The following is a 227756-nucleotide window of genomic DNA, read 5'->3' on the forward strand; positions in this document are numbered from 1 at the left end:
CAAAGCCCTTCTGTATGCGCCGAGGAGCGGAGCGTTTCGCGGATCAGGGCTCGCCCTTGTTTGAGCGAAGCGAGTTTGGGCGAGACCCCGCGAAACGTGAGCACCGCAGGTTGCCCGTAGCGCAGCGTAGGGACGCAGACAGCAGGGTCGCCTTTTCTTTGCTTACTTTCTTTTGGCGAAGCAAAAGAAAGTGAGTCGCCCGTCGGGGCGAGACCCGACCTCCGACCCAAAAACAAAAAACAGGTCATAAGCTAGCAACGAAGAGTTCGTTGGGAAAGAAGTCCCCGGCCCCTACATTCCCGGCATGACTGCCGTTCTCTCTCATAACGATGCCGGGTCCGCCACGCAGCACTTCGAAGTGCGCCCCTTCCCCGCCCCGGTCGGCGCCGAAATCATCGGCCTCGACATCTCGAAGCCAATCAACGAAGAAGACTTCACCCGCATCCACCGCGCCCACCTCGACCACCACGTCCTGGTGTTCCGCGACCAGCAGATCACCCCGCAAGCGCACATCGATTTCAGCCGCCGCTTCGGCCCGCTCGAAATCCACGTGCTGCACCAGTTCCAGCTCAAGAACCACCCCGAGATCCTGATCGTCTCCAACATCAAGGAGAACGGCGAGCCCATCGGATTGGGCGATGCAGGCGTCTACTGGCACTCCGACATCTCGTACAAGCCCCATCCCAGCCTCGGCTCGCTGCTGCATGCGCAGGAGCTGCCGAGCGAAGGCGGCGACACGCTCTTTGCCGACCAGCATCTCGCATGGGAAGCGCTGCCAGCCGATTTGCAGCAGCGCATCCTGCCGCTCAAGGCCGAGCACAGCTACCTCGCCAAGTACGAAGAGCTGCGCGCCAAGAACCCGTGGCGGCCCAAGCTCTCGCAGGCGCAGATCGACCAAGTCGCGCCTGCGGTACAGCCCGTGGTGCGCACGCATCCGGAAACGGGCCGCAAGGCGCTCTTCGTCAGCGAGCATTTCACGACGCGCATCGTCGGCCTGCCGCAGGACGAAAGCGACGCCCTCCTGGCCGAACTGTTCGCGCACAGCGTGAAGCCCGAGTTCGTGTACCGCCACACCTGGGCGCCGCACGACCTGGTGTTCTGGGACAACCGCTCGCTGATGCACCTGGCCGCCGGCACGCCCGACCACCTGCGCCGCCGCCTGAACCGCACGACCATCGTCGGCGACACGCCCTTCTGATTCCTCTTTTTCCCGGACCGCTTTCCATGAACCGTTTCACACGCAAGACCGCTGCATTCGTTACCGGCCTCGGCCTCCTCGCCGGCAGCCTCGCCGCGCACGCCGAGGGCCAGATCCGCATTGCCGAGCAGTTCGGCATCGTCTACCTGCTGCTCAACGTCGCGCAGGAGCAGAAGCTCATCGAGAAGCACGCGAAGGCCGCGGGCATCGATGCCAAGGTCGAGTGGATCAAGCTCTCGGGCGGCTCGGCGGTGAACGACGCGCTGCTCTCGGGCAACATCGAGATCGCGGGTGCCGGTGTCGGTCCGCTGCTCACGCTGTGGGACCGCACCAAGGGCAAGCAGAACGTCAAGGGCGTGGCGTCGCTGGGCAACTTCCCGTACTACCTGGTGAGCAACAACCCGAACGTGAAGACGATCGCCGACTTCACCGACAAGGACCGCATCGCGCTGCCCGCCGTGGGCGTGTCGGTGCAGTCGCGCGTGCTGCAGTTCGCTTCGGCCAAGCTCTGGGGCGACAAGGAATTCAACCGGCTCGACAAGATCAGCGTGGCCATTCCGCACCCCGATGCGGCAGCCGCCATCATCAAGGGCGGCACCGAGATCACGGGCCACTTCGGCAATCCGCCGTTCCAGGAGCAGGAGCTCGCCGGCAATCCGAATGCGCACATCGTGCTCAATTCGTACCAGGTGCTCGGCGGTCCGGCCTCGGCCACGGTGCTCTACGCCACCGAGAAATTCCGCAGCGAGAACCCCAAGACCTACAAGGCCTTCGTCGATGCGCTCGACGAGGCGGCGAAGTTCGTCACGGCCAACCCCGAGAAGGCCGCCGACATCTACCTGAAGGTGAGCAACGCGAAGCTCGACCGCGAGCTGTTGCTCAAGATCATCAAGAACCCCGAAGTGCAGTTCAAGACGACGCCGCAGAACACCTATGCGCTGGCGGAGTTCATGCATCGGGTGGGCGCGATCAAGAACAAACCGGCGTCGGTGAAGGACTACTTCTTCGACGATGCGCAGAACGCTTCGGGGAATTGAGTGAGCACGGCGAAGGCGTCTTCAGGGGTTGACTCCTTCCCCCTCTGGGGGAAGGTTGGGATGGGGGCGGGCAGAGCGGTGACGAAGCCGACGCTGTCTGCCCCCACCCCCGCCCTCCCCCGGGAGGGGAGGGAGCAAGACCAGAGGCAAGACTCTGCGCCGCTGCTCCAGGTCGACGGCGTCAGCCTCGAATACCGCACCCCCGAACGCGTCGTGCGCGCCACGCACCGCGTGAGCTTCGACGTCCACGCCGCCGACCGCTTCGTGCTGCTCGGCCCCTCGGGCTGCGGCAAGTCCACGCTGCTGAAGGCGGTGGGCGGGTTCATCGCGCCGGTCGAAGGCGAGATCCGCCTGGACGGCCAGCGCGTGACGCAACCCGGCCCCGACCGCATCGTCGTGTTCCAGGAGTTCGACCAGCTGCCGCCGTGGAAGACGGTGAAGCAGAACGTCATGTTCCCGCTGCTGGCTTCCCGCACGCTCGGCAAGAAGGAAGCGGCCGAGCGCGCGCTGCACTACCTCGACAAGGTCGGCCTCGCCAAGTTCGCCGACGTGCATCCGCATCAGCTCTCGGGCGGCATGAAGCAGCGCGTGGCGATTGCCCGCGCGCTCGCGATGCAGCCGCGCGTGCTGCTGATGGACGAGCCCTTCGCCGCGCTCGATGCGCTCACGCGCCGCAAGATGCAGCAGGAGCTGCTCGAGCTGTGGGACGAGGTGCGCTTCACGCTGCTGTTCGTCACGCATTCCATCGAAGAGGCATTGGTGGTGGGCAACCGCGTGGCGCTGCTGTCGCCGCATCCGGGGCGCATGCGTGCGGAGGTCAACAGCCACGGCTTCTCGCTCGCGAGTTTGGGCGGTGCCGAGTTCCAAAGCACGGCACAGCGCATCCACGACATGCTGTTCGAGGAAGAGCATGCGGAGGCCGAAGCATGAGCGCCATCGTCCCGCCGATCCGGCCCGAATACGAGCGCACGCTCGAGCCCTTCACCGAAGTCCCGCTCGAACGCACGTTGCCGCTGCCCGCCCGCATCTGGGCGCATGCCGGCGTGCGCAAGGGCCTGATCCTTGTCGTGATCGCCGTACTCTGGGAGCTCGCGGCGCACTGGCAGAACAACGACCTGCTGCTGCCCACCTTCACCGCCACCGCGTCGGCGCTGTTCGACGGGCTCGCGAGCGGCGAGCTGATCGAGAAGGTGCGCATCTCGCTGGCCGTGCTGCTGCAGGGCTACCTCGCTGGCGTGCTGCTGGCCTTTGCGCTCACCACGCTAGCGGTGTCCACGCAGATCGGCCGCGATTTGCTGGACACGCTCACCTCGATGTTCAACCCGCTGCCCGCCATCGCGCTGCTGCCGCTCGCCTTGCTGTGGTTCGGCCTGGGCCGCGGCAGCCTGGTGTTCGTGCTGATCCATTCGGTGTTGTGGCCGCTGGCGCTCAACACCTATGCGGGCTTCCAGGGCGTGCCCGAAACGCTGCGCATGGCCGGGCGCAACTACGGGCTCAAGGGCCTGCGCTACGTGCTGCAGATCCTGGTGCCGGCCGCGCTGCCGTCGATTCTCTCGGGCCTGAAGATCGGCTGGGCCTTTGCCTGGCGCACGCTGATCGCGGCCGAGCTGGTGTTCGGTGCTTCCTCGGGCAAGGGCGGGCTGGGCTGGTACATCTTCCAGAACCGCAACGAGCTCTACACCGACCGCGTGTTCGCGGGCCTCGCGATGGTGGTGCTGATCGGCCTGCTCGTGGAAAGCCTGGGGTTCAAGACGCTGGAGCGGCTCACCGTGCGGCGCTGGGGCCAACAGCGCTAGCGCAGCGGATTCAACCGCTCGATTTCTTCGCCTGCTGCCGCAGCGCGCGCAGCTCGCTGTTGAGGAATTCGTTGGCGTCGCGCACCGCGCCGTTGTTGAGCTTCACCTTGTAGGCCTGCCCGGTCATCTCGGAGCGGGAGGCGCAGCGGTCGATGAAGTCCTCGGCCGTGGCCAGCTCCTTTTTGAAGTAGTCGTACTTCGCCTGCATGTGCTTGGCCGCATCGGCGGCGTTGTATTCGTTGCCGTTGCGCAGGAACACCATGGCGCTCATCTTCGAGACGCGCTGGATCAGCGTGTCGATCAGCTTCTCCTCGGCGTCGGAAGGCGTGGCCTGGGCCAGCACGGCCGAGGCGCCGAGCAGGAGGGCGAGGAGCGCGGCGCGCAGGAATTTGAAGGAGGCCATTGGTTCTATCCCTGGCAATTTTCGCGCCATGTTAGTACGCCGCCCCAGAGATGTCGAAACACGAAAGCGCGTCTTCGCCCCGATGGCGGCGTTGCAAATCCTCGCGATACCTACGGGTATCGCTGCGGTTTGCGCCTTGCCCTCGGCGCGAATCCATCGCTTTCGTCATGTTTCGAAATCTCCGGGGCGGCGTACCAAGGCGACAGCCCTTGTCGTGTCAAACCGACGCCGGCTCGGGTCTAATCGCAGCTTTTGGCACGCGTTCACTCTCCCCCATGAGCTCTTCCCCTCCCGATCTGTCGCCGATTGCCGAGGCGCTGGCCGATGCGGCCGCGGCGCAATCGATGCACTACTTCCGCACGCCGCTGGACATCATCACCAAGGCCGACGAAAGCCCCGTCACGCTGGCCGACCGCGCGGCTGAGACGGCGATGCGCGAGATCCTCGGCACCCGCGTGCCGGCCGACGGCATCTACGGCGAAGAGCACGGTCCCGAGCGGCTGGACGCCGAGCGCATCTGGGTGCTCGACCCGATCGACGGCACCCGCAGCTTCATCACCGGCTCGCCGCTGTGGGGCACGCTGATCGGCGTGCTGCAGGGAACGCGCGTGGTGCTTGGCATGATCGACATGCCGGTGCTCAAGGAGCGCTGGATCGGCGAGGCTGGAAAGGGCGCCACGCGCGATGGCCAGCCGGTGCGCGTGAGCGGCTGCACCGAAGTGGCCCAGGCCCGCATCGTCACCACCTCGCCCGACATCTTCGCGCCCGCCGACTGGCAGGCATTCGACCGGTTGAGCCGCCAGTGCGCCATGCGCCGCTTCGGCGGCGACTGCTACGGCTACGCGCAACTGGCGGGCGGCACCATCGACCTCGTGGTCGAGACCGGCCTGCAGCCCTACGACTACCTCGGCCCCGCCGGCCTGATCGAGGCCGCGGGCGGCGTCATCACCGACTGGCAAGGCCAGCCGCTGAACCTGAAGTCCGACGGTAGGGTAATTGCCGCCGCAACGCCCGAACTCCACCGACAAGCCATGGCCGTCCTCGCCGCCTAGACTCTTCCCATGTTCCGCTGGCTGATCGTCGTCGTCCTTGCACTGGTGCTCATGAGCGGGTTGACCGCGTGGCTGCGCCGCTTCGGCTTCGGACGGTTGCCCGGCGATTTCGAGTTTCGCGCCTTCGGCCGCGACTGGCAGCTGCCGATAGGAAGCACCATGGTGCTCAGCATGATCGCGGCGCTGGTGGCGCGCCTCCTCTAGAGAAGAAAAGACAAACCGCAATGAGAGCCTGCGTTGACATCGGCGGCACCAAGGTCGCCGTGAGCCTTTCCGCTTCGAGCGATGCGCCGTTGATCGGCCGTCGCAGCGAGCCGACCGCCAAGACCGGCGACAACGACGCCGTGGCGGTGCAGATCATGCGGATGATCGACGAGGTCTGCGCCGAACAGGGGATCGATCCGGGCACCATCGACCGCGTGGGCGTGTCCTCGGCCGGGCCCTTCGAGTTGCACGACGGCATGGTCGAGCTGGCCACGCCCAACATCTGCGGCGGCATCGCCGGCCCGGCGCGAGGCCTGCCCAACACCTGGATGACCGCCATCGTCGAGGCCCCGCTCACCAGGCGCTTCGGCCGCGTGCGCGTCGAGAACGACGCCGTCGCCGCGCTGGAGGCCGAGCGCCACTGGGGCGCGCTCAAGGGCATGGACCACTGCGCCTACGTCACCTGGAGCACCGGCGTCGGCGTGGGCCTGTGCGTCGACGGCCGTGCGCTGCGCGGCAAGAACGGCAACGCGGGCCATGCGGGCCACAGCTTCGTGGTCGACGACGCCAGCGGCGCGCTCTGCGGCTGCGGCAACGTCGGCGACGTGGAAGGGCTGATCGCCGGCAACTCCATCGCCCGGCGTTTCGGCCAGCCGGCGGCCGACCTGTTCACCTCGGCCGCCGCGGGCGAGCCGCATTCGCTCGAGATCGTCGATGCGCTGTGCCGCGTGATGGGCCGCATGCTCTACAACCTCGTCGCCACGCTGGACCTGCAACGCATCAGCCTGGGCGGCAGCGTGTTCTGGCACCACCGCGACTTCCTGCTGCCGCGGCTGCAGGCCCACGTGGACGGCAAGCTGCCGCCACTCACGCGCGGCGTGCTGCTGGTGCCCGCGGGACTGGGCGAGAAAGTCGGCGACTACGCCGCACTGGCTTTGCTGGACTGAGCGGCCGCGCAGCAATACCCTCGGCGAACCATGCGCATCCCGCCACCCCGGTCTCCCCGCCGCAAATCGTTCGCCTATTTGCTGCTGGTGGTGGGCGGTTTCCTGGGTGCGCACCGTTTCTATCTCGGGAGCTACCTGGGTGGCGCGGCGCAACTGCTGCTGCTCCTCGTCGGCGTTGCCAACCTGCCGGGCTCGCGGGTCGCACTCGTGCTGCTGGGGCTGTGGCTGCTGCTGGACATCTACTGGGTCCACGTGCGCCTGAAGCAGCAGGACGAAGCCGACAACACCGCGCGCCGGCCCACCGCCAAGACCTACGACCTCGAAGCGCTCGGCCATGCCGACGCGCTGCGCGAGCGCTTCGTCGCCGCCGCCGAGATGCACGACTGGGCCAGGGCCGTGGCCCTGAGCGAGCAGATCGTTGCCAACGCGCGCAAGGTCTTCAAGGGACCGCACCAGAACCTCGCGATGTCGCTGTGCATGCACGGCCAGGCCTGCTACCAGTTCAAGGCCTTCGACGAGGCCAAGGCCAGCCTGGAGGAAAGCCTCGCCATCGGCCGCCAGATCGGCATGCCGGCGGAAGACATGGAGATCGTGCGCAAGGCGCTGGCCATGACCTTGGCCGGCATCGGCGAACACCACGCCGCCCGCCAGGTGCGCGCGGGCTTGCCCGCCGGCAGCGGCCCTGGGGACGACACCGTGCTGCTGAGCCTGCTCGAAGACCAGGAGCGGCGCTACAAGGCCGCCTTCGAGCGCCGCGACCTGGCGCTCGCCGAGCGGTTCTGCGCCGAGGCCGTCCACACCAGCCGCCAGCTGTGCGGCGGGCTCGGCAAGGCCGTCGTGCTTCACCTCATCAACCATGCCGAGTTCTGCCGACAGCTGCAATGGCACGACAAGGCCGTGTCGCTGCTGGACGAGTGCCTGGCCATCATCGACCAGCTGGGCCTGGACGACAGCTGGCGGCTCGGTCCGAGCAACACGCTCGCGCTGCTGCATGCCGGCGCCGGCCGTTCCGACGAGGCGGAAGTCCTCTACAAGAAGACCATCGCGATGGCCGTCGCGCTCAGCAAGGGCAACTCGACCGACGAGGTGGTGCGCGCCATCAACAACCTGGCGTTTCTCTATGCGAACACCGACCAGGACCAGAAGGCCGAGCTCTGCTATGCGCGGGCCATGGTGCACCTGGACAAGCTCGAGCCGCACGAAGGCGATGCCGACCTGCACGCCGACCTGCTGATCAATTTCGCGCAGTTGCACATGGCGCGCAACGAGGCCGAGCAGGCCAAGCCCTTGTTCGAACGCGCGCTGGCCATCCAGGAGCGCAGCTGCCGGGGCATTTCCACCAGCGCGGCCACCGCCCACAACGACCTGGGGCTGATCGCGCAGGACCAGGGCGATCTGCGCGAGGCGCTGAAGCATTTCAAGCGCACGCTGCTGCTCAACCAGATCTGCGCGCCGGACCACTTCGGCAATCTCGCGAATGCGCAGCGCAACATCGACAACGTGAGCCTCGCGCTGGCGGCGGTCGCGCGGGCCGCGCGGCTGGAGCCGAGCACGTGAGCATCGGGGGCGCGTTCTACGCCTTCGACCGTTACCGGCTGCGCGGGCTGGTCATCGATCCGGCCAGCGTGTCGGGCTTTCTCTTCCACACGCCCCCGGACAAGGGCGGACCGCACGCCAGCCAGACGGTGGAGCAAGCTTGGGACGTGGTGCGCGTGCTGCTGCCCGAGGCCGTGGACGGCGAGCAGCTCGAAGGCACGGAGGGCCTGGGCTGCATCTACCTGACGGCCAGCCACGTCGAGCGTGCGGCGGCCCGGCTGGCGCGGCGCAGCGTGCCCGAGCTGATGGCGCGATTCACCGGCGAGCCGGCGCAGTTCGCGGAGCTCTACTGGGCGAAGGCCTGGCAGAGCGGCGCCAGCGAGCTCGCGGATTTCATGGAAGGCGTGAAGCGCTTCTTCGCCGAGGCGGCCGCGCGGCGCGACGCCGTCGTCTTCTACATCGTCTAGGCGATCTGGGCGGCCGGCGGCCGCGGCGTCTTGCGTGTGGACGACACGATCTCGCCGAGCCGCCGCAGCCCCGCATCCACCGCCTTCGAATACGGCCAGCCGCAGTTGATGCGCAGGTAGTTGTCGAAACGCCCCGAATTGGAGAACTGCGCGCCCGGCGACACCAGCATGTGCTCGCGCAGTGCCGCCTCGAACACGGTGACCGACGAGCGCTGCTCAGGCAGCTCGACCCACAGCTGCAGGCCGCCGCGCGGCAGGTTCAGCCGCGTGCCTGGCGGAAAGTACTTCGCGATGGCGTCCGCCGTCTGGTCGCGCTGCACATGCAGCCGGTCGCGCAGGCGTCGCAGGTGCCGGTCGTAGCCGCCGCTGGCGATGAACTCGCCCGCGGCGATCTGCGCCAGCGCCTCGTTGTTGCGCGTCTGCGCGTACTTGAGCATTTCCACCTGCGCGTGCCAGCGCCCGGCGGTGATCCAGCCCAGGCGCAGGCCCGGTGCCAGCACCTTGTGCAGCGAGGCGCAATAGATCACGTTGCCCGTGCGGTCCCATGACTTCACGGCGCGCAGCGGCACCTCGGTCTCCACCAGGTCGCTGTAGGTGTCGTCTTCGACGAGCGCGATGCCGTGGCTCTCGCACAGCTGCACGAGGCGCTGCTTGTGGGCGTCGGGCATCACGCTGCCGATGGGGTTCTGCAGGTGCGGCACCACCACCACGGCCTTGATGTCGTCGTAGGTGTGGATGGCGAGGTCGAGCGCCTCGATGGAGATGCCGGTCTGCGGGCTGGTCGGGATCTCCAGCGCGCGCATGTTCAGGCTCTCGAGCACCTGCAGCAGGCCGTAGAAGGTGGGCGATTCGACGGCCACGGTGTCGCCGGGCTTGGCGACGGCACGCAGCGCGAGGTTCAGCGCCTCGATGCAGCCGTTGGTGACCAGCACCTCGTCGGGCGACACCGTCATGCCGATGCGCAGGTTGCGCTGCGCCACGGCCTCGCGGAACTGCTCGTGGCCCTTCTGGGACGAGGCGGTGGTCAGCAGCTCGGGCCGCTGGCGCAGCGCCCGCGTCATGGAATTGCGCAGGGCCTCGGCCGGGTACAGCTCGGGCGCGGCGCGCGCGATGGCGAAGTTGAGCTTCACGCCGGCGTGGCGCCCGCGTGCCATGAAGTTGGCCATGCGGGTGCGCATGCTGACGAACTGCGCCGGGTCCGGCGGCACGTCGGCCACCGGCTCATCCATGGGCGCGATGGCCAGGCGCTGCGGCCGGCGCACGAAATAGCCCGAGCGGTCGCGCGCCTCGACCCAGCCGTCGCTCTCCATTGCGCGGCACAGCTGCAGCGCGGTCGAGAGGCTGATCTCGTGCAGGCGCATCAGGGTGCGCAGCGAAGGCAGCTTGTCACCCTGCTTGAGCGAGCCGGTATGGATCGCGTCCACGTAGTGCGCTGCGAGTTGCCGGTAGAGCGGTAGCGAGTCCATGGCGTCGATGCTCCCCCAAACGGGCATCCGAAAACAGATGCAGTTGAACGGGAAAACGACCATAACAGATGGGCTGCCGCCTGGCTGTTCCGGTGCGAATAGCCGATGTTTGTGCCTGTTTTTTGAGCGCCCGAATTTCTACGATCTGGACTCGCCGAATCGCTTTTCACCCACCACACCAGAGGCCCGCCATGATCACCACCCTGTCCCAAGCACCCGACTCCATCGTCCTGGAGCCCGGCCAGTCCCTGCGCACCTGCGTCGATGCGGGCACCTGGCTGCAGGTGGCCGAAGGGCGCGTGCGGGTCGTGTCGCCGCCGGGCTGGTTCGGCGGCACGGTGTTCATGAGCGAGACGGCGCTCGATGAAGGCGACGTGCATCGCATGGCGCACGGCGGGTGGATCGAGGTGGTGGCGCTGACGCCCGTGCATCTGCGGGTTCATGCGGCGATGGTGTCGCCGGCCTCGGCTTCTTCGGAGGCTCGGCCGGTGATGCGCTTCGTGCGCTTGCTCACGGGCTGGTAGGAGGCATTCAGGGTGGGTGCACAGGCCACCGGGTACTCCCCTCCGCGAATGTCCCCCGGGCTTCGCCCTCCTCCTTGATTTCGCTGCGGGGAGCACCCGATGCCCTGTGCACTTGGAAGTGCTGCTGGTTATCGGCCGATCAACCAGTGCTCTGACAAAGAGCGCGCCGATGGGGTGCCTTGCGCAGCGAAATCAAGGAGGAGCCCGAAGGGCGGGGGACATTCGCGGAGCAAGGTACCCCGTCGGCGCGATCGCCGCCCCGAACAGCAGCCTCAGCGTTCGCTCGCCGCCTCGCGCAACGCGTCGAGGAAGGTCCGTCGCCACCAATGGATGTCTTGCTCGCGAATCCGCGAGAGCAATTTCTGGTGCCGTTCGCGCCGCTCTTCCAGCGGCATCTGCAACGCCTGCTGCACCGTCTCCGCCGTGCCGTGCGTGTCGTACGGATTCACCAGCAGCGCCTCTTTCAATTGCTCGGCCGCGCCGGCAAAGCGCGACAACACCAGCACGCCCGGATCGGCCGGGTCCTGCGCCGCGATGTATTCCTTCGCGACGAGGTTCATGCCGTCGCGCAGCGGTGTGACCAGTCCGACCGCCGCGGCGCGGCACAGCCCCGGCACGCGCTTGCGCGCCACCATGCGGTGGATGTAGCGCACCGGCATCCAGTCGAGCTCGCCGTAGTCGCCATTGATCGCGCCGCACAGCGATTCGAGTTCTCGCCGGATGTCGCCGTACGCATCGACCGTCTCGCGGGTGGGCGAGGCGATCTGGATCAGCGTCGCGCTGCGCCGGTTCTCGGGGTAGTTGGCGAGCAGCTCGCGGAACGCGCGCACGCGCTGCGGAATGCCCTTGGAGTAGTCGAGCCGGTCGATGCCCAGCAGGAGGCGCCGGCTCGAGTACTCGCGCTTCATGGTCTCGTACATGTCGCGCGATTCCTTCGCGTGCGTGAGCGCGGCGAACTCGTCCACGTCGATGCCGATCGGGAAGGCGCTGCAACGCACGGTCTGGCCGTAGGCCCGGTACATGTCGTTGCCCAGGTACTCGCCGTGCGCCTCGTTGCGCACGTAGTGCTCGAAGTGCTGCACGTCCTGCTGCGCCTGGAAGCCGATCAGGTCGTAGGAGAACAGCGAGCGCATCAGCCACTCGTGCTGCGGGATGGCGGCCACGATGATCTGCGGCGGCAGCGGAATGTGCAGGAAGAAGCCGATGCGCTGCTTGCAGCCCATCGCGCGCAGCTCGGCGGCGAGCGGCATCAGGTGATAGTCGTGGATCCAGATGACGTCGTCTTCCTTCAGCATCGGCAACAGCTTGCGCGCGAACAACTGGTTCACGCGCCGGTAGCCGCCGATGAAGCCGGCCTCGAAATGGGCCAGGTCCAGGCGGTTGTGGAATACCGGCCAGAGCACGTCGTTGCTGTAGCCGAGGTAATAGCTGTCGTGGTCCTCGCGGCTCAGGTCGATGGTGGCGAGCGTGACCTTGCCGGCCTGCTGCTTGTGCAGCTCGCCTTCGCCGGTGGGGCCGTCTTCGACGATCTGGCCGCTCCAGCCGAACCAGAGGCCGCCGCTTTGCTGCAGGCTTTCGCCAAGCGCGACGGCCAGGCCGCCGGCGGCGGGCTTGCGTGGGTCGGCCACGCGGTTGGAAACGACGACAAGACGGCTCATATGCACGAATCCCAGGGAGCGGACAGGCGCACGGCCGCATTGATGATGCCGACCATCGAATAGGTCTGCGGAAAATTGCCCCACATCTCGCCCGTGACCGGGTGGGTGTCTTCGGACAGCAGGCCGAGCGGGTTGCGCGCCGCCAGCATGGTCTCGAAGATCTGGCGTGCCTCGGCCTTGCGGCCGATCTTGGCAAGTGCGTCGATGCGCCAGAAGGTGCAGATGTTGAAGGCGGTCTCGGGCTTGCCGAAATCGTCGGCCGCTTCGTAGCGGCGCATGTAGGGGCCGTCGCAGAGCGACTTTTCCATCGCGTCGACGGTGGAGATGAAGCGCGGGTCGCGCGCATCGATCAGGCCCACCTCGACCATCAGCAGGATGCTCGCATCGAGCTCGTGCCCGCCGAAGCTTTCTGCAAAGGCCTGGCGCTCTTCGCACCACGACTTGGCGAGGATCTCTTCCTTCATGCGCGCCGCGTGGCCGTGCCAGTAGGCGGCGCGGTCGGGCAGCTCCAGCGCGCGGGCGATCTTGGAGAGCCGGTCGCAGGCGGCCCAGCTCATGAGCGCCGAGCTGGTGTGCACACGGGCGCGCGTGCGCAGCTCCCACATGCCGGCGTCGGGCGTTCCGTAGACGCGCACGGCCTGCTCGCCCACCGCTTCGAGATGCGGAAACTCCGCCACGCCCGCGCGGGCGAGCAGCCGGTGGTCGTGAAAGGCCTGCGCCGCGCCGAGCACGATGTTGCCGTACACGTCGTGCTGAAAATGTTCCTGCGCCTGGTTGCCCACGCGCACCGGGCCCATGCCGCGGTAGCCGGGGAGCCCTTCGACGAACGACTCGGGCAGCTCGCGCTCCAGCCCGATGCCGTACAGCGGCTGGATGTGCTCGCCGTGCGAGCCGATGACCACGTTGCCGAGCCAGCGCAAATAGTCTTCCATCGTGCCGACTTCGCTCAGCGAATTGAGCGCGCGCACCACGAAGAAGGCGTCGCGCAGCCAGCAGTAGCGGTAGTCCCAGTTGCGCTGGCTCCCCGGCGCCTCGGGGATGCTGGTGGTCATCGCGGCGACGATGGCGCCCGTGTCTTCGTACAGCGAGAGCTTGAGCGTGATGGCCGCGCGGATCACCGCGTCCTGGTACTCGAACGGGATCGCCAGGCGCTTGCTCCACGTGCGCCAGTAGGCGATGGTCTCCTGCTCGAACTTGCGCGCGGTGTCGGCGATGCCGTCGAGCAGCGTCTCATCCACGCCGAACATGAAGTTGTATTCGCGCGAGATCACGAAGGGCTGGCGCGAGAGGATGTGCGAGATCGAGGCGTCGGTGTTCAGGCGCAGCGTGACGTCGGGACCGACATAGCGGATGTGGTTGCTGCCGCGCGTCACCTCGATGGGCTCCGAGGCGCCCCACTGGAAGCGCGGGTCGAGCGACACGCGGATGCGCGGCGCGCCGGCAATTGGGCGCACGCGGCGCACCATCATGAGCGGGCGGAAGTAGCGCGAGCGGCTGTAGAAGCGCGGCGCGAAGTCGGTGATCTCGATGCCCTGGCCGGCGCTGTCGAAGAGCTGCGTGCGCAGCACGGCCGTGTTCGGCTCGTACCACTGCTTGGCCTCGGCGAAGTCCTCGATGTCGATGCTCCAGGCGCCCGCGCCTTCGCCGGGATGCAGCAGCGCATTGAACACCGGGTCGCCGTCGAAGCGCGGCAGGCAGCACCAGACCGCGCGGCCGCGCGCATCGATGAGCGCGCTGTAGGCGCAGTTGCCGATCACGCCGACGTTGAGCGATGGCTCGGCCGGCGGTGCGAACCCGCGCGGACCGGGTGCGGCGGCGGCCTTCACGTCGACCGGGGCGCGGTCGTCGGGGCCGGCGGCGTCGGCCAGGGATTGGCCGGCGCGGTCCTCGGGCGCCTCCGGCAGTTGTTGTTCGCTCATCCGGGGCTCCTCGGTTCTTCGGTTTTCTGTTCGGTGTTCGCAGGGGGTTGTGCCACCAGCATGTCGCGTGCCTGCACCAGCCATTCGTAGACGGCGCGCGGCGATTCGAGCCGGTGCAGCGCCAGACTCGGCCCCGAGCCGACCTTGATCGCGATGCCGCCGCGCGGTTGCACGACTGCGAAGCCGCTCTCATCGGTGGTGTCGTCGCCCGCGAAGACCGGGGTGCGGCCCGCGAAAGGCGGCTCGGTCATGAAGGCATCGATGGCAATGCCCTTGTTGACGCCCGCGGGCTTGACCTCGAAGACGAACTTGCCGTGCATCAGTTCGAGCGCCGGTCGGCCCTCGATGGCGCGCGACATCGCATCGCGGCACACGGCCTCGAGCTGCGGCGCGAGCCGGTAGTGCAGGGCGATGGCGGCGTGCTTGCGCTCCACCAGCAGGCCTTCGTGCACGCGCGCGAGTTCGTTGGCGATGTCCAGGATGGGTACGAGATCGGGTGCGTGCTGCTCCTGCATGTGGCCCTTGGCATCGCGGCGCTGCACGCCGTGCTCGCCGGCCGCGGGCAGCCGCAGCGGCGCGAGGAAACGGTCGATCGAATCGATCTGGCGGCCCGACACCACGGCCAGGGCGCCGCCGAGGTGGTCGCGCAGGTCGCTCAGCAGGGCGACGAGCGCGGGGGGAATCTCGATGGCCTCGGGGGTGGGCGCAAGGCCGACCAGCGTGCCGTCGAAGTCGAGGAAAAGGGCGGCGTCCCGGCCCAGCGGAGGTGGCAACTGGTCGTTGCTGTCGGAGGACTTTGGCATTGGGAAAAACCATAACACGCGCTTCGGACGCCGCGTGTCGGCCAAAACCGGACGTGCTTCGCGGCGGGCGCCGCGACTTCCGGGACGCCCGCTAGACGGTGGCGTGCCCCAGCCCGGGCGCGAAATCGGCCAGCGCGCGCAACAGCGTGGCCGCATTCACCGGCTTGAACAGCACCGGCACGCCGGAGGCGCGCACGCGCTGCAGCCGCTCGGGCGCGGTCTCGCCGGTGACCAGCACCAGCGGCACGTCGAGCCCGAAGCGGCGCTGCAGCCGCTGGCCGACGTCCAGGCCGTTATCGCCGTTGGAGAGGCGGTAGTCGCACAGCAGCAGCACGAAGGGCTCGGCCTGCGTTCCGGGCCGGCCGAGCGCGTCGATGGCCTCGGCCTCGTTGGCCGCCGTCTCCACGGCGATGCCGTGACCCTGCAGCAGCCCCGCCATGGCCTCGCGGATCTCGGCTTCGTCATCGATCAGGAGAACGCGGCCATGCGCCGCCTGTGTTGCTTCTGCCGATTGCACTGGAGCCGATCTTGCGGCCGGCGCGACCGCCTGCTGCCCGTGCTGAGGTGCAGGCGCGACCATCGGCAGCTGCAGGCGAAAGCGCGTGCCGCGGCCCATGCGCGAAGTCACCTGCACCGGATGGTCGAGCAGGCGCGACAGCCGCTCGACGATGGACAGGCCGATGCCCAGGCCCTGGGCGCGGTCGCGGCCCGGGTTCTGCACCTGGTAGTACTCCTCGAACACGCGGTCCTGCTGTTCGGGCGCGATGCCGATGCCGGTGTCCAGCACCTCGATCCACACCGCCCCGCCGCGCACGCGCGCCCGCACCGAGACGCCGCCGCGTGCGGTGTATTTCAGCGCGTTGTCCACGAGGTTCGAGAGCATGCGGTAGAGATGCTGGGGATCGCTCTGCACCCACAGGCCGCTCGCGCGCACCCGCAACTGCAGCGCACGCTGCTCCGCCTGCGCGGCGAACATGTGGTTGAGCGAGCGGAACAACGCGTCCAGCGACACCGGCCGGAGGTCGGGCGTGACCACACCCGCGTCCAGGCGCGACACGTCGAGCATGGTGTCGAGCGAATTGCCCAGCGCATTCACCGCGCGCATGAGCCGCTGCGCATTGCGTTCGCCGTGGTGGTCGCGCAGTTCGTTCTCCAGCGCGGCACCGAAGAGGGCGATGGCATGCAGCGGCTGACGCAGGTCGTGGCTGGCGGTGGCGAGAAAACGCGTCTTCTCGGCGCTCGCGCGCTCTGCGGCGGCGATCTGCACGCCCAGTTGCGCGGCCAGCGCCTCGTTCTCGAAGCGCAGGACCAGCGAATCGGTCAGGAGCTTGTGCTGCTGGCGGCCCACGCGCAGCGTGAACAGCAGGTAGCCGAGGCTGAACACCGCGAGGAACAGGTGCATCGCATCGCCCTGCCAGGCCAGCGCGGCGATCAGGCTCGCCATCATCGGCAGGGTGTAGCCGTAGAGCGCGGGCTTGAGCGGCCACAGGAGCTGCATGGCGCGGGCGCAGCTGCCGATGATGACGACGGTCAGCACCGAGGTGATGGCCAGGTCGTCGGCAGAGATGAAGAGCCACGGCGCGGTGGCCGTCGCCATGCTGACCAGCGTGACGGTGCGCGAATGGCGGCGCGCCCAGCGGGTGGTGTCCTTGAGCGGCACATCGGCGTGCCAGCGCGGCATGAGGAAGAGGGCGAGGCCGAACGTCAGGTGGGCGGCCATCCAGGCCAGGATCCACCACCGCGGGCGGTGCACGTACATGACGATGCCCAGCGCCGCACCGAGGCCGAAGTGGACCAGGATCGACGCGTTGTAGGCCGCGTACACCGAAGCCACGTGTTCCCGCAGCACGCGGAGGCCAAGATCGCTCGGCACCGCAGCGCGGGGCGGCGGGGATTCGTGTGACAGCGTCGGCTCGGTGGCATTCACCCGATCGATGCTATCGGGCCGATTCGCAGGGAGAAGTGCCAGAAGTCATGCCTGCCAAGCCCGCGAGAGGCGGATCGCGGACTTTTCTTCAGGTTTCCAGCGATGCCGCCACGGCCTCGATGCGCGCGCGGTGGATGGCGTCGCCGATCTGCGGCCCGGTGGCGCCCGACTGCTGCGCCTTGCGCGCGACCACATCAGTGGGCACGGCCGCTGCGATGGCCAGCACGGCGAGCAGGCGCTCGCGCTGCGGGTAGGGCCTGTCCTCGAAACCGAGCCGACCGCGCGCATCGCATTCGCAGGCCAGCAGCACCTCGGCAAAACGCGCGGGCTTGCGAAAGGCGTCGCAGCGCTCCAGCAGGCGCACCAGCGGCGTCGCATCGAGCTCGCCGCTGCGGTGCACGTTGCCGTGCTCGCGCGCCACCACCTCGGCCAGCTCGCGGATCTCGACCGGCACGCGCCAGCGATCGCACACCGCGTGCAGCAGATCGACGCTGCGTTTCTCGTGGCCGATGTGGCGCGGCAGCACGTCGGCGGGCGTGGTGCCTTTGCCCAGGTCGTGCATCAGGCACGCGAAGCGCACCGGCAAGGAGGCCGACAGCCGCGCGCTGGTGTCGACCACCATCATCAGGTGCACGCCGGTGTCGATCTCGGGGTGATGCGCCTCGGGCTGGGGCACGCCCCAGAGCCGGTCGACCTCGGGCAGCAGCACGGCGAGCGCGCCGCATTCACGCAGCACCTCGAACATGCGGGAAGGCCGCGTTTCCATGAGGCCGCGCGCGAGCTCCTGCCAGACGCGCTCGGGCACCAGCGCATCGGCCTCGCCGGCGCGGACCATCTCGCGCATCAATTCCATGGTTTCGGGGGCGACCGAGAAATCGTCGAAGCGGGCGGCGAAGCGCGCCACGCGCAGGATGCGCACCGGGTCTTCGCGGAAGGCGTCGGTCACATGGCGCAGCACCTTGCCCTGGAGGTCGCGCTGGCCGTGGAAGGGGTCGGCCAGTTTTTCGGGGTCAGGTTCGAATTGGCCATCGGCGCCCACCCGTTCGGCGGGCAGCGCGATGGCGTTGATGGTCAGGTCGCGGCGGGCGAGGTCTTGCTCCAGCGTGACGTCGGGCGCGGTGTGGATGGTGAAGCCGCGGTAGCCGGGCGCGCTCTTGCGCTCGGTGCGGGCGAGGGCGTATTCCTCGCGCGTCTTCGGATGCAGGAACACCGGGAAGTCGCGCCCCACGGGCAGGTAGCCGCGCCGGGCCATGTCTTCGGGCGTGGCGCCGACGACCAGCCAGTCGTGGTCGGACACCGGCCGCCCGAGCAGCCGGTCGCGGACGGCGCCGCCGACGAGAAAGATTTTCATGGCCGCAGTGTAGGGATGGGCGCTGGGGAATGAGGCGGGAATGAGGCGGGAATGAGGGATAGGGATACCCCGCACCCACTAAATAGAACGAGCGTTCGATAATCCGAATTGCAAACAGAACGAACGTTCGTTTATTTGCTCGAACGCAGCGCTGGTCACGGCCTCGCGCCGCGTCGACCGGGATTTTTCAACCAAAGGAGCATTCACATCATGAAGAAAACAATGTTTGCGCTGGCGGCTCTCGGGACCATGGTTTCCGGCAGTGCGTTCGCGCAAAACGCCGGTGACTGGGTTGCCGGTGCGGGCTGGTTCCACCTGGCGCCTCAGGACTCGAGCAAGCCGCTCACGGTGACGGCGCCGGTGCAGAGCGTGCTCCAGGGTTCGGGCGCCAGCGTCAAGGACTCGGACACGCTGGGCCTGAGCCTGGCCTACTTCATCGACAGCCACTGGGCTGTGGAAGGCGTCCTGGGCGTTCCGCCGAAGTTCAAGCTCAACGGCAAGGGCACGCTGGCCCGCGTGGGCGAACTGGGCGAGGCCCGCCAATGGAGCCCCACGGTCCTGGTGAAGTACAACTTCAACGAAGGCAACGACGCCTTCCGTCCGTTCGTGGGCCTCGGCGCCACCTACGTCTGGTACAGCGATGTGAAGCTGACCTCGAACCTGCAGGGCGCGCTGGCCAGCCAGTTCCGCCAGTCGCCGTACTCGGTGAACACCACCGCCAAGCTCGACAGCTCGTTCGCGCCCGTGCTCAACGCCGGTGTCTCCTACCAGTTCGACAAGCACTGGGGCATCTCGTTCTCGGTGTCGTACATCCCGCTGAAGACCAAGGCCAAGCTGACGACGACCTCGATCACCGGCCTGCCGGTCGCTCGCAGCGAAGCGAGCCTGAAGCTGAATCCGATCGTCACCTTCCTGTCGGCAACCTACAGGTTCTGATCCCCGCCTGCTGCGCAGGCAAGCCCTATCGCGCTGTGCGGTAGGGCTCTTCGAACTGCAGGAAGTCTTTCTCCACCAGCGCTTCGTCGATCCAGGCCTTGATGCCCGGCAGCGCCTGCACGCGTTCGATGTAGGCCGTGATGGCCGGCGGCACCGGCAGCCCATAGGTCTTGATGCGCGTGCCGATGGGCGCGAAGTAGGCATCGGCGATGGTGAAGTCGCCGAACAGCAGCGGGCCGCCATGGGTGCCGAGCAGGTCGCTCCACATCTGCACGATGCGGTCGAGGTCGCTGCGCACCTCGGGCTGTTCCTTGAGCAGCTTCGCGCCGACTTCGGGCAGCGACGCCTCGATGTTCATGCCGCAATGGCCGCGCAAGCCACCGAAACCCGAATGCATCTCGGCGCAGATGCTGCGCGCACGCGCCCGGTCGGCCGCGGCCTTGGGCCACAACTGCTTCTCGGGAAAGGTCTCGGCCAGGTATTCGGCGATGGCCAGCGTGTCCCAGACCACCAGCTCGCCATCGACCAGCACCGGCACCTTTGCCACCGGGTTCAGCGCGGCGATGGTGTGCTTGAACTGCGACTCCGCCTCGAAGGAATCGAAGCGCACCATCACCTCCTCGAAGGCAATGCCTGCCTGCTTCATGAGCACCCAGGGGCGCATGGACCACGACGAGTAGTTCTTGTTGCCGATGTAGAGCTTGCGCATCAGGGGTTCCTCCGGTTGGGTTCGGTTCAAAGCAAAGCCTTCGATGCTAGCCGCGCGTTGCGTGGCGATTGATGCCGAACGCGGCGCGAATTGATGTCAGCGGTCGCGGGGCTTGTCGTCCGGCGAGGCGATCACGCGTGGCGATGCCTGTGCGCCGTCCTTGGCGACAGTGCGCTCGAGCAGGCCCACCAGCCGCGGCACCAGCGACAGCACCGCCAGCGCCAGCAGCGCGCTCAGCACGGCCGTCGCCTCGCGGCCGAGCCCGCAGGCCATGCCGATGGCCGCCGTCATCCAGAGCCCCGCGGCGGTGGTGAGGCCTTGCACGTGGGATTCGTCCTTGCCCTGCTTGAGGATGGTGCCGGCGCACAAGAAGCCCACGCCAGCCACCAGCCCCTGGATCACCCGGCTCATGTCGGCCGGCACGATGCCGGTCTGCTGCGGGATCAGCACGAACATCGCCGAGCCGATGGCCACCAGCATGTGGGTGCGCACCCCGGCCGCCTTGCCCTGCTGCTCGCGCTCGAAGCCCAGCACGAAGCCCAGGATGGCGGCGAGCGTGAGGCGAACGACGATGCGCGTGAGCTGCGCGACGTCCGTCACGTCCGAGAACTCGGAGGCGATGGTGTCGAGGACCTCGTCGCGCCAGCTCATGTCAGGGCAGGTCTTTGTTCGGCTCGGGTTCCGAGGCGTCGCGCGGGCCGATGCGGCCCAGCCGTTCCTTCAGCGACTGCGGCCGCCCGCTGATGATGGCCGCGTAGTTGGTGGTGTTGGCCAGCACCTTTTTCACGTAGTCGCGGGTTTCGGTGAAGGGCACGTTCTCGGCCCAGATCGCGGCGTCGAGCACCGGCCCGTTGCGCCAGTTGCGCGGGCGGCCGGGGCCGGCGTTGTAGGCGGCGGCGGCCAGTGCCATCGAGCCGTCGAAGTCGTCGAGCGCGAGCTTCAGGTAGTTGGTGCCGATGGTGATGTTGGTCTCTCGGTCGTTGATCTGGCCGGGTGTGAAGTCGGTCATGCCGATCTTGCGGGCCGTCCAGCGCGCGGTGGCGGGCATGACCTGCATCAGGCCCGAGGCGCCGACGCCGGAACGGGCGTCCATGATGAAGCGGCTTTCCTGGCGGATCAGGCCATAGACATAGGCCGGGTCCAGGCCGATGTCCTGGCTCTTGCGCAGCACCGTGTCGTGGAAGGGCATGGGAAAGCGCTGCTCCACGTCGATCGCGCCCTTGGTGCGTTCGCTGGTGTTGATGCAGCGGTCCCACACCTCGCGCTGGCAGGCGAAGTCGGCCGCGGCCAGCAGGGCGCGGTCGTCCATGCCGCCCTTGTCGTGCAGGTTGGTGGCGTAGTTCCACTCGCGCGTGCCTTCGGAGCGAAGGCCGATCGCAATCGCGTAGAGGCCGCGGTTGAGCGCGATGTTGCTGCGCGCAGCGGCCTTTTCCTCGGGCGTGAGCGGCGCTGGGCGGATGGCGGCGACGACGCGCTGGCCCAATTCTTCGAGCGCGAGCATTTCGTAGAAGCCGCGCGTGCCGGCGATGCTCGTGTAGAGCTCGCGAGCCTGGGCGCGGCGCTCGTCGCTGCGCTCGGTGGCGAGAGCCCGGGCTTTCCAGTAGACCCAGGTGGGGTCGAGCTGGGCGGTTTCGCTCATCGCGTTGATGGCGGGCGCCACGTCCTTCCACTGGCCGGCGCGCAGCGCGGCGCGCACGCGCCAGCCGAGCATGTCGTCCGACAGGTCGCTGTTCTTCGTGACGTTGGCGAAATAGCCCACGGCCTGCGGCGAGAGCTTGTTGGCCGATGCGCGGCCGATGGCGCCCCAGAGCCAGTTGCGTTCTTCGGCCGAAAGCATCGGGCCCCATTTGCTGTCGAGCTGCGAGGCGGCCATGTCGGGATCGGCAATGGCGACCTTGATGAGCGCGAGCACCACCAGTTCCTTGCGCGACTTGGCGGCCACGAAGGCGCGGCCGGTCAGGAACTTGGCCGAGCTGGCGTTGAGCTCCTCGAAGAGCGGCAGCGCATCGGGCGCGGCAATGGTGACGGCGCCGCGCGCGGCCTGCGGGCGGTTGGCCTCGATGGCCAGGCGCGCCTTCTTCCAGGCGTCGTTGGGCGACATGAGGCGGGAGGCGACCATGCGGTCGGCGGCGGTGAGGCAGCCGTCGTCGGCTTCCTTCTGGCCGAGCCAGTTGCGGCGCACCTCGTCGGCCTGCGCCTGCGTGGCGGTGCCCGAGCGCAGCGTGTCGACCAGCACCGCGTAGCAGCGCACCTGCGCGTCGTCGCCCATGCGGTAGCCGGCCACGTTGGCGGCAAAGCCGTCCCAGTCGCGGCGCTGGCCGAGCAGCAGCAGCCAGTCGTTGCGCAGGCGGTCTTCTTGATAAGTGCCGGGGTAGCGGGCGTAGAAGTCCTGCACTTCGTTGGGCGCGGCTTCCTGCAGGCGGGCCTTCAGTTCCCAGTAGGCGGCCCAGGGTTCGAGCGCGTGGCCGCGGGCTTGCGGCAGGAGGGCGGTGAGGCGGGCCTTGTCGCCGCGCTGGAAGGCCTGCTTCATCTGCACCAGCACGTCGTCGTTGGTGTTGGTCTGTGCGCTGGTGGGTGGATGGAACAGCAGTGCGGCGGCAGTCAGGACGAGGGAAAAAGCAACGGCTGGCGTTGCGTTGCGCGGGCGGCTGCGCATGGATGCCAAAATGCTTGGGAACTGCATCGGGGGATTATGGACAAGTCAAAGGGTGCCGACACTTCGGCGACGGCGAGTTTTCTGAAGGATCAGTTGCGCAAGGCATTGATCGAACAACGCCTGGCGATGCCGGATCGGCTGACACGCGCCGATCTGCTGCAGCGCGTCATGCGCATCTGGCTGGTCGGCCGGCCCGACACCGTGATCGGCGCCTACTGGCCGATCAAGGGCGAGTTCGATCCGCTGCCCGCACTGCACCGCTGGAAGGAAGACGGCGAGCTCATGGAAGAAACCCAGCGCCGCCGCATCGGACTGCCTGTGATCGACAAGGTTCACAAGACCCTGACCTTCCATGCCTGGTACCCCGGCTGCCAGATGGAAGAAGACGCCTACGGCATTCCCAAGCCCAAGGACACCGAACTGATCGTGCCGACCCTGCTGTTCGTGCCCTGCGTGGGCTACAGCGCCGGCGGCTACCGGCTGGGCTACGGCGGCGGCTTCTACGACCGCACGCTGGCGGCGCTGGAACCGCGGCCGTTCACGGTGGGGCTGGGCTTTACGCACGGCTTTCTCGACGACTTCGAGCCAGAAGCCCACGATCTGCCACTCGATGCCATCCTGAACGACAACGGCGTCGTCTGGCCGACGAGCTGAAAAGCCTCAATCGATGTCGTCGATGGTGTCCGGATCGGGCACCTCGCCAATGGTCTCGCGCGTGGTGCCGGCCTGCAGCAGGAGCCAGTCCCAGAAGGCCTTGATCTCGGGCCGCAGCGCGTTGCGCGGGCCGGCGATGAGCCAGTAGGACATCGGTGAATCCATGCGGTGCTGGGGCAGCACCTCGACCAGGTCGCCGTTGGCCAGGCTTTCCGCGATCAGCGAACTGCGCGCCAGCACCACGCCCTGGCCGGTGAGCGCCGCCTGCACCATCTGGTAGGCGTAGTTGAAATAGAGCCAGCGCTTGGGCTGCGCGCGCTCCAGGCCGTTCACCTCGAACCAGCGCCGCCACGTCAGCCATTCGAGGTGCGTGCGGTGGGCATCGCCCGCCTCGATCAGCGTGAAGCGGGTGATGTCTTCCGGCGTCTTGATCGGCGGGCTGCTCTTGATGAGCCACGGGCTCGCCACCGGCGTCAGGTTTTCGCCGAACAGGCGCACCGCGGTGGGCGGCATGGCCTCGCGCGGGCCGTAGCGCAGGGCGATGTCCACGTCGGCCACTTCGAGGTCCACCGCCACGTCGCTGGCGTCGATGCGGATGTCGATCTCGGGGTTGTCGCGCTGGAAGGCCTCCAGCCGGGGGATCAGCCACATCGAGGCGAACGACGCAAAAGTGGTGAGCGACACGCTCTTGCGCCCCGCGCTCTGGCGGATCTGGCGCACCGCCATGTCGATGCGCGGCAGCGACTGCTGCACCGCGAGCAGCAGCTGCGCCCCGGCGCTGGTCAGCTCCACCGCCCGCGTGTGGCGCAGGAACAGCGCCACACCCACTTCTTCCTCCAGCGACTGGATCTGGCGGCTGACGGCCGACTGGGTCAGCGCCATTTCCTCCGCCGCGGCGCGGAAATTCAGGTGCCTGGCCACGGCCTCGAAGGCGCGCAGGTGCCCGGCGGAGATGGGGCGGGAGCGCAGATGGGTTTGCGAATGCTGCATGGATGGGGCCTCCGGGACCGGGCCGGCGGTCGGGTCGATTGATGCGGAATGGACATCAGTAGGCTACTTCGTTTTCATTGGACCCACAACGCCACAGAAACGATCATTCATTCCCGAACTGCGCCATTGCCTCCGTCCTGTCAATCGCACTTCGGCAAGCCCAAGGAGTTTCATCATGTCCACCGCTGTCTGCACCACCGAATCGCTCGCTTCCCTGTCCATCCCCGCCCGCACCGCCGTCGCCGTGCCCCCGGCCGTGCGCCGCGGCGCCTGGCAGATCGCCCCCGGCGAGGCGATGAGCCTGAAGGCGCGTGCGGCCAGCGTCCTGCGCGTCAAGCAGGGCCGGGTGTGGATCACGCCCGACGCCACGCTGGCCAACCCCAGCGAAGACCTGGTGCTCGCACCGGGCGAATCGATGACGGTGGCCGCCGGCCAGCGCATCGTCATGGAAGCATGGGATGGCTACGGCGCCACCTACACATGGGATCAGGCCTGAACGGTCACAGGTTCCCATGGACGCACAAAGGCGGCTTCGGCCGCCTTTTTTCTTTTGCATGGTGCGCGACGGCTGGGCGGAGTTTCCGTTCAACCAGCAGCACATCGCCGATGCGCTGGGGCTCTCGCTGGTGCACACCAACAAGACGCTGCGCCGGCTGCAGCGCCTGGGGCTTTACAAGCTGGATGCAGGCTGGCTGCGCATCCTGGAGCCGCATGCGCTGGAGACGCTGGGCGATTACTTCGAGCGGCCCCTGCGGCCCGTTCCCCTGATCTGAAGGCCTGGAGGCGAGCGCGCCGCGGCCTCAGCGCGCGGCCACCAGCTGGCGCAGGTCGCTCTGGTAGGCCTGCAGCCGGCGCACCGCCTGCTCCCGCTGGCTGGCACTGGTGCCGTTGTGCAGGGCCGCGAGATTGCGGCAGCCCTCTTCCAGCAGCGCCTGCTGCTGGTCGCGCCAGGGCCCGGGCGGCGGCTCGGCGATGCGCAGCAGGTAGGCGTGTAGCGCCGAACGCGCCTCGGCCGGCGACGGTTTCTTGGTGGCGAACCCGCGCAGCATGACCAAGGCCTCCTGCTGGCGCTTGCGGCGCTCGGCGTCCGCGAGCTGCGGGTTGAAGACCGATTGCGCCACCTGTTGCTTGAGCAGGTCGCGCTGCTCGGCGGTCAGACGGCCGTAGAAGTCTTCCATGCGGTCCAGGAACTGGTCGTAGCGCTTTTCCTGCACCTGCGCGGGCGTGCGGTCGAGCCAGTCCTTGCGGTATTCGTTGTTGAGCTTGGCGTACTTGCGTTCGAGCTGCTGCAACTGCGATTCGCTCAGGGACAGCGCGAGGTCGGTGGTGGCCGGCTCGGCGCGCTCGGTCACGGCGAGCAGGCGCTCGCGAATGCTGTCGGCAAAGCCGCAGGCCTGCGCGGGCGTCACCTCGCCCGGCGCCAGGGCTTGCGCCCCCTGCAGCAGGGTGATGACCTTGGGCAACTCGTTCTGCCGGTGCCAGGCCAGCAGCTGGGCGAGTTCGTCGCGCACCCTGGGCGACTGCGTGCTGTCGAAATCGAAGTAGCCGTCGAGCCACCAGTAGCTCACCTCGGGCAGGTTGTTGTAGGCCAGCCGGATCGCGCTGCAGGCCCCCAGCGCGGTAACCAAAAGCAGCACGCCGATAATCCGCGCCAGTTCAGCGCAACGAATCCGGGAAGAAGAAAGCATGAATCAGACTCCGCAGCAGCAGCAAGACATCCAGGGGCCGATCGACGTGGTGATCATGGCGGCCGGCAAAGGCACGCGCATGAAAAGCAGGCTGCCCAAAGTGTTGCATCGTTTGGGCGGCCGCGCACTGATCGCGCATGTCGCCAGCACCGCCGCGCGCATCGGCGCACGCCACGTGGTGGTCGTGACCGGCCACGGCGCGGCCGAGGTCGAGGCCGCCATGGCCGGCGCCGTGGGTGGTGCCACGCCACGCTTTGCGCGCCAGGAGCCGCAACTTGGCACCGGCCATGCGGTGCAACAGGCGACGCCGCTGCTGCCGGACGATGGCACGGTGGTCGTGCTCTCGGGCGACGTGCCGCTCATCGGCGAAGAAACGCTGCGGGCGCTGGTCGCGGCGAGCGCGGGCGAGCGCCTTGCGCTGCTGACCATCGAATTCGACGACCCGAGCGGCTACGGCCGCGTGATCCGCGGTGCGGCCGGCGGGGCGGTGACCGCGATCGTCGAGCACAAGGACGCCAACGAGGCGCAGCGCGCGGTGCGCGAGATATACAGCGGCGTGATGGCCGTGCCCGCGCGCCTGCTCAAGGGCTGGCTCGCGCGCCTGGACAACCGCAACGCGCAGAACGAGTACTACCTGACCGACGTCGTGAAGCTCGCCGCGGCCGACGGCGTGCCGGTGGTGGCGCACATCACGACCGATGCGCTGCAGGTGGCGGGCATCAACAGCCCGGTGCAGCTCGCGGCGCTCGAGCGCGCCTGGCAACTGCGCCAGGCGAATGCGCTGATGGAGCAGGGCGTGCGCCTGGCCGACCCGGCGCGCTTCGACCTGCGCGGCACGCTGGCATGCGGGGCCGATGTCGAGATCGACGTCAACTGCGTGTTCGAAGGCCAGGTGTCGCTGGGCGAGGGCGTGCGCATCGGCGCCCACTGCGTGATCGCCAACGCGCGCATCGAGGCCGGCGCGGTGATCCATCCGTTCACCCACATCGACGGCGAGAAGGCCGGCGTGACGGTGGGCGAGCGGGCGCTGATCGGCCCGTTCGCTCGCCTGCGCCCCGGGGCGCAACTCGGCACCGAGGTGCACATCGGCAATTTCGTCGAAGTGAAGAACTCGACGCTCGCGGCCGGCGCCAAGGCCAATCACCTGGCCTACCTGGGCGACGCGACGGTGGGCGAGCGCGTCAACTACGGCGCGGGCAGCATCACCGCCAACTACGACGGCGCCAACAAGCACCGCACGGTGATCGAGGCCGATGTGCACATCGGCAGCAACTGCGTGCTGGTGGCTCCGGTCACCATCGGCGCGGGCGGCACCATCGGGGGCGGGTCGACCATCAACAAGTCGACCGAGCCCGGTGCGCTGACCGTGGCGCGCGGCAAGCCGGTGAGTTTCCCCAACTGGAAGCGGCCGCAGAAAAAGCCGAAGGCCTGAGAAGGCTTCAGCCCAGGGGCACCGCGGGCTCGAACTTGGCGCGCTTGAGGCTGAAGAAGGCCTTGACGTTGCGCACATTGGCGTCGGCGGTGAACAGGCGCTGCGTCAGCGCGCCGTAGTCCGGCATGTCGCGCGCCGCGACCACGAGCACGAAGTCCGGGCCGGGCGAGACGCGCCAGCACTGCTGCACCGCGTTGTCGGCGATCACGCAAGTTTCGAAGGCGTCGAGCGCTGCGGCGTCCTGCCGGTCCAGCGAGATCTCGACCACCGCCTGCAATCCGTGGCCCAGCACCGCGGCCAGCCGGTCGGGCGAGAGCAGCGCGACCTGGCGTTCGATGAGGCCTTCGTCCTTCAGCCGCTGCACGCGTCGGAGGCACGTGGGTGGGGAGATGCCCACGTCGGCGGCCAGCCGCTGGTTGGTCTGCGACGCATCGCGCTGCAGCGCATCGAGCAGCCGGAGGTCCATTGCATCGAGGGAGATTGATTCCATATATTCGTAAATTATGGAATAAAAATCCAAATCAAAGAAACGATGAAATAAAAGTCCGAAATGGAAGAAATTTCGAGAGCATATTTTCTCGAGGACTTTCTACCATCAGGCCTCCTCTTATCCAAAGGCAACTCACCATGTGCGGCATCGTCGGGGCAGCGTCCCATCGCAACATCGTTCCGGTCCTCGTCCAAGGCCTCCAGCGGCTCGAGTACCGCGGCTATGACTCCTGCGGCGTCGCGGTGCATGCGGGCGGCCTCACGCGGGCACGCACCACGTCGCGCGTGGCGGACCTCATCACGCAAGTGCGCGAGGACAAGGTCGAAGGCCTGACCGGCATCGCCCACACGCGCTGGGCCACGCATGGCGCGCCGGTGGTGCACAACGCCCATCCGCACTTCAGCCACGGCCCCGGCGCTGACGCGCAGGGCGCGCGCCCCGGCCGCATCGCGCTGGTGCACAACGGCATCATCGAAAACCACGAGACGCTGCGCGTCACGCTCGAGGCCAAGGGCTACGTGTTCGAGAGCCAGACCGACACCGAGGTCATCGCCCACCTGGTCGACAGCCTCTACGACGGCGACCTGTTCGAGGCCGTGAAGGCCGCGGTGCTGCAACTGCATGGCGCCTACGCCATCGCGGTGATCTGCCGCGACGAGCCGCAGCGCGTGGTCGGCGCGCGCGCCGGCTCGCCGCTGATCCTGGGCGCGGGCAAGGAGGGCGGCGAGAACTTCCTCGCAAGCGACGCCATGGCGCTGGCGGGCGTGACCGACCAGATCATCTATCTTGAAGAAGGCGACGTGGTCGACGTGCAGCCGGGCAAGTACTGGATCGTCGACAAGAACCACAAGCCGGTGACCCGGCAGGTGCGCACCGTGCTCGCGCACAGCGGCGCGGCCGAGCTTGGCCCGTACCGCCACTACATGCAGAAGGAAATCTTCGAGCAGCCGCGCGCCATCGGCGACACGCTCGAAGGCGTGGCGGGCATCGTGCCCGAGCTGTTCGACGGCATCGGGCAGGACGGCGCCACGGGTGCGAGCGCGCACCGCGTCTTCAAGGACATCGACAAGATCCTCATCCTCGCCTGCGGCACCAGCTACTACAGCGGCTGCACCGCCAAGTACTGGCTCGAAAGCATCGCGAAGATCTCCACGCAGGTCGAGATCGCAAGCGAATACCGCTACCGCGACTCGGTGCCCGACCCCAAGACGCTGGTGGTCACCATCAGCCAATCGGGCGAGACGGCCGACACGCTCGCCGCGCTCAAGCACGCCCGCTCGCTGGGCATGGAGCAGACGCTGACGATCTGCAATGTCGCCACCAGCGCGATGGTGCGCGAGTGCAAGCTGGCGTACATCACGCGCGCCGGCGTCGAGATCGGCGTGGCGTCGACCAAGGCCTTCACCACGCAGCTTGCCGGTCTCTTCCTGTTGACGCTGGCCATCGCGCAGACCAAGGGCCACCTCACCGAAGCCGACGAGGCGCGCTACCTGAAGGAAATGCGCCACCTGCCGGTCGCGCTGCAGTCGGTGCTCGCGCTGGAGCCGCAGATCATCGGCTGGGCCGAAGACTTCGCGCGCAAGGACAACGCGCTGTTCCTCGGCCGCGGACTGCACTACCCGATCGCGCTCGAAGGCGCGCTCAAGCTCAAGGAAGTGACCTACATCCACGCCGAGGCCTATGCGGCCGGTGAACTCAAGCACGGCCCGCTCGCGCTGGTCACGAGCGAGATGCCGGTGGTCGCGGTCGCGCCGAACGACGCGCTGCTCGAAAAGCTCAAGAGCAACCTGCAGGAAGTGCGCGCGCGCGGCGGTGTGCTCTATGTGCTGGCCGATGGCGACACGAAGATCAAGAGCGGCGAAGGGCTGCATGTGATCCGCATGCCGGAGCACTACGGGCAGCTGTCGCCGTTGCTGCATGTGGTGCCGCTGCAGTTGCTGGCGTATCACACGGCGTGTGCGCGGGGGACCGATGTGGACAAGCCGCGGAATCTGGCGAAGAGCGTGACGGTGGAGTAAGGCGGCTAAGGCCGTCGGCGCTCTGCCGAATGCCAGGGAACCTCAGCCCTGCTTGCGCATCGCGAAGCAGGCGCCTGCCACCAGGATGAACGCCCCGATGATCACCTTCTGCCAGGTGCTCGGCACGCCCGCCAGGATCAGCACGTTGTTGATCAGCGTGACCAGCACCACGCCCAGCAGCGTGCCGCCCACGGTGCCGCTGCCGCCGGTGATGCGCGCGCCGCCCAGGATCACCGCGGCGATCACGTCCAGCTCGTTGCCCACCAGGTCGAAGGGGTTCGCCAGCCTCGTGCTCGAGACGTGCACGATGCCCGCCAGACCCGACAGGAAGCCCGCGTACGCGAACACGAAGATGTGCACCGTGCGCAGGTTGTAGCCCAGCCGCTCGGCAATCGCGAGGCTGCCGCCGATGGCGTAGACCGCGCGGCCGATGAGCGTGCGGTTCAGCAGCCACCACGTCAGCACCGCCGCGCCGGCCAGCACCAGCACCGTGGCGGGCAGCACCACGTGCAGGCCCTGCGCGGTGTCGAAGCGCCAGAGCGCCAGCTTGCCGAATGCGTCCATCGGCGCGGGCACGTTCATGAAGAACACGGTGCCCACGAAAGTCAGCAGGATGCCGCGGTACAGGTACTGCGTGCCGATGGTCACGATCAGCGACGGGGCCTTGAGCCAATGCACCAGCAGGCCGTTGAACACGCCCAGCACCGCGCCGCTCACCGCGCCCGCCGCCAGCAACAGCGCGATGGGCGCTTCGGGAAAGTAGTTCAGCACCAGCTTGGTGATGCTGTACATCGTGAGCGCGGCAATGGCTGCGAACGACACGTCGATGCCGCCGGCGGCCAGCACGATCAGCACGCCCAGCGCGAACAGCCCGAGCACCGTGCAGGCCCGCACGATGTCGAACAGCACCGGCAGCTGGAAGAAGCCCGGATTGATGGCGCCGACCGCCAGGCACACCAGCACGATCAGCGCGAGCGTGAAGACCGAGGGGCGCTGCCCGAGCCAGCCGCGCCACGAGGCCGTTGCCTTGGGAGCCGCTTGCGCAACCGGGGTCGGTGCGGCCGTGGAATGCGCTTGCATGGTGGAAGCCGTCATGAGAATGCGGGAGAAGGGGTGTCGGAAACCAGCGCGTGGTAGAGCTTGCTCTCGGCCAGGCCCTGCGCGTCGAAGTCGTTGGCGATGCGGCCCTTGCGCATCAGCAGGATGCGGTCGCAGTTCTGCAGCAGTTCCTGAAGGTCGTCGCTGACCAGGATCACGCCCAGGCCCTGCTCGGCCAGCCGCTGCACGATGCGGTAGATGGTGTCCTTGGAGCCCACGTCCACGCCCACGGTGGGGCCGTGCAGTATCAGCACGCGCGGGTCGATGGCCAGCCAGCGGCCGATGAGCACGCGCTGCTGGTTGCCGCCCGAGAGCGATTGCACCGGCCGGTCGACATCGGGCGTGGCGATCTGCAACTCGCTCACCGTGCGTTCGGCCAGCGCCTGGCACTGCTTGCCGTCGAGTGCGCCGAAGCGCCCGCGCAGGCGACCGAGCACGGCCGTGACGATGTTGTCGCGAATCGGCTTGTCCAGAAAGAGGCCCTCGCTCAGCCGGTCTTCCGGCACGTAGCCGATGCCCTGGCGGATGCCGTCGCTCGGCGTCTTCAGCGTGACCTGCCGGCCGTCGAGCGCGATGCGCCCGCGGTCGGCGGCCTGTACGCCGGCCAATGCCAGCGCCAGTTCGTTGCGGCCCGAGTCGAGCAGCCCGGTGATGCCCAGGATCTCGCCCTTGTGCAGCGTGAAATTCACGTCGCTGAACTGCGCGCCGCGGCCGAGCGCCTCGACCTTCAGCAGCGTGTCGCCGCCGTGCGTCCGGTGGCGGTAGCGCGCGCCGTCGAGCTGCTTGCCGGTCATCCAGTGCGCGAGCTCGGCCTTGGTGAAGTCGCGGATCGGCCCCTGCGCCACCTTCGTGCCGTCACGAAAGACGATGGCCTGGCCGCCCATGGCCATGCACTCGTCGAGCTTGTGGCTCACGAACAGCACGGCCACGCCCTGCGCGCGCAGGTGCTCGACCACGTGCACGAGGTTGTCGACTTCCTTCTGCGTGAGCGAGGTGGTGGGCTCGTCCATGATGACCATGCGCGCGCGCGTGGCCACCGCGCGTGCAATCGCCACCAGCTGCCGCGTGGCGATGGGCAGCTCGTCGACCCGGCGCGCGAGGAAGGCCGCGTCGGTCGGCAGCTTCACTGTTTCGAGCGCGCGCACGGCCGTGGCGGCCACCGCCTTGCGGTCGAAGCGCCGTGCGAGCTTGCCGCCGGTCGCCACCAGCTGCTCGCTGAGCGCGACGTTCTCGGCCACGCTCATGTTCGGCAGCAAGGACAGGTCTTGATAGACCGTCTCGATGCCCAGCGTGAGCGCCTCCAGCGGCGACAGCGATTCGTGCGGATGGCCATCGATCACGATGCGCCCCTGGCTCGGCGGCTGTGCACCCGAGATGATCTTGATGAGCGTGCTCTTGCCGCAGCCGTTCTCGCCGAGCAGGTGGTAGATCTCGCCGGCTTCGATGGTGAGGTCGATGCCGCGCAGCGCGTGCACGCCCGCGAAGCGCTTGTGCACGTCCTGCACTTCGAGGAAGACACGGCGCCCGGTGCCGGGCACCGGGGCTTGCGTGGAAGGCGCGGTAAGGGTCATACGCTCAAGAGGTCCGGAAGATCAGAAGGCGTACTTCTTGTAGTTCTGCTTGTCGACCTCGACCCAGGCCTGCCCCGTGACGATGATGCCGACGCCCGGGCCCTTCTTCACAGAGACCTTGTTGTAGCCCTGCACGCCCATGTCGGTGCCGTCGGTGATGGTCTTGCCGTCCAGCAGCATCTTGGCCGCCTTGTTCATGACGATGCCGGCGTCCTTCGGGTCCCAAAAGGCGATGCCGCCGACCGCGCCCGATTCGAGGAACTTGGCCGCCTCGCTCGGCAGGCCCGTGCCGTACACGCAGACCTTGCCCTGCAGGCCGGCTTCTTCCACCGCGCGGCCGATGCCCAGCACGTCGAGCGACGACGAGCCCTGGAAGCCCTTCAGGTCGGGGTGCTTGCGCAGCATTTCCTTGGCCTTGCCGTAGGCCTTTTCCGCGTCGTTGAGCGACTCGTTCTTGGCATCGACCAGCTGCATCTTGGGGTACTTCTTCGCGTTGGTGGCACCGCCGTCGGCCCACTGCACCTGCGACTGGCTGCCCAGCGAGCCGACCAGCGAGGTCCACTTGCCCTGCTGGCCCATGCAGGCGGCCAGGCGTTCGTTGATGCGCGCGCCGTAGGCCGTGTTGTCGAAGGCCTCGATGTCGACCATGGTGTTCTTCTGGTTGTCGGCCTCGTGCGTCACCACCTTGATGCCGCGTTCCATTGCGCGCTTGAGCACCGGTTCGAGCGTGGGCGGGTCCATAGAGACCACGGCGATCGCGTCCACCTTCTTGGCCACCAGGTCTTCGATCAGGCGCTGTTGCTGCGCGGCGTCCGACTGGGCCGGGCCGATCTGGCGCGTGGCCACGCCGGGTGTGCTGGCGCCGAATTCCTTCACGCCCACTTCCATGCGGTTGAACCAGCTGATGCCGGTGATCTTCACCACGGTGACGATGTCCTGCGGCTTGCCCTGCGCATGCAGCGCGGAGGCGAAGGCCACGGTGCCCAGCGCCAGCACGGTGCAGGCGATCTTTGTTTTCTTCAGCATGTCTTTTGTCTCCTAGCCCTCGGTGGTTCTTTGCGTCGCGCCAGGAGGGGACTGGTGCGGCGGTGCGCTGGAGCGCGTAATCGAAACGAAGCTGCGCAGGTCGGCCAGGCTCAGCCGTGCCGATGCCAGGAAGAACAGCAGCAGCAGTCCCCAGGCGCAATCGCGGAAGAAGTTGGAAATGCCCAGCAGGTTGAAGGTGCTGGACAAGAGCTGCAGCGCCACGGCCGAGAAGAACAGGCAGGTCATGCGCCCATAGCCGCCCTGCGGCCGCACGCCCGCCATCACGGTGATGAGGATGGCGATGAGCAGGTAGGAGTTGCCGTAGTCCGACTTCACGCTGGCCGTGCGGGCCGCGATGATCACGCCCGCCACGGCCGCCAGCACGCCGCACAGCGCATAGGTGGCCACCAGCATGCGGTTCTGCGAAATGCCCGCGTAGCGCGCCGCCTTCGCGTTGGTGCCCAAAAGGAAGAGGCGGATGCCGAACGGGCTTTGCTTGAGCAGCCAGCCCACGCCCAGCAGCATCGCCACGAAGATGACGAACGGAATCGGCACGCCCAGCACCATCTCGTTGCCGATGGCCGAGAGCGGTTCGGCATCGCCCACGCGCAGGCTGGAGCCGCCGGTGAGCACCACGGCGAAGCCGGTGTAGAGCAGCTGCGTGCCCAGCGTGCAAAGAATGGGCGTGAGGCCGGCGCGTGCAATCAGCAGCCCGTTGAGCAGCCCGCCCGCCAGGCCCACCGCCAGCGCGATCACGGCGAACCATGCCGTGTAGATCCAGGGCGAGGCATCGGGCGCCGCGAGCATCGGTGCCACCGTGGCGGCGACCACGCCGGCCAGGTTGGCCAGCGCAACGCCCGACAGGTCGATGCCGCCGTTGCCCGAGATCATCGACAGCGCCACGCCCATCGCCAGCAGGCCGAGCTCGGGCAACTGGCCGCCCATCGACTGGAAGTTGTAGACGTCGAGGAAGTCGCCCTTGGACAGCACCGTCGCGACCACGAGGATCACCACGTTGATGGCGACCAGGAAGTTGAGTTCGCGGTCTGAAAACCTGGAGGTCATGGCGGGCTCCTTCAGTGGGCGCGGTGCATCAGCGCATCGACCTCGGCGCGCGTGGGCATCGAGGGTGCGGTGCCGGCGCGCGTGACCGAGATGGCCGCCACCGCCGAGCCGAAGCGCGCGGCTTCCAGCGGCGAGGCGCCTTCGGCCAGTGCCGCCGCGAAGCCGCCGTTGAAGGCGTCGCCCGCGCCGGTCGTTTCCTTCACGGCACCGGCATTGAACACGGGGATGTGCACCGAGCCGCTCGCGCTGTGCAGCAGCGCACCCTTGTCGCCGAGCGTGATGAGCGCGCAGCCCACGCCTTTGGCCAGGAAGAAGTCGCCCGCGCGGCGCGCGTCGTCGATGGTTTCCACGGCCATGCCGCTGAGCGCGGCGGCCTCGTGCTCGTTGGGCGTGATGTAGTCGCACAGCGCGTACAGCGCATCGTCGAAGGGCAGGGCGGGCGCGGGGTTGAACACCGTCACTGTGCCGGCGGCGCGCGCCAGTTCCAGACCGCGCTGCGCGGCGCGGGCAGGCTGTTCGAGTTGCGTGACGAACACGCGCGCTCCGCGGATGGCGTCGGCCGCCGCGTCCACGTCGGCCGCGTCGATCAGGGCCGCAGCGCCCGGCACCACGATGATCGCGTTGGCGCCCGTGACCTCGTGCACGTAGATGAAGGCCGCGCCGGTCGGCTGGTCTGCCACCTGCGGGGTGCGCGGCGTGATGCCTTCCTCTGCCCAGAGCGCGAGCGCGTTGGCGGCGAAGGCGTCCTGCCCGAGCTTGGAGATGAAGGTGACCCCCGCGCCTGCGCGCGCTGCCGCCACGGCCTGGTTCGAGCCCTTGCCGCCAGGACCCATGGCGAAGCCCGAGCCCGCGATGGTCTGGCCGACGCCGGGAAGCTGGGCCGCGCGGAATGCGAGGTCGGCCACGAAGATGCCGAGCACGGCGACGCCGCGCTGTTGTGAAGAGACAGGGATGGCGGTCATGCGATCAGGCCTCGGGCGCGAGGACGCCTTTTTTGAAGATGAAGCAGCCGTAGAAACGGCGCTCGCCCGTGGCGATCACGCAGTAGGCGCGGCGCGCGGCTTCGTAGAAGGCGAAGCGCTCGATGGAGCCCAGCGGGCGCGCGCGTCCCTCGGCCGCATCGATCTCGCGCTGCATCTCCTGCTGCACCGGCGGGATCTCGTTCGGCTCGCCCATGATCTCCATGCGCCGCGCGGGATCGTCCACCGCGTTGTCCAGCGGCAGCACCGAAAGAATGGCGCGTGCCGCCTCGGTGGTGCCCACGCCGTCGATGCGCAGCAGCCGGCCCAGGGTGGTCTGGCGTGCGACCGAATCGGCCGGGAAGTTGGCGTCGCACAGCACCAGTTCGTCGCCATGGCCCATGGCGCGCAGGGCGTAAAGCACGTCCGCATTGAGCAGCGGATGGATGGACTTCAGCATCTTTGTCTCCGTGAAGGACTTGTCGTTCTTTCGAGGTATCTTAGAGAAAGAAAACGTTTGCGCAAACGTTTGCTATTCGGGGATTTCCCTTGGTTTCCTTGGCTCCGTTGGATGTCAGATGCTCATTCGCCATAGGGAATCCAGATGTTCTTGACCTGGGTGGCATGCCGCAGAAACAGCGCGCCTTCGGCCGAGGCGGCGTCGTGCCAGTCGGTGGCCAGGCCGTGGTCGACCAGCGTGCGCTTGAGGTTGCCCACCGACAGTCGCTCGGCGTTGCGCGAGAGCGCCTTCGCACCGAAGACCCAGAGCGCATCGACATCGTCGTGCTCGGCAAGCGTCTGCACGAGGCTGGCCGCGGGGCCGGTCACCAGGTTGATCACGCCGGCCGGCAGGTCGGAGGTTTCAAGCACCTGGTAGAAGTCGGTGGCCACCAGCGGATGCTTCTCGCTCGGCACGATCACCGTGCGGTTGCCCATGGCCATGAGCGGCGCGAACAGGCTCACGAAGGACAGCAGCGGTGCCTCGTCGGGGCACACCACGCCGACCACGCCGATGGGCTCTACGGTGGCCAGTGTCACGCCGCGCAGCGGCGGCACATGCACCGTGCCTTCGTACTTGTCGGCCCAGGCGCCGTAGGCGAACAGGCGGCTCACCGAGGCATCGACCTCGGCCTCTGCCGCAGGCGCGCTCACGCCGGTCAGGCTGGCGATGCGCCCGGCGAATTCGTCGGCGCGGGCCGCGAGGTTTTCCGCGAGGTAGTAGAGCGCCTGCGCGCGGCGATGCGGCGTGGCGCTCGACCAGCCAGCGGCCGAGCGTGCAGCGGCGACGGCGTTGCGGATGTCCTTGCGGTTGCCCGTGCCGACCTCGCCGATGCGCTGCCCGTTCGCCGCGAACACCGGATGCGAAAGCTCGCCGTCCGGGCGCACCTGCTTGCCGCCGACGAACAGCTTGGCCGTGCGGTCGATGGCCGGCAGCGTGATCGAAGACTTGGGCTGCGTCCTGGGCGCCTCGTTCGCGGCTTCCAATGCGACAGCAGCGGTGCGTGGCTTGCGCTCGGCCCAGGCACGCGGCTTCAGGTATTCGTAGCAGCCCTCGCGCCCACCTTCGCGGCCGTAGCCCGATTCGCGGTAGCCGCCGAAGCCCACGCCCGCATCGAACAGGTTGGTCGCGTTGACCCACACCACGCCGGCCTGCAGTTGCGGCGCGATGCCCAGCGCCAGCCCGATGGTCTCGCTCCACACGCTCGCGGCCAGGCCGTAGCGCGTGTTGTTGGCCAGGGCGACGGCTTCGTCGGGTGTGCGGAAGGTCATCGTCACCAGCACCGGGCCGAAGATCTCCTCCGTCGCCACGGTCGATGCGGGGTGCACGTTGGTCAGGAGCGTCGGCGGGAAGAAGCTGCCGCCCGGCGGCAGCGCGCCCGGCGACTGGTAGCAGCTCGCGCCTTCGCGCACGCCGGTGGCCACCAGCGTGCGCACGCGCTCGAGCTGGGTGGGATCGATCAGGCTGCCCATGTCGATCGCCTTGTCCAGCGGCGAACCCACGCGCAGGCTCTGCATGCGGCGCTTGAGGCGCTCGATGAAGTCGGCCGCAATGCCTTCCTGCAGCAGCAGCCGCGAACCGGCGCAGCACACCTGGCCCTGGTTGAACCAGATGGCGTCGACCACGCCTTCGACGGCCGCGTCGATGTCGGCATCGTCGAACACGATGAAGGGCGACTTGCCGCCCAACTCCAGCGTGAGCGACTTGCCCGAGCCGGCAGTGGCTTCGCGGATGAGGCGGCCCACGTCGGTCGAGCCGGTGAAGGCGATCTTGTCGACGCCTTCATGCGCGACCAGCGCCGCGCCGGTGGCGCCGTCGCCGGTCACCACGTTCAGCACGCCCGGCGGCAGGCCGGCCTCTGCGGCCAGTTCGGCAAAGAGCAGCGCGCTCAGCGGTGTGAGCTCGGCGGGCTTGAGCACCACCGTGTTGCCCAGGGCGAGCGCGGGCGCGATCTTCCACGCGAGCATCAGCAGCGGGAAGTTCCACGGAATGATCTGGCCGACGACGCCCAGCGGCACCTGGTCGGCGAACTCGCGCGCCTGCAGCTGCGCCCATCCGGCATGGTGATAGAAGTGGCGCGCCACCAGCGGCACGTCGAGGTCGCGTGTCTCGCGGATGGGCTTGCCGTTGTCCAGTGCCTCGACCACCGCGAGCAGGCGTGCATGGCGCTGCACCATGCGCGCCAGGGCGTAGAGATGGCGTGCGCGGCCGTGGCCGCCGAGCGCGAGCCAGCCGGGCTGCGCGGCGCGCGCCGCAGCGACGGCCGCATCCACGTCCTGCGCGGAACCCTGCGCGATGCCGGCCAAGCGCTGGCCGGTGGCGGGCTCGGCCGTGTCGAACTGTGCGCCGGCCGGCGCGGCGGTGAAGCGCCCGTCGATGAAGTGGCCGAAGCCCTCGGCATGGCGCGCGAGCCATTGGCGCGCGTCGGTGTCGCTCTCTGGCGCGGGGCCGTAGTCCATGGTGTCGAAATAGCGTGCGACGCTGCTGGTGTTGTTGTTCTGGCTGCTGCTCATCGGGTCATCCGATCGGGTGGCGGTTGAAGGCCGAGTAGCGGCCGGTGACGTGGTGCTCCAGCTGGCGCTCGATGTCGGCCAGCAGCGTGGAGGCGCCGATGCGGAACAGGTCGGGCTCGAGCCAGGCGCGGCCCAGCTCTTCCTTCATGAGCACCTGGTAGTCGAGCGCGGTCTTGGCGGTGGAGACGCCGCCGGCGGGCTTGTAGCCCACGCGAAAGCCGGTGCGGGCTTCGTATTGGCGGATCATGCGCAGCATCACCAGCGTGACCAGCGGCGTGGCGTTCACGCCTTCCTTGCCGGTGGAGGTCTTGATGAAATCCGCCCCGGCCATCATGCAGACCATCGAGGCCTTGGCCACGTTGCGCAGCGTCTTCAGTTCGCCCGTGGCAAGGATGGCCTTGACGTGCGCGTCGCCGGCCGCGCTGCGGAAGTCGCGCATCTCGTCGTAGAGCTTCTGCCACTGCCCGGTGAGCACATGCTCGCGAGTGATGACGATGTCGATCTCCGCCGCGCCGTCGCGCACCGAGGCTTCGATTTCCTTGAGCTTGAGCTCGTGCGGAATCAGCCCCGCCGGAAAGCCTGTGGACACCGCGGCCACCGGGATACCAGTGCCCGCAAGCGCCTCGACCGCCGTCGACACGAAGCGGTGGTACACGCACACCGCGCCCGTGTGCAGCCTGCGGTCGGCAAAGCCCAGCGCGGCCAGCAGGTCGGGGCGCACGGGCGTGACCGCCTTCGCGCAAAGCCGGCGCACGCGCTCGGCCGTGTCGTCGCCGTTGAGCGTGGTCAGGTCGATGCAGGTGATGGCCTTGAGCAGCCAGCCGGCCTGCGCATCCTTCTTGACGGAGCGACGCCCCGGCAGCGTGGCCACGCGGCGCTCCGCAGCGGAGAGGTTGACGCGGATGCCTTCGAACCAGCCGGTGTCGAAGGGTTGCGCGGTGTTGCGCGCGGCGGCGTGCGGCTGCGTGGGTGCTTCGGTGGACGCGGCAGGGGCCGCCGGAGCCGCTGGGGTGAGCGCTGCGACGGCACTGGCAGGCGGCGCCGGCCGCGAGCGCACGGCGCCGCTGCTGCGAACGAGGGAGGTGGATGTCATGACGTGATGGGCGCCGTGGCGCGCAGGGGCCGCAGGTGCGGCGGGCAGGCAAAGGGCATGTCTTGTGTGTCTCCGGTGCTGGGTCGCGCGGCGGCGCAGCGGTGGTGTCGTTCGTCTTGCGTGCCGTCGTGCAGGGCCGGCGGCGTGTTGGCATGAATGTTAGAACAACAACATTTAATCAGGCAAGATGTTTTTAAAATAACATTTAAAAACCCGCGATGACCGATACTCACGGGCTTGGATCAGAGGAACCCGAACATGCGAAAGACCGCAGGAGCCGAGGCCCGGGCCGTGCGCCTGGCGAAGATGCAGGAACTCGTCGAGGCCGGCGGACCGTTGCCGATCAAACAGGCGGCCCAGCGGCTCGATGTGACCGAGATGACCATCCGCCGCGACCTGTCGTCGGCCGACTCGCCGCTCTCAGTGCTCGGCGGTTACGTGCTGGCGACGACGCTGCCGGGTGCCGAGCGCTACTCGCTCGACGAGGCCAGCGACCAGCACGCCGCCAACAAGCGCCTGGCCTGCGAGCGCGCGGCCGAGTGGGTGCAGCCGCACGACAGCCTGTTCATCGACTGCGGGACCACGATGGTCCACTTTGCGGAAGCACTGCCGCCGGACATGCCGTTGAGCGTGGTGTGTTACTCCACGAACATTGCAGCGGTGCTGAGCCGACGGCCGAACACACAACTGATGTTGATGGGCGGGCTGTATCACCCGTCATCGGCCACCTTCTTTTCCGACGAAGGGCTGCAGTACCTCGACAAGCTGGGCGTGAACAAGGCCTTCATCTCGGCCGGCGGGCTGGACGTGGCGCGCGGCGCAAGCTGTTCCAACTTTCATGAGGTGCCGGTGAAGCAGGCGGCCATCCGCAGCGCGTCGGAGAGTTTTCTCATCGTCGACGAGAGCAAGCTGGGCACGCTGAGGCCTGCGTTCTTCAGCCCGCTGCAGGCCTTCGCGCGGATCCTGGTGGGCGGCGCGCCCACTGCGGCCGTCAAGAAGCAATTCAAGGAACTGCCGATGGAGTTCGCACGGGGTGAAGTCGCGTAAAGGTGCCTCTGGCGTCGTCCGCTGTGCGCGCGCTGCGCAAGGCGTAGCCGGCGAACGACGATCGGAAAAAGAGGAAAAACACGGTCAGCCGGTGCACAGGTTCAGGGCAAATACTCTCCATCCAACGTCCGGGGACCTGCATATCCTCGGCTTTTCTTAAGCTATCCTCTCGCACCCGACACGCGTAGCGATTTTTTACACACCCAAGGGGCTGACGCGTGCCCGAGCGAAGGGGGAGAGACAGAGATGCGCTTGATCTTCATCGAACTGCTAATAGCCCTGGTGCTGCTGCCATTGAGCGGCCTCTTCTGGTGGTGGGCCTTCGGCATGGGTGGCTGGGCACTCGTCGGCTTTCTCGTTCTGGTCGGCATCACCCTGTTCCTGGTGCTGCGCGGCGTTCGCGCCACCAAGGACAAGCTGGGCCAGTCCGGCGACGACCAGGAGCAGTAAGTCTCCTGCCGGCCCACCGGCCCGCATCGATCATTGGCCTCCTCGCGGAGGCCTTTTTCATTTGGCGACCGCGCACGCGCGCGCCCCAATTTCCCGATAACTTTTATCGCGGAATTCGTATATCCATATTCGGCCTGAATTCTTTTTTCTCATTCACTCTGTCGATTGAATGATTAGGCCGGATTTGCATGACCGGGATGCGAAAGATCCATGGCATCTGGATGACTTAAATTGAAAAACAATGCAAAAGTTTTAGCCGAAGAATGAATGTGAAATTATTCATTTAACTTTGTGAACAATGGTTGCACGATCTTGGTGCCGCTCGCGGTCGCGACGAACAGAATTCCAGGTAAATCGAAAAACCTACAACCGTCTGAATCGGGGCGCGGATCACCGTTGCGGTGCCCGTCCGGGTGCCGCCGCATGCCCGGTTGAAGGGCACCGCCATCGTTCTGCACTCGGGCAATCCTCCTACACTGCACGAAAACACAAACGCTTACAAAAGGCCGTGCAATATCAAAAACCCTCGAAAACTCAATTCCGTGGCACATACGCCACGATCTCCCCGCTTGGCGCGGTAATTAATAAGTCGCCATTTCAATCGCAAAAATGGCATTCCGGAATGCTGTTTCATCGACGGTTTTCCCAATGAAAACAGTGTTCCGGAGAGTGCGATGGCAGATACCCCTGCATTGCACAAGGTCGCACCACGAATAGACACGTTTCTTTCGCCTGTGCGACGAAAAAATGGGTCTTCGGGCGCAGCGACAATTCAGTTTTCGACCTGTGCACCGATAAATCACGGATTCGCTTTGCGGTGCACCGCGATCAAAAGGTCCGTCCGACCCGAGCGGGCTCGACCTTTGCATATGCACCGCAGTTGAAAGAAAAACCAGTTTTGCAATGGAGATCAATTTGACACGCTACGTGTACCTGATGGGGTGGAGCGCTGCCCTGGCCGGCGCGATGTTGCTCCAGGGCTGTGCGCCGGGCTTCGGCACCATGGCGGCTTCCGAGCCCGACCTCGGCCCGGCGCCGGCCCTGTCCGCCGACGGCTCGCCCGAGGGCGCGCTCACGCCGATTTCGCCGGCGCTCATCCGGGCGATGGCCGATGCGCAATCGACCGCGGTGCCGGCCGACGTGAAGGCGCTGTTCGGCGAGGCGGCCGCGTACACCATCGGGCCGGGCGACGTCGTGGGCGTGATCGTCTACGACCACCCCGAGTTGCTTCCCAATGCCGGCGCCGTCATCACCCAGCAGGTCGACCCGACCGGCATCAGCGTCGCGCCGGGCTTCATCGTCGGCGCCAACGGGGAGATCAGCTTTCCGTACATCGGCCGCGTGAAGATGCAGGGGCTCACCGAAATCGAGGCCTCCGACCTCATCGCCAAGCGCATCGCGCGCTACATCAAGGAGCCGCAGGTCACGGTGCGCATCCAGTCCTTCCGCAGCCGCCGCGCTTTCGTCGAAGGCGAGGTGCGCACGCCGGGGCTGCAGATCTTCACCGACGTGCCGATGACGCTGGCCGAGGCGCTCAACCGCGCCGGCGGCATCACGCCCAACGGCGACCGCTCGTACGTCACGCTCACGCGCGGCGACCGCACCACGCTCATCGACCTCACCCGCCTGCAGGACCTGGGCAGCGGTGCCGGCAGCATTCCGCTGCAGAACGGCGACGTGGTGCTGGTGCGCAACCGCGACGAGAACAAGGTGGTGGTGATGGGCGAGGTACTGCGTCCCTCGGCGCTGCTCATGCACAACGGGCGCCTGAGCCTGAACGAGGCGCTCGGCGAAGCCGGCAGCGCGAGCCTGGGCACCGCGAACACGGGGCAGATCTACGTCGTGCGCAACACCGCCAAGGGCACGCCGGCCGTGTTCCACCTGAATGCGAAGAACCCCGCCGCGCTCGCGCTGGCCGACCGCTTTCCGCTGCAGCCGCGCGACGTCGTCTACATCGACTCGGTGCCGCTCGTGAGCTGGAACCGCGTGGCCAGCCTGATCCTGCCGGCTGCCCAGGTGCTGGACATCGGCGACCGCATCTACATGAACCACCGATGAACCCCGATGAGGCAGCGATGAAATCCGTGCTCACAGTCTGCATCGGCAACATCTGCCGCAGCCCGATGGCCGAAGGCCTGCTCGCGGCCGGCCTGCCGCACCTGCGCGTGGTGTCCGCAGGCACCGGCGCGCTCGTGGGCCAGCCGGCCGACGCGATCGCGCAAAAGCTCATGCAGGCGCGCGGTATCGACATCTCGGGCCACGTCGCGCAGCAGGTGGGCCAGCTCCTGTGCCGCCAGGCCGACCTGATCCTGGTGATGGACCTCGCGCAGCGCCGCCACCTCGAGTCGACCTACCCCTTCGTGCGCGGCAAGGTGTTCCGCATTGCCGACACCCTCGCGCAGGACGTACCCGACCCCTATCGCCGAGGCGAAGCCGCATTCGTCGACGCGCTGGCCCTCATCGAGGCCGGTGCCCGCTCGTGGATCGAGCGCGTCCTGAAGATCACAAAACCCGAGCATCAACCCACATGAATGCATCCCCGCAAGCCGCCCCACCGATGCAAGCGCCGGAAGACGAAGGCGAAGGCATCAACCCCGCGGAGTACTGGGACATCCTGGTCGACAACCGCTGGCTCGTCGCGATCGTGGTGGCCGTTTTCCTGTTCCTCGGCACGGCCTACGCGCTGCTGGGCAAGCCCGTCTACGAAGCCAACCTCGCGGTGCAGGTGGAAGACTCGGGCAACTCCGCCGGCAGCTTCCTCGGTGATGCGGCCTCGTCGCTGCTGAGCGTGAAGACGCCGGCCGCGGGCGAGATCGAAATCCTCCGCTCGCGCGCCATCCTCGGCAAGGCCGTGGAAAACACCCGGCTCTACATCAGCGCACGGCCGCGCTATGCGCCCTTCGTGGGCAGCTACCTGGCGCGTCGCGCCACCGATCTCTCGGAGCCGGGCTTCATGGGGCTCTCGGGTTATGTCACCGGCACCGAGAAGATCCTCGTGCCGCGCTTCGACGTGCCGCCCGACTTCGAGGACAAGCCTTTCACGCTGACCGTCGGCACCAACGGCCAGTACGAGCTGAGCAACCCCGACATCGACACGCCGATGAAGGGCACCGTCGGCACCTTGCTCTCGGCGAACATCCCGAACGTCGTGAACGGCAGCGTGAGCCTGATGGTCACCAGCATCAGCGGCAAGCCGGGTGCGCAGTTCCAGCTCGTGCGCTCGTCGACGCAGCAGACGCTGCTTGCGCTGCAGGACGCCCTGAAGGTCGTCGAGAAGGGCAAGCAGTCGGGCGTGCTCGACGTGAGCTGGAAGAGCGCCGACCCCGAGAAGCTCACGCAGCTGCTCAACGAGATCGGCACCCTCTACGTCCGCCAGAACATGGAGCGCAAGGCCGCCGAGGCCGAGAAGACGCTGGGCTTCCTCGATACGGCGCTGCCGCAGTTCAAAAAGCAGCTGGAGCAGTCCGAGGACACCTACAACCGCTACCGCAACCAGAACGGCACGGTGAGCCTGGACGACGAGGCCAAGAACGCGCTCACGCAGACCGTCGACCTGCAGTCCAAGCTGCTCGAGGCGGAACAGAAACGGCGCGAACTCGCGGCCCGCTTCACCGACGAGCACCCCGCGGTGCAGACGCTCGACACCCAGGTCGTCGCATGGAAGGCGGCGCTGGCCAGCATCGACGCGCGCATCCGCAAGATGCCCGAGCTGCAGCAGAACACCGTGCGCATGCAGCGCGACATCAAGGTCAACACCGACCTCTACGTGTCGCTGCTCAACAGCTCGCTGCAGATGCGCCTGGCCAAGGAAGGCAAGGTCGGCAACGTGCGCCTGCTCGACGAGGCCATCGTTCCCGAAGAAGCGGTGTGGCCCAAGCGCCCGCTGGTCATTGCGCTGGCGCTCATCCTCGGGCTCGCCGCGGGCGTGGCGGCCGCGGTGGCGCGCAGTTCGTTCTTCGGCGGCATCCGCAACCCGGGCGAGATCGAGACCCACACCGGACTCAACGTCTACAGCAGCATTCCGCTGAGCGCCGCCCAGCGCACGATCGACCGGAACATCGAGAACAAGGTCGCCGGCGTGCACGTGCTCGCGCACCTGCAGCCCGAGGACCCGGCGGTCGAGAGCCTGCGGAGCCTGCGCACCGCGCTGCAGTTCGCCATGCTGGAGGCGACCAACAACCGCCTGCTCATTTCCGGGGCGACGCCCGGCGTAGGCAAAACGTTTATTTCGGTCAATTTCGCGGCCATTACCGCCGCCGCCGGAAAAAGAGTTCTTTTGATTGATGCGGATTTGCGAAAAGGCCGCGTCAGTCAATTCCTGTCGATCCCCCGGTCTGCCGGGTTGTCGGAATTGATAGCAGGAACCCTCGATTTCGAGAAGGCCGTGCGCCCCTCGGTGCTGCCGAACCTAGACATCGTCACCACCGGCGTGCTGCCGCCCAATCCGGCCGAATTGCTGATGAGCGAATCCTTCGTCCAGGTGCTGGACAGGTTGTCGCCCGGTTATGACCTGGTGATCATCGACACGGCACCCGTCTTGGTGGCTGCGGATACCGCCTCGGTGGCACCACTGGCAAGCACCTTGCTGCTGGTTGCGCGGGCCGAAAAAACCCAGCTTGGCGAATTGAATGAAAGTGTCCGGCGGCTTGCACATGCAGGCCGTTCGGTAAATGGCGTCATATTGAATGCTATTGACCTATCGCGTCGCCATGCGGGCAGTGGGGGTTATAAGTTTGGCGCTTACAAGCATTTACAATACACATACAAAGCAAACAGGGATTCCACCTAGACCGTGAAAAATTGGAGTTAAATTCATCTCGGTGCGCTTGACATTCAAATTGGCGCATTGAGTCCATACTCAATTTGTATTCAGTCAACCCTATGTAGTACCAATGAACAGTCATTCATTTTTACTACGTCTGTCGAGTCCGTTGGCCGCGCAATAGTTTTTGCACTGCAGAAGCTACGAGGCATTTGTGCGGGTCGTGTCGGCCAAAAAAATCAAGGGCCATAACCGAAGAGATGCAGGCGTTTTTGCCTGCATGTGGAAAGGTGCGTCGCCAATGAAATACCTTCCGAAAGAAATCCTTTCGTGTTTCACCTCTGGATGGAGAAAACCATGAGAAACCTCCGCCCCCAAGAATCGCTGGCCCCGCAAGGCTGGGACAATTCGGAACACCAACACAGCGAATCGCCCTACGACATCGGGCAGAACCGGGTGCGTCATCCGGCCGTGCTTCGAATCGGAAAAAGATCGGTGGACATTGCCGCCGCGCTTTTCTTCTTCATTGCCTTCGGCTGGGTGTTCGTGTTGATCGGCCTGTGCGTAATGATCAGTTCCGGCGCGCCGGTTTTCTATTCGCAGCCGCGCTATGGAAAAGACGGCCGGGTATTCCGCTTCTGGAAATTCCGCTCGATGACGGCCAATTCGGCGCAGGTGCTCGAGGAGCATCTGAAGAACAATCCCGAGGCGCGCCGGCAATGGGACGAATACCAGAAACTGGAAAACGACCCGCGGATCACGCCTTTCGGCAAATTCATCCGCAAGACCAGCCTGGACGAGCTGCCGCAGTTCTGGAACGTGCTCATCGGCGAGATGAGCCTCATCGGCCCGCGCCCCTGCATGCTCGACCAGAAGATGCTCTACGGACACGACTGGGTTCATTACTGCGCCGTGCGCCCGGGCATCACCGGTCTCTGGCAAGTGAGTGGCCGCAATCAGCTGACCTATAACGCGCGCGTCGCATTGGACGTGAGGTATGTCGAGACGCTTTCCGTCGGGAAGGACGTCGATATTTTCCTGAGAACGATATGGGTGGTCGCGGTCGGTCACGGGTCGCGGTGAGCCACGCCATCCAGCAGGGATATCCAACAACAAGAACAAAAAGAAATTCGGGGCGCGTCAACCCCTATGCGATTGCCGGGATTTCGATCGTGTTCATCTACACGGTCATCTACGTCTATTTTCGGGATTCGCTTCCCGATAAATGGAGCGTCGATTCGGCAAAGATCATCGAGATCCTGAATTACGGCGGCGCGGGTGGCGACCTGGACAATTCGTTCGCGATCACCGCGGCATTGTTCGGGCTCATCGGCGTGGACAACCTGGATGTCTTCACTTGCAGCGTGAGCGCCTTGTTTCTGCTGTTCGCGACCCACGATATCCGTCGGGCCGGGGATTTCTTTGCAAGATTGCTCCTGATTGCGCCGTGCATCATGCTCAACATGTTTGCGCCGTCGAAGGAAACGGTGGTGCTCATCATGACGATGTTCATCACCGTGTCGGCGATCTACTTTCGGACTTCGAAGAAATACACCTTCATCTCGTTTCTTTTTCTGTACGCGGTCTATGGAATATTCGTCCGGCAATACTATTTGCTGATCGTCGGCGTGTTCTTCGTTGTCTATTGGATCTGGCGACGACCACTCAAATACCATGTGCTGGCGGCCATTGTGGCGGCAGGCGCAATTCTGGCGGCGCCGTCCAGCGTGTTGCAGACATTGCAATCGCCAAGAGATACGTCGAACGCCTATGCGGAGCAAATTGGAAGCGATAACCGCACGGCATTTACCAATATCGCATCGCCAGCCACCGGCCCTGGGTTCCTGGTCAATTACGTCTATGCCGGAACGGTATTGATCACGCCGGTTCTGTATTTCCAGACCGCCAGCGATTTTTTCATGCAATTGATGATCGGCGCGATGCTGGTCATCCTTTATCGGGCCCGAAAAAAGGCCCGGCGCGGACATGACCGCTTCGAAACCAGATTCTTCGCCAGCCTTTTCATTGCCCACATATTGGTGCAATTGATATTCGAACCCGATCTCGGCAGTTTCACCCGACATTTGACCTCGGTGCTGCTCTATCTCATTGCCATCAAGGTTGCCGAGAGAAAACCATTCCTCAGATGAAAAAAATCCTGATTTGCGCCGTGCCATTCAGCGACAATCTCGGCGACGGGGTCATTGCCGCGTCGCTGGCGCACATTGCCGGCCTCAAATACCCGGGCGCCAAAGTTGAATTCCTCGACATTGCCGGGCGGCACGGATTCGACGAGCAAAACCTGCGCGGCGGCGGCGCGTTCGGCGTCTTCCAGAAGCTGCCGGCGCTGCTGCGTTCGGCCATCGTGTTCGCCTATTGCCTGAAGAACTACTTCCAGCGCTGGCGCCCGCACTGGAAGGCGGCCGTGAGCGATGCCGACCTGGTCATCGTCGGCGGCGGGCAGCTCTTCTGCGACGTGGCGCTGAACTTCCCGGCCAAGCTGTTTCTCTTGAGCCGGCTCTTGCGCGGCAAGCGGGTGGCGGTGGTGTCGGTGGGCGTCACAGCCAAGTGGTCCTATTGGGGCAAGGTGCTCGTGGGCAAGTTCTTCAAGAACGCCGCGCCCGTCTTCTTTGCCACCCGCGATGCGGAGTCGGCGAAGAACCTGCACGACATCTTCCGCATCCCCCGGCCCGACATCCGCGTGGTGCCCGACCCGGCGCTGGTCTGCGAGAGCGCGTTTTCCGGGGAGCTTTCGCCCGAGAAGAAATGGGACGTGGGCATCTGCGTGAGCAGCCTTGACGCGCTGGTCATGAACTCGGAGTACGGCGAATCGAACGCCATCGGCTCGGCCGATTTCTTCGCGAACCTGGCCGAGGCGCTGCAGAAGGAGGGCGCGCGCGTTCTCTACTTCACGAACGGCGCGGCCGAGGACAACCGCGTGATGGCCGAGATTTCGTCGCGTCCGGTCAGTGCGAGTGCGAACACGGCGGAAACCACCTTTCTCGTGCCCAAGCGCCCCGACGACCTCGTCGCGCTCATCAGCGCGTGCTCCTGCATCGCGGCGCACCGGCTGCACGCGAACATCGTGGCCTACAGCCTGAACATTCCCTCGGTGGGGATGAACTGGGACAAGAAGGTCGAATCGTTCTTCCGCCTCACCGGCCGCACGCAGTACCTGTTCGACCTGTCGCCGCGCCCGGACCAGCTCAAGGCCTCGGTGCTGCAACTGCTGAACGAGAAGAACCCCGGCCGCGAACGGCTCGACGTGCTGCAGGGCGAAGTCATCGCCGGCACGCACGCCCTGATCTGACCGTGAGGCATCTCTCACCATGAAAGTACTGCACGTTGCCGAGACGCTCAAGGGCGGGCTGGAGACGTACCTGCGCATCGTCGCGAGCCACCAGACCGCCTCGCCCGACATCAGCCAGGTGAAGTTCGTGCTGCCGGGGCAGGTCGACTGGCTCGGCGCCGAAAACACCCACGTCGTGCCGACGGCGCGCAAGGCCTCGGCGCTGCTCGGGTACGCGAAGAGCGTGCGTAAGATCATCGAGGCGGAACGCCCGGCCATTCTTCACCTGCACAGCTCGATTGCCGGCGGCGTCGTGCGCGCCATGGCCCTCGCCGGGCAGGTGCCGCGCGGCGTGAAGATCGTCTATTGCTCGCACGGCTGGGCCTTCGACCAGACCGGCCCCGCGTACAAGAACGTGGCCTACCGCTGGATCGAGCGACTGCTCTCCTGGCGCAGCGACGCGATCATCTGCATCAGCAAGCACGAGATACGGATCGCCGAGAAGTTCGGCATCCGGCGCTGCCAGTGCATTCCGAACGGCATCGACCGCATCGAGCCGGTGCAGCAGGGCGCACCGTCGAGCGCCGTCGCGCCGCGCAAGGTGCTCTTCGTCGGCCGGCTCGACAAGCAGAAAGGCATCGACGCACTGCTCGATGCCTACGCGAGGGTGCAGCCGAATTTCAAGCTCATCGTGGTCGGCGATTCGGTGCGCAAGGACCTCGCGCTCGCGCAGCCCGCGCACGTCGAGTTCAAGGGCTGGCTCGAGAAAGACGCGCTCGATGCCGTCTACCGCGACTGCGACGCCACCATCGTCCCGTCGCGGTGGGAAGGCTTCGGCCTCGTCGCGGTGGAAGCGATGGCGCGCAGCAAGCCCGTGTTCGCTTCGGCCGTCGGCGGGCTCGTCGACATCGTGGAACACGGCCGGAGCGGCCGGCTCTTTTCCCTCGACCAGATGGACCAGGCGCTGCGCGACATCGATGGCCTCTCCGACGCGGCCCTGCAGCAGATGGGGCAGGCCGGGCGGCAGATCTTCGAGGAGAAGTTCACCTCGCAGCGCATGAACACCGCCATCGTCAACCTGTACAAGGAGTCGGTTCTCCGATGAAGATTTTTTCCTGCCGCGTGGGACGCTTCCTGCAGGTCCTCGCGTTGCTGAGCGTGTGGATGTTCGCGGGCCATCCCGCGCAAGCCCGGGGCGTGAGCGGCATCGGCACGGACTACCCGGTGGCGCTGAGCGTGCAGATCGACCCCGCCACCATCACCGACGCCGACCTGAACGAAATCCGCGCGGCCGGCTTCGAGTTCGTGCGCTTCGGCGTGCGCCCGCCGCTCAAGAGCGTGAACCCCAGCCTCATCGACTACCCGCGCCTCATCAAGCGCGTGCGCAACGCGAAGCTCGAAGCGATCGTGACGCTGTTCGGCGGCAACGCGATCTGGGGGACAAAGCCCGAAGACCTGCGTGCAGGGGCCCGCAAGGAAAACCTGTTCTCCGACTTCGCGGTCGGCTTCATGAAGGCGCACACCGACGACGTGGCCGTGTGGGAGGTCTGGAACGAGCCCGACCACAAGACCTTTTTGAACCCCGCGCTGCTGTCGGACTTCGAGGCTGCATCGTCGCAGCTATGTGCCGACATGGCCAAACAGAAGGTGCAGCCGAACATCGTCGTCGGCTTCGGCTTCGCGAACCTGCCCTTCGTGGGCGGCAAGGTGCCCCCGCAACTGGAGAACGCCTTCGTCGCGGCCGCGAAGTCCGATTGCCTGACCGACATCTCCATCCACCCGTACCGCCCCGTGCCCGAGACGGCCTTTGCCGACTACGAGAAGCTGCGCGCGCAGCTCGACCAGCGGCAACTGCAGAAGACCGGCATCGCCGTCTCCGAATGGGGCTACGCCTCATACCTGCCGGTGCGCAGCCAGAGCACGCAGGCCTCGCTGGTCTTTCGCGAGTACCTGATCACCGCGGCGGCAGGCATCAAGCTGCTGAACCTCTATGCATGGCGCGACCGCGGCCGTTCGTCGTTCTCCAAGGAAGACAACTTCGGGATCATGTCGAACGCGGGCGAGAAGAAGGAGGCGTTCTCCGCGCTCACCGAATTCCTCAAGATCGCCAGGCACTCGAAGAAGGTTTCGTACGACGACGCGAAGGGTGTGAGCCGGCTGGTCCTCAAGCGTGACGACGCGCTGCTGCACGTGCTGTGGACACCCGGCTCCGAAAAGGACGTGACCGTCCCCGTCGCCGAAGGCAAGAAGTGCACGCGCGTCGACTTCTTCCCGCAGATGCGCCGCGGCAGCTGCGGCCCTCGCACGGACGGCGGGTTCTCCGCGAAGGCCTCGGCCTATCCCGTGCTGCTGTCCATCTCGGACTAGATGAGATGGCGCTCATTGCTCGCCTCTCGGGACTCCGCAAACGTCTCGGCGGCCCGGTCTTCGCGATCGCCGACCAGTGCATCTACAGCGCAAGCCAGCTGCTGTTGAGCTTCGCGCTCGCGCGCGTGCTGTCGCCTTCGGATTTCGGCATCGCCTCCGCGTTCCTGGCGGTCGTGAGCTTCCAGTACATCCTGCACACGGCGATGGTCCACGAGCCCTTGCTGATCCGGCGCTTCTATGTGAGCCGGTACTCGGCATGGACGAGCTGGGCGCTCGTGGCGCTCTTCTCTCTCGTGGGTTACCTCTGCTGGCAGCTCATCGTGTTTCCAGGACAACTGCGCTGGGTGGGCGTGGCGCTGATCGTCGGGTACGAGATCTTCTGGCTCTCGCGCAGCCTGCTGCTCACCGGGCGGCGCTACGCGATGCTGTGCATCACCGGCGTGTTGATCTGCGCGGGGTATGTCGCGGTGCTCGGCGTGGAGAAGCCCGCCACGTGGGCCGAGGCGCTGCTGCTGGTCTCGGTGCTCCAGCTTCCGTTTCTGGTGCTCGTGCTGCTGAACCTGCGCAACGTCATGCCCGCATTGCCCGCCGCGAAAGATGCGCAAGGGCTCACCGTGAAGGAATCGATGGCTTACGGCTGGAAGGCCAGCCTCTCGCAGTTCATGAGCTGGATCATGACCGGCGGCGCCATCCTGCTTTTGGGTTCGTCGGCCGATTCGGAGCAGGGCGGCCTGCTCAAGATCTACATCACCTTCCTCTTGCCGATGCAGTACGTGCTCGCGGCGCTCGGCTACTACCTGCTGCCGCAGCTGGCGGCGCGCTGGCATGCCGAAGACCGCAAGAGCGTGCACCGGCTCTTCGTGATGTTCGTGCTGCTGGGCTTCCTGATCGCCGAGGTTGCCGGCGTGGTGCTGGGCTTGCTCGGGCCGCACCTCGTGGTGCTGGCCTTCGGCGAGAACTACCGGCACATGGACTTCTCGCCCTTCTATTACGCGCCGGCCATCTTCGGTCTCACCATGTGCCTGCGCACGGGCTTTCGCGCTGCGGCGCGGCCGGGTGCGTTGCTGTTCTGCTCGGTCGTGGGCGCGGTGGTGTTCGGCATCTCGATGCTCGTGGTGAAGGCACCGGTCTCGTACATCCAGACCATCCACGCGATGACCCTGGGCTTTGCCTGCATGGCCGCGTTGATGATCGGCTGGCTGTTCGTGTTCATGCGGTCGCCGAGGCAGGGCGCCTGAGAGGCAATCCGCCATGAACAACCCCTTGCTCCGCGATGTCCGAATGGACGAGCGCCTGCGCTTCCTGCGGGACGGCGTGGTGTGCCTGCGCCAGATCATCTCGCCCGAGTGGGTGCGGCGCGCGCAGGACGGCGTCGAGCACGAGCAGGTGATGTTCGAGTCCGGCGCCGGCGAGGTCGCGCGGCAGTTGACGGTGACGCGGCGCCTGCGCTGGATCTACGACCAGCTTTTCGACAGCGACCCGATGGTGGCGGGCACCCCGTGGCACCAGGACACCTCGTACGGCCTCGCTGACAGCCACCGCATCGTGCGCGTGTGGATGCCGGTGGACCACGTGCCGCGCGAGACCGGCATCGAGGTGGTGCGCGGCTCGCACCTCTGGAAGGTGGAGCGCGGCTGGGCCGGCCGCATCGAGGTGCGCGACATCGAGGCCAACCGCCGCGCGTTCGATATCGTGGGTTACGAGGTCGACGCGGGCGATGTGGTGGCCTTCAACTACCGGTCGCTGCACCATGCGGGCGCCAACGTGAACTTCAGCGAGAAGCGCAAGGCCTTCGCCATCCTCTACGCGGACGACCGGCTGGCCTTGAGGCATCGCTCGCCGTTGGCGACCGACGGATCCGCATGGCATGACGGACGGCCTATCCTCGGGGCATCGATGACCCAGGAGACCCGATGAAACCCCAACCGATCGACTACGCAGACGCCTCGGCCGAAGTGAAGGCCGTGTTCGACGACATCAAGACATCGCGCAACGTGCCCGACGTCAACAACTTCTGGAAGTACCTGGCCAACGACCCCGCGACGCTCAAGCGCACCTGGTCGAGCCTGAAGGAAGTGATGGCGCCCGGCGCGCTCGACCCCGTGGTCAAGGAAATGATCTACCTCGCGGTGAGCGTCACCAATGGCTGCGGCTACTGCATCGCGAGCCATCACGCGGGTGCGGAGAAGGCTGGCATGACGCCCGAGATGTTCGGCGAACTCATGGGCGTGGTCGGGATGGCGAACGAGACCAACCGGCTGGTCAATGGGTATCGCGTGCCTGTCGATCCGGCGTTCGACAAGTAGGCACTGGGTTCATTCAGGGCGGCACTCGCGCCGACGGTGGGCTCTGTTTCGCGAATGCCCCCCGCCTTCGGCTCCTCCTTGATTTCGCGAAACAGAGCCCACCATCAGCGCGAGCGCTTTCAGAGCAGTCGTTGATCTGCGGTTCACCCAGAGCGTGCCCAAGTGCGCAGGGCATCGGGTGCTCCCCGCAGCGAAATCAAGGAGGAGGGGCGAAGCCCCGGGGGACATTCGCGGAGGGGAGTACCCGGTGGCCTGTGCACACGCCCTGAACAACGCCCTCAGCCGATGGTCATCAAACTCGCGTTCCCACCAGCAGCAGCGGTATTCACGCTCAAGGCACGTTCGACCACCAGGCTTTCAAGCGGAATGCCCGCATCCCCCGAAGCAAACGCGCGCACGCCGACGATCGGCCCCGGCCGAGACGCGATGTGATGCACGACGCCCGCGAGGCTCGTCGCATCGCCGTGATGAAGAACGGCGTCGAACACCACCGTCTCCGAAGTCCAATCGCTCGCAACGGCCACCGACTGCTGCACCTCCGCCGGCAGCGATGCGCGCAGACCTTGCGCGCCCGCATCCGCGGGCCAGATCGCGGTGCTGCCCACCGACAGCACGGCCGCCAGTTGCACCAGCCGGTCGGCTTCCGCATCGGCCAGGCACAGCACGGCTTCGCGTGGTTGCAACGTGTAGACGTTGCGCTCGCCCGTCGGGCCGGCCAGCGTGCGCGAGCTGCCGGAGCGCGAGAGTTCGCCGAAGCGTTGGCATTGGGTTGCCAATGCATGACGGTTCGTTTCGTTGGCCCATCGGGTCAAGGCCGAGAGCGCAGCATGCGATGCACCGACCTGCGTCGGCGACGCGTTGCCCGGGTCCGCATCCGCCATCGCGCGCACCAGCACATCGTCCGGCCGCTTCGACAGCATGCGGTACATGTACAGCGGCCCGCCCGCCTTCGGCCCCGTGCCCGACAAGCCTTCACCGCCGAACGGCTGCACGCCCACGACCGCACCGACGATGTTCCGGTTCACATAGACGTTGCCCGCCTTCGCGTGCTCCACGATCTGCGCGATGGTTTCGTCGATGCGCGTGTGCACGCCCAGCGTGAGCCCATAGCCTGTGCCGTTGATCTGGCCGACCAGCGCGCCCAGGTCGCGGCGGCGATAGCGCACCAGATGCAGCACCGGTCCGAACACCTCGCGCTGCAGCTCCGCGATGTTGTCGAGTTCGATGAGCGTCGGCATCACGAAGGTGCCCTGGCGCGTGTCGTGCTCGTACTCGCGGCCTTGCCGGTACACGCGGCGGCCGCGGCTGCGCATGGTGGCGATGTGGCGCTCGATGTTGTCGCGCGCTTCGGCGTCGATTACAGGACCCACGTCGACGGCCAGCCGCGCGGGGTTGCCGATGGAGCTCTCGGCCATCGCGCCCTTGAGCATCTCGATCAGGCGGTCGGCGGCTTCTTCCTGCACGCACAGCACGCGCAGCGCGGAGCAGCGCTGGCCGGCGCTGTCGAAGGCCGAGGCCATCACGTCGGTGACCACCTGTTCGATCAGCGCGGACGAGTCCACGATCATTGCGTTCTGCCCGCCGGTCTCGGCGATGAGCGGCACCGGTGCGCCATTCGCGCCGAGCCTTGTCGACAGCGTCTTCTGCAGGATGCGCGCGACCTCGGTCGAGCCGGTGAACATCACACCCTGGACGCGCGCATCCGCCACCAGTGCGGCGCCCACGGTCTCGCCGCGGCCTGGCAGCAGTTGAACGGCGGCGTGCGGAACACCCGCTTGCCACAGCACGCGGATCGCTTCGGCGGCGACGAGCGGCGTCTGCTCCGCGGGCTTGGCCAGCACCGGATTGCCGGCCGCGAGCGCGGCGGCCACCTGGCCGGTGAAGATCGCGAGCGGGAAATTCCACGGGCTGATGCACACCATCGGCCCGAGCGCGCGGTGCGTGTCGTTGGAGAAATCGGTGCGTGCCTGCGCCGCGTAGTAACGCAGGAAGTCCACCGCCTCGCGCACTTCGGCGATGGCGTTGGCATAGGTCTTCCCGGCCTCGCGTGCGAGAAGGCCGAGCAGGCGCGGCTGTTGCGCTTCGAGCAGATCGGCCGCGCGGTCGAGCAGGGCGGCGCGTTCCGCGGGCGGCGTTGCGGCCCATGTGGTTGCAACGCCATGGGCTTGCGACACGGCCGATTCGACATCGGCCAGCGTGGCTTCGCGCACTTGGCCGACCACGTCGCGATGGTCCGCGGGGTTCAGCACATCGGCCCAATTGCTGGAGGCTTCGCGGTCCTCGGCGAGCAGCGGTTCCGCGCGCCATGGTTCGCTGGTCGTGGCGCGGAGCGTTTCACCCAAGAGGCGCAGGCTGTCGTCGTTCGCGAGGTCGAGGCCTTGTGAGTTGACGCGCTGGCTGCCATAGAGCGCGACGGGCAACGGAATGGCCGGGTGCGGCAATCCGACCGCGCCTTCCTTCGCCGCCATGTGCGCCACCGTCGCGACCGGGTCTTCCACCAGCGCTTCGAGCGGAATCGTCGGGTCCGCGATGCGGTTGACGAACGAGGTGTTTGCGCCGTTCTCCAGCAGCCGCCGAACCAGATACGCAAGCAGCGTCTCGTGCGTGCCCACGGGCGCATAGATGCGGCAAGGTCGACCGAGCGGCCCGACCACCTGCTCGTACAGCGGCTCGCCCATGCCGTGCAAGCACTGGAATTCGTACTGCCCCGGCTGGTAGCGCGCCGGGTCCGCCATCGTGTAGATCGCGGCGAGCGTGTGGGCGTTGTGCGTGGCGAACTGTGGATAGATTGCCTCGGGCGCATCGAGCAGCTTGCGCGCACAGGCCAGGTACGACACGTCGGTGTAGGCCTTGCGCGTGTAGACCGGATAGCCCTCGAGCCCTTCGATCTGCGCGCGCTTGATCTCGCTGTCCCAGTACGCGCCTTTCACGAGGCGCACCATCAACCGGTGGCGGCTGCGGCGCGCAAGGTCGATCACGAAATCGATCACGAAGGGGCAGCGCTTCTGGTAGCCCTGGATCACGAAGCCGATGCCGTTCCAGCCCGCGAGCGCCGGCTCGAAGCACAGGCGCTCCAGCAGGTCGAGCGAGAGCTCCAGGCGGTCGGCTTCCTCGGCATCGATGTTGATGCCGATGTCGTACTGCTGCGCGAGCAGCGTGAGCGCGCGCAGCACCGGGTACAGCTCGTCCATCACGCGCGCATGCTGCGCACGGCTGTAGCGCGGGTGCAGCGCCGAGAGCTTGATGGAGATGCCCGGCCCCGCATACACGCCGCGGTGGTTCGAGGCCTTGCCGATCGCATGGATCGCGTCTTCGTAGGCGATGCGGTAGCGCTTGGCATCGTCGGTGGTCAGCGCCGCTTCGCCGAGCATGTCGTACGAGTAGCGAAAGCCCTCGGCCTCCAGTTCGCGCGCGTTGTCCAGCGCCTGCGCGATGGTCTCGCCGGTCACGAACTGCTCGCCCATCATGCGCATTGCCATGTCCACGCCCTTGCGGATCAAAGGCTCTCCGCCTTTGCCGATGAGGCGCGTGAGCACGGTGGAGAGACCCGTCTCGCTGTGCGTGGCCACCAGCTTGCCGGTGAGCAGCAGGCCCCAGGTGGCGGCGTTGACGAACACCGAGGGGCTGCGCCCCGCATGCGACTGCCACTGGCCGTGCGCGATCTTGTCTCGGATGAGGGCGTTGCGCGTCTCGGCATCGGGAATCCGCAGCAGCGCTTCGGCCAGGCACATCAGCGCGACGCCTTCCTGCGAGGAGAGCGCGTATTCCTGAAGCAGGCCTTGCACGAGACCGGCGCGGCCCGCGGCGTTCTTGCGGTTGCGCAACTGCTCGGCGATGCGGTGGGCGAGGGCGTGCGCTTCTTCGGCCTGGCCGGACGGCAGTCGCGCCTGTTCGAGAAGGGGCGGCAATGCCTCGGGTTCGGGGCGCCGGTAGGCGGCGGTGATCGGCACGCGCAATGCCGAAGGCGGGGCCAGCCCATCGGCGAAATCGATGAACGAAGAGGGCAGAGGGTCGGGGTTGTTGGCGCTCATGTCGAATCCGTGCTGGTGAGTTGTTGAATGATCTCAATCTCTTTGACGAATATTTGTTCGAAGAATTGCCATATGGCAGAGCAAATGACGGGTTGACTGGGTTTCTTATTTGATGGATATTTCATCCAATATGACGGAATCAACGCCCCCCCCGGCCACCACCTCTCTCAACGACCGCATCGCCCAGCGCGTGCGCGACCTGCGCGCCTCCCGCGGCCTGTCGCTCGATGCATTGGCCACGCACTGCGGCGTCAGCCGCTCCATGATCTCTCTGATCGAGCGCGGAGAGAGCAGTCCGACCGCAGTGCTGCTCGAAAAACTCGCCACCGGCCTCGGCGTTCCGCTCGCCTCGCTGTTCGACGATGCCGAACCTGCCGCCAGCCCCGTGTCGCGCCTGGCCGACCAGTTGCAATGGCGCGATCCGCACTCCGGCTATGTGCGCCGGAACGTGTCGCCCGGCGGCGCTATCTCTCCGATCCAGATCGTCGAGGTGAACTTCCCGCCCGGTGCCCGCGTGGCCTACGAGACGGCCGCGCGCGAGCCGCGCATCCACCAGCAGGTGTGGGTGCTCGAAGGCCGCATCGAGGTCACCGTGGGCGACGACCTCCACCGCCTCGACGCGGGCGACTGCCTCGCGCTCACGCTCGACCATCCGATGAGCTATCACAACCCCACGCGCAAGACCGCGCGCTATGCCGTCGTGATCACCACGGCACCCACCCCCTGGAGATGAATGAAATGACGACGACCGAAACGCCCCGCATCCGTGTCCTTCACACGGTGAGCGATGCCCATGTGCAGGCGCTGGCCGACCTGCTGATCGATTGCGTCGAGGGCGGCGCGTCGGTGAGCTTCATGCTGCCGATCACCCGCGAACGCGCCCTCGCGTTCTGGCGCAAGGTGGCCGATGGTGTGGCGCGCGGCGAGCGCGTGCTGCTGGTGGCCGAAGACGGCGAGGGCCTTCTGGGCACCGTGCAGGTCGTGCTCGACCAGCCCGAGAACCAGCCGCACCGCGCCGAGGTCTCGAAGATGCTCGTGTTCCGCCGGGCGCGACGCCGCGGCATCGGCGCGCTGCTGATGCAGGCGGCCGAGGACGAGGCACGCGCGCACCGCAAGACGCTGCTGGTGCTCGACACATCGAGCGCCGAGGCCGAGCGGCTCTATGCGCGCATGGGCTGGCAGCGCGTGGGCGTGATTCCCGGCTTCGCGCTGCTGCCGGACGGCGAGCCGTGCGGCACCACCTTCTTCTATCTCGCGCTGGAAGAGCGCGCGTGAGCGGGTTCGAGCAACTGCTGCGCGATGCGGATGCGAGGCCGCTCGTTGGTTGGGACCTGTCGTGCGATGGGCGCATCACGACCACCGCCACGCCGTGGAACTTCGAAGCCGCCGTCGAGCGGCATGCGCGCCAGTCGCCCGACATGCTCGACATGGGCACGGGCGGTGGCGAGTGGTTGAGCCAGCTTGAACATCGCCCGCCGCGCACCGTCGCCACCGAGGGCTGGGCGCCGAACGTCGCCGTCGCGCGGGAGCGCCTTGCGCCGCTGGGTGTGGAGGTGGTCGAGGTCGAGGGCGCCGATGACAACGCGGCGCAGAGCGAAGAACAGCAACAGGCGCGGCTGCCGTTCGCGGACGCGTCGTTTCATCTGATCGTCAATCGCCACGAGTCTTTCGTGGCGAGCGAGGTGCATCGCATCCTCGCCGCCGGCGGTCGCTTCGTCACGCAGCAGGTTGCGTCGGACTTCAATGCAGATTGCTACGCGCTGCTGGGTTTGCGCATGCCCGAGCTGCCGCGATGGCAGCTAGACACGGCGGTCGATCAACTGGTGAGCGCGGGCTTGAGCGTTGCGCATGGCGAAGAGGGCGCGGAGTTGCTGTCGTTCGATGACATCGGCGCGTTCGCCTGGTACCTGAAGCACGTGCCTTACGTGTGCCCCGAATTCACCATCGACGGATGCCACGATGCGCTGGCGGTCCTGCATCGGCGCATCGAAGCGCTCGGGCCATTGACGATGCGGCAGAAGCTGTTCTGGGTGGAAGCGGTCAAATACTCGCAGGCGTCCGCAGCAGGCTGAAGCGCCGAGATTTGTATCGCACCTTGTCTGGCGCCCCGCCAGATACGGAACACGACGATTCAGTGTGTGTCTCGACACATATGACGGCACGTGCTGCGATGGAATGAGCGCTCCATCCACTCGACACGAAGTCCGCCATGACCCAGCCCTTGCTCCATCGTCCAGGCCGCGCATTCGGCGCCGTCCTGTTGTTCGCCACGGCCTTCGCGGCGCAGGCGCAGTCTTCTTCATCCGCCTCCTCCGATCCGCGCGGCCGCTGGATCACCGCGAACGGCAACCTCGAAGTGGAGGTCGCACCCTGCGGCGCCGCGCTGTGCGGTACCGTCACCAAGGTCCTGGGCAACCGCTCGATGGCGCCCGGCGGCGGTGACATGCAAGCCGCCGACAAGCGCCCGGCGCTGGGCATGACGCTGCTGAAGGACTTCGCGCCCGTCGACGCGGCCGACCCCGCACGTCCGCCCACCGAATGGACCGGCCAGATCTACAACCGGGAGAACGGCAAGCTCTACAGCTGCAACATGTCGGTCAGCACTGCAGGCAACGCGGCGGGTGAGCTGATGCTGCATGCGTATGTCGGCATCCCGCTGTTCGGCAAGACGCAGCGCTGGGTGCGGGTCGCGTCGAACTGAACAGGTCAGAGAAAGGGCAGCGTGTCCGCCAGCATGTGCGCGAACACGACGGGCCAGAGCCAGCCCGTGCGCAGGTAGAAAACGCCGAACACCAGTCCCACGACGGCAATCGACAGGGCACCGTTCGGACCTTGGTAGAGGTGGTACAGAACCCGGACCAGGAGGCTCAGGCCCAACGCGAACGAGGCGCCGCGATGGCGGAAGCCTTTCATGAGGTAGCCCAGCAGAAAGACTTCCTCGTAGAGGCCGTTGACCACCGACAGCACGAGAACCACGGCGAACGAGGGGCGCGCCGTGGCCACGAGCTCGTCGATTGGCTGGGACGCACTGCTTGCGAAGGGTGCAACCGCGATCCACGCCGCCAGCACGCAAGCGATGTAGAGCAGCGCGCCGACACCGCAGCCGATCCACGATGGTGAGGGCAGCAGGTCTGCCACGACATAGCCCCGGCTGCGCAGGACGAGAAGGGCAATGGGCCCGATCAGCAGTTCGAACCCCACGATCCCGAGCAGCGAGGCATCGGTGATCGCGCCGCTGCGGAACCCTGCGCTCACCGACCACAGCGATCCGAGGATGAACCATCCGAAGCACAGCGCGACCATGCCCAGGGCTTCCATGGGCGTGGCATTCGGAGCAAGGGGAGGCTGTTTCATTCGCGGACGAAGGCGATGGCCCGGCGGGCCCATGACGCCGGGCGGGATGGTAAGGCAAAGCCGGGCAGTCGGTCCCGGCCTGCGTCTGCTATCGCGCCCCGAACGCTGCGTTCTCGAACAGATCCTTGAACTCCCGCGGCTGCGAGCGCCAGTACTGGTGCGGCGCCTTCACCTGCGCGCCCAGCTCGGCGGCCGCATGCCACGGCCAGCGCGGGTCGTAGAGGATCGCGCGTGCGAGCGACACCGCATCGGCCTGGCCCTTCGCGATGATTTCCTCGGCCTGCCGCGGCTCGGTAATGAGGCCCACCGCGATGACCGGCATGCCGATCTCGGACTTCACGCGTTCGGCGAACGGCACCTGGTAGCCCGCGCCGAGCGCGATGGCCTGCTTCGGCGATACGCCGCCGCTGGACACGTGAATGGCCGCGCAGCCGCGCGCCTCGAGGGCCTTGGCGAAAGCGACCGTGCCTTCGAGATCCCATCCGTCCGGCACCCAGTCGACGGCCGACACGCGCACCCACACCGGCCTGTCGGCGGGAAAGGCTTCGCGCACCGCATCGAACACCTCGAGCGGAAAGCGCATGCGGTTCTCGAGGCTGCCGCCGTATGCGTCGTCGCGGTGATTGGCCAGCGGCGAGAGGAACTGGTGCAGCAGGTAGCCATGCGCCGCGTGGATCTCCAGGCCGTCGAGGCCCAGCCGCGCCGCGCGCCGTGCGGCATCGGCAAAAGCGTTGCGGATGCGCGCGAGACCTGCGGCGTCGAGTGCGATGGGCGCATCTTCCGTCGGTGCATGCGGCACGGCGGAGGGGGCATACGCCTTCCATCCACCCGGCTCGCCGGGCGCAATCTGCTTGCCGCCTTCCCATGGCGCACGGCTCGATGCCTTGCGCCCCGCGTGCCCGAGCTGCATCGCGATCTTGATGGGCGAATGGGCCCGCGTCGCCGCGAGCACGCGGGCCAGGCCCTCTTCATTGGCATCGGAGTAGAGCCCGAGGTCACCCGGCGAGATGCGCCCTTCGGCTTCCACCGCCGTCGCCTCCAGGATCATCAGCCCCGCGCCCGAAAGCGCGAGGTGGCCCAGGTGGATCAGGTGCCAGTCGCCCGGCGTGCCCTCGGTGGCGGAGTACTGGCACATCGGCGCGATGACGATGCGGTTGTCCAGGCGGAGCGTGCCGAGTTGCAGGGGCGTGAAGAGGTGGGCTTGGCTCATGTCATGAAGTGGCTGCACAGGTGCCGCGATTCTGGAGCGCCGGCGCGATCGGGGCAGCCGGCGCCGCAGAAGCCTTGCGGCTCACAGCGGTATGGATCAGCAACGCCCCGATCACCATCGCCATGCCGACCGCCTCGTTCGCCGTGGGCATCTTGCCCATCGCCATGCTCATCAGCAGCGCCGACACCGGCACGAAGTTGAAGAAGGCCGTGCCCGTCACCGCCCCGAGCTTGCTCACGCCATAGTTGAAAGCCAGCACCGCGATGGCCGAAGACACCAGGCCCACGTAGAGCAGCGCTTCCCACGACAGGCGCAGGCCCTCCGCGCTTGGCATCTGCGAAAGCCCCAGCACGCTGGCCCCGACGGCGACAGCCAGCAGCAGCGGCCACGCGGCCAGCACGGTGAGCGCGCTGTACTCAATCACGTCCAGCCCCGGAAAGCGCGCCGCGCCCCGCGTGTACCAGACCCAACCCAGCGTGCCGACGAAGGCCACGGCATCGCCGAAGAGCGTCGATTCGCCCGCTGCCGCATTGCCGAACAGCAGCCCCGACACGATGGCCACGCCGAGCAGCGCCAGCGCCGAGGCCAGCAGCGTCGTGCGCGAGGGGCGCACGCCGTCGAGCGCCCAGCGCAGCAGTTGCGTGGTCATCGGCGTGGTCGCCACGATGACCGCGCCGTGCGAGGGCACCGAATGCGCGAGGCCTACCAGCAGCATCACGCTGAAGACGCCGAAGCCCGCGAATCCGCGCAGCGCCAGCGGCCCCGCGTGCAGCCGCAGCTTGCGCCAGGGCGCGATGCCGCGCGGAAGAATGAGCAGCACGAACAGCAGCGCGGACATGCTGTAGCGGATGAGCGTGAACCACACGGGTTCGACATGGTGGAGCACGCCCTTGCTGACAAGGAACATGCCGCCCCAGCTGGAGGTGGCGAGCAGCAGCGCGGCGATGCCGAGCAGGCGTTGACGAGGAGACATGGTGAGCGACACGGGGAGCCTTTTGCGATGAATCAATGGCTCCAAGAATCGCGGTTCGCGGCTCCGATTTCCATTCGCTTCTTTGGACGGCCCCCTCCAAAAAAGCGAATGGTCGAATCGGACCGAAGCGCCCACAATTTGCCCCATGGAGCTCTACCAACTCAAGACCTTTGTCGCCATCGCCAGGGAGGGCAGCCTGACCCGTGCCGCCGAGCGCGTGTTCACCAGCGCCCCGGCGGTCAGTGCGCAGCTCAAGGCGCTGGAAGACGAACTGGGCGTGAAGCTGTTCGACCGCACCCCACGCGGCATGGTGCCCACCGAAGCCGGCCACAGCCTGCTCGATGAGGCCGAGCGCACGCTGGCCTCTGCCATGCGCATGCGTTCGGCCGCCGACCAGTTGCGCGGTGCGGCGCAGGGCGTGGTGCGCTTCGGCACGGTGGTCGATCCGGTGTCGCTGAAATTGGGCGAGGTGCTGGTGAAGCTCGCGGAGCGGCATCCGCAGGTCACGCTGCAACTCAAGCAGGGGCTGTCGTTCGAGACGCTGGCCGGCGTGCAGCGCGGCGATCTCGACTGCGCCTATGTGCTCAGCGACAGCGAGCAGGCCGAGGGCCTGGAGTTGCGGCGCCTGAGCGTGGTCGACCTGGCCGTGGTGCTGCCATTGCCGGTGGCCCAGGCGCACCCCGATCTCTCGCTCGACGCGCTCGTGAACCTGCCATGGGTGGGCACGCCGACGTCCTGCATCCTGCGCGTGCACCTCGAAAAACTGTTCGCGAGCGCGGGCCGTGAGTACCAGCAGGGCCGCACCGCCGATGGCGAAAGCGCGATCCGCAGCATGGTCGCCAGCGGCATGGGCGCCGGGCTGATGCGGCTCGACCAGGCCGAGCAGGGCGCGCGCAATGGCGAGCTTGCGATCTGGAATGGCTGGCGGTCGCACACATGGTTGTGCTGGATCGCGCCGGTGGATGGCAAGCGGACCGTGTCGGTCGATGCGGCGCGTGGGACGGTGATGGAGGCCTGGGCCTGAAATCGTTCGGCGTCGTTCGGGCGGCGATCCGGCCGACGCGTGGAACCGGTGCGCTCTATACCCGGGTGCCTGAGCAGCACCTGAACAGCACGACAACGGCGTCCGGCCAATGCGCTGGATCATGGATCGCCGGGATGGCAGGGGGCGCTGCGGCCTGTCATCATTCGCGGTGGAATGACGCACGACCCCCACCCCCTCGCTGATCTGTTGAACCGTGCCAGGCTCGCCCTGGCGGATGCCGAAGGTGCCTTGCCCCCGGCAATGCCCGCCACCGCGGAGGCGGGGTGCGTGGTGTTCTTCGCCATGGGCGAAGGCGAGAGCCGCGCCCGCGTGGTGGCCGGACGCGGACCCGACCTCGAAGCCGCATGGAAGCGCGCCGCCGATGCGGCCGCCGTGCAGGCCAAGCGCGGCGACCGCCCCCCCGAGCGCCTGCGCGCGGAAATCGTCGACACGGTCACGGCCATGAGTTGGGGCGCGCTGAAAGCGAAGTTGGCGCAAACAAAGCGCAACTATTTCAACTTGGGCATCGCCTTCGACGCGCACTTCAAGCACGCGATGCTCGCCCAGGAAATGCAGGGCGCGGCGGTGCTCTACAGCGGCGAGGTCGAGCATGCGCTGCCCAACCCCACCAACCTGCGCCTGCACGCCAAGCGCCGCTTCGGCGCCGAGATCGACTTTCCCGCGGACGACGCCGCGCCCGTCTGGTGCTTCACCACCCGCGCCGTGTACGTCGATGCAGAGGGCGCCTGGCCCCTCACCGCCGAAGGCCAGGCTGCGGGCTACCGCCGGCTGGACCACTGGAACATGCGGCAGGTCCGCCGGATGATCGATTCGGCGAGCGACTACCTCGCCGAGCAGGTCAAGCCCACGGGCGAATTCCACTACGGCTGGTTTCCCTGCTTCGACCGCGCCATCCCCACCTACAACACCCTGCGCCACGCCAGCACCACCTACGCGATGCTGGAAGCCTGGGAGCTCACGCGCAGCGCCACGCAGAAGGCCGCGATCGACCGCTCGCTGGGCATCCTCACGCAGCGCCTGATCCGCCAGGTGCCGCTGCCCGACGGCACGCGCGCGGCGCTGCTGGTGGACGTCGGCAACGAGGTCAAGCTCGGCGGCAATGCGGTCTGCCTGCTTGCGCTGGTGAAGTACACCGAGCTCACCGGCGACCGGCAATACCTGACGCTGATGGAGCAGCTCGCGCTCGGCATCCACGCCATGCAGGACCCGAAGACCGGGCGCTTCGTGCACGTGCTCAATTTCCCCAAGCTCGACATCAAGGACGCGTTCCGCGTCATCTACTACGACGGCGAGGCCGCCTTCGGCCTGATGCGCCTGTATGGGCTCACGCGCGACGAGCGCTGGCTCGCGGTGGTGGAAAAGGCCTTCGACCATTTCATCGTCGCCAAGCACTGGCAGGCGCACGACCATTGGCTGAGCTACTGCGTCAACGAGCTCACCCGCTACCGGCCCGAGACGCGCTACTACCAGTTCGGCCTGCAGAACGTGGCCGGTTACCTGGACTTCGTGCTGGAGCGCATCACCACCTTCCCGACGCTGCTCGAACTGATGATGGCGGCGCGCGAGATGGTGCTGCGCATCGAGGCCGATCCGTCGCTGCGCCCGTTGCTCGACGGCTTCGATCGCGAGAAGTTCGACCGCGCGCTGGAGCACCGCGCGCGGTACCTCGCCAACGGCCACTTCTGGCCCGAGCTGGCGATGTTCTTTCGCAACCCGGACCGCGTCGCGGGGTCGTTCTTCATCAAGCACCACAGCTTTCGCGTGCGCATCGACGACGTGGAGCACTACCTCTCGGGCTATGTGGCGTACCACCGGTTGGTGCGCAACCGCGAGGCGCAGCAGGCGGAAGCCGGCGCCGCGGAGACGGCCGCCGCATCGGGCCCGCGCGGCCCGAGCGGTGTGGTGGCCTGGGGCGGCGACGTGAACCTGGGCCGGCGCCAGCACTACCGGGTGGCCGAGCTGGGCGGGCCGCAGGCGATGCTGGGCGGCATCGCCGCGCTGCGCGATGCGGACCTGCGCATCGTCAACCTCGAATGCGTGGTCGCGACCACCGGCGAGCAGGGCGCCGACAAGGACGAGACCGGCGCCTACTACTACCGCGCGCGTCCCGAGATGATCGACGTGCTGACGGCCGCGCGCATCGACCTCGTGAGCACCGCCAACAACCACAGCGGCGACTACGGCCCGCAGGCCCTCTTGGAACAGAAGACGCTGCTGGACGCCGCGGGCATCGGCTCGGCGGGCACCGGGTCCGACCTCGAGGCCGCGCTGCAGCCGGTGATGGCCCGCGCCGGCGAGGTGCGCGTGGCGCTGTTCTCGCTCGATGCCACGCAGCCGAAATTCGCGGCCACGGCCTGGCACCCGGGCGGTGCCTACCTGCCGCTGGCCGACCCCGCCGAATGGACCGCGGTGCTCGCGCCGCGCATCGCACGGGCACGCGCGCAGGCCGATGTGGTGCTGGTGGCGGTGCACTGGGGCGACAACCTCGAGACCGTGCCCTCGCGCGCCGAGATCGCCGTGGGCCACGCGATCATCGATGCGGGCGCCGACGCCATCCTCGGCACCTCGGCGCATGTGCTGCAGGGCCTCGAGGTCTACCGCGGGCGGCCGATCATCCATGACGCGGGCGACCTGTTGTTCGACGCGATGCGCGGCGATGCGTGGAACGCGGGCATCTTCTCGCTCACGCTCCATCCGCACGGTGTCGAGCGGGTGCAGTTCTCGCCCATCCGCGTGGACTTCGGTTTTTCGGAACAGTACGAAGGTGATCGCGCGCGCGCCGCAAGCGAACACTTTGCAGCCCAGTGTCATGCGCTGGGCACGCAGGTCTTTCCGACGCCCGAGGGCGGCTGTGTGCTGCACCTGGCGCCGCCTGTGCGGGAGGTGCTGCCGCAGCAGCCGCTGCAACCGGCGACGTCCGAAGCGGCGGCGGCCCGCCCCGCCTCGCCGCCCTTGCGCACCGCAAGGCCCGGCTGGGTCGTCGATGCCGTGCCCGCGGACGCGGCCATGGCACCGCTGAAGATCGGACCGCTGCGCCTCGTGGGCATCCGCTGCACGCCCAACCAGGTCTTCGGCCGCCAGCTCCTGTGGGTCGAGTCGTTCTGGACGGTCGATGCGCCGGTCGAGGCCGACCTGCGGCTGCAGTTCCGCGCGCTGCCGGTGCGCAGCAAGACCATGCCGGTCTGGGGCGAGGGCATGGACCACGATCCCTGCGACTGGATGTGGCCGACCAGCCGCTGGACGCCCGGGCGCATCTACCGCGACCGCTACGGCCTGCGGCCGCCGCTTGCGCGCCAGATGGAAAGCGACGTGCTGCAGCTCGAAGTGCGCCTGCGCGGCGCGCCCGAGCTGCCCGCCGCGCGGCGGCTTCCCGTGTGGTGCGGCCTGCGCATGCCGGGCGTGCCGGCGCCGCTGCCCGAGACCCGCGCGCCGGTGCTCTCGGTCAACCTGCCGGGCGCGAGCCGCGAACCCGGGCCGGTGTGGACGGCCGGGCAGCTCGCGCAGATCACCGGCGGCCAGTGGCTGGTGCCGCCGCCCGCGGGCTGGTCGGTGCAGTCGGTGGTGCGCCTTCCGATGCACCTGAAGGTGCGGCCGGGGCCGGCGCTGTTCGTCGCGTCGGACTACCGCACGCTGGCCGCGCACGAGAACTTCAGTCGCGCGCCGGAAGACTGGGACCAGCACGACGACCTGCCGCGGCTGCACAGCCTGTGCGCGGGCGCGATCGTGCAGCACCCCGTCGAAGGCTTGCCGCCGGACTTTCCGCTGCTGCAGGTGCCCGACCCGATCCGCGCGCTGCTCTCGCTCGGCGCGGCCGCGCGGGCGCGCTACAAGGGGCTGGTGGTGGGCGTCACCGGCACGGTGGGCAAGTCGTCCACCATCGCGATGGTGCGCGACCTGCTGCCGCCGGGCGCGCGCGTGCTCACCACGGTGGAGAACAACAACTCGCGCGTCGGCGTGCCCGGCGCCATGGCGAGCCTGGGGCCCGACGTGGACGTGTGCATCCTCGAGATGGCGCAGAGCGCGCTGTGGATGGACCGCGGCCCGATCTCGCTCGAGGCGCGCCCGCACGTGGCGATCCTCACCGAGGTGGGCCTCTCGCAGACCACCAAGACCAACACGCTGGAGAAGACGGCCGAGTACAAGTCGCGCGCCTTCCTCGGGCTGGAGCCCGGCGGCATCGCCGTCGTCAGCGCGCACATTCCCTACCTCGCGAAGGTGGTGAAGGCCGCGATGCGCACGGCCGCGAAGGTGTGGACCGTGGGCACCGGGCCGAACGACAACATCCGCCTGCTCGATGCGCGCCCCGAATCCTCGGGCTGCCGCGTGCGGCTCTCGTTCAAGGGGCGCATCCACGAATACCTGTTCCCGGTGGCGAGCATCGGGCTGGTGCGCAACTCGGCGCTGGCGTTCGCCGCGATCGTGGCGATGGGCTTCGACGCCGAGGAGGCCAGCGCGCGCATGCCCGACGTGCGGCTGCCCGCGTCGGTGATGCAGGTGGAGCCGCTGCGCACCCGCACCGGCGCGCTGGTCACGCTGATCGACGACAGCTGGAACGCCGAGGTCATGTCGATGCGCAACGCGATGAGCTTCGTCCGCAGCTACCGTGGCCCTGGCAACGCGCCGGTCGCCCGCAAGGTCGGCGTGCTCGGGCGCATCGTCAACCTGGGCGAGCAGGCCGAGGCGATGCACCGCGGCCTGGCCGAGCCGCTGCTGGCCTCGGGCATCGCGCACCTGGTGACGCACGGCGACGAGATGCGCTGGCTGCGCGAAGAGGTGCCCACCGGCCTGCTCGGTCCGCATTTCGACGATGCCGCAGAGCTGGCCCTCTACCTCGGCGATTTCCTGCGCGACGGCGACCTGCTGCTGGTGAAGGGCGACCGCGACCGCTCGGACTTCGGCAACATCCCTTCGCTGTTGAAGAAGCTGTGACCCCGCTGCCTTTCATGCCCGCCCTGTGGCGACATCGACGCCTCGCGTTCGTGCTGCTCGCGTTGATGCAGGCGGCCTGTGCGCAGCGCGCCGGCGCCGACCTGCGCGCGCCGGGCACACCGGCCGCACGCGCGGCGGCGGCCGAAGACGAATTCCTGCACTGGAACCAGCCGGCCGTGCGCGCGAACTGCCCCGACCGCCGCGGCTACCTCTGGGTGCAGCCGGTCGAGGGGCCGGCCTGCATCCGCTATTTCGCGAGCGACGAGATCGACGGTGCGCGCGTGGCCATCGTGCAGTTTTCCGGCGACCGCGACAGCGTGATGGACCAGCCGCCCACGCGCATTTCCGGCAACACCGAGGCGCTGCGCACGCTCGATGCGCAGCGCAGCCGCGACCGCGCGGGCGTGCCGTGGATCTTCATGGCGCGGCCCGGCACGTACGGCTCGTCGGGCGACCACCGCAAACGGCGCGAGCCCGTGGAGTTCCACGCGCTCGATGCGGCGCTCGATGCGCTCATGCAGCGCCACCAGCTGCAGCGCATCGTGATCCTGGGCCACAGCGGCGGCGCGACCGCGGGCGCCGCGCTGCTCACCATGGGCCGCACGCGCGTGGCCTGCGCGGTGCTGACCTCGGGCGCCTACGGGCTGCTCGAACGCGCGCGCATGCTGGGCATGTCGAAGGACGGCCGCACCGACACCACCGGCAGCACGCAGTTCTACGATCCGCTCGACCATGTGAGCGGCATCGTGCGCGACCCGTCGCGGCGCATCGTGCTGATCGGCAACCGCGAAGACAGGAACACGCCCTTCGCCCTGCAGCAGCGCTTCGGCGATGCAGTGGCGAAGGCGGGGCACCGCATCGAGGTGAAGACCCATGCGGCCGAGCCACCCACCTACCACGACCTCACCGACCGCATCGGCCTGCACACCGCATCGCTGTGCGCGCGCGAGGCGTTGTTTCCACCACTCCCCGGAGCCGAATGAGCAGCATCACTTCACATGAATACGGCCACATGCCCGATGGGCGCGCGGTGACCGAATACACCCTCGACAACGGACGCGGCCTCAGCCTCAGCGCCATCAACCACGGCGGCATCGTCACCGCGCTGCGCGTGCCCGACCGACACGGACAGGCTGCGAACATCGTGCTGGGCCTGCCGTCGCTGGACGACTACCTGAAGCCGCATCCGCACTTCGGCACCATCGTCGGCCGCTATGCGAACCGCATCGCGGCGGGACGCTTCACGCTCGATGGTGTCGGCCACCAACTCGATCTGAACGACGGTGTGAATTCATTGCACGGCGGCGCGAAGGGCTTCGGCACGCGCTTCTGGGAGATCGAGCCGGTGTCCGCGGAGGACGCACGCGGCGATATCGCCATCGAGCTGCGCTACACGAGCGCCGACGGTGAAGAGGGCTACCCCGGCGAAGTGCAGCTCACGGTGCGCTACACGCTCTCCGCGACGCAGAACACATGGCGCATCGACTACCGCGCCGTGACCGACAAGCCGACGGTGCTGAACCTGAGCCACCACGACTACTTCAACCTCGCGGGCAGCGGCGATGTGATGGACCACGTGCTGACGCTTTCTGCGAGTCGCTACTGCCCTGTGGACGCCACGTTGATTCCGGTCGGATTGGAAGAGGTGGGCGCCACGCCTTTCGATTTCCGTTCGCCGACGCGCATCGGCGAGCGCATTCGCGAAGGGCATGAGCAACTGCTGCTCGCGCATGGCTACGACCACAACTGGGTGCTCGATCGCAAGGACGACGGCCTCGACAGCCTCGCCATTGCCGCGCGCGTCGCGCACGAAGCCTCGGGCCGCGTGATGGAAGTGCACACCACCGAACCCGGCGTGCAGTTCTATTCAGGCAACTTCCTCGACGGCAGCCTCATGGGCTCGCAGGGTGCGAGCCTGCGCCAGGGCGACGGCCTCTGCCTCGAGACGCAGCACTATCCGGATTCGCCGAACCAGCCGGGCTTTCCATCGACCGTGCTGCGGCCGGGCGAGGTGTTCCGCAGCACGACGGAACACCGCTTCAGCGTCGTCGGCTGAAGCCTTGCGTCAGCCGGCGAACAAGGCGGCCGGCACGCCGGGGCTGCCGATGCGCACGGCGAAGAGTCCGCCGGCCAGCGGCTCGTCTTTCAACTGCGCTTCGGTGCGGCCGTTCCGCGCGGTCGTGATGTAGAGCGTCTGCATATCGGCGCCACCGAATGCGCAGTCGGTGACGTTGCTCGCGGGCAGCACGATGCGCCCGAGTTCGGCCGCGGTCTCCGGGTCGTGACAGGTGACGCAGGCGCCGTCCCAGTGCGCGATCCACAGGCGCCCGGCGGCGTCGGTGGTCATGCCGTCGGGCAGGCCGTCCGGCTTGGGAAAGCGGTGCCACACGCGGCGGTTCGACACCGTGCCGGCTTCCATGTCGAAGTCATAGGCGTAGAGGTTGTTGAGCACCGTGTTGTTGAAGTACATGGTGCGGCCGTCCGCCGACCAGGTCGGGCCATTGGTCACCTCGAAGCCGTCGTCGTGCCTGGTGCAGCGGCCGTCGGCGTCGTAGCGGTAGAGCGCGCCGGTCGGCGCCTTGCAGTCGAAGTCCATGCTGCCGCCCCAGAAGCGGCCGCGGCTGTCGCACTTGCCGTCGTTGAAGCGGTTGTTGATGCGCTCGGGTTCGGGCTGGTGCAGGTAACGCGGCTTGGCGCCGGCACCCGGCAGTTGCGTCGTGTCGAAGAGCGCGAAGCCGCGGCGCAGCGTGAGGACGAGGCCTGGCGCGTTCGCGCGTTCCGAGATCGCGGTGATCTCCTCATCGAACTGCCAGGCCCGGCGCGCGCCGTCCGAAGGACGGAACCAGAACAGGCGCGGCGTGAGGATGTCGATCCAGTAGAGCGCCTGCTCGCGCGCTGACCAGAGCGTGCCTTCACCCAGGTTCGCCTCGGCCGGCCAGATGCATTCGGGGGTGCCCTCGATCGAGGGTGCGGTGTAGCTCGTCATTGTTTTCCTTGTCATGTCTCCTTGACGCGGCGGATCGTATCAAGGCATATTGATAATTGAAATCAAACAATATGGAATAGATCGATATGCATTTTGCAATGTCAGTTTTCCATCTCACTGGAGACCGTTCTTGAATTCACCCCAACTCTCGATCCATCCGAGCCTGAAAGGCCGCACCGTGTTCGTCACCGGCGGCGGCAGCGGCATCGGCGCGGCCATCGTCGCGGCCTTTGCGGCGCAAGGTGCGCGGGTGGCCTTCATCGACATCGCCGAGAGCGCCAGCGCCGCGCTCGCGCAGCAGATCGTCGAGGCCGGCCATGCCGCGCCCTGGTGGCGCGCCTGTGACGTGCGCGACATCGGCGCGCTGCAAGGCGCCATCGCCGATGCGGCCGCCGCGCTCGGCGACTTCGCGGTGCTGGTCAACAACGTGGCGAGCGACGATCGCCACACGCTCGAATCGGTCACGCCCGACTACTACGACAACCGCATGGCCATCAACGAGCGGCCCGCGCTGTTCGCGATCCAGTCGGTGGTGCCGGGCATGAAGCGGCTGGGCTTCGGCTCGGTGGTCAACCTCGGCTCGACCGGCTGGCAGAGCAAGGGCTCGGGCTATCCCTGCTATGCCATTGCGAAGTCGTCGGTGAACGGCCTCACGCGCGGGCTTGCGGTCGATCTGGGCAAGGACCGCATCCGCATCAACACCGTCTCGCCCGGCTGGGTGATGACAGAGCGGCAAGTGAAGCTGTGGCTCGACGAGGAGGGCGAGAAGGCGCTCAAGCGCAACCAATGTTTGCCCGACAAACTGATGCCCGAAGACATCGCGCGCATGGTGCTGTTCCTCGCATCGGACGACGCGAAGATGTGCACCGCGCAGGAGTTCACGGTGGACGCCGGCTGGACCTGATCAGTCCATCTCCAGCTTGCGTCCGTAGACGCTCATGCTCGCCGTCTTGAGCGCCTTCATCATCACCCGCGCCGCAGGCGACAGCAGCCGGTCGGTGCGCGTGATGATGCCGAACTGGTCCATGTGGCAGGGCATGTCCAGCGGCAGCAGCGACACGATGCCGTGCGCCGCGTAGTAGCGCGCCACGTCGGTCGCCAGCACCGCCAGCATGTCGCTCTGCTGCAGCATGCGGGTGATGAAGAGCAGCGCCGAGCTCTCGATGGTGTTGGTCGGCGGCGCGAGCCCTTCTTCCTGGAACATCAGCTCGAAGCGGTGGCGCAGCACGCTGCCCGCGGGCGGCACGATCCAGCCGGCACTGACCACGTCGCGCAGCGTGAGCCCGCTCTCGCCGAGCAACGGATGGCCCGGCCGCACCAGCGCGCACACCGGCTCTTCGCTCAGGGCCTCGTAGCGCAGTTGCGACTTGTCGTGCTCGGCGAAGAGCCGGGCCACGAGGATGTCGAGCTTGCCCTGCTCGAGCCGCTCGATCAGCACCGGGCTGGTTTCGATTTCCAGTGACACCCGCAGGTCGGGTTGCTCGCGCTTGACCATCGCGACGGCCGGCGGCAGCAGCGCCAGCCCCGGCGCGGTGATGGCGCCCACGCTCACCTGCCCGAAGCGGCCGGCCTTGAGCGCGGTGAGTTCGTCGTGCGCCTGGTTCAGGCTCGCGAGCGCGACGCGGGCGTGGCGGATCATCGTCTCGCCGTACCAGGTGGGCCGCATGCCGCGCGGCAGGCGGTCGAACAACGGCACCTCCAGCACGTCTTCCAGGTCTTTCAGCAGCTTCGACGCTGCGGGCTGGGTCATGTTGAGCACCTGCGCCGCGCGGTGGATGTTGCCTTCCTCGGCCAGCGCGACCAGCAGCAGGAGCTGCCGGGTCTTGAGCCGCGCGCGAATAAACCAGTGGTTGTAGTTGGTCATGACTTCGTGGAACTAAGGGCTTATCGGGTTTTCCAGAATCCGATGATCGATATGCATTTTGTCGAAAAAACGATTGGATCGATATCAATTCTGTTCCTAGACTCACGCCAATTCAAAACAAGAGACAAAGATCGGCGCCCTCGTGATCCACGGTGAGATCCATCAGAACGTGCGGCAGTACATCAACGGCCGCTGGGAAACCAGCGCGACCACCGGTGTGAGCGCCAATCCGTCGGACACCAGCGAGGTGGTCGCCGAGTACGCACGCGCCGATCGCCGCCAGGCCGAGGCCGCCATCCGCGCGGCCACCGAGGCTTTTCCGCACTGGAGCCACAGCACCCCGCAGCGCCGCGCCGACGTGCTCGACCGCATCGGTGCCGAGCTCTTGGCGCGCAAGGACGAACTGGGCCTGCTGCTGGCGCGCGAACAGGGCAAGACGCTGCCCGAGGCGGTCGCCGAGACGGCGCGCGCGGGGCAGGTCTTCAAGTTCTTCGCGGGCGAAGCGCTGCGCGGCGGCGGTGGCGAGAACATGGCCTCGACGCGGGCCGGTGTGCAGGTGGACGTGACGCGCGAGGCGGTCGGCGTGACCGGGCTCATCACGCCATGGAACGCCCCCTTCGTGATTCCCGCCTGGAAGATTGCGCCGGCACTCGCCCATGGCAACAGCGTGGTGTTCAAGCCGGCCGAGCTGGTGCCGGCCTGCGGCGGCGCGCTGGCCGAGATCATCAGCCGCGCCGGCCTGCCGGCGGGCGCCTTCAACCTCGTGATGGGCAGCGGCCGCGAAGTGGGCCAGGCGCTGGTCGACAGCGCACTGGTCGATGCGCTGAGCTTCACCGGCTCCGCGGCCAACGGCGAGCGCGTGCTGCAGGCGGCCGCCACCCGGCGCGCGAAGGTACAGCTGGAGACCGGCGGCAAGAACGCGCTCGTCGTGCTGGCCGATGCCGACCTCGATCGCGCCGTTGACTGCGCGGTGCAGGGCGCCTACTTTTCCGCGGGCCAGCGCTGCACGGCATCGAGCCGGCTCATCGTCGAGGCGGCGGTGCACGACGCCTTCGTGGCGAAGCTGCGGCAGCGCCTGAAGACGTTGAAGATCGGCCACGCCCTCGAACGCGGCATCGACATCGGCCCGGTGGCCGACGAAGAGCGCCTGGCAATGAATCTCGCGTGGGTCGACATCGCGCGCGAAGAAGGCGCCGAGCATGTGTGGGGCGGCGAGGCGCTCGAGCGTTCGACGCCCGGCTATTACATGAGCCCCGCGCTGTTCCTCGCGAAGCCGGCGCACCGCATCGCGCGGGAAGAAATCTTCGGCCCCCTGGCCTGCGTGCTGCGCGCCGACGACTACGACGAGGCGCTGGCGTTGTGCAACGACACGCCCTTCGGCCTCTGCGCGGGCATCTGCACCAACTCGCTCAAGCACGCGATGCATTTCAGACGCCATGCCGTGGTCGGCATGACGATGGTCAATCTGCCGACCGCGGGGGTGGACTTCCACGTGCCCTTCGGCGGCCGCAAGGGGTCGGGCTACGGGCCGCGCGAACAAGGGCGCCACGCCGCGGAGTTCTACACGACGGTGAAGACCGGCTACATGCTGGCCTGAGCCGTCACAGCAATCGGTTCTCGAACGGTTCTCAACAAGCAAATCCACAGAAGGAGACATCCCATGACCATGAATCGCCGCACCCTCAACACCGCACTCGCCGCTGCCGCCCTGGGCGGCATGCTGCCCGTGTCCGCGCTCGCGCAGAAGAAGCTCGTGCTGGGCTTCGCGCAGGTGGGCGCCGAGAGCGAATGGCGCACCGCCAACACCGAGTCGATCAAGTCCTCGGCCAAGGAAGCGGGCATCGAGCTCAAGTTCTCCGATGCGCAGCAAAAGCAGGAGAACCAGATCAAGGCGATCCGCTCGTACATCGCGCAGAAGGTCGACGTGATCGCGTTCTCGCCGGTGGTCGAGTCGGGCTGGGAAACCGTGCTGCGCGAAGCCAAGGCCGCCAAGATTCCCGTGGTGCTGACCGACCGCTCGGTGAACACCAAGGACGACACGCTCTACGTGACCTTCATGGGTTCCGACTTCGTCGAGGAAGGCCGCAAGGCCGGTCGCTGGCTGGTCGAGAAGATGAAGGACCAGAAGGGCGACGTGAACATCGTCGAGTTGCAGGGCACCGTGGGCTCCGCGCCGGCCATCGACCGCAAGAAGGGCTTCGAGGAAATCATCAAGGCCGATCCGAAGTTCAAGATCATCCGCTCGCAGACCGGCGACTTCACCCGCGCCAAGGGCAAGGAAGTGATGGAAGCCTTCCTCAAGGCCGACGGCAAGAAGATCAACGTGCTCTTCGCGCACAACGACGACATGGCGATCGGCGCGATCCAGGCCATCGAGGAAGCCGGCATGAAGCCCGCGAAGGACATCACCATCATCTCGATCGACGGGGTGAAGGGCGCGTTCGAAGCCATGATCGCCGGCAAGCTCAACGTGTCGGTGGAGTGCAGCCCGCTGCTCGGCCCGCAACTGATGAGCGCCGTGAAGGACATCAAGGCCGGCAAGGCGCTGCCCAAGCGCATCGTGACCGAAGAAGGCATCTTCCCCATGGAAGTCGCCGCCAAGGAATTCCCGAACCGCAAATATTGAGTACTCCCCCAGGCTACGCGCACTTCGTGTCGCTTCGCCAACCCCCTCGCCGGGGGCAACACCAGCGGCCCGGCAAAGCCGGTTCCGCGGTGTTCCTTGAACAAGACAACGCCCATCAAAGAAAGACGGAGTTCATCGCACCATGAAACGCAACTTCCTCAAGGCCTCGCTCGCGGGGCTGGCCTTCGCCGTCGTCGGCTTCACGCCCCTTGCCAACGCGCAGGACAAGGGCCTGATCGCCATCTCGATGCCCACCAAGTCGTCGGCCCGCTGGATCGCCGACGGAGCGAACATGGTCAAGTACTTCAAGGACAAGGGCTACAAGACCGACCTGCAGTACGCGGACGACGACATCCCGAACCAGCTCGCGCAGATCGAGAACATGGTGACCAAGGGCTCGAAGGTGCTGGTGATCGCCGCCATCGACGGCACCACGCTCTCGGATGTGCTGCAAAAGGCTGCCGACAAGGGCGTGAAGGTCATCGCGTACGACCGTCTCATCAAGGGCTCGAAGAACGTCGACTACTACGCCACCTTCGACAACTTCCAGGTCGGCGTGCTGCAGGCGCAATCGATCGAGGCGGCGCTGGGCTTGAAGAGCGGCAAGGGCCCCTTCAACATCGAGCTCTTCGGCGGATCGCCGGACGACAACAACGCCTTCTTCTTCTACAACGGCGCGATGTCGGTGCTCGATCCGTACATCAAGAGCGGCAAGCTCGTGGTGCGCAGCAAGCAGATGGGCATGGACAAGGTCGGCACGCTGCGCTGGGACGGCGCGGTGGCGCAGGCCCGCATGGACAACCTGCTGTCGGCCTACTACACCAAGGACCGCGTGGATGCGGTGCTGTCGCCGTACGACGGTCTCTCCATCGGCATCCTGTCGTCGCTCAAGGGCGTGGGCTACGGCTCGGGCACGCAGGCGATGCCCATCGTGTCGGGCCAGGACGCCGAGGTGCCGTCGGTCAAGTCGATCCTGCGCAAGGAGCAGACCTCCACCGTGTTCAAGGACACGCGCGAGCTGGCCAAGGTGACGGTCGCGATGGCGGACGCCATGCTCTCGGGCAAGACGCCTGAAGTGAACGACACCAAGACCTACAACAACGGCATCAAGGTCGTGCCCTCGTACCTGCTCAAGCCGGTGAGCGTGGACGGCACGAACTGGAAGCAGGTGCTGGTGGACAGCGGCTACTACAAGGAAAGCCAGGTCAAGTGAGCACGGTGAGCGCAGACGGGCGCACGATCCTCGAGATGCGGGGGATCACCAAGACGTTTCCGGGGGTGAAAGCCCTCAGCAACGTCAACCTCGCGGTGCGCGCGGGGGAGATCCACGCGGTGGTCGGCGAGAACGGCGCGGGCAAGTCGACGCTCATGAAGGTGCTGAGCGGCGTCTACCCGTGCGACTCGTACACCGGCGAGATCCATTTCGAGGGCGAGCTGCGCCGCTTCAAGACGATTGCCGACAGCGAGAAGCTCGGCATCATCATCATTCACCAGGAGCTCGCGCTGGTGCCGCTGCTCTCGATTGCCGAGAACCTGTTTCTCGGCAACGAGATCGCCACTGGCGGCGTGATCGACTGGTTCGCCGCCTATGCGAAGACGCGCGAGCTGCTTGCCAAGGTGGGCCTGAAAGAGCTGCCCACCACGCTGGTGACCGACCTGGGCGTCGGCAAGCAGCAGTTGGTGGAAATTGCCAAGGCGCTGGCCAAGGAGGTGAAGCTGCTGATCCTCGACGAGCCCACCGCCAGCCTCAACGAGAACGACAGCGATGCGCTGCTGACCCTGTTGCTTGAACTCAAGCGCCAGGGCATCGCATCGATCCTCATCTCGCACAAGCTCAACGAGATCGCCAAGGTGGCCGATTCGATCACCGTGCTGCGCGATGGCGCCACGGTCGAGACCATCGACTGCCGCAGCGACCCTATCAGCGAAGACCGCATCATCCGCGGCATGGTCGGGCGCGACATGGAACACCGCTACCCGCAGCGCTCGCCGAAGATCGGCGAAACGGTGTTCGAGGTGCGCGACTGGCGCGTGCACCACGCGCTGCATGCCGACCGCGAACAGATCAAGGGTGTGAACCTGCATGTGCGCCAGGGCGAGATCGTCGGCATCGCGGGCCTCATGGGCGCGGGCCGCACCGAACTCGCGATGAGCGTGTTCGGCAAGTCGTACGGGCAGCGCATCAGCGGCTCGGTGCTCATGCACGGCAAGCCGGTGGACGTGAGCACCGTGCGCAAGGCCATCGACCACGGCATCGCCTACGTCACCGAAGACCGCAAGGGCCTCGGACTGGTGCTGGAAGAAGGCATCCGCAAGAACATCAGCCTCGCGAACCTCGATGCGATTTCCGAACGCTCGGTGATCGACGACGGCCGCGAATTCAAGGTCGCCAACGACTACAAGAAGGCGCTGAACATCCGCTGCTCGGGCGTCGAGCAGCTGGTGGTCAACCTGTCGGGCGGCAACCAGCAGAAGGTGGTGCTGAGCAAGTGGCTCTTCACCAAACCCGAACTGCTGATATTGGACGAACCCACGCGCGGCATCGACGTGGGCGCCAAGTACGAGATCTACACCATCATCGACCAGCTCGCGAACGAGGGCAAAGGCATTCTCATGATTTCTTCCGAACTGCCCGAGTTGCTCGGCATGTGCGACCGCATCTACGTGATGAACGAGGGGCGCTTCGTCGCCGAGTTCACGGCGGCCGAGGCGTCGCAGGAACGCATCATGCATGCCATCGTCAGCGCAGGGAGCTCTGTTCATGTCGCAGCCTGAAGCCAACGCGGTGCAGGGCGCCGCACCCGCTGCCACCCCAAAGCTGCATGCCGGCTTTCTGAAGAACAACCTGCGCGAATACGGCATGCTGATCTCGCTGGTCGCGATCATGGTGCTGTTCCAGGTGCTGACCGACGGCACGCTCTTGCGACCGCTGAACCTCACCAACCTGCTGCTGCAGAACAGCTACGTGGTCATCATGGCGCTGGGCATGCTGCTGGTGATCGTGGCCGGGCACATCGACCTGTCGGTGGGTTCGGTCTGCGGCTTCATTGGCGCGCTCGCGGCGGTGTTGATGGTCGAGTACGAATGGCATTTCATACCGACCGCGATCATCAGCATCGCGGCCGGCGCAGTCATCGGCGCCGCGCAGGGCTGGTTTGTGGCGTTCCGCAAGATCCCCTCGTTCATCGTCACGCTCGCGGGCATGCTGGTGTTCAAGGGGCTCACGCTGGCGCTGCTCGCCGGGCAATCGGTGGGGCCGTTTCCGGTGGAGTTCCAGCGCCTGAGTTCGGGCTTCATCCCTGACCCTCTCGGTGGCGACACGCTGCGCACCACCTCGCTGGTCGTCGGCGCGCTGGCCGCGGCGGCGTTGGTGTTCTTCAAGCTGCGCGGGCGCGCCAAGCTCAAGGCGCACGGCATGGAGCAGGAGCCCTATGCCTTCTTCCTCGTGAAGAACCTGTTCTTCGCGGCGATCATCCTGTTCTTCAGCTACCTGCTCTCGACCTACAAGGGCCTGCCCAATGTGCTGGTGGTGATGGCGGTGCTGATCGTGGTGTACGACTTCGTCACGAACCGCACGACCATCGGCCGACGCATCTATGCGCTGGGCGGCAACGAGAAGGCGGCGCGGCTGTCGGGCGTGAAGACCCAGCGGCTCGCGTTTCTTACCTTCGTGAACATGGGCGCGCTGGCTGCATTGGCGGGCCTGGTGTTTGCGGCACGGCTCAACACCGCCACGCCCAAGGCGGGCCTGGGTTTCGAGCTCGACGTGATCGCGGCCTGCTTCATCGGCGGCGCCTCGGCCTCGGGCGGCGTGGGCCGGGTGATGGGCGCGGTGATCGGCGCCTTCATCATGGGCGTGATGAACAACGGCATGTCGATCCTCGGCATCGGCATCGACTACCAGCAGGTCATCAAGGGGCTGGTGCTGCTGGCCGCGGTGTTCATCGACGTCTACAACAAGAACAAGTAACCGCATGACCGAGCGCACGACCACAGCCCCCGTGCTCGAGCTGCGGGGCATCCGCAAGCAGTTCGGCGGCATCCCGGTGCTGAACGATGTCCAGCTGCGGCTGTACCCGGGCGAGGTCCATGCACTGATGGGACAGAACGGCGCGGGCAAGTCGACGCTGATCAAGGTGCTCACTGGCGTGCTGCCGTCCAGCGGCGGCGAGATGGTCTTCGATGGCCAGGCCATCCGGCCCGGCTCGCCGCTGGAGGCGCAGAAACTGGGCATCAGCACGGTCTACCAGGAGGTGAACCTGTGCCCGAACCTCTCGGTGGCGGAGAACGTGTTCGCGGGGCGCTATCCGCGCTGCGGCGCGTTGCAGGGCTTTCGCATCGACTGGGCGGCGGTGAACCGCCGCGCGGCCGAATTGCTGGCGCGCATCGGCCTGGACATCGATGTGACGCGCCTGCTGTCCAGCTACTCGGTCGCGGTGCAGCAACTGGTGGCGATCGCGCGGGCGCTCGGCGTGTCGTCGAAGGTGCTGATCCTCGACGAACCGACATCGAGCCTGGACGACGACGAAGTCGAGAAGCTGTTCGAGGTGCTGCGGCGCTTGCGCAGCGAAGGACTCGCGATCGTCTTCGTGACGCACTTTCTCAACCAGATGTACGCGGTGTCGGACCGCATCACGGTGCTGCGCAACGGCAACTGGGTGGGCGAATGGAAAGCGGCGGACCTCGGCCCGCAGGCGCTGATCGCGGCGATGCTCGGGCGCGAACTGGCTGCGCAGTCGGCACGGCCCGCCGCGCTGCCGGCATTCGATGAGGCCGCACCTGCCTTGCTGCAGACCGAAGGGTTGGGGCAGGCCGGGCAGTTGCAGGCCACCGACCTGCGCGTGCGTGCCGGCGAAGTGGTCGGCATCGCGGGTTTGCTCGGCGCGGGGCGCACCGAGCTTGCGCGCCTTTTGTTCGGGCTTGAATCGCCCGACCGCGGCGTGCTCAAGGTCGACGGCCGCGCCGTCACTTTCTCGAACCCGGCCGATGCGATCCGCGAAGGACTCGCGCTGTGCCCCGAGGAGCGCAAGACCGACGGCATCGTGGCCGAGCTGTCGGTGCGCGAGAACATCGCGCTCGCTTTGCAAGCGCGACTGGGCACGCGGAAATTTCTCTCGCATGCCGAGCAGACCGCGATGGCCGAGCGCTTCGTCGCTTCGCTGGGCATCAAGACGGCGAGCGTCGAAACCCCCATCGGCCTGCTCTCGGGCGGCAACCAGCAGAAGGCCATGATCGCGCGCTGGCTCGCGACCGAGCCGCGCCTTTTGATCCTGGACGAACCCACGCGCGGCATCGACGTCGCGGCCAAGCAGGAGATCATGGAAGAGATCCTGCGGCTCGCGCGTGCGGGCATGGCGGTGGTCTTCATCTCCTCGGAGATGAGCGAAGTGGTGCGCGTGGCGCATCGCATCGTGGTGCTGCGCGATCGGCAGAAGGTGGGCGAACTGCCGGGCGGTTCGACCGAGGACGAGGTCTACGAAATGATTGCCGCCGCATGAACCGCTTCTCGTCCCTCATGAGTCACCGCCTCGCCTGGCCCATCGTCACATTGCTTTTGCTGCTCGCGATCAACACCGCGTTCAACGCCAGCTTCCTGCATCTCGAGTGGCGCGACGGCCATCTGTACGGCAGCCTGATCGACATCGTGAACCGCGCGGCGCCGCTGGTGCTGGTCTCGCTCGGCATGACGCTGGTGATCGCCACGCGCGGCATCGACATCTCGGTCGGCGCGGTGGTGGCCATTGCCGCAGCGGTGGCGGCCTGGATGATCGGCGGCTCCGTCTCCAGCGACGTGAGCCGCTTCCCGATGCCGCTCGCGATCCTCGCGGCGCTCGGTGTCGCGCTGCTTTGCGGCCTGTGGAACGGTTTGCTGGTCGCCAAGGTCGGCATGCAGCCGATCATCGCGACGCTGATCCTCATGGTGGCGGGCCGCGGCATCGCGCAGCTCGTCGCGGACGGGCAGATCATCACGATCTACTACAAGCCCTTCTTCTTCCTCGGCAGCGGCTACCTGCTGGGATTGCCGTTCTCGTTGTTCATCGTGGCAGCGGTGTTCGTGCTGCTGTATCTGGCGATCACGCGCACGGCGCTCGGCCTTTTCATCCAGGCGGTGGGCATCAACCCGACCGCGGCGCGCGTGGCGGGCATCCAGTCGCGGCGGCTCGTCGTCGGTGCGTATGCGTTCTGCGGCCTCTGCGCGGGCGTGGCGGGTCTTCTGATCAGCTCGAACGTGAAGAGCGCGGACGGCAACAACGCCGGACAGCTGCTGGAGCTCGACGCCATCCTCGCGGTCACGCTCGGCGGAACGGCGCTCACGGGCGGCCGCTTCAGCCTCGTGGGCAGCGTGATCGGCGCGCTGATCATCCAGACGCTGACCTATGCGATCTATTCGCTCGGCGTGCCGCCCGAGATCAACCTCGTGGTGAAGGCGGTGGTGGTGTTCGTGGTGATGCTGTTGCAGTCGCCGGAGTTCAGGGCGGAAGTGCGGTCGCTGGTGCAGCGGCCGGCACATGAAGGGGGGCGAGCATGAGCGCGGTGATCGAGACGGCGGCTGCACCCTCACCCCAACCCTCTCCCGCGAGCGGGAGAGGGGGCAAGGCAGGGCTCAATCCGAAGTACCTGCCGCTCACGGCGACCATCTCGCTGTTCATGCTGATGGCGACGCTGGGCTCGGTGTTCTACGACGGGTTCTTCTCGGCGCAGGTGTTCCTCAACCTGCTGATCGACAACGCCTTCCTCATCGTCGTCGCGGTCGGCATGACCTTCGTGATTCTCTCGGGCGGCATCGACCTCTCGGTCGGCTCGGTGATTGCGCTCACGACGATGGTGTCGGCGTCGCTCGTCGAAAAGCACGGCTGGAGTCCGGCCATCGTGATCCCGCTGGTGCTGGTCATGGGCACGGCCTTCGGCGCCTTCATGGGACTGCTCATCGAGCGCTTCCGGCTGCAGCCCTTCATCGTCACGCTGGCAGGCATGTTCCTCGCGCGCGGTCTCTGCTATCTCATCAGCATCGATTCGATCAGCATCACCAATGAGTTCTACTCCGAGGTCTCGCAGATCCGCATTCCGATCTGGGGCGAGGCCTCGGTCTCGATCAGCGCGGTGATCGCCATCGTGGTGCTGCTGGCGGCGGTGTTCATCGCGCACTGCACGCCCTTCGGCCGCGCGGTGTACGCCATCGGCGGCAGCGAGCATTCGGCCATGCTGATGGGCCTGCCGGTGCGGCGCACGCTCATCGGCGTGTACACGCTTTCGGGTTTCTGCTCGGCGCTGGCGGGCGTGATCTTCACCTTCTACATGCTCTCGGGCTACGGCCTGCACGCGATCGGGCTGGAGCTCGACGCCATTGCGGCGGTGGTGATCGGCGGCACGCTGCTCACCGGCGGCGTGGGCTATGTGGTGGGCACGCTTTTCGGCGTGCTGATGCTCGGGATCATCCAGACCCTGATTTCCTTCGACGGCACGCTGAGCTCGTGGTGGACGCGCATCGTCGTGGGCGCGCTGCTTTTCGTGTTCTGCCTGCTCCAACGTTTTTTCACCTCGCGCACTCCGCGCCGCTGACTCGATGACAAAGAAATTGCGCTCGACCGAATGGTTCGGCTCGGCCGACAAGAACGGCTTCATGTACCGCAGCTGGATGAAGAACCAGGGCATTCCGGACCATGAGTTCGATGGCCGGCCGATCGTCGGCATCTGCAACACCTGGTCGGAGCTCACGCCCTGCAACGCGCACTTCCGCAAGATCGCGGAGCATGTGAAGCGCGGAATTTCCGAAGCGGGTGGTTTTCCCGTCGAGTTTCCGGTGTTCTCGAACGGCGAGTCGAACCTGCGGCCCACCGCGATGCTCACGCGCAACCTCGCGAGCATGGACGTGGAAGAAGCGATTCGCGGCAACCCGGTCGACGCGGTGGTGCTGCTCACCGGCTGCGACAAGACCACGCCCGCGCTCTTGATGGGCGCGGCAAGCTGCGACATCCCGGCTATCGTGGTGACCGGCGGGCCGATGCTCAACGGCAAGCTCGACGGCAAGGACATCGGCTCGGGCACCGCCGTGTGGCAGCTGCACGAATCGTTGAAGGCGGGCGAGATCAACCTGCATCAGTTCCTCTCGGCCGAAGGCGGCATGTCGCGCTCGGCGGGCACCTGCAACACGATGGGCACGGCCTCGACCATGGCCTGCATGGCCGAGGCGCTGGGCACTTCGCTGCCGCACAACGCGGCGATTCCGGCGGTCGATGCGCGGCGCTACGTGCTCGCGCAGATGTCGGGCATGCGCGCGGTGCAGATGGCCAAGGAAGGGCTCACGCTCTCGAAGATCCTCACGCGCGAGGCTTTCGAGAACGCCATCCGCGTGAACGCGGCCATCGGCGGATCGACCAATGCGGTGATTCACCTGAAGGCGATTGCGGGCCGCATCGGCGTCGATCTCGAACTGGAAGACTGGACGCGCATCGGCAGCGATACGCCAACGATCGTGGACCTGATGCCCTCGGGCCGCTTCCTGATGGAGGAGTTCTACTACGCGGGTGGTTTGCCCGCCGTGTTGCGCCGCCTCGGCGAGAACGGATTGCTGCCGCACCCCGGCGCGCTCACCGTCAACGGCCAGTCGATCTGGGACAACGTGCGCGAGGCGCCGAGCCTGAACGACGAGGTGATCCGTCCGCTCGACAACCCGCTGATCGCCGATGGCGGCATCCGCATCCTGCGCGGCAATCTCTCGCCGCGCGGCGCGGTGCTCAAGCCCTCGGCGGCAACGCCCGAACTGCTCAAGCACCGCGGCCGCGCCGTGGTGTTCGAGAACCTGGAGCACTACAAGGAACGCATCGTCGACGAGTCGCTCGACATCGATGCGAGCTGCGTGATGGTGCTGAAGAACTGCGGCCCCAAGGGCTACCCCGGCATGGCCGAGGTGGGCAACATGGGGCTGCCGCCGAAGCTGCTGCGCCAGGGCGTGAAGGACATGGTGCGCATCTCGGATGCGCGCATGAGCGGCACGGCCTATGGCACGGTGGTGCTGCACGTCGCGCCCGAAGCCGCGGATGGCGGTCCGCTTGCAGCAGTGCGCGATGGCGACTGGATCGAGCTCGATTGCGATGCGGGGCGCCTGCACCTGGACATCAGCGATGAAGAGCTGGCTGCCCGCCTGGCGTCGCTGTCCGCCTCCGATGCGCAGCCCATGAGCACGCGCGGCGGCGGCTACCAGAAGCTCTACGTCAACCACGTGCTGCAGGCCGACGAGGGCTGCGACTTCGACTTTCTGGTGGGCTGCAGAGGCTCCGCCGTTCCCCGTCATTCCCACTGACCACACACACCATGACCCCCAGATACCGCGGCATCTTCCCGGTGGTGCCGACCACCTTCACCGAACAGGGCGCGCTCGACCTCGAAAGCCAGAAGCGCTGCGTCGATTTCATGATCGATGCGGGCTCCGATGGCCTGTGCATCCTTGCGAATTTCTCGGAGCAGTTCGTGCTGTCCGATGAAGAACGCGAGGTGCTCACCCGCACGATGCTCGAGCATGTGAAAGGCCGCGTGCCGGTGATCGTGACCACCACGCACTACAGCACCAAGGTCTGCGCCGAACGCAGCCGCCGCGCGCAGGACATGGGCGCCGCGATGCTGATGGTGATGCCGCCGTACCACGGCGCCACCTTCCGTGTGCCCGAGCCGCAGATCTTCGAGTTCTATGCGGGGCTCTCGGATGCGGTGAGCATTCCCATCATGATCCAGGACGCACCCGCGAGCGGCACGGTGCTGTCGGCGCCGTTCCTTGCGCGCATGGCCAAGGAGATCGAGCACGTCGCGTATTTCAAGATCGAGACGGCGGGTGCAGCCGCGAAGCTGCGCGAGCTGATCCGCCTGGGCGGCGACGCCATCGAAGGCCCGTGGGATGGCGAGGAAGCCATCACGCTGATGCCCGACCTCGATGCCGGCGCGACCGGCTCGATGACCGGCGGCGGCTATCCCGATGGCATCCGACCGATCATCGAGGCGCACCGCGCGGGCGACCGCGACAAGGCCTTCGCGCTGTACCAGCAGTGGCTGCCGCTCATCAACTACGAGAACCGGCAGGCGGGCCTCCTGGCCTGCAAGTCGCTCATGAAGGAGGGCGGCGTGATCGCTTGCGAGGCGCCGCGGCATCCGCTGCCGGCGATGCATCCCGAGACGCGCGCTGGCCTGATCGAGACGGCGAAACGACTCGATCCGCTGGTGCTGCGCTGGGGGCGATAGCCAGTTCGCTGTCCTCGACGAAGTAGGGCGCGAGGATCTCGGTCAGCCAGTTCATCACCGCGAGCACGCGCGGCGCGAGCTGGCGCCGGTTGACGTACACCAGCGACACCGGCATCGGGCGCGCGGTGAAGGCCGCCATAACCTGCACGAGCGAGCCGGCTGCAAAGCAGGGCAGGAGGCCGCCGATCGGTGCCTGGATCAGCCCGAGGCCTGCGATCGCCGCGGCGTTGTAGGCGTCGGTGCCATTCACCGTGACGATGGCGCGCACCGGCTGCATCCGGTAGCGGCCTTGGGCTGCGTCGAAGTATTCCCAACCCGCGTCATTCGGCGAGAGGGTCTGCGCGAAATGCACGATGCGGTGCTGCGCGAGGTCGGCCAGCGTTTGCGGCGTGCCATGCGCCTGCAGGTAGGCCGGGCTTGCGGCGTTGGCCATCCGCATCAGGCCGAGCGGCCGCGCGACGAGTTCGGAATCTCCCAGCACGCCCACGCGCAGCACGCAGTCGAAGCCCTCGTTCACGAGGTCGACGCGGCGGTCGGTGGTGCTGATGCCGATCTCCAGTGCGGGATGCCGCGCAAGGAACTCAGGCAGGCGCGGAATGACGAGGTCGCGCGCCACGGTGGCGGGCAGGTCGATGCGCAGGCGCCCCGTGAGGCCGCCGATGTTCGCGCGGAACATGGTGGCCAGCTGTTCGCCCTCGGCCAGGTAGTCCTTGCAGCGGTCGAGAAAGTGCTCGCCGTCTTCGGTGAGGCGAACGCTGCGCGTGGTGCGCTGAAGGAGCCGCGTGCCCAGGCGCTCTTCGAGGTGCTGCACGGCCACCGAGACGCGCGCGCGGGTCAGGCCGAGCTGGTCCGCGGCGCGGCTGAAGCTCGCGAGTTCGGCGACCTTGGAGAAGATGCGCAGTTCGTCGATGTTCATGGCGATGATTGTTTCCCGATCGGATAACAGTGTGCAACGCCTGGCAGGATTTATCTTGCTGCCGGTAATTCTTAAAGTCCATCCATCGATCCACCGATCAACCACCGAGGACTTTGAAATGACCGCTTCCACCACCCCTGTTCCCCATACTGCCCGCATCGCACTCATCACCGGCGGCAGCCGTGGCCTCGGCCGCAGCGCCGCGCTGGCGCTTGCCGCAGATGGCGTCGATTTGATCCTGACCTATGTGTCGAACGAAGCTGCCGCGCAGGCGGTGGTGTCGGAAATCGAGGCGAAGGGGCGCCGCGCCGTCGCGCTCAGGCTCGATGTCGGCGACAGCAAGACCTTCGCCGCATTTGCCGATTCAGTGAAGACGGTGCTGGCCGCCACCTGGCAGCGCGAGCGCTTCGACTTCCTGGTGAACAACGCCGGCGTGGGCCTGCATGCGAACTTCGAGGACACGACCGAAGCGCAGCTCGACATGCTCTACAACGTGCACTTCAAGGGCACGTACTTCCTCACGCAGAAGCTGCTGCCGCTGATCGCCGACGGCGGGCGCATCGTCAACGTGTCGTCGGGACTGACCCGCTTCTCGATTGCCGGCGCCTCGGCCTATGCCGCGATGAAGGGCGGCGTGGAGGTGCTCACGCGCTACCTCGCCAAGGAACTGGGTGCACGCGGCATTGCGGTGAACACGATCGCGCCGGGCGCGATCGAAACCGACTTCAGCGGCGGCATGGTGCGCGACAACCCGCAGGTCAATGCGATGATCGCCGGCTTCACCGCGCTCGGACGCGCAGGCAAGCCCGACGACATCGGCGGTGCGATCGCGGGCTTGCTGGGAGAGGGGAGTCGCTGGGTGAATGCCCAGCGCATCGAGGTGTCGGGCGGGATGCTCGTTTGAGCGGCACCCCGGCGACGGGAGCGTTCAGCTCTTCTCGAGTTCGGTGACTTGCAGCGACAGGTCGAACAGCTTGGACTTGCTGGCGTAATAGCGGTCGAGCCGCCATTCCTTCAGGATGTTCATGGCGAGCTCGAAGCTCTTGTAGTCGAGGGAGTAGAGCGTGACCAGCTCGAAGCTGTGTTCGGACTCCAGGGCCAACACGAGTTGGGCCAGGATCTTGGCCGATTCGTTGGCCGGGTCCGTTTCTATGAATCGGCGAGCGACCTTGATGGCATTCATGGGAAAGAGTTCCTCGGTGGCAGGGGACCGAGAACTATAGCTAGCACGCGACGGCCTTTTATGACAATCTCGTGACAATCAAGGGCATCGCCCGCAGCCCCGCGCAAAGACGGGGCCTACGGGTAGGCAGGGTGCCAGGCTCAGCGCAACGGTGCCGGCATCGGCATCGGCATCGGCATCGGCATCGGCCGCGGCGCCATCATCGGATCGGGCGCGCGCTCCATGGGCATCGGCGCCGGCATCACCACAGTGGTGACCGACTCGCGAATCACGCCGCCGCCCATCACGCTGCCTTCGACGCTGGCACTGGTGTTGCCCGCGCCGCCGAGCACACGGGCTTCGCAATCCCTGCGGTCACCGGGCGACTGTTGCAGGCCGCAGCGCGCGAGCGCATTGGCGCGGTAGTCGGGTGCGCCGGTCAGGCCGCCGCGTGCGGCTTCCTGGCGGGCTGCGCCGGCTTCGCGGATGCAGGCGGCGCGGTCTTGCTGGTTGTGGCCGCAGACCGCGAGTTCCTGCTGGTAGATGCCTCCACGCGAGCCTTGTGCGGTGGCGATGCCGGCTGTTGCCATGCCGCCAACGGCGAGCAGGGCGAGGACGATCGAACGGGTATTGCTTTTCATGATGTGCTCCTTGGCGTAGTCAGTCAGCAAATCAACGCGCCGGCGCGGGTTGCGCCGGAAGAGGTGTCACGGTTTCGCGGATCACGCCGCCGCCCATCACGCTGCCTTCGGTGGTGGTGCGGGCGCCGCCCTTGATGCGGGCTTCGCAGTCGGCCTGGTCGGCCGCGGGCTGTTCGGCGCAGCGCGCCAGGGAATTGACCTGGCCCCGTGCCGGGCTCGGCGTGGTGAGGCCGGCACGGCCGGCTTCCTGCTTCGCGGCGCCGGCTTCACGCAGGCACGCCGCACGGTCTTGCTGCACGCCGTCGCAGACGGCGCGTTCCTTCTGTGCGCGGGCGTCGGTGCCGGGCGCCTGCGCGCTCGCGGTCTGTGCGCCGAAGACGATGAAGCCGCTGGCGGCGAAGAGGGCCGTGGCGGAAAGGATGGAACGAACTGTTGTTGTCATGCGGGCTCCTGGTTGGGGCACGACCTCGCTGGAGGTTCGTGACCGGAGCCACAGTCTGCTGCTCGCTGGGTTGCGGGGTCTGTGGGACAGCCCCGTTCAGCGGGCGGGCCGGACACGCCCCTGTGTGTGGGACATGTCCGTCAACCCGGTTATCAGCCTGCTGCGATGCGCTGTGCGAGGTGAGCGAGCGCTTCCTCGACCTGATCGACCAGGATCAGCGACAGGTCACCTGGCTGCAGGCGGGCCAGCGCCGCATCGATCGCCACGAACTCGCCGCGGATCTCGTCGATCTGGCGCGTGCGGCCCGCGCCCTGCAGGCCCTGGCGCAGCAGCGCCATCACCTCGCCATCGGCACGGCCCCTCTGCGCCGCGTCCTGATAGAGGATCACGTCGTCGAAGGCTTCGCCGAGGATGGCCGTCTGGTCGCGGATGTCCGAATCGCGCCGGTCGCCCGCGCCGCTGATCACCACCGAGCGCTTGTTGGCCGGCATGGTGTCCACGGCCGAGACCAGTGCGCGCATCGCGTCGGTGTTGTGGCCGTAGTCGGCGATCACGGTGGCGCCGCGGTAGTCCATGACGTTGAAGCGCCCCGGCACGCCGGCCGCGTCGTTCATGAAGCTCGCGAGGCCGCTGCGGATGGTGTCCCAGTCCAGGCCCACGGCCCAGGCCGCGGCCACCGAGGCCATCACGTTGTCGACCTGGAAGCCGATGGTGCCGTTGCGCGTGATCGGCACATCGCGCAGCGGAATGCGCTCGCGCCACGAGCCTTCGGCGGCCACCAGCGTGTCCTGGTCGACATACACGGTGCGCTTGCCTTGCGCGCGGTGCGTGGCCATGACCGGATGCATGCGGTCGGCGGTGAAGAAGATCACATGGCCGGGGCAGCCGGCCGCCATCGCGGCGACGTTCACGTCGGCCGCGTTGAGCACTGCATAGCCGTCGGCCGCCACATTGCGAACGATCACGCGCTTGAGCACCGCGAGGTCTTCCACGGTGGTGATGTAGTTCAGCCCCAGGTGGTCGCCGCTGCCGATGTTGGTGACCACGGCCACCTGGCAGCGGTCGAAGCCGAGACCTTCGCGCAGCACGCCGCCGCGGGCCACTTCGAACACAGCCGCATCGACGTCGGGGTGCATCAGCACGTTGCGTGCGCTCTTGGGGCCGCTGCAATCGCCGCTGTCGGTCTGGCGGCCATCGACGTACACGCCGTCGGTGTTGGTCATGCCGGTGCGCAGGCCGCTCGAAGCGAGCAGGTGGTTGATGAGGCGCGCGGTGGTCGTCTTGCCGTTGGTGCCGGTGACCGCGACCACCGGAATGCGGCCGTCGTCGCCGTGCGCGAACATGGTGTCCATCACCGCTTCGCCGACCGCGCGGCCGCGGCCGAACGAGGGCGAGATGTGCATGCGAAGGCCCGGCGCGGCGTTCACCTCGACCACGCCGCCGTGCTGCTCTTCGAGCGGGCGCAGCACGTTCTCGCAGACCATGTCGACGCCGCAGATGTGCAGCCCGACCATCTGCGCCGCATCGACTGCGCGCGCGGCCACTTCGGGGTGCACGGTGTCGGTCACGTCGGTGGCGGTGCCGCCGGTGGAGAGGTTCGCGTTGTTGCGCAACACCACGCGCTGGCCGCGCTCGGGCACGCTCTCGGGCGTGAGGCCCTGCGATTCGAGCCGGCCGATGGCGATGTCATCGAGGCGGATCTTGGTGAGCGAGGTGGCGTGGCCCTCGCCGCGGCGTGGGTCGAGGTTCACCGCGTCCACGAGCTGGCGCACGGTGAGCTGGCCGTCGCCGATCACCTGCGGCGGATCGCGCCGCGCGGCGGCCACGAGCCGGTCGCCGACCACCAGCAGGCGGAAGTCGAAGCCCGGCAGGAATTTCTCGACCATCACCTCGCCGTAGACGGCGGCCGAATCGTAGGCCGAGGTCAGTTGCTCCTGCGTGGTGATGTTGACGGTGACGCCCTTGCCTTGGTTGCCGTCCTGCGGCTTGACCACGACCGGCAGGCCGATTTCCCCGGCGGCGGCCCAGCCGTCTTCGGCGCTGGAGACGGGGCGGCCCAGCGGCACCGGCACGCCGGCGGCGTTGAGCAACTGCTTGGTCAGTTCCTTGTCCTGCGCGATCGATTCGGCCACGCCGCTGGTGCTGTCGACCTCGGCCGCCTGGATGCGGCGCTGCTTGGAACCCCAGCCGAACTGCACCAGGCTGCCGCTCGTGAGGCGGCGGTACGGAATGCCGCGCGCCACGGCCGCATCGACGATGGAGCCGGTGCTCGGGCCGAGGCGCTCGGATTCGTCGAGGTCGCGCAGCTCGGTGATGGCGGCGGTGGCGTCGAAGGGCGTGTCGGCCTGCGCGGCGGCGATCAGCTGGTCGGCCAGTTCGATCGCGCGGCGGCCCACGGCTTCTTCGCTGTATTGAAAGACGACCTGGTAGACGCCGTCTTCCACCGTCGGCGCGGTGTGGCCGAAGTTGACGGCGCAGCCGGCCTGCGCCTGCAGCGCCACGGCCGCGTTTTCCAGCACGTGGGCGAGCGCCAGCGGCTGGCCCAGCACCATCGGGTGCAGTTCGCCGATGGTCGGGAAGCGGGCGCGGAGGCGCGCTTCGAAACCGGCGAGCTTGCTGATGGCGTTTTCATCGCCTTCGCAGGCCACGACCGCTTCGATGGCGGTGTGGCGGCTCCAGAGATTGGGCCCGCGAAGGGCTCGGATGCGGGTGACTTTCATGGGGCTACGACAGCTTGCGATCTGGCGAGAGGCGCAGGGCCTCAGGCGAATTGGGGTTGGAGAGGCTGGGTCTGCGACAACTGCAGTGATGCGAGCGCGGCCTGCAGGTCGGCTTCGAAAGCCTCCACGCCGGCGCCGATCAGGTTCAGCGGAATGCCCATGGCCCAGGCGGCGGCCACGGCGGCCAGCAGGCTTTCGAGGGTCACGCCGGCATGGGTGGCACGCCAGATCGTCAGGCGTCCCAGGCCCGGCAGGAACGATTCGCTGCTGCCGTTGGCCAGCACCACGCGGTCCTGGCGCACGAGCACGGCCTTGCCGCCGGCGGTCTGGTGCGCGGTGAGCGCGGCGGCCTGCGGGTCGGCCGAATAGAGGATGACGGCGCCATCACACAGCGGCGCGAGGCCGGCCACGCGCGCATCGGCCGCGTTCAGGACGGCCGTGCCTTCGCCCAGCACCACGTCGACCTGCGTGCGCAGCACCTTGACCATCTGGTCGCTCTCGGTGATGTCGTAGTCGGCGAGCGCTTCGGCGCCTTCGAGGTCGGTCACGATGCCGACTTCGCAGCGGTCGTAGGCCAGGCCGTCGCGCAGGATGGTCTCGGCGCCGTTCTCGATCACCACCGCCTGCACGGCGCGGTTCACGAGCAGGCGATGGCCGGCTTCCCAGTTGGCGCTGTCGCGCGCATCGACGCGGCGGCGCTCGAGGAACAGGCCGTCCCGGCAGGCGAGACCCGTGTGGCGCCCGCCCAGGTTGATGAGCCAGGCCACGAGGCGCGCGAGCACCGCGGTGTCCTGCGAGCCGGCCACGCCGACCACGGGAATGCGGCCGGGCGCGTCGTTGGGGAACAGGTGGTCGCAGATCGCGCGGCCCACCGGGCGCGGCGAGCCGACCGCCGGCTTCAGGTGCATCAGGAGGCCCGGGCCGGCGTTGACTTCGACGATCGCGCCGCGCTGCGGGCCGAGCGGCTTGGAGATGTCCAGCGCCACGAGGTCGATGCCCGCGATGTCGAGGCCCACCACGCGCGCGGCCAGCACGGCGGCGTGCGCGACTTCGGGGTGGACCTGGTCGGTGCAGTCGTTGGCCATGTTGCCGTTGCGCTGGATCGTGACCACGCGGCCGGCGGCCGGCACTGCGGCGCCGTCCAGTTCCTGACGCTTGAGTTCGAGCTGCAGCTTGGCGTCGGTGGCCAGCACGATCAGGTCGAGCGGGTATTCCTCTTCCGCGCCGCGGCGCGGGTCGCTGTTGAGCTGCTTTTCGATGAGTTCGGCCACGCTCGACTTGCCGTCGCCGGTCACGGTGATGATCTCGCCGCGCGCGGCCGCCACCACTTCGCCGCCCACCACCAGCAGGCGGTGCTCGTGGCCGCGGATGAAGCGCTCGACCATCACGTCGCTGCCTTCGGGTTCGGCGACCGCGAAGGCTGCCATGACTTCTTCGCGCGTCGTCAGTTCGAGCGACACGCCGCGGCCGTGGTTGGCGTCCGAGGGTTTCACGACCACCGGCAGGCCGATGTCTTCAGCGGCTTCCCAGGCTTCTTCGGCGCTGGAAACGATCTGGCCTTCGGGCACCGGCACGCCGCAGCTCGCGAGCAGGGACTTGGTCAGTTCCTTGTCGCTGGCGATCGATTCGCCGATGGCGCTGGTGTAGTCGGTCTCGGCGGTCCAGATGCGCTGCTGGTTGGCGCCGTAGCCCAGTTGCACGAGGTTGCCGCTGTTCAGCCGCATGTGCGGGATGCCGCGGTCGGTGGCGGCGGAGACGATGGCGGCGGTGCTCGGGCCGAGGTAGCAGTCCTCGACCTTGGCCTTGACCGCGTCGACGGCCTTCTGCACGTCGCCAGCGGTGAACGGGTCGTTGTTGATGGCGGCCATCAGGAGCTTGTGGCCTTCGGCCAGCGCCACTCGGGCGACCTGCTCGTCGCGCGCCCGGAACACCATGCGGTAGACGCCGTGCTCCGAGGTGCTACGGGTTTGCCCGAATCCGGTCGGCATGCCGGCCAGGTTCAGGAGTTCGATGACCACGTGTTCGAGCACATGACCCGACCAGGTGCCTTCGGTCAGCCGCTGGATGAAGCCGCCGCGCTCGCCCACGCCGCAGTGGTGCTCGATGAGCGCCGGGAGCAGGGCCGTGAGGCGGTCGGTGAAACCGTCGATCTTGTTGGAAGGGAAGTCTTCCAGTTGGCCCAGGTCGAGCCAGACTTCGAGCACCGGACGGTAGGTCCAGAGGTTGGGACCGCGCAAATAGTTGATGCGCAGCAGGCGGATGTCGTCGAAACGGGTCATGAAAACGTTCGATGTGCTTTGGCCGAGCACCACGGCGCCTTCAAGCGCGCCCATGGCAATCGGTCAGAATCGGCGCCCGACAAAGGACGCCATGGCGCGGTCCTTGCGGCCCGCGACGGGCAAGAGTCAAAGAAACACAATGCAACATCACGATCCAGTCGGCACCCGGGAGGGCGAAATCGAGGCGGCTTCAGGCGCGCTGAAAAACCGGCTCGCAGTCGCGGAAAACGTTCTGGTAACACTGCCGGTTGACCTCGATTACGAACTTCGTTTCTCTTCCGGCCTGGTTGCCCTGACTGACCAGCGCCTGATTGCGCTGGAATCGGGTGGCGAATGGCGTGAGTGGCCACTCACAGAACCTGCACTTCAATTGCAGCTGGCCGACCATTCGGGCGTCGGCACGCTCGACCTGATCGGCCCCGACGGCCGCCTGGCGCGCTGGCGTTACACATTGGCCAGCCAGGCCCATGCGCTGCGCCTGCTCAAGCTGTTCGGCCAGCGCGCGGCCGGTGTCGCGGAGGTGACACCCGAAGCCGCCGACGGCGACGAACCGGCCGACACCGAACTCCAGACTCCGCCTTCGACCTGGGTGCTGCTGCGCCTGGGCCGTTTCGCCAAGCCTTACCGCAAGCAGCTTTTCCTGGGGTTTTTCCTGACCCTGCTCTCGACCGCCGCCACGCTGGTGCCGCCGTACCTGACCATCCCGTTGATGGACGACATCCTGATCCCGTTCCAGAACGGCAAGCAGATCGATCCGGGCCTGGTGGGGCTCTACCTGGGCGGCCTGCTCGGCGCTGCGCTGCTGGGCTGGGGCCTGGGCTGGGCGCGCACTTATCTGCTGGCGCTGGTGTCCGAGCGCATCGGCGCCGACCTGCGCACCAGCACTTATGAACACCTGCTGACGCTGCCGCTCGACTATTTCGGCGGCAAGCGCACCGGCGACCTGATGGCGCGCATTGGCTCGGAAACCGACCGCATCAACGTCTTCCTGTCGCTGCACGCGCTCGATTTCGCCAACGACGTGCTGATGATCGTCATGACGGCGGCGATCCTGATCTCCATCAACCCGCTGCTCGCGGTGGTCACGCTGGTGCCGCTGCCCTTCATCGCCTGGATGATCCATGTGGTGCGCGATCGCCTCCGCACCGGCTTCGAGAAGATCGACCGCGTCTGGTCGGAAGTGACCAACGTGCTGGCCGACACCATTCCCGGCATCCGCGTGGTCAAGGCCTTCGCGCAGGAACGTCGCGAAGCCGACCGCTTCCGCACCGCCAACGCCTACAACCTGCAGGTCAATGACAAGCTCAACCGCACCTGGTCGGTGTTCACGCCGACCGTGTCGCTGCTGACCGAAATCGGCCTCCTCGTGGTGTGGGGCTTCGGCATCTGGCAGGTCTCGCGCGGCAGCATCACCGTGGGTGTGCTCACCGCCTTCATCGCCTACATCGGCCGCTTCTACACGCGCATGGATTCGATGAGCCGCATCGTCTCGGTCACGCAGAAGGCCGCGGCCGGCGCCAAGCGCATCTTCGACATCCTCGACCACGTGAGCAACGTGCCCGAGCCGGTGAACCCGGTGAAGGTGGAGCGCGTGCAGGGGCGCATCGAGATGAGCGGACTGGGCTTCCGCTACGGCTCGCGCGCGGTGATCCACGACCTGGACCTCGTGATCGAGCCCGGCGAGATGATCGGCCTCGTGGGCCACAGCGGCTCGGGCAAGAGCACGCTGGTCAATTTGATCTGCCGCTTCTACGACGTGACCGACGGCGCCATCAAGGTCGACGGCACCGACATCCGCCGCTTCGCCGTGGCCGACTACCGACGCCACGTGGGGCTGGTGCTGCAGGAGCCGTTCCTTTTCTTCGGCACCATCGCCCAGAACATCGCCTACGGCAAGCCCGACGCCACGCGCGAAGAGGTGGTGGCCGCGGCCCGCGCCGCGCATGCGCACGACTTCATCCTGCGCCTGCCGCATGGCTACGACTCGCTGGTCGGCGAGCGCGGCCAGGGGCTCTCGGGCGGCGAGCGCCAGCGCATCAGCATTGCGCGCGCCTTGCTCATCGACCCGCGCATCCTCATCCTCGACGAGGCCACCTCGGCGGTGGACACCGAGACCGAGAAGGAAATCCAGAAGGCCCTCGACAACCTCGTGCAGGGCCGCACCACCATCGCCATCGCCCACCGGCTGTCGACGCTGCGCAAGGCCGACCGGCTCGTGGTCATGGACCGCGGCGAGGTGGTCGAGGTCGGGCCGCACGATGCGCTCATGGCCAAGCAGGGTGCCTATTGGCGGCTCTACCAGGCGCAACTGCGCCAGGGGGACGACGATGCGAGCGAAGGCGCTGTAGACGAGCGTGCGGGCGCGCAACTGCCGCTCATCAGCCACGCAGCACACCCGGCAGGTGACGCATGACATCCGACAACACCATCACCTTCGCCATGGAGCGCGATACCTTCGGCCGCCTCGTGCTGATCGACGCCCAGGGCGAGCGCCATGTGGGCATCACGCCCGTGCGCGCCTTTCCGCTCACGGCGCCCGGCGAGGGCATCTCGCTGGTCGGCGTCGACGGCCGCGAGCTGGTCTGGATCGACCGCGTCGAGGCGCTGCCGCCGCAGAGCCGGGCGCTGCTCGAAGAAGAGCTGGCTGTGCGCGACTTCGCGCCCACGCTGCTGAAGCTGCACAAGGTCTCCAGCTTCGGCGTGCCCAGCACCTGGACCGTGAGCACCGACCGCGGCGACACCAGCTTCGTGCTCAAGGCCGAGGAAGACATCCGCCGGCTCGAAGGCGGCGCGCTGCTGATTGCCAGCGCGCACGGTGTGCAGTTCCGGATTCCCGATGCGAAGGCGCTGGACCGGCCTTCGCGCAAGCTGCTCGAGCGCTTTCTCTAGCGCTGATTCAGAGCGGGCTGCGGTTGCGGCCCGGTCGCAACGCGCCAGCGGCGTCGCAGCCCGGCAGCGGCGTCTTCGACAACGCCGCCTGCTTCACCGCCCTGGCCCAGCGGTGGCCCCAGTCGGTGATCGGCTTCTCGAACCATCGGTAAAGCTGATCAGAGAGAAACAGCGCCATGGCGAACGAAAGAAAGAGCAGCGTGCCGCCCACGATGGTGGGGGCCGGCAGCATAGCGATCACCGTATGGGCCGCGACGTACTGCACCAGGTACATCGCATACGAGCGATGCCCGACGAACACCAGAGGCTTCGACGCCAGCGCCCGGGCGACCCAGGTGCGGGCGGCGATCAGGGCCGGGATCAGCATCGCGATCAGCAGGCTGTACACCGCGATGGCCGACGCATCGCCGATGCGCCCGGCAATCACCGGGAAGCGCCGGTGCACCACCAGCAGCGCCAGCCCGAGCGCGATGGCCACGCCATGGTTCATGAGGCAGCGAACCAGCCCGAAGGTGCGCCGCGAATTCATCAGAATGGCCAGCCCCGAGCCGAACAGCATGCCGACGTAGTTCTGCGGCAGCAGCAGTTTCCAGTGAAAGTCGCCGATGCCGACCATGGCCAGCGCCGTGAGGCAGAAGCCGACGGTCGCGAGGCCCGACCGGAGCGTCGTGCCGAAGACCACGAGCAGCGTCGGCCAGAGCAGGTAGTACTTCCACTCCACGCCCAGCGTCCAGGTCATGTGCAGGGGCGCCATGTCGGCCAGCTCGTTGAGCAGCGTCAGGTAGTAGGGCGTGGCCGCCTTCATCTGCTCCCAGGTGCCGTCTTGCGCGACATGGCTCAGGCCCAGCACGGCCAGGAAGACCAGCAGGTAGAGCGGCAACAGGCGGGTGCTGCGGCGGATGTAGAACGCCTTGAGCGACACGCTGCCGGTGCTGTCGCGCTCGCGCAGCAGCAGCGTGGTGATCAGGAAGCCGGAGAGGACGAAGAAGGCGTGGACGCCGAGCCAGCCCGAGAAACGCGTCCAGCCGATGCCGCCGAAATGGTCACTGAAGACGAGGAAGACGGAGACGGCCCGCAGGCCATCGAGTGCGGCGAAATTGCGTGTGCCCTGAAAGTCTTCGAAGCTGATCGCGGTGCCGCGCTCGCTCATTCCTGTGTCCCCTGCATTGTTGGGGCAGGATTTTCCCCCGGCAGGGGGCTACGGCCCCCTGACTAAAGTCATGGTGTGGGGCGAAATCAACGCCCGGCGAACCAGCGCAAAGCCAGGGCGCCGGCCGCCGCGGCCACGCCGCTCACCAGCGTGCCCCAGGCGATGTCGATGAACGACAGGGCCAGTGGCCAGTTGCGGATCACCGCCAGGTTGGTCAGGTCGTAGGTGCTGTAGCAGAAGAGCCCGAAGAGCCCGCCCAGCACCGCCGCCCGCGTCACGCTCTGCGCATCGATGCCCGGCAGGATCGCGAAGATCAGCAAGCCGACCGGGTACAGCAGGTAGAACATCGCCGCGAAGGCCAGCCGGGGCTCTGGCGACATCAGGTCGCCCATGGCCTGCTGGTACATGTTCTTGGCGACGACGCCGAGCCAGAACATGTCGATCACCAGCAGCACGATGAAGGTGGCGGCCCATGCGACGAGGTGTTTGGTGCTCATCCGCGGGATCGTATCCGCGCCCCCGGCGGGCCTGCGAAAATCGCGTCTTTGGACTACAACGGCCCCGCTGACGGACATGCCCCTGCACACCACCGCCCTCGTCTTGTTCTCCGGCGGCCAGGACTCGACCACCTGCCTCGCCGACGCGCTCTCGAAGTACCAGCGCGTCGAGACGCTGGGCTTCGACTACGGGCAGCGCCACCGCGTCGAGCTCGACGTGCGCGGCACCATCCTCGCGCAGATGCGCGAGCGCTTTCCCGACTGGGCGCCGCGCCTGGGCGAAGACCATGTGCTCACGCTCGCGGCGCTGGCCCAGCTCGGCGGTTCCTCGCTCACCGAGGAGGTGGCCTTCGCGATGCAGGCCGACGGCCTGCCCAACACCTTCGTGCCCGGGCGCAACCTGCTGTTCCTCACGCTGGCCGGCGCGCTGGCCTACCGGCGCGGGCTGCAGGTGATCGTCACCGGCGTCTGCGAGACCGACTTCTCGGGCTACCCCGACTGCCGCGACGACACCATGAAGGCGATGCAGCTCGCGCTCTCGCTCGGCCTGGAGCGCCGCCTCGTCATCGAGACGCCGCTCATGTGGATCGACAAGGCCGAGACCTGGCAGATGGCGCACCGCCTCGGCGGCGAGCCGCTGGTCGACTTGATCGTGGAAGAGACCCACACCTGCTACCTCGGCGACCGCGTGCACCGCCAGGCCTGGGGCTATGGGTGTGGCGAATGCCCCGCCTGCGACCTGCGCAAGAAGGGCTGGGAGCGCTATTCCGGTCAGGCCGCTGTCGGCTGAGTGGCAGTGGAGACGTTCAACCGGTAGCGCGCGCCACCGGCCGCGCCTTCTTCCTGCGGCACCAGTGTCCAGCGCTGGTTGTGGAAATCGCCCACCGCCGCGCGGTGCGCGATCGACACCATCGCGCCGCCCGCCGCATGCACCGTGTCCGACAACCGCTTGTAGAGCTCGCCCTCGGCCTTCGCATCGAGGGCGCTGGTGATCTCGTCGGCGAAGAGCCATGCCGGTTTTTTCAGCAGCACCCGCGCGATGGCCAGGCGCTGCTGTTCGCCGCCGGAGAGCTTCTGGCTCCATGAGTCGCTGTCGTCGAGGCGGCTGGCGAGGTCGGGGAGCAAGGCGTCGGTCAGGGCTTGGCGCAGCTGGTCGTCGGTGAAATCGGCGGCGGGGTTCGGGTAGGTCAGCGCGTCGCGCAGCTTGCCGTCGGGCACGTAGGGGCGCTGGGGCATGAAGACCGCATCGTCCGGCACCTTCACATGGCCGCTGGCGAACGGCCAGATGCCGGCAAAGGAGCGGAACAACGTCGACTTGCCGCTGCCCGAGGGGCCCTGCAGCAGCACGCTGTCTCCGGGCTTCACGGCCAGCGCGGCGCCGCTCAGCAGCGAGGTGCCGTTGGGCAGCGCCACCGAGAGGTCGTCGCTGCGCAGTTCGGCGGCCTCGCCGCGTTCCAGCGGCATGGCCTGCACCGCATGGGCGCGCATCGCGTCGTCGAAGGTGGTCAGACGGTCGGTGGTGGCGCGCCAGACGGCGACCTTGTCGTAGTTATCCACGAACCAGCTCAGCGAATCCTGCACCTTGCCGAAGGCCGACGAAATCTGCATCAGCTGGCCCAATTGAATGGCGCCGCTGAAGAAGCGCGGCGCGGCCACCACGAACGGGAAGATCACCGCAGCCTGCCCGAAGAACGAGGTGAAGGTGATCAGGTTCTTCTGCTGTTTGATGAGCAGCAGGTAATTGCGCAGCACGCTGCCGAAGCGCACGTCGAGCTGGCCGTGCTCGACCTTCTCGCCCCGGTCCAGCGCAATCGCCTCGCTGTATTCGCGCACCCGCACCAAGTGGTGCCGGAAGTCGGCCTCGAAGCGCTGCTGGCGGAAGTTGGTGCCGATCAGCGGACGGCCGATGAAGTGCGTGATGACCGTGCCCACCACGCAGTACGCCACCGCCAGCCACACCATGGCGCCCACGATCTGGTAGGTGGTCCCGCCCATCGAGAATTCGAAGCTGCCCGACAGCCCCCAGAGGATGCCGACGAAGCTCACCAGCGTGACCACCGCGTTGAGCAGGCCCATCGACAGCGTCATCGTGTAGTCGGTGAAAAGCTGCATGTCTTCCTGGATGCGCTGGTCGGGGTTGTCCGGCGTCTGGCCGTCCTTGCCCGCATAGCGCGCGAGTTCCAGGTGATAAAAGGTGCGGTTGGCCATCCAGCGCGTCATGTAGTCGCGCGTCATCCAGGTGCGCCAGCGCAATTGCAGCAGTTGCGTCACGTAGAACTTGAGCACCTGCAGCAGGATGTTGAAGAAGGCCAGCACGCAGAACACGCGAATCTCGCGCCAGAACACGGTTGCATCCTTGTTCTGCAGTCCGTCATAGAAGCGCCCGTACCACTGATTGAAGAGCACCAGCGCGTAGACGTAGGCCAGGTTGAGCGCGACGATCGCCGCGAACATGGTCCTCGCGCGCCATTTCTCCTCGGACCTGAAATAAGGCGCCGCCAGCGCAAAGACGCGCTTCAGAACCTGGGCGAACGTGGCGGCTCGCGCCGTGACGGATGAAGACATGCAGGTTTCCTCGCAGGCGCAGGTGCGCCGGACATCATGAGGAAGCCATCGTAGACAAATGTTTCTTAAAGCGGCCTGAAATCAGCCGAAGGGCGCAAACCCCTTCATCCTCAGCGCAGCAGGACCCGCGCAGCGGTCGCAAGAAAATGCGCCAGCGGCGGCGTCTTCAGCCCTTCGACCTTCGCCTCTTCATCCCACAGCCGCAGCCGCACCGCATCGTTGGCCCAGCGATGCTCGGCAAAACGGCTCGCCGCCGCCGCATCCATCACCCCGCCCTGCAACGCAAGGCTGCGCACCGAATCCGGCGAGAGCTTCGAGAAATAGTCCGGCCGCGTCGCGCACAGGTAGCGCTTGGCATCCACATGCAGCCGGATCGGCTCGCGCACTTCCACATCGAAGGCGCCGCGCAGCAAGGGCAGTGCGATGTATTGATGACGGTCGTCGATGCCCAGCTCGGTGGGCGACTGCGACAGCGTCTGGTGCTCGGCGATCAGCAGGTGGCCGAGGTCGTGCAGCAGCGCGGCCGTGACCAGTGCATCGCTCGCATCCGCCTGCTCGGCGAGCCACGCGCATTGCAGTGCGTGCTCCAGCTGCGACACCGGTTCACCCGCGTAGGCAACCCCGCCGCGTTCGGCGAACAGGCGTGCGATCTCGGCAAGGTCGAGTGTCATGGAAGTGAAACGAAGCGCGTGCGACAGCCTGTGAAGCGTCGCCGCACGCCATGACATCCGTGTGACGCATCTGACAAACCCCTGTCACATGGCGCTGCGAGCATCGCCGCGTTCACGGCCACGCCGTGCGTACTTTTGTCCGCGTCATTTCAATCTTCCCGAGGGATTTCCCATCATGCTGCTTCGCTTCATCCGTCGTGCCGCCGTGCCGGCCGCTTTGTTCTCGCTGGCGTTCGCCGCCTCCGCACAAGGCCGTACCGAGTTGCTGGTCTACACGGCGCTCGAGGCCGACCAGGTGCAGGCCTACAAGGCCGCGTTCGAAAAGGAAAACCCGAACATCGAACTGAAGTTCGTGCGCGACTCCACCGGCATCGTCACCGCCAAGCTGCTGGCCGAAAAGGCCAACCCGCAGGCCGACGTGGTGTGGGGCCTGGCTGCCACCTCGCTGATGCTGCTCGACAAGGAAGGCATGCTCCAGCCCTACGCGCCCAAGGGCCTCGATGCGGTGAAGCCGACCATGCGCGATCCGGCCAACCCGCCCAAGTGGGTCGGCATGGACGTGTGGTCGTCGGCCATCTGCTTCAACACCGCCGAAGCCACGAAGAAGAACCTGCCCAAGCCCACCAGTTGGGCCGACCTCACCAACCCGGTCTACAAGGGCCAGATCACCATGCCCAACCCCGCGGCATCGGGCACCGGCTACCTGATGGTCTCGGGCTGGATCCAGATGATGGGCGAGGACAAGGCCTGGAAGTACATGGACGCGCTGCACCAGAACATCGGCATCTACAGCCAGTCGGGCAGCAAGCCCTGCCGCCAGGCCGGCGCCGGCGAATTCGCGCTCGGCATGTCCTTCGAATACCGCGCCAACAAGACCAAGCGCGACGGCGCGCCGATCGACATCGTGCTGCCGAAGGAAGGCCTCGGCTGGGACATGGAAGCCACCGGCATCATCAAGACCAGCAAGAAGCAGGACGCCGCCAAGGCGCTCGCCGACTGGGCTGTGACGAAGCAGGCCAACGAGCTCTATGCGAAGAACTTCGCCGTGCTCGCGCTGCCGGGCATCCAGGAAAAGCTCGAGTTCGTGCCGGGCGATGTGGAGAAGCTGCTCGCCAAGAACGACTTCACCTGGGCTGCCGCGAACCGCGACCGCATCCTCACCGAATGGTCGAAGCGCTACGAATCCAAATCGGAAAAGAAGCCGATGTGATCGGGTTTCCGGACAGCAGCACATGACGAGCTTTCTTTCTCTCCGCGGCATCGGCAAGTCCTTTGGCGCCACCCGCGTGCTCGACGGCATCGATCTCGATATCGAGCCGGGCGAATTCGTGTGCCTGCTCGGTCCCTCGGGTTGCGGCAAGACCACGCTGCTGCGCATCGTGTGCGGCATCGAGCGCGCCGACAGCGGGCAGATCCTGCTCGGCGGCCAGGACATCGCGGGCCTGCCGCCCGCGGCGCGCGGCTTCGGCGTGGTGTTCCAGTCGTATGCGCTGTTCCCCAACCTCACGGCGGCGCAGAACATCGCCTACGGCCTGCATCCCACCGGCGCACTGGCACGCGAGATGGCCAAGCGCTCGCGCGAGATGCTCGACCTCGTCGGCCTCACCGCGCATGCCGACAAATACCCGGTGCAGCTCTCGGGCGGCCAGCAGCAGCGCATTGCGCTCGCTCGCGCCCTTGCGCCGAATCCGCGCCTGCTGTTGCTCGACGAACCGCTCTCCGCGCTCGATGCGCAAGTGCGCGCGAGCCTGCGCAGCGAGATCCGCGCGCTGCAGAAGCGCCTGGGCATCGTCACCATCATGGTCACGCACGACCAGGAAGAAGCGCTCTCGATGGCCGACCGCGTGGTGCTGATGCACAACGGCCGCATCGAGCAGGCCGGCACGCCCGACGAGCTGTATCGCCAGCCGCGCACCCGCTTCGTGGCCGGCTTCGTCGGCCGCATGAACATGCTGCCCGCGACCGTGCTGGCCGACGGCAAGGTGCGCGTGCGCGACAGCGAGTTGTTCTGCGCGCCGGGCAACCTCAGCGTGGGTTCGCAGGCCACCGTGGGCATCCGCCCCGAGCACGTGGTGGTCAAGCGCTTCGGCACTGAACTCGGCGCCAACAGCTTCGCGGCGCGCCTGCTCGACACGGAATTCTTCGGCAACCGCACCTCGGCGCGGCTGGCCTGCGAACCGCTCGGCATCGAGATCGAGGCCGAACTGCCCGCCGATGCGCGTTATGGCGGCGAAGAGCCGCTGGTGCCGAGCAGCATGGTGCACATCCAGTTGCCTCTGAACGCGCTGTCGGTCCTGGCGCATTGAGCATGAGCAGTTCTCCCGGCACCATCGCCGCAATGCCGGTGGCGATGCCGCGCAGCAGCGCGTTCGACCGCGAGCGCTGGCTCACCGGCGCAGCCGTGGCCTTCGTCGTGCTGCTGCTGGTCGTGATCGTCGCGCTGCCCGTCGGCGCGCTGGTCGGCCAGAGCTTCTTCGACCGCGCCGGCGCCTTCGTCGGCCTCGCAAACTTCGCGCGCTACCTCGACAGCCCGGCCCTCGTGCAGTCGGCGTTCAACAGCCTGTGGCTCGCCGCGATCAGCGCGGTGATCTGCACGGCCATCGCCTATGTGTACGCCTATGCGCTCACGCTCTCGTGCATGCCGGCCAAGGGCGCGCTGCGCGCGGTGGCGCTCATCCCGCTGCTCGCGCCTTCGCTGCTGCCGGCCATCAGCCTCGTCTACCTCTTCGGCAACCAGGGCCTCTTCAAAGGGTTGATGGGCGATGCCTCGATCTACGGGCCGCTGGGCATCGTGCTCGGCTCGGTGTTCTGGACGCTGCCGCATGCGCTGCTGATCCTCACGACCGCCATGGCCACGTCCGACGGTCGTCTGTATGAAGCGGCGCAGACGCTCGGCGCGTCGCGCTGGCGCATCTTTCGCACGGTGACGCTGCCGTCCTCTCGCTACGGCCTCATCGTGGCCGCGATGGTGGTGTTCGTGCTCGTCATCACCGACTTCGGCGTGCCCAAGGTAGTCGGTGGGCAGACCGGCGTGCTCGCGACCGACATCTACAAGCAGGTGGTCGGGCAGCAGAACTTCCAGATGGGCGCAGTGGTGGGGCTCGTGCTGCTCATTCCGGCCGTGCTCTCGTTCCTCGTCGAGCGCCGCGTGCGCAGCAAGCAGGCCGCGGCGCTCTCGGCGCGTGCCACGCCCTACCAGCCCGAGCCCGTGGCGTCGCGCGACCGCGCGCTGCTCGTGTTCTGCACGCTGACCGCCTGCGCCATCCTCGTGATGATCGGCATGGCGGTGTTCGCATCGCTTGCGACCTACTGGCCCTACAAGCTCACGCCGTCGCTGAAGAACTACGACTTCAGCAACATGGACGGCGGCGGCTGGGGCAGCTATTTCAACTCGCTGCGGCTTGCGCTGTGCGCCGCCGTGGCGGGCGCGCTCGTCACCTTCGTCTCGGCTTACCTCGTGGAGAAGCCGCGCCACTTCGGCCTCTTGCGCGAACTGCTCAACCTGCTCGCCAACCTGCCGCTCGCGGTGCCGGGGCTGGTGCTGGGCGTGGGCTACATCTTCTTCTTCATCTCGCCATTGAATCCGCTGAACGGGCTGTACGGCGGCATGACGATCCTGGTCATCTGCACGGTGGCGCACTTCTTCTCGGTGGCACATCTCACCTCGCTCACCGCGCTGCGCCAGCTCGACCGCGAGTACGAACTGGTGTCCGAGTCGATGGGCGTGCCATTCTGGCACACGCTCTGGCGCGTGCATCTGCCGGTGGCGCTGCCGACCGTGCTCAACGTGGGCGGCTATTTCTTCGTCAACGCGATGACCACGGTGTCGGCCGTCGTGTTTCTCTATTCGCCGCAGACCACGCTGGCCGCCATCGCCGTGCTCAACATGGACGATGCCGGCGACGTGGCGCCCGCGGCCGCCATGGCTTCCTTGATCATGCTCACGGCCGCCGTCGGTCGCGGCGTGTTCGCGTTGGCCGGGCACTGGGCGCTCAAACGCACTCAAGCCTGGAGAAGCCGGTGATACCCGGAAGCCCCAAAGAGAACTTCGACCTCATCGTCGTCGGCGCCGGCATCGTCGGCCTGGCGCATGCCTACACCGCGGCGCAGCGCGGCCTCAAGGTGTGCGTGGTCGAGCGCGATGCGGCCTGCATCGGCGCATCGATCCGCAACTTCGGCTTCATCACCATCTCGGGCCAGGCGCCTGGCGACACCTGGCGCCGCGCGATGCATGCGCGCGAGGTGTGGCATGGCATTGCGCCGCAAGCTGGCATCGACATCGTTCACCGCAACCTCTGGCTCGCGGCGTACCGGCCCGAAGCGCATGCGGTGCTCGAGGCCTTCATGCGCACGCCGATGGGCGAAGGTTGCGAGTTGCTCGACGCAGACGACGCGCAAGCCAAGGCGCCCGCGCTGAGCCTGGCCGATGCGCGTTCGGTCCTGTTCAGCCCGCACGAACTGCGCCTCGAGTCGCGCACCGCCATCGGCCTGCTCACGAGATGGCTGGCCGAAGTGCATGGCGTCGTGTTCCGCTTCGGCGAGACCGTGCACGAGGTCGAAACGCCGCGCGTGCGCACCTCGCGCGGCACGCTGCGTGGCGAGCGCGTGGTGGTCTGCACCAACACCGACCTGCACGGCCTGTTCGCCGATCGCATCGCGGCCTACGACCTCACGTTGTGCCGCCTGCAGATGCTGCGCGTGAAGCCCGAGGCGGGCTTCCATCTGCCGGGCTCGGTGATGACGGACCTGAGCCTCGTGCGCTACGAGGGCTACAGCACGCTGCCCGAGGCGGCGGCGCTGCGCGCGCGGCTGCAGGAGGAAGAGGCGGCCTCGCTCGCGCACGGCATCCACCTCATCGTGGTGCAGAGCGCCGATGGCTCGCTCGTGGTCGGCGATTCGCACCACTACGGCGACGCGCCCGAGCCCTTTGCGATGGAAGAGGTCGACCAGCTCATCCTGCGCCACCTGCGCAGCACGCTCAACCTGGAGACCGCGCAGGTCACCGAGCGCTGGACTGGCGTCTACCCGTCGTCGAAGACTACGCCCTGCGTGATCGATGCGCCCGACGACGCCACGCGCGTGGTGCTGGTGACCAGCGGCAGCGGCGCCAGCACCGGGTTCGGCATCGCGCACGACGTCTTCAGCGCCTGGTGATGCGCGCACCGCGCTCGTCCTGCGACCGATCCTTTCCATCCTTCCAGCAGCCATGAACGCCCACAACCACTCCAAGCTCCAGGCCGTCGTCTTCGACTGGGCCGGCACCATCCTCGACTTCGGCTCCTGCGCGCCCATGGGCGCCTTCGTGAAGCTGTTCGAACAGTTCGGCATCGACATCGCCATCGCCGAGGCCCGCGGCCCGATGGGCATGGCGAAATGGGACCACATCAAGGCGCTCGGCACGCTGCCGCGCATCGCCTCGCAATGGGAAGCGAAGCACGGCCATGCCTTCAACGATGCGGACGTGGACCGCCTCTACGAAGTGTTCACGCCGATGAACGCCGCGAGCGCGCGCGATCACGCCGACTTCATTCCCGGCGCGATCGATGCGGTGAATGCGGCGCGCGAACGCGGCCTCAAGATCGGCTCGACCACCGGCTACAACCGCCCGATCATGGAAGTGGTCGCGCCCATCGCCGCGGCCGGCGGCTATGCGCCCGACAACCTCGTGTGCGCCGGCGACCTCGCCGAGGGCCGCCCGTCGCCGCTCATGATGTATCGCTGCTTCGCCGACCTGGGCGTGTGGCCACCGCACACCGTGGTGAAGGTCGACGACACCGGCGTGGGGCTGCAGGAAGGCCTCAACGCGGGCACCTGGGCCGTGGGCCTCGCGGTCAGCGGCAACTCGGTGGGGCTCACGCTGGCCGAGTGGACGGCGCTCGACGAGGCCGCGCAACAGCAATACCGCGAAGCCGCGACCGTTCAGCTCAAGGCGGCCGGCGCGCACTACGTGATCGACAGCGTGGCCGACCTGCCGAACGTGCTCGAGGACATCGAGCGCCGGCTGCAGGGCGGCGAACGGCCGGCACTTGCCTGATACCGCCCGATACCGCTGATATCGGCGCGGCATTGCGTCCGACTTGACGCGCAAGGCGTCAGGCCTAGCATTCGCCGCATGAGAAGCACAGCACTCGCTCTTCTGTTCTGCATCGGCCTCCTCGCGGCCGGTTGCGACGACAAGCCAAAGCCGGGTGGGCCGATGCCCAAGGCAATGGCTGGCGACGCAGCCCTGCTGGTGCGCTGACGCCCGGCGCCTGACAAGGAGCCGGTTTACTCCAGCGTCATGTGCGACGCGACGACGATCTGCGCCAAGCGCGTACGTTCGTCCTTCAGGAATTTCTCGAAAGCTGCGCGCGGCAACAGCATCGGCTGCGCGCCGCCGCGCTCGGTCTGCGCGATGAGATCGGCATCTTCCTTGTAGGCACTGATCGTCACTTCGGCGATCCGGTCGAGGATCGCGGTCGGCGTTCCCCTCGGCGCGAAGATGCCGCCCCAGTGCTGCATCAGGATCGTCGGGAAACCTTGTTCCACCGTGGTCGGCACCTGCTTCATCGGCCCCGTGCGTTCGCGCGCCGCGAGCGCCAGCGCGTGGAGCTTGCCCGACTGCACGAAGGCGGCCACGGCGATGGGCGCCTCCGAGGCCAGGTCGACCTCGCCGCCGACGATCGCGTTCACCGTCTGCGAACCGCTCTTGTAGTGCACCAGCGTCACCGGCACGCCAAGCGCCGTCTCGACCATCTCGGCCACGAAGTGCCCGGTGCTGCCGCTGCCCGCGGTGCCGAAGGTCAGGCGGCCCTTGGCGCGCGCCCAGGCCTGCAGTTCCTTCAGGTTCTTCGCCGGCACGCTCGCGTTGGTGACCAGCACCGAGGGCGCGGTGCTGGTGCCCACCACGGGCACGAGGTCGGTTTCGGCATAGGGCATCTTCGGTCGCAGCAGCGCATTGGCAATGGCGCCGTTGCCGGCCGAGAGCCAGGTGTAGCCGTCGGGCGCGCTCCTGGCCGCGTACTCCGATCCGATGATGCCGCCCGCGCCGGGCCGGTTGTCCACGATGATGGTCTGGTTCAGGCGCTTGCCCTGGGCCTGCGCCATGGCGCGCACGTTGGTGTCGCCCGGGCCGCCGGCGGAAAACGGCAGGACGAGGCGGATCGGCTTGGCGGCGGGCCAGGGGTCCTGGGCGCGGGCGGGAAGCGCTGCAGCACCCGCCAGCGCAACGAGGCCGAGAGAGAAGTTGCGGCGGTTTTTCATCATGTCTTGTCTCCTTTCCGGAAGGCGTCAGTCGAAGGCCGCAGCCACGGGCGGCGCCAGCAGCGCGAGCAGCTCGCGCACGTCCGGCAGGTCTTCGATGGAGCGCGTCATGTCTTCGATGGCCTTCTGCCGCGCGCCGTCGATCAGCCCGTCCGTCAGCGTGCGGTACTTGGCCGCGACTTCGTCGCTGCTTTGCGGCGATTCGATGGCACGCGAGGAATTGCGCTCGACCTGAATGCGCTGGCCGTCGGTGAAAGTGACGACAAGCCGCACGCGGCCGCGCTTCAACGGGCCGCCCGCATCGAACTCGGGCTGGTGTCGCACCTCGATGCGCGGGATCAACGCCCACACGTCGTCCGCGTCGATTCGCGCCGGCGAAAACTGCTTCACCATCGCCGCGCCGTCGAGCACCGCGACCGCCAGCGCATAGCCGATGTTCATCTGCGCGCCGATGGGCGTGAGCGGCCGCTCGGGCACCCACCAGCCGTGGTGGTAGACCGCGTGGCTCACCTCGACCTCGATGCGTGCGATCTCGGCCGGCACGAGCTTGCGTTGTGCATCCGCATCGAACAGCGCATCGAGCGGCGAGTGAATGCCGCCCATCGCCGCATACGGCTTGATGACGATGCGCTCCACCTCCCAGCGCTCGCCCAGCGCCTCGGTGATCTTCGAGGCGTCGGGGTCGTGGCCTTCGCCGAAGGTGGAGAGAAAGCCCCCGTACTCGCGCTCGAACACGCGCTTGATGCCCGTGTAGCCACCTTCGGCCAGCACCGCCGCATAGAGCCCGTTGCGCGCCGAGAAGCCGTGGTGCATGCGCTTGCACATCGCCTCGTACTGCGCGGCCATGAGCCCGGCCGATTGCGTGCCTGCCAGGCCCAGCGCATCTTCGAAGCGCGCCGCATCCAGGCCGAGTAGCTTGCCGACCGAAGCGGCCGCCGCGTGCGTGCCGAACACCGAGCCCGAATGCCAGCCGCGCGACAGCATCTGCGCGCCATGCAGCGCCATGCCCACGCGCGGGCCGACCTCGTAGCCGGCCAGCGCGGCTTCGAGGAACTGCCGCCCGTTGACCTTCACCTCGCCTTCCGAGGCGGCCCACAGTGCCGGCAGCACGATCGAGGCGCTGTGCAACGGCCCGAGCGGGTGGTAGTCGTCCAGCTCGAAGCCCTGGATGAAGGTGCCGTTCAGCAGCGCGGCGCCCGGGGCGCTGGTGCGTGCGCCCCAGCCGACGATGGTGCGGTCGCCTTGGCCCTCGAACTTCTGCACGATGCGCGCGGCGGTGCGCGACCACGGCAGCTGTGCACCGACGATCGCGCAGGCGATGCCGTCGAGCGTGAGCGCCTTCGCGCGTTCGCGCGCCGAGGCGGGTGCATCGTCGAGCCGGAAGCCTGTGAGCCAGTGGGCGAGGCGGCCGGTAGGGCCGGAAGGATCGGTGGCGTTGCTGGCGTTGGTGGCGTTGGTGGCGTTGGTGGTAGGTGTGGCGGTTTGCATGCGGTGGTTCCGTTCGTCAATCGATCTGGACGCGGCCGTCCGTCACGGCCTTGCCCCATTTCTTCACTTCGGTCTGCAGGAAGGCCGCGAAGTGGGCGGGCGAGTCCACCGACACCTCCGAGCCGATGGCGCGCGTGGCCTCCACCAGCTCGGGGCTGGCGGCGGCACGGTGGATGGCCGCGTTGAGCGCCTCCACCGTGGCCGGCGGCGTGCCGGCCGGCGCGAGAAAGCCGACCCACGAGTTGACCTCGAAGCCCTTCAGACCCTGTTCGTCCAGCGTGGCCAGCGAGGGCAACTGCGGGTTGCGCTTGAGCCCCGAGATCGCCAGTGCCTTCAGCTTGCCTGACTTCACATGCGGCAGCGCCGCGGGCACGGCATCGAACATCAGCGAGACCTGGCCGCCCATCAGGTCGTTCAGCGCGGCGGGCGAGCCCTTGTAGGGAATGTGATTGAGCTGGATGCCGGCCTGCGCCTGGAACATCTCCATCGCCAGGTGCGCGGTGATGCCGTTGCCGCCCGAGCCGAAGTCGACCTTGCCGGGGCGCGCCTTCGCATAGGCGACCAGCGCCTTCACGTCGTTCGCCGGAAACGACGGATTGGCCACGAGCAGCAGCGGCCCCATGCTGACCATCGACACCGGCGCGAAGTCCTTCAGCGTGTCGTAGGGCAGCTTCTTGTAGAGCGTGGGGTTGATGGCCATCTGTCCCAACGTGCCGAGCAAGAGCGTGCTGCCGTCAGGCGCGCTCTTCTTCACTTCCTGCGCGCCGAGGCTGCCGTTGGCGCCGGCGCGGTTGTCGACGTAGACGGGCTGGCCCAGTTCCCTGGTGAGCGCCGCCGCGTAGTTGCGCGCGATGATGTCCACCGTCTGGCCTGCCGGGTAGCCGACCACGATGCGCAGTGGCTTCGCAGGCAGCGGTCCCTGTGCGAAGGCGGCGCCGGTGGCTGCGGCGGCCATGCAGAGCGCGGCAAACCGTCGCGATATCGTCGCGTTCATGCGTGCATCTCCACCGGCACATAGACCTCGCCCGCCATCAGACGGCGCGCCGTGCGCGTGAGACCGAGCGCCGAGAAGCGGGTGTCTGCGGGGTGGGCAGACGGCTCGGCCACCACCTTCACTTCCATCACGCCCAGCGGATGGCCGATGCGCAGCGTGTCGGTGGCTGCGCGCGCCGCACCGACCGCCTGGTGGACCAGCGAACCCGGCACGCGCGAGGCGGCGGCCGTGCACATCGAGCCGGTGCCGGCCATGCTGTCGTGGCACTTGCCCAGGAACACGAGCCGTGCGCGCAGGTCCATCGAGCCCGCTTCCTGCGTCTGGCCGTTGACGTCCACGTAATCGGCCGGCGGCGCGACGATCACCGCCAGCGGCAACCCGGGCAGGTGCACCTCGCGCCAGTCGGCGTAGAGGCCGATGCGCTCGCCCATCTTCGACTGGATCTCGCCCAGCGTCTCGATGAGTGCACGGTCCGCGGTGATCGCGTCGGGCAGTTCGCTGCCGCTCATGCCGAGCGCCTCTGCCGCGATGAACACGCAGGGGTTCGCGGTGTCGCACAGCGAGACCTGAATGCGGCGGCCGTCTTCCAGCGTCACCGTGTCGACGACATCGCCCGTGGGCAGCAGGCGCCCAGTCTTGGCGCCCACTGTGCCCGCGTAGTCCATCAGGATCTCCGCGCCGGTGCCCGGCACGCCGGGAATGGCGCAGTCGCCGTGCACGCGCGCCTTGCCGTTCTTCACCTGCACCTTGGAGACCAGCAGCTTGTCGGTGTTGGTGTTGTAGATGCGCACGGTGGTCACCGGCTCGATGGCTTCCACCAGCCCTTCGTCGATGGCGAAGGGCGCGACGGCCGAGGAGATGTTGCCGCAGTTGGCGTCGTGGCCGACGATGTCGCGGTCCACGTCGACCTGCGCGAAGGTGTAGTCGATGTCGGCATCGCTGCGCGCGGAGCGCTGGATGATCGCAACCTTCGAGGTCACCAGGCGCGAGCCGCCCATGCCGTCGATCTGCAGCACGTCGGGCGTGCCCATTGCGCGCTTGAGCAGTCGGTCGCGCGCGGGCCCCGCGGGCGGCACGTCGCGTTCGTGGAAGAAAAGCGCCTTGCTGGTGCCGCCGCGCATCAGCACGCAGCGAACGGCGACCTGTTCGGTCTCTGGCATGGAGGCCATGGTGTCTTGCTCCTGAGGGAAAGGGGGATGGGCTCAGTCGAGCGGGTACTGCTTCACGAGCACGGCGATGCGCTCGCTTTCTTCACGCACCTGGGCAGCAAAGGCCGAAGGCGCGTTCACCACCGGCTCGGCGCCGGCCGCGGCGATGGTCTTTTGCACATCGGCATCCTTCACCGCCTCGCGCAGCGCGGCGACGATGCCCTGCGTTACGTTCGCCGGCGTGCCCTTGGGAGCGAACAGGCCGAACCAGGTGACCGACTGGAATTGCGGGTAGCCGGCCTCGGCCGTGGTCGGCACCTCGGGCAGCGCGGTAGCGCGCTTCGGGCCCTGCGTGGCGAGAATCTTCAGCGTGCCGGCCTTGTAGTGCGGCAGCGCGGCGGTGATGCCGGTGAACGCCATGTTGACGTTGTTGGCAATCATGTCGGTCACGATCGCGCCCGTGCCGCGGTAGTTGACGACGATCAGGTTCGGCAATCCCGCCTCGGCCGCGAGCTGCTTGGCCGAGATGCGCGCCGTCGATTCGCCGGTGCCGAGCGAGCAGGGCTGCGCCGCCGTCTTGCAGTACTGGACGAATTCGCCGAAGGTCTTCACCGGCAGTTTTGCACTCACGACCACGGCCGCGGGTGATTGCGAGATGGCGGTCACCGGTTCCAGCCGCGCGAGCGGGTCGATGCCCTTGAGGCCCGGCGTGTACTTCGTGACGACGATCGACGGCACCTGCAGCAGCAGCGTGTAGCCGTCGGGCCGGGCCTCCATCACGCGGCGCGTGCCGATGAGGCCGTCGGCGCCGGGCATGTTCTCGACCACCACGGGCTGTTTCCAGATGACGCCGAGCTGCTTGGAGACGGCGCGCGCCGTGGCGTCGGTGCCGCCGCCTGCCGAGTAGGGCACGACGAGCGTCACGGGACGGTCGGGTTGCCAGGGTATTTGTGCAAGGGCGGATTGCGCGAGCAAGAGCAGGGCCGCCGCGGCGAGCACGCCGAGGGCCGGTGGTGGCTTGTATTTTCTGAAGCGTTCGATGGGCATGTTGTCTCCGTTTTTTGAATTGAATGGCACCCAGGGGCGTGCGGCGGGATCAGGGCGAAGGTGCGATCGGGCGGCCTCGCCAGTCCCGGCGGTAGGCCCCATCGATCCGGCTGCGCGCCAATGCATGCACGCGCAGCCAGGGCGGCAGCGTGGTCTCGCGCGACAGACCTGCGGGTGGGACCGCATCGAGCGCGTAGAGCTGGAACACATAGCGGTGCGGACCGTGCCCGGGCAGCGGACGAGGGCCGTCGTATCCGTCGCGGCCGAGGCCGTTTGCCGCCAGCGTCACGCCCGCGGGCGCGTGGCCGGCATTCAATGCGCCTTCGGGCAGCGCATCGACCGAGCGCGGCCCCCACGCGAGCAGGTGCGTGATGGCGCGCGCCATCGGCACGTCGGGGTCTTCGCACAACAGCAGCCAGTGCGTGGCCTGCTGCGGCAGTGCGTTCCAAGCGAGCGCGGGCGAGCGGTTGTCGCCGACGCCTTCACCCGCATGCCGCAGCGTCATGGCGGCACCGTGCGCGAAGTCCGGGCTGCGCAGCGCTAGCGTGACAGGCAGCTTCGCGAGCACCTCGTCGCTGCAGGCCAGGCTCGCATCGCCGGCGTGCCGGCCGCGCGTGAGGAGGCCGGCCCAGCGCAGCACCCAGGGGTGATGCCGCAACGAAGGTGTGGCAGCCGCGTTCAAGCGATGGCTCCTTGCACGGCGGGCCAGGCCCAGGGCCGGCGCGCGCGGTCGGCCTGTTGCCATTCGCGGATCAGCGCATCGTCCTTCAGCGTCAGGCCGATGTCGTCCAGGCCGTGCAGCAGCGCTTCACGGCGCAGCGGGTCGATGTCGAACGAAGACGCGCGGCCATCGGGCGCGGTCACGGTCTTCGCCTGCAGGTCGACCGTGACAGGCGCGCCGCCCGCGCACTGCGCCGCCAGCGCCTCGACCTGCGCGATCGGCCAGCGCACCGCCAGCACGCCGTTCTGGAAGCAGTTGTTGAAGAAGATGTCGCCGAAGCTCGGCGCGATCACGCAGCGGATGCCCAGGCCCATCAGTGCCCACACCGCGCCTTCGCGCGAGGAGCCGCAGCCGAAGTTCTCGGCCGCCAGCAGCACGGGCGCGTTGCGAAAGGCCGGCTGGTTGAGCAAGCAGGCCGGGTCTTCGCTACCGTCCGGGCGCAGGCGCAGCGCCTCGAAGGCATAGGGCCCGAGCTGGTCTTTCTGGAAGGAAGTGAGGCGCTCGATGCGAACGATCACGTCGGTGTCGACATTGGCACGCATCAGCGGCACGGCGGCGCCGGTGACGGCGGTGAAAGGCGTCATGGTCATGCGAGCGTCCTCACGTCGGTGATGCGGCCGGTGACGGCGGCGGCGGCGGCCATCGCGGGACTCGCGAGGTGCGTGCGTGCGCCGGGCCCCTGCCTGCCGACGAAGTTGCGGTTGGAGGTGGACACGCAGCGCGCCTGCGGCGGCACCTGCTCGCCGTTGGCGGCCACGCACATGCTGCAGCCGGGCTCGCGCCACTGGAAGCCCGCAGCCTCGAACACCTCGCGCAGCCCTTCGGCTTCCGCGGCGCGCTTGACGTTCTCGGAGCCGGGCACGACCCATGCGGTGACGCCTGCGGCCACATGCCGCCCTCGCGCCACTTCGGCGGCGGCGCGCAGGTCGGGCAGGCGGGAGTTGGCGCACGAGCCGATGAAGACCCAGTCGACCGGTGTGCCTGCGATGGCGGCGCGCGGCGCGAGGCCCATGTAGTCGAGCGCGGCCTCGATGGCGGCGCGGGTGGTGTCGTCCGGCGCGGCGGCCGGGTCGGGCACGGCGGCGTCGATGGCGATGGCATCCTCGGGGCTGGTGCCCCAGGTCACGGTGGGCGCGATGGCTGCGGCATCGATGACCTCCTCGCGATCGAAGACCGCGTCTTCGTCGGAGGGCAAGGTGAGCCAGTACGCGGCTGCGGCCTCGAAGGCCTGGCCCGTCGGCGCGAAGGGACGGTCGCGCACCCAGTCGAGCGTGCGCTGGTCCGGCGCGATCAGCCCGAAGCGCGCGCCCAGTTCCACCGTGAGGTTGCACAGCGTGAGCCGCGCCTCGACGTCGAGCGCGCGCACGGCCTCGCCCGCGAATTCGACCGCATGGCCCACGCCGGCCGCGGCACCGAGCTTGCCGATGATGTGCAGCGCGAGGTCCTTGGCGGTGACGCCCGCGCCGAGCACGCCGTCGCAACGGATGCGCATGCGCGCGGGTTTCTGCTGGCGCAGCGTCTGCGTGGCCAGCGCGTGCGTGCTCTCGGACGAGCCGACGCCGAAGGCCAGCGCACCGAGGCCGCCGTTGGTGCAGGTGTGGCTGTCGCCGCAGATCACCGTGAGCCCGGGCAGCACGATGCCCAGCTCGGGCCCCATCACGTGCACGATGCCCTGGCCCGGCTGGCCCAGGTCGTAGAAGCGAACGCCGGCCGCGGCACTGAGCTTGCTGAGCGCGCCATGCAGACGGCCGCCGAGCGGAAAGGTGCCGGGCGTGCGGCCGGGCTGGCTCGAGGCCGCGTGATCGGGCGTGGCGAAGACCAGGTTCGCATCGTGCAGCGGCAGGCCGCGCGCGGCGACTTCGGCCAGCGCCGGGGGCCCGGAGAGATCGTGCAGCAGGTGGCGGTCGATGTGCAGCAGCGCCCAGCCGTCGCCGAGCTCGCGCACCACGTGGGCATCCCAGAGCTTGTCGAAGAGGGTGCGCGGCATGTCAGCGCTGCTCCATCGTCGCGCCGGCGTTGAAGCGTGTGCGCAGCGTATCCCACTCGTCGGCGCCGAAGCGGCGGAAGGTCTGCGCCACCGTGGCGTTCACGTTCGGCGCGCGGAAGGTGGCCTTCAACTCGGCGAGCGCCGCATCGCCGGCCTCGATGGCGGCCTTGAGCATCAGGCCCGGGAGGATCGCGAGCCGGTAGCCCATGGTCTCGGCCTCGCGCAGGTCGAACACCGGCGTGCGCCCGCCCGGCACCACGTTGAGCAGGCAAGGACCTTTCACGCGACGCGGCACCGCGGCCGCCTCCTCGACGGTCTGCGTGGCTTCGACGAAGGCGATGTCCGCACCGGCCTCCAGCGCGGCGTTCGCGCGGTCGATGGCTTCGTCCAGGCCGAGCATGGCACGCGCATCCGTGCGGGCGATGACCACGAAGTCCCTCGAGCGCCGCGCTTCCACCGCGGCGCGGATCTTCGAGACGAACTCCTCGCGCGGGACGACCTCCTTGCCGTCGAGGTGGCCGCAGCGCTTGGGCGAGATCTGGTCCTCGATGTGGATCGCGGCGACGCCGCGCGCCTCGTACTCGCGCACGGTACGCGTCACGTTGAGCTCGTTGCCGTAGCCGGTGTCGGCGTCGGCGATGAGTGGAATGTTTGTCGAGCGTGCCATCACGGCCGCGTTGTCGACCATCTCGCTCATCGTGAGCAGGCCGAAATCGGGGAAGCCGCGCGCGGCCGAGGTGCCGGCGCCGGTCATATAGACGGCGGCGAAGCCGGCCTGCTCGATCAGGCGCGCGCCGATGGCGTCGTAGGCGCCGGGGGCGATCACCATGCCGGGCGCATCGAGAAGCTGGCGAAGCGTGGAAGAAGAAGTCATGGTGGGAGAGCCTCGAGCAGGTCGATTTGAGTTTATGTGTTTATATTCTAAATACAACTTGCCGAAAACCGCAAGCAGCAGGCCGGCCGCCGTCCGGGAGCCTTGCTATGCTCGGCGCCCAACCCTCATTGCCATGGCACGTCCTCCCGCATCCGCCCCCTCGCTCGATCGCGCCCCCGGCACCTCGCTGCACCGGCAGCTGTTCACCGTACTGCGCGACGAGATCACCCGCGGCGTGTATGCCTCCGGCGCACTGCCGAAGGAAGAGGCGCTGTGCGAGCGTTTCGGCGTCTCGCGCATCACCGTGCGACGCGCGCTGGCCGACCTGGCCGCGCTCGGGCTGGTGGAACGCCGGCACGGCCTGGGCACCTTCGTTCGCGCCGACCTGCCGAAAGCGCGTGCGCGACCCAGCCTCGGCCTGGTCGACGGGCTGCGCAAGACCGCGCTGGAAACCGATGTCGAGGTGCTCGAGGTGGCGCAGGCCGTGGCACCGGCCGATGTGGCCGCGGCATTGCACCTGGAGCCTGGCGAGAAGGCGGTGCATGCGCTGCGCCTGCGCAGCATCGACGGCACGCCGGTGATGCTGACCGACGCCTGGGTGCCCGCGCACCTGGGCAAGCGCGTGTCGGCCGCGGCACTGCGCAAGCACGCGCTCTACGAGATCCTGCTCGCGCAGGGCGTGAAGTTCGGCCGCGTGGTGCAGGAGATCACGGCCGAGGTGGCCGAGCCGGGGCGCGCGCGGTTGCTGAACGTCGAGACCGGCGCGCCGCTGCTCAAGTTCGTGCGCCTCTTGCACGACCTCGACGCGCAGCCGGTGCAGCACCTCACCGTGTCGCTGGCGGCGGAGCGCAGCCGCATCCTCATGGACATTCCGGGCGAGACGATCAACACGCTCACTGCAGGGCAGGTGGTGCACGATGTGCATCCGGCCACCTCGAAGCGACGATCCTAGCGATCAAGTCGAACAGAAAGAACGAAGAAAAATGACAAGCGCGGAGACAAGCCCCACCCACCAGCCCGATTCGCCCTACGCCATGCTGCGCCTGGCCCTCACGCTTCTGATCATGACGGTCGGCAGCAGCGGCATGTACGTGGTGTCGGTGATGCTGCCCGCGGTGCAGGCCGAGTTCGGCATCGACCGTGCCGATGCCTCGCTTCCCTACACCTGGCTGATGCTCGGCTTCGGTTTCGGCGGCGTGCTCATGGGCAAGCTGGCCGACCGTTTCGGCGTGATGTGGCCGCTGCTGATGGGCTCGGTCTTCCTCGCCGCGGGCTACATCGCCACGGGGCTGTCGGGCGGCATCGTGTCGTTCACCATCGCGCAGGCCGTGCTGGTCGGCCTGCTCGGCAGCTCGGCCGCCTTCGCACCGCTGGTGGCCGACACGTCGCTCTGGTTCATCAAGCGGCGCGGCATCGCGGTGGCGGTGTGCGCGAGCGGCAACTATGTCGCCGGCGCCATCTGGCCGCCCATCGCGCAGCACTTCATCGAGACGGTCGGCTGGCGCCAGACCTACATCGGCATGGGCATCTTCTGCGGCGTCGCGATGGCGCTGCTCGCGCTCTTCTTCCGCGCGCGGCCACCGGCAGTGGCTGCCGCGCCGGTCGGCAACGCATCGAGTACCTTGCCGCAGCGCGACATGACTCGGCCCTTCGGCCTCGGCATGGGCACAGCCCAAGCATTGCTGTGCGTCGCTGCCGTGGCCTGCTGCGTGGCGATGGCCATGCCGCAGGTGCACATCGTGGCCTATTGCGGCGACCTCGGCTACGGGCCCACGCAGGGCGCGATGATGCTGTCGCTGATGCTGGGCTTCGGCGTGGTGAGCCGGCTGGTGTCGGGCGCGATCTGCGATCGCATCGGAGGCCTGCGCACGCTGCTGCTGGGCGGGGTGCTGCAGTGCATCGCGCTGCTGTTGTTCCTGCCGTTCGACGGACTGGTGTCGCTCTATGTGATCTCGGCGCTGTTCGGGCTTTTCCAGGGCGGCCTCGTGCCAGCCTACGCGATCATCGTGCGCGAGCACTTTCCGCCGAAGGAAGCCGGCGCGCGCGTGGGCACGGTGCTGATGTTCTCGCTGTTCGGCATGGCGCTGGGCGGGTGGATGTCGGGCAAGGTGTTCGACCTGACCGGCAGCTACCACGCGGCCTTCCTGAACGGCATCGGCTGGAACCTGTTGAACCTCGCCATCGCGTCGTTCCTGCTGTTCAGGCTGTACCGCCTGCGGCTTCGGCCACCAGGCGACCCAGTGTCCGCATAGCTTTTTCGCTCTGCGCATTCCACGCGTGGCCGTAGTTCAGGCGCAGGCAATGCGTGAAGGCGCGCGTCGCTGAAAAGATCGGACCCGGCGCGACGCTGATGCCGAGCGCGAGCGCCTTGCGATGGATGTCGAGCGCATCCACCTGCACCGGCAGTTCGACCCACAGGAAATAGCCGCCCAGAGGTCGCGTGGCCCGCGTGCCCTCGGGAAAGTAATGCCCCACCGCCTGCGTGAAGGTCGCCTGCTGCATCGCGAGCGTCTGGCGGAGCCTGCGCAGGTGCTTGTCGAGACCGCCTTTCTCCAGGTACGCCGCGAGCGCAAGCTGCGCGGGCGCCGAGGTGCTGAGCGTGGAAGTGAGCTTCTGCCGCGCCACCTTGCGCGCAAAGCGCCCCGCCGAAGTCCAGCCGATGCGGTAGCCCGGCGCGAGGCACTTCGAGAACGACGAGCAATGCAGCACCAGCCCCTCTGTGTCGAAGGCCTTGGCCGGCACGGGCTTGCGGTCGCCGAAGTAGAGCTCGGCGTACACGTCGTCCTCGATCAGCGGCAGTTCGTGGCGCGCGAGCAGATCCACCAGTGCCTTCTTCTTCGCATCGGGCATCAGGCTGCCGAGCGGATTCTGGAAGGTCGTCATGAGCCAGCAGGCCTTGGGCCGGTGCGCGGCGATGGCCTGCTCGAGCGCGTCGAGGTCGATGCCTTCGCCCGGATGCGTCGGCACTTCGATGGCCTTCAGGCCCATGCGCTCCAGCGCCTGCAGCGCGGCGTAGAAGGTGGGCGACTCCACGATCACCGCGTCGCCCGGCCGCGTGACCGCAGCAAGGCACAGGTTGAGCGCCTCGAGCGCGCCGTTGGTGATGACGATTTCCTCGGCCGGCACCTGCATGCCGTCCGCGAGGTAACGCAGCGCGATCTGCCGCCGCAGCGCCGCGCTGCCCGGTGTGAGGTCGTCCACCGTGCTCCACGGGTCGAGCGACTTGGCGCTCGCGGCCATGAACTGGCCCAGCCGCGCGAGCGGAAAGAGCAGCGGGCTCGGAAACGCCGAGCCGAAGGGCACGACCTGGCGCGACATGCTGGCTTCGAGGATGTCGAACACGCGGTCGCTCACATCGAGCGACATCGGCCCCTCCGCGGGGCGTGAGGTGAGGGTGGATTCGGGCGGCGCATCGCGCAGGCCCCCGCCCGTGACGTAGTAGCCCGAGCGGTCACGTGCGCGCACGAGGCCGCGCGCTTCGAGCAGGTAGTAGGCCTGGAACACCGTCGAGGCGCTGACACCGCGGCTCTGGCCCGTGTGGCGCACCGAGGGCAGGCGGTCGCCGGTCCTCAGCGTGCCGTTGCGGATCGAGGCCTCGATGTCGGCGGCCAGGGCTTCATAACGCTTCATCGCACAGGGGCTCGTTGTTTCATTTCCGGGTGCTCGTCATTCGCACGAACTTTATCTGCACCGGTGAATCGGGCCGAATCTGCATCTGTTTTTTCCGTGCTTTCTGGGGCACAGTCGGTGCATGTCCAATCTCATGCGCGCGCTGCGCGCCGTTCTCTGGAGTTTCATCGGGCTGGGCGGGCGCCGCGCCGATGCCGACAAGCGGACCGCGCAGGTCGGCATCCTGCCGCTGATCGGCGTCGCGCTGTTCGTGGTGCTGTTGCTGGTCGCGGGCCTGATCACATTGGCGCGCTTCGTGGCCGGCACATGACGGCCGGTCTCCGCTCCTTCGCGCTCGCGTTGCTGTTCCTCGTGCAGGGGCTTGCGAGCGCCGCGCCGCCGGCCACCGTGCCCGACACCATCGAGCAGCGCGTGGCCGCCTGCATCGCCTGCCACGGCCGCGAAGGCGCGACCGCCAACGCGGGCTTCTTTCCGCGGCTGGCCGGCAAGCCCGCGGGCTACCTCTTCAACCAGCTCGTGAGCTTTCGCGACGGCCGCCGCTTCAACGCGGACATGGCGTACATGGTGCAGCACCTCTCGGACGCCTACCTGCGCGAGATGGCCGAGTACTTCGCGGGGCTCGACCTGCCGTACCCGCCGATCTCCCCCAACAGCGACGCCACGCCCGAGCAACTGCAGCGCGGCCGCAAGCTCGCGCTCGAAGGCGATGCGGCGCGCGGCATTCCGGCCTGCGTGCAATGCCACGGCGCCGCGCTCACCGGCGTGCAGCCGGCGATCCCGGGGTTGCTCGGGCTGCCTCGGCTCTATGTGTCTTCGCAGCTTGGTGCGTGGCTCACGAGCGAGCGGCATGCGATGGCGCCCGACTGCATGGCCGAGGTCGGCCGCCGCATGACCACAGCCGACATCAACGCCGTTGCGGGCTGGCTGGCCGTGCAGCCGATGCCGGCGAACACCAAGCCCGCAGCTTCGTTGCCCGCACCACTGCCTGTCGCCTGCGGCGGCATGCCGAAGTGAGCCGCCGATGAAACTGCGACACCTCGGCTGGACCCTCCTGACCCTGATCGTGCTGGCGGCCGTGTTCGCCGGCGCGCTCGTGGCGATGAACCTGCGCGGCGAAGACCCGCTGCCCGAACAAGCCAAGGCCTTCGAGGCCACGCCGCAGCAGATCGAGCGCGGCCGCTACCTCGCGCTGGCCGGCAACTGCGCGGGCTGCCACACCACGCGCGGCGGCCAGCCCTATGCGGGCGGCCTGCCGATCGAGACGCCCTTCGGCACTATCTATTCGAGCAACCTCACGTCCGATGCCAAGACCGGCATCGGCGGCTGGAGCAGCGCGCATTTCTGGCGCGCGATGCACAACGGCCGCAGCAAGGATGGGCGCCTGCTCTACCCGGCGTTTCCATACCCCAACTTCACCAAGGTGACGCGCGAGGACTCGGACGCCATCTACGCGTACCTCCGCACCGCGGCGCCCGCGCCGGCGCCAAACCTGGCGCACCGGCTGCGCTTTCCCTACGACACGCAGGCCGCGCTGGCGGTGTGGCGCGCACTCTCGTTCAAGCCCGAGCCCTTCGTGGCCAATGCGGGCAAGCCGGCCGAATGGAACCGCGGTGCCTACCTCGTCGACGGGCTCGGCCATTGCATCGCGTGCCACGGCGCACGCAATTCGCTCGGCGCGACCGAGACCAAGCTTGGCCTCTCGGGCGGACGCATCGCGGTGGAGAACTGGTATGCGCCATCGCTCACCGACAAGCACCAGGCCGGCGTGGCCGGATGGCCCACGGCCGACGTGGTGGCGCTGCTCAAGACCGGCACCGCGCCGGGCGGTTCGGTGATGGGGCCGATGGCCGACGTGGTGTTCCGCAGCACGCAGCACCTGAGCGAGGCGGACCTCACGGCCATGGCGGGCTACCTGAAAGACTTGCCCGAGGTTCCCAAGTCCGACGAACCCGCACGCTCGCCAACGCCCATCCGCCGCGATGCCGGCACGATGGCGCGCGGCGGCAAGATCTACGACCAGCGCTGCGCCTACTGCCATGGCGACCAGGGCCAGGGCGCGAGCGGCGCTTATCCGCCGCTCGCGGGCAACCGTGCGGTGAACATGTCGCCGCCGACGAACCTCATCCAGGTGGTGTCGCATGGCGGGTTCCTGCCATCGACGGCGGGCAATCCGCGCCCCTACGGCATGCCGCCGTTCGGGCAGGTGCTCGATGCCGCGGAAGTGGCGGCCGTGCTCACCTACATCCGCGGCTCGTGGGGCAACGACAGCGCGCCCGTCACGCAGCTCGACACCATGCGGCGCTGAGGTCCGGCGCTCGGCAGGGCGCGGCCCCTTGGTCAGGCGGTGTGCGGGTGTTGTGCTCGCTCGTACAAGGTGCGCGCGAGCGAGCGGTGCAGTGCAAGCAACGGCGTCAATTCCAGTCCCGTGAAGCGCCCCTCGCGAATGCGGACCTCGCCGTTGATCACGCTCAACGAAACTTCCCCCGGCGTGCAGAACACCAGCGCCGCCACCGGGTCATGCCACGCGCCTGCATGCGCCACGCCGCGCATGTCGAAGGCCACGACGTCCGCCGACATCCCCGGTTCGATCGCGCCGATGTCGTCGCGCCCCAGCACGCGCGCACCGCCGAGCGTCGCGATCTCCAGCGCCTCGCGCGCCGTCATCGCCGCGGGGCCGTAACCCACGCGCTGCAGCAGCATGGCCTGCCGCGCTTCGCCCAGCATGTGCGCGCCGTCGTTCGATGCGCTGCCATCCACGCCCAGGCCCACGGACACACCCGCGCGCCGCATCGCCCCGATGGGCGCGATGCCCGAGGCCAGGCGCATGTTCGAGCACGGGCAATGCGCCACGCCCGTGCCGGTGCGCCCGAAGAGCGCGATCCCGGCTTCGTCGAGCTTCACGCAGTGCGCGTGCCACACATCGCGGCCGACCCAGCCCAGGTCCTCGGCGTATTCGGCGGGTGTCATGCCGAACTTCTCGCGCGAGTAGGCAACATCGTTGTCGTTCTCGGCCAGGTGCGTGTGCAGCGACACGCCGCGCTCGCGCGCGAGTTCGGCCGACAGCCGCATCAGGTCGCGCGAGACCGAGAACGGCGAGCAGGGCGCAAGCACGATGCGGCGCATCGAATGGCGCGAGGCGTCGTGCCAGCGGCCAATGAGGCGCTCGCTGTCGCGCAGGATCGCCTCCTCGGTTTCCACCACCTCGTCAGGCGGCAGGCCGCCAGCGCTGCGGCCCACGCTCATGCTGCCGCGCGCGGCATGAAAGCGCATGCCCATCGCATCGGCCGCCTCGATCGAATCGTCGAGCTTCGAGCCGTTGGGGAAGAGGTAGAGATGGTCGCTGGTCGTGGTGCAGCCAGAGAGCATCAGCTCGGCCATCGCGGTCTGCGTCGAGACGCGGATCATCTCGGGCGTGATGCGCGCCCACAGCAGATACAGGTTCGTGAGCCAGCCGAAGAGCTCCGCGTCCTGCGCCTCGGGCACGGCGCGCGTGAGGCTCTGATACATGTGGTGGTGCGTGTTGACCAGGCCAGGCATCACGACGTGGCCCTGCATGTCGATGGCCTCGGCCTGGCCGTTGCGCAGGGCATCGAGGTAGGCGGTGGGCAGCTCGGCGGTGGGGCCGGCCCACGCTACCGCGGGGCCGTCGGTCACCACGGCGCCGTCGGCGATTTCGCGCCGGGCGGCGTCCATGGTGACGAGGATGTCGGCATGTTGGAGGATCAGCATGCCGGCATTTTGCGCGTGGCTGAAAGGCATGACGGTGCCGCTCAATGGCTTCCTTTACATCGGACTACTCGTCCTCTGCGCCCGAGTTCGTCGCAAATTGGAATTTGCCCTTTACTTTTCGCCCTCGAACGACCCATATAGCGGAATCTCCGGCCAAGGATCCCAGTCCTTGCCGAACCAATGCTTGCCCGCTTCGCACAGGCGCCGCGTCACGTCGTTGTCGATGTCATCCGTGACATTGGGCAGTTGGCTCATTGGAGAAGTCAGCCAGGGGTGATCCACGTCCAACGAAACCGAATGGCCGGAGATCTGTTCGCGCAGAGTTTTGAACATCCACAGATCGACAGCAAACAGGTCCCATGGTGTGTACTCATAGATGTAGCCGCATTCGGTCTCCGGCCTGCCCCCCACACCGCGCGCAATGGATTCGTCGCAATGCGCCATCACCGCTTGTGCGAAGGCACCAGGGTCGTCTACATGGTCGAACAACGGGCGGTACATGCCCAGCCCCTCGGGCAATTCATCGGGCGTGGGCCACATCCGCTTCTCGAAGGCTCGAGCCAATACCCTATAGAAACCGGTGAACTCGGGGTCCCCGGGCAGGCTGTCGATCGTGCCTGCTTCAAACATGTTGTAGAGCCAGCGTCCGAGCCAGGCAGAGCATTTCTGCGCACCACTGACAGTGGCGAGGGACCAGAGCCACATATGGGATTTTTCAGCATCGGTTCCAAAGTTCTCATCGATGCTTTCATGCCTCCACCAGACCCTGGTCAGGAGGAGCCCACGCATGGTGATGGCGAACAAGCGCTGAAACGCCTCGGTATCTGGCGGACGCTGATCTGCATAGGCTCGATAACCATGATGGCGGCCTGCTGATATGGCCATGTCAAGTGCGGAACCGACGGTGCTATTGCGGTCCATGGCGGTTGCAGCCAAAGCCAATCGGTCTTCTTGCCAAGCATATTCCTTCCCCGCTTTGTCCATAACACCATCAGCCACATGGTCGTCAACCCACTTTTGCCAGTGGATCTGCCGTTCCTTCAATGCTGCGTCGTTTGTCATTTGGTGGTGCTGGCTGTGGCTGTGAGGAATTTGCGGCGTGAGTTCACCATAGTCTGGCCCTGAAGATTGGTGAGGGGCGAGAGCGTGACGAGACAACCGGATGGGCATCGCGCCCATCCGGTTGCATTGCTGCGGGGGCCGCGAGACTCAGAGGTCGGGCATGCCCATCGCGGGATCGCTCACCGTGTGCTTGCCCGTTTCCACGCGGCCGGCAAATCGGCGGTAGTAAGCCGGGTCGGCATCGCAGGTGACCGCGAAGTCGTACCACTGGCCGCTTGCCGAGAGCTCCCAGTGCTGGTCGACGGTAGCGCCGCCGTTGACCGTCGCGGTCCACGGGCCGTCGTCGCGATAGGCCTTGGCGCGCATGGTGAACTTGCAGGCCGCCTTGCCGTCGTTGCGCATGCTCAGGTAGACGTTTCCATTGACGATGTCGTAGCACACGCGCACCTCGGGAATCGCCGCACCGCTCGCGCGCACGGTGGCGAGGTCGCCCTGGAAGTGGCGATGGAAACCGTTCGGCCCAAGCACCCACAGGTCGTACTTGCTGGCGTTGTCGGCAGCCGCGGCCCAGGCGTCGTCGAGCGACTTGCCTGCTTCGACCATGTAGCGGCGCGGCAGGCGGTCGAGGTTGAGCTTGTCGTAGACATGGAACACGGCGGCGGCCTTGCCCGTGTTCGAGAACAGCAACTGCACCTTGCCACCGACCGTGTCGACTTTGGCACTCGCATGCAGTTCGTAAGGCAGCGCGCGCGACGGCCGCGTGCCCGTGGCCTGCACGGGCAGCTTGCCGTCACCCGGCGGCGTGACCTGCGGCAGCGCATCCTGCGCGGCGCGCACCTGGTCGGCCTCGGCCTTGCTGCGCCGGCCTGCGAGCGTGGGCAGCGCTTCTCCGTTCGGCGTGGCGAAGTTGAAGGCGCTCGTGAGGTCGCCGTTCACTGCGCGGCGGAACGGGCTGATGTTGGTTTCCTTCACGCCGAAACGCGCTTCCAGGAAACGCAGCACCGAGGTGTGGTCGAAGGTCTGCGAGTTGACCCAGCCACCGCGGCTCCACGGCGAGAGGATGTACATCGGCACGCGCATGCCGGGGCCGTAGACGTTGCCGTCGGGCGTGGGCTGCGAGGCGGTCATGCCCGGCGGCTTGGGATGGTTGAAGTACTCGTAGCTCAGGTCCGCGTCCGACAGCGTGGTCTTGCCCGCGAAGGTTTTCACGCCCGGGTCGGCCGAGGGAATCGGCGAGGGCGCGGAGGCCGAGGGCACGTGGTCGAAGTAGCCGTCGTTCTCGTCGAAGTTGACGATGAAAACCGTCTTGCTCCACACCTCGGGCACCGCGGTCAGCGCGTCCAGCACTTCCTGGATGTACCAGGCGCCCTGCACGGGGCTCGACGGGCCGGGGTGCTCGGAGTACACGTCCGGCGGAATGACCCATGACACCTGCGGCAGGCGGCCGGCCTTCACGTCGGCGCGGAATGCATCGAAGATCGCGCCCGCATCGAAGGCTGCCTGGTCGGCCACCGGCAGCGTGTTGGCCGTGCCCTTGTAGAGCGGGTTGCCCGCATCGTCGCCAGGCGCGTAGGCGGGCGACGCGCCCTGCGGCAGCGAGGTGCTCACCGGCTTGGCCGAAGCCTCGTTCGCCTTGCGGTACGGCTTGAAGCCCAGGAGCGGATTGCAGCCGTAGTTGTTCGGAATGTTCTGGTAGACGATCCAGCTGACGTTGGCTTCCTGCAGGCGCTCCGCATAGGTCTTCCACTCGTAGCCTTCGGTCGAGGGACCGGTGGAGCTCCACGGGTTGACGTTGTTCACGTAGGCCTGGTTGCCGCCGGCTGAACTGTTGGGGCCATTGGTGCCGGTCCAGTGGAACGAGCGGTTGGCGTGCGTACCGGTGTGCATCGCGCAGTGGTAGTCATCGCAGATGGTGAAGGCATTGGCCAACGCAAACTGGAACGGCAACTCGGCCTCCGACAGGTAGCCCATCGACTGCGTGAAGGGCGCCTTGTTGCTCACCTTCTTGTACCGCGGCCACTGGTAGAGGCGGCCGCCGTCCCACGCGTTGTGCGAGTCGACCCAGGTGTGCGGCGTGCTGCTCACGCGCTGCGCGTTGCCCTTGGTCGCATCGAGGTGGTAGGGCACCACTTGCTTGCCGGTGTCGTCGAGTTGCTGCCACACGGCCAGGCCGTTGGGCAGCGGAATGGTCATGCGATCGCCAAAGCCGCGCACGCCCTTGAGCGTGCCGAAGTAGTGGTCGAACGAGCGGTTCTCCTGCATCAGGATCACGACGTGCTCGACGTCCATGATCGTGCCGGTCTTGTTGTTGGCCGGAATGGCAAGGGCGCGGCGGATGCTCGGCGGAAAGGCCGAGAGCGCGAGGGCGGCGGCACCGGTGGTGGCGGTGCCCGTGAGGAATTTGCGGCGTGAGGTCATGGTGGTGTTGTTCTGGTTTTTTAACGCAATCTTCAGGGCGCGCAACGCATCTCGGGCTTGACGCCGGTGTCGGGCGGTGGTGTGACGGGCGGGGTGGTGGGAGGCGTTCCGGCGCCGGGCAGGCCGCCGAAGAAGCCACCGCCACCATCGCTGCCGCCACCGCAGGCGGAGAGCATGCAGGCCACGATCAACGCGGGTGCCAGCCGGACGGAGTAAGAAAGAAGTCGCATCGGGGGGAGATCCTCTTGGAGTGTTGAGCGGGCACTCCACGGACGTCGTGGAGGCCGCTGCACTCGAGGCTAGAAAGCGCCGATGACATCGGCATGAACCAGAGGGAGCGAGGTGTAAGCGCGCGTTGCACGCGCTTCTTTTTTTTCACCTCGCCCACGAGGCGAGAACGCTCAGAGATCGGCCAAGCCCATCGCCGGATCGCTCACCGTGTGCTTGCCGGTTTCCACGCGGCCCGCGAAGCGGCGGTAGTAGCCGGCATCGGCATCGCACGTCACCGCGAAGTCGTACCACTGGCCACTCGCGGCGAGCTCCCAGTGCTGATCGATGGTGGCACCGCCGTTGACCGTCGCAGTCCACGGGCCATCGTCGCGGTAGGCCTTCGCACGCACGGTGAACGTACAAGGGTTCTTGCCGTCGTTGCGCATGCTCAGGTAGACATTGCCGTTGGCGATGTCGTAGCACACGCGCACCTCAGGCACCGCAACATCGCCCGCGCGAAGGCGATTGAGGTCGCCCTTGAAGTGGCGGTGAAAGCCATTCGGACCGAGCACCCAGAGGTCGTAGAAACCGGTGTTGTCGGTCATCACGGCCCATGCGTCGTCCAGCGTCTTGCCGGGCTCCACCATGTAGCGGCGCGGCAGGCGATCCAGGTTCAGCTTGTCGTAGACGTGGAACACCGCGGCCGCCTTGCCGGTGTTCGAGAACAGCAACTGAACCTTGCCGCCGATCGTGTCGGCCTTGGCGCTCACATGCAGTTCATAAGGCAGCGCGCGCGAAGGCCGTGTGCCGGTGAACTGGCGCGGCAGTTGCGGGTCGAGCGGCAGCGGCACCTGCGGCAACGCTTGCTGGTCGTTGCGCAGCTTGTCGGCATCGGCCTTCGTCGTGCGCCCTGTGAGCGTGGGCAGCGCCTCGGTGTTCGGCGTGACGAAGTTGAAGGCGCTGGTGAGGTCGCCGCACACCGCACGCCGGAACGGCGAGATGTTCGGCTCCTTCACGCCGAAGCGCGTCTCGATGAAACGGATCACCGAGGTGTGGTCGAAGGCCTGCGAGCTGACCCAGCCACCGCGGCTCCACGGCGAGATCACGTACATCGGCACGCGCGGACCCGGGCCGTAGACACGGCCGTCGGGCTTGGGCTGGCTGCCGCTGCCTGCCGGTGCCGGGTGCGTGAAGTACTCGGCGCCCAGGTCCGCATCGGGCAGCGTGGTCTTGCCGGCGTAGGTGCCGTCGCCGTTGGGCGAAGGGGCCGAGGGCGAGGGCACGTGGTCGAAGTAGCCGTCGTTCTCGTCGAAGTTGATGAGCAGCACGGTCTTGCTCCACACCTCGGGCACGGCGGTGAGCGCGTCCAGCACTTCCTGCAGGAACCACGCGCCTTGAACGGGGCTGGAGGGGCCGGGGTGCTCGCAGTAGATCGACGGTGCGTTCATCCACGAGACCTGCGGCAGCTTGCCTTCGCGGATGTCGCGCTTGAAGGCGTCCAGGTACTCCTCGGGGCGCGTGCCCGGCAGCGTGTTGGCCACGCCCTTGTAGAGCGGGTTCTTCGCGTTGTCCGAGGCCGCGTCGTAGGCGTGGTACGGCAGCGGCTGGCCGGTGTCCGCGTAGGGCTGGTTCGGCGCGCCGCCGCTGCACACCGGAAAGCCGGAGGCGAGGTTGGCCTGGCGAAACTGCTGGAACGCGCCCAGCATGTTGTCGCCCCATTCGTCGGGCATGTTCTGGTAGCTGATCCACTTGACGCCCGCGTCCTCGAGGCGTTCGGCATACGTCTTCCATGTGTAGCCGGTGTTCGCCGACGCGGGCTTGCCCTCGATCCAGTCCCACTCGTTGCGCACGAACGCCACGTTCTGCGCGGTCGGTCCGTTGGTGCCGGTGAGGTGGAAGGACCGGTTCGCATCCGTGCCGGTGTGCATCCCGCAGTGGTACGCATCGCAGATCGTGAAGGCATTGGCCAGGGCGTACTGGAAGGGGACCTCGGCCTCCTTGTGGTAGCCCATCGCCTTGTTGGTCTTGTAGCGCGGCCACTGGTACATGCGGCCGTTGTCCCACGCGTTCTGGCTGTCGTTCCAGTCGTGGGGCGTGCCGCCGTCGCGCTGGGCGTTGCCTTTGCGGCTGTCGAAGTGGTACGGCAGGATCGGCTTGCCCGAGGCATCGCTCTGCTGCCATACGTTCAGCCCCTTGGGCAGCGGAATGGTGAAGCGGTCACCGAAGCCGCGCACGCCCTTGAGCGTGCCGAAGTAGTGGTCGAACGAACGGTTCTCCTGCATCAGGATCACGACGTGCTCGACGTCCATGATCGTGCCGGTCTTGTTGTTGGCCGGAATGGCCAGGGCACGTCGGATGCTCGGCGGAAAGGCCGAGAGCGCGAGGGCGGCGGCACCGGTGGTGGCGGTACCGGTGAGGAATTTGCGGCGTGAATTCATGGGTCTGTGGTCGGGTGCAGCGCTCACAGATCGGCCAGGCCCATGGCGGGATCGCTCACCGTGTGCTTGCCGTTTTCCACGCGGCCGGCGAAGCGGCGGTAGTAGGCCGGGTCGGCATCGCAGGTGACCGCGAAGTCGTACCACTGGCCGCTGCTCGCCAGCACCCACAGTTGCTCGGCCTTGGCGCCGCCGGCGACGGTGGCACCCCAGGGGCCGTCGTTGCGATAAGCCTTGGCACGCACCGTGAACTTGGCGGCGTTCGTGCCGGCGTTGAGCATCTCCAGGTAGACGTTGCCGTTGGCAATGTCATAGCAGACGCGCACCTCGGGATTCGCGCCGCTCGTGCGCAGCGCGTTGAGGTCGCCCTTGAAATAGCGGTGAAAGCCATTCGGCCCGAGCACCCACAGGTCGTAGAAGCCGCTGTTGTCGGTCATCGGGCTCCAGGCGTCGTCCAGCGACTTGCCGGGTTCCACCATGTAGCGGCGCGGCAGGCGGTCGAGGTTGAGCTTGTCGTAGACGTGGAACACGGCCGCGGCCTTGCCGCTGTTCTTGAACAGCAGCTGGATCTTGCCGCTGACCGAATCGGCGCGCGCGCTCACATGCAGTTCATAGGGCAGCGCGCGCGAGGGGCGCGTGCCGGTAGCCTGGCGCGGCAACTGCGGATCGAGCGGCAGCGGCACCTGTGCCAGGGCCTCCTGGTTGCTGCGCGTCTTGTCGGCATCGGTGCGGGTCGTGCGGCCGGCGAGCGTGGGCAGTGCCTCGGTGTTGGGCGTGACGAAGTTGAAGGCGCTGGTGAGGTCGCCGCACACCGCGCGCCGGAACGGCGAGATGTTCGGCTCCTTCACGCCGAAGCGCGTCTCGATGAAACGGATCACCGAGGTGTGGTCGAAGGCCTGCGAATTGACCCAGCCGCCGCGGCTCCACGGCGAGACGATGTACATCGGCACGCGCACGCCGGGGCCATACACGCGGCCGTCAGGCGCCGGTTGGCCGGTGGTGCCCGGCGGCTTCGGGTGGTTGAAGCGCTCCACCGCGAGGTCGGCCTCGGGCAGCGTGGTCTTGCCGGCCGTCGAGCCGTCGGGGTTGATCGAGGGCGCGGCCGGCGACGGGTAGTGGTCGAAGTAGCCGTCGTTCTCGTCGAAGTTGATGAGCAGCACGGTCTTGCTCCACACGTCGGGCACGGCGGTGAGCGCGTCCAGCGTTTCCTGGATGTACCAGCCGCCCTGCACCGGGCTCGACGGGCCGGGGTGCTCGGAGTAGGTGGCGGGCGCGACGATCCACGACACCTGCGGCAGCTTGCCGTTCTTGATGTCCTGGCGGAACTGTTCGAGGAAACCGCCGTCGCCCATGGTGTTGGCGATGCCCTTGTAGAGCGGATTGCCCGCATCGTCGCTCGCGGGGTCGTACACCGGCGAGGCCGCGTCATTGCTCACCGGCTTGCCCGAGGCCTCGTTGGCCAGGCGGTATTGCTTGAAGCCCGCGAGCGGGTTGTCGCCGAAGTTCTCCGGCATGTTCTGATAGACGATCCAGCTGACCTTGGCTTCCTGCAGGCGCTCGGGGTAGGTCTTCCATTCGTAGCCGGTGGCCGAGCTGTCGATGGAGTCCCACTCGTTGTTGACTGTGGCCACGCCCGCCACCCCGCTGCCCAGTTGGCCGCCGGGGCCGTTGGTGCCGGCCCAAAGGAACATGCGGTTCGAGTTGGTGCCCGTGTGCATGCTGCAGTGGTAGTCGTCGCACAGCGTGAACGCGTTGGCCAGCGCGAACTGGAAGGCCACCTCGGCTTCCTTGTAGTAGCCCATGGCCGCGTTGGTCTTGTAGCGCGGCCACTGGTAGGTGCGTCCGCCGTCCCAGGCGTTCTGGCCGTCGCTCCAGGAGTGCGGCGTGCCGCTCACGCGCTGCGCATTGCCTTTGCGGCTGTCCAGGTGGTAGGGCAGGATCGGCTTGCCGGTGGCATCGCTCTGCTGCCACACGTTCAGGCCCTTGGGCAGCGGAATGGTGAAGCGATCACCGAAGCCGCGCACACCCATCAGCGTGCCGAAGTAATGGTCGAACGAGCGGTTCTCCTGCATCAGGATCACGATGTGCTCGACGTCCTGGATGGTGCCGGTCTTGTTGTTGGCCGGAATGGCGAGCGCGCGGCGAATGGCGGGCGGAAAGGCCGAGAGCGCGAGCGCGGCAGCGCCAGTGGTGGCGGTGCCCGTCAGGAATTTGCGGCGCGAGTTCGTGGGCTTGTCGTTCTGGTTCATGGCGTGGGTCTCTTTCAGGGCGCGCAGCTCTTCACGGGAGCGACACCGGTTTCGGGCGGGGTCGTCACGGGCGGGGTGGTGGGCGGCGTGCCTGCGCCGGGCAGGCCGGCGAAGCCGCCACCGCCGCTGCCGCCACCGCAGGCGGACAGGACGCAGGCCACGATCAGCGTGGACAGCACGGGCACGAAGCGCGTGGCAAGGAATGGAATTCGCATGATTGAGATCCTCTCGAGGCGATTTGTTTTCAGGGGGATTGGGGAGACGGTCAGGGCAGCAGCAGCATCAGCGGCTGGCCCGACTTGAAGATGCTTGTCAGCTCGTCGGTGGTGAGCGCACGGTTCCAGATGGCGAACTCGTTGAAGTCCAGCGCGCCGCGCGGCGAACTGGTCCAGCGCTTGTAGTACTGGCCGGTGCCGTCCTCGTTGAGGCTCAGACCGTTCTTCAGGCCGCCGAGCTGGGCCACGATGTCGGCGTTGAGGGTGGCGCTGCCGGTCTGCATCGCGCGTGCTGCGTCGAACAGGTAAGCGGTCATCTTCAGGTTGGCCTTGTCGATCACCACCGCCACGTAGGCCCACTGGCCGGCGCTCAGGCCGTAGCCGTTGCTGTCTGCGCGGCCACCGCCCTTGCCCACGTTGAAGCGCAGTTCGCAGCTGCCGAACAGGCCGATCGCCAGGCCGGCGTTGCTGCCGCTGTCGTAGTTCTTGTTGGCGATCACCGAGGCGCCGTCGCCCGCGCCCACGCTGCAGGTTGCGTCGGTACGCAGCCAGAAGCCGATGGTGTAGGCGGTGACGGCGGGGTTGGTGGCGACGTCGTTGGTCTGCAGCAGGCGGTAGCCGGCCGTGCCGCTCGCGTTCTTCACCGCGCTGTCCACACGCAGCGCCTTGACCTTGTAGGGAATCTTGAAGCCGTCGTCGACCACCGTGCCGCCGTTGGCATCGGCCGCCCAGGGCGCGAGGGTGGAGGCATTCTTCAGGTCCACGGCCGGCAGCGTGTCCAGCGGGTAGTAGTTGACGAGGCCGTTCGCCAGCGTGGGCGCGAGCGTCGCGGGCTTCACGTAAGCCAGCTGTGCGGCGAGCGCGACGCTGGCTTCGCCGGCGACGACGGTGTACTGGTAGGTGTAGAGCCCGTCTGCAGCAGCCACGATCGGGTCGGCGTAGGCGGTCGAGCCCGCCGGCAGCGTGACCACCAGCTTGCCGTCGCGCAACACCTGCACCGGCGCGGTCGCGGCGCCCGCGAGCGCCCACGAGAGTTCGATGCTGTTCTTGTCCGCGCCCGCCTTGGCGGAGAGATTGCGCAACGATGTGGCGGCCTGCAGCGCCTGCCCGTTGAAGTTGTAGGCCTCCGGGGCCGGCAGGGCGCCGAGGTGACGCAGCACGGTCGGTGCGATGTCGGTCGCCGCGGCGAGCTGCAGCAGCGCGGTGTCCACCGGCGCGGCCGTGCCCACGCCGGGCAGCGCGGCCAGCGTCTTGTTGCTGGCGATGAAGATGGTCTTGTTGTCGATGGCCTGCAGGCCGGAAGCGGTGCCGAAGGCGTCCAGGCCGTGGCCCGTGGTGAAGATGACGAGCCAGTCTTCCTTCGCATCGTTGGCCGTGCGCTGTGCGATGCGCGCGAGCAGCTGGCCGACCGCGGCCGACGTGTCGGAAATCGCGCGCTGGTAGGCGTCGCTCTTCAGGCCGTTGCCGGCGGCCGCGGCCGGTGCGCCGTACTGCACGACCGTCAGGTCGTAGCCGGCATCGATGAATTGCGCGGCGCGCTGGGTCACGCAGGCATCGGCACCCGCGCAATCGACGGCACTGTCGACGGTGCCGCTCTCGTTGGCCAGCAGCTGCGGATAGAGCGCGTTGGCCGTGACGGATGCGGTCTTGTAGCCGGCTGCCTTGTTCTGCTTGGCGAGCGCGAAGACCGAAGGCGCGAGCTTGGCATCGATGCGCTGGTCGGCCGTGTCCCAGCGTACGCCGTGGCGCGGCACCCAGGTGCCCGTCAGCAGCGTGGCCCAGCCCGGGCCGTCGATGGTGCGTTGTTCGCTCGGCGTGCCGTTGGCGCCGCCGGTCCATGCCGGTGCCACGCGCAGCGATTGCAATGCCGGCACCTTGTTCTGCGCCATCGCATCGCGCAGGGCGGCGTGCGTGAGGCCGTCGATCTCGACGACGAGCGCCTTGGGGCCGCTCTTGCCTTGATTGACGCCGGGCGCCGGGGGATTACCACCACCAGCGGGCGGCACGTTGATGAGCGGGAAGGAAGCGCCGCCACCGCCGCCGCCACCACAGGCGGCAAGCACGACGGTCGTGGCAATGGGGAGGAGCCAACGCGAAAAGCGCGAGGCGTGCATGGGTGTGGTCGGGCGCATCGGTTCAGCCGGTGGTCTGTCGTTGGGGTCGTGAATACCGGCGCGACAAAAAAAAGGCGCCATGAAGGCACCGCGCACCGGACTGACCGCAAGACTATGGAGAACGCGTGACGTCGCCGTGAACCGACGATGACAAAGCGAAGGCGCTCGCGTGACGAACTGTTTCCCGAGTGCCTCTCAGGGGGCACTCAGGCTGTTCGCTCACACCTTCTCAGGACTCGTTGCTGATGCCGCTGGACACATGCCCCGCGGGCACATGCCGCGAGGCCGCATCGACGTGACCGGTCTGGTCGTCGAAGAAGAAATCGGGCTCGAACTCGCGCAGGAATTCGCCCTTGGGCAGGCCGCCGAGGAACATCGCCTCATCGACGCGGATGTTCCAGTTCATCAGCGTGCGGATCGCGCGCTCGTGCGCCGGTGCGCTGCGCGCGGTGACCAGCGCGGTGCGGATGCGCATCTGCGCATTGCCCGCCATCTGCAGGCGATGCAGCGCAGCCAACAGCGGCTTGAACGGCCCGCCGGGCAGTGGCAGCTCGGCCTTGCTGAGTTCGTGGGCCTGGAAGGCGTCGAGCCCCTCGGCCTGGAACACGCGCTCGGCCTCGTCGGAGAACAGCACCGCGTCGCCGTCGAAGGCAATGCGCACTTCGTTGGGCCACGCATCGCTCGCCTTCACCGATTCGACCAGCACCCGCGCGGCCGGAAATCCCGCGACCAGCGCTTCGCGCACGTCCTGTGCATTGACGGAAAGGAAGAGGTGCGCCCGCAGCGGCCGCAGGTACCCGAAGGGCGGGCGACCCTGCGTGAACACGCCGCGCTGCAGCTTGATGTCGGCCGCCGCGCTCGACTTGAAGATGCGCATGCCCGAGACCGGGTCGTTGCGCGAGAGGATCACCACCTCCACGCGCTGCACGCCGTCGTCGTTGAAGCGCAGCAACTTGCGGATCAGCGAGTACGCGATGCCGGGCGCGGCCGGCACGTCGAGCCGGTCCAGCTGCAGCTTCATGTAGCCCTCGTTGTCGCCGGCCTCGAAGATGCGGTTTTCCTCTTCGAGGTTGAAGAGCGCCCGCGAGGAAATCGCGACCACGAGTTTGTCTTCGAGCGTGACTGGCATGGCGGCGTGCGGGCGGAGGTTCAGGAGGCGTCGTTGGGCGAGTAGTAGAGCGTATCCGACCAGTAGCCCAGGCCCAACTCACGCAAGGGCGCCTCGATGCTCTCCTGCGACGGCGTGAAGATGCGGTCCCAGAAGGTCTTTTTCTGTGGGGCCAGCCGGGTGATGGCGGCTTCGATCTCGGTGTCGATGTTCTGCACGCCTTTCAGCAAACTCTCGGCTTGTTCGCCCAGCGGCTCGTCGCTCATGTCGAGAATCTCGGCGCACTCCAGCACGAAGTAGCCGTTGCGGTCGGCGTGGCTGTTCAGGAAGTCCAGTGCCTGGTCGCGCAGCGGCGCGACGGACGGGTGGTCGATGCGGGACAGGAACTGCTGGAGCCGGTCGATGCCCGCGCCGGCGCGGCCCGCGAGTGCGGTGGGTTCGTCCAGGCTGGTCCAGATCATCGAGCGGCAGAGTTGCACGTCCGCGGACACCAGGAGCCGGTAGACCAGCGGGATGTTGTAGTTGCACTCCGAGAGGCCCTTGAGCTGTCTCGGATCGTTCCCCGCGGCGTCCGGGCCCGGAACGAAGGGGCTTGCGAACAGGTAGCTCCGATTGGCCATGGCGAGGCTCCCGCTATTTGACGAACTGGTTCAGCTGGATGATCGGCAGCATCACGGCCAGCACGATCAACATCACCACGCCGCCCATCGCCACGATGAGCAGCGGCTCGAGGATGGTCGCCAGATGCATCGCGCGGCGCTGCACTTCGGCACCCAGCTGGTTGGCTGCGCGCTGCAGCATCAGCGGCAGGGTGCCGGTCTGCTCGCCCAGGCGCGCGAACATCGACACGAGGCCCGGAAAGCGTTTCTTCTGCGCGAGTGCCGAGGCCAGCGGCGCGCCTTCGCGCACCAGCACCAGCGCGTCGAGCGCATCGGCGCGCATCGCACGGTTGCCCAGTGTTTCGGAAGCGGCTTGCAGTGCGCGCAGGATCGGCACCCCGGCCGTTGCCAGCATCGCCAGCGTGCTCGCGAAGCGTGCCGCGTTGTAGCCGCGCGCGAGCTTGCCGACCAGCGGCAGCTTGAGCCAGGCCGCGTCGAACTTGAGGCGGAAGGCCTCCTGGGCGAGCGCCACGCGCACGCCGATGGCCAAGAGCACCACGCCGCCCAGCATCCACCAGCCATAGTTGCGCACGCCTGCGCTCAGCGACAGCATCACGGTGGTGAGAAAGGGCAGCGAGCGCTTGGTGCCCGCGAACACCTGCGCCACCTGCGGCACCACGTAGCTCACGAGGAAGATCACGATCACGATCGCCACCAGCGTGACGATGGCCGGGTAGAGCGCTGCGCCGACCAGCTTCTGCTGCAGCGCCTGGCGTTCTTCCAGGTCGTCGGCCAGTCGGTCGAGCACGAGTCCGAGGTTGCCGCTCTGCTCGCCGGCGCCGATCACGGCGGTGTAGATGGGCGAGAACTCGCGCGAGTGCGCCGACAGCGCACGCGCGAAAGGCGAACCCGCGTTGACTTCGGCACGCAGCGACGCGACAAGGTTGCGCTGCGGCTCCGACTCGGCTTCGTCGGTCAGCGCCGTGAGCGCGCGTTCGAGCGGCAGGCCTGACGAGACGAGGCCCGCGAGCTGCCGGGTCCACACCGCGAGGCCGGTGGAGTTGAAGACACGCTTGCCGCCGCCGAGCCAGCGGGAAAGGCCGCTGCGTTGCCCGGTGCCGTTGATGTGGTCGCTGCCGACCGGCTTGACCGACAGCGGAATCAGCGCCTGCGCGCGCAGCAGGCTGCGGGCGCTGCGCGCGGTGTCGGCCTCGAGCACGCCTTCGCGCGACTGGCCGCTGGCATCGATGGCTTCGAAGGAATAGGCGGGCATGGCGAGGCTGGGCTCTGGTCGCTAGTCGCGTGTGACGCGCAGCAACTCTGCGCGCGAGGTGATGCCGGCCTGCACCAGCCGTTCGCCGTCTTCGCGCATGAGCCGCAGGCCGCCGCGCGCGCCGGCCTTGAGCAGTTCGCTCTCGGCCGCCTTGCTGTGGATGAGGCCCTGCACCGTTTCGTCCGCCACCAGCAATTCGAAGATGCCGGTGCGGCCCTGGTAGCCCGTTTGCCCGCAGACATCGCAGCCCGCGCCCGCGCAGCTCGTGCAGACCTTGCGCACAAGGCGCTGCGCAAGCACGCCCAGCAGCGACGAGCTCAAGAGGAAAGGCTCGACGCCCATGTCGGTGAGGCGCGTGACGGCGCTGACGGAGTCGTTGGTGTGCAGCGTGGCCAGCACCAGGTGACCGGTGAGCGAGGCCTGGATGGCGATCTGCGCGGTTTCGAAATCGCGGATTTCGCCGATCATGATCACGTCCGGGTCCTGCCGCAGGATCGCGCGCAGGGCCTTGGCGAAGGTGAGCTCGATCTTGGCGTTGATCTGCGTCTGGCCCACGCCCGGCAACTCGTACTCGATGGGGTCTTCCACCGTCATGATGTTGCTGCGGCTCGCGTCCAGGCGGGCCAGCGCGGCATAGAGCGTGGTGGTCTTGCCCGAGCCGGTCGGGCCGGTCACGAGAATGATGCCGTGCGGCTGCGTGATGAGCTTTTCGAAACGCTGGAGCGTGTCGCCCAGCATGCCCACCGATTCGAGCGTGAGCTTCGATTCGCTCTTGTCCAAAAGGCGCAGCACGGCGCGTTCGCCGTGTGCGCTCGGCAGCGTGGAGACGCGCACGTCGACCGCGCGCGTGCCGATGCGCAAGGAGATGCGTCCGTCCTGCGGCAACCGCTTCTCGGAGATGTCCAGGTCGGCCATGATCTTCAGGCGCGAGATCAGCGCGGCATGCAGCGCGCGGTTGGGCTGCACCACTTCGCGCAGCGTGCCGTCGATGCGAAAGCGCACGGACGAGGTGCGCTCGTAGGGCTCGATGTGGATGTCGCTCGCGCCGTCGCGCGCGGCCTGCGTGAGCAGCGCGTTGAGCATGCGGATGATGGGCGCGTCGCCCGCGCTCGCCAGCAAGTCTTCGACCGCCGGCAGCTCCTGCATCATGCGCGAGAGGTCGGCGTCGTTCTGCACTTCGCTCACCACCGCGGCGGCGCTCGATTCGCCCTGTGAATACGCCGCGCTGATGCGCTGTGCGAGCGGCGCATCGGCCAGCACCTCGAAGGCCTGCACGCTGTACTTGCGCGCCACTTCGCCGACCGCGCTGCGCGCCGGGTGGGACGACATCCACAGCGTATAGCGGCCGTCGTCGGCTTCCTCGAGAAGGAGTTGCTGGCTGCGTGCGAACGCGTAGGGCAGGGGGTAGCGCATGGGCAGGGTCAGCAGGGCTTGTGCGTGGGGGGCGTCGAAACGGAGGACAGGGGCATCAGGGCAGTTCGCGCGAACTCACCGGGTCGGCCGTGGGCGGCAGCGCACCGCGCAGCGGGCTCGGTGCCAGCTGGCGGTTGTCCGCGGCGGGTTGCGGCGGCGGAATGAGCTGTGTGCCCTGGAGGCGAGACTCCCTCTGCCTGCCGGTGTCGGCTGCGCGCGGCGGGAGCTCGGGCAGCACGTTCGCGCCGTCCACGGCGCGCAGCATCACATTGGAGGCGTCGGGCTGCGTGCGTTGCTGCAAGCCGCGGATCTCGTCGTACCGGTCGTAGGAGAAGGCTTCGGTCGTATTGCCGTCGCGCATCACCGCCGGACGCAGGAACATCATGAGGTTGATCTTTTCGCGCGAGCGGGACTGGCTCTTGAACAGGTTGCCGAGCACGGGGATGTCGCCCGCGACCGGCACCTTCTCGACCGTGTTGTTGTAGCTGTCCGACAGCAGGCCGCCGAGCATGACGAGGCCACCGTCCTCCACAAGCACGCTCGATTCGATGGAGCGCTTGCTGGTGGTCGGGCCGTTCGTGTTGTTGATGCTCTGCTGGTCGACCGTGGAGGTCTCCTGGAAGATCGTCAGCTTCACGGTGCCGTTCTCGTTGATGGTCGGGCGCACGCGCAGCGTGAGGCCCACGTCCTTGCGCTCGACCGTGGTGAACGGATTGACGCCCACCGAACCCGAGGTGCTGGCGTAGGAGCCCGTGGGGAAGGGCACGTTCTGGCCGATGACGATCTTGGCTTCCTCGTTGTCCAGCGTCAGCAGGTTGGGCTTGGACAGCACGTTGGCGTCCTTGTCGCTGTCGAAGAAGCTGGCGATCGCGCCCAGGATGTACTGGCCGCCGACCTTGCCCGCGATGCCGAGGTTCATGCCCGGCGCCAGCTGGAGGCCCGCCACGTTGCGCGTGGCCAGTGCCTGCGTGAGCGCCAGGATGCTGGATCCGGCGACGGTGGAGTTGGTGCCGATCACCGCGTTGTTGCCCAGCGCGCTTTGCCATTGCACGCCGAACTTGGCGGCCGCGGTGTCGCTGACCTCGACGATCAGCGCCTCGATCATCACCTGCGCGCGCCGGCCGTCGAGCTTGTCGATCACCGCACGCATCTGGCGGTACTGCGGCTCGGGCGCTGTGATGATCAGCGAGTTGGTCGACGGGTCGGCCTGGATCTGTCCGCCGGTCGACGGCTGGTTGGCATTGTTGAGCGGCGCATTGGCGGCCGGCGAGCCGCTTTGCCCGCTGCCGCTCAGGCTGTTCTGGTTGTTTTGCTGAAAGCTGGTCTGCTGCGGCGCGGGGCTGCTGCCGCCGCCGCCCGCGGCACCGGGGGTGCCCGGCGTGGCCTGCTGGTTCGCTGCCATCGCCGCGCGCAGCGTGGCCGCCAGCCGCACCGCATCGGCGTTCTTCAGATAGACCACGTAGATGTTGCCGGCCAGGCCGTTGCTGCTGTCCACGGGCGGACGATCGAGCTTCTCGACCAGTGTGCGCACCAGTTGCGCGCGCGCCGGGTTGGCGGCGCGCAGGATCAGCGCGTTGCTGCGCGGGTCGGCCAGCAGCGTGGTGCGGAACGACGCATCGACCGCGCCCGGCGCAGCACCCGGGGCCGCGCCCGAACCGCTGCCGTCGACCAGCCGCTGCACCAGCGGCAGCAGGTCGCTCGCGACCGAATGCTTGAGCTGGATGATCTCGATGTCCGACGCATTCGGCACGTCGAGCGCCGCGATGATGCGCGCGAGGCGGCGCATGTTGTCCGCGTAGTCGGTGATCACGAGCGAGTTGTTGCCCGGGTTCACGTTGATGGTGTTGTTCGGCGGAATCAGCGGGCGCAGCACCGGCAGCAGGCTGTTGGGCGACTCGTAGTTGAGCCGGAAGATCTGCGTGACGATCTGGTTGCTGCCCGAGGACGCGGTCGCGCCGATCGAGGTGTTCACCGTGCTGCTCTGCAGCTTGGCATCGGCCTCGGGCACCACCTTGTAGAGGCCGTCGGCCTCCACCACCGCGAAGCCCTGCAGGCGCAGCGCCGAGGCGAACTGGTTGAAGGCGGCCGCCGGCTGGATGGCGCGGTCGGTAACCAGGTTCATCGTGCCCTTGACGCGCGGATCGACCACCACGTCGCGCCCGGTGACCACCGCCATGGTGCGGGCCACGGCCTCGATGTCGGCATTGGAGAAGTTCAGCGTGATCGGCTCGCCGCGCCGCGGCGCATCGCCCTGCGCGAAGGCAGGCGGCAGCACCTGCAGGAAGGACGCCGCGATCAGCAGGCGCGCCGCGAGTGCGACGATGCCGAGGCGGGCGCCGGGCGTGGACAGTGGCTTCATCATGATCAACCCAGGGTGATGATCGAACGCGCGTTGTCGCGTCGTCCGATGATGTTCAACAAATTGGAAAGAGCGTCTTCGCGACCGGCCGCGGCACTGGCTTCGCCGTTGAAGCGGAAGGCGGTGCCGCTCCAGCTGCCGCTGCCGTTCAGCTGCAGGCTGCCTTCGCGCGTGCTCAGCAGGAGCGTGGGGCTGTTGCCGCCTTCGAGCGAGAGCCGGTAGCTGCCCATCGGCTTGAGGGTCGACAGGCTGGAGGAAACATCGGTGGCGTCGAGCGTGGCCTGGCCCGCGATGCGCAGCACCGGGCCGTCCCACTGCAGCGAGAAGGCCTTGGTGGAGAGGTCGAGCGCGCCGTCGAGCTTGAGCGTGTTCCACGGCGCGCCGAGGCCGGTGAGCATCGTGGCGGGCCAGCGCGAGCGGCCGTCCTGCCAGTCGAGCAGCACGCCGTTGCCACGCGGGCTGGCCTTGAGTTCGAGTGGACGTGGGGCGCAACAGGGCAGGTCGAGCGAGGCAAACATGCCGCTGAAGCTCGGGCGCAGGCGCCAATGCAGGAGGCCGGGCAACGAGACGGCCTGCGCACCGCCGGTGCCGCTCGCGAACACCACGGCGGCGGCGCCGTTCCACACCGTGCCGCGCGGATTGACCAGCAGCAGGCGACCCTGGGTCCAGCTCGACAGTGCCGAGGCGAGCCAGCGCGCGGGGGCGAACAGCACCACCGCCAGCACCGCGCCGATCACGATGCCGACGAGGGCCCAGCGCCAGCCGCGCCGCGGCTTGGGCCCGGAGAGCGCGGAAAGAGGGGAGCGCGTCACCATGCCGGGCTGTTCATCGGGGAGCGGGCAAAGCCATCACGACCGTGCCCTCCCAGCGGACCTGCGGGAGCTGCGGCGCGTCCTTGTTGGCAGCCGTCGGCGAGGCGGGCGCAGCGGCGGGAGCGCGCGTCAGGTGCACTTCGCGCGGCACCGCGTGGGCATTGCCCCGCGCCTGCGCGAGCCATTGGGCGACCGTGCTGGCGGGCGTGGCGCGCAGCGTGACCGTGGCGCCGTCGCCGCCGGCCGTCATGAGCTGCGCGTTGTTGACGCCCAGGCCTTCGCGCACCGAGGTCTCGAGCGAGCGCAGCGCTTCGTCTCGGGCGAGACGGGGCTGCGACTGCAGCGCCTTCGCGCGGTTCTGCAAGGTGGCCATCTGCTGCAGTTGCGCATCGAGCTGCGCGTGTTCGGCCGGTGCCGCGGCCAGCGTGCGCAACGCGGGAGCGAGCGCAATCCACCAGAGCAAGGCCAGTGCCACGAGCGCGATGGCCGCGCCGACCATCTGGCGCTCGCGCATCGCGAGGGCGGCCCAGCGGGCCTTGAGTTGTTCGCTGAAGTTCATCGGGGGGTGGCCTCGGCCTGCACGAGCAGCAGATCGCCCTCGGTGCGCACGTTGTAGCCGCGCGGCGCCATCGCGCCGGTGATCTGCGAGACCTCCGACGGCTGCAGCCCGAGGCCTCGCAGGCGCAGCTGGCCGTTGGTGTAGTCGACGGCCGAAGGCGTGCGGCCGGGCGGAAGGTTGGTGGCGAGCGCGCCGACCATGGGTTCGAAATCCGTTGCGGCCACGTCGCCCACGGCCTGCTGCAGCGCCGCGACTTCACGCGTCATCTGCAGTTGCGGATCGATCACGATCTTCACCGAGGGAAAGGTCTGGGTGAGGATGGTCTTGGCGGCCTGGCGCTTGGACTCGAGCGCGCCGCGCTCCTTCCAGGCCCAGGCATTGAGGCCGATCAATTGCGTCAGCAGCAGCACGACGATGCCCCAGCGCGCGGCGCGCCATTCGGGCGCGTAGCGCAGCGTCTGCAGCACCGAGGCGAATTTCTTGCCGGCGCGCGCGCGGCCCGTGGCGGCCAGATCGAACTGCGCGAGTTCCCACGGCGTGCGCGCGGCATTGAGCCAGCGCTGCGGCGCCTGCACGATCGGGACGCGGCGTTCCAGCAAATGCTCGGCCGCTTCGGCGACCGCGGGCTCGGTGGTGATGACGGCGGTGTCCAGCGGGAGGCTGCCAGAGAGTGCGAGCCCTGCGCCGGCCAGTGGCAGCGAAACCACGCCGTCGGCATCGCACACGGTGAGCTGGGGGGCTTCGGGTTCGCCGGTGACCTGCAGCAGCGGCGGGCCGTCGGCGGCCTGCGGTGCGAACTCGGGGACGATGCGCACGACGCGGCGCCCGACCCCTTCGATCCCCTGCACGATGCTGCGCAGCCAGATGCGATTGCACGCCGCCACCCACACGGGCGCGCCGGCCTTCGCGTCGGGTTCGAGCGCGAAGTGCAGGGCCTCGGGGTCGTCGAGCAGGTGTTCTTCGAGCAGGCCGTCGAGCACGGCGCGCAGCTTCGACGCGCTGCCCATGCTGCCCTTGGGCAGCGTGACGCGGTGCCACGACAGTGCCGCGGAAGGAATGCCGAGCGTGACTTCGTTGCCCGAGGGCAAGAGCGCCAGCAGCGCACGGCCCTGGTCGCGCAATGCGATGCCGTCGTCGCCGGCCTGGGCCCAGTCGTACTCACCCGCGGCGTCGGCCGGAGGCAGAGGGGCAATGAGCAGCAGCGGGGTCATGGAGGTGGTCGGAAAAGCCGGTGATTGTAGGAGGGCGTCTGACAGTCAATTGCTATTGTTTGAATAGCGTAGTTGACAGATGTGACGGGCGTTATAAGGCTTTTTGATCAATATATGTCAACGGTACTCAGGGTTTAGCCGGAGTGGTCGTTGCGCCGGCGCCGCGGGTGCGCCAGACCGTCGTCACGGTGACACCGCTGCGTTGCAGGAGCGAGTGCTCCTCGACCCAGGTGCGGTCCAGGCGGAGGCGCCCGTAGACCTCGAAGTACTGAGTGCCCACGCCGTGCTGGTTTGCGTTGAAGCGGGAGCCTTCGCTGGGCAGCCCCTGGTTGGCCTCGTCGATGGTCTTGAAGAAGGAGCGGGTGCGCTTTTCCACCAACTGCCGCGCGCTGGCGATCGGCATGTTTTCCAGGCTGGCGCTGATGGCCTCGGCACTCGCGGTGTTGAGGTTGAGCGTGGTGCGCACCGGCAGGATCGTCACGTAGGGCTCGATGGCCGCGGCGGTCGAGGGCGAGAGCCCGAGCCACACCAGTTGCGAGACCTCCTGCGGCATCAATGGTGCATTGCCCGCATCGCCGCCGCCGGAGGCCTCGTCGGTGCCTGTGGACAGCGTCCTCACGAGCCCGGTTGTCATCTGGCTGAGCTCCGAGGCCGGCAGGCCCAGCAGGTTGAAGAGCCGGGTGAAGGTGGCGACGCTGGCGGGCACCGGCTTTCCCGCATCGACCAGCGACAGCACGTTGAGCTTGGACTGCGCATCGACGATGCGGCCCGACAGAAAAGCATCGGGCAGGCCTTCGAGGTTGTCGCTCGCCACGTTCTTCTCGGCCGACAGGAAGCTGGTGAGCCGGACTTCTTCGAGCGGCACCGCCCACGGTTCGCCCAGGTGATCGGGGCCGCCGGCGCGGCCGTCTTCGGCGAGGATCAGGCGCGACCAGTCGAGCGCACCGATCAGCACCCAGGCCGCCTGCACGCGCGCGCGCTCGGCGCCTTCGACTTCGGCCGCGCGCCATTGCTGCCACAACGCGGCGGCCGAGAAGGTGGCCACGAGCATCACCGTCAGCATTGCGGCGAGCAGCGCGGCGCCGGACTGGCGGCGTGCACGGCGCATGAGTGCAGGAGCGCGTTTCGTCATGACCGCGCACCTCCCACGATCGGCTTGACCCAGTCGCGCGTGAGCGTGCCCGACAGCCCGTCGCCCGGCGGGAGGCTGATCACCAGGCGCACGCCGTCGGGCATGTTGACGATCGGGCCTGCGGGGTTTGCCGGGTTGGCCGGATTGGCTGGCGTGGTGGGGGCCGTGGGCAGCGAACCCGCGGGCGTCCAGTTGTTGTCGCGGAAGTAATAGAGCTGCCAGCCGCTGGCGGGCATCAGCACCACGTCGTTGTAGCCGCCGCCTTGTGCGCCGCCGTCCTGCGCCCAGGAGGCCGCGAGGTTCCAGGCCTGCTGCCATTCGCCGCGCGTGGTGAAGGGCTGCGACTGCCAGCGCTGCCAGCGGGGGCCCTCGGCACCCGGCCGCAGGGTCCAGGCCACCACCAGCATGGCGGGCGCCATCGGGTCGCTGCCGCGGCGCGTGAGCCGCAGCACGTTGCCGTCCCAGTCGATGGGGCGCGTCTGCGCGATCGAGGTCACCGCGTCGAGGTCGGCGCCCCATTGGGCGAGCGTGGCCTGCAGGGTCAGGATGGCGTCGGCGCGCTGCTGGTTCTGCGTGGTGGCGCGCGACATGCTGTCCAGGCCGCGCCAGCTCACGAGCGAGAGCAGCGCCATCACCGAGATGGCGACGAGCAGCTCGATCAGCGTGAAGCCGCGCGACGTCCTCGTCTTCATCAGAACCGTCCCACCACGGTCGAGATGCGCAGGATCGGCGAATCCGCTTCATCGCGCACCTGCACGTCGACGCGCCGGAAGTTCGGATTGAGCGTGGGCACGGTCGAGGTCGTCACGTTGAACGAGGCGCCCGCCTGCACGCAGATGGAACCCGAGTCGCCCACGGCCGGCATCTGCCGCGCGAGGCGGGCTTTGGCGAGTTCGTTTTCGGCGCACAGGTCGGCCAGCACCAGGTCGGACTGGCGCAGCGCATTGCGCGTGAGCGACATCGTGGCCTGCGAGCCCGCGGCCAGCGCGAGCGCGACGATGCCCAGCGCGATCAGCACTTCGATCAGTGTGAAACCGCTGGAGGCTGAGGTGCGCCGCAGTCTCATGGCACGGGAAAGACGGTGAAGGGGCGCAGGCCGTCGGTGGCGATGCGCAGCGCGCGCGCGGGCGGGCCGGCGGAATAGAGCGTGATCTGCTGCGCCGCGATGATCGGATCGGGCCCGAGTTGCAGCGCGGGTACCAGCGTGCCGTTGCCGAGCGCGGCCTGGGCGGTGATGCCTTCGGCAACCCAGCCGCTGGGAATCGCATCGGCCGGAAGGCCATCGAAGACGAAGCTGCCTTCGACCGGGCGCCACCGCACGGCGACGCCGCTGGCCCGCGACTGGGCGCGGGCGGATTCGAGGAGGGCGGCGAGCCGGTCGGCTTCGCGGTCGAGCTTGGCGGCGCTGCTGTCGCGCATGGCAAAACTCACGCTGGCGGTGGCGATCGCGATGATCGCGATCACGATGATCAGCTCGAGCAGCGTGAAGCCGCGCGCCGTGCCGTTGCCGCTATTGCCAGCTGCCGATGTCGGCATTCTTGCCCTCGCCGCCGTTCTGACCATCGGCGCCGAAGGAGAGCACGTCGATTTCGCCCTTGATGCCCGGGTTCATGTACTGGTAGGGGTGACCCCAGGGGTCGTTGGGCAGCTTCTCGACGTAGGGCTTCCAGTTCGGGGCGGCCGGGCCCACGGTCGGGCGCGTCAGCAGCGATTGCAGGCCCTGCTCGGCGGTCGGGTAGCGCTGGTTGTCCAGTCGGTACAGCTTCAGGGCCTGCATCAGGTTGTTGATGTCGGTGCGGGCGGCCGTCACGCGGGCGTCGTCGGCGCGCTCGATCACGTTCGGCACGATCAGCGCGGCGAGCACGCCGATGATGACCAGCACCACCATCAGTTCGATCAGCGTGAAGCCGCGCTGGGCGGTCCGGGAAGCGGCACGAAGGAATTTGTTCATAGGTTGGGCGACATGATTCGGAAAGCGCGCTGCATGATAATCCGCGCCCATGACAAGTCCTTACTCCGCCGCCCGCTGGCATGCCCCACTTGCAACAACGGGGCTTTGGGCGCTGGCCGCTGGCGCTGCGGTGTTCTGGGCCTTGCGCCTGTCCTCGCCGGTCGATGCAGTGGCCGCTGCGGCCGCGATGCCGAGGCCCTCGGTCACGGCGGATGCCGAGGCAGTCGGGCGGTTGCTCGGTGTGGTGTCGGCACAGGCCACGGCGCCCGCGGCCCCCGAGGCGGCCAGCCGCTTCGCGCTGGTGGGCGTAGTGGCCGATCCGTCGAACCAGGGCGCAGCCCTGATCGCCATCGACGGCAAGCCGCCCAAGCCGTTCCGCGTCGGCTCGCGCGTCGGCGACAACTACGTGCTGCAGTCGGTGGGCGTGCGCGCGGCAACGCTCGGTGCGCAGGTCGATGGACCGCCGGCCTTCACGCTGCAGTTGCCGGTGCGTGCGCCGATCAGCGTCGGGTTGCCGCCGCCGCCGATCTCCGGCGTGTCGCCCGCACCGGTGCCGGCACAGCGGTCGGCCGGGGTGTTGCCGTTCACCATGCCTGCGGTGGTGATGCCGTCCCCGACGCCGCAGCCCGAGATGGCGCAACAGCCGCAAGGGCAGGCGCCAGTCGCTGCGCAGTAGCGAGTGCGGCGCCCATGAAAAAGCCGGCTTCGTGCCGGCTTTTTCGTTGCTTGCGAGGGTCGCGCGTCAGTCAGGCCTGCAGGAACAGTCGGTAGGCCGGATTGGCCGTTTCCTCGACATAGGGATAACCCAGGTTTTCGAGGAACGCATCGAAGGCCGCGGCGTCGCCGGCCGGTACCTGCAGTCCCACCAGGATGCGGCCGTAGTCGGCGCCCTGGTTGCGGTAGTGAAAGAGGCTGATGTTCCAGTTCGGCCGCATCAGGCTCAGGAACTTGAGCAGCGCGCCGGGACGCTCGGGGAACACGAAGCGCAGCAGGCGCTCGTCGTGCGCGAGACCGGTGCGTCCGCCGACCAGGTGCCGCAGGTGCTCCTTGGCGAGTTCGTCGTGCGTGAGGTCGAGCGCATCGAAGCCGTGGTCGATGAAGCTCTGGGCAATGATGGCCGATTCGCCGCGCGCCGACGTGGTGAGGCCGACGAACACGTGCGCCTTGGCCGCGTCGCTGATGCGGTAGTTGAACTCGGTCACATTGCGCAACGCGCCGCCAACCGATCCGGATTCCTTGGCATCGCTCGCCGGCAGTTCGCCGACCAGCTCGCAGAAGCGGCGGAAACTGCCGCGTTCCTCGGGGATCGTGACGGCGAAGAGCGCCTCGCGTTCTTCGCCGACCTCGGCGCGCTCGGCCACGAAGCGCAGCCGGTCGAAGTTCATGTTGGCACCGCACAGGATGGCCGCATAGGTCTCGCCGTGGCGGCCATGCTCGGCCACGTACTGCTTGATCGCCGCAACGGCCAGCGCGCCTGCGGGCTCGACGATGCTGCGCGTGTCGACGAAGACGTCCTTGATGGCAGCGCAAACGGCATCGGTGTCGACGGCGATGTATTCGTCGACCAGTTCGCTGGCGATGCGGAAGGTTTCCTCGCCGACCAGCTTGACGGCGGTGCCGTCGGAGAACAGGCCCACGTCGGGCAGGTTCACGCGCTGGCGGGCCGCGACCGATTGCATCATCGCGTCGGAGTCGTTCATCTGGACGCCGATCACCTTGATCTCGGGACGCACGGCCTTGATGTAGTTGGCCACACCGGAGATCAAGCCACCGCCGCCGATCGCGACAAAGACCGCGTCGAGCGGGCCCTGGTGCTGACGCAGGATTTCCATGGCGATGGTGCCTTGCCCTGCGATGACGTCCGGATCATCGAAAGGATGAACGAATGTCAGGTGCTGCTGTTTCTGCAATTCAAGCGCGTGCAGGTAAGCATCGGAATAACTGTCGCCGTGCAGGACGATTTCGCCGCCGAATCCGCGCACCGCATCGATCTTCAGTTTGGGCGTCGTCACCGGCATGACGATCACCGCGCGGGTGCCTAGCCTGCGCGCGCCGAGCGCAACGCCTTGGGCGTGATTGCCGGCCGATGCGCAGATCACACCGCTCGCCAATTGCTCGGCGCTCAAATGCGCCATCTTGTTGTAGGCGCCGCGAAGTTTGAAACTGAATACCGGTTGCTGGTCTTCGCGCTTGAGCAATACGGTATTTCCAAGACGCTCGCTGAGCGCGCGCGCCTTCTCGAGCGCGGACTCGACAGCGACGTCGTAAACCCGGGCGTTGAGAATTTTTCTGAGATAGTCGGCGGGCGTCAATTGCGCCGGCACAGATGCCGCGTGCTTAGTTTGTTCCAAGGGAGTTTTCATTTGTTTACCCATGATGATAAATGGTATCGAGATTGCTTGCGAGATATGACATGGACACAAATGTCATAACCCTCTTCAATAGCGTGCCGGCAGCAAATGATTCTGGTTTTTTTGCGCGCACCTATTCCGCAATTCATACGCCTGCAAATGAAATTACGTTTGAGCAAAAATTGTTATCAGTTTTTGTCAGTGACCTTTCGAAGGGACTGATGCAAGCCGAAGCGGCGCGCGTCCAGCGAGGAGAAATCGGACGCGCCACGTGGCAGGTGATGGGCAACAGATTGCGTGCGCACATCGTTCCGCTGCTGGGTGATTTGCCTGCCCAGTCGCTTGCCACATCCGATGTGCAGCGGCTGATCGATCACCTCGGTGAGCAGGGTTTCACCAGCACGACGATTGCGCAGTACCTGGTGCTGTTGCGAAAGGTGGTGATGCATGGCGTGCACACCGGCGTGCTGCGCGAAGCGCCACCGTTTCCGAAGGTCAAGGTGCGCAGCCAGCCGCGTGGAAGCTTCAGTGTTTCTGAGTACCGGACGATCGTTGCAGCTGCGCGCAGCTTGCGCGGGCATTCGCACCCGGTGCTCGACAGACTGAGCTCGGGCGAGCGCTTCTGGATTGCACGTGAACTTCTGGTGATGCCGAACGAACTGCCTTGGCTGATTCGCTGGATGGTGAACACCTTCGTTCGTCCGAGCGACATCAAGCTCATGAAGCACAAGCACATCGAGGTGGTGCGCGGCAAGCACGTTTATCTGCGAATGAATCTGCCAGAGACCAAGCGGCACAGCCAGCCCATCGTGAGCCTGCGTCCGGCTGTGCGGGTCTACGAATGTCTGCTCGCTCGTCGCCGTGAACACGGATTCGCCGCAGCGGAGGACTATATTTTTCTGCCGCAGTTGAAGAATCGCGAACACGCCCTGGCGGTGCTCAACTTCTTCTTTCATTGGGTGCTCGAGAAGACCGGCCTTGAAAAAGGACCGCTGGGTCAATCGAGAACCCTCTATTGCCTGCGACACACCGCGATCACGTTGCGGCTCTTGTACGGGCAAGGCATCGACATGCTGACCTTGGCGCGTAACGCGCGAACGAGCGTCAACATGGTTGAGCGTTTCTACGCATCGGTGCTGAGCGGAGAAATGAATGTGGGGCTGCTGCAAAGCAGGCGAGGCCGGATGAGTTGAGAAAAGACAAAAAGCCGCCCGGCGTGAGCCGGGCGACCGGAGGTTTTTATGATTCGAACTGGCGTGAGCCAGCATCGGGATCAAATCGCAATCAGAAGGCGTGACGGATGCCGAAGTCGTAGCCAGTCGAGGCGTTCTTCGGTGCGCCGCTGGCGAGGAAAGCCGGGCCGCCGACCGTCAGGGCTGCACCGTTCTTGTTGTTCACGCGAGCCACGGTGGCGTAGAGCGCCGTACGCTTCGACAGGTTGTGCACGTAGCCAAGCGCCAGTTTGTTGGCCTTTGCGTCGTCATACAGGTACGACAGATGGTCGCCCATTTCGTACTTGACGCTCGAGTAGGCGGCACGGATCAGGCCCGGGCCGACAGGCACGGTCACGCCAAGCAGATAGCCCTTGAGGGTGGTGTCGCCGTTGGCAATGAAAGGCGACTTGATGTCGTATTCCATCTTGGTCTGCGAATACTCGCCGAAGACCTTCACAGGACCAAAATCGTAGGAGGTGCCAAGGTTGAAGGTCTTCACGACCGGGGCGGCGACGATTTTGGGGAGTCCGGAACCAATGAAGGTCAGCTCCAGGTCGCCGGCGTCACTCTGAGCATAGGAAGCGGCCACGTCGAGGGGGCCGTTGGCGTAGCCGAAACGGCCGCCGATGTAGCGGCCACGCTTGCTCGGGCTGCCCTGGACTCCGTCGGTCTTCACGTTCTCGTGCAGCGCATATTGCAGCTGACCGTAGAAGCCACCAAGGTTCGGCGGCAGGAAGTAGCCGATCGAATTGCTTGCACGAGCGTAGTTCGTGTTGAAGCCGAAGCCGCCTGAATCCTTGGCGCCGGGCGTGATGAAGTTGTACCCGCTGGCCGTATTGATCAGATTGGTGCCAACGCCGTTGGTGCCGAACGGATCGAAAACGGTGTCGTTCCAGAAGGTTGGGGTGTAATCGCGGCCAAGGCGGACTTCACCGAAGCCACCCGACAGGCTCACGGTCGAACGACGCGTGAAATCGGCAATGCCCTTGGCGCCATCGTCATTGCTGATCGGAGCTTCGAGCCAGAAACCGGCTGCCAGGCCGCCACCGAGGTCTTCGGTGCCACGGAAGCCGATGCGGCTCGCGTTGTAGCCGGAATTGGTCAGAGCCTGCTGGCTGACTTTGGCGCTTCTGTTGTTGAAGTCACGCGACTTGTTCGAGTAGCCGCTGATCGACGCGTCGACCACACCGAACAGCGTGACGGACGACTGAGCCGAGGCAACACCGGCAACACCGGCAACAGCCAGGGCAGCCAGAGCAGCTGCCCTTTCGGGACGAAAACTAGAGTGGGGGATGCCGGTTGCGCCGGCCGATCGGGAAAGAAAAAAGCCCCGAGCTTTGCAGCTCGGGGCTAAATCCACCAATTGGAAGGGTGGAGGAGACAACTGTGGGCGCAAACGTATGCGCGATGAAATAAAGTATATCGACTGTTTGTTGCGTTGCAACAAGCGAGTGATGCTTTTCCCACACAAATCCGATGCCCGCGTGCGTTTTTGCCGGGCATCCTGACTGGAATCAGAAGAATCATGGAATGCACAGTGAGTTGGACGGGCGACGCGGGAACGCGCTCGGCCATGGGCTTTGTTGCCGAGACCGGCAGCGGTCACGTCCTGATGATGGACGGCGCGCCCGATGCGGCCAAGCCGGAGAACGGCGGCCAGAACCTCGCCGCGAGGCCGATGGAGACGGTGCTTGCAGGCACCGGCGGCTGCACCGCGTATGACGTCGTGCTGATATTGAAGAGGGGCCGCCATCGCGTCGAGCGTTGCAGCGTCAAGCTGACCAGCGAGCGCGCGGAAAAGGATCCCAAGGTCTTCACCAAGATCCACATGCATTTCACCGTTGCTGGCAAGGGGATTCCGGCCTCCGCAGTGGAGCGCGCGATTGCGCTGAGCCACGAAACCTATTGTTCGGCCAGCATCATGCTCGCGAAGACCGCCGCGATCACCACCAGCTTCGACCTGATCGAAACCTGAGGCCGAGGGGCTTTTTAGATCCGGTGCGCCACGGTGGTCATTACGCGCGAGGCCAGGCGCATCAGGGCCTTGGCCGGCGGCGGGAGTTCCGCGGCACCGGCATCGACCGCCTGTGCCGCGTGGCGCGCCTCGTCGAACTTCATCTGCTCCACCACGGCCCGGGAGGCGCTGTCGGATGGTGGGAGCCGGTCCAGATGGCTGTCGAGATGGGCCTCCACCTGACGCTCGGTCTCGGCCACGAAACCAAGGCTCCAGGGGTCCCCCAGGCGGCCGGCGACGAGGCCGAGGCCGAAAGCTCCGGCATACCAGAGCGGATTCAATAGGGAAGGCCGATCTCCCAGCTCGTCCAGGCGCTGCCGTGTCCAGGCCAGGTGATCGGTCTCTTCGTGTGCAGCCTCGAGGAATTGGGCGCGCAGGCCCGGATCGCGCGCCACGGCGGCCTGGGCCGTGTAGAGCGCCTGTGCGCAGACTTCCCCGACATGGTTGACTCGCATCAACGCACCGGCATGGCGGCGTTCCTTTTCGTCCATTTCGCCGGGCGCCCGGGACGGAGTGGGAGTGGCCCGTGTTGCATGGGAGCGGGCAAAAAGGGTGCGCAATGCCGCATCTGCTGCGGTGAGGACGGGGTCGAGCGAGAGCGTCATGCGCCTATTTGAACGCACCTCGAAAGTGCTGCAAAAAGTTACGCCGTTGTTCCGCATTGTGGTGCGGCGGACGGGCTAAGTCCTTTGTTGCAGGACTGCAACGAAACGCGCGAGCCATCCAAGATTTCGGGCGATTTGTTTTGCCCTGCCGCAGCGGCTCTGGTGCAATAGCATCAACTTCCCAAAAGGAGGTTGGCCCGGGGTCCGGTGGGAGCACAAAAGTGCCAGTCACGGTGAGCCCTTCGCACCGGAGCCCTATGTTTAACCTTGGAGAAACTTGCAATGAAAAAATCTCTAGTTGCTCTGGCTGCCCTGGCTGTTGCCGGTGTTGCCTCGGCTCAGTCGTCCGTCACGCTGTTCGGTGTGGTCGACGCGTCGATCAGCGGCTACTCGGCCACCTCGCGTGACCTGAACGGTGCTACGTTCCTGAACCCGTTCTACGTGAACAAGGGCAGCATCAAGGCAAGCCGTCGCGAACTGGCCAATTCCGGTTACAACTCCAGCCGTCTGGGCTTCCGTGGCACGGAAGACCTCGGTGGTGGCCTGGCAGCCAGCTTCTGGCTCGAAGCCCCGATCACCAATGACGACGGCCAAGGTGGCGTTTCGACGTTCGCTCGTCGTTCGACCGTGAGCCTGTCGGGTGGTTTCGGTGAATTGCGTCTGGGTCGTGACTACTCCGCCACGTTCTGGAACGACACCGTGTTCGATCCGTTCGGCACCAATGGCGTTGGCACCAACCTGGTCTTCGCGGCTTCGTCGGGCTTTGCTACTTTCAACGGCTATGCCGCTGGCAAGGTGCTGCCTGATTCGCTCAGGAACCAGCCCCAGATCACAGACGTCGGTGGTAGCAACTACACCCGCACCAGCAACAACATCGCCTACTTCCTGCCCCCGAACCTGGGTGGTTTCTACGGCCAATTGCAGTACTCGTTCAGCGAAAAGACCAAGTACAGCCCCGGCACCGCTACGCCTAACGTCGCGAACAACTCGCGCACTGGCCGTTACGTCGGTGGTCGTTTCGGCTACGCGAACGGTCCCCTGGACGTTGCAGCTGCCTACGGCAGCAGCACTGTTGGCGACCAGTTCTACGCTGGCGTGACCAGCAAGGTCAACACGTTCAACGTCGGCGCTTCGTATGACTTCGGTCCCGTGAAGCTCTTCGGTGAGTTCTCGCGTTCGAAGAAGAAGGACGACTACGAAAACGAACCCCTGGTTCGCACGCCTGACACCGACCTGACCGGTTACCTGCTCGGCGTGACCGTGCCGGTCGGCGCTGGCCTGATTCGCGCTTCGTACTCGGCTGTCAAGTACGACCTGAACCAAGCTGACGTGCTGTTCCAACCGCGTGTTGCTGACCCGAAGGCCAACAAGCTGGCAATCGGCTACGTGCACAACCTGTCGAAGCGCACGGCCCTGTACGCAACCGTTGCTCGTATCAGCAACAAGAACGGTGCTTCGCTGACCACTGGCGGCCCTGGCTTCGTGACCACCGGCGGCCTGACCCCCAAGACCGCTACCGGCTACGACTTCGGTATCCGTCACGCTTTCTGATTTGACGCTGGCGTAAGCCAGCTTCGAAGCTAAAAGCTCAAAAGCCACTCGACGCAAGTCGGGTGGCTTTTTTTCGTTCCGGCGCTGCAAAGGGCAGGGTGTTGGCAATGAGCACCATGTGTGTGCACCCCCGGGGAACCCCCGTGCGGGCACGCACCTTGCACTGCTAGCATGCCCGATCACTTTGTTTGCTAATGATTGCCTTTGTACTGCGCCGCCTGATCCAGGCCGTGATCGTGATGATCGCGGTCGCGTTCATTGCCTTCCTCTTGTTTCAATACGTCGGCGACCCCGTCGTTTTCCTGCTGGGGCAGGATGCCAAGCCCGAGCAGATCCGTGAATTGCGCGCCGGCTTGGGGCTCGACAAGCCCTTCTTCGTGCAGTTCTGGCATTTCCTCGTCAATGCGGCCCAGGGCGAGTTCGGCCTGAGCCTGCGCCAGGGCGCCAAGGTCTCGCGCCTGATCGGCGAGCGCTTCCCGGCTACGCTCGAACTGGCGCTCGTTGCCGCCGCGCTGGCGCTCTTCGTCGGTATTCCGATGGGCGTCTACACCGCCCTGCGCCGCGGCACTTTCATGAGCCAGGTATTCATGACGGTCTCGCTGCTCGGCGTGTCGCTGCCCACCTTCCTGATCGGCATCCTGCTGATCCTCGTCTTCGCGGTCACGCTGGGCTGGTTCCCGAGCTTCGGCCGAGGCGACACCGTGAAGTTCGGCTGGTGGACCAGCGGCCTTTTCAGCGCCGACGGCTGGCATCACATCGTGCTGCCGGCGGTGACGCTCGCGATCTTCCAGCTCACGCTGATCATGCGGCTGGTCCGTGCCGAGATGCTCGAGGTGCTGCGCACCGACTACATCAAGTTCGCTCGCGCACGGGGCCTCTCCAATCGCGCGATCCATTTCGGGCACGCCCTCAAGAACACGCTGGTGCCGGTGATGACCATCACCGGTCTGCAGCTGGGTGGCCTGATTGCCTTCGCCATCATCACCGAGTCGGTGTTCCAGTGGCCCGGCATGGGCCTGCTGTTCATCCAGGCCGTGACCTTCGCCGACATCCCGGTGATGGCCGCCTACCTGTGCCTCATCGCGCTGATCTTCGTGGTGATCAACCTCGTGGTCGACCTGCTGTATTTCGTGGTCGATCCGCGTCTGCGTGTCGGCAAGGCGGGAGGGCATTGAACATGAGAGCAGCAGAAGCAACCGCTTCTTCCACGGGCGCCACCGCATCGGCCCCGCGCCTCAAGGCATCGGGCAGGGCCTTCGCGAACATCGCGAGCTTCTATCCCGAACTCACGGCCTTCCGCCGCGACCTGCATGCGCACCCCGAACTCGGCTTCGAAGAGGTCTACACGGCAGGCCGTGTGCGCGAGGCGCTGCGTGCCTGCGGCGTCGACGAGATCCACGAGGGCATCGGCAAGACCGGCGTGGTCGGCGTGATCCGCGGCAAGTCGACCGCCAGCGGCCGCATGATCGGCCTGCGCGCCGACATGGACGCGCTCCCCATGCGCGAGGACAACAGCTTCGGCTGGCGCTCCGCCAACGACGGCCTGATGCACGGCTGCGGCCACGACGGACACACCGCCATGCTGGTCGGCGCCGCGCGCTACCTCGCCGAGACACGCGACTTCGACGGCACCGCCGTGCTGATCTTCCAGCCCGGCGAGGAAGGCTTCGCCGGCGCGCGCGTGATGATCGAGGACGGCCTGTTCGACCGCTTCCCGGTCAACGCGGTCTACGCCATGCACAACTGGCCCGCAATGCCCGCCGGCACCGTCGGCATCAACCGCGGCGCGATGATGGCCGCGGCCGATCGCATCACCATCGAGATCAAGGGCAAGGGCGGCCACGGTGCACACGCTTACCAGACCATCGACCCGGTGGTGGTCGCCGCGCACATCATCACCGCGGCGCAGACCATCGTGTCGCGCAACGTGCGCCCCATCGACGCTGCCGTCGTCAGCATCTGCGCGGTGCAGGCGGGCGACCTCGGCGCGATGAGCGTGATCCCGGGCGAAGCCACGCTGGTCGGCACCGTGCGCACCTTCAGCGCACGGGTGCAGGCGCAGGTCGAGCAGCGCCTGACCGAACTCTGCACGGCGATTGCCGGCGGCTTCGGTGCCACGGCTGCCATCAGGTACGAGCGCATCTACCCGGCCACCATCAACACCGCCCCCGAGGCGATGTTCGCGGCCGACGTGGCCGAGTCGCTGGTCGGCGCCAAGAATGTCGAGCGCAGCATGGAGCCCAGCATGGGCGCCGAGGACTTCTCCTTCATGCTGCAGAAAAAGGCGGGCGCCTACCTGCGCATCGGCCAGGACGTGCGCGAAGGTGCCTTCCTGCACAACAGCCGCTACGACTTCAACGACGAGATCCTGCCGCTGGGCGCCGCGCTGCATGCGGGCCTGATCGAGCAGGGCATGCCGCTTGCTGCTACCCGCAGCACGCAGCCAGGGAAAGCAGCCGCCACCGCGGCGCCGTGATGTGTTCGATTTCAACCCGAGGAGTGTTCCCATGAGTTTCAAGAAGAAAGCGGCCGCGGTCGCCGTCCTGTGCGCCCTGAGCGCCGCCAGCCTGGTCGCGAGTGCGCAGACCATCCGCATTGCGAACCAGGGCGACGCGCTGTCGCTCGACCCGCACTCGCTCAACGAGTCGCTGCAGTTGAGCGTCACCGCCAACGTCTATGAAACCCTCGTGGGGCGCAACAAGGACCTGAGCCTTGCACCGCTCCTGGCCACCAGCTGGAAGCAGACCTCGCCGAACGTCTGGCGCTTCGAACTGCGCAAGGGCGTGGTCTTCCATGACGGCACGCCGTTCACCGCCGACGACGTGGTCTTCAGCTTCGCGCGCGCACAGGGCGACGGCTCCGACATGCGCGCCACGCTCAGCGACATCAAGGCCGTGCGCAAGGTCGGCGACCTCGCCGTCGAGATCGAGACCAACGGCCCCTTCCCGATCCTGCCCGACGTGATCTCGCTCACCATGATCATGAGCAAGAAGTGGTGCGAGGAAAACCAGGCCACCAAGCCGGTCGACCGCCGCAAGGGCATCGAGAACACCGCCTCGTTCAAGGCCAACGGCACCGGCCCGTTCCGCGTGCGCGAGCGCCAGCCGAACGTGCGCACCGTGTTCACGCGCAACGGCACCTACTGGGGCAAGATCGAAGGCAACGCGCAGGAGATCGTCTTCACGCCCATCGCCAACCCCGCCACCCGCGTGGCCGCGCTGGTCTCGGGCGAAGTCGACGTGATGGAGCCGGTGCCCGTGCAGGACATCGCGCGCATCAACGCCGCGCCCAATGCCCGCGTCATCACCGGCCCCGAGATGCGCACCATCTTCCTGGGCATGGACCAGAAGCGCGACGAGCTGCTGTACTCCAACATCAAGGGCAAGAACCCGTTCAAGGACAAGCGCGTTCGCCAGGCCTTCTACCAGGCCATCGACATCGTCGGCATCCAGCGCACCGTGATGCGCGGCGCCTCCAAGCCCACGGGCCTCTTGGTCGGCCCCGGCATCAATGGCTGGACCGCCGAGCAGGACAAGCGCCTGCCCTACGACGTCGAAGCCGCCAAGAAGCTCATGGCCGAAGCCGGCTATGCGAGCGGTTTCGAAGTGACGATGAACTGCCCGAACGACCGCTATGTGAACGACGGCCAGATCTGCCAGAGCGTGGCCGCCAACCTCGCGCGCATCAACGTCAAGATCAACCTGGCGGCCGAGACCAAGGGCACCTACTTCCCCAAGATCCTGCGCCGCGACACCAGCTTCTACATGCTGGGCTGGACCCCGACCACCTACGACTCGCACAACGCGCTGAGCTCGCTCACCGCCTGCCCGGACGACAAGGGCACGGGCCAGTTCAACCTGGGGGCGTACTGCAATCCCAAGCTCGATGAGCTGACCAAGAAGATCCAGTCCGAGAGCGACAAGGCCAAGCGCAACGAGCTGATCAAGGAAGCCTTCAAGCTCCATGCGGACGACATCGGCACGCTGCCGCTGCACCAGCAGTCGCTGGCGTGGGGCGTGAGCAAGAAGGTCGAGCTGGTGCAACTGGCCGACAACTTCATGTACTTCAAGTGGATGAGCGTCAAGCCGTGATCCCGCTGGCCGCTTCTTCGGCGGCCTGACCATGGGCCCGCTTCTTGCGGGCCCATTCCTTTTGATACACGATGAAAATTAACCCCCACGCTCCCCTTGCTGCGCAAGGTCCGCTGCCCCCCGAGGGGGCCGCTTTTCATCTTGGGGCGGCCCGGCGATGAAAAAAACACTCGCCCGCTGGCTCGACAGCGACGTCGGCTACAGCTTCCGCACCTCGCCAGTGGCAATGGCTGCGGCACTGATCGCGCTGGTCTGCCTGTTCTGCGCGGCGTTTGCCGGATGGGTGTCGCCGCACAACCCCTTCGATCTCGCCACCCTTGAACTGGGCGACGCCCGCCTGCCGCCCGCATGGAGCGCAGAGGGTTCCGCCAAGTACCTGCTCGGCACCGATGACCAGGGCCGCGACATCCTCTCGGCCGTCATCTACGGCGCGCGCATCTCGATGATCGTGGGCGTCGTCTCGGTCGTGCTGTCGGTCGTCGTCGGCGTGGTGTTCGGCCTGCTGGCCGGCTTTCTCGGCGGCTGGCTCGATTCGTTCCTCATGCGGGTGTGCGACGTGATGCTGTCGTTTCCGCCCATCCTCGTGGCGCTGCTGATCGCCGGCGTGGGCCGTGCGCTCTTTCCCGGCGCGCACGAGTCGCTCGCGTTCGGCGTGCTGATCATTTCCATCTCGCTCACGGGCTGGGTGCAGTACGCGCGCACGGTGCGCGGCTCCACGCTGGTGGAGCGCAACAAGGAATACGTGCAGGCCGCGCGGGTCACCGGCGTGGCGCCGGTGCGCATCATGCTGCGCCACGTGCTGCCCAACGTGATGGGGCCGGTGATGGTGCTGGCCACCATCCAGGTCGCGACCGCGATCATCACCGAGGCCACGCTCTCGTTCCTCGGTGTCGGCGTGCCGCCGACTTCGCCCTCGCTGGGCACGCTCATCAGCATCGGCAACCAGTACCTGTTCTCGGGCGAATGGTGGATCACGGTGTTTCCGGGCCTGATGCTGGTGTTGATCGCGCTCAGCGTGAACCTGCTGGGCGACTGGCTGCGCGACGCCCTCAACCCGCGCCTGCGCTGAAGAGAAAAGGAGAACGCCACCATGACGCTGCTCCAGGTCCAAGACCTCGTCGTCGAGTTTCCGCATCGCCGCGGCACGCTGCGCGCGATCGACCGTATTTCCTTCGACATCGCGCCGGGCGAAATCCTCGGCGTGGTGGGCGAATCGGGCGCCGGCAAGTCGCTCACCGGCGCGGCCATCATCGGCCTGCTCGAGCCGCCGGGCCGCGTGGCCAGCGGGCAGATCCTGCTGGAGGGCCAGCGCATCGACAACCTGAGTTTCGATGCGATGCGCCCCATCCGCGGCCGCAAGATCGGCGCGATCTTCCAGGACCCGCTGACTTCGCTGAACCCGCTCTATACCGTGGGCCGGCAACTCATCGAGACCATCCGCGCGCACCTGCCAGTGACCGAATCCGAAGCCCGCAAGCGCGCCATCGGCCTCCTGCAGGACACCGGCATTCCCGCCGCCGAACAACGCATCGACCACTTCCCGCACCAGTTCTCGGGCGGCATGCGGCAGCGCGTGGTGATTGCGCTCGCGCTCGCGGCCGAGCCCAAGCTCATCGTGGCCGACGAGCCGACCACCGCGCTCGACGTGTCGATCCAGGCACAGATCATTCAACTGCTGAAGCGCATCTGCAAGGACCGTGGCGCGGCCGTGATGCTCATCACGCACGACATGGGCGTGATCGCCGAGACTTGCGACCGCGTGGCCGTGATGTATGCCGGCCGCATTGCCGAGATCGGCCCGGTGCACGAGGTGATCCACCAACCTGCGCATCCCTACACCTCGGGCCTGATGGCGTCGATTCCCGACATGGCGATCGATCGCGAGCGGCTCAACCAGATCGACGGCGCGATGCCGCGGCTCAATGCCATTCCGACCGGCTGCGCCTACAACCCGCGCTGCCCTCGCACCTTCGCGCGCTGCCTCACCGAGCGCCCCGAACTGTTGCATGCTGGCGCCACGCGCGCGGCCTGCTGGCTGCACGATGCGGCCGATCCGCATCTGGGCCAGGCCGAGATCGCCGCGAAGCACCATGACGCTCTCGCGGCTGGCGAACGCGCCACGCCCGAGGCGGCCGAGCCCATCGCGGAGGTGACGCGATGAGCGCCGTGATCGAACCCCGCAAGGAAGCAACCGGCGAGCCCTTGGTCGTCGCGCACGATCTGGCACGCACCTTCGACGTCTCGCCGCCCTGGCTCAACCGCGTGCTCGAACGCAAGCCGCGCGTGCTGCTGCACGCGGTGGACGGCGTGAGCTTCTCCATCGAGCGCGGCAAGACGCTCGCGCTGGTGGGCGAATCGGGCTGCGGCAAGAGCACCGTCGCGCGCCTCCTGGTCGGCCTCTACGCGCCGACGCGCGGCGGCCTGCAGTTCGACGGACAGGACGCGCATGCCGCGTTCAAGACGCCCGAGGGCCGCAAGCTGCGCCGCCGCATCCAGATGATCTTCCAGGACCCCTATGCGAGCCTGAACCCGCGCTGGATCGTCGAAGACATCATCGGCGAGCCGCTGCGCGAGCACGAGATATTGAGCGGCAAGGCCGAACTGCGCGAGCGCGTGGGCGAACTGCTCAAGTCGGTCGGCCTCTCGCCGCTGGACATGAGCAAGTACCCGCACCAGTTCTCGGGCGGCCAGCGCCAGCGCATCTCGATTGCCCGCGCCCTGGCCACGCAGCCCGAGTTCCTGGTGTGCGACGAGCCCACCTCCGCGCTCGACGTGAGCGTGCAGGCGCAGGTGCTCAACATCATGAAGGACCTGCAGCGCGAGCAGGGCCTGACCTACCTCTTCATCTCGCACAACCTCGCGGTCGTGCGCCACGTGGCCGACCAGGTCGGCGTGATGTACCTGGGCCGGCTGGTCGAGGTGGCGGACAAGCAGAAGCTCTTTGCCGAGCCGCAGCACCCGTACACCCGCATGCTGCTCGACGCGATCCCGCAGATGAAGCACACGGGGCGCCAGCGCACGCCGGTGCAGGGCGAGGTGCCGAATCCGCTGAACCCGCCGACGGGCTGTGCATTCCATCCGCGCTGCCCGCATGCGAATGCGCGCTGCTCCGCGGAGCGGCCGAAGCTGCTGGGCCTCAAGGGCGTGCAGGTGGCCTGCCACGCGGTGGAGGAAGGACGGCTGTGACGGTGGGCCGCCCGGTCGAATGGCCGGAGGGTTTTCCGTACCGGCCGCACCTGCGCTTCTGTTCGCTCGGCAACGAGAACGTCGCCGAGGTGATGGAGAGCTTCCGCATCGCCTGCGAGCGCCTTGGCTGCACCACCTCCGTCGAAGCCACGCCGAGTGTCGACAACGCCGACATCAATGTCTTCTTCTTCGCGATGGGCCTGGGCCTGCCCTCCGACGAGGACCTGCCGCCCAACACCATCGTCGTCAACTTCGAGCCGGCGCTGCCCGAGCTCCTGGCGGAATTGCCCGGTTATCGCCGCCTGCTCCAGCGAACCTGGGTGTGGGAATACAGCCTGGAGAACCTGATGCACCACCAGGCTCTGGGCATCTTCAGGTCCGACTACGTGCCGCTGACCTTCGAGCCGCAGGCGACGCCCGTGGTGCCGCTAGACCAGGTGCTGCCCGACGAAGAACAGGACATCGATGTCATCTTCTTCGGCGAGACCATGCCCCGGCGCCTCGAGGTGCTGCGTGCGCTGGAGGCTTCCGGGCTGCGCGTGGCCTACCCCATCGGCACGGCCTGGACGCCCGCGCAGCGCGATGCGCTGCTGCCGCGCGCCAAGGTCGGGCTCAACATGCGCAAGGCCGACCGCACCGCCACGGCGGAGGTGCCGCGCCTGTCCATCCTGCTGCGCAACCGCAAGGCGGTCGTGTCCGAGCTGTACGCCCATTCCGAGATACCGGCGGTGCTGCGCGATGCGGTGGAAGGCTGCACGAAAGACGAGCTCGTGGCGCGGGTGCGCGCCCTGGTGGCCGATGCCCCGCGGCGGCGCGCGCTCGAAACGGCCGGGCCCCTGGCGCTGATGCGCCTGCCACCGCAGCAGGACGTGCTGGCCGGAGCGCTGCGCCGTTTTCTCGCGGCTACCCGTCAGCGCCTGATTGGCAATCGGACCGTGGCCGCCGCCTCCGGGGCCGCGGTGTCGGTGCTGATGGTGACGCGGAACAACGAAGCCGACGTTGCGGATGCGCTGGCATCGATGGCGGCGCAGACGCTCTCCCCGCATCGGATCATCGTGGTGGACGATGCATCGACCGACGGCACAGTGGCGCTGATCCGCGACCGGATGCAGGCCGATCCGCGTCTTTCCGGGCTGCTGCTGTTCCAGGCTCCCATACCGATGGGTTGGGCGGCCGCGGCGCAATGGGGGCTTTCGCAGGCAGAGGGCGATGCGCTGGCGCTGTGGTCGCCGGGCGAGCCGAGCGGGCCGAACCGCCTGCAGGTCCAATCCGCTTTCCTGCAGGCCTCGCCGACCATCGGCGCGGTCGGCGCCCGCAGCCCGTCCGGGCCTCTGCCGGAGATGCACGCGCAGATCCTGGCCGGGATGCTGATTCACCTGCCGTCCGACCAGCAGCCCATGCCGATGGGCAGCCTGATGCTGGCATTGCCCCGCATCCGGCAACGCGGCTTCGGATTCGACGCCACGCTCGGCGAGTTCGCGTGGATGGGGCTGCTGCTGGAACTGGTGCGCGATGGCGCCTTGTTGGCCAATCTGAATGTGGAATTGATCGGCGGCTCGAAGACGCGGGAACGGTTCGAACCGACGGCCGCGCACGTGATCGCGCTGGCCCATGTGCGCGAGCGCCTGCTGCCTCTGGTTTTTCCAAACTTGTCGTCAAGCGATGCCCAGCGGCTCGCGCGGCTTTATGGGCAGGAATGGGCGCCCGACGCATCGGACGCCACCGCCTTGTTGCGCGACATGGCCACCGCCTGCGAAGGCCGCGGCGACCCGCATGTCGCCACCGTGCTGCGCGGCGAATGCCTGCGCGTGCTCGACGTGTACGCACAGAACGCCCGCCTCGCGCCGGGCTACATCCGCGGGCTGATGGCAGAACCCTTGCTGCGCGACTTCCTGGCCCCGCTGGGCGAGCGCATCTACAGCTTCGAGCCGGGCGGCACTTCCTGACTTGAACGTGCGTGTGCGTAAACGCACAGCCGGGATGTCGCAGCCGCTGCAAAGTGCTGCGGCAGACTTCGAAGAGACCATGACAAGCAAGACGATCCTCTCCCTCCGGTCCCGGCCGATGGCATCCGTCCTGGCGCCCGCACCCGGGCGCCGCGGCTTTCTCATGGGATCGGCAGTGGGCGCGACGACCGCGCTGGCATCCCTCGCAGGCCTGTCGCAAGCGGCCGCCGCTGCGCCTTCACGGCGGATGCCCGTCATCTTCATCGGCCATGGCACGCCCATGAACGCCATCGCCGACAACGCGTTCACGCGCCGCCTCTCCGCATGGGGCAGGGAGCTGCCGCCGCCAACGGCCATCCTGAGTGTCTCGGCGCACTGGCTGAGCCGCGGCGCCACCGGCGTCGGGGTGCAGGCGAGGCCGAAGACGATCCACGACTTCGGCGGCTTCCCGCAGGCGCTGTTCGATGTCGATTACCCCGCGCCGGGCCATCCGGCACTCGCCCGCGAAACCGTCGGCGTGGTGAAGCAGTCGCCGGTGATCGCCACCGACCAATGGGGGCTCGACCATGGCACTTGGTCGGTGCTCAAGCACCTCTATCCGAAGGCCGATGTCCCCGTCTTCCAGCTCAGCATCGACTACGACAAGCCGGCTGCCTTCCATTACGCGGTGGGGCGCGACCTGGCCGCATTGCGCGACAAGGGCGTACTGGTGATGGGCAGCGGCAACGTGGTGCACAACCTGCGCGCCACCGACCGCGGAACAGCCGATGGGCCGAAGGCGAGCCGCCCGTGGGCGCAGTCCTTCGACGATGCGGTGAAGTCGGCGCTCACCGGCCGGGACGACCGCGCGCTAATCGGCTATGAAAAGCTGGAGGGCGCATCGACCGCGGTCGCGACGCCCGATCACTACTACCCGTTCCTCTACGCTCTCGGCGCCGCCGGGCAGGGCGAGCGCGCGAAGACGATCTACGAGGGATTCCAGTCCGGCACGCTCAGCATGCGCTGCGTGCAGTTCGGCTAAAGGCTCACTGCTCTTCGCCCCACGAAAAGCCGTCGCGCGCAATCATCGCGCTCGACGCGCTCGGCCCCCAGGTGCCGGCCGCGTAGGGACGCGGGCCGCCGTCCGATTCCCAGCTGTCGATCAGCGGCTCCACCCAGCGCCATGCCTCTTCCTGCTCGTCGCTGCGCACGAACAGGTTCAGGCGCCCGTCGATCACGTCGAGCAGCAGGCGCTCGTAGGCGCCCACGCGCTCGGCGCCGAAGCGCTTGTCGAAGTCCAGGTCCAGCTGCACCGGCGCCAGCTGCGCGGCGGCGCTCTGGTGACCGTTGCGCTGCCGGTTGTCCTGCGCCTGCGCGAGCATGTGCAGCTCCAGGCCGTCCTTGGGTTGCAGGTTGATCACCAGCTTGTTGACGTTGCCCGCGGGCGCGCGGTAGATCGCATGCGGCGTCGGGCGGAAATTGACTTCGATGCGCGCATCGCGTGACGCGAGCCGCTTGCCGGTGCGGATGTAGAACGGCACGCCGGCCCAGCGCCAGTTGGCGATTTCGGTGCGCAGCGCCACGAAGGTCTCGGTGCGGCTGTCGGGATCGACGCCGGGTTCGTCGCGGTAGCCCTGCACCCGCTCGCCGTAGGCGGTGCCGGCGGTGTACTGGCCGCGGATCGCGTGCAGGCTCAGGCTTTCGGGTGTCCAGGGCTTGAGGGCGCGCAGCACCTTCAGTTTCTCGTCGCGGATCGCGTCGGCGTGCGAGTTGATCGGCGGCTCCATGCCGATCGCGCAGAGCAACTGCAGCGCGTGGTTCTGCACCATGTCGCGCAGCGCGCCGGTCTGGTCGTAGAAGGCGCCGCGCTTCTCCACGCCCAGGTCTTCGGCGATGGTGATCTGGATGTTGGCGATGTGCTCGCGGCGCCAGATGGGCTCGAACAGCGCGTTGCCGAAGCGCATCGCGAACAGGTTCTGCACCGAGGGCTTGCCGAGGTAGTGGTCGATGCGGAAGACCTGTTTTTCTTCCAGCACCTTGCCCACGGCCGCGTTGATGGCGCGGTTCGAGGCGAGGTCGTGGCCCAGCGGCTTCTCGAGCACGATGCGGGTCTTGGGGCCATTGAGGCCGGCCGCCGCGATCTGCTCGACCACCTGGGTGAAGAGGGCGGGCGCGGTGGCCACGTACATCACGACCGTGGTGGCGTCGCGCTGCTTGAGCAGGTCGGCCAGCTTGGCATAGTCGTCGGGCTTGGACAGGTCCATGCGCAGGTAATGCAGCATCGACGCGAACTTCTTGAACTCTTCCGGGGAGGGCCGCTTGGCGCCTTCGACCGCGCTGAAGCGCGACTGGATCAGCTCGCGGTACTGGTCGTCCGACAGGTCGTCCCGCGCCACGCCGACGATGCGTCCGTCCTGCGGGAGGCTGCCGTGCCGGAAGGCCTGGAACAGCGCGGGCATGAGTTTGCGCCACGCGAGATCGCCAGTACCGCCGAACAGAACGAGATCGAAGCTCATGAGAAAACTTTCCTTTGTCTGAGTGCCGAGCAGGCAATGTGCCAGTCGCGATGGTACTTGTACCGATTCCCGGGACCTGTACTAAAGCTACGCTGCCCCCAGGCCGCAAGGCCTTTTTTTTATCCACGAGGCAGGGAAATACCAGATGAAGAAGATTTTTTGCGCAGCCGCGCTCGTGGGCCTGTCGGCCGCCGCATCGGCACAGACCGTGAACGTGATCTGCTCGGTCCAGGCCGAGTGGTGCAACGTGATCTCCACCGTCTACGCCCGCACCACGGGCGTTCGCATCAACATGGCGCTCAAGGGTTCTGGCGAGGCGCTGGCCCAGTTGATCGCCGAGAAGGACAACCCCAAGACCGACGTCTGGTTCGGCGGCACGGGCGACCCGCACCTGCAGGCGGCCGAGCAGGGCCTCACGCTCGAATACAAGTCGCCCACGCTCGCGCAACTGCATCCCTGGGCCCAGCAGCAGGCCAAGCAGTCGGGCTACAAGACCGTCGGCATCTATTCGGGGCCGCTGGGCTTCGGCTACAACCCCGAGCTGCTCGCCAAGAAGAAGCTCGCCGTGCCCAAGACCTGGGCCGACCTGCTCAAGCCCGAGTACAAGGGCGACATCCAGGTGGCCAACCCCGCGTCCAGCGGCACCGCCTACACGATGATCGCCACGCTGGTGCAGATGATGGGCGAGGACAAGGCGTTCGAGTACCTGAAGGCGCTGCACAAGAACGTGGGCCAGTACACACGCTCGGGCACCGGCCCGATCAAGGCGGTGGCACGCGGCGAAACCGCGATCTCCATCAGCTTCGTGCATGACGGCCCGGGCGAGAAGATGCAGGGCTTTCCGGTCGAGACCATCACGCCGAGCGATGGCACCGGCGCCGAGATCGGCTCCATGAGCATCATCAAGGGCGCGCGCAACCTGGACGCCGCCAAGAAGTTCTACGAATGGGCGCTCACGCCCGCCGCGCAGGAGCTCGGCGCCGCCAACAAGCAGTTCCAGCTGCCCAGCAATGTGGGCGCCAAGCTCGATCCGCGCATTCCTGACTTCAAGACGATCAAGTTCATCAACTATGACTACGCCAAGTACGGCGCCAGCGCCGAGCGCCGGCGCCTGATCGCGCGCTGGGAAAAGGACGTCAACTCGCTGCCCCGCTAAGGGAAGCGATGCAAGCGTCTTCCACCGGCGGCGCGCCGGTCAACCCGGCCTCCGTGGCCGCCGCCCGGCGCTCGCAGCGCTGGATTTGGGCGTGGGTCGCGCTGGGTATTGCGGCGTACCTGCTGCTGCCTTGGTACGCGATCCAGGATGCCACCTGGTACGAAGCTGTTCCGCAGGTCTTCGGGCAGGCGGAGGGCGCCAACGGCCTGATGCAGGCCGCGACGCAGGGGCGCAGCTGGCTCTTCATCGGCTTGGCGGGCCTCTTGATGTGCGCGATCGGCGCGTGGCTGCCCGCCGGCCGGGCGCAGGGGCGATGGCTCCTGGCAGGCGGCGCGATCGGCGCCATCGGCCTGTCGGTCGCGGGCTTCACCATCGGCGCGCGCGGCTGGAGCGTCGCGGCGCTCAACACGCAGTTCGGCGAACTGGCGATCAATCAGTTCGGCATCGGGGCGGGCGGCTTCCTGGCGCTCACGGCGCTCGTGCTGCTCGCAGCCTTCGGCATCGCGCGGCTGGGGCTCTTCAAGGGCGACCTCTTCGTGGCCGCCGCGGTCATCGGCTGCGGCGTGCTGATGGCGCTGTTCATCGCCTATCCGGTGAGCAAGGCGCTCTCGGGCGCGTTCTTCAACGAAGACGGGCAATGGTCGATCGGCGCCTTCATCGCGCGCGTGTTCACCGAGCGCATCTGGGGTCTGGGGTGCCTCGCGGGTGGCGTGCGCTGCGGCGTGGCGTGGAACACGCTGGTGCTGGCCTTGCTCACGGCCGCTGGCACCACCTTCCTCGGCACGCTGATGGCGCTGATGGCCGAGCGCGGCAGCAAGCGCGGACAGGGCGCGCTGCGGGTGCTGGCGCTGTTGCCGATCATCACGCCGCCGTTCGTGGTGGGGCTTGGCCTCATCCTGCTGTTCGGTCGCGCGGGCATCGTCAACCAGGTGCTGGAGAACGTGTTCGGCATCGAGCCGACGCGCTGGTTCTACGGCATGCCGGGCGTGCTGGTGGCGCAGCTGTTCGCCTTCACGCCCATCGCCTTCATGATCATGCGCGGCGTGGTGCAGGGCATTGCGCCCAGCCTCGAAGAAGCCGCGCAGATGCTGCGCGCCGACCGGCGCCGCACCTTCTTCACCATCACGCTGCCGCTGCTGAAGCCCGGGCTGGCCAATGCCTTCCTGGTCGGCTTCATCGAGAGCATTGCGGACTTCGGCAACCCGGTGGTGGTGGGCGGGCAGTTCTCGGTGCTGTCGACCGACATCTTCTTTGCCATCGTCGGCGCGCAGTACGACCAGGGCCGCGCGGCCTCGCTCGCCTGGGTGCTCACGCTGTTTGCGCTCGGCGTGTTTGCGCTGCAGCGCGGCCTGCTGGGCAAGCAGAACTACACGACCGTGAGCGGCAAGGGCGATGCAGGCATCGCGATGGCATTGCCCGACGGCGTGCGCCGCACCATCTACTGCATCGCGCTGCCGTGGATCGCGTTCACCGCCGTGGTCTACCTCTTCGCCTTCGCGGGCGGCTTCGTGCAGACCTGGGGGCGCGACTACAGCTTCACGCTCAACCACTTCAAGAACGCCTTCGCGCTGGAGTGGGGCCAGTTCGGGCTGGTGTGGGCGGGCACGGCGTGGAATTCGCTCATTACCACGCTCAAGCTCGCGGGCATCTCGGCGCCGATCACCGCGGCGCTGGGCTTGCTGATCGCCTGGCTTCTGGCGCGCAACGAGTTCAAGGGGCAGGGCATCTTCGAGTTCGGCGCGCTGCTGGCTTTCGCCATTCCGGGCACTGTGCTCGGCGTGAGCTACATCCTGGCCTTCAACGTGCCGCCGCTGGAGCTCACGGGCACCGGGCTCATCATCGTGCTGTGCTTCATGTTCCGGAACCTGCCGGTGGGCGTGCGGGCCGGTACGGCGGCCTTCAAGCAGCTCGATCGATCGCTCGACGAAGCTTCGCTGATGCTGCGTGCATCGACCTCGCAGACCTTGTTCAAGGTGGTGCTGCCGCTGCTCAAGCCGGCGCTGGTGGCCGCGCTGGTCTACAGCTTCGTGCGCGCGATGACGACGGTGAGCGCGGTGATCTTCCTGGTCACCGCCGAGAACGAACTCGCCACCACCTACATCATCGGCCGCGTCGGCAACGGCGACTACGGCATTGCGCTGGCGTACTGCACGGTGCTCATGATCCTGATGTCGCTGGCGATTGCGCTGGTGCAGTTCGTGGTCGGGGAGCGCAAGCTGGGGCGGCGCGGGACCACGCCTCCGCATCAGGGACATCACAAAATGGAAAGCCTGGCTACACCATGAACGGCATCGAATTCCGCAACGTCACCAAGCGCTACGGCGCGGACAAAAACGGGCCGATGGCCGTCAAGGGCATCAGCTTCGAAGTGCCGGTCGGCACGCTCACCACCATCCTCGGCCCCTCGGGCTGCGGCAAGACGACCACGCTGCGCATGATCGCGGGGCTCGAGTCGCCGACCTCCGGTTCGATCTTCATGGGTGGACGCGATGTGACGACGCTCGGCCCGGCCGAGCGCAACGTGAGCATGATGTTCCAGAGCTACGCGCTGTTCCCGCACATGAACGTGATCGAGAACGTGGGCTATGGCCTGCGCATGAGCGGCGTGAAGAAGGACGAGGCCACCTCGCGGGCGCGTGAAGCGCTCAGGGGCGTGGGCCTGGTCGGCTTCGACGAGCGCCTGCCGAGCGAGCTCTCGGGCGGCCAGCAGCAGCGCGTGGCGCTCGCGCGTGCGCTGGTGCTCGAGCCCGCGGTGCTGCTGTTCGACGAGCCGCTCTCCAACCTCGACGCGCGCCTGCGCCGCGAGATGCGTGAGGAAATCCGTGCGCTCCAGCAACGCCTGAAGCTCACCGTCGCCTACGTCACGCACGACCAGAGCGAGGCGCTGGCCGTGAGCGACCAGATCATCGTGATGGACCACGGCGTGATCGCCCAGCGCGGCACACCCGAGCAGCTCTACGGCCGGCCGGAGAGCGAGTTCGTCGCGGGCTTCATGGGCGAGGCGATGGTGTTCCCCGCGGTGGCGCAGGCCGATGGCAGCGTCACGCTGGGTCCGCTGCGCCTGCAGCCGCGCTACGCGGTCGCGCCCGGCACAGTCAAGGTTGCGGTGCGGCCCGAGGCGTGGGAGATCGGCGCGGCCGATGGGTTGCCTGCCACCTTGCGCAAGGCCGCGTACCTCGGCAGCTTCTACGAATACGGCTTCGACACCACGCTCGGACCGGTCTTCGTGGTGTCGACCGACCTGTCACAACCCCTGGCGGCCGGTGCGCAGACCACCCTGTCGCTGCGAGCCCATGGCGTGAGCGTGGTACCCGGCGCATGAAACAATGGCGCCATGAACGTGGTTTTCGATCTTGGCGCCGTGCTCCTCGCATGGGAGCCCACACGGCTGGTACAGGCCCATCTCGCGCCCCACGCGCCCACTGAAGCCGCCGCGGCGGCGCTGGGCCGGGCGCTTTTCCACCACGACGACTGGACCAGTTTCGATTGCGGCACGCGCACGTTGGACGACGCGATCGCCCGCATGGCGGCGCGGCTGTCGCTGCCGGCCGAGCAGCTTCACGCGATGCTCGACAACTTGGGCGAGCGCCTCGAAGCCATCGATGTGACCACGGACATGCTTGGGCAGCTGTTCGACCACCGCGAAGCCGGCCAGCCCCTGCGGCTCTATTACCTGTCGAATATGCCCGCGCCGTACGCGCGTGCGGTCGAACGCCGGCACGCCTTCATGCATCGCTTCGACGGCGGCTTGTTCTCCGGCGACGTGAAGTTCATCAAGCCGGATCGTGAAATCTTCGAAGTGCTGGCGGTGCGCTACGCGCTCGACCCGGCAGAGACGGTGTTCATCGACGATTCGGCCGCCAACGTCGAGGCGGCACGCGCCTTCGGCTGGCAGGCCATCCACTGCACCGCGCCGGACATGCTGCCGGCGCAGCTCTCGCGTTACCTGCCGGTCAACACGACCTTGTCGGCATCGAAGCCCAGGCTGCGCGCGTAGTCCAGTTCGACCTGCAGCGTCGCGTCGTCCAGGCGCGGCGCGCGCGACAGCACCCAGAGGTATTCGCGGTCGGGCGTGCCGACCAGTGCCACCTGGTAGTCGCGGTCGAGCTTCAGGATCCAGTAGTCCCCCCACACCATCGGCAGCCAGCCAAGCCACGCGGGCGCAAAGCGCACCTCGAGGCGGCCCGCACCGGGTTGGCCGGCCACGGGCACCACGCGCGCCGTGCCGATGGCTTCGTTGAAGTTGCCGTCGGCCCGCACGCAGCGGTTGACCACCTGCACCGTGCCGTCGGGCTGCGGCGTGTACTCGGCCGTGACCGGGCCCGAACAGCTTTTCTGGAAGCGGTTGGGCAGGCGAGCCTGTTCGTGCCAGATGCCTGCGTAGCGCTGCAGATCGACCGGTGCCACCACCTGCAGCGGCGCGCGCATGAGCGGGGCGCCGTCTGCCGGCCCGGCCACCTGGGCGCGGGCGGTGCGCGCGGCCCCGAGCGCGAGCCAGGTCGCGAGCCCGCCGACGACGAAAGCCGTGGCCATCGCGCCGATTGCCTGGCTGGTTCGGTGGTCGTCGAAGGGGCGACCGACGGGGTCTGCCGCGGGGCGTCGTTGGCGAGGGGACATGGGCACTCCTGAAGGTAAGACGTTCGGCGTAAATCGCTCGTAACGTTCAGGGTAGTCCTCGCCGATGGCTGCATGCCGTCAGTCACGGACCACAGCCCCTGTAGGGCAGGGCGGCCGACAACCCTGCGGGCAGAAGGCCGATGGAACCACGCGAAAACCCGTGCTACGGTGCGCATGAAAACATCGGCCGACGCGCAACTGCGTGCAGGACTTGTCACAACCCGCACAGGATAATGATTTCATGAACCAACTCGATGCCCTCCGCCAGTGGACCACCGTCGTCGCAGACACCGGTGACTTCAAGCAGCTCAGCGTTTCCAAGCCGCAGGACGCGACCACCAATCCGTCGCTGATCCTCAAGGCCGTTCAGAAGCCCGAATACCGCCCCCTGCTCGACGAGACCGTCAAGAAGCACGCCGGCAAGCCGCTGGACGAAGTGATCGACCGCCTGCTCGTCAATTTCGGCACCGAAATCCTCCAGATCATCCCGGGCCGCGTCTCGACCGAAGTCGATGCGCGCCTGTCGTTCGACACCGCCGCCACCATCGCCCGCGGCGAGCGCATCGTGGCGCTCTACAAGGCCGAAGGCATCGACACCGAGAAGCGCCTGCTCATCAAGGTGGCCTCCACCTGGGAAGGCATCGAGGCCGCGCGCCAGCTTGAGCTGAAGGGCATCCGCACCAACCTCACGCTGCTGTTCTCGTTCGCGCAGGCCGTGGCCTGCGGCGCCGCGAAGGTGCAGCTGATCTCGCCCTTCGTGGGCCGCATCTACGACTGGTACAAGAAGTCGGCCGGCGCCAAGTGGGACGAAGCGGCCAATGCGGGCGCCAACGATCCGGGCGTGAAGTCGGTGCGCGAGATCTTCAACTACTACAAGCAGCACGGCATCAAGACCGAGGTGATGGGCGCGAGCTTCCGCAATGTGGGACAGATCCAGGCCCTCGCCGGCTGCGACCTGCTGACCATCAGCCCCGAGCTGCTGGCCGAGTTGGCCGCGAGCAACGAGCCGCTCGAACACGCGCTCGACGCCAAGGCCGCAGCCAAGGGCGACGCGAAGCAGGTGAGCTACGACGAAGCCGGCTTCCGCTTCGCGCTCAACGAAGACGCGATGGCCACCGAGAAGCTCGCCGAAGGCATCCGCGCCTTCGCGGCCGATGCGGTGAAGCTCGAGAAGCTCATGCAGGAAAGCGGCAAGTAAACATGGTCATGACCCAACGCTGCGACCGTGCGCCGGCCTGGGCGCAACTGCAGTCGTACTTCGAGACGGCGGGCCGCCAGTTCGACGTGCGCCATGCCTTCGTGGACGACGCGGGGCGCTTCGAGCGCTTCAGCCAGGAGGCGCCTTTTGTGTTCGCCGACCTGTCCAAGAACCTGATCGACACGCGCACCGAAGAATTGCTGCTCACGCTGGCCCGCGAATGCGGCCTCGAAGCGCACCGCGATGCCATGTTCGCGGGCGAGCACATCAACAACACCGAAGACCGCGCCGTGCTGCACACGCTGCTGCGCGCGCCGGCGGATGCCCAGGTGGGCAAGACGGCCGACAAGCTGCGCGAGGTGCACGAGACGCTAGCCGCGATGCTGGCCTACGCCGAGAAGGTGCGCGGCGACCACACGATCACCGACGTGGTCAACATCGGCATCGGCGGCTCCGACCTCGGCCCGCAGATGGCGGTGCTCGCGTTGGCGGAGTTCGCCGCGCCGGGCAAGCGCTTCCACTTCGTCTCGAACGTCGATGGCCATGAACTCGCGGGCGTGCTGCGCGACCTGGCGCCGGAGCACACGCTGTTCCTGATCGCCTCGAAGACCTTCACCACGGCCGAGACGATGACCAACGCGCTTTCGGCCAAGCGCTGGTACGAGCAGTCGGGCGGCAACGACATCGCCGGCCACTTCGCCGCGCTCACGACGAACGTCGAGGCCGCGAACAAGTTCGGCATCGCCACCACCTTCGGTTTCTGGGACTGGGTGGGCGGCCGCTATTCGCTGTGGTCGGCCATCGGCCTGCCGATCGCGCTGGCCATCGGTGCGGACGGTTTCCGTCGGCTGCTCGCGGGCGCGCATGCGATGGACGAGCACTTCCGCACCGCGCCGCTCGCGCAGAACCTGCCGGTGCGCCTGGGCCTGCTCGACGTCTGGTATCGCAACTTCCACAAGTTCACGAGCCGCGGCATCGCGCCGTACCACAGCGCCTTGAAGCGCGTGCCGGCCTACCTGCAGCAGCTCGAGATGGAGAGCAACGGCAAGCAGGTCGATGCGAGCGGCAAGCCCGTGGCGTTCGGCACCTCGCCGGTGCTCTGGGGCGAGCCCGGCACCAACGGCCAGCACGCCTACTTCCAGATGCTGCACCAGGGCACGGACGTGATCCCGCTCGAGTTCGTCGCGGTGCGCGATGCGGCGCACGACCTCGAAGGCCACCACCCCAAGCTGCTGGCCAATGCGCTTGCGCAGGCGCAGGCGCTGATGGTGGGCAAGCTGGACGAGGGCGGCCACAAGAACTTTCCGGGCAACCGGCCGAGCACCTTCTTCGTGTTCGAGAAGCTCACGCCCGAAGCGCTCGGCGCTTTCCTCGCGCTGTACGAGCACCGCGTGTTCACCAGCGGTGCGCTGTGGGGCATCAACAGCTTCGACCAGTGGGGCGTGGAGCTGGGCAAGGTGCTCGCGAAGGACATCGAGCCGCGCCTCGCCTCGGGCGACGTCACGGGGCTCGACGCCTCGACCGCGGGCCTGCTCAAGCGCCTGAGCCCCTGAGCTCCTGAGCTCCTGAGGAATCTCAGGCCGTAGCGGTCTCGGCGGGCGCCTTCAAGGGCGCACCGCCGCTCGCCATACGCACGCACAGGTCGAAGGCCTGCTGCAGTCCTTCGATCTGCGCGATGCCCTTGCCGGCAATGTCGAAGGCGCTGCCGCTGGCCGAGGTGGCCACAGGCACGGGCAGCCCGCCATGCAGCGTCACGCCCTGTTCGAAGCCCATGAGTTTCATCGCGATCTGGCCCTGGTCGTGGTACATCGACACCACCGCATCCACGTCGCCGCGGCGGGCGCCGATGAACACCGTGTCGGGCGAAAACGGGCCGCGCGCGTCGTAGCCTTCGGCGCGCAGCTGTTCGATGGCCGGCGCGATGATCTCGATCTCCTCCATGCCGATGGAGCCGCCGTCGCCCGCATGCGGGTTGAGCCCCGTCACCGCGATGCGCGGCTGCGCCACGCCTGCGCGGCGCAGCGCCTGCGCGATGATCTTCACCGCGTCGCCCACGCCCTCGACCGTGATGTGGCCCGCCACGTCCTTCAGCGGAATGTGCGAGGTCACGCGCGAGGTCCAGAGCGACCCGGTGAGGTTGAACTCGCAGACGAAGCCCTCCACTGCGAAGCGCTCCTGCATGTAGCGCAGCTCGTCCTCGTGCGTGAGGCCGCCCAGGCGCAGCGAATGCTTGTTGAGCGGTGCGAAAAGAATCGCATCGGCCTGGCCGCGCCGCACCACCACGGTCGCGTATTCGAGCGCCTCGAACGAGGCCCGGCCCGAGCGCTCGTTCGACTCGCCGAGCACCGGCGCCTCGCCCTCCATCCAGTCGCGCAGGTACAGGCTGAGCCGGCCATCCTCGAAGCGCAGTTCATCGAGGCTGTTGACTTGCAGCGGGGCCAGCTTCACGCCGGCCACGCGCTCGCCTTCGGCCAGCACGGCCGGGTCGGCGATCAGCAGCACGCGCGCGGCGTCCAAGTTGCGCTGGCGCGCGAGCAGCTTCACGGCCATCTCGGGGCCGACGCCGCTGGGGTCGCCCAGCAGCACGACGATGCGGGGCTTGGCAGAGATCACGCTTGGGGTTTTCGTAGGCGTTGACATGGGTCTGGAGGTTGAAGTGAGTGGGGTGGAAGGCGGCCTCATTCGGCCTTGATGTTGGCGTCGCGCACGAGCTGGCCGTAGTGCTCGAACTCCTGCCTGTTCATCGCCGCGAAGGGGTCGCCGGTCAGTGCGCCGGGCTCGCCGCCCAGGGCCTTGATGCGCGCCTGCACGTCGGCCAGCTTCAGCGTGCGCACGAGTTCGGCGTTCAGCTTGTCGACCGCGGGGCGGGGCGTGCCGGCCGTCACATAGAGGCCGTACCAGGTGGACACGTCGGCGCCCTTGATGCCCTGCTCGGCGAGCGTGGGCACGTCGGGCAGCTCGGGCGAGCGCTGCGGCGCGCTCACGGCCAGCGCGCGGAACTTGCCGGCCTTGATCTGGCCCATGGCCGAGGAGGTGCTGTCGAACATCATGTCGACCTCGCCCGAGATGATGTCGATGTGCGCCTGCGAGCTGCCCTTGTAGGGCACGTGGATCGACTTCATGCCCGTGGCCAGGTTGAAGGCCTCGCCGCCCACATGCTGCGTGCTGCCGATGCCCGACGACGCGTACTTGAAGCCACCGGGCTTCGCGGCCATGGCGGCCACGAGGTCCTTCACCGACTTGTAGGGCGAACTGGCCGACACCACCAGCACGTTGGGCATCACGGCCACGAGGCCGATGGGCGTCAGGTCCTTGAGCGGGTCGTACTTGAGCTTGAGGATGTGCGGCGCCACCGCCTGCGCGGTGTTGGTGGCCAGCAGCAGCGTGGCGCCGTCGGCCGGTGCGCGCGCGGTGAGTTCGCCGGCGATGGTGTTGGAGGCGCCGGGGCGGTTTTCCACCGTCACGGGTTGCTTCAACACCGGCGAGAACTTGTCGGCCAGCACGCGCGCGAGGATGTCGGTGCCGCCGCCGGGCGAAGCGCCGACCATGATCCGAAGGGGCTTGTCGGGGTAGTTGGGCTGGGCGCCGGTGGTCGCCGCAGCCAGCGCCAGTGCGGCAATGCCTGCCGCGCGGGCCAGGGAAGAAAGACTCATCGGGTTGTCTCCTTGTTGTTGGGCCCGAGCCTACGGAGCTTCACCCCCGCAATCCAATCGTAAAAGTCCGAAGGTTCATATACTTTTGTGCATGACCGATGCGACCCAGGGCCTGACCGATGCCTCGCTGATGCTCCATGTGCGGCCTCGCCAGCTGCTGCTGCTGGCCCGGCTCGACGCCCACCGCCACCTCGGCCGCGCGGCCGAAGCCATGAACATCAGCCAGCCCGCCGCCACCAGGCTGCTGCAGCAACTGGAAGACTCGCTGGGCGAAAAGCTCTTTGAGCGCCTCGCGCGCGGCATGGAGCCCACGCCCTACGGCGAGATCCTGATCCGCTACGCCCGCCGCGTGCTCAGCGACTTCGGCACCGCCCGCGAGGAAATGCTCGCGCTGCGCTCGGGTTTGAGCGGTGCGCTGCGCGTGGGCAGCGTGCCCGGCGCGGTGCCCGAGCTGCTGGCGCCGGCGCTGGTGGAATACCACCGGCGCCACCCGCAGGTGGCCGTGTCGATCGTGGTCGAGACCAGCGACGTGATGCAGGCGCAGCTGGAGCAGGGCGATGTCGACCTCGTGCTGGGCCGGCTTACCGACGGGCACGACGAGGCCAGGTACGCGAGCGTGCCGTTGCTGGGCGAATCGCAGGTGGTGGTGGTGCGCGCGGCGCACCCGGTGTTCGAGCGCACCGCCACGGTCACGCTGGCCGAGATGGCGGGCTGGTCGTGGGTGCTGCAGCCGCCCGGCTCGCCGCAGCGCGGGCGCTTCGAGGCGGCGATGCGGGAGGCGGGCATCCAGGCGCGGCTGGACATCATCGAAACGGCATCGCCCATCGCCATCACGGCGCTCCTGGAGAACTCCGACATGGCGGCCGTGATGCCGGCCTCGCAGGCCGACCACTACGCCCGGCTGGGCGTGCTGCGCACCGTGCCGGTGGAGCTGCCGGTGCGCGTGCCGCCCATCTGCCTCATCACCCGCGAGGACCGGGCGCTCTCGCCGGCGGCCGCGCAGTTCCGGCGCCAATTGCTCGGGGGCGGCGCCTGAGGCCTTTGGGCTGCGGTTTCCCATGCTGTATTGCGTTAACTAGGGATTTCACTAGCCAATCAGTGCATGAAAGTACTGGAGGTAACCGACGAAGTACCAAAGCCGCAATGGAGTTTCTCCAGAATCCCCCCACGGCGACCCGACACCAGGAGGGCGTCGCTCACCTCTAGGAGACAACATGAAGCGTTTTCTGAAAGCGGGCCTCGTCCTCGCACTCCTCGGCACGGGGCTCGTGTCCCAGGCCGCCACCGAACTCGTGATCGCGACCGTGAACAACGGCCACATGATCGAGATGCAGAAGCTCACCCCCTTCTTCGAGAAAGCCAACCCCGACATCAAGCTCAAGTGGGTCACGCTGGAAGAAGGCACGCTGCGCCAGCGCGTGACCACCGACATCGCCACCAAGGGCGGCCAGTTCGATGTGATGACCATCGGCCTGTACGAAGCGCCGATCTGGTCGAAGAAGGGCTGGCTGCAGCCCATCGCCACCGATGCCGCCTATGACGCGGACGACCTGCTGCCCGCCATTCGCGCCGGCCTGTCGTACGAAGGCAAGCTCTACGCTGCGCCCTTCTACGGCGAGAGCTCGATGCTCATGTACCGCAAGGACCTGGCCGACAAGGTCGGCTTCAAGATGCCCGAGCAGCCCACCTGGACGCAGGTGAAGGAGCTGGCCGGCAAGATCCACGACCCCAAGGCCGGCGTGTACGGCATGTGCCTGCGCGGCAAGCCGGGCTGGGGCGACAACATGGCCTTCCTCACGACGCTGGTCAACACCAACGGCGGCCAGTGGTTCGACATGCAGTGGAAGCCGCAGATCGACACCAAGCCCTGGAAGGACGCGATCACCTTCTATGTCGACCTGATGAAGGCCTACGGCCCGCCGGGCGCCTCGGCCAACAGCTTCAACGAGAACCTGGCCCTCTTCAACGAAGGCAAGTGCGGCATGTGGGTGGACGCGACCATCGCTGCATCCTTCATCAGCGATCCGAAGCAGTCGAAGGTGGCCGACAAGGTCGCGTTCGCGCAAGCGCCTGTCGCCGTGACGCCCAAGGGCGCCAACTGGCTGTGGACCTGGAACCTGGCGATTCCCTCCAGCTCGACCAAGGGCGCCGCTGCGCAGACCTTCGTGAAGTGGGCGACCTCCAAGGAGTACGTCAACCTCGTCGCCAAGGAACACGGTTGGGGCACCGTGCCCACCGGCACGCGCAAGTCGACCTATGCGAACCCCGAGTTCCAGAAGGTGGCCAAGTTCGCCGCTGCAGAGAAGAAGGCGATCGACAGCGCGAACCTCAGCGACAGCACGCTGCCCAAGTCGCCGTACGTGGGCGTGCAGTACGCAGCCATTCCCGAGTTCCAGGCCATCGGCACCGGCGTGGGCCAGCAGATGAGCGCGGCGCTGTCGGGCAAGGTCACGGTCGACCAGGCGCTGAAGACCTCGCAGACGCTGGCTGAGCGCGAGATCAAGAAGTCGGGTCAGTACAAGTAAGCAAGTAAGCCAGGGCTTTCTCCCTCCCCTTCCGGGGGAGGGTAGGGGTGGGGGCACGCGGCGCATCAAACCGCCGCAGTGGTCGATCAGGGAGCCCCCATCCCCGCCTTCCCCCAAAGGGGGAAGGAGCCAGAGACAACAAGAAGGACTTCCTCATGAAAAGACTCCTGCCCCGGGCCCTCATGGCGCCCGCCGTGCTCACGCTCTTCCTCTGGATGATCGTGCCGCTGTTGATGACGTTGTACTTCTCCTTCGTGAACTACAACCTCATGCAGCCCGGCGAACGCACGTTCGCGGGCATCGAGAACTTTCACTACTTCGTCACCGATCCGGACTTCTGGCCCGCCACCTGGAACACGCTGCTGCTCATCGGCAGCGTGATCGTCATCACGGTGGTGTTCGGCGTGCTGCTCGCGCTGCTGGTGAACGAGCCCTTCCCGGGGCGCGGCATCGTGCGCGTGCTGCTCATCTCGCCGTTCTTCGTCATGCCCGCAGTCAACGCGCTGCTGTGGAAGCACATGATGATGAACCCCATCTACGGCGTGCTGGCCGACCTGTGGCGCTTCTTCGGCGCCACGCCGGTGGACTGGCTCACCGACGTGCCGCTGTTCTCGGTGATCATCATGGTGGCCTGGCAATGGTTGCCCTTTGCGTGCCTGATCTTCATCACTTCGCTGCAGTCTCTCGACCGCGAGCAGATGGAAGCCGCGCGCATGGACGGCGCGAGTTCGTTCCAGCGCTTCTTCTATCTCACCATTCCGCACCTGGGCCGTCCGATGGCCGTGGTGATCATGATCGAGATGATCTTCCTGCTCAGCGTGTTCGCCGAGATCGCCATCACCACCAATGGTGGCCCGGGCAACGAGAGCACGAACATGACCTACCTGATCTTCAAGCAGTCGCTGATGAATTTCGACGTGGGCGTGGCCTCGGCCGGTGCGCTGTTCGCGGTGGTGCTGGCCAACATCGTCGCGGTGTTCCTCATTCGCATCATCGGCAAGAACCTCGACTGAAGGAACGACCATGCAACCCAGCAACTTCCTTCCCCAACTGCTGCGCACCGTCGGTGCGTGGGCCGTGGCGCTGCTTCTGTTCTTTCCGCTCGGCTGGCTGTTTCTCACGGCCTTCAAGACGGAGCTGCAGGCGATCCATGTGCCGCCGCTGTTCATCTTCGAGCCCACGCTCGACAACTTCGGCGAAGTGCAGCGCCGCAGCGACTACCTGCTGTATGCGCGCAACTCGCTGATCACCAGCTTGGGCTCGACGATCCTGGGCCTGTTGATCGCGGCGCCCGCCGCGTACTCGATGGCGTTCTTCCGCACGAAGAAGACGCGGGACATCCTGATGTGGATGCTCTCCACCAAGATGATGCCGGCCGTCGGCGCGCTGGTGCCGATCTACGTGCTCGCGCAGACCGCGGGCCTCTTGGACTCGCTCACCGCGCTGACCATCGTGTTCACGCTGTCGAACCTGCCGATCATGGTGTGGATGCTCTACAGCGCCTACAAGGACATCCCGAACGAGATCCTCGAAGCCGCGCGCATGGACGGCGCGAGCCTGTGGACCGAGTTCCGCCATGTCGTGATGCCGCTGTCGGTGGGCGGGCTCGCATCGACCGGCCTCCTGTGTCTGGTGCTGAGCTGGAACGAGGCCTTCTGGGCGTTGAACCTCAGCTCCGCCAAGGCCGGCACGCTGGCCACGCTCATCGCCTCGTACTCCAGCCCCGAAGGCCTGTTCTGGGCCAAGTTGTCGGCCGCGTCGCTGATGGCCATCGCGCCCATCGTCGTGTTCGGCTGGTTCAGCCAGAAGCAATTGGTCCAAGGCCTGACCTTCGGCGCCGTCAAGTAAGAAAAGGGAGACATCTCATGGCTTACCTCGAACTCAAGAACATCAAGAAGAGCTTTGGTGACGTCAACATCATCAAGGGCGTCGACCTCGAAATCCAGAAGGGCGAATTCATCGTCTTCGTCGGGCCTTCAGGTTGCGGAAAATCGACGCTGCTGCGCCTGATTGCGGGCCTGGAGCCGATCACCAGCGGCAACCTGCTGCTCGACGGCAAGGACATCACCTGGACGCCTTCGGGCAAGCGCGACCTGGCGATGGTGTTCCAGAGCTATGCGCTTTATCCGCACATGAGCGTGTACGACAACATGTCCTTCGCGCTCAAGCTCGCGGGCGTGGCCAAGGACGAGATCAGGACCAAGGTCGAGTACGCGGCCAAGACGCTGAACCTCACGCAGTACCTGGACCGCACGCCCAAGGACCTGTCGGGCGGCCAGCGCCAGCGCGTGGCCATCGGCCGCGCCATCGTGCGCGCGCCGAAGGTGTTTCTCTTCGACGAGCCGCTGTCGAACCTCGATGCGGCGCTGCGCGGCAACACCCGCGTCGAGATCCACAAGCTGCACCGCGCGCTCGGCGCGACCACGATCTATGTGACGCACGACCAGGTCGAGGCCATGACGCTGGCCGACCGCGTGGTGGTGCTGAAAGACGGGCTGATCGAGCAGGTCGGCACGCCCCTGGAGCTGTACGACCGGCCGGCCAACCAGTTCGTCGCGCAGTTCATCGGCATGCCGTCGATGAACATGGTGTCGGCGAGCGCGATCCCGAGTTTTTCCGCAGCGACCGGCGGCCGCCTGCCGAACGACGGCTTCCTCGGCGTGCGTCCCGAGGGCCTGCGCGTGCATCCGAAGCAGGGCGCGCCGGTGTCGGACGTGCTGGGACGCGTGGAGCTGATCGAAGCGCTCGGCGCGGACACGCTGATCCACGTCGATGTCGGTGGCGTGCCGCTCATCGCACGGCAGAACGACCGCACGCCCCTGCAGGCGGGCGACGACGTGGCCGTCGAGCTCGACCCGTCGGTGCTCCACCTCTTCAACCGCGAAGGCCGCTCGGTCTCCGTCTGATTTCTTCTTCTTTTTCGGACACTTCCCCGTGACTCTCGCAGCAGCGTCTACCGCGCACACACCACCGGCTCCTTCGGAGTTCACGGTGCTTCACCTGGGCCTGGGTTCGTTCCACCGCGCCCACCAGGCCGTCTACCTGCAGCGGCTGATCGAAGCGGGCGACACCCGCTGGTCGCTGTCGGGCGCCAACATCCGGCCCGACATGGCCGAAGTCGTCGCGGCGCTGCGGGCGCAGGGCGGGCGCTACACGCTCGAGACCGTGTCGCCCGCGGGCGAGTACCGCTACGAGCAGATCGAGGCGATCCGCGAGGTGCTGCCCTACGAGCCCTCGCTCGCCGCGGTGATCGCGCGCGGCGCGGCGCCGTCCACGCGCATCGTCTCGTTCACTGTGACCGAGGCGGGCTACTACCTCGACGCGAAGGACAACAGGCTTGACCTGTCGTTCGCCGACCTGGCCGCTGACATCGAACACGCGCGGCGCGGCGACGCCGGGGAGACCATCTACGGCGCGGTGTGCGCGATCCTTCGCGCGCGCAAGGCGGCGGGCGCCGGCCCGGTCACGCTCCTGAACTGCGACAACCTGCGCCACAACGGCGACCGCTTCCATGGCGGGCTGCTGGAGTTCATCGAGCGCGCGGGCGATGCCGAGCTGCTGGCCTGGACCGTCGCCAACACCCGGTGCCCGAACGCGATGGTCGACCGCATCACGCCGCGGCCGCCACCCGAGCTGCGCGCGCGCGTGCTCGCTGCCACCGGCCGCGACGACGCCGCGCCGATCACGGGCGAGAGCTTCATCCAGTGGGTCATCGAGGACAACTTCATCGCCGGCCGGCCCGACTGGGGGCGTGTGGGCGTGGAGCTGGTCGCGTCGGTGCAGCCGTACGAAGAGGCCAAGATCCGCATCCTCAATGCGACCCACAGCTGCATCGCCTGGGCCGGCACGCTGATCGGCCTCGAGTTCATCCACGAAGGCACGCACGACGCCGCCGTCCGCAAGATGGCCTACGACTACGTGACCGACGACGTCATCCCGTGCCTGAGCCCCAGCCCCATCGACCTCGCGGCCTACCGCGACGTGGTGCTCGACCGTTTCGGCAACCCCGCGATCCGCGACACCAACCAGCGCGTGGCGGCGGACGGCTTCTCGAAGATCCCGGGCTTCATCGCGCCGACCGTGCGCGAGCGCCTGGCCGCGGGGCAGGGCATCGACAGCGTGGCGATGCTGCCTGCGCTGTTCCTCGCCTTCCTGCAGCGCTGGCACCGCGGGGCGCTGCCCTACGCGTACCAGGACCAGGGCATGGACGAGGCGGTGGCGCACGCGATCTGCGATGCGGCCGATCCGGTCGCGGCGCTGTGCGCCGACGCGGGCCTGTGGGGCAACCTCGCGGGCGATGCGCGACTGGTCGAGGCGGTTCGCAAGGCCTGCGCACGGGTCGTGCGTTTTGTCGAAGGCGACGTGAAATGAGCGGCCGCCTGCAAGACCGCCATGTGCTGCTGACCGGCGCGGGCGGCGGCATCGGTCTTGCGGTGGCCGAGGCGTGCATCGCCGAGGGTGCGCGTTGCAGCGTGATCGATCGTGCGGCCGCTGCGCCGGATGCGGTGCGCGCGGTGCAGCAACGCCATCCCGGCCGCCTTGTCTACATCGCGGCCGACGTCACGCGCACGCCAGACATCCAGCGTCTTCTGGCCGAGGCGATCGCCGCATTCGGTCCCGTGCATACCCTCTTCAACAACGCGGCCGTGTTCGATCTCGCCCCGCTGCTCGAAAGCGACGAAGCCTCGTTCGACAAGCTTTTCGCCGTCAACGTGAAGGGCATGTTCTTCGTGATGCAGGCGGTGCTGCGCCATATGGTGGAAGCCGGCACGCAGGGCGCATCGGTCATCAACATGGCTTCGCAGGCGGGGCGCCGCGGCGAGGCGCTGGTGTCGCACTACTGCGCGACCAAGGCGGCCGTCATCAGCTACACGCAAAGCGCCGCGCTCGCCATGGCGCCGCACGGCATCCGCGTCAACGGCATTGCGCCGGGCGTGGTCGACACGCCGATGTGGGACCACGTCGACAGCCTGTTCGCCAAGGCCGAAGGGCTGCCGCCCGGCGAGAAGAAGCGGCGCGTGGGGCTCGAGGTGCCGCTGGGGCGCATGGGTGCGCCCGGCGACATCGCGGGCGCCGCCGTTTTTCTGGCCAGCGACGAGGCGCGCTACATCACGGCCCAGACGCTGAATGTCGATGGCGGCAACGTCATGAGCTGAGATGAAGCCGGATAAGAAAGTATCGGGACGAATCCCTTTTGCGCGGTGAACCCCACCCGGCTCGGTGAGAAGATCGGTTTCCTTTGCAGCACGCGATCCATGAACGAAGATTTCCATCTCTACCTCGACAGCGCCGACCTGGCAGAGCTGAAGACCTGCCTGCCGCACCCGGTGGTCCACGGCGTGACGACCAATCCGACGCTGCTCAAGCGCGCGGGTGTCGGCCGGGGTGAAGTGCCCGGCCTGCTGAAGCGCTGCCTCGACCTGGGCGCCCGGCAGGTTCAGGCGCAGGTGTATTCGAGCGACGTCGACGGCATGCTCGAAGACGCGCGGGTGCTGCTCTCGCATTTCGACCGCGGCCAACTGGTCGTGAAGATTCCCGCCACGCGCCAGGGCTTCGATGCCGGCACGCGGCTCATTGCCGAAGGCGTGCCGGTGACATGGACGGCCGTGTACGCGCCCGAGCAGGCGCACTTCGCGGCGCAACTGGGTGCGGCCTATGCGGCACCGTATCTCGGGCGACTCGAAGACGCCGGTGTCGACGGATTGGGGCTGATCGCGCAGATGCAGTCGCTGGTTGCGCAGCGGCCGTCGTCGGGCACGCGTCTGCTGGTGGCGAGCATCCGGTCGCGCGAGGCGTACCTGTCGCTGCTGGCGCTGGGCGTCGGGGCCATCACGATTCCGCCGCGTCTTTTTGCCGAACTGCTGGACCATCCGGCCACGCTGGCCGCCGAGCGCGGCTTCCTGGCCGATGCCGGCGACCTGACCTGATCCAACGACAGACATCCAAGCACCATGCGAATTGCACTCACGGGCGAAGCCCTGATCGATTTCACCGCCAGCGAGGCGGGCACCCTGGCGTTCCTCGGCCACGAGGGCGGCTCGCCGCTCAACACGGCCGTGGCCTGTGCGCGGCTCGGGGTGCACACGGGGTTTCTCACGCAGCTGTCGACCGACCTGTTCGGCGAGCGGCTCATGAGCTTCCTGGCGGGCAACGGCGTGGACACCAGCTTCATCCTGCGCAGCAATGCGCCCTCGACGCTGGCCTTCGTCGAACGCACGCCCCAGACCAACCGCTACGCGTTCTATACACAAGGCAGCGCCGATGCAACCTGGTCGCCCGAGCCGCTGCCGCAGCTGCCGGCGGATTGCCGCTTCCTGCACTTCGGCTCGATCTCGCTGCTGCAGGAGCCGGCGTCGACGCGCATCGCCGACCTCATCACCGCGAACGCCGGGCGCTGCGTGATCGTGTTCGACCCGAACGTGCGGCCGAGCCTGATCCCCGACATGGCCGCCTTTCGCAACCGCGTGACGAACTGGCTGGCGATGGCCGACCTGGTCAAGCTCAGCGACGAAGACGCCGAGCTGCTCGCACCTGGCCAGCCGGTCGACGCGCTGGCCGCCGACTGCCTGAAGGCGGGCGCGCGCGCCGTGATCGTCACGCGCGGCGGCGCAGGCGCCACGCTCTGGCGCACGGGGCACGCGCCGCTCACCGTGGCCGCGCCGCGCGTCACCGTGGTCGACACCATCGGCGCGGGCGACACCTTCACGGCGGGGCTCTCGGTGTCGCTGCTCGCGCACGGCGTCGAGCACCCGGCCCAGCTCGGCGAGTTGAGCGACGAAGCCTGGGGCGAAGTGATGCGCTTCGCCGCCACCGCCGCCGCCCTGAACTGCACCCGCGAAGGGGCAGACCCACCCACCCTGGAAGCCGTTCACAACGCGCTCGCCCAGGCGGACAATTGAGAGCGCTTCCAGGTCTTGCCTTTCTGCTGCCATGACGACGTCCACACGCAAACGTTCGGTCCCCCGTCAGCGCCAACCCGAGCTGGAGCGCGACTTTGCGCGCTCGCCCTCGCTGGGCTACGAGGCGGCCGAAGAAACCGGCCTGGTGCGCTGCCTCGCACACGGTTTTCCGAGCCCGCTGGTGCGATGGCACTTTCATGAAGACTACGAACTGCACCTGATCACCGAGACCTCGGGCAAGGCTTTCATCGGCGACTGGATCGGGCCGTTCCAGCCCGGGCACCTGGTGCTCTGCGGGCCGCGGCTGCCGCACAACTGGATCTCGCTCGAGGTGCCCGAAGGCGGCGCAGCGGGGCGCGACCGGGTGATCCAGTTTCGCCACGAGCCGATCGAACGCGCCGCCGCCGACATTCCCGAGCTGCGCGAGGTGATGCAGCTGCTCGAGCGCGCACGCCACGGCATCGAGTTCTTCGGCATGTCGCAGCAGGCGCAGACGCACTGGGACAACATCAAGGCCGCGCGCGGCGTGCGCCGGCTCGGCCTGTTCCTCGAGTTCATGGCCGACCTCGCGCAGTGCACCGACTACCGGCTGCTCTCGAGCGTGCAGATGCAGGGCGTGCAGGGCAGCGACGGCGATGCGCAGGTCGACCAGATCAACGATGTCGTCAACCGCATCACCAACAACATGGCCGAACCGATCTCGATGTCGGACGTGGCGGCCGAACTGGGCATGAGCGAGAGCCGCTTCAGCCGCTTCTTCCGGCGCTCGACCGGCAACAGCTTCACCGACTTCGTCAACCGTGTGCGCATCAACAGCGCCTGCCACCTGCTGATGCAGACCGACCACTACGTGACGGACATCTGCTATCAGGTCGGCTTCAACAACGTGGCGAATTTCAACCGGCGCTTCCTGGAGATCAAGGGCATGACGCCCAGCGAATTCAGGCGCCAGGCCGACACCCGTTTCGGCTCGGGCATCTCTTCTTCGTAGTCAGAAAAGCAGGGAGTTCATCTTGTATCTGGGACTCGACCTCGGCACGTCCGAGCTCAAGGCGCTGTTGCTCGCCGACGATCACCGCATCGTCGGCGTGGCGCGCGCGGCACTCACGGTCAAACGACCGCAACCGCTCTGGTCGGAGCAGGCGCCGAGCCAATGGTGGCAGGCGCTGGAAGAAATCATGGCGGCACTGCGGGGCTCGCATGGGGAGGCACTGGCCGCCGTGCGGGCCATTGGCCTGTCGGGGCAGATGCACGGCGCCACGCTGCTCGACGCGGCGGGTGAGGTGCTGCGCCCGGCCATCCTCTGGAATGACGGGCGCAGCGGCGCGCAGTGCGATGAACTCACGCGCGCCGTGCCGCGCCTGGGCGAGATCGCCGGCAATCTGGCGATGCCAGGCTTCACTGCACCCAAGCTTCTGTGGGTGCGCGAGCACGAACCGGGAATCTTCGAGCGCACGGCGCGCGTGCTGCTGCCCAAGGACTGGTTGCGCTTCATGCTCAGCGGCGAGGCGGTCAGCGAGATGTCGGATGCGGCGGGCACGCTGTGGCTCGACGTGGGCGCGCGCGACTGGTCCGACGAACTGCTCGCTGCCACGGGGCTTACGCGCGATCACATGCCGCGGCTGGTCGAGGGCAGCGAGGTGTCGGCGCAGCTCAAGCCCGAGCTGGCTGCGCGCTGGGGCGTGGGCAGCGGCACGGTCCTGATTGCCGGTGGTGCAGGCGACAACGCCGCCAGCGCGGTCGGCATGGGGCTGGTGGAGCCGGGCCAGGGCTTCGTGTCGCTCGGTACTTCGGGCGTGGTGTTCGTCTCGACCGACCGCTTCCTGCCGAACCCCGCGCAGGCGATGCACGCCTTCTGCCATGCGCTGCCCGAACGCTGGCACCAGATGTCGGTGATGCTTTCGGCCGCGAGCGCGGTGAGCTGGGCTGCGAAGGCATTCAAGTTCGCCGACGAATCCGCGCTGCTCGCGGCGGCGGCATCGGTCGCGCTGGAGGATCGGGCACGCTGCCCGCTGTTCCTGCCGTACCTGTCGGGCGAACGCTCGCCGCACAACAACCCGAACGCCCAGGGCGCGCTGTTCGGCCTGACGCACGCGCATGGCCCCGCGGAGATCGCCTATGCCGTGGTCGAGGGCGTGAGCTTCGGCCTGCGCGACGGCTTCGACACGCTGCGCCTGCCGGCCGACATGCCGCTGCGCGAAGTCGCGCTGGTGGGCGGAGGGGCGCGCAGCATCTGGTGGGGCCAGTTGCTGGCCGACATCTTTCAGGTGCAGCTCACGCTGTATGCGGGCAGCGAGACGGGCGGTGCGCTCGGCGCGGCGCGCCTGGCATGGCTGGCCGATGGTGGGACGGTGGCCGAGGTCTGCACGCTGCCGCCGGTCAAGCAGAAGCTGACGCCTTCGTCCGAAGGGGCCGATGGCCACAGGACGCGGCATGCGCGATTCCAGGTGCTCTACATGGCGCTGCGCGATCAGTTTCGTTGAGTCGAACGCGCAATGAAAAAGGGCCGCTTGCGCGGCCCTTTTTACTTTGGTGAGCAGAGCTCAGCCGGGCATTACATGCCCATGCCGCCCATGCCGCCCATGCCACCCATGTCGGGCATGCCGCCGCCGCCAGCACCCGACTCGTCCTTGGGTGCATCAGCAACCATGGCTTCGGTCGTCAGCAGCAGCGAGGACACCGATGCGGCGTTCTGCAGCGCAGTGCGGGTGACCTTCGTCGGGTCCAGGATGCCCAGTTCGAGCATGTCGCCGTACGTGTCGTTCGCAGCGTTGAAGCCGTAGTTGCCCTTGCCGGCCAACACAGCGTTCACCACCACCGAGGCTTCGCCGCCGGCGTTGTTCACGATTTCGCGCAGGGGCGCTTCGATGGCCTTGAGCACCAGCTTGATGCCGGCTTCCTGGTCGGCGTTGTCGCCCTTGACCGACTCGCCCACGGCTTGCTTGGCACGCAGCAGAGCCACGCCGCCGCCAGCCACGACGCCTTCTTCCACTGCAGCGCGGGTGGCGTGCAGGGCGTCTTCGACGCGAGCCTTCTTTTCCTTCATTTCGACTTCGGTGGCAGCGCCGACCTTGATCACTGCAACGCCGCCGGCCAGCTTGGCCACGCGCTCTTGCAGCTTTTCACGGTCGTAGTCGCTGGTCGCTTCTTCGATCTGAACGCGCACTTGCTTCACGCGGGCTTCGATGTCACCAGCAGCGCCGGCGCCGTCGATGATGATCGTGTTTTCCTTGCCCACTTCGATGCGCTTGGCTTGACCCAGGTCGGCCAGCGTCACCTTTTCGAGCGTCAGGCCCACTTCTTCAGCGATGACCTTGCCGCCCGTCAGGATGGCGATGTCTTCCAGCATGGCCTTGCGGCGGTCGCCGAAGCCAGGAGCCTTGACAGCCACGACCTTCAGGATGCCGCGGATCGTGTTCACGACCAGCGTAGCCAGGGCTTCGCCTTCGACTTCTTCGGCAATGATCAGCAGCGGACGGCCAGCCTTGGCGACTTGCTCCAGCACCGGCAGCAGGTCACGGATGTTGCTGATCTTCTTGTCGAACAGCAGCACGAAGGGGTTGTCCAACAGCGCCGATTGCTTCTCGGGGTTGTTGATGAAGTAGGGCGACAGGTAGCCGCGGTCGAACTGCATGCCTTCGACGACGTCGAGTTCGCTGTCCAGCGACTTGCCGTCTTCGACAGTGATCACGCCTTCCTTGCCGACCTTGTCCATCGCGTCAGCGATGAGCTTGCCGATGGTTTCGTCGCTGTTGGCCGAGATCGAGCCGACTTGAGCGATTTCCTTCGACGTGGTGGTGGGCTTGGAAGCCTTCTTCAGCTCGGCGACCAGGGCCGTGACAGCCTTGTCGATGCCGCGCTTCAGGTCCATCGGGTTCATGCCGGCAGCCACCAGCTTGAAACCTTCGCGAACGATGGCTTGTGCCAGCACGGTCGCGGTGGTGGTGCCGTCACCGGCGTTGTCCGACGTCTTGGAAGCCACTTCCTTCACGAGCTGGGCGCCCATGTTCTGGAGCTTGTCCTTGAGTTCGATTTCCTTGGCGACCGACACACCGTCCTTGGTCACGGTGGGGGCGCCGAACGAGCGTTCGAGCACCACGTTGCGGCCCTTGGGGCCCAGGGTCACTTTGACTGCGTTGGCCAGGATGTTGACACCCTCGACCATGCGTGCGCGGGCTTCTCCGCCGAAGACTACGTCTTTTGCTGCCATGATGAATTAACTCCGAATGGATTGGATTGAATGAATCGAAAGGGAGAAGGCTTACTTCTCGACGACTGCGAACAGGTCGTCTTCCTTCATCACGAGCAGTTCGTCGCCATCGACCTTGACGGTCTGGCCGCTGTACTTGCCGAACAGGACGCGGTCGCCGACCTTGACGGTCAGTGCGGCCAGGTCGCCCTTGTCGTTGCGCTTGCCCGGGCCCACGGCCAGGACTTCACCCTGATCGGGCTTTTCGGCGGCTGCGTCGGGGATGACGATGCCGGAGGCGGTCTTGGTTTCGCTGTCGATACGCTTGACGATCACACGATCGGCCAAAGGACGAAGTTTCATTGCATCTCCTGGATATGGATAAGAAACGGGTTGGTGGTCGGGCGCCGGACCCGGAGGTTGGCGACCCATCGACTGGGAGCGAGGGCTGTTAGCACTCATCATCAGCGAGTGCTAATCATAAGGGCAATCGGTGGTCTTTCAAGGCCCAGTGGTTGCCGGCGGCCGGTCGCTTACAACTGGTCCGTGGGCACGAACCACGAGAAAAGCAGCAGCTGCAACCGGGTCAGCATGCTGGAGTCCGGCTCGCTGTCGAGCACTTCATTGTTGACGTCGCCGGTGCCGATCCACTGCACGTTCTGCCCGTCCGGCTTCAGCACGACGCGGTAGACGCCCTCGATGTCGTCCAGCTGATAGGCGAAAAGCAGCGCCTGCGTCAGGTCGAAGCTGCGCACGCGCACGCCGAACTCGGTGTTCAGCAGGGCCGAACGCGGGTCGAGGTTCATGGAGCCGAGCAGCACCCATTGGCGGTCGACCAGGGCCAGCTTGGCGTGCAGGCGGCCGCGCGCCTTCTTGAGCAGGTCGCGAAACTGGCCGCTGCGGCGCAGCTGCTGGGTGCTGACCTCGTACAGGTTCACGCCCAGCTTGAGCATGTCGACGCGGTAGCGGTTGTAGTTGATGTTGACCAGTGGCTCGTCGCTGTCGGCCAGCGAATTCGTGATCACGGTGATGCTGATTCCCTGCTCGCGCCCCATGCGGATGCGGGCCATGCCCTCGTCGCCGGGAATGAAGTAGGGCGAGATCACCACCACGCTCGACTGGGCGGTTGCCAGCATCTCGTGAAAGCGCTGGGCCACCGAGGCCGTGGGGTGCGCCATCACGCCCAGCGCCTTGTTGGGGCTGTCGGCGGTGGCGTTGGCTTCGGCGCGCATCCATCTCGCCTCGTCGATGTTCGCAAGCTGCGCCGCTAGCGGCGGGTCGCCGAGCAGGTCGGTGGCAGCCAGCGGGTCGGGCGGCGGGGCGTAGCGCGGGGAGGTGTCGGTCTCGAACGCGGACTTCAGCTCGTCCGGCGTGCGGCTGGTGCTGGCGACCCGTTGCAGCGGGTAGACCACATCGCTGTTCCAGTAGGTGTCGAAGATGGCGGCGGCCTCGGGCACTACCGGGCCCGCCATGAGCACCTCGAAGTCGATGAAGTTCGCGTTCTCGTTGCGCAGGAAATATTCGTCCGCGAGGTTGCGCCCGCCGGCGATGGCCATGGCGCCGTCGGCCACGAACAGCTTGTTGTGCATCCGGTGGTTGAGCCGCCGGAAGTCGCCGAAGAACTCCAGCCATCTTCCGGGCGAGCGGTCGCGCATGTTGACGAAGGGGTTGAACAGGCGCACCTGGGCATTGGGTTCCGAGGCCAGGCCGAGCAGCAGGCGGTCCATGCCCGTCGTATAGAAATCGTCGAGCAGCAGGCGCACGCGCACGCCGCGCCGTGCCGCATCGCGCAACTCCCGCAGCAGCAGCCGGCCGGTCTTGTCATTGCCCAACTGGTAGGTCTGCACGTCGAGCGAGGACTGGGCGCGCCGCATCAGCTCCAGGCGCGCGTCGAGCGCATAGGACGCCTCGACCAAGGGGCGCAGGCTGGAGAGCCCGTCGGGCGGTGAATTGAGGCGGATGGCTGCGTGGCCGAGCGCGGTGGCGGGGGAGGCCGGGATGGCGGCCGTCGGCGGTTCGGGGATGCGCGGCGGAAGCCCGGCGCAGCCCGCAAGCACAAGGCCGACCAGCAGCAGGACCGGGGCGCGCAACGCAGGTAACAGAAGGGCAATCAGCTTGTGCATGGGGCCTGCCGGTACGGAGAAATGGGCCGGCGGCATGGTAGCCGCTCTGCCGCGGACCGGAGATGCATATGCGCAACGCAACCCCCGCGCTGCACTTGGAGATTACAAAAGTTGAGACTTTCTAACTATTAGAATAAGAATAATTCGTGTTTATATTTAGGAGTGGAGCGGGATGAAAAGGACGTTGGTGCGGCGCAGAGCCGCTTCGGTGCTGGTGGGATGTATGGCCGTTTACATGCAGCACCAGGTCTTGGCCCAGACGGCTGCGCAGGGTTCGCTGCCTGAAGTGCGGGTCGATGCGAACGCGGAAACCGAAACCGCCACCTCGCCCGTGATCGGCTACCGCGCGAAAAATGCCGTCACCGCCACCAAGACCGACACGCCCCTGTCAGAAACACCGCAGTCCGTGACCGTCGTGACGCGCGACCAGATCGTCGACCAGGGCGCGACCAACCTGCAGGACGCGCTCAACTACGCTGCCGGCGTGCGCTCCGACGCGTATGGCCTGGACTCGCGGACCGACTCGGTGCGCGTGCGCGGCGCCACCCCCGACGTCTACCTCGACGGCCTGCGCCAGGCCTACGGCTACTACACCAGCACCACCCGCACCGACCCCTACACGCTGGAGCGGCTCGAAGTGCTGCGCGGCCCTTCGGGCATGCTGTTCGGCGCGGGCACGGCGGCGGGCGTGATCAACATGGTCAGCAAGCGGCCGCTGCAGGAGACTCAGCGCGAAGTGGGCGTGCAGTTTGGAAGCTTTGGCCGCAAGCAGATCCAGGCCGACCTGACCGGGCCGCTCAATGCCGACGGCTCCCTGTCGTACCGGCTGATCGCCGTACAGCGCAAGTCGGACACGCAGGTCGACTACGTGCCCGACGACCGCAGCCTGATCGCCCCCTCGCTCACCTGGCGGCCCAACGCGGCGACCTCGCTCACGCTGCAAGGCCTGTGGCAAAAAGACAAGAGCGGCAGCAGCTCGCAGTTCCTGCCTTGGGAGGGCACGCTGCTGCCGAACCCTAACGGGCGCCTGCCGGGCAGTCGCTACATCGGCGAGCCGGGCGATTTCTACAACAGCGAGCGCAAGACCTTCGGCTGGCAGTTCGAGCACAAGTTCAACGACAACTGGACCGTGCGGCAGAACTTCCGCTACGCGCAGAACGAAAACGCCAACCAGTACCACTATGGCGCCGCGTTCAGCGGGTTCGACAGCTGGTCCAGCGATCCGATCTTCAAGCGCGTGCTGGGCCGCTACTTCGACAACCAGCTGACTCTCAACCGCACCCAGACGCTGGACAACCACGTCGAGGGCCATTTCCAGACCGGTGCCCTCAAGCACACGCTGCTGGTCGGCGCGGATTACGCGCGCCAGCGCGAGAACGTCTGGAGCGGCACCAATGTCGACACCATCGACGTCTACGCGCCGGTCTATGGTCATCGCGACGTGCCCGACGCCGCCGCGCTGCCGCGCACGCGCCAGCGCCAGACGGGCGTCTACCTGCAGGACCAGATCAAGCTCGACAACTGGATCTTCGTGGCGGGCCTGCGCCACGACCGGGCCTCCTCCAGCGCCGTCGGCAGCGAGGAGCAAAAGAGCAGCGCCACCACCAAGCGCCTGGGCGTGATGTACGCGTCGCCTTCGGGCTGGTCGCCGTATGTGAGCTACAGCGAGTCGTTCACGCCGCAGTCGCCGCGCCAGGGCCAGATCTTCACGCCGCTGCGCGGCGAGCAGTGGGAAGTGGGCGTCAAGTACGAGCCCAAGGGCCGTGCCCTGGCCTTCAGCGCCGCGGTGTACGACCTGCGCGAGAAGAACCAGGTCGTCGAGGAACAGCCGAACGTGTTTTCGCAGCGCGGCCTCACCAAGACCAAGGGCGTGGAGCTCGAAGCCAAGGGCTCGATCGGCCGCGACCTCGACCTGATCGCGCACTACAACTACATCGATGCCGATGCACAGATCGAAGGCCTGCCCAAGCACCAGGCAAGTGTCTGGGCCAAGTACCGGTTTTCCATTGGCGACATGAACGGCTTCTCGGCCGGCGCCGGCGTGCGTGCGATGAGCTCGTTCCGCGACGGCGTGGGCCCGCGCATCCCGGGCGTCGTGCTGGCCGACCTCGTGTTCGCCTACGACACCGCAAGCTGGCGCTATGCGCTCAACATCAACAACGTGACGGACAAGAAGTACTTCAGCACCTGCCTGTCGCGCGGTGACTGCTGGTACGGTTCGCGCCGCAACATCGTCGCGAGCGCCACCTACCGCTTCTAGACTCCGCCTTCACCCCACACAGCCACGACGACATGAACAGCCGAAAGATCAAGACCTGGGCCTGGGTGCACAAGTGGAGCAGCCTCGTGTGCACGGTGTTCATGCTGCTCCTGTGCATCACCGGGCTGCCGCTGATCTTTCATCACGAGATCGGGCACCTGCTGGGCACCGAGGTCGAGGCGCCGAAGATGCCGGCCAACACGCCGCGCATCAGCCTGGACAAGGTGCTGGACATCGCCAAGGCCAAGCACCCCGACCGCGTGGTGCAGTTTGTCTCGCAGCCCGAGGACGACGACGGCCTGTGGTTCGTCACGCTCACGCCAACGCCGGCGCCCACCGACGACTTCAAGTCCGTCGCGGTCGACGCGCGCACCGGCGTCGTGCTGGCCCAGCCCAAGTTCGACGAAGGCTTCATGTACGTGATGTTCAAGCTGCACGTCGACCTGTTCGCGGGGCTTCCCGGCAAGCTGTTCCTCGGCTTCATGGGCTTCTTGCTGCTGGTGGCGATCGTCTCGGGCGTGGTGCTCTATTCGCCCTTCATGCGCAAGCTCGACTTCGGCACCGTGCGGCGCGAGAAACGCCCGCGCCTGAAGTGGCTCGACCTGCACAACCTGCTGGGCGTCGTCACGCTGGTGTGGCTGTTCGTGGTGGGTTCCACCGGCATGATCAACACCTGGGCCGACCTGGTCATCAAGTACTGGCAGTACGACCAGCTCAGCACGCTGCTCGCACCCTACAAGAACGAGCCGGTCGTGGCCGTGGCCGAGCGCGGCTCGGTGCAGCGCTCGATGGACGAGGCCCTGCAGCGCACACCCGGCATGAAGCTGACGTTCATCGCGTTCCCCGGCACCGCGTTCTCGAGCCCGCACCACAACACCTTCTTCATGCGCGGCAGCGAGCCCTTCACCTCCAAGCTGCTGCAGCCGGTGCTGGTCGATGCCAAGACCGCGGAGGTGACGGCGGCGCCGAAGATGCCGTGGTACCTCACGGCCCTGCTCGTGTCGCAGCCGCTGCACTTCGGCGACTACGGCGGCATGCCGATGCAGATTCTCTGGGCGCTGCTCGATATCGCGACCATCATCGTGCTGGGCAGCGGGCTCTACCTGTGGCTCAAGCGCGGCAACACCGTGCCCGCGAAGACGGGCTCGACTGCGCCCGTCACGGAGCGCGCGCCACCCACGGCATCGGGCCAGCAGCCCGACCCGGCACCGGCCATGAAGGTGCAGGCATGACGACACACCACAAGACGCAGCACCAATCCTTCTGGCGCATGTGGGGCTGGCCGATCGTGCTCGGCGTGCTGACGACCATCGGCCTCATTTCCGCGCTGTTCAGCGACGGCGGGTTCGGCGACATGCTGGCCTGGGTGGCATTGGGCATTCCGGTTGCGGTGTGCGCGTGGTACGGCTGGCGCCGTTCGCCCAAAAGCTAGTCAGCACGCCGGTCGTTCTCGTCGGGTTCTCGCTAAGCGAGGGCGTTGGCGTGCCAACGCAGAATCGGTGCAATGAATGCTGCACTCGCCCACGCTGTCCGACTCCTGTTGTTGGGCACTCCATTCGCAGCGTGCGCCCAACCGGCGCCAACGGCCGAAGCGGCGACGGGCGAACTGCCGGCGATCACCGTCTCCACGCCACGCGGCCAGGTCGCGCCCTTCAACGTGCCCGGCTCGGTCGACAGGGTCGATGGCCAGGAGATGCGCGAGGGCCGCCTGCAGGTGAACCTTTCCGAAAGCCTCGGCGCGGTGCCGGGGCTGCAGGTGCAGAACCGGCTGAACTACGCGCAGGACCTGCAGCTGTCGATCCGCGGCTTCGGCGCACGCTCGACCTTCGGCGTGCGAGGGGTGCGGCTCTATGTCGACGGCATTCCGGCCACCTTGCCCGATGGGCAGGGGCAGACGTCGAACATCGACATCGGCTCCCTCGACCGTGTCGAGGTCTTGCGCGGGCCGTTCTCGGCGCTCTACGGCAATTCATCGGGCGGGGTGCTGCAGGCCTTCACCGCATCGGGGGAGGGCGCGCCGCGCCTTTCGTATTCCGCGGCCGGCGGCAGCTTTGGCACCTGGCGGCAGTCGCTTCAGGTCAGCGGATCGCAAGGCGCGATCGACTACCTGCTGGGCGCGAGCCGCTTCCACACCGACGGCTGGCGCGAGCACAGCGCCGTGCGGCGCGACATCGCCAATGGCAAGCTGGGCATCGCGCTGGACAACGGCGACAAGCTCACGATCGTGCTCAACAGCGTGCGCATCAACGCGCAGGACCCGCTGGGCCTGACTGCCGACCAGTACGCGCTCGCGCCCCGCAACGCGCCGCTCGCAACGCAGTACGACACGCGCAAGACGGTCGAGCAGACGCAGCTCGGCCTGCTCTACGAGCGGCGCATCGACGCGACGCAGGGGGTGCGCCTCATGGTCTACGGCGGGGAGCGCAAGACGACGCAGTACCAGTCGATCCCGCCCGCGGCGCAGCAGAACCCGTTGCATGCGGGCGGCGTGATCGATCTTTCGCGGCAGTACGGCGGCGTCGATGTGCGCTGGACCGCGGCGCTGCAATTGGCCGACCGGCCGCTCGACGTGGTGGCGGGTCTGGGCTACGACAGCCTGCGCGAGCGCCGCCGCGGTTACGAGAACTATCTTGGAAGCGTCGCGAACCCGGTGCTGGGCGTGCAGGGGCGCCTGCGTCGCAGCGAGCGCAACGAGGTCTGGAACCTCGACCCTTATGCGCAGGCCACCTGGCGCTTCACCGACCGCTGGACGCTCGAGGCCGGCGTGCGCCGCAGCAGCGTGCACTTCGCATCGAACGACCGCTACATCGTGGGCGCGAACCGCGACGACAGCGGCACTGCGCGCTACAGCAAGACGCTGCCGGTGGCTTCGCTGCGCTACCAGGCGACACCGGACCTTGCGCTCTATGGCTCCATCGGTCGCGGCTTCGAAACGCCGACGCTCAACGAACTCTCGTACCGCTCGGGCGGCGCGAGCGGACTCAACTTCGCGCTGCGGCCATCGGTGAACGACAGCATCGAGCTGGGCGCGAAGGCGCGGCTCGCCGGCGGGCTGCTGACGGCGGCGCTGTTCCAGACCCGCACGCGCGACGAGATCGTGACCGACACCAACGTCGGCGGCCGTGCCACCTTCCAGAACGCAGGGCGCACGCGGCGCAACGGCTTCGAACTCGGCTGGCAGCACGAGACGTCGAACCACTGGCGCACGCAGCTGGCCTACACGTGGCTCGATGCGACGTACCGCGACGCCTTCTGCTCACCGTCGCCCTGTGCGGCCGCCAACACCGTGGCCGACGGCAACCGCATTCCGGGCATCGCGCGGCAGTCGCTGTTCGCATCGCTGGGCTGGGTGCCGCCCGAGGGCTGGCGCGCCGGCATCGAGATGCGCGCGCTCGGGCGCATCCAGGCGAACGACGTCAACACCGCGAGCGCGCCGGGCTATGCGGTCGCGGCGCTGTATGCGGGCTATCTGAAGAAATGGGAGCGCTGGGAGTTCAACGCCTTCGCGCGTGTCGACAACCTGTTCGACCGGCGCTACGTGGGCTCGGTCATCGTCAACGAAGGCAATGCGCGCTATTACGAGCCCGCGCCGGGCCGTAACTGGACGGTGGGCCTGAGCGGTGCGTACCGCTTCTGACGACCCACCGTCTTTTTCTATCTCTACTTACTTGAGGCCAGCGGCTGCGCGCAGTGCGGCGGCTTGCGTGGTGGCCTCCCAGGTGAACTCGGGCTCTTCGCGGCCGAAGTGGCCGTAGGCGGCGGTCTTCTGGTAGATCGGGCGCAGCAGGTCGAGCATCTGGATGATGCCCTTCGGACGCAGGTCGAAGTGCTCGCGCACGAGTTCGGCAATCTTGTCGTCGGGGATGAGGCCCGTGCCTTCGGTGTAGACCGTGATGTTCATCGGCTCGGCCACGCCGATCGCGTAGGCCACCTGGATCTGGCACTGGCGCGCGATGCCGGCGGCCACGATGTTCTTGGCCACGTAGCGTGCGGCGTAGGCGGCCGAGCGGTCGACCTTCGATGGGTCCTTGCCCGAGAACGCGCCACCGCCGTGCGGGCAGGCGCCGCCGTAGGTGTCGACGATGATCTTGCGGCCGGTGAGGCCGCAGTCGCCTTGCGGGCCGCCGATGACGAAGCGGCCGGTCGGGTTGATCAGGTAGCGCGTGTCCTTGAGCCATTCCTTGGGCAGCACGGGCTTGATGATCTCCTCGATGATGGCTTCCTTGAACGAATCCTTCATCTTGGTTGCGGTTTCGCTCTGGTCGGGGCTGTGCTGCGTCGAGAGCACCACGGTGTCGATGCTGTGCGGCTTGCCGTCGACATAGCGCATCGTGACCTGGCTCTTGGCGTCGGGACGCAGGAAGGGCAGGCGGCCGTCCTTGCGCAGCTGGGCCTGGCGCTCGACCAGGCGGTGCGCGTAGTAGATGGGCGCGGGCATCAGCTCGGGCGTTTCGTCGCAGGCGTAGCCGAACATCAGGCCCTGGTCGCCGGCGCCGGTGTTCAGGTGGTCGTCGGAAGCGTGGTCCACGCCCTGGGCGATGTCGTTGGACTGCTTGTCGTAGCAGACCATCACCGCGCAGCCCTTGTAGTCGATGCCGTACTCGGTGTTGTCGTAGCCGATGCGCTTGATGGTGTCGCGCGCGACCTGGATGTAGTCGACGTGCGCGTTGGTGGTGATCTCACCAGCGAGCACCACGAGGCCGGTGTTGGTCAGCGTCTCGGCGGCCACGCGGCTGCGCGGGTCTTGTTCGAAGATCGCGTCCAGGATGGCGTCCGAAATCTGGTCGGCAACCTTGTCGGGGTGGCCTTCGGAGACGGATTCGGAAGTGAAGAGGAAGTCGTTCGCCATTTGTTCAAAGCTCCTTGAAGTGGTTTGGCGCGTTGCCAACTCTGCGGAGCCCTGGCGAACGCTTTAGCAGATGCCGAAGAATCGGCGGTACACAATCGCTTTGCGCTTGTGGTTGTCGCCCTGCAAGTTGTTCCGTAACTCGGCGACAATTTGCATTCTATTCGAGCCGCGCAATACCATGCGCGCGCGTCCCATTTTTGACTCCCTTTCCCGTTCAATGATCACCCTGTTTCGCCTGCTCGCCCGCGTGCCGATGCCGTTGATGCATCGCCTGGGCGCCATGCTGGGCTGGCTGGTCTGGTTCTGCGCGCCCGACTACCGCCGCCGATTCAAGGCCAATGCCGAAAGTGCGGGTTTCGCGCCCGGTCAATACCGTCCCGCCATCGCCGCCGCCGGTCACATGGCCTCCGAGTTGCCCTGGCTGTGGCTGCGTCCGCAGGGCGAGAGCGTGCTGCCGCGCGTGGTGCGTTGGGAAGGCGTCGAGGCCTTCGAGGCCGCCATGCGGGCGAAGAAGGGCGTGATCCTGGTCGCGCCGCACCTGGGCAGCTGGGAGATGTGCGGCCAGGCGATCGGCGAGCGCTTCTTCGAGGCCTTCGGGCCGATCACCGCGCTGTTCCGTCCGGCGCGCAAGAAGTGGATGGCCGACCTGATCGCCGCGGGCTCGCGCGACCGGCCCGGCCTGCAGACGCTACCGACCAACAACACCGGCGTGCGCGGCCTGATCCGCACGCTGCGCAGCGGCGGCTACACCGGGATCCTGCCCGACCAGGTGCCGCCGGCGGGGCAGGGCGTGTGGGTGCCTTTTCTCGGCCGGCCGGCCTACACCATGACCCTGCTTCCGCGCCTCGCGCAGCAGACCGGCGCGGCGTGTTTCCTCAGCGTGTGCGAGCGGCTGCCGCGCGGTGCGGGCTATGTGATCCGCTTCGAGCCCATCGTGGGAACGGCGCTGAACGACCCGAACGCCTCCGTCGAAGACGCGGCCGCGGCAATGAACGACGGCATCGGCCGCCTGATCCGCAGCCTACCCGGCCAGTACGTCTGGGACTACGCGCGCTACAAGGAACCGCGTGCCGACCGGGCCGTTGCGGCTGCCACCGGGGAGCAGACGCCATGAGCCTCAGTTCACGCCTGGGTATCGGCTTCATGCGGGTGCTCGCGCCACTGCCCCTGCCGCTCGTGCGCGGTTTCAGCAAGATCCTCGGCCGCTTGCTGCACACCATCGCCGTGCCGCGGCGGCGCGTGGTCGACAGGAACCTCGCCATCTGCTTCCCGGAGAAATCGGAGGCCGAGCGCCGCGCCATCGCACGCGAGACCTTCGTCTTCGTCGCGCAGTCGTGGCTGGACCGCAGCTGGCTGTGGCATGCGCCGGAGAAGGTGGTGGCGAGCCGCCTGAAGATCGTGGGTTCGGCATCCGAGATCGCCGAGATTGCCGAGGGCACCGCGCCGATGATCCTGTTCGCGCCGCACTTCTATGGCCTCGACGCCGCAGCCACCGCGCTGACCATGCACACGGCGCGCCCCTCGGCCACGATCTACACGACGCAGCGCGACCCGATGGTCGATGCCTGGATCCGCGAGGGCCGCACGCGCTTCGGAGACGTGGCGGCGCTCAACCGGGTGGACGGCATCAAGCCCGTGCTCTCGGGCCTGCGTAAGGGCGGCCTGCTGTACCTGCTGCCCGACATGGATTTCGGCCGCGACCAGACGATCTTCGTGCCGTTCTACGGCGTGCAGGCCGCGACCGTGCCCTCGCTCTCGCGCTTCGCGCGGCTGGGCAAGGCCAAGGTGGTGCCGGTGGTGGCGAAGCTCACGCCCGGCGGCTACGAGATCGAGGTGAAGTCGGCGTGGCAGAACTTCCCCACCGACGACGTGGAGGCCGACACGGCCCTCATGAACGAGCGGCTGCAGGGCTACATCGACGCGATGCCGTCCCAGTACTACTGGGTGCATCGTCGGTTCAAGACTCGCCCCGACGGCGAGCCGAAGATCTATTGACTACGCGTCGCGCTGCAGGAAGGCCTCGATCTCGCGCGCGACCAGCTGCGGCTGCTCGTGCACGATCCAGTGGGTCGCGTTGGGCACTTTCTTGACCTCGAGCTTCGGCACGTATTCCTCGAGCCCTTCGAGCAGGCCCGGCAGCAGCGCCGCGTCGTCCAGCGCCCAGAACACGAAGGTCGGCACGTTCACCGTGAGCCGTTCGTGCGGCAGCACCGGAATGCCGTCGATGGTCTGGCTCGGCAGCGGCGGCTTCATCGGCGTCACGCGGTAGAGGTTGCAGGCGCCGGTGAGGCCCGCGCCCCAGACCTCGCGGTACTGCTGCTTCACTTCTTCGGTGAGCCAGCCGAAGCCGTCGGGACCGGCCTTCATCAGCGTGAAGAAGGGCCACATGCGCTTGAAGTCGTCGGCCGCGAGCAGTGCCTCGGCATCGGGGCGCGAGAGGAAGTGCATGTAGGCGCTGGCCTGCTGCTGCGCCGGGCTGTTGCGCAATTCGCGGGTGAAGGTGCCGGGGTGCGGCGAATTGATGATGACCAGCTTGCCGATCTGCTCCGGGAACGCGTTGGCGTACCCCCAGGCGAAGGCGCCACCCCAGTCGTGGGCGACCAGCGCGGCCATCGTGCCGTCGGCGCTTTCGGTGGCGACGAGCTGCTGGATGTCCTGGATCAGCAGGTGCGCCTTGTACTCGGCCACCTCAGTCGGCGCGCTCGATTTTTCGAAGCCGCGCAGGTTGGGCGCCACGCAGCGGTAGCCGCCGTGGGCGGGGTCTGCGAAGTAATCGAGCAGCTCGTCCCAGATGAACGCGGCCTCGGGAAAGCCGTGCAGGAACACCATCAGCGGCTGGCCCGGCTTGCCGCTCGCGCGGCAGCTCAGGGTGGTGCCGTTGGGCAGGCTGCGTTGGAAGGTCTCGATCATGCTTCTCGTCTCCTTGGGTTTGACTGTCGCTATTGTTTTGATAGTGAATGAAGCAGGCGGGACGATCAATACAGCCGTTCGGCCTCAGGTTTCTTCCGGTGGCTCCGGTGTTTCCTCCAGCTCGGCCGGCGCAGCGCCGCCTTCCGGATGCACCCATTGCCACAGCAATTGGGCTGCGTCACCGACGCCCTGCTTCTTCAGCGCCGAGAACAGTTTGACCTCGCCGCCGCCGGCCTGGAGTCGCGTAATCGACAGCACCTTGGCGGCTTCGCTGCGCGTGAGCTTGTCCGACTTGGTCAGCAGGATGAGGAACTTGAGGCCTTGCTGCACGCGCGGGCGGATCACATCGAGCAGGATCTCGTCGAGCTCGGTCAGACCGTGGCGCGGATCGCACATCAGGACAACCCCTCGGAGGCTTTCGCGCGTGATGAGGTAATTGCCCATCACGCGTTGCCAGCGCAGCTTGGCCTCCTTCGGCACGGCCGCGTAGCCGTAGCCGGGCAGGTCGGCCAGTACCGCGTCGTCGACCTTCTGCTTGCCGATGCCGAACAGGTTGATGTGCTGCGTGCGGCCCGGCGTCTTCGAGGCAAAAGCCAGGCGCGTCTGCTGCGTGAGGGTGTTGATGGCGGTCGATTTGCCGGCGTTCGATCGGCCGACGAAAGCGATCTCCGGAAGGTCGACCGGGGGCAGGTGTTCCAGTTGTGGAGCGCTGGTGAGAAAGTGGGCGGTATGCAGCCAGCCGAGGGCCACGCGCTCGCGTTCGGCGACCTGCGGGTCCGCGGCGGGGGCCGCGCGGGGAGGATAAGCGGCGGACTTGGCGCGCGGGGAGGTCATCAATGGGCTTTCGGAACGGGGCGCCATTGTAGAATCGCGGGGTTTTGCGCCATAAATCTAAGCCCCCGATATGAAGTTGTTTGCCAATATTCTGCTTGCAGCCCTCATGGGCGTCACAGCCAGCGCGAGTTTTGCAGCCGATGAACATGCAGCCGCCCCCGCAGCGGCAGCAGCTAAGCCGGCCAAGCCCGATCCCGCCAAGGGCGACACGGTGTTCAACGCAACGCCGGCCAACAGCCAGAGCTGCGCTTCGTGCCACAACGCCGACGGCAACTCGGCCATCGCGGCCAACCCGAAGCTGGCGCAACAACATCCCGAATACATCCTCAAGCAACTGCAGGACTTCAAGTCCGGCGCCCGCAAGAGCGCGATCATGAAGCCGCTGGCTGCGGCGCTGTCGGAAGAAGACATGCGCAATATCGCGTGGTTCGTCGGCTCCAAGAAGGTCAAGCCCGGCTTCTCGAAGGACAAGGACACCATCGCCCTCGGCGAAAAGATCTACCGCGGCGGCATCGGTGATCGCCAGATCCCGGCCTGCGCAGGCTGCCACAGCCCGAACGGCGCCGGCATCCCCGCCCAGTACCCGCGCCTGGGTGGCCAGAACGCCGAATACACCGTTGCCCAGCTGACTGCCTTCCGCGACAACGTGCGCACCAACAGCCTGCCGATGACCGGCGTGGCCGCCAAGCTCAACGACCGCGAAATCAAGGCCGTGGCCGACTACATCGCCGGCCTGCGCTGATTCCGCGCTTTCCAGCGTGAACTAACCGCCGACAACAACCCCAAACAAAGGGCGGGCCGATCCAGGAGGATGGCCCGCCCTTTTGCTTTTTCCTCCTTTTCCAGCGCCCCACCCGATGTCAGTCTCCACCCATGGCCTTCGCGTTCATCGCGGCCCGCAAGTGCTTCGCGCGGCGGTGGAGCTGTTTTCGTCGATGCGCTTCGCGATCGCGCTGCTCACCGTCATCTGCATCGCCTCGATCATCGGCACGGTCATCAAGCAGCACGAGCCGATCAACAACTACATCAACCAGTTCGGGCCGTTCTGGGCAGAGTTCTTCCGTGCGGCACGGCTCGATTCGATCTACAGCGCCTGGTGGTTTCTGCTGATCCTGCTGTTCCTGGTGATCAGCACCACGCTGTGCATCGCGCGCAACACGCCGCGCATCCTGGTCGACCTGAAGACCTTCAAGGAAGACATCCGCGCGCAGAGCCTGAAAGCCTTTGGCCAGCGCGCCGAAAACAAGCTCGCGGAAACGCCGGACGCGGCCGCCAACCGCATCGGCCAACTGCTGGTGAGCGGCGGCTGGAAGGTCAAGCTGCAGCAGCGCGACGGCTCGGGCGACGGCAAGGTCGCGCCGGGCTGGATGGTCGCCGCGCGTGCCGGTGGTGCGCACAAGCTCGGCTACATCGCGGCGCACAGTGCCATCGTGCTGGTGTGCATCGGCGGCCTGCTCGACGGCGACCTCGTGGTGCGCGCGCAGACCTGGTTCAACGGCAAGAGCGTGTTCACCGGCGGCGGCATGATCGCCGACGTGGCGCCCGAGCACCGGCTCTCGGTCAACAACCCGACCTTCCGCGGCAACATCCTCGTGCCCGAGGGCGGGCAGGGCAGCGTGGCCATCCTGAACCAGGCCGACGGCGTGCTGCTGCAGGAGCTGCCGTTCTCCATCGAACTCAAGAAGTTCATCGTCGACTACTACTCGACCGGCATGCCCAAGCTCTTCGCGAGCGAGGTGGTGCTGCACGACCGCGAGACCGGCGCGCAGGTGCCGGCGCGCATCGAGGTGAACCATCCGGCCAGCTACAAGGGCGTGGAGATCTACCAGTCGAGCTTCGACGACGGCGGCTCCAAGGTGAAGCTCAAGGCGGTGCCGATGGCGGCCGCGGCCAAGCCCTTCGAGGTCGAAGGCATCATCGGCGGCCCCAGCACCGAGATCACCAACGGCAAGGACAAGCTCACGCTCGAATACGCCGCGCTGCGCGTGATCAACGTCGAGAACTTCGCCGACGGCGGTGCGATGGGCAGCGGTGCCGACGTGCGCAAGGTCGACCTGCGCCACAGCCTCGAATCGCGCCTGGGCGCCGCCAACAAGACCAACAAGCCGAAGGTGCTGCGCAACATCGGCCCGAGCATCGGCTACAAGCTGCGCGACGCCGCCGGCCAGGCGCGCGAATACCAGAACTACATGGTGCCGGTCGACACCGGCGACGGCCAGCCGGTGTTCCTGCTGGGCATGCGCGAGAAGCCCGAAGACCCGTTCCGCTACCTGCGCGTGCCGGCCGACGATCAGGGCTCGATGGACGGGTTCGTCCGCATGCGCACCGCGCTCGGCGACCCTGACGCCCGCGCGCGCGCCATCGAGCGCTACATCGCCAAGGCAACCGATCCGAAGCGGCCTGAAATGGCCGAGCAGCTGCGCGTGTCGGCCACCCGCGCGCTCGCGCTGTTCTCGGGCAGCGAGCGCGCCAAGGCCGATGCCACCACGGCCGGCGGCTGGCAGGCGATTGCCGAATTCATGGAAGTCAACGTGCCCGAGGCCGAGCGCGAGCGCGCCGGCGCGGTGCTGGTGCGCATCCTCAACGACGTGCTGTTCGAAGTGCTCAACCTGAGCCGAGAGGGCGCCGGCCTGGCCGCGCTTCCGAGCGACGACAAATCGCAGGCCTACCTCACCCAGGCGGTGCTGGCCATCAGCGATGCGCACTTCTACCCGGCGCCGGTCGCGATGATGATGACCGACTTCACCCAGGTGCAGGCCAGCGTGTTCCAAGTGGCGCGTGCCCCCGGCAAGAACGTCGTGTATCTGGGCTGCCTGTTGCTGATCGTCGGGATTTTTGCCATGCTGTACGTGCGCGAGCGTCGGCTGTGGGTGTGGCTCACTCCCGATGGCGCCGCTTCAGGGGACAACGCAACGGCCGCCACGATGGCCTTCTCGGTCAACCGCAAGACGATCGACAGCGACCGCGAATTCGAGCATCTCAAGCACAAGCTGCTCGCACTGGACAAAGAACCAACGGCGACAAAATGAACACCACGACCCTCACGCTCAATGAAAGCTGGCTCTCGCGCCGCAACCTGTTCGACTGGGTGTTCGCGGCGCTGGTGCTGGCAGGCGGCCTGTTCGCCTTCACCCGCTATGCGGGGTCGATGGATTACTACGAGAAGCCGATCCTCGCCGCCGCTGTCATCTCGATGATCGCCATCGGCTGGTTCTGGCGCCCGCTGCGGGTGCTGGCCCTCGTGGTGGCCGCGGCCTCGCTGCTGGCGATCACCTCCTACCAGGGCGACCTGGCGCGCGCCGACTCGGTGTTCTGGCTCAAGTACTTCCTCTCGAGCCAGTCGGCCATCTTGTGGATGAGCGTGCTGTTCTTCATGAGCACGGTGTTCTACTGGCTCGGCTTCTTCGGTGGCAAGCAAGCTGACACTTTCGACGCAATCGGCTCGCGCCTGGCCTGGGCGGCCGTGACGATGGCGCTGATCGGCACGATGGTGCGCTGGTACGAAAGCCACCAGCTCGGCCCGGACATCGGCCACATCCCGGTGAGCAACCTGTACGAAGTGTTCGTGCTGTTCTGCTGGCTGACGGCCGCGTTCTACCTCTACTTCGAAGAGCGCTACAACACCCGCGCGCTCGGTGCGTTCGTGATGCTGGTGGTCAGCGCCGCGGTCGGTTTTTTGCTCTGGTACACGATCGTGCGCGAGGCGCATGAAATCCAGCCGCTGGTGCCGGCCCTGCAGAGCTGGTGGATGAAGCTGCACGTCCCCGCCAACTTCATCGGCTACGGCACCTTCGCGCTCGCGGCGATGGTCGCGTTCGCCTACCTCATCAAGGAGCAGGCCACCGAGACCCGCTGGTACAAGCTCACGCCGATCTGGCTCCTGGGCGTGGCGCTGTGCTTCGTGCCGGTGGCATTTCGCCAGCGCGTGCAGGAAGCCGGCGGCAGCTACTGGGTGATCTATGCGGGCATCTCGGCGCTGATCGCCGCGGGCATCCTGCTCGGGCGCAAGCGCATCGCGGCGCGCCTGCCGGCCAACGAAGTGCTCGACGACGTCATGTACAAGTCGATCACCGTCGGCTTTGCCTTCTTCACCATCGCCACCGTGCTCGGCGCCCTGTGGGCCGCCGACGCCTGGGGCGGCTACTGGAGCTGGGATCCGAAGGAAACCTGGGCGCTGATCGTCTGGCTCAACTACGCGGCCTGGCTGCACATGCGGCTCGTGAAGGGCCTGCGCGGCACGGTGGCCGCGTGGTGGGCGCTGGGCGGCCTGGCAGTCACGACCTTTGCGTTCCTCGGCGTCAACATGTTCCTGAGCGGACTGCACAGCTACGGCACCCTGTAAGCGCGGGCTTTCAGCCTTTCGCGAAGAATTGAAACCACGCGCCGCCATGGCGCGTAACCAAACCAGGGCGTGTCACGAACTACCCTGAGTACAACGATTCACGCGAAAGGCCTGTCATGTCGTTCCCATCCCGTCCGCACCGTCGCGACAACAGCGGTTTCATTCATCCGCTGTCTAGCGAAATCACGCCGCGCGCCGCCTACGAAGGCCGGCGCGATCTGCTCAAGCTGATGGCCACGGGCGCGGCAGGCGCGGCACTGGCCAGCTTTGCAGGGCGCGAGGCTTTCGCCCAGGCGACAGGTCCGCACAAGCTGGCGCTGCTGCCCGCCGTCAAATCGACGGTGCCCGGCGCGCAGACCATGGACAAGCTCACCGACTACAAGGACGCGTCGAGCTACAACAACTTCTACGAGTTCGGCACCGACAAGGGCGATCCGGTCAAGAACGCCGGCACGCTGAAGACGCGGCCGTGGACCGTCGAGGTCGAAGGCCTGGTCAAGAAGCCGGGCAAGTACGGCATCGAGGATCTGCTCAAGCTCAGCGCGCAGGAAGAGCGCATCTACCGCCTGCGCTGCGTCGAGGGCTGGTCGATGGTCATTCCGTGGATCGGCTATTCGCTGGCCGAGCTCATCAAGAAGGTCGAGCCGCAAGGCAACGCCAAGTTCATCGAGTTCGTGACGCTGGCCGATCCGAAGACCATGCCCTTCGTCGGCTCGCGCGTGCTCGACTGGCCCTACACCGAGGGCCTGCGCATGGACGAGGCGATGCATCCGCTCACGCTGCTGGCCTTCGGCATGTACGGCGAGGTGCTGCCCAACCAGAACGGCGCGCCGGTGCGCCTGGTGGTGCCATGGAAGTACGGCTTCAAGTCGGCCAAGTCGATCGTGAAGATCCGCTTCGTCGAGAAGGAGCCGAGCACGGCCTGGAACAAGGCGGCGGCGCAGGAATACGGCTTCTATTCGAACGTGAACCCGAACGTGGACCATCCGCGCTGGAGCCAGGCGACCGAGCGCCGCATTGGCGATGGCGGCGGACTGTTCGCCAAGCGCAACAAGACGCTGATTTTCAACGGCTATGAAGCGCAGGTCGGCCAGCTGTATACGGGCATGGACCTGAAGAAGAACTACTGAGGCGGGCGCGCACCCCTGCTGCTCGCGGGGCGCGACCCGAACGCCATGAACAAGCTGCTGCTCCATCCCGCCGCCAAGCCCCTCGTCTTTGTGCTGTGCCTGCTGCCGTTCGCGTGGCTCGCCTACGGCGTGGCCGTTGGAGAGTTGGGACCCAATCCTCAGGAGTACCTGATCCGCGCGACCGGCGACTGGACGCTGCGCTTCATCTGCATCGTGCTGGCGGTGACGCCGCTGCGCGTCATCAGCAAATGGAACGCGCTCGCGCGCTTTCGCCGCATGCTGGGCCTCTTCGCGTATTTCTACGTGGTGCTGCACCTCTTGTGCTACAGCTGGTTCGACATGAGCTTCGAATGGGGCGAGATCGCCAAGGACATTGCCAAGCGGCCGTTCATCCTGGTGGGCTTCTCGGCCTTCGTGCTGCTGACGCCGCTGGCGGCCACTTCGTTCAATCGCGCGATCAAGGCGATGGGCGCCAAGCGCTGGCAGATGCTGCACAAGCTGGTGTACGTGATCGCCGGGCTGGGTCTGCTGCACTTCTTCTGGATGCGCGCAGGCAAGAACAACTTCGCCGAAGTGTTCGTCTACGTCGCGATCATCGCGGTGCTGCTGGGATGGCGTGTGTGGAACTACGCGAGCAAGCGGAAGGCGAAGGCGCCCGTCGGTGCGCGCGGCGGCGAGAAGCCGCTGCGCAGCACCACCTAGTCAGACCAGTTCGTTGCGCAGCTGATCTTCCATCGTCTCGCGGCGACGGATCAGCGTGGCGCTCTGGCCGCTCACCAGCACTTCGGCCGCACGCGGACGCGTGTTGTAGTTGCTGGACATGCTCATGCAGTACGCACCCGCCGACAGCACGGCGAGCAGGTCGCCGGCCAGCACGTTGAGTGCGCGGTCGCGGCCGATCCAGTCGCCGCTTTCGCAGACCGGGCCGACCACGTCGTAGGTCGGCGCATCGCCGGCGCGGATGCGCAGCGGCACGATCTTTTGGAAGGCCTGGTACATCGCGGGGCGCGGCAGGTCGTTCATCGCGGCATCGACGATGCAGAAATTCTTGTCTTCGCCGGGCTTGGTGTAGAGCACCTCGGTCACGCACACGCCCGCGTTGCCGACCAGCGAACGGCCGGGCTCGATGACCAGCTTGCGCTGTCCGAAGCCGCGTGCGTCGAGCTTGGCGAGCAACTGCTGCCAGAGGTCATCGGCCTTGGGCGGCACTTCGCCGTTGTAGTCAATGCCCAGGCCACCGCCGAAGTCCAGGTGGTGGATCGGCACGCCGGCCGCCTCGATGGCTTCGACCAGGTCGAGCACGCGATCGCAGGCGTCGAGATACGGTGAGGCTTCTGTGATCTGCGAGCCGATGTGGCAATCGATGCCGATCACCTCGAGCCCCGGCAGTCGTGCGGCGTGGCGATAAGCCTCGACCGCGCGGTCGTGCGCGATGCCGAACTTGTTGCCTTTGAGGCCGGTGGAGATGTAGGGGTGCGTCTTCGGATCGACGTTCGGATTGATACGGATGCTGATCGGCGCGCGGCGGCTTTCGGCCAGCGCCACTTCGTTCAGCACATCGAGCTCGGCTTCGCTCTCGACGTTGAAGCAGGCGATGCCGGCCGCAAGGGCCTGGCGCATTTCCGCGCGGGTCTTGCCGACGCCCGAGAAGATGATCTTCTTCGGATCGGCGCCGACGGCCAGCACGCGGGCGAGTTCGCCGCCCGAGACGATGTCGAATCCGCAGCCTGCTTCGGCAAACACACGCAACACGCCGAGCGACGAATTGGCCTTCATCGCATAGCAGATCAGGGCATCGCGGCCCTCGAAGCCGCGCTGGTAGGCGGCCAGCGCATCCAACATCCATTGCTTCGAATAGACGAACAGCGGTGTGCCGTGTTCGCGCGCGAGCGCATCGAGGGCCAGCCCTTCGACATGAAGGGCGTCCTCGCGGTGGGCAATATGGGGATGGCCGGGAAGGGAGGCGTTTGTCACTTGGGCGCTCCGCTGCCGGTGGTGGCTGCGGCCGGCGCACTGCTGGCGGCAGCAGGCTTGGGTGCGGCTTGGTTGGAAGAAGCGCTGGAGTCGCCGGGGGTGATCAATTGCGGCAGGGTGGCCCGCTGAGCGGCTGCGGGATCGCTAGGCAGGTACAACGCACCGCGCTGGCCGCAGGCGGCGAGCCCGGCTGCCGCAGCGGCGATGCAAACCATGAGCGCAGTGCGGCCGCGAGCGGTCACTAGAATTTGGCGAACATTCAACATAACGAAATTGTAATGACCGACACCGAGTACATGGACCGCGCCGAATCAGCGCTCGCTGCGATCGAGCAAGGCTGCGATCGCATCAACGATGCGACCGACGCCGACATCGACAACCAGCGGGTGGGCGGGATGATCACGATGTCCTTCCAGAACGGGAGCCAGCTGATCGTGAACCTGCAGAAGCCGCTGCAGGAGATCTGGCTCGCGGCACGCTCAGGTGGCTATCACTACCGACACGACGGTCGGGCCTGGGTCGACACCAAGACGGGCGAGGAGTTCTTCGGCAACCTCTCGCGCGAAGCCACGCTGCAGGCAGGCCAGCCGCTGGAGTTCGCGGCCGGCTGATCGCTCCGCGTCAGTTCCGGAAGAGATCGAGGATGCGGTTGCGCTCTTCCGGCGGCGCCGGCGGGCTCACCGGCGCGCCGGTCAGGGCTTCGACCGGCGCCACGGGCGCTGCTGCCTCCACGCCGAGGCTTGCCACACCGCGGCCCGGCGCGTAGTCGTCGTAGTACCACTCGCCACCCACATTCACGATGCCCGAGGGCGGCGTGGTCGACAGGTCGGTCACGGGCACGCCCTTGATGGCGGTCTCCATGTAGTTGATCCAGATCGGCAGGCTCAGGCCGCCGCCGGTTTCGCGGTCGCCCAGATTGCGCGGCGTGTCGTAGCCGATCCACGAGATGGCCGTCATCGTGGGCTGGAAGCCCGCGAACCAGGCATCGAGGGAATCGTTGGTGGTGCCGGTCTTGCCGTACAGGTCGGGCCGCTTGAGCATCGCCTGCGCCTTGGCTGCCGTGCCTGCACGCGCCACCGACTGCAGCAATGTGTCCATGATGAAGGCGTTGCGCTGGGGAATGGCGCGGTTCGCCTCATTGAGCAGCGAGGGCTGCTTGTCGACCAGGAGCTTGTCCTTGTGGTCGGTGATGCGGGTCACGAGGTAGGGATTGACGCGGTAGCCGCCGTTGGCGAACACCGAGTAGCCCACCGCCATCTGCATCGGCGTGACGGCGCCCGCGCCGAGCGCCATCGGCAGGTAGGCGGGGTGCTTGTCCTTGTCGAAGCCGAAGTTGGTGATCCATTCCTGTGCATAGCGGGTGCCGATGGATTGCAGGATGCGGATCGACACCAGGTTCTTCGACTTCATCAGCGCCGTGCGCATCGACATCGGGCCGTCGTAGCCGCCGCCGTAGTTCTTGGGCTCCCAGGGCTGGCCGCCGGTGGTGCCGGCATCGAAAAAGAGCGGGCCATCGTTGATGACCGTGGCGGGGGTGAAGCCTTTTTCGAGCGCCGCCGAGTAGATGAAGGGCTTGAAGCTCGAACCCGGCTGGCGCCAGGCCTGCGTGACGTGATTGAACTTGTTCTTGCCGAAATCGAACCCGCCGACCAGTGCCTTGATCGCGCCGTCGCGCGGGTCCATGGCGATGAAGGCGCCTTCCACCTCAGGCAGTTGCGTGATTTCCCAGGTGTTCTTGGGTGTCTTCACCACGCGGATCACCGCGCCGCGGCGGATCTTGATGTTGGGCGGTGCCTTGTCGGAGAGGCCCGACTGGGCGGGCTTGAGGCCTTCGCCGGTGATCTGCACCGGGTCGCCGTTGCCGCGCACAGCGGTGATTTCCTTGGCATTGGCCTTGAGCACCACGGCCGCCATCACGTCGCCGTTGTCGGGGTGGTCGGTGAGTGCGTCGTCGACGGCCTCGTCGAGGTCCTTGTTGTCGGCCGGCAGGTCGACGAACTTCTCGGGGCCGCGGTAGATCTGGCGGCGCTCGTAATCCATGATGCCCTTGCGCAGCGCCTTGTAGGCCGCCGCCTGGTCGGCAGCGACCAGTGAGGTGTAGACCTTGAGGCCGCGCGTGTAGGTGCTGTCGCCGTACTGCGCATACATCAGCTGGCGCACGGTTTCGGCGACGTACTCGGCATGCAGGCGGTTCGGATCTGCCGCGTCGCGCAGATGCAACTCTTCCTTCTTGGCTTCGGCCGCCTGCTCGGCCGTGATGAAGCCGGCTTCCTGCATGCGGTCGATCACATAGAACTGGCGGCCGCGCGCGCGCTGCGGGTTGTTGACCGGGTTGTTCGCGCCCGGCGCCTTCGGCAGGCCGGCCAGCATGGCGGCCTCTGCGATCGTCAGCTCCTGCAGCGGCTTGCCGAAATACGCATCCGACGCGGCGGCGAAACCGTAGGCGCGGTTGCCCAGATAGATCTGGTTCAGGTAGATCTCGAAGATCTGGTCCTTGCTGAGCAGGTGCTCCAGCTTGAAGGTCAGCAGCACCTCGTAGACCTTGCGGGTCAGCGTCTTCTCGGAACTCAGGTAGACATTGCGTGCCACCTGCATCGTGATGGTCGAGGCGCCCTGGCTCTTCACGCGGTTCAGGTTGGCCAGGCCCGCGCGAACCATGCCCTTGTAGTCGACGCCGCCGTGGTCATAGAAGCGCGCGTCCTCGGCGGCGAGCACTGCATCTTTCACCACCTTGGGAATGGCGGCGATCGGCGTGAGGTTGCGACGCTCTTCGCCGAATTCACCGATCAGCGTGCCTTCGGCGGAAAAAACCCGCAGCGGCAGCTTGGGACGGTAGTCGGAAAGTTCCGAGATGTCCGGCAGGTTCGGATAGGCGACCGCCAGGGCCACCGCGACCACGCAGAGGACCGACAGCACACCGGCTGCGGCGATGCCGAACCCCCAGAACACGAAGCGCAGCAGCCATCTGAGCCAGGCTGGGCGTGCGGGAGGAGGGGTCTTGGCTGGCCCTTTGGGGCGTGAAGTTTCTTGCATGAGGGCCCGGAGAGTCACCGGACATTATAAAAAGCCGTCCCTTCGGCCGCGGTTCGATCTTTGCTGTCTCGCACAGTCCTAATTCGAAAGTTACAGAATGCGGCTTTGACGTCAGGTTTTGACAACGTTTGGCCGTTTTGCCCCCCCGGGTTGCTTGGTTGGCGCCACGCCTGCTGCTAGAGTGCAACCGAACGCATATTTTTCCATTGGTTACAAATACAGGGGGAGAGGGACCTAACTTGGCTGCTCTTGGATCATTGTTTCGTCGTCAAAACGCCCCCTTGCTTGGGCTGGATGTCAGCTCGTCCAGCGTCAAGCTGGTCGAGCTCGGCCGCGAGGCCAGCGGCAAGCTGGTTCTGGAACGCTGTGCCATCGAACCCCTGGAACGTGGCTGGATCACCGACGGCAACGTCGAGAAGTTCGACGAGGTGGCCGAGGCCGTCCGGCGCGTCGTGCGCAAGAGCGGCACCAAGACGCGCAACGTCGCGCTCGCGCTGCCACCCTCGGCGGTGATCACCAAGAAGATCATTCTTCCCGGTGGCATGAGCGAACAGGAGCTCGAGATTCAGGTCGAGTCCGAAGCCAACCAGTACATCCCGTTCTCGCTCGACGAAGTCAGCCTCGACTTCTGCGTCACAGGCCCCAGCACCTCGTCCGCAGGCGACGTGGAAGTGCTGATTGCCGCGTCCCGCAAGGAAAAGGTCCAGGACCGCGAAGGCCTGGCAGAGGCGGCCGGACTGAAGGCCATGATCCTGGACGTCGAGTCCTATGCCTCGCGCCTCGCGACCGCACGCCTGATCGAGCAACTGCCCGGCAAGGGCGTGGATTCGATCGTGGCGTTGTTCGAGGTGGGCGCTTTCACTACCAGCATGCAGGTGTTGCGCAACCAGGAAGTGTTGTATGACCGCGACCAGGCCTTCGGGGGCGCCCAACTGACCCAGCTGATCGTCCGCCAGTACGGCTTTTCCGCCGAGGAAGCCGAAGCCAAGAAGCGCAGCGGCGACCTCCCCGACGACTACGGCTCGGGCGTGCTCAAGCCCTTCGTGGAAAGCATCGCGCAGGAAATCGCGCGTGCGCTGCAGTTTTTCTTCACCAGCACACCGCACAACCGCGTGGACTATGTGCTGCTGGCCGGCGGTTCGTCGTCGCTGCCGGGGCTGACCAGTGCCGTCACCCGCCAGACCTCTTTTGCCTGCTCGCTCGTCAATCCGTTCGACGGCATGGATTTCGGGCCGAGCATCCGCGAGAAGAAGGTGCGGCGCGAAGCGCCCTCGTACCTGACCTCTTGCGGCCTTGCCATGCGGAGGTTCCTGCAGTGATCCTCATCAATCTGCTTCCGCACCGCGAAGCCGCACGCAAGCGGCGTCGCGAGGCTTTCTATGGAACCCTCGGCGGCGCTGCGCTGCTGGGCGGCTTGATCGCAGGCCTTGGCTACCTCTGGTTCGAGGCGCAGATCTCGACCCAGCAATCGAAGAACAGCTTCCTGCAAGCCGAGATCAAGAAACTCGAGGTCGAGATCAAGGAAATCTCGACGCTGCAGGATGAAATCGCGGCCCTGCGCGCACGTCAGCAGGCAGTCGAGGACTTGCAGGGCGATCGCAACCTGCCTGTGCACCTGCTCAACGAACTGGTCCGGCAACTGCCCGACGGTGTCTACCTCACCAACATGAAGCAGGACAACCAGACCGTCACGCTGCAAGGCATGGCGCAGTCGAACGAACGCGTGTCCGAACTGCTGCGCAACCTGGGCAACAACAGCCCTTGGCTGGTGAAGCCGGAACTGGTGGAAATCACATCCACTACGGTCAATCTGAGCCAGCGTGATCAGCGTCGCGTCGCCAATTTCACGATGAAGATCGGCCTGAAGCGGCCGACCGATGCACAGAAGGCTGCTGCCGACAAGGCACTGGCGGCCGCGGCGCAGGTGAAGGGGTAATCGAGCATGGCAAGCAATCGCCCCTCTCAAAAAATAGACGCCGGTGCCGTGCTGCGGAACGTTGGCGACCAGTTCCGCGGACTGAATCCAAACGATCCGTCGATGTGGCCGGCAGTGCCGCGCTATGCCCTGTGCCTGGCGGTGACCGCGCTGGTGCTCGTAGCGTTGTGGTTCGTCTGGCTCACCAACTCCGATGACCAGCTCGAGAGCGAGCGCGCCAAGGAGGTGACGCTCAAGGCCGATTACCAGAAGAAGGTCGCGCAGGCAGCCAATCTCGACCTGCTGAAGAAGCAGCGCGAACAGGTGCAGCAGTACGTGACCCTGCTCGAGAAGCAACTGCCCAGCAAGGCCGAAATGGACGCGCTGCTTTCGGACATCAATCAGGCCGGTCTCGGCCGCAGCCTGCAGTTCGAGTTGTTCCGCCCGGGTTCGGTGTCGGTGAAGGATTACTACGCCGAGCTTCCGATTGCCGTGCGCGTCACGGGGCGCTATCACGACATGGGCGCCTTCGCAGCCGACGTTGCCAGCCTCTCGCGCATCGTGACGCTCAACAACATGACGATCACGCCGCAAAAGGACAAGGACGTGCTGACGATGGACGCCACCGCGCGCACCTTCCGCTATCTCGATGAAGACGAGCGGGCCGCCCAGAAACGCGCCACGGCGCCGAAGGCGAAGCAATGAGGGCGGGAACCCAAGTTTTGTGGCTGATGCTGGCCACGGCAGGCCTGAGTGCCTGCGATTCCGGCCAGGAAGACCTGCAACGCTGGATGGTCGAGCAGCGCGCCCAGGTGAAGCCCTCGGTGCCGCCGATTGCCGAGCCGAAGAAGTTCACACCCCAGGCCTACACCGAAGGCTCGTCCTTCGAGCCGTTCAACATCCTGAAGCTGACGCAGGCACTGCGCCGCGAATCGAACCAGCCGAGCACCTCGGAGCTGATCGCGCCCGAACTGGCTCGCCGCAAGGAATCGCTCGAAGCCTTCCCGCTCGATTCGATGGCCATGGTCGGCAGCATGAATCGCAACGGCCAGCCGGTGGCGCTGGTTCGTGTCGACAAGCTGCTCTACAAGGTGCGCGTCGGCGAATACCTGGGGCTCAACTACGGGCGCATTACCCGTATCAACGAAACCGAAGTCGCCTTGCGTGAAATCGTGCAGGACGCCGCCGGTGAATGGATCGAACGCGTGGCGACATTGCAGCTGCAAGAGAGTGCGAAATGAACCAAAAAAAATCAACGATGGCACAGTGGCTGCGCGCCGCCGGGCTGGGTCTGCTGGCCTTCGGTGCAGTTGCCGTCGCCCATGCGCAAAACGCGATCGAAGCTGTCACCAGCTCGACGCAATCCGGCGCCGAGGTGATCCGGATCGATCTGGCCCAGCCGCTCACCGCGGTGCCGGCCGGGTTTGCCGTCCAGACGCCGGCGCGGATCGCGCTCGACTTCCCGGGCGTGACGAACGCCATCGGACGCTCTGCCATTGAGGTGAACCAGGGCAACCTGCGTTCGGTCAACGTGGTGCAGGCCGGCGAGCGTAGTCGGGTGGTGCTGAACCTCAAGCAGGCCACTGCATACAAGACGGAAATCCAGGGCAAGTCGCTGTTGGTCGTTCTTGAGCCTGTGGCTGGCACTGCACTGGCTGCTTCCACAGCCACGGTTTTTGCGGAGAACCGCAATCGCGACACGCTGCCACTGCGCGATGTCGACTTCCGGCTCGGTGCTGACAGCACCGGCCGCGTCATCGTCGACCTGCCGAACAACCAGGTGGGTGTCGACGTCAAGCAGCAAGGCAAGAACCTTGTCGTGGAATTCACCAAGTCGACGCTGCCCGAGGGCCTGCGCCGCCGCCTCGACGTGGGCGACTTCGGAACGCCGGTCCAGCTGATCACGTCACAGCAGTCGGGCGATCGCGTCCGCATGACGATCGAGGCCAAGGGCGACTGGGAGCACAGCGCCTACCAGAGCGAAAACCAGTTCGTGGTGGAAGTGCGTGCCCGCAAGGTCGATCCGACCAAGCTGACGCAAGGCGTCGGCTACAACGGCGAAAAACTGTCGCTTAATTTCCAGAACATCGAGATCCGCTCGCTGCTGCAGGTGATTGCCGATTTCACGAACTTCAATATCGTGACCTCTGACTCGGTGACCGGTGCGTTGACGCTGCGCCTGAAGGATGTGCCGTGGGATCAGGCCCTGGACATCATCATGCAGGCGAAGAACCTGGGCATGCGCAAGAACGGCAGCGTGCTGTGGATTGCGCCGAAGGATGAAATCAACGCCAAGGAAAAGCTGGAATTCGAGGCGAAGGCGGCGATCGAGAACCTGGAGCCGCTGCGTACGCAATCGTTCCAGTTGAACTACACGAAAGCCATTGCCATTGCGCAAGGTCTGACCGGGACTGGTGCCGGCAGTGGTGGTGGCGGCGGCGGTGGCACTACGACGCGTATCCTCAGCCCCCGCGGCAGTGTGATTGCCGAGTCACGCACCAACCAACTGTTCGTTTCGGATATTCCGTCGCGCTTGGCGCAGGTGACCGAACTGATCCAGAAGCTCGACGTCCCCGTTCGACAGGTGCTGATTGAGGCGCGTATCGTCGAAGCCTCGGACACCTTCGGCAAATCATTGGGTGTGCGACTGGGCGGCGGTCTCTCCGGCGAACGCTTCGCATCGTCAGCGGGCAATCGTGCTTATGGAAACGTCGGTGTGATGCCGATCGTCACCCCGGGCACCAACGGTGGCCCCAGCACCGCAGTTACTACCTGGACTAACTCCAATTTCATCAACCTGCCCGCAGGCGATGCAGGTGGTACGGGTAACGCCGCTGGCGCCTTCGCGATCTCGCTGTTCAACTCGAGCTTCTCGCGCATGCTGAACCTCGAAATCTCCGCGCTCGAAGCCGACGGCAAGGGCAAGCTGGTTTCCAGCCCCCGCGTCATCACGGCCGACCAGACCAAGGCGCTGATCGAGCAGGGCGAAGAAATCCCCTACCAACAGGCGACGTCCAGCGGTGCAACTTCCATCTCTTTCCGCAAGGCGGTGCTGAAGCTTGAAGTGACCCCGCAGATCACACCCGAAGGCAACATCATCCTGACCCTGGACGTGAGCAAGGACGCCCGCGGCGTCAACACTTCGGCGGGTCCGGCCATCAACACCAAGCACGTGCAGACCGAGGTGCTGGTCGAGAACGGCGGCACGGTCGTCATCGGTGGTATCTTCGAACTTACCGAAACCAATGACGAGTCGCGCGTGCCGGTGCTGGGTGAAATCCCCTACATGGGGGCATTGTTCCGCAAGCGCGAACGCGTTGCCAACAAGACCGAAATGCTCGTCTTTATCACCCCAAAGATGATTACCGACCGCAACGCCGCGCGCTGACGCGCGGGCGTAGCAGCTACCGCGTGGCGGTCGCACTCGTCGGCTTGCCCGGCGCCGGAAAATCCGCAGTGGGCCGGCGCCTGGGGGCGCGGCTGAACACTCCATTCATCGACACCGATCACGTGATCGAACAGCGTATCGGCTGCTCGATCCGTGATTACTTCGACCGCGAAGGCGAAGCGGTCTTCCGGGATCTCGAACAGACCGTCATCGCCGATCTCGCCGCAAACGCCCAGGGCGTGCTGGCCACCGGCGGCGGAGCCGTGCTGCGGGAAGCCAACCGCCGCCAGTTGCGCGATCACTTCCACGTGATCTACCTGCGCTCCTCTCCCGAAGATCTGTTCCGGCGCCTGCGCCACGATGTCAAGCGACCGCTCTTGCAGGTGGCCGATCCCTTAGGCCGGCTTCGCGAACTGCACGATGCGCGCGACCCGCTCTACCGCGAAACGGCCCACGACGTAGTCGACACCGGCCGCCCTTCGATCGCCATGCTGGTCAACATCATCGTGATGCAGCTCGAGCTCGCCGGCGTCGTCGCGCCGGGCGCCCATCCGGAAGAGCCCACTGTCTGACTGGCTCCGGCCGCAGCGCCTAAACTCGCTGCCATGCCATTGCCCGCACCTTCCGCACCGCCAGAACGCGTCGACATCCAGCTCGGCGAACGCAGCTACCCCATCCTGATCGGCGCCGGCCTGCTGGACGATCCGGCAAGCTTCGCGGCCACGCCCGCGGCGGCCAGCGCGCTGATCGTCAGCAACACCACGGTCGCTCCGCTCTACGCCAAGGCCCTTCGGACCGCATTGGCGAACCGCTTTCGCACCGTGCACCTGCTGGAGCTCCCCGACGGCGAGGTGCACAAGAACCTCGAGACCCTGAACCTGATCTTCGACGCGCTGCTCGGCCACGGCAGCGACCGCAAGACCGTGCTGTTCGCCCTGGGCGGCGGCGTGGTGGGCGACATGACCGGCTTCGCCGCCGCGAGCTACATGCGCGGCGTGCCCTTCGTCCAGGTGCCGACCACGCTGCTGGCGCAGGTCGATTCGTCGGTCGGCGGCAAGACGGCCATCAACCACCCGCTGGGCAAGAACATGATCGGCGCGTTCTACCAGCCGCAGCTCGTGGTCTGCGATCTCGGCACCTTGCAGACCCTGCCGCCGCGCGAACTCAGCGCGGGCTTGGCCGAGGTGATCAAGTACGGGCCGATCCACGACATGGCCTTCTTCGACTGGATCGAGACGAACATCGATGCGCTGGTCGCGCGAGATCCGGCTGCGCTGGCCTACGCCGTCAAGCGCAGCTGCGAGATCAAGGCGCTGGTGGTCGGCCAGGACGAGCGCGAGACGGGCCTGCGGGCCATCCTGAATTTCGGCCACACCTTCGGCCACGCGATCGAATCAGGCCTCGGCTATGGCGAATGGCTGCATGGCGAGGCGGTCGGCTGCGGCATGGTCATGGCGGCGCATCTGTCGCGGCGGTTGGGCGGCGTCGATGCGGCTTTCGTGGCGCGGCTCACGCGCCTCATCGAGCGTGCGGGCCTCCCGATCGTCGGTCCGGCGCTGGGCGCGGACCGCTATCTCGAACTCATGCGCGTTGACAAGAAATCGGAAGCCGGCGAGATCCGTTTCGTGGTGATCGACAAGCCCGGTTCCGCCGCAGTCACCAGCGCGCCCGACGCGCTGGTGCGCGAAGTGCTCGCGCAGTGCTGCGCGGGATGAGCCTTGCGGCCTACGCCTGTCACCCCGCGCAGTCGCGCGGTCGCCGCCATGCCGAGCCGCCCGCGCCCACGCGCGATGCCTTCCAGCGCGACCGCGACCGCATCGTGCATTCCACGGCGTTCCGCCGGCTGGTCTACAAGACCCAGGTCTTCCTGAACCACGAAGGTGACCTTTTCCGCACGCGGCTCACGCATTCGCTGGAGGTTGCGCAGCTGGGCCGCTCGATCGCACGTGCCCTGCGCCTGAACGAAGACTTGGTTGAAGCGATTGCTCTCGCGCACGACTTGGGCCACACGCCTTTCGGGCATGCCGGGCAGGATGCGCTCAACGCCTGCATGACCGGCCACGGTGGCTTCGAGCACAACCTGCAGAGCCTGCGGGTGGTGGATGCGCTGGAGCACCGCTACCCGCAATACGACGGCCTCAATCTCAGCTTCGAGACGCGCGAGGGCATCCTCAAGCACTGCTCGCGCGCGAATGCGGAGCGCCTGGAGCTGGCCGAGCCGAACGGCGTGGCGCGTCGCTTCCTCGACCGTACGCAGCCCGGCCTCGAGGCGCAGCTGTGCAACCTGGCCGATGCCATCGCCTACAACGCCCACGACATCGACGACGGCGTGCGCTCGGGCCTCATCAGCGTCGGGCAGTTGGCCGAGGTGGAACTCTTCGAGCGCTACCGCCGCGAGGCGCTGTCCGAGCATCCCGAGCTGCAAGGGCGCCGTGTGCTCTACGAGACCATCCGGCGCATGCTGAGCGCCCAGGTCTACGACGTGATCGACGCCACGCGCGCGGCGCTGCAGACGCTGGCGCCCGCCGATGCGGACGGCGTGCGCAACGCCGCACCCATCGTCGCCTTCAGCGAGACCATGCAGTTCCAGTCGGACGAGCTCAAGCGCTTCCTGTTCCGCAACCTGTATCGCCACCCGCAGGTGACGCAGACGACCGACCAGGCGCAGCAGGTGGTGCGGGAACTGTTCGAGGCTTACCTCGAACGCGGCGCCGAGATGCCCGGCTCCTATGCCGAGCGCCACGACCGGCCCCGGGCCGTGGCTGACTACATCGCGGGCATGACCGATCGCTTTGCGATGCGCGAGCACGAGCGGCTGACTGGCCGGCGGGGCATCGCGTGAGCGCGAACCCCGCACCGCGCGTTCCGCTTGCGGCCTTCGCCGTCATGCTGGGCGGCGTCAGTGCCGCGTTGCATCTGGGAAAGCTGCCGCCCGCCGTGCCGGCGCTGCAGGCCTCGCTCGGCATCGGACTGGTCGAGGCGGGGTTCCTGCTCTCGCTCGTGCAGGTGGCGAGCATGACGCTGGGCCTCGTGGCCGGCCTCGCAGCCGACACCATCGGCTTGCGCCGAAGCATGCTGACGGGGCTCCTCGTACTGACGGCGGCCAGCCTGCTCGGCGGCGCGGTCGGCGCGGGTCTCGTTGGTGGCGCACATGCCGTTCAATGGCTGCTGGTCTTGCGCGCGGTCGAAGGCATCGGTTTCCTGCTGGCGGTGATGCCGGGGCCCGGATTGATCCGCGCCCTGACGCCGTCGGGCGCCGACAAGGCCGCGCTCGGCCTCTGGGGCGCCTACATGCCGCTGGGCGTGGCCCTCGCGTTGCTGCTGGGACCTGCCTTGATCGCCTGGGGCGGCTGGGCCGACTGGTGGTGGGCGCTGTCGGTCGTTTCGGCCGCAGCCGCGCTGTGGGTGTGGTCTGCCGTGCCGGCGGACCGATTGCGTCCAGCCGCGACGGGCGGCGCCAGCGAAGGCTGGGTCTCGCGCCTGCGCGCCACCGTCGGTGCCCGCGCACCCTGGCTGACCGCGCTGACCTTCGCCGTGTATTCCGCCCAGTGGATGGCCGTGATCGGCTTTCTCCCCGCCATCTACGCCGGTGCGGGCGTGCCGGCCGGCTGGAATGCGGTGCTCACCGCGATCGCCGCAGCGATGAACATCGTTGGCAACGTCGCCGGTGGCCGCTGGCTGCAGCGCGGCGTGGCGCCCGAGCGGTTGCTGCAATGGGGCTTCCTGGCAATGGCGCTGGGCGGCGTGGCCGCATTCGCGCAGGTGGGGCAGGGCGTTGACGCGCTGGGCTTGCCGCCCGCGTTGCGCTACGCCGCGGTCTGCGCCTTCTCGCTCGGCGGCGGCATGGTGCCGGCGACGCTGTTCCTGCTCGGTGTCCGGCTGGCGCCCGGGCCCACCACGGTTTCCACGACGGTGGGGCTCATGCAGCAGGCCTCTTCGCTGGGGCAGTTCCTGGCGCCTCCCGCCGTGGCGTGGGTCGCGCACCGCGTCGGTGGCTGGCACTGGACCTGGGCGGCCACGTTAGCCTGTTCAGTGGTCGGAATGGCGCTCGCGCGGCGACTCGGGCGACTAAGCCCCGCAACGGAGGCGGCATGACCAGCCCGGCGACAATCGACGCCTTTCAGGCCGAAGCCGACACGCGGCGCTGGCTCGAGCGAGCGGTCATCGGCCTCAACCTGTGCCCGTTCGCCAAGGCGGTGCACGTGAAGGCGCAGATCCATTACGCGGTGCACCTGCCCGCCGACGAGTCCGGCCTGATGGAAGCGCTTCTTGCCGAAGCCAACGAACTCGCAGCCGTCGACGCCGCCGTGCGCGACACCACCCTTCTGATCGCACCCAACACCTTGGCGGATTTTCTGGACTTCAACGATTTTCTGGGCCGTGCCGAACGCAAGCTCGCTCGAGCGGGCTTCGACGGCGTGTTCCAGCTCGCAAGCTTTCACCCGCAGTTCCAGTTCGCGGGCACCGAGCCGGACGACATCGAGAACGCGACCAACCGCGCGCCGTATCCCACGCTGCACCTGCTGCGCGAAGACAGCGTGAGCCGCGCGGTCGAGGCGTTTCCGGAAGCCGAGGCCATCTTCGAACGCAACATCGAAACACTCGAAGCGCTGGGCCCGGCAGGCTGGGCCGCGCTCGACGTGGGCCCAGGGAGTGCCCGACCATGAATGCACATGCCGCGGCCAAGGCCACGAAGACCAACAAGGCCGCGAAGGCCGACGCCGAGCTGACCGAAGTTCTGCGCCCCGGGCAGTCCATCGAACTGCTCAAGGAACTGCACATCCTCACGCGCGAGGGCCGGCTCAACCAGGATTCGCGGCGCAAGCTCAAGCAGGTCTATCACCTGTTCCAGTTCATCGAGCAACTGCTGCGCGAGCTGCCGGGCGAGGGCGCCGAGGCCACGCTGGCCGACCATGGCGCGGGCAAGTCGTACCTCGGCTTCATCATCTACGACCTGTTCTTCCGGGCGCGCCAGGGCGGGCATGTCTACGGCATCGAGACGCGCGCCGAACTGGTCGAGCGCTCGCGCAAGCTGGCCGCGCACCTGGGCTTCGGCCGCATGTCGTTCCTCAACCTCACGGTGGCTGAATCGGCGAATGCGAGCGAGCTGCCGGCGCAGATCGACGTGGTCACCGCGCTGCATGCCTGCGACACCGCGACCGACGACGCCATCGCCTTCGGCCTGGCGAAGAAGGCGCGCTGCATGGTGCTGGTGCCGTGCTGCCAGGCGGAAGTGGCGGCGTGCCTGCGCGAGACCAAGGCGCTGGCCCTGTCGCGCACGCCGCTCGCGGAGCTGTGGCGGCATCCGCTGCACACGCGCGAAATCGGCAGCCAGCTCACCAATGTGCTGCGCTGCCTGTACCTCGAAGCCAATGGCTACAGCGTCACTGTGACCGAGCTGGTCGGCTGGGAGCACAGCATGAAAAACGAGTTGATCCTGGCGCGCTACACCGGGCAGCGCAAGGCGAGCGCGGCGACGCGTTTGGGTGAACTGCTGTCGCAGTTCGGGCTCGACGCGCTGGGCGATACGCGGTTTCGCCTCGGCTGAGGCTGCCCGCGTCGCGGTGGCTATGCAGCCCGCGAAGCCACCAGGTCGGTGAATGAATCACGCGGGGGCCACGCTACCGTCTTCCAGGGGCTGAGTTCGTCCGCGAGAAGCTTCTCGGCCACCGAGGCCAGCAGCTTGCGCCCCACGATGTTGCTGCCCGGTGCGTTGCGCTCGCCTGCGAGGAAGCTCTGCGCGTAGTTGTCCCAGCCGGTGAAACGCCCGATGGCGAGTTCAACGGCGGGCTCGAGCCAGTCCAGCGCCTCTTCGGCGCTTGCGTAGCCGACAGCTGCGGCGCCCGTCGCCAGATGGGCCGCGCGACCGGTCCACAAGGCCAGGTCTTCATCGCTGGCCTGTGAAGCGAGGTCGTCGACGATCTCTGCCACGGCGGCCTGCGCCTCTTCGCCATTCGTCACCGAGAAATCGCGTGCCAGCAGTTTCTTCCAGGCCTCGACTTCGTTGGGCGCAATGCCGATGCACAGCAGATGCACCGCGCTGCGTTGCGCCTCGTGCGCTTCCTTCAGGTCGGGGCCAAAGGTCTGCCGATACACCGCGGCGAGTGCCACGGCGAAGTTCTCGAAGCGCGAGGAGGCCGCAAGGCGCGCTGCCAGCGCGGCGTTGTTTTCCTGCTGCGCAGCCTCGCGATCGGCCGTTTCCTGGGCGAGTTCGGCTCTTCCTTCGGCCATGCCTTCTTTCA

At 67.0% G+C, this 227756-nt stretch carries 198 protein-coding genes and 2 pseudogenes (1 of these 200 running past the window's edge); 115 read left to right on the plus strand and 85 right to left on the minus strand.

Features of this window, described 5'->3' with window-relative positions:
• The first annotated feature begins 304 nt into the window (after positions 1 to 304).
• From ACSFA7_RS26590 to ACSFA7_RS26605, 4 genes are read left to right on the plus strand one after another with little or no spacing between them, the layout of a single operon-like run.
• Entirely contained in the window at positions 305 to 1198 is an 894-nt protein-coding gene (locus ACSFA7_RS26590; RefSeq protein WP_435502132.1) for a TauD/TfdA dioxygenase family protein, read from the plus strand.
• Positions 1199 to 1224: 26 nt separating this feature from the next.
• Positions 1225 to 2235, plus strand: coding sequence for an ABC transporter substrate-binding protein (locus ACSFA7_RS26595; RefSeq protein WP_435502133.1), 1011 nt, complete (start codon positions 1225 to 1227; stop codon positions 2233 to 2235).
• 60 nt (positions 2236 to 2295) lie between these two features.
• Positions 2296 to 3165, plus strand: a complete 870-nt coding sequence (locus ACSFA7_RS26600; protein WP_435502134.1) for an ABC transporter ATP-binding protein — start codon at positions 2296 to 2298, stop codon at positions 3163 to 3165.
• Complete coding sequence (locus ACSFA7_RS26605; RefSeq protein ID WP_435502135.1) at positions 3162 to 4031, plus strand: ABC transporter permease; 870 nt, start codon at positions 3162 to 3164, stop codon at positions 4029 to 4031. Before ACSFA7_RS26600 ends, ACSFA7_RS26605 begins: the two co-directional genes overlap by 4 nt.
• A gap of 10 nt (positions 4032 to 4041) precedes the next feature.
• On the opposite strand, the gene ACSFA7_RS26610 is transcribed toward ACSFA7_RS26605, so the two are convergent.
• Positions 4042 to 4434 (minus strand): DUF5329 family protein, encoded by a 393-nt coding sequence (locus tag ACSFA7_RS26610; protein WP_435502136.1) that lies wholly within the window; start codon positions 4432 to 4434, stop codon positions 4042 to 4044.
• A gap of 275 nt (positions 4435 to 4709) precedes the next feature.
• On the opposite strand from ACSFA7_RS26610, the gene hisN reads away from it, so the two are divergent.
• From hisN to ACSFA7_RS26635, 5 genes are read left to right on the plus strand one after another with little or no spacing between them, the layout of a single operon-like run.
• Entirely contained in the window at positions 4710 to 5486 is a 777-nt protein-coding gene (gene hisN / locus ACSFA7_RS26615) for a histidinol-phosphatase (RefSeq protein WP_435502137.1), read from the plus strand.
• A 9-nt stretch (positions 5487 to 5495) separates the two neighbouring features.
• Positions 5496 to 5690 carry a DUF2905 domain-containing protein gene (locus ACSFA7_RS26620; RefSeq protein WP_280809486.1) on the plus strand — a complete coding sequence of 65 codons (195 nt, stop codon included), beginning with the start codon at positions 5496 to 5498 and terminating at the stop codon, positions 5688 to 5690.
• Between the two features lie 20 nt (positions 5691 to 5710).
• Entirely contained in the window at positions 5711 to 6637 is a 927-nt protein-coding gene (locus tag ACSFA7_RS26625; RefSeq protein WP_435502138.1) for an ROK family protein, read from the plus strand.
• A 30-nt stretch (positions 6638 to 6667) separates the two neighbouring features.
• Positions 6668 to 8194, plus strand: coding sequence for a tetratricopeptide repeat protein (locus ACSFA7_RS26630; protein ID WP_435502139.1), 1527 nt, complete (start codon positions 6668 to 6670; stop codon positions 8192 to 8194).
• Positions 8191 to 8640 (plus strand): DUF1877 family protein, encoded by a 450-nt coding sequence (locus tag ACSFA7_RS26635; RefSeq protein WP_206177341.1) that lies wholly within the window; start codon positions 8191 to 8193, stop codon positions 8638 to 8640. The genes ACSFA7_RS26630 and ACSFA7_RS26635 overlap by 4 nt, the downstream gene beginning before the upstream one ends.
• Here the strand turns inward: ACSFA7_RS26635 and ACSFA7_RS26640 are convergent.
• Entirely contained in the window at positions 8637 to 10106 is a 1470-nt protein-coding gene (locus tag ACSFA7_RS26640; protein ID WP_435502140.1) for an aminotransferase-like domain-containing protein, read from the minus strand. The genes ACSFA7_RS26635 and ACSFA7_RS26640 overlap by 4 nt on opposite strands.
• 191 nt (positions 10107 to 10297) lie before the next feature.
• Between ACSFA7_RS26640 and ACSFA7_RS26645 the strand changes: the two genes are divergently transcribed.
• A complete protein-coding gene (locus tag ACSFA7_RS26645; RefSeq protein ID WP_435502141.1) occupies positions 10298 to 10630 on the plus strand; it encodes a hypothetical protein in 333 nt (110 codons plus the stop codon).
• Between the two features lie 272 nt (positions 10631 to 10902).
• Here the strand turns inward: ACSFA7_RS26645 and otsA are convergent, their stop codons facing one another.
• From otsA to ACSFA7_RS26670, 5 genes are all read right to left on the minus strand, one after another.
• Positions 10903 to 12288 carry an alpha,alpha-trehalose-phosphate synthase (UDP-forming) gene (gene otsA, locus ACSFA7_RS26650; RefSeq protein ID WP_435502142.1) on the minus strand — a complete coding sequence of 462 codons (1386 nt, stop codon included), beginning with the start codon at positions 12286 to 12288 and terminating at the stop codon, positions 10903 to 10905.
• The gene (locus ACSFA7_RS26655; RefSeq protein ID WP_435502143.1) at positions 12285 to 14207 is read right to left on the minus strand and encodes a glycoside hydrolase family 15 protein; all 1923 of its coding nucleotides are present in this window, start codon (positions 14205 to 14207) and stop codon (positions 12285 to 12287) included. Before ACSFA7_RS26655 ends, otsA begins: the two co-directional genes overlap by 4 nt.
• Positions 14204 to 15010: a trehalose-phosphatase gene (gene otsB, locus ACSFA7_RS26660; protein WP_435502144.1), complete on the minus strand. Its 807-nt coding sequence runs from the start codon at positions 15008 to 15010 to the stop codon at positions 14204 to 14206. The genes ACSFA7_RS26655 and otsB overlap by 4 nt, the downstream gene beginning before the upstream one ends.
• A gap of 91 nt (positions 15011 to 15101) precedes the next feature.
• The gene (locus ACSFA7_RS26665; RefSeq protein WP_435502145.1) at positions 15102 to 16937 is read right to left on the minus strand and encodes an ATP-binding response regulator; all 1836 of its coding nucleotides are present in this window, start codon (positions 16935 to 16937) and stop codon (positions 15102 to 15104) included.
• An 88-nt stretch (positions 16938 to 17025) separates the two neighbouring features.
• Entirely contained in the window at positions 17026 to 18288 is a 1263-nt protein-coding gene (locus ACSFA7_RS26670) for a multifunctional CCA addition/repair protein (RefSeq protein ID WP_435502146.1), read from the minus strand.
• A gap of 210 nt (positions 18289 to 18498) precedes the next feature.
• On the opposite strand from ACSFA7_RS26670, the gene ACSFA7_RS26675 reads away from it, so the two are divergent.
• Positions 18499 to 19224: an OmpW/AlkL family protein gene (locus ACSFA7_RS26675; RefSeq protein ID WP_435502147.1), complete on the plus strand. Its 726-nt coding sequence runs from the start codon at positions 18499 to 18501 to the stop codon at positions 19222 to 19224.
• Positions 19225 to 19249: 25 nt separating this feature from the next.
• Here ACSFA7_RS26675 and ACSFA7_RS26680 read toward each other — a convergent pair whose 3' ends face one another.
• From ACSFA7_RS26680 to ACSFA7_RS26690, 3 genes are all read right to left on the minus strand, one after another.
• Entirely contained in the window at positions 19250 to 19933 is a 684-nt protein-coding gene (locus tag ACSFA7_RS26680) for a glutathione S-transferase family protein (RefSeq protein ID WP_435502148.1), read from the minus strand.
• 96 nt (positions 19934 to 20029) lie between these two features.
• Entirely contained in the window at positions 20030 to 20584 is a 555-nt protein-coding gene (locus ACSFA7_RS26685) for an MgtC/SapB family protein (protein ID WP_435502149.1), read from the minus strand.
• A 1-nt stretch (position 20585) separates the two neighbouring features.
• Positions 20586 to 22589, minus strand: a complete 2004-nt coding sequence (locus ACSFA7_RS26690; protein WP_435502150.1) for a lytic transglycosylase domain-containing protein — start codon at positions 22587 to 22589, stop codon at positions 20586 to 20588.
• A 36-nt stretch (positions 22590 to 22625) separates the two neighbouring features.
• On the opposite strand from ACSFA7_RS26690, the gene ACSFA7_RS26695 reads away from it, so the two are divergent.
• A complete protein-coding gene (locus tag ACSFA7_RS26695) occupies positions 22626 to 23243 on the plus strand; it encodes a 5-formyltetrahydrofolate cyclo-ligase (protein ID WP_042582689.1) in 618 nt (205 codons plus the stop codon).
• Between the two features lie 6 nt (positions 23244 to 23249).
• Here ACSFA7_RS26695 and ACSFA7_RS26700 read toward each other — a convergent pair whose 3' ends face one another.
• A complete protein-coding gene (locus ACSFA7_RS26700) occupies positions 23250 to 24233 on the minus strand; it encodes a LysR substrate-binding domain-containing protein (protein ID WP_435502151.1) in 984 nt (327 codons plus the stop codon).
• Between the two features lie 175 nt (positions 24234 to 24408).
• On the opposite strand from ACSFA7_RS26700, the gene ACSFA7_RS26705 reads away from it, so the two are divergent.
• Complete coding sequence (locus ACSFA7_RS26705) at positions 24409 to 24729, plus strand: DUF2917 domain-containing protein (protein WP_093443289.1); 321 nt, start codon at positions 24409 to 24411, stop codon at positions 24727 to 24729.
• 58 nt (positions 24730 to 24787) lie between these two features.
• A pseudogene (locus ACSFA7_RS26710) lies at positions 24788 to 25006 on the plus strand (helix-turn-helix domain-containing protein); the annotation flags it as partial.
• A 27-nt stretch (positions 25007 to 25033) separates the two neighbouring features.
• On the opposite strand, the gene ACSFA7_RS26715 reads toward ACSFA7_RS26710, so the two are convergent.
• Positions 25034 to 25921: a DUF6279 family lipoprotein gene (locus ACSFA7_RS26715; protein ID WP_435502152.1), complete on the minus strand. Its 888-nt coding sequence runs from the start codon at positions 25919 to 25921 to the stop codon at positions 25034 to 25036.
• On the opposite strand from ACSFA7_RS26715, the gene glmU reads away from it, so the two are divergent.
• The gene (gene glmU, locus ACSFA7_RS26720; protein WP_435502153.1) at positions 25920 to 27353 is read left to right on the plus strand and encodes a bifunctional UDP-N-acetylglucosamine diphosphorylase/glucosamine-1-phosphate N-acetyltransferase GlmU; all 1434 of its coding nucleotides are present in this window, start codon (positions 25920 to 25922) and stop codon (positions 27351 to 27353) included. The genes ACSFA7_RS26715 and glmU overlap by 2 nt on opposite strands.
• Before the next feature lie 7 nt (positions 27354 to 27360).
• On the opposite strand, the gene ACSFA7_RS26725 is transcribed toward glmU, so the two are convergent.
• The gene (locus tag ACSFA7_RS26725) at positions 27361 to 27843 is read right to left on the minus strand and encodes an Lrp/AsnC family transcriptional regulator (RefSeq protein ID WP_435502154.1); all 483 of its coding nucleotides are present in this window, start codon (positions 27841 to 27843) and stop codon (positions 27361 to 27363) included.
• Between the two features lie 137 nt (positions 27844 to 27980).
• Here ACSFA7_RS26725 and glmS point away from each other — a divergent pair, with 137 nt between their 5' ends.
• Positions 27981 to 29861 carry a glutamine--fructose-6-phosphate transaminase (isomerizing) gene (gene glmS / locus ACSFA7_RS26730; RefSeq protein ID WP_435502155.1) on the plus strand — a complete coding sequence of 627 codons (1881 nt, stop codon included), beginning with the start codon at positions 27981 to 27983 and terminating at the stop codon, positions 29859 to 29861.
• Positions 29862 to 29903: 42 nt separating this feature from the next.
• On the opposite strand, the gene ACSFA7_RS26735 is transcribed toward glmS, so the two are convergent.
• The 8 genes from ACSFA7_RS26735 to deoC all read right to left on the minus strand — a co-directional run bounded on the left by ACSFA7_RS26735 (position 29904) and on the right by deoC (position 39685).
• Complete coding sequence (locus ACSFA7_RS26735) at positions 29904 to 30956, minus strand: ABC transporter permease (protein WP_435502156.1); 1053 nt, start codon at positions 30954 to 30956, stop codon at positions 29904 to 29906.
• A complete protein-coding gene (locus tag ACSFA7_RS26740) occupies positions 30953 to 32530 on the minus strand; it encodes a sugar ABC transporter ATP-binding protein (protein ID WP_435502157.1) in 1578 nt (525 codons plus the stop codon). Before ACSFA7_RS26740 ends, ACSFA7_RS26735 begins: the two co-directional genes overlap by 4 nt.
• 21 nt (positions 32531 to 32551) lie before the next feature.
• Positions 32552 to 33556 (minus strand): substrate-binding domain-containing protein, encoded by a 1005-nt coding sequence (locus ACSFA7_RS26745; RefSeq protein ID WP_176658675.1) that lies wholly within the window; start codon positions 33554 to 33556, stop codon positions 32552 to 32554.
• Between the two features lie 12 nt (positions 33557 to 33568).
• Positions 33569 to 34621 (minus strand): ABC transporter permease, encoded by a 1053-nt coding sequence (locus ACSFA7_RS26750; protein WP_435502158.1) that lies wholly within the window; start codon positions 34619 to 34621, stop codon positions 33569 to 33571.
• Between the two features lie 11 nt (positions 34622 to 34632).
• Positions 34633 to 35583 carry a ribokinase gene (locus tag ACSFA7_RS26755; RefSeq protein ID WP_435502159.1) on the minus strand — a complete coding sequence of 317 codons (951 nt, stop codon included), beginning with the start codon at positions 35581 to 35583 and terminating at the stop codon, positions 34633 to 34635.
• A 4-nt stretch (positions 35584 to 35587) separates the two neighbouring features.
• Complete coding sequence (locus tag ACSFA7_RS26760) at positions 35588 to 36040, minus strand: RbsD/FucU family protein (RefSeq protein WP_013539546.1); 453 nt, start codon at positions 36038 to 36040, stop codon at positions 35588 to 35590.
• Positions 36041 to 36162: 122 nt separating this feature from the next.
• Complete coding sequence (locus tag ACSFA7_RS26765) at positions 36163 to 38592, minus strand: aldehyde dehydrogenase family protein (protein WP_435502160.1); 2430 nt, start codon at positions 38590 to 38592, stop codon at positions 36163 to 36165.
• 4 nt (positions 38593 to 38596) lie between these two features.
• A complete protein-coding gene (gene deoC / locus ACSFA7_RS26770; protein ID WP_435502161.1) occupies positions 38597 to 39685 on the minus strand; it encodes a deoxyribose-phosphate aldolase in 1089 nt (362 codons plus the stop codon).
• Positions 39686 to 39943: 258 nt separating this feature from the next.
• Between deoC and ACSFA7_RS26775 the strand changes: the two genes are divergently transcribed.
• From ACSFA7_RS26775 to ACSFA7_RS26835, 13 genes are all read left to right on the plus strand, one after another.
• Positions 39944 to 40732 carry a DeoR/GlpR family DNA-binding transcription regulator gene (locus ACSFA7_RS26775; RefSeq protein ID WP_435502162.1) on the plus strand — a complete coding sequence of 263 codons (789 nt, stop codon included), beginning with the start codon at positions 39944 to 39946 and terminating at the stop codon, positions 40730 to 40732.
• Positions 40733 to 40978: 246 nt separating this feature from the next.
• Positions 40979 to 41182: a hypothetical protein gene (locus ACSFA7_RS26780; protein WP_435502163.1), complete on the plus strand. Its 204-nt coding sequence runs from the start codon at positions 40979 to 40981 to the stop codon at positions 41180 to 41182.
• Positions 41183 to 42085: 903 nt separating this feature from the next.
• The gene (locus tag ACSFA7_RS26785) at positions 42086 to 43240 is read left to right on the plus strand and encodes a polysaccharide biosynthesis/export family protein (protein WP_435502164.1); all 1155 of its coding nucleotides are present in this window, start codon (positions 42086 to 42088) and stop codon (positions 43238 to 43240) included.
• Positions 43241 to 43257: 17 nt separating this feature from the next.
• The gene (locus ACSFA7_RS26790) at positions 43258 to 43713 is read left to right on the plus strand and encodes a low molecular weight protein-tyrosine-phosphatase (protein ID WP_435502165.1); all 456 of its coding nucleotides are present in this window, start codon (positions 43258 to 43260) and stop codon (positions 43711 to 43713) included.
• Positions 43710 to 45971: a polysaccharide biosynthesis tyrosine autokinase gene (locus ACSFA7_RS26795; protein ID WP_435502166.1), complete on the plus strand. Its 2262-nt coding sequence runs from the start codon at positions 43710 to 43712 to the stop codon at positions 45969 to 45971. Before ACSFA7_RS26790 ends, ACSFA7_RS26795 begins: the two co-directional genes overlap by 4 nt.
• Positions 45972 to 46301: 330 nt before the next feature.
• Positions 46302 to 47027 (plus strand): sugar transferase, encoded by a 726-nt coding sequence (locus ACSFA7_RS26800; protein ID WP_435502167.1) that lies wholly within the window; start codon positions 46302 to 46304, stop codon positions 47025 to 47027.
• Positions 47024 to 48094: a hypothetical protein gene (locus ACSFA7_RS26805; RefSeq protein WP_435502168.1), complete on the plus strand. Its 1071-nt coding sequence runs from the start codon at positions 47024 to 47026 to the stop codon at positions 48092 to 48094. Before ACSFA7_RS26800 ends, ACSFA7_RS26805 begins: the two co-directional genes overlap by 4 nt.
• 20 nt (positions 48095 to 48114) lie before the next feature.
• Entirely contained in the window at positions 48115 to 49254 is a 1140-nt protein-coding gene (locus tag ACSFA7_RS26810; protein WP_435502169.1) for a polysaccharide pyruvyl transferase family protein, read from the plus strand.
• 19 nt (positions 49255 to 49273) lie between these two features.
• On the plus strand, positions 49274 to 50338 hold the full coding sequence (locus ACSFA7_RS26815; RefSeq protein WP_435502170.1) for a glycosyltransferase: 1065 nt from the start codon (positions 49274 to 49276) through the stop codon (positions 50336 to 50338).
• A complete protein-coding gene (locus ACSFA7_RS26820) occupies positions 50335 to 51600 on the plus strand; it encodes a hypothetical protein (protein ID WP_435502171.1) in 1266 nt (421 codons plus the stop codon). The genes ACSFA7_RS26815 and ACSFA7_RS26820 overlap by 4 nt, the downstream gene beginning before the upstream one ends.
• A gap of 5 nt (positions 51601 to 51605) precedes the next feature.
• Positions 51606 to 52838 (plus strand): lipopolysaccharide biosynthesis protein, encoded by a 1233-nt coding sequence (locus ACSFA7_RS26825; RefSeq protein WP_435502172.1) that lies wholly within the window; start codon positions 51606 to 51608, stop codon positions 52836 to 52838.
• Between the two features lie 13 nt (positions 52839 to 52851).
• Positions 52852 to 53517: a phytanoyl-CoA dioxygenase family protein gene (locus tag ACSFA7_RS26830; protein WP_435502173.1), complete on the plus strand. Its 666-nt coding sequence runs from the start codon at positions 52852 to 52854 to the stop codon at positions 53515 to 53517.
• A complete protein-coding gene (locus tag ACSFA7_RS26835; protein ID WP_435502174.1) occupies positions 53514 to 53906 on the plus strand; it encodes a carboxymuconolactone decarboxylase family protein in 393 nt (130 codons plus the stop codon). Before ACSFA7_RS26830 ends, ACSFA7_RS26835 begins: the two co-directional genes overlap by 4 nt.
• 278 nt (positions 53907 to 54184) lie before the next feature.
• Here ACSFA7_RS26835 and putA read toward each other — a convergent pair whose 3' ends face one another.
• Entirely contained in the window at positions 54185 to 57937 is a 3753-nt protein-coding gene (gene putA / locus ACSFA7_RS26840; protein ID WP_435502175.1) for a trifunctional transcriptional regulator/proline dehydrogenase/L-glutamate gamma-semialdehyde dehydrogenase, read from the minus strand.
• A 130-nt stretch (positions 57938 to 58067) separates the two neighbouring features.
• Here putA and ACSFA7_RS26845 point away from each other — a divergent pair, with 130 nt between their 5' ends.
• The 4 genes from ACSFA7_RS26845 to ACSFA7_RS26860 all read left to right on the plus strand — a co-directional run bounded on the left by ACSFA7_RS26845 (position 58068) and on the right by ACSFA7_RS26860 (position 60638).
• A complete protein-coding gene (locus ACSFA7_RS26845) occupies positions 58068 to 58670 on the plus strand; it encodes a helix-turn-helix domain-containing protein (protein WP_435502176.1) in 603 nt (200 codons plus the stop codon).
• Positions 58671 to 58675: 5 nt separating this feature from the next.
• Entirely contained in the window at positions 58676 to 59212 is a 537-nt protein-coding gene (locus ACSFA7_RS26850) for a GNAT family N-acetyltransferase (protein ID WP_435502177.1), read from the plus strand.
• Positions 59209 to 60009: a class I SAM-dependent methyltransferase gene (locus ACSFA7_RS26855; RefSeq protein ID WP_435502178.1), complete on the plus strand. Its 801-nt coding sequence runs from the start codon at positions 59209 to 59211 to the stop codon at positions 60007 to 60009. The genes ACSFA7_RS26850 and ACSFA7_RS26855 overlap by 4 nt, the downstream gene beginning before the upstream one ends.
• 137 nt (positions 60010 to 60146) lie before the next feature.
• Complete coding sequence (locus ACSFA7_RS26860) at positions 60147 to 60638, plus strand: DUF2147 domain-containing protein (protein ID WP_435502179.1); 492 nt, start codon at positions 60147 to 60149, stop codon at positions 60636 to 60638.
• A 5-nt stretch (positions 60639 to 60643) separates the two neighbouring features.
• Here ACSFA7_RS26860 and ACSFA7_RS26865 read toward each other — a convergent pair whose 3' ends face one another.
• From ACSFA7_RS26865 to ACSFA7_RS26875, 3 genes are all read right to left on the minus strand, one after another.
• Positions 60644 to 61291, minus strand: a complete 648-nt coding sequence (locus ACSFA7_RS26865) for a CPBP family intramembrane glutamic endopeptidase (RefSeq protein ID WP_206177371.1) — start codon at positions 61289 to 61291, stop codon at positions 60644 to 60646.
• An 88-nt stretch (positions 61292 to 61379) separates the two neighbouring features.
• Positions 61380 to 62501 (minus strand): NADH:flavin oxidoreductase/NADH oxidase, encoded by a 1122-nt coding sequence (locus ACSFA7_RS26870; protein WP_435502180.1) that lies wholly within the window; start codon positions 62499 to 62501, stop codon positions 61380 to 61382.
• Position 62502: 1 nt separating this feature from the next.
• A complete protein-coding gene (locus ACSFA7_RS26875) occupies positions 62503 to 63474 on the minus strand; it encodes a DMT family transporter (protein ID WP_435502181.1) in 972 nt (323 codons plus the stop codon).
• 145 nt (positions 63475 to 63619) lie between these two features.
• Between ACSFA7_RS26875 and ACSFA7_RS26880 the strand changes: the two genes are divergently transcribed.
• The 4 genes from ACSFA7_RS26880 to ACSFA7_RS26895 all read left to right on the plus strand — a co-directional run bounded on the left by ACSFA7_RS26880 (position 63620) and on the right by ACSFA7_RS26895 (position 71504).
• Positions 63620 to 64498 (plus strand): LysR family transcriptional regulator, encoded by an 879-nt coding sequence (locus tag ACSFA7_RS26880; protein WP_435502182.1) that lies wholly within the window; start codon positions 63620 to 63622, stop codon positions 64496 to 64498.
• A 174-nt stretch (positions 64499 to 64672) separates the two neighbouring features.
• On the plus strand, positions 64673 to 69448 hold the full coding sequence (locus tag ACSFA7_RS26885; protein WP_435502183.1) for a CapA family protein: 4776 nt from the start codon (positions 64673 to 64675) through the stop codon (positions 69446 to 69448).
• Positions 69449 to 69462: 14 nt separating this feature from the next.
• Entirely contained in the window at positions 69463 to 70431 is a 969-nt protein-coding gene (locus ACSFA7_RS26890; RefSeq protein WP_435502184.1) for an alpha/beta hydrolase family protein, read from the plus strand.
• Positions 70428 to 71504, plus strand: a complete 1077-nt coding sequence (locus tag ACSFA7_RS26895; protein ID WP_435502185.1) for an aldose epimerase family protein — start codon at positions 70428 to 70430, stop codon at positions 71502 to 71504. The genes ACSFA7_RS26890 and ACSFA7_RS26895 overlap by 4 nt, the downstream gene beginning before the upstream one ends.
• 9 nt (positions 71505 to 71513) lie before the next feature.
• On the opposite strand, the gene ACSFA7_RS26900 is transcribed toward ACSFA7_RS26895, so the two are convergent.
• Positions 71514 to 72449 carry an SMP-30/gluconolactonase/LRE family protein gene (locus ACSFA7_RS26900; RefSeq protein WP_435502186.1) on the minus strand — a complete coding sequence of 312 codons (936 nt, stop codon included), beginning with the start codon at positions 72447 to 72449 and terminating at the stop codon, positions 71514 to 71516.
• 115 nt (positions 72450 to 72564) lie between these two features.
• On the opposite strand from ACSFA7_RS26900, the gene ACSFA7_RS26905 reads away from it, so the two are divergent.
• Positions 72565 to 73338, plus strand: coding sequence for an SDR family NAD(P)-dependent oxidoreductase (locus ACSFA7_RS26905; protein ID WP_435502187.1), 774 nt, complete (start codon positions 72565 to 72567; stop codon positions 73336 to 73338).
• On the opposite strand, the gene ACSFA7_RS26910 is transcribed toward ACSFA7_RS26905, so the two are convergent.
• The gene (locus ACSFA7_RS26910) at positions 73339 to 74298 is read right to left on the minus strand and encodes a LysR family transcriptional regulator (RefSeq protein ID WP_435502188.1); all 960 of its coding nucleotides are present in this window, start codon (positions 74296 to 74298) and stop codon (positions 73339 to 73341) included.
• Positions 74299 to 74440: 142 nt separating this feature from the next.
• Between ACSFA7_RS26910 and ACSFA7_RS26915 the strand changes: the two genes are divergently transcribed.
• The 10 genes from ACSFA7_RS26915 (at position 74441) to ACSFA7_RS26960 (ending at position 87154) form a co-directional block, all read left to right on the plus strand.
• Complete coding sequence (locus ACSFA7_RS26915) at positions 74441 to 75895, plus strand: aldehyde dehydrogenase family protein (RefSeq protein ID WP_435502189.1); 1455 nt, start codon at positions 74441 to 74443, stop codon at positions 75893 to 75895.
• A gap of 63 nt (positions 75896 to 75958) precedes the next feature.
• On the plus strand, positions 75959 to 76924 hold the full coding sequence (locus ACSFA7_RS26920; RefSeq protein ID WP_435502190.1) for an ABC transporter substrate-binding protein: 966 nt from the start codon (positions 75959 to 75961) through the stop codon (positions 76922 to 76924).
• A 142-nt stretch (positions 76925 to 77066) separates the two neighbouring features.
• The gene (gene chvE / locus ACSFA7_RS26925) at positions 77067 to 78137 is read left to right on the plus strand and encodes a multiple monosaccharide ABC transporter substrate-binding protein (protein ID WP_435502191.1); all 1071 of its coding nucleotides are present in this window, start codon (positions 77067 to 77069) and stop codon (positions 78135 to 78137) included.
• A 35-nt stretch (positions 78138 to 78172) separates the two neighbouring features.
• Entirely contained in the window at positions 78173 to 79699 is a 1527-nt protein-coding gene (gene mmsA / locus ACSFA7_RS26930; RefSeq protein WP_435502349.1) for a multiple monosaccharide ABC transporter ATP-binding protein, read from the plus strand.
• Complete coding sequence (mmsB, locus tag ACSFA7_RS26935; RefSeq protein ID WP_435502192.1) at positions 79686 to 80894, plus strand: multiple monosaccharide ABC transporter permease; 1209 nt, start codon at positions 79686 to 79688, stop codon at positions 80892 to 80894. The genes mmsA and mmsB overlap by 14 nt, the downstream gene beginning before the upstream one ends.
• A 4-nt stretch (positions 80895 to 80898) precedes the next feature.
• The gene (locus ACSFA7_RS26940) at positions 80899 to 82422 is read left to right on the plus strand and encodes a sugar ABC transporter ATP-binding protein (RefSeq protein ID WP_435502193.1); all 1524 of its coding nucleotides are present in this window, start codon (positions 80899 to 80901) and stop codon (positions 82420 to 82422) included.
• Positions 82419 to 83453, plus strand: a complete 1035-nt coding sequence (locus tag ACSFA7_RS26945) for an ABC transporter permease (protein ID WP_435502194.1) — start codon at positions 82419 to 82421, stop codon at positions 83451 to 83453. The genes ACSFA7_RS26940 and ACSFA7_RS26945 overlap by 4 nt, the downstream gene beginning before the upstream one ends.
• Positions 83450 to 84484, plus strand: coding sequence for a galactofuranose ABC transporter, permease protein YjfF (gene yjfF, locus ACSFA7_RS26950; protein ID WP_435502195.1), 1035 nt, complete (start codon positions 83450 to 83452; stop codon positions 84482 to 84484). Before ACSFA7_RS26945 ends, yjfF begins: the two co-directional genes overlap by 4 nt.
• A gap of 4 nt (positions 84485 to 84488) precedes the next feature.
• The gene (locus ACSFA7_RS26955) at positions 84489 to 86225 is read left to right on the plus strand and encodes an IlvD/Edd family dehydratase (RefSeq protein WP_435502196.1); all 1737 of its coding nucleotides are present in this window, start codon (positions 84489 to 84491) and stop codon (positions 86223 to 86225) included.
• A gap of 11 nt (positions 86226 to 86236) precedes the next feature.
• Positions 86237 to 87154: a dihydrodipicolinate synthase family protein gene (locus ACSFA7_RS26960; RefSeq protein ID WP_435502197.1), complete on the plus strand. Its 918-nt coding sequence runs from the start codon at positions 86237 to 86239 to the stop codon at positions 87152 to 87154.
• Positions 87155 to 87203: 49 nt separating this feature from the next.
• On the opposite strand, the pseudogene ACSFA7_RS26965 reads toward ACSFA7_RS26960, so the two are convergent.
• Positions 87204 to 88238, minus strand: a pseudogene (locus ACSFA7_RS26965) (LysR family transcriptional regulator); the annotation flags it as partial.
• On the opposite strand from ACSFA7_RS26965, the gene ACSFA7_RS26970 reads away from it, so the two are divergent.
• Positions 88189 to 88974 (plus strand): SDR family NAD(P)-dependent oxidoreductase, encoded by a 786-nt coding sequence (locus ACSFA7_RS26970; protein WP_435502198.1) that lies wholly within the window; start codon positions 88189 to 88191, stop codon positions 88972 to 88974. The pseudogene ACSFA7_RS26965 and the gene ACSFA7_RS26970 overlap by 50 nt on opposite strands.
• A gap of 24 nt (positions 88975 to 88998) precedes the next feature.
• Here the strand turns inward: ACSFA7_RS26970 and ACSFA7_RS26975 are convergent, their stop codons facing one another.
• The 5 genes from ACSFA7_RS26975 to ACSFA7_RS26995 all read right to left on the minus strand — a co-directional run bounded on the left by ACSFA7_RS26975 (position 88999) and on the right by ACSFA7_RS26995 (position 95314).
• On the minus strand, positions 88999 to 89253 hold the full coding sequence (locus ACSFA7_RS26975; RefSeq protein WP_435502199.1) for a hypothetical protein: 255 nt from the start codon (positions 89251 to 89253) through the stop codon (positions 88999 to 89001).
• Positions 89254 to 89393: 140 nt separating this feature from the next.
• Positions 89394 to 89873, minus strand: coding sequence for a hypothetical protein (locus tag ACSFA7_RS26980; protein WP_435502200.1), 480 nt, complete (start codon positions 89871 to 89873; stop codon positions 89394 to 89396).
• A gap of 31 nt (positions 89874 to 89904) precedes the next feature.
• Positions 89905 to 90315, minus strand: coding sequence for a hypothetical protein (locus tag ACSFA7_RS26985; protein ID WP_435502201.1), 411 nt, complete (start codon positions 90313 to 90315; stop codon positions 89905 to 89907).
• 152 nt (positions 90316 to 90467) lie between these two features.
• Positions 90468 to 93035: a cyanophycin synthetase gene (gene cphA, locus ACSFA7_RS26990; RefSeq protein WP_435502202.1), complete on the minus strand. Its 2568-nt coding sequence runs from the start codon at positions 93033 to 93035 to the stop codon at positions 90468 to 90470.
• Positions 93036 to 93076: 41 nt separating this feature from the next.
• Positions 93077 to 95314: a cyanophycin synthetase gene (locus ACSFA7_RS26995; RefSeq protein ID WP_435502203.1), complete on the minus strand. Its 2238-nt coding sequence runs from the start codon at positions 95312 to 95314 to the stop codon at positions 93077 to 93079.
• A 139-nt stretch (positions 95315 to 95453) separates the two neighbouring features.
• Here ACSFA7_RS26995 and ACSFA7_RS27000 point away from each other — a divergent pair, with 139 nt between their 5' ends.
• Positions 95454 to 97727, plus strand: coding sequence for a cyanophycin metabolism-associated ABC transporter (locus ACSFA7_RS27000; RefSeq protein WP_435502204.1), 2274 nt, complete (start codon positions 95454 to 95456; stop codon positions 97725 to 97727).
• Positions 97724 to 98203: a cyanophycin metabolism-associated DUF1854 family protein gene (locus ACSFA7_RS27005; RefSeq protein WP_435502205.1), complete on the plus strand. Its 480-nt coding sequence runs from the start codon at positions 97724 to 97726 to the stop codon at positions 98201 to 98203. The genes ACSFA7_RS27000 and ACSFA7_RS27005 overlap by 4 nt, the downstream gene beginning before the upstream one ends.
• Before the next feature lie 7 nt (positions 98204 to 98210).
• Here the strand turns inward: ACSFA7_RS27005 and ACSFA7_RS27010 are convergent, their stop codons facing one another.
• The gene (locus tag ACSFA7_RS27010) at positions 98211 to 99353 is read right to left on the minus strand and encodes an acyltransferase family protein (protein ID WP_435502206.1); all 1143 of its coding nucleotides are present in this window, start codon (positions 99351 to 99353) and stop codon (positions 98211 to 98213) included.
• A gap of 86 nt (positions 99354 to 99439) precedes the next feature.
• Positions 99440 to 99850, minus strand: a complete 411-nt coding sequence (locus tag ACSFA7_RS27015; protein ID WP_435502207.1) for a DUF2177 family protein — start codon at positions 99848 to 99850, stop codon at positions 99440 to 99442.
• A gap of 76 nt (positions 99851 to 99926) precedes the next feature.
• On the opposite strand from ACSFA7_RS27015, the gene queC reads away from it, so the two are divergent.
• A complete protein-coding gene (queC, locus tag ACSFA7_RS27020; protein WP_435502208.1) occupies positions 99927 to 100640 on the plus strand; it encodes a 7-cyano-7-deazaguanine synthase QueC in 714 nt (237 codons plus the stop codon).
• On the opposite strand, the gene ACSFA7_RS27025 is transcribed toward queC, so the two are convergent.
• Together ACSFA7_RS27025 and ACSFA7_RS27030 are read right to left on the minus strand one after the other, a co-directional pair.
• A complete protein-coding gene (locus tag ACSFA7_RS27025) occupies positions 100622 to 102415 on the minus strand; it encodes an ABC transporter ATP-binding protein/permease (RefSeq protein ID WP_435502209.1) in 1794 nt (597 codons plus the stop codon). The two genes, queC and ACSFA7_RS27025, sit on opposite strands and share 19 nt — an antisense overlap.
• 110 nt (positions 102416 to 102525) lie before the next feature.
• Positions 102526 to 103086, minus strand: a complete 561-nt coding sequence (locus ACSFA7_RS27030) for a phosphonate degradation HD-domain oxygenase (protein WP_435502210.1) — start codon at positions 103084 to 103086, stop codon at positions 102526 to 102528.
• A 175-nt stretch (positions 103087 to 103261) separates the two neighbouring features.
• Here ACSFA7_RS27030 and ACSFA7_RS27035 point away from each other — a divergent pair, with 175 nt between their 5' ends.
• The 6 genes from ACSFA7_RS27035 (at position 103262) to ACSFA7_RS27060 (ending at position 109327) form a co-directional block, all read left to right on the plus strand.
• Positions 103262 to 104296, plus strand: a complete 1035-nt coding sequence (locus ACSFA7_RS27035; RefSeq protein ID WP_435502211.1) for a putative 2-aminoethylphosphonate ABC transporter substrate-binding protein — start codon at positions 103262 to 103264, stop codon at positions 104294 to 104296.
• A gap of 22 nt (positions 104297 to 104318) precedes the next feature.
• Positions 104319 to 105392 carry an ABC transporter ATP-binding protein gene (locus tag ACSFA7_RS27040; protein ID WP_013539601.1) on the plus strand — a complete coding sequence of 358 codons (1074 nt, stop codon included), beginning with the start codon at positions 104319 to 104321 and terminating at the stop codon, positions 105390 to 105392.
• A 2-nt stretch (positions 105393 to 105394) separates the two neighbouring features.
• On the plus strand, positions 105395 to 107110 hold the full coding sequence (locus ACSFA7_RS27045; protein ID WP_435502212.1) for a putative 2-aminoethylphosphonate ABC transporter permease subunit: 1716 nt from the start codon (positions 105395 to 105397) through the stop codon (positions 107108 to 107110).
• Entirely contained in the window at positions 107110 to 108240 is a 1131-nt protein-coding gene (locus tag ACSFA7_RS27050) for a TIGR03364 family FAD-dependent oxidoreductase (protein ID WP_435502350.1), read from the plus strand. Before ACSFA7_RS27045 ends, ACSFA7_RS27050 begins: the two co-directional genes overlap by 1 nt.
• 52 nt (positions 108241 to 108292) lie before the next feature.
• A complete protein-coding gene (phnX, locus tag ACSFA7_RS27055) occupies positions 108293 to 109120 on the plus strand; it encodes a phosphonoacetaldehyde hydrolase (RefSeq protein WP_435502213.1) in 828 nt (275 codons plus the stop codon).
• A 78-nt stretch (positions 109121 to 109198) separates the two neighbouring features.
• On the plus strand, positions 109199 to 109327 hold the full coding sequence (locus ACSFA7_RS27060; RefSeq protein WP_435502214.1) for a hypothetical protein: 129 nt from the start codon (positions 109199 to 109201) through the stop codon (positions 109325 to 109327).
• A gap of 26 nt (positions 109328 to 109353) precedes the next feature.
• Here ACSFA7_RS27060 and ACSFA7_RS27065 read toward each other — a convergent pair whose 3' ends face one another.
• From ACSFA7_RS27065 to ACSFA7_RS27105, 9 genes are read right to left on the minus strand one after another with little or no spacing between them, the layout of a single operon-like run.
• Complete coding sequence (locus ACSFA7_RS27065) at positions 109354 to 110331, minus strand: tripartite tricarboxylate transporter substrate binding protein (RefSeq protein WP_435502215.1); 978 nt, start codon at positions 110329 to 110331, stop codon at positions 109354 to 109356.
• Between the two features lie 24 nt (positions 110332 to 110355).
• Positions 110356 to 111816 carry an MmgE/PrpD family protein gene (locus ACSFA7_RS27070; protein ID WP_435502216.1) on the minus strand — a complete coding sequence of 487 codons (1461 nt, stop codon included), beginning with the start codon at positions 111814 to 111816 and terminating at the stop codon, positions 110356 to 110358.
• A 16-nt stretch (positions 111817 to 111832) separates the two neighbouring features.
• Positions 111833 to 112810 (minus strand): tripartite tricarboxylate transporter substrate binding protein, encoded by a 978-nt coding sequence (locus ACSFA7_RS27075; RefSeq protein ID WP_435502217.1) that lies wholly within the window; start codon positions 112808 to 112810, stop codon positions 111833 to 111835.
• On the minus strand, positions 112807 to 113979 hold the full coding sequence (locus tag ACSFA7_RS27080; RefSeq protein WP_435502218.1) for a 2-methylaconitate cis-trans isomerase PrpF family protein: 1173 nt from the start codon (positions 113977 to 113979) through the stop codon (positions 112807 to 112809). The genes ACSFA7_RS27075 and ACSFA7_RS27080 overlap by 4 nt, the downstream gene beginning before the upstream one ends.
• A gap of 33 nt (positions 113980 to 114012) precedes the next feature.
• Positions 114013 to 115005 carry a Bug family tripartite tricarboxylate transporter substrate binding protein gene (locus ACSFA7_RS27085; protein WP_435502219.1) on the minus strand — a complete coding sequence of 331 codons (993 nt, stop codon included), beginning with the start codon at positions 115003 to 115005 and terminating at the stop codon, positions 114013 to 114015.
• A gap of 49 nt (positions 115006 to 115054) precedes the next feature.
• On the minus strand, positions 115055 to 115687 hold the full coding sequence (locus ACSFA7_RS27090; protein ID WP_435502220.1) for a YbhB/YbcL family Raf kinase inhibitor-like protein: 633 nt from the start codon (positions 115685 to 115687) through the stop codon (positions 115055 to 115057).
• Positions 115684 to 116310: a 3-isopropylmalate dehydratase small subunit gene (leuD, locus tag ACSFA7_RS27095; RefSeq protein WP_435502351.1), complete on the minus strand. Its 627-nt coding sequence runs from the start codon at positions 116308 to 116310 to the stop codon at positions 115684 to 115686. Before leuD ends, ACSFA7_RS27090 begins: the two co-directional genes overlap by 4 nt.
• A 2-nt stretch (positions 116311 to 116312) precedes the next feature.
• Entirely contained in the window at positions 116313 to 117713 is a 1401-nt protein-coding gene (leuC, locus tag ACSFA7_RS27100; protein WP_435502221.1) for a 3-isopropylmalate dehydratase large subunit, read from the minus strand.
• Between the two features lies 1 nt (position 117714).
• A complete protein-coding gene (locus ACSFA7_RS27105) occupies positions 117715 to 118587 on the minus strand; it encodes an isocitrate lyase/PEP mutase family protein (protein WP_435502222.1) in 873 nt (290 codons plus the stop codon).
• A 133-nt stretch (positions 118588 to 118720) separates the two neighbouring features.
• Here ACSFA7_RS27105 and ACSFA7_RS27110 point away from each other — a divergent pair, with 133 nt between their 5' ends.
• Both ACSFA7_RS27110 and ACSFA7_RS27115 read left to right on the plus strand, forming a co-directional pair.
• Positions 118721 to 119539, plus strand: a complete 819-nt coding sequence (locus tag ACSFA7_RS27110; protein WP_435502223.1) for a GntR family transcriptional regulator — start codon at positions 118721 to 118723, stop codon at positions 119537 to 119539.
• Between the two features lie 31 nt (positions 119540 to 119570).
• Positions 119571 to 120839, plus strand: coding sequence for an MFS transporter (locus ACSFA7_RS27115; protein WP_435502224.1), 1269 nt, complete (start codon positions 119571 to 119573; stop codon positions 120837 to 120839).
• Here the strand turns inward: ACSFA7_RS27115 and ACSFA7_RS27120 are convergent.
• Positions 120787 to 122217, minus strand: coding sequence for an aminotransferase-like domain-containing protein (locus ACSFA7_RS27120; RefSeq protein ID WP_435502225.1), 1431 nt, complete (start codon positions 122215 to 122217; stop codon positions 120787 to 120789). The two genes, ACSFA7_RS27115 and ACSFA7_RS27120, sit on opposite strands and share 53 nt — an antisense overlap.
• Positions 122218 to 122338: 121 nt before the next feature.
• Here ACSFA7_RS27120 and ACSFA7_RS27125 point away from each other — a divergent pair, with 121 nt between their 5' ends.
• From ACSFA7_RS27125 to ACSFA7_RS27135, 3 genes are read left to right on the plus strand one after another with little or no spacing between them, the layout of a single operon-like run.
• Complete coding sequence (locus ACSFA7_RS27125) at positions 122339 to 122527, plus strand: DUF2970 domain-containing protein (RefSeq protein WP_306880231.1); 189 nt, start codon at positions 122339 to 122341, stop codon at positions 122525 to 122527.
• Positions 122524 to 123231, plus strand: coding sequence for a c-type cytochrome (locus tag ACSFA7_RS27130; RefSeq protein ID WP_435502226.1), 708 nt, complete (start codon positions 122524 to 122526; stop codon positions 123229 to 123231). Before ACSFA7_RS27125 ends, ACSFA7_RS27130 begins: the two co-directional genes overlap by 4 nt.
• 7 nt (positions 123232 to 123238) lie before the next feature.
• Positions 123239 to 124522: a c-type cytochrome gene (locus tag ACSFA7_RS27135; RefSeq protein ID WP_435502227.1), complete on the plus strand. Its 1284-nt coding sequence runs from the start codon at positions 123239 to 123241 to the stop codon at positions 124520 to 124522.
• Positions 124523 to 124554: 32 nt separating this feature from the next.
• On the opposite strand, the gene ACSFA7_RS27140 is transcribed toward ACSFA7_RS27135, so the two are convergent.
• The 21 genes from ACSFA7_RS27140 to gspG form a co-directional block, all read right to left on the minus strand.
• Positions 124555 to 125946, minus strand: coding sequence for an 8-oxoguanine deaminase (locus ACSFA7_RS27140; RefSeq protein WP_435502228.1), 1392 nt, complete (start codon positions 125944 to 125946; stop codon positions 124555 to 124557).
• A gap of 111 nt (positions 125947 to 126057) precedes the next feature.
• Entirely contained in the window at positions 126058 to 127008 is a 951-nt protein-coding gene (locus ACSFA7_RS27145) for a hypothetical protein (RefSeq protein ID WP_435502229.1), read from the minus strand.
• A 147-nt stretch (positions 127009 to 127155) separates the two neighbouring features.
• Positions 127156 to 129426: a phosphocholine-specific phospholipase C gene (locus ACSFA7_RS27150; protein WP_435502230.1), complete on the minus strand. Its 2271-nt coding sequence runs from the start codon at positions 129424 to 129426 to the stop codon at positions 127156 to 127158.
• A gap of 32 nt (positions 129427 to 129458) precedes the next feature.
• Complete coding sequence (locus ACSFA7_RS27155) at positions 129459 to 129656, minus strand: hypothetical protein (RefSeq protein ID WP_435502231.1); 198 nt, start codon at positions 129654 to 129656, stop codon at positions 129459 to 129461.
• A 171-nt stretch (positions 129657 to 129827) separates the two neighbouring features.
• A complete protein-coding gene (locus ACSFA7_RS27160; RefSeq protein ID WP_435502232.1) occupies positions 129828 to 132074 on the minus strand; it encodes a phosphocholine-specific phospholipase C in 2247 nt (748 codons plus the stop codon).
• A 23-nt stretch (positions 132075 to 132097) separates the two neighbouring features.
• Complete coding sequence (locus ACSFA7_RS27165; protein ID WP_435502233.1) at positions 132098 to 134320, minus strand: phosphocholine-specific phospholipase C; 2223 nt, start codon at positions 134318 to 134320, stop codon at positions 132098 to 132100.
• A 14-nt stretch (positions 134321 to 134334) separates the two neighbouring features.
• Entirely contained in the window at positions 134335 to 134535 is a 201-nt protein-coding gene (locus ACSFA7_RS27170; RefSeq protein WP_435502234.1) for a hypothetical protein, read from the minus strand.
• Between the two features lie 50 nt (positions 134536 to 134585).
• Positions 134586 to 136667 carry a LamG-like jellyroll fold domain-containing protein gene (locus ACSFA7_RS27175; RefSeq protein ID WP_435502235.1) on the minus strand — a complete coding sequence of 694 codons (2082 nt, stop codon included), beginning with the start codon at positions 136665 to 136667 and terminating at the stop codon, positions 134586 to 134588.
• A 211-nt stretch (positions 136668 to 136878) separates the two neighbouring features.
• Entirely contained in the window at positions 136879 to 137778 is a 900-nt protein-coding gene (locus ACSFA7_RS27180) for a 5'-nucleotidase (RefSeq protein WP_435502236.1), read from the minus strand.
• Positions 137779 to 137798: 20 nt separating this feature from the next.
• Positions 137799 to 138377: a DUF7822 domain-containing protein gene (locus ACSFA7_RS27185; protein WP_435502237.1), complete on the minus strand. Its 579-nt coding sequence runs from the start codon at positions 138375 to 138377 to the stop codon at positions 137799 to 137801.
• 13 nt (positions 138378 to 138390) lie between these two features.
• Positions 138391 to 139629: a type II secretion system inner membrane protein GspF gene (gene gspF, locus ACSFA7_RS27190; protein ID WP_435502238.1), complete on the minus strand. Its 1239-nt coding sequence runs from the start codon at positions 139627 to 139629 to the stop codon at positions 138391 to 138393.
• 21 nt (positions 139630 to 139650) lie between these two features.
• Positions 139651 to 141042, minus strand: a complete 1392-nt coding sequence (locus ACSFA7_RS27195; protein WP_435502239.1) for a GspE/PulE family protein — start codon at positions 141040 to 141042, stop codon at positions 139651 to 139653.
• A gap of 55 nt (positions 141043 to 141097) precedes the next feature.
• Positions 141098 to 143404 (minus strand): type II secretion system secretin GspD, encoded by a 2307-nt coding sequence (gene gspD, locus ACSFA7_RS27200; protein ID WP_435502240.1) that lies wholly within the window; start codon positions 143402 to 143404, stop codon positions 141098 to 141100.
• Positions 143405 to 143406: 2 nt separating this feature from the next.
• Entirely contained in the window at positions 143407 to 144216 is an 810-nt protein-coding gene (gene gspN / locus ACSFA7_RS27205; protein ID WP_435502241.1) for a type II secretion system protein N, read from the minus strand.
• Positions 144217 to 144226: 10 nt separating this feature from the next.
• Entirely contained in the window at positions 144227 to 144772 is a 546-nt protein-coding gene (gene gspM / locus ACSFA7_RS27210; RefSeq protein ID WP_435502242.1) for a type II secretion system protein GspM, read from the minus strand.
• The gene (gspL, locus tag ACSFA7_RS27215; protein ID WP_435502243.1) at positions 144769 to 145983 is read right to left on the minus strand and encodes a type II secretion system protein GspL; all 1215 of its coding nucleotides are present in this window, start codon (positions 145981 to 145983) and stop codon (positions 144769 to 144771) included. The genes gspM and gspL overlap by 4 nt, the downstream gene beginning before the upstream one ends.
• A 127-nt stretch (positions 145984 to 146110) precedes the next feature.
• Positions 146111 to 147115, minus strand: a complete 1005-nt coding sequence (gene gspK / locus ACSFA7_RS27220; protein WP_435502244.1) for a type II secretion system minor pseudopilin GspK — start codon at positions 147113 to 147115, stop codon at positions 146111 to 146113.
• Complete coding sequence (locus ACSFA7_RS27225; RefSeq protein WP_435502245.1) at positions 147112 to 147807, minus strand: PulJ/GspJ family protein; 696 nt, start codon at positions 147805 to 147807, stop codon at positions 147112 to 147114. Before ACSFA7_RS27225 ends, gspK begins: the two co-directional genes overlap by 4 nt.
• A complete protein-coding gene (gene gspI, locus ACSFA7_RS27230; RefSeq protein ID WP_206177427.1) occupies positions 147807 to 148181 on the minus strand; it encodes a type II secretion system minor pseudopilin GspI in 375 nt (124 codons plus the stop codon). The genes ACSFA7_RS27225 and gspI overlap by 1 nt, the downstream gene beginning before the upstream one ends.
• The gene (locus ACSFA7_RS27235; RefSeq protein ID WP_435502246.1) at positions 148178 to 148651 is read right to left on the minus strand and encodes a prepilin-type N-terminal cleavage/methylation domain-containing protein; all 474 of its coding nucleotides are present in this window, start codon (positions 148649 to 148651) and stop codon (positions 148178 to 148180) included. The genes gspI and ACSFA7_RS27235 overlap by 4 nt, the downstream gene beginning before the upstream one ends.
• Positions 148626 to 149066 (minus strand): type II secretion system major pseudopilin GspG, encoded by a 441-nt coding sequence (gene gspG / locus ACSFA7_RS27240; RefSeq protein WP_013539627.1) that lies wholly within the window; start codon positions 149064 to 149066, stop codon positions 148626 to 148628. Before gspG ends, ACSFA7_RS27235 begins: the two co-directional genes overlap by 26 nt.
• Positions 149067 to 149115: 49 nt before the next feature.
• Here gspG and ACSFA7_RS27245 point away from each other — a divergent pair, with 49 nt between their 5' ends.
• Complete coding sequence (locus ACSFA7_RS27245) at positions 149116 to 149742, plus strand: type II secretion system protein N (RefSeq protein ID WP_435502247.1); 627 nt, start codon at positions 149116 to 149118, stop codon at positions 149740 to 149742.
• A 70-nt stretch (positions 149743 to 149812) separates the two neighbouring features.
• Here ACSFA7_RS27245 and ilvA read toward each other — a convergent pair whose 3' ends face one another.
• Entirely contained in the window at positions 149813 to 151429 is a 1617-nt protein-coding gene (gene ilvA / locus ACSFA7_RS27250; protein WP_435502352.1) for a threonine ammonia-lyase, biosynthetic, read from the minus strand.
• 50 nt (positions 151430 to 151479) lie between these two features.
• On the opposite strand from ilvA, the gene ACSFA7_RS27255 reads away from it, so the two are divergent.
• A complete protein-coding gene (locus tag ACSFA7_RS27255) occupies positions 151480 to 152610 on the plus strand; it encodes a hypothetical protein (RefSeq protein WP_206177431.1) in 1131 nt (376 codons plus the stop codon).
• Positions 152611 to 152701: 91 nt separating this feature from the next.
• Here ACSFA7_RS27255 and ACSFA7_RS27260 read toward each other — a convergent pair whose 3' ends face one another.
• A complete protein-coding gene (locus ACSFA7_RS27260; RefSeq protein WP_435502353.1) occupies positions 152702 to 153877 on the minus strand; it encodes a porin in 1176 nt (391 codons plus the stop codon).
• A gap of 279 nt (positions 153878 to 154156) precedes the next feature.
• Here ACSFA7_RS27260 and ACSFA7_RS27265 point away from each other — a divergent pair, with 279 nt between their 5' ends.
• On the plus strand, positions 154157 to 154606 hold the full coding sequence (locus ACSFA7_RS27265; protein ID WP_435502354.1) for an OsmC family protein: 450 nt from the start codon (positions 154157 to 154159) through the stop codon (positions 154604 to 154606).
• A gap of 14 nt (positions 154607 to 154620) precedes the next feature.
• Here the strand turns inward: ACSFA7_RS27265 and coq7 are convergent, their stop codons facing one another.
• Positions 154621 to 155250, minus strand: coding sequence for a 2-polyprenyl-3-methyl-6-methoxy-1,4-benzoquinone monooxygenase (gene coq7 / locus ACSFA7_RS27270; RefSeq protein WP_435502248.1), 630 nt, complete (start codon positions 155248 to 155250; stop codon positions 154621 to 154623).
• 282 nt (positions 155251 to 155532) lie between these two features.
• Here coq7 and ACSFA7_RS27275 point away from each other — a divergent pair, with 282 nt between their 5' ends.
• The 9 genes from ACSFA7_RS27275 (at position 155533) to ygiD (ending at position 167045) form a co-directional block, all read left to right on the plus strand.
• The gene (locus ACSFA7_RS27275; protein WP_435502249.1) at positions 155533 to 156801 is read left to right on the plus strand and encodes a porin; all 1269 of its coding nucleotides are present in this window, start codon (positions 155533 to 155535) and stop codon (positions 156799 to 156801) included.
• 194 nt (positions 156802 to 156995) lie between these two features.
• Positions 156996 to 157976, plus strand: a complete 981-nt coding sequence (locus tag ACSFA7_RS27280) for an ABC transporter permease (protein ID WP_435502250.1) — start codon at positions 156996 to 156998, stop codon at positions 157974 to 157976.
• A 2-nt stretch (positions 157977 to 157978) separates the two neighbouring features.
• Positions 157979 to 159277, plus strand: a complete 1299-nt coding sequence (locus ACSFA7_RS27285) for a M20 aminoacylase family protein (protein ID WP_435502251.1) — start codon at positions 157979 to 157981, stop codon at positions 159275 to 159277.
• Between the two features lie 31 nt (positions 159278 to 159308).
• On the plus strand, positions 159309 to 160892 hold the full coding sequence (locus ACSFA7_RS27290) for an ABC transporter substrate-binding protein (protein ID WP_435502252.1): 1584 nt from the start codon (positions 159309 to 159311) through the stop codon (positions 160890 to 160892).
• A 157-nt stretch (positions 160893 to 161049) separates the two neighbouring features.
• Positions 161050 to 161961 carry an ABC transporter permease gene (locus ACSFA7_RS27295; RefSeq protein ID WP_435502253.1) on the plus strand — a complete coding sequence of 304 codons (912 nt, stop codon included), beginning with the start codon at positions 161050 to 161052 and terminating at the stop codon, positions 161959 to 161961.
• Between the two features lie 21 nt (positions 161962 to 161982).
• Positions 161983 to 163053 (plus strand): ABC transporter ATP-binding protein, encoded by a 1071-nt coding sequence (locus ACSFA7_RS27300; RefSeq protein WP_435502254.1) that lies wholly within the window; start codon positions 161983 to 161985, stop codon positions 163051 to 163053.
• A complete protein-coding gene (locus tag ACSFA7_RS27305; protein ID WP_435502255.1) occupies positions 163050 to 164078 on the plus strand; it encodes an ABC transporter ATP-binding protein in 1029 nt (342 codons plus the stop codon). The genes ACSFA7_RS27300 and ACSFA7_RS27305 overlap by 4 nt, the downstream gene beginning before the upstream one ends.
• Positions 164075 to 166024 carry a glycosyltransferase gene (locus ACSFA7_RS27310; RefSeq protein WP_435502256.1) on the plus strand — a complete coding sequence of 650 codons (1950 nt, stop codon included), beginning with the start codon at positions 164075 to 164077 and terminating at the stop codon, positions 166022 to 166024. Before ACSFA7_RS27305 ends, ACSFA7_RS27310 begins: the two co-directional genes overlap by 4 nt.
• 118 nt (positions 166025 to 166142) lie before the next feature.
• A complete protein-coding gene (ygiD, locus tag ACSFA7_RS27315; RefSeq protein WP_435502257.1) occupies positions 166143 to 167045 on the plus strand; it encodes a 4,5-DOPA-extradiol-dioxygenase in 903 nt (300 codons plus the stop codon).
• Positions 167046 to 167049: 4 nt separating this feature from the next.
• Here ygiD and zwf read toward each other — a convergent pair whose 3' ends face one another.
• On the minus strand, positions 167050 to 168519 hold the full coding sequence (gene zwf, locus ACSFA7_RS27320; RefSeq protein WP_435502258.1) for a glucose-6-phosphate dehydrogenase: 1470 nt from the start codon (positions 168517 to 168519) through the stop codon (positions 167050 to 167052).
• Between the two features lie 145 nt (positions 168520 to 168664).
• Here zwf and ACSFA7_RS27325 point away from each other — a divergent pair, with 145 nt between their 5' ends.
• From ACSFA7_RS27325 to ACSFA7_RS27340, 4 genes are read left to right on the plus strand one after another with little or no spacing between them, the layout of a single operon-like run.
• Positions 168665 to 169675 carry an ABC transporter substrate-binding protein gene (locus ACSFA7_RS27325; protein ID WP_435502259.1) on the plus strand — a complete coding sequence of 337 codons (1011 nt, stop codon included), beginning with the start codon at positions 168665 to 168667 and terminating at the stop codon, positions 169673 to 169675.
• An 8-nt stretch (positions 169676 to 169683) separates the two neighbouring features.
• Complete coding sequence (locus ACSFA7_RS27330; RefSeq protein ID WP_435502260.1) at positions 169684 to 171960, plus strand: ABC transporter permease; 2277 nt, start codon at positions 169684 to 169686, stop codon at positions 171958 to 171960.
• Positions 171957 to 172997, plus strand: a complete 1041-nt coding sequence (locus ACSFA7_RS27335) for an ABC transporter ATP-binding protein (RefSeq protein WP_435502261.1) — start codon at positions 171957 to 171959, stop codon at positions 172995 to 172997. Before ACSFA7_RS27330 ends, ACSFA7_RS27335 begins: the two co-directional genes overlap by 4 nt.
• A 12-nt stretch (positions 172998 to 173009) precedes the next feature.
• The gene (locus ACSFA7_RS27340) at positions 173010 to 173672 is read left to right on the plus strand and encodes an HAD family hydrolase (RefSeq protein ID WP_435502262.1); all 663 of its coding nucleotides are present in this window, start codon (positions 173010 to 173012) and stop codon (positions 173670 to 173672) included.
• On the opposite strand, the gene ACSFA7_RS27345 is transcribed toward ACSFA7_RS27340, so the two are convergent.
• Complete coding sequence (locus ACSFA7_RS27345) at positions 173618 to 174292, minus strand: lipocalin family protein (RefSeq protein ID WP_435502263.1); 675 nt, start codon at positions 174290 to 174292, stop codon at positions 173618 to 173620. The genes ACSFA7_RS27340 and ACSFA7_RS27345 overlap by 55 nt on opposite strands.
• A gap of 241 nt (positions 174293 to 174533) precedes the next feature.
• Here ACSFA7_RS27345 and tal point away from each other — a divergent pair, with 241 nt between their 5' ends.
• Together tal and pgi are read left to right on the plus strand one after the other, a co-directional pair.
• A complete protein-coding gene (gene tal / locus ACSFA7_RS27350) occupies positions 174534 to 175490 on the plus strand; it encodes a transaldolase (RefSeq protein WP_435502264.1) in 957 nt (318 codons plus the stop codon).
• Between the two features lie 2 nt (positions 175491 to 175492).
• Positions 175493 to 177043, plus strand: coding sequence for a glucose-6-phosphate isomerase (gene pgi / locus ACSFA7_RS27355; protein WP_435502265.1), 1551 nt, complete (start codon positions 175493 to 175495; stop codon positions 177041 to 177043).
• A 22-nt stretch (positions 177044 to 177065) separates the two neighbouring features.
• On the opposite strand, the gene ACSFA7_RS27360 is transcribed toward pgi, so the two are convergent.
• Entirely contained in the window at positions 177066 to 178130 is a 1065-nt protein-coding gene (locus ACSFA7_RS27360) for a 4-hydroxythreonine-4-phosphate dehydrogenase PdxA (protein ID WP_435502266.1), read from the minus strand.
• A gap of 38 nt (positions 178131 to 178168) precedes the next feature.
• Positions 178169 to 179143, minus strand: coding sequence for a Bug family tripartite tricarboxylate transporter substrate binding protein (locus tag ACSFA7_RS27365; RefSeq protein ID WP_435502267.1), 975 nt, complete (start codon positions 179141 to 179143; stop codon positions 178169 to 178171).
• Between the two features lie 91 nt (positions 179144 to 179234).
• Here ACSFA7_RS27365 and ACSFA7_RS27370 point away from each other — a divergent pair, with 91 nt between their 5' ends.
• The 11 genes from ACSFA7_RS27370 (at position 179235) to xylB (ending at position 191050) form a co-directional block, all read left to right on the plus strand.
• Positions 179235 to 180179 carry a LysR family transcriptional regulator gene (locus ACSFA7_RS27370; RefSeq protein WP_435502268.1) on the plus strand — a complete coding sequence of 315 codons (945 nt, stop codon included), beginning with the start codon at positions 179235 to 179237 and terminating at the stop codon, positions 180177 to 180179.
• Positions 180180 to 180357: 178 nt separating this feature from the next.
• Positions 180358 to 181668: an ABC transporter substrate-binding protein gene (locus ACSFA7_RS27375; RefSeq protein WP_435502269.1), complete on the plus strand. Its 1311-nt coding sequence runs from the start codon at positions 180358 to 180360 to the stop codon at positions 181666 to 181668.
• Between the two features lie 155 nt (positions 181669 to 181823).
• The gene (locus ACSFA7_RS27380; RefSeq protein WP_435502270.1) at positions 181824 to 182681 is read left to right on the plus strand and encodes a carbohydrate ABC transporter permease; all 858 of its coding nucleotides are present in this window, start codon (positions 181824 to 181826) and stop codon (positions 182679 to 182681) included.
• Between the two features lie 10 nt (positions 182682 to 182691).
• Complete coding sequence (locus tag ACSFA7_RS27385; RefSeq protein WP_280810292.1) at positions 182692 to 183516, plus strand: carbohydrate ABC transporter permease; 825 nt, start codon at positions 182692 to 182694, stop codon at positions 183514 to 183516.
• Between the two features lie 17 nt (positions 183517 to 183533).
• Positions 183534 to 184574 carry an ABC transporter ATP-binding protein gene (locus ACSFA7_RS27390; protein ID WP_435502271.1) on the plus strand — a complete coding sequence of 347 codons (1041 nt, stop codon included), beginning with the start codon at positions 183534 to 183536 and terminating at the stop codon, positions 184572 to 184574.
• A gap of 85 nt (positions 184575 to 184659) precedes the next feature.
• On the plus strand, positions 184660 to 186039 hold the full coding sequence (gene dalD, locus ACSFA7_RS27395; RefSeq protein ID WP_435502355.1) for a D-arabinitol 4-dehydrogenase: 1380 nt from the start codon (positions 184660 to 184662) through the stop codon (positions 186037 to 186039).
• The gene (locus tag ACSFA7_RS27400; protein ID WP_435502272.1) at positions 186036 to 186824 is read left to right on the plus strand and encodes an L-iditol 2-dehydrogenase; all 789 of its coding nucleotides are present in this window, start codon (positions 186036 to 186038) and stop codon (positions 186822 to 186824) included. Before dalD ends, ACSFA7_RS27400 begins: the two co-directional genes overlap by 4 nt.
• Positions 186825 to 186923: 99 nt before the next feature.
• Positions 186924 to 187595, plus strand: coding sequence for a transaldolase family protein (locus ACSFA7_RS27405; protein WP_435502273.1), 672 nt, complete (start codon positions 186924 to 186926; stop codon positions 187593 to 187595).
• A 24-nt stretch (positions 187596 to 187619) separates the two neighbouring features.
• Entirely contained in the window at positions 187620 to 188567 is a 948-nt protein-coding gene (locus ACSFA7_RS27410; RefSeq protein ID WP_435502274.1) for a carbohydrate kinase family protein, read from the plus strand.
• Positions 188568 to 188598: 31 nt separating this feature from the next.
• Positions 188599 to 189558: an AraC family transcriptional regulator gene (locus ACSFA7_RS27415; protein WP_435502275.1), complete on the plus strand. Its 960-nt coding sequence runs from the start codon at positions 188599 to 188601 to the stop codon at positions 189556 to 189558.
• Between the two features lie 22 nt (positions 189559 to 189580).
• Positions 189581 to 191050: a xylulokinase gene (xylB, locus tag ACSFA7_RS27420; RefSeq protein WP_435502276.1), complete on the plus strand. Its 1470-nt coding sequence runs from the start codon at positions 189581 to 189583 to the stop codon at positions 191048 to 191050.
• Between the two features lie 71 nt (positions 191051 to 191121).
• On the opposite strand, the gene groL is transcribed toward xylB, so the two are convergent.
• The 3 genes from groL to ACSFA7_RS27435 all read right to left on the minus strand — a co-directional run bounded on the left by groL (position 191122) and on the right by ACSFA7_RS27435 (position 194879).
• Positions 191122 to 192777 carry a chaperonin GroEL gene (gene groL, locus ACSFA7_RS27425; protein WP_042579049.1) on the minus strand — a complete coding sequence of 552 codons (1656 nt, stop codon included), beginning with the start codon at positions 192775 to 192777 and terminating at the stop codon, positions 191122 to 191124.
• A 51-nt stretch (positions 192778 to 192828) separates the two neighbouring features.
• A complete protein-coding gene (locus tag ACSFA7_RS27430; protein ID WP_176660349.1) occupies positions 192829 to 193119 on the minus strand; it encodes a co-chaperone GroES in 291 nt (96 codons plus the stop codon).
• Between the two features lie 170 nt (positions 193120 to 193289).
• The gene (locus ACSFA7_RS27435) at positions 193290 to 194879 is read right to left on the minus strand and encodes a phospholipase D family protein (protein WP_435502277.1); all 1590 of its coding nucleotides are present in this window, start codon (positions 194877 to 194879) and stop codon (positions 193290 to 193292) included.
• A 172-nt stretch (positions 194880 to 195051) separates the two neighbouring features.
• On the opposite strand from ACSFA7_RS27435, the gene ACSFA7_RS27440 reads away from it, so the two are divergent.
• The 4 genes from ACSFA7_RS27440 to ACSFA7_RS27455 all read left to right on the plus strand — a co-directional run bounded on the left by ACSFA7_RS27440 (position 195052) and on the right by ACSFA7_RS27455 (position 200776).
• Positions 195052 to 197139 (plus strand): TonB-dependent siderophore receptor, encoded by a 2088-nt coding sequence (locus ACSFA7_RS27440; RefSeq protein ID WP_435502278.1) that lies wholly within the window; start codon positions 195052 to 195054, stop codon positions 197137 to 197139.
• Positions 197140 to 197171: 32 nt separating this feature from the next.
• Positions 197172 to 198371 (plus strand): PepSY-associated TM helix domain-containing protein, encoded by a 1200-nt coding sequence (locus ACSFA7_RS27445; RefSeq protein ID WP_435502279.1) that lies wholly within the window; start codon positions 197172 to 197174, stop codon positions 198369 to 198371.
• On the plus strand, positions 198368 to 198571 hold the full coding sequence (locus tag ACSFA7_RS27450) for a hypothetical protein (protein ID WP_435502280.1): 204 nt from the start codon (positions 198368 to 198370) through the stop codon (positions 198569 to 198571). Before ACSFA7_RS27445 ends, ACSFA7_RS27450 begins: the two co-directional genes overlap by 4 nt.
• Positions 198572 to 198643: 72 nt before the next feature.
• Positions 198644 to 200776 (plus strand): TonB-dependent receptor domain-containing protein, encoded by a 2133-nt coding sequence (locus ACSFA7_RS27455; protein ID WP_435502281.1) that lies wholly within the window; start codon positions 198644 to 198646, stop codon positions 200774 to 200776.
• Between the two features lie 27 nt (positions 200777 to 200803).
• On the opposite strand, the gene metK is transcribed toward ACSFA7_RS27455, so the two are convergent.
• Positions 200804 to 201988 carry a methionine adenosyltransferase gene (gene metK, locus ACSFA7_RS27460; RefSeq protein WP_435502282.1) on the minus strand — a complete coding sequence of 395 codons (1185 nt, stop codon included), beginning with the start codon at positions 201986 to 201988 and terminating at the stop codon, positions 200804 to 200806.
• Between the two features lie 217 nt (positions 201989 to 202205).
• Between metK and ACSFA7_RS27465 the strand changes: the two genes are divergently transcribed.
• Both ACSFA7_RS27465 and ACSFA7_RS27470 read left to right on the plus strand, forming a co-directional pair.
• Positions 202206 to 203102, plus strand: coding sequence for a lysophospholipid acyltransferase family protein (locus ACSFA7_RS27465; protein ID WP_435502283.1), 897 nt, complete (start codon positions 202206 to 202208; stop codon positions 203100 to 203102).
• Positions 203099 to 203983, plus strand: a complete 885-nt coding sequence (locus tag ACSFA7_RS27470; RefSeq protein WP_435502284.1) for an LpxL/LpxP family acyltransferase — start codon at positions 203099 to 203101, stop codon at positions 203981 to 203983. Before ACSFA7_RS27465 ends, ACSFA7_RS27470 begins: the two co-directional genes overlap by 4 nt.
• Here ACSFA7_RS27470 and ACSFA7_RS27475 read toward each other — a convergent pair whose 3' ends face one another.
• Entirely contained in the window at positions 203984 to 204898 is a 915-nt protein-coding gene (locus ACSFA7_RS27475) for an alpha/beta fold hydrolase (protein ID WP_435502285.1), read from the minus strand. It lies immediately after the preceding gene.
• An 84-nt stretch (positions 204899 to 204982) separates the two neighbouring features.
• Positions 204983 to 205732, minus strand: a complete 750-nt coding sequence (yihA, locus tag ACSFA7_RS27480) for a ribosome biogenesis GTP-binding protein YihA/YsxC (RefSeq protein ID WP_435502286.1) — start codon at positions 205730 to 205732, stop codon at positions 204983 to 204985.
• A 70-nt stretch (positions 205733 to 205802) separates the two neighbouring features.
• Here yihA and ACSFA7_RS27485 point away from each other — a divergent pair, with 70 nt between their 5' ends.
• The 5 genes from ACSFA7_RS27485 (at position 205803) to ACSFA7_RS27505 (ending at position 211906) form a co-directional block, all read left to right on the plus strand.
• Complete coding sequence (locus ACSFA7_RS27485; protein WP_435502287.1) at positions 205803 to 206474, plus strand: c-type cytochrome; 672 nt, start codon at positions 205803 to 205805, stop codon at positions 206472 to 206474.
• Between the two features lie 115 nt (positions 206475 to 206589).
• Positions 206590 to 208761 (plus strand): cytochrome c biogenesis protein ResB, encoded by a 2172-nt coding sequence (locus tag ACSFA7_RS27490; RefSeq protein WP_435502288.1) that lies wholly within the window; start codon positions 206590 to 206592, stop codon positions 208759 to 208761.
• On the plus strand, positions 208758 to 210074 hold the full coding sequence (gene ccsB, locus ACSFA7_RS27495) for a c-type cytochrome biogenesis protein CcsB (RefSeq protein WP_435502289.1): 1317 nt from the start codon (positions 208758 to 208760) through the stop codon (positions 210072 to 210074). The genes ACSFA7_RS27490 and ccsB overlap by 4 nt, the downstream gene beginning before the upstream one ends.
• Before the next feature lie 116 nt (positions 210075 to 210190).
• On the plus strand, positions 210191 to 211204 hold the full coding sequence (gene msrP / locus ACSFA7_RS27500; RefSeq protein ID WP_435502290.1) for a protein-methionine-sulfoxide reductase catalytic subunit MsrP: 1014 nt from the start codon (positions 210191 to 210193) through the stop codon (positions 211202 to 211204).
• A 45-nt stretch (positions 211205 to 211249) separates the two neighbouring features.
• Complete coding sequence (locus ACSFA7_RS27505) at positions 211250 to 211906, plus strand: protein-methionine-sulfoxide reductase heme-binding subunit MsrQ (protein WP_435502291.1); 657 nt, start codon at positions 211250 to 211252, stop codon at positions 211904 to 211906.
• Here the strand turns inward: ACSFA7_RS27505 and lysA are convergent, their stop codons facing one another.
• Both lysA and lptM read right to left on the minus strand, forming a co-directional pair.
• Positions 211907 to 213178: a diaminopimelate decarboxylase gene (lysA, locus tag ACSFA7_RS27510; protein WP_435502292.1), complete on the minus strand. Its 1272-nt coding sequence runs from the start codon at positions 213176 to 213178 to the stop codon at positions 211907 to 211909.
• A complete protein-coding gene (gene lptM / locus ACSFA7_RS27515) occupies positions 213175 to 213444 on the minus strand; it encodes an LPS translocon maturation chaperone LptM (protein ID WP_435502293.1) in 270 nt (89 codons plus the stop codon). The genes lysA and lptM overlap by 4 nt, the downstream gene beginning before the upstream one ends.
• 12 nt (positions 213445 to 213456) lie before the next feature.
• Here lptM and cyaY point away from each other — a divergent pair, with 12 nt between their 5' ends.
• Positions 213457 to 213789: an iron donor protein CyaY gene (gene cyaY / locus ACSFA7_RS27520; RefSeq protein WP_435502294.1), complete on the plus strand. Its 333-nt coding sequence runs from the start codon at positions 213457 to 213459 to the stop codon at positions 213787 to 213789.
• A gap of 10 nt (positions 213790 to 213799) precedes the next feature.
• On the opposite strand, the gene ACSFA7_RS27525 is transcribed toward cyaY, so the two are convergent.
• Positions 213800 to 216211: a penicillin-binding protein 1A gene (locus ACSFA7_RS27525; RefSeq protein ID WP_435502295.1), complete on the minus strand. Its 2412-nt coding sequence runs from the start codon at positions 216209 to 216211 to the stop codon at positions 213800 to 213802.
• A gap of 239 nt (positions 216212 to 216450) precedes the next feature.
• Between ACSFA7_RS27525 and ACSFA7_RS27530 the strand changes: the two genes are divergently transcribed.
• The 11 genes from ACSFA7_RS27530 to ACSFA7_RS27580 are packed head-to-tail and all read left to right on the plus strand — an operon-like array spanning position 216451 to position 227062.
• Positions 216451 to 217530, plus strand: coding sequence for a pilus assembly protein PilM (locus ACSFA7_RS27530; RefSeq protein ID WP_013539687.1), 1080 nt, complete (start codon positions 216451 to 216453; stop codon positions 217528 to 217530).
• Positions 217527 to 218147 (plus strand): PilN domain-containing protein, encoded by a 621-nt coding sequence (locus ACSFA7_RS27535; RefSeq protein ID WP_435502296.1) that lies wholly within the window; start codon positions 217527 to 217529, stop codon positions 218145 to 218147. Before ACSFA7_RS27530 ends, ACSFA7_RS27535 begins: the two co-directional genes overlap by 4 nt.
• 6 nt (positions 218148 to 218153) lie before the next feature.
• Entirely contained in the window at positions 218154 to 218831 is a 678-nt protein-coding gene (locus ACSFA7_RS27540) for a type IV pilus inner membrane component PilO (protein WP_435502297.1), read from the plus strand.
• Complete coding sequence (locus ACSFA7_RS27545; RefSeq protein ID WP_435502298.1) at positions 218828 to 219367, plus strand: pilus assembly protein PilP; 540 nt, start codon at positions 218828 to 218830, stop codon at positions 219365 to 219367. The genes ACSFA7_RS27540 and ACSFA7_RS27545 overlap by 4 nt, the downstream gene beginning before the upstream one ends.
• The gene (locus ACSFA7_RS27550) at positions 219364 to 221514 is read left to right on the plus strand and encodes a type IV pilus secretin PilQ (protein WP_435502299.1); all 2151 of its coding nucleotides are present in this window, start codon (positions 219364 to 219366) and stop codon (positions 221512 to 221514) included. The genes ACSFA7_RS27545 and ACSFA7_RS27550 overlap by 4 nt, the downstream gene beginning before the upstream one ends.
• 23 nt (positions 221515 to 221537) lie before the next feature.
• Entirely contained in the window at positions 221538 to 222086 is a 549-nt protein-coding gene (locus ACSFA7_RS27555; protein ID WP_435502300.1) for a shikimate kinase, read from the plus strand.
• Between the two features lie 33 nt (positions 222087 to 222119).
• A complete protein-coding gene (aroB, locus tag ACSFA7_RS27560; protein ID WP_435502301.1) occupies positions 222120 to 223229 on the plus strand; it encodes a 3-dehydroquinate synthase in 1110 nt (369 codons plus the stop codon).
• A complete protein-coding gene (locus ACSFA7_RS27565) occupies positions 223226 to 224356 on the plus strand; it encodes a deoxyguanosinetriphosphate triphosphohydrolase (protein ID WP_435502302.1) in 1131 nt (376 codons plus the stop codon). The genes aroB and ACSFA7_RS27565 overlap by 4 nt, the downstream gene beginning before the upstream one ends.
• Positions 224357 to 224400: 44 nt before the next feature.
• Entirely contained in the window at positions 224401 to 225609 is a 1209-nt protein-coding gene (locus tag ACSFA7_RS27570; RefSeq protein ID WP_435502356.1) for an MFS transporter, read from the plus strand.
• The gene (locus ACSFA7_RS27575) at positions 225606 to 226181 is read left to right on the plus strand and encodes a DUF1415 domain-containing protein (protein ID WP_435502303.1); all 576 of its coding nucleotides are present in this window, start codon (positions 225606 to 225608) and stop codon (positions 226179 to 226181) included. The genes ACSFA7_RS27570 and ACSFA7_RS27575 overlap by 4 nt, the downstream gene beginning before the upstream one ends.
• Positions 226178 to 227062, plus strand: coding sequence for a class I SAM-dependent methyltransferase (locus ACSFA7_RS27580; RefSeq protein WP_435502304.1), 885 nt, complete (start codon positions 226178 to 226180; stop codon positions 227060 to 227062). Before ACSFA7_RS27575 ends, ACSFA7_RS27580 begins: the two co-directional genes overlap by 4 nt.
• A 20-nt stretch (positions 227063 to 227082) precedes the next feature.
• On the opposite strand, the gene ACSFA7_RS27585 is transcribed toward ACSFA7_RS27580, so the two are convergent.
• Positions 227083 to 227756, minus strand: partial view of a DUF1266 domain-containing protein gene (locus ACSFA7_RS27585; RefSeq protein WP_435502305.1) — the 3' portion only. Its footprint extends 34 nt past the window's final position; 674 of the gene's 708 nt are visible here — the last part of the coding sequence; its start codon lies beyond the right edge, outside the window; the stop codon is at positions 227083 to 227085.

Source organism: Variovorax trehalosi (assembly GCF_051216415.1).
Taxonomy (GTDB): Bacteria; Pseudomonadota; Gammaproteobacteria; order Burkholderiales; family Burkholderiaceae_C; genus Variovorax.

Excerpts from the sequence above, each read along its gene's own strand:
- ACSFA7_RS27545 (WP_435502298.1), top strand. The coding sequence starts at position 218,828 with ATGAGGGCGGGAACCCAAGTTTTGTGGCTGATGCTGGCCACGGCAGGC.
- ACSFA7_RS27440 (WP_435502278.1), top strand. The coding sequence starts at position 195,052 with ATGAAAAGGACGTTGGTGCGGCGCAGAGCCGCTTCGGTGCTGGTGGGA.
- ACSFA7_RS26875 (WP_435502181.1), bottom strand. The coding sequence starts at position 63,474 with ATGTCTCCTCGTCAACGCCTGCTCGGCATCGCCGCGCTGCTGCTCGCC.
- ACSFA7_RS26725 (WP_435502154.1), bottom strand. The coding sequence starts at position 27,843 with ATGGAATCAATCTCCCTCGATGCAATGGACCTCCGGCTGCTCGATGCG.
- ACSFA7_RS27065 (WP_435502215.1), bottom strand. The coding sequence starts at position 110,331 with ATGATGAAAAACCGCCGCAACTTCTCTCTCGGCCTCGTTGCGCTGGCG.
- gspL (WP_435502243.1), bottom strand. The coding sequence starts at position 145,983 with ATGACCCCGCTGCTGCTCATTGCCCCTCTGCCTCCGGCCGACGCCGCG.
- ACSFA7_RS26780 (WP_435502163.1), top strand. The coding sequence starts at position 40,979 with ATGCGCTTGATCTTCATCGAACTGCTAATAGCCCTGGTGCTGCTGCCA.
- ACSFA7_RS27180 (WP_435502236.1), bottom strand. The coding sequence starts at position 137,778 with ATGCCAGTCACGCTCGAAGACAAACTCGTGGTCGCGATTTCCTCGCGG.
- ACSFA7_RS26860 (WP_435502179.1), top strand. The coding sequence starts at position 60,147 with ATGACCCAGCCCTTGCTCCATCGTCCAGGCCGCGCATTCGGCGCCGTC.
- ACSFA7_RS26775 (WP_435502162.1), top strand. The coding sequence starts at position 39,944 with ATGCGAAAGACCGCAGGAGCCGAGGCCCGGGCCGTGCGCCTGGCGAAG.
- aroB (WP_435502301.1), top strand. The coding sequence starts at position 222,120 with ATGCCATTGCCCGCACCTTCCGCACCGCCAGAACGCGTCGACATCCAG.
- ACSFA7_RS27305 (WP_435502255.1), top strand. The coding sequence starts at position 163,050 with ATGAGCGCCGTGATCGAACCCCGCAAGGAAGCAACCGGCGAGCCCTTG.
- ACSFA7_RS26625 (WP_435502138.1), top strand. The coding sequence starts at position 5,711 with ATGAGAGCCTGCGTTGACATCGGCGGCACCAAGGTCGCCGTGAGCCTT.
- ACSFA7_RS27175 (WP_435502235.1), bottom strand. The coding sequence starts at position 136,667 with ATGCGCCCGACCACACCCATGCACGCCTCGCGCTTTTCGCGTTGGCTC.
- ACSFA7_RS27325 (WP_435502259.1), top strand. The coding sequence starts at position 168,665 with ATGAAGAAGATTTTTTGCGCAGCCGCGCTCGTGGGCCTGTCGGCCGCC.
- ACSFA7_RS27105 (WP_435502222.1), bottom strand. The coding sequence starts at position 118,587 with ATGACTTCTTCTTCCACGCTTCGCCAGCTTCTCGATGCGCCCGGCATG.
- ACSFA7_RS26690 (WP_435502150.1), bottom strand. The coding sequence starts at position 22,589 with ATGCGCAGCCGCCCGCGCAACGCAACGCCAGCCGTTGCTTTTTCCCTC.
- ACSFA7_RS26620 (WP_280809486.1), top strand. The coding sequence starts at position 5,496 with ATGTTCCGCTGGCTGATCGTCGTCGTCCTTGCACTGGTGCTCATGAGC.
- ACSFA7_RS27370 (WP_435502268.1), top strand. The coding sequence starts at position 179,235 with ATGACCGATGCGACCCAGGGCCTGACCGATGCCTCGCTGATGCTCCAT.
- ACSFA7_RS27245 (WP_435502247.1), top strand. The coding sequence starts at position 149,116 with ATGACAAGTCCTTACTCCGCCGCCCGCTGGCATGCCCCACTTGCAACA.
- gspD (WP_435502240.1), bottom strand. The coding sequence starts at position 143,404 with ATGATGAAGCCACTGTCCACGCCCGGCGCCCGCCTCGGCATCGTCGCA.
- queC (WP_435502208.1), top strand. The coding sequence starts at position 99,927 with ATGCCCCTGCACACCACCGCCCTCGTCTTGTTCTCCGGCGGCCAGGAC.
- metK (WP_435502282.1), bottom strand. The coding sequence starts at position 201,988 with ATGGCGAACGACTTCCTCTTCACTTCCGAATCCGTCTCCGAAGGCCAC.
- ACSFA7_RS27575 (WP_435502303.1), top strand. The coding sequence starts at position 225,606 with ATGACCAGCCCGGCGACAATCGACGCCTTTCAGGCCGAAGCCGACACG.
- ACSFA7_RS26605 (WP_435502135.1), top strand. The coding sequence starts at position 3,162 with ATGAGCGCCATCGTCCCGCCGATCCGGCCCGAATACGAGCGCACGCTC.
- ACSFA7_RS26980 (WP_435502200.1), bottom strand. The coding sequence starts at position 89,873 with ATGAAAAGCAATACCCGTTCGATCGTCCTCGCCCTGCTCGCCGTTGGC.
- gspG (WP_013539627.1), bottom strand. The coding sequence starts at position 149,066 with ATGAACAAATTCCTTCGTGCCGCTTCCCGGACCGCCCAGCGCGGCTTC.
- otsB (WP_435502144.1), bottom strand. The coding sequence starts at position 15,010 with ATGCCAAAGTCCTCCGACAGCAACGACCAGTTGCCACCTCCGCTGGGC.
- ACSFA7_RS27285 (WP_435502251.1), top strand. The coding sequence starts at position 157,979 with ATGAGAGCAGCAGAAGCAACCGCTTCTTCCACGGGCGCCACCGCATCG.
- ygiD (WP_435502257.1), top strand. The coding sequence starts at position 166,143 with ATGGCATCCGTCCTGGCGCCCGCACCCGGGCGCCGCGGCTTTCTCATG.
- ACSFA7_RS27110 (WP_435502223.1), top strand. The coding sequence starts at position 118,721 with ATGGCACGTCCTCCCGCATCCGCCCCCTCGCTCGATCGCGCCCCCGGC.
- cphA (WP_435502202.1), bottom strand. The coding sequence starts at position 93,035 with ATGAAAGTCACCCGCATCCGAGCCCTTCGCGGGCCCAATCTCTGGAGC.
- ACSFA7_RS27045 (WP_435502212.1), top strand. The coding sequence starts at position 105,395 with ATGAGCAGTTCTCCCGGCACCATCGCCGCAATGCCGGTGGCGATGCCG.
- ACSFA7_RS27375 (WP_435502269.1), top strand. The coding sequence starts at position 180,358 with ATGAAGCGTTTTCTGAAAGCGGGCCTCGTCCTCGCACTCCTCGGCACG.
- phnX (WP_435502213.1), top strand. The coding sequence starts at position 108,293 with ATGAACGCCCACAACCACTCCAAGCTCCAGGCCGTCGTCTTCGACTGG.
- groL (WP_042579049.1), bottom strand. The coding sequence starts at position 192,777 with ATGGCAGCAAAAGACGTAGTCTTCGGCGGAGAAGCCCGCGCACGCATG.
- ACSFA7_RS27185 (WP_435502237.1), bottom strand. The coding sequence starts at position 138,377 with ATGGCCAATCGGAGCTACCTGTTCGCAAGCCCCTTCGTTCCGGGCCCG.
- ACSFA7_RS26735 (WP_435502156.1), bottom strand. The coding sequence starts at position 30,956 with ATGACGGCTTCCACCATGCAAGCGCATTCCACGGCCGCACCGACCCCG.
- ACSFA7_RS27085 (WP_435502219.1), bottom strand. The coding sequence starts at position 115,005 with ATGCCCATCGAACGCTTCAGAAAATACAAGCCACCACCGGCCCTCGGC.
- ACSFA7_RS26700 (WP_435502151.1), bottom strand. The coding sequence starts at position 24,233 with ATGCAGCATTCGCAAACCCATCTGCGCTCCCGCCCCATCTCCGCCGGG.
- ACSFA7_RS27235 (WP_435502246.1), bottom strand. The coding sequence starts at position 148,651 with ATGCCGACATCGGCAGCTGGCAATAGCGGCAACGGCACGGCGCGCGGC.
- ACSFA7_RS27330 (WP_435502260.1), top strand. The coding sequence starts at position 169,684 with ATGCAAGCGTCTTCCACCGGCGGCGCGCCGGTCAACCCGGCCTCCGTG.
- cyaY (WP_435502294.1), top strand. The coding sequence starts at position 213,457 with ATGACCGACACCGAGTACATGGACCGCGCCGAATCAGCGCTCGCTGCG.
- ACSFA7_RS26845 (WP_435502176.1), top strand. The coding sequence starts at position 58,068 with ATGACGGAATCAACGCCCCCCCCGGCCACCACCTCTCTCAACGACCGC.
- ACSFA7_RS26880 (WP_435502182.1), top strand. The coding sequence starts at position 63,620 with ATGGAGCTCTACCAACTCAAGACCTTTGTCGCCATCGCCAGGGAGGGC.
- ACSFA7_RS27360 (WP_435502266.1), bottom strand. The coding sequence starts at position 178,130 with ATGTCAACGCCTACGAAAACCCCAAGCGTGATCTCTGCCAAGCCCCGC.
- ACSFA7_RS27070 (WP_435502216.1), bottom strand. The coding sequence starts at position 111,816 with ATGCAAACCGCCACACCTACCACCAACGCCACCAACGCCACCAACGCC.
- ACSFA7_RS27135 (WP_435502227.1), top strand. The coding sequence starts at position 123,239 with ATGAAACTGCGACACCTCGGCTGGACCCTCCTGACCCTGATCGTGCTG.
- ACSFA7_RS27335 (WP_435502261.1), top strand. The coding sequence starts at position 171,957 with ATGAACGGCATCGAATTCCGCAACGTCACCAAGCGCTACGGCGCGGAC.
- ACSFA7_RS26970 (WP_435502198.1), top strand. The coding sequence starts at position 88,189 with ATGACCGCTTCCACCACCCCTGTTCCCCATACTGCCCGCATCGCACTC.
- ACSFA7_RS27525 (WP_435502295.1), bottom strand. The coding sequence starts at position 216,211 with ATGCAAGAAACTTCACGCCCCAAAGGGCCAGCCAAGACCCCTCCTCCC.
- ACSFA7_RS27300 (WP_435502254.1), top strand. The coding sequence starts at position 161,983 with ATGACGCTGCTCCAGGTCCAAGACCTCGTCGTCGAGTTTCCGCATCGC.
- ACSFA7_RS26600 (WP_435502134.1), top strand. The coding sequence starts at position 2,296 with ATGGGGGCGGGCAGAGCGGTGACGAAGCCGACGCTGTCTGCCCCCACC.
- ACSFA7_RS27195 (WP_435502239.1), bottom strand. The coding sequence starts at position 141,042 with ATGCGCTACCCCCTGCCCTACGCGTTCGCACGCAGCCAGCAACTCCTT.
- ACSFA7_RS26590 (WP_435502132.1), top strand. The coding sequence starts at position 305 with ATGACTGCCGTTCTCTCTCATAACGATGCCGGGTCCGCCACGCAGCAC.
- ACSFA7_RS26870 (WP_435502180.1), bottom strand. The coding sequence starts at position 62,501 with ATGAGCCAAGCCCACCTCTTCACGCCCCTGCAACTCGGCACGCTCCGC.
- ACSFA7_RS26975 (WP_435502199.1), bottom strand. The coding sequence starts at position 89,253 with ATGAATGCCATCAAGGTCGCTCGCCGATTCATAGAAACGGACCCGGCC.
- ACSFA7_RS27275 (WP_435502249.1), top strand. The coding sequence starts at position 155,533 with ATGAAAAAATCTCTAGTTGCTCTGGCTGCCCTGGCTGTTGCCGGTGTT.
- ACSFA7_RS27390 (WP_435502271.1), top strand. The coding sequence starts at position 183,534 with ATGGCTTACCTCGAACTCAAGAACATCAAGAAGAGCTTTGGTGACGTC.
- ACSFA7_RS26760 (WP_013539546.1), bottom strand. The coding sequence starts at position 36,040 with ATGCTGAAGTCCATCCATCCGCTGCTCAATGCGGACGTGCTTTACGCC.
- ACSFA7_RS27115 (WP_435502224.1), top strand. The coding sequence starts at position 119,571 with ATGACAAGCGCGGAGACAAGCCCCACCCACCAGCCCGATTCGCCCTAC.
- ACSFA7_RS26595 (WP_435502133.1), top strand. The coding sequence starts at position 1,225 with ATGAACCGTTTCACACGCAAGACCGCTGCATTCGTTACCGGCCTCGGC.
- ACSFA7_RS26800 (WP_435502167.1), top strand. The coding sequence starts at position 46,302 with ATGAGAAACCTCCGCCCCCAAGAATCGCTGGCCCCGCAAGGCTGGGAC.
- ilvA (WP_435502352.1), bottom strand. The coding sequence starts at position 151,429 with ATGAAAACTCCCTTGGAACAAACTAAGCACGCGGCATCTGTGCCGGCG.
- gspI (WP_206177427.1), bottom strand. The coding sequence starts at position 148,181 with ATGAGACTGCGGCGCACCTCAGCCTCCAGCGGTTTCACACTGATCGAA.
- ACSFA7_RS26820 (WP_435502171.1), top strand. The coding sequence starts at position 50,335 with ATGAAGATTTTTTCCTGCCGCGTGGGACGCTTCCTGCAGGTCCTCGCG.
- ACSFA7_RS26955 (WP_435502196.1), top strand. The coding sequence starts at position 84,489 with ATGACAAAGAAATTGCGCTCGACCGAATGGTTCGGCTCGGCCGACAAG.
- ACSFA7_RS26655 (WP_435502143.1), bottom strand. The coding sequence starts at position 14,207 with ATGAGCGAACAACAACTGCCGGAGGCGCCCGAGGACCGCGCCGGCCAA.
- ACSFA7_RS26715 (WP_435502152.1), bottom strand. The coding sequence starts at position 25,921 with ATGCTTTCTTCTTCCCGGATTCGTTGCGCTGAACTGGCGCGGATTATC.
- ACSFA7_RS27040 (WP_013539601.1), top strand. The coding sequence starts at position 104,319 with ATGACGAGCTTTCTTTCTCTCCGCGGCATCGGCAAGTCCTTTGGCGCC.
- leuD (WP_435502351.1), bottom strand. The coding sequence starts at position 116,310 with ATGACGCCTTTCACCGCCGTCACCGGCGCCGCCGTGCCGCTGATGCGT.
- ACSFA7_RS26865 (WP_206177371.1), bottom strand. The coding sequence starts at position 61,291 with ATGAAACAGCCTCCCCTTGCTCCGAATGCCACGCCCATGGAAGCCCTG.
- ACSFA7_RS26815 (WP_435502170.1), top strand. The coding sequence starts at position 49,274 with ATGAAAGTACTGCACGTTGCCGAGACGCTCAAGGGCGGGCTGGAGACG.
- lptM (WP_435502293.1), bottom strand. The coding sequence starts at position 213,444 with ATGTTGAATGTTCGCCAAATTCTAGTGACCGCTCGCGGCCGCACTGCG.
- mmsB (WP_435502192.1), top strand. The coding sequence starts at position 79,686 with ATGTCGCAGCCTGAAGCCAACGCGGTGCAGGGCGCCGCACCCGCTGCC.
- ACSFA7_RS26885 (WP_435502183.1), top strand. The coding sequence starts at position 64,673 with ATGACGCACGACCCCCACCCCCTCGCTGATCTGTTGAACCGTGCCAGG.
- ACSFA7_RS26910 (WP_435502188.1), bottom strand. The coding sequence starts at position 74,298 with ATGACCAACTACAACCACTGGTTTATTCGCGCGCGGCTCAAGACCCGG.
- ACSFA7_RS27265 (WP_435502354.1), top strand. The coding sequence starts at position 154,157 with ATGGAATGCACAGTGAGTTGGACGGGCGACGCGGGAACGCGCTCGGCC.
- ACSFA7_RS26750 (WP_435502158.1), bottom strand. The coding sequence starts at position 34,621 with ATGACCTCCAGGTTTTCAGACCGCGAACTCAACTTCCTGGTCGCCATC.
- chvE (WP_435502191.1), top strand. The coding sequence starts at position 77,067 with ATGAAACGCAACTTCCTCAAGGCCTCGCTCGCGGGGCTGGCCTTCGCC.
- ACSFA7_RS26785 (WP_435502164.1), top strand. The coding sequence starts at position 42,086 with ATGGAGATCAATTTGACACGCTACGTGTACCTGATGGGGTGGAGCGCT.
- ACSFA7_RS27550 (WP_435502299.1), top strand. The coding sequence starts at position 219,364 with ATGAACCAAAAAAAATCAACGATGGCACAGTGGCTGCGCGCCGCCGGG.
- ACSFA7_RS26830 (WP_435502173.1), top strand. The coding sequence starts at position 52,852 with ATGAACAACCCCTTGCTCCGCGATGTCCGAATGGACGAGCGCCTGCGC.
- ACSFA7_RS27430 (WP_176660349.1), bottom strand. The coding sequence starts at position 193,119 with ATGAAACTTCGTCCTTTGGCCGATCGTGTGATCGTCAAGCGTATCGAC.
- ACSFA7_RS26745 (WP_176658675.1), bottom strand. The coding sequence starts at position 33,556 with ATGCTGAAGAAAACAAAGATCGCCTGCACCGTGCTGGCGCTGGGCACC.
- ACSFA7_RS27140 (WP_435502228.1), bottom strand. The coding sequence starts at position 125,946 with ATGCTGATCCTCCAACATGCCGACATCCTCGTCACCATGGACGCCGCC.
- ACSFA7_RS27145 (WP_435502229.1), bottom strand. The coding sequence starts at position 127,008 with ATGACAAACGACGCAGCATTGAAGGAACGGCAGATCCACTGGCAAAAG.
- gspF (WP_435502238.1), bottom strand. The coding sequence starts at position 139,629 with ATGCCCGCCTATTCCTTCGAAGCCATCGATGCCAGCGGCCAGTCGCGC.
- ACSFA7_RS26895 (WP_435502185.1), top strand. The coding sequence starts at position 70,428 with ATGAGCAGCATCACTTCACATGAATACGGCCACATGCCCGATGGGCGC.
- ACSFA7_RS26765 (WP_435502160.1), bottom strand. The coding sequence starts at position 38,592 with ATGAGCAGCAGCCAGAACAACAACACCAGCAGCGTCGCACGCTATTTC.
- ACSFA7_RS27005 (WP_435502205.1), top strand. The coding sequence starts at position 97,724 with ATGACATCCGACAACACCATCACCTTCGCCATGGAGCGCGATACCTTC.
- ACSFA7_RS27155 (WP_435502231.1), bottom strand. The coding sequence starts at position 129,656 with ATGCGACTTCTTTCTTACTCCGTCCGGCTGGCACCCGCGTTGATCGTG.
- ACSFA7_RS26940 (WP_435502193.1), top strand. The coding sequence starts at position 80,899 with ATGACCGAGCGCACGACCACAGCCCCCGTGCTCGAGCTGCGGGGCATC.
- ACSFA7_RS27410 (WP_435502274.1), top strand. The coding sequence starts at position 187,620 with ATGCGAATTGCACTCACGGGCGAAGCCCTGATCGATTTCACCGCCAGC.
- ACSFA7_RS27405 (WP_435502273.1), top strand. The coding sequence starts at position 186,924 with ATGAACGAAGATTTCCATCTCTACCTCGACAGCGCCGACCTGGCAGAG.
- ACSFA7_RS27130 (WP_435502226.1), top strand. The coding sequence starts at position 122,524 with ATGACGGCCGGTCTCCGCTCCTTCGCGCTCGCGTTGCTGTTCCTCGTG.
- msrP (WP_435502290.1), top strand. The coding sequence starts at position 210,191 with ATGTCGTTCCCATCCCGTCCGCACCGTCGCGACAACAGCGGTTTCATT.
- ACSFA7_RS26995 (WP_435502203.1), bottom strand. The coding sequence starts at position 95,314 with ATGACCCGTTTCGACGACATCCGCCTGCTGCGCATCAACTATTTGCGC.
- ACSFA7_RS26675 (WP_435502147.1), top strand. The coding sequence starts at position 18,499 with ATGAAGAAAACAATGTTTGCGCTGGCGGCTCTCGGGACCATGGTTTCC.
- ACSFA7_RS27570 (WP_435502356.1), top strand. The coding sequence starts at position 224,401 with ATGCTGGGCGGCGTCAGTGCCGCGTTGCATCTGGGAAAGCTGCCGCCC.
- ACSFA7_RS27400 (WP_435502272.1), top strand. The coding sequence starts at position 186,036 with ATGAGCGGCCGCCTGCAAGACCGCCATGTGCTGCTGACCGGCGCGGGC.
- glmU (WP_435502153.1), top strand. The coding sequence starts at position 25,920 with ATGAATCAGACTCCGCAGCAGCAGCAAGACATCCAGGGGCCGATCGAC.
- putA (WP_435502175.1), bottom strand. The coding sequence starts at position 57,937 with ATGAGCGCCAACAACCCCGACCCTCTGCCCTCTTCGTTCATCGATTTC.
- otsA (WP_435502142.1), bottom strand. The coding sequence starts at position 12,288 with ATGAGCCGTCTTGTCGTCGTTTCCAACCGCGTGGCCGACCCACGCAAG.
- ACSFA7_RS26740 (WP_435502157.1), bottom strand. The coding sequence starts at position 32,530 with ATGACCCTTACCGCGCCTTCCACGCAAGCCCCGGTGCCCGGCACCGGG.
- ACSFA7_RS26645 (WP_435502141.1), top strand. The coding sequence starts at position 10,298 with ATGATCACCACCCTGTCCCAAGCACCCGACTCCATCGTCCTGGAGCCC.
- gspK (WP_435502244.1), bottom strand. The coding sequence starts at position 147,115 with ATGACGAAACGCGCTCCTGCACTCATGCGCCGTGCACGCCGCCAGTCC.
- ACSFA7_RS27255 (WP_206177431.1), top strand. The coding sequence starts at position 151,480 with ATGGACACAAATGTCATAACCCTCTTCAATAGCGTGCCGGCAGCAAAT.
- ACSFA7_RS27385 (WP_280810292.1), top strand. The coding sequence starts at position 182,692 with ATGCAACCCAGCAACTTCCTTCCCCAACTGCTGCGCACCGTCGGTGCG.
- ACSFA7_RS27470 (WP_435502284.1), top strand. The coding sequence starts at position 203,099 with ATGAGCCTCAGTTCACGCCTGGGTATCGGCTTCATGCGGGTGCTCGCG.
- ACSFA7_RS27455 (WP_435502281.1), top strand. The coding sequence starts at position 198,644 with ATGAATGCTGCACTCGCCCACGCTGTCCGACTCCTGTTGTTGGGCACT.
- ACSFA7_RS26900 (WP_435502186.1), bottom strand. The coding sequence starts at position 72,449 with ATGACAAGGAAAACAATGACGAGCTACACCGCACCCTCGATCGAGGGC.
- ACSFA7_RS27290 (WP_435502252.1), top strand. The coding sequence starts at position 159,309 with ATGAGTTTCAAGAAGAAAGCGGCCGCGGTCGCCGTCCTGTGCGCCCTG.
- ACSFA7_RS26825 (WP_435502172.1), top strand. The coding sequence starts at position 51,606 with ATGGCGCTCATTGCTCGCCTCTCGGGACTCCGCAAACGTCTCGGCGGC.
- mmsA (WP_435502349.1), top strand. The coding sequence starts at position 78,173 with ATGCGGGGGATCACCAAGACGTTTCCGGGGGTGAAAGCCCTCAGCAAC.
- glmS (WP_435502155.1), top strand. The coding sequence starts at position 27,981 with ATGTGCGGCATCGTCGGGGCAGCGTCCCATCGCAACATCGTTCCGGTC.
- ACSFA7_RS26945 (WP_435502194.1), top strand. The coding sequence starts at position 82,419 with ATGAACCGCTTCTCGTCCCTCATGAGTCACCGCCTCGCCTGGCCCATC.
- ACSFA7_RS27225 (WP_435502245.1), bottom strand. The coding sequence starts at position 147,807 with ATGAAGACGAGGACGTCGCGCGGCTTCACGCTGATCGAGCTGCTCGTC.
- ACSFA7_RS26795 (WP_435502166.1), top strand. The coding sequence starts at position 43,710 with ATGAATGCATCCCCGCAAGCCGCCCCACCGATGCAAGCGCCGGAAGAC.
- ACSFA7_RS27035 (WP_435502211.1), top strand. The coding sequence starts at position 103,262 with ATGCTGCTTCGCTTCATCCGTCGTGCCGCCGTGCCGGCCGCTTTGTTC.
- ACSFA7_RS27015 (WP_435502207.1), bottom strand. The coding sequence starts at position 99,850 with ATGAGCACCAAACACCTCGTCGCATGGGCCGCCACCTTCATCGTGCTG.
- ACSFA7_RS27165 (WP_435502233.1), bottom strand. The coding sequence starts at position 134,320 with ATGAACCAGAACGACAAGCCCACGAACTCGCGCCGCAAATTCCTGACG.
- ACSFA7_RS27295 (WP_435502253.1), top strand. The coding sequence starts at position 161,050 with ATGAAAAAAACACTCGCCCGCTGGCTCGACAGCGACGTCGGCTACAGC.
- ACSFA7_RS27170 (WP_435502234.1), bottom strand. The coding sequence starts at position 134,535 with ATGCGAATTCCATTCCTTGCCACGCGCTTCGTGCCCGTGCTGTCCACG.
- tal (WP_435502264.1), top strand. The coding sequence starts at position 174,534 with ATGAACCAACTCGATGCCCTCCGCCAGTGGACCACCGTCGTCGCAGAC.
- ACSFA7_RS27030 (WP_435502210.1), bottom strand. The coding sequence starts at position 103,086 with ATGACACTCGACCTTGCCGAGATCGCACGCCTGTTCGCCGAACGCGGC.
- ACSFA7_RS27125 (WP_306880231.1), top strand. The coding sequence starts at position 122,339 with ATGTCCAATCTCATGCGCGCGCTGCGCGCCGTTCTCTGGAGTTTCATC.
- yjfF (WP_435502195.1), top strand. The coding sequence starts at position 83,450 with ATGAGCGCGGTGATCGAGACGGCGGCTGCACCCTCACCCCAACCCTCT.
- ACSFA7_RS27435 (WP_435502277.1), bottom strand. The coding sequence starts at position 194,879 with ATGCACAAGCTGATTGCCCTTCTGTTACCTGCGTTGCGCGCCCCGGTC.
- ACSFA7_RS26790 (WP_435502165.1), top strand. The coding sequence starts at position 43,258 with ATGAAATCCGTGCTCACAGTCTGCATCGGCAACATCTGCCGCAGCCCG.
- ACSFA7_RS27075 (WP_435502217.1), bottom strand. The coding sequence starts at position 112,810 with ATGAACGCGACGATATCGCGACGGTTTGCCGCGCTCTGCATGGCCGCC.
- ACSFA7_RS27450 (WP_435502280.1), top strand. The coding sequence starts at position 198,368 with ATGACGACACACCACAAGACGCAGCACCAATCCTTCTGGCGCATGTGG.
- ACSFA7_RS27445 (WP_435502279.1), top strand. The coding sequence starts at position 197,172 with ATGAACAGCCGAAAGATCAAGACCTGGGCCTGGGTGCACAAGTGGAGC.
- ACSFA7_RS26630 (WP_435502139.1), top strand. The coding sequence starts at position 6,668 with ATGCGCATCCCGCCACCCCGGTCTCCCCGCCGCAAATCGTTCGCCTAT.
- ACSFA7_RS27025 (WP_435502209.1), bottom strand. The coding sequence starts at position 102,415 with ATGTCTTCATCCGTCACGGCGCGAGCCGCCACGTTCGCCCAGGTTCTG.
- deoC (WP_435502161.1), bottom strand. The coding sequence starts at position 39,685 with ATGACATCCACCTCCCTCGTTCGCAGCAGCGGCGCCGTGCGCTCGCGG.
- ACSFA7_RS27160 (WP_435502232.1), bottom strand. The coding sequence starts at position 132,074 with ATGAATTCACGCCGCAAATTCCTCACCGGTACCGCCACCACCGGTGCC.
- ccsB (WP_435502289.1), top strand. The coding sequence starts at position 208,758 with ATGAACACCACGACCCTCACGCTCAATGAAAGCTGGCTCTCGCGCCGC.
- ACSFA7_RS26695 (WP_042582689.1), top strand. The coding sequence starts at position 22,626 with ATGGACAAGTCAAAGGGTGCCGACACTTCGGCGACGGCGAGTTTTCTG.
- ACSFA7_RS27150 (WP_435502230.1), bottom strand. The coding sequence starts at position 129,426 with ATGACCTCACGCCGCAAATTCCTCACGGGCACCGCCACCACCGGTGCC.
- zwf (WP_435502258.1), bottom strand. The coding sequence starts at position 168,519 with ATGAGCTTCGATCTCGTTCTGTTCGGCGGTACTGGCGATCTCGCGTGG.
- ACSFA7_RS27540 (WP_435502297.1), top strand. The coding sequence starts at position 218,154 with ATGGCAAGCAATCGCCCCTCTCAAAAAATAGACGCCGGTGCCGTGCTG.
- ACSFA7_RS27475 (WP_435502285.1), bottom strand. The coding sequence starts at position 204,898 with ATGATCGAGACCTTCCAACGCAGCCTGCCCAACGGCACCACCCTGAGC.
- ACSFA7_RS26960 (WP_435502197.1), top strand. The coding sequence starts at position 86,237 with ATGACCCCCAGATACCGCGGCATCTTCCCGGTGGTGCCGACCACCTTC.
- ACSFA7_RS26835 (WP_435502174.1), top strand. The coding sequence starts at position 53,514 with ATGAAACCCCAACCGATCGACTACGCAGACGCCTCGGCCGAAGTGAAG.
- ACSFA7_RS27465 (WP_435502283.1), top strand. The coding sequence starts at position 202,206 with ATGATCACCCTGTTTCGCCTGCTCGCCCGCGTGCCGATGCCGTTGATG.
- ACSFA7_RS27415 (WP_435502275.1), top strand. The coding sequence starts at position 188,599 with ATGACGACGTCCACACGCAAACGTTCGGTCCCCCGTCAGCGCCAACCC.
- ACSFA7_RS27345 (WP_435502263.1), bottom strand. The coding sequence starts at position 174,292 with ATGTCCCCTCGCCAACGACGCCCCGCGGCAGACCCCGTCGGTCGCCCC.
- yihA (WP_435502286.1), bottom strand. The coding sequence starts at position 205,732 with ATGACCTCCCCGCGCGCCAAGTCCGCCGCTTATCCTCCCCGCGCGGCC.
- ACSFA7_RS26850 (WP_435502177.1), top strand. The coding sequence starts at position 58,676 with ATGACGACGACCGAAACGCCCCGCATCCGTGTCCTTCACACGGTGAGC.
- coq7 (WP_435502248.1), bottom strand. The coding sequence starts at position 155,250 with ATGACGCTCTCGCTCGACCCCGTCCTCACCGCAGCAGATGCGGCATTG.
- ACSFA7_RS26985 (WP_435502201.1), bottom strand. The coding sequence starts at position 90,315 with ATGACAACAACAGTTCGTTCCATCCTTTCCGCCACGGCCCTCTTCGCC.
- hisN (WP_435502137.1), top strand. The coding sequence starts at position 4,710 with ATGAGCTCTTCCCCTCCCGATCTGTCGCCGATTGCCGAGGCGCTGGCC.
- ACSFA7_RS27485 (WP_435502287.1), top strand. The coding sequence starts at position 205,803 with ATGAAGTTGTTTGCCAATATTCTGCTTGCAGCCCTCATGGGCGTCACA.
- ACSFA7_RS27060 (WP_435502214.1), top strand. The coding sequence starts at position 109,199 with ATGAGAAGCACAGCACTCGCTCTTCTGTTCTGCATCGGCCTCCTCGCG.
- leuC (WP_435502221.1), bottom strand. The coding sequence starts at position 117,713 with ATGCCGCGCACCCTCTTCGACAAGCTCTGGGATGCCCACGTGGTGCGC.
- ACSFA7_RS27010 (WP_435502206.1), bottom strand. The coding sequence starts at position 99,353 with ATGAGCGAGCGCGGCACCGCGATCAGCTTCGAAGACTTTCAGGGCACA.
- ACSFA7_RS27580 (WP_435502304.1), top strand. The coding sequence starts at position 226,178 with ATGAATGCACATGCCGCGGCCAAGGCCACGAAGACCAACAAGGCCGCG.
- ACSFA7_RS27380 (WP_435502270.1), top strand. The coding sequence starts at position 181,824 with ATGAAAAGACTCCTGCCCCGGGCCCTCATGGCGCCCGCCGTGCTCACG.
- gspM (WP_435502242.1), bottom strand. The coding sequence starts at position 144,772 with ATGAACTTCAGCGAACAACTCAAGGCCCGCTGGGCCGCCCTCGCGATG.
- ACSFA7_RS26610 (WP_435502136.1), bottom strand. The coding sequence starts at position 4,434 with ATGGCCTCCTTCAAATTCCTGCGCGCCGCGCTCCTCGCCCTCCTGCTC.
- ACSFA7_RS27080 (WP_435502218.1), bottom strand. The coding sequence starts at position 113,979 with ATGGCCTCCATGCCAGAGACCGAACAGGTCGCCGTTCGCTGCGTGCTG.
- ACSFA7_RS27365 (WP_435502267.1), bottom strand. The coding sequence starts at position 179,143 with ATGAGTCTTTCTTCCCTGGCCCGCGCGGCAGGCATTGCCGCACTGGCG.
- ACSFA7_RS26680 (WP_435502148.1), bottom strand. The coding sequence starts at position 19,933 with ATGCGCAAGCTCTACATCGGCAACAAGAACTACTCGTCGTGGTCCATG.
- ACSFA7_RS26640 (WP_435502140.1), bottom strand. The coding sequence starts at position 10,106 with ATGGACTCGCTACCGCTCTACCGGCAACTCGCAGCGCACTACGTGGAC.
- ACSFA7_RS26755 (WP_435502159.1), bottom strand. The coding sequence starts at position 35,583 with ATGACCGCCATCCCTGTCTCTTCACAACAGCGCGGCGTCGCCGTGCTC.
- ACSFA7_RS26920 (WP_435502190.1), top strand. The coding sequence starts at position 75,959 with ATGACCATGAATCGCCGCACCCTCAACACCGCACTCGCCGCTGCCGCC.
- ACSFA7_RS26705 (WP_093443289.1), top strand. The coding sequence starts at position 24,409 with ATGTCCACCGCTGTCTGCACCACCGAATCGCTCGCTTCCCTGTCCATC.
- ACSFA7_RS27000 (WP_435502204.1), top strand. The coding sequence starts at position 95,454 with ATGCAACATCACGATCCAGTCGGCACCCGGGAGGGCGAAATCGAGGCG.
- ACSFA7_RS27280 (WP_435502250.1), top strand. The coding sequence starts at position 156,996 with ATGATTGCCTTTGTACTGCGCCGCCTGATCCAGGCCGTGATCGTGATG.
- ACSFA7_RS27120 (WP_435502225.1), bottom strand. The coding sequence starts at position 122,217 with ATGAAGCGTTATGAAGCCCTGGCCGCCGACATCGAGGCCTCGATCCGC.
- ACSFA7_RS27340 (WP_435502262.1), top strand. The coding sequence starts at position 173,010 with ATGAACGTGGTTTTCGATCTTGGCGCCGTGCTCCTCGCATGGGAGCCC.
- ACSFA7_RS26890 (WP_435502184.1), top strand. The coding sequence starts at position 69,463 with ATGCCCGCCCTGTGGCGACATCGACGCCTCGCGTTCGTGCTGCTCGCG.
- ACSFA7_RS27565 (WP_435502302.1), top strand. The coding sequence starts at position 223,226 with ATGAGCCTTGCGGCCTACGCCTGTCACCCCGCGCAGTCGCGCGGTCGC.
- gspN (WP_435502241.1), bottom strand. The coding sequence starts at position 144,216 with ATGGTGACGCGCTCCCCTCTTTCCGCGCTCTCCGGGCCCAAGCCGCGG.
- ACSFA7_RS26670 (WP_435502146.1), bottom strand. The coding sequence starts at position 18,288 with ATGAAAATCTTTCTCGTCGGCGGCGCCGTCCGCGACCGGCTGCTCGGG.
- pgi (WP_435502265.1), top strand. The coding sequence starts at position 175,493 with ATGGTCATGACCCAACGCTGCGACCGTGCGCCGGCCTGGGCGCAACTG.
- ACSFA7_RS26685 (WP_435502149.1), bottom strand. The coding sequence starts at position 20,584 with ATGAGCTGGCGCGACGAGGTCCTCGACACCATCGCCTCCGAGTTCTCG.
- ACSFA7_RS27505 (WP_435502291.1), top strand. The coding sequence starts at position 211,250 with ATGAACAAGCTGCTGCTCCATCCCGCCGCCAAGCCCCTCGTCTTTGTG.
- ACSFA7_RS27490 (WP_435502288.1), top strand. The coding sequence starts at position 206,590 with ATGTCAGTCTCCACCCATGGCCTTCGCGTTCATCGCGGCCCGCAAGTG.